188 protein-coding genes, 1 tRNA gene and 2 pseudogenes (1 of these 191 cut by a window edge) are annotated in these 230,686 nt (G+C 60.0%); 97 read left to right on the forward strand and 94 right to left on the reverse strand.

All coding sequences use genetic code 11. The features are described from left to right. A partial coding sequence (locus IC235_RS06620; protein WP_191004385.1) for a right-handed parallel beta-helix repeat-containing protein occupies positions 1-1,722 on the reverse strand: 1,722 nt, incomplete at its 3' end. Between the two features lie 366 nt (positions 1,723-2,088). Further along, positions 2,089-3,012 (reverse strand): DMT family transporter, encoded by a 924-nt coding sequence (locus IC235_RS06625; RefSeq protein ID WP_191004386.1) that lies wholly within the window; start codon positions 3,010-3,012, stop codon positions 2,089-2,091. 137 nt (positions 3,013-3,149) lie between these two features. Here IC235_RS06625 and IC235_RS06630 point away from each other — a divergent pair, with 137 nt between their 5' ends. The 5 genes from IC235_RS06630 to IC235_RS06650 all read left to right on the forward strand — a co-directional run bounded on the left by IC235_RS06630 (position 3,150) and on the right by IC235_RS06650 (position 8,849). After that, positions 3,150-4,478 carry a replication-associated recombination protein A gene (locus tag IC235_RS06630; protein ID WP_191004387.1) on the forward strand — a complete coding sequence of 443 codons (1,329 nt, stop codon included), beginning with the start codon at positions 3,150-3,152 and terminating at the stop codon, positions 4,476-4,478. 424 nt (positions 4,479-4,902) lie between these two features. Further along, positions 4,903-6,678 (forward strand): signal peptide peptidase SppA, encoded by a 1,776-nt coding sequence (gene sppA / locus IC235_RS06635; RefSeq protein ID WP_191004388.1) that lies wholly within the window; start codon positions 4,903-4,905, stop codon positions 6,676-6,678. Between the two features lie 22 nt (positions 6,679-6,700). Continuing rightward, positions 6,701-7,537: a purine-nucleoside phosphorylase gene (locus tag IC235_RS06640; RefSeq protein ID WP_191004389.1), complete on the forward strand. Its 837-nt coding sequence runs from the start codon at positions 6,701-6,703 to the stop codon at positions 7,535-7,537. Positions 7,538-7,574: 37 nt separating this feature from the next. Then, positions 7,575-8,345 carry an AraC family transcriptional regulator gene (locus tag IC235_RS06645; protein ID WP_191004390.1) on the forward strand — a complete coding sequence of 257 codons (771 nt, stop codon included), beginning with the start codon at positions 7,575-7,577 and terminating at the stop codon, positions 8,343-8,345. 63 nt (positions 8,346-8,408) lie between these two features. Further along, complete coding sequence (locus IC235_RS06650; protein WP_191004391.1) at positions 8,409-8,849, forward strand: YciI family protein; 441 nt, start codon at positions 8,409-8,411, stop codon at positions 8,847-8,849. Between the two features lie 216 nt (positions 8,850-9,065). On the opposite strand, the gene IC235_RS06655 is transcribed toward IC235_RS06650, so the two are convergent. From IC235_RS06655 to IC235_RS06735, 16 genes are all read right to left on the reverse strand, one after another. After that, a complete protein-coding gene (locus tag IC235_RS06655; RefSeq protein ID WP_191004392.1) occupies positions 9,066-10,034 on the reverse strand; it encodes an ADP-ribosylglycohydrolase family protein in 969 nt (322 codons plus the stop codon). Positions 10,035-10,251: 217 nt separating this feature from the next. Further along, complete coding sequence (locus IC235_RS06660; RefSeq protein WP_191004393.1) at positions 10,252-11,121, reverse strand: DUF4249 domain-containing protein; 870 nt, start codon at positions 11,119-11,121, stop codon at positions 10,252-10,254. 86 nt (positions 11,122-11,207) lie between these two features. After that, a complete protein-coding gene (locus IC235_RS06665) occupies positions 11,208-13,538 on the reverse strand; it encodes a TonB-dependent receptor (protein WP_223847123.1) in 2,331 nt (776 codons plus the stop codon). Between the two features lie 147 nt (positions 13,539-13,685). Then, positions 13,686-13,994 carry a thioredoxin gene (gene trxA, locus IC235_RS06670; RefSeq protein ID WP_191004395.1) on the reverse strand — a complete coding sequence of 103 codons (309 nt, stop codon included), beginning with the start codon at positions 13,992-13,994 and terminating at the stop codon, positions 13,686-13,688. 146 nt (positions 13,995-14,140) lie between these two features. Beyond that, positions 14,141-14,593: a hypothetical protein gene (locus IC235_RS06675; RefSeq protein WP_191004396.1), complete on the reverse strand. Its 453-nt coding sequence runs from the start codon at positions 14,591-14,593 to the stop codon at positions 14,141-14,143. 513 nt (positions 14,594-15,106) lie between these two features. After that, positions 15,107-18,823, reverse strand: a complete 3,717-nt coding sequence (locus tag IC235_RS06680; protein WP_191004397.1) for an AAA family ATPase — start codon at positions 18,821-18,823, stop codon at positions 15,107-15,109. 87 nt (positions 18,824-18,910) lie between these two features. After that, on the reverse strand, positions 18,911-19,384 hold the full coding sequence (locus IC235_RS06685) for a hypothetical protein (RefSeq protein ID WP_191004398.1): 474 nt from the start codon (positions 19,382-19,384) through the stop codon (positions 18,911-18,913). A gap of 97 nt (positions 19,385-19,481) precedes the next feature. Further along, a complete protein-coding gene (gene sbcD, locus IC235_RS06690) occupies positions 19,482-20,732 on the reverse strand; it encodes an exonuclease subunit SbcD (protein ID WP_191004399.1) in 1,251 nt (416 codons plus the stop codon). A 350-nt stretch (positions 20,733-21,082) separates the two neighbouring features. Continuing rightward, on the reverse strand, positions 21,083-21,562 hold the full coding sequence (locus IC235_RS06695; RefSeq protein ID WP_317173539.1) for a GNAT family N-acetyltransferase: 480 nt from the start codon (positions 21,560-21,562) through the stop codon (positions 21,083-21,085). 189 nt (positions 21,563-21,751) lie between these two features. Further along, positions 21,752-22,333 carry a DJ-1/PfpI family protein gene (locus tag IC235_RS06700; RefSeq protein ID WP_191004401.1) on the reverse strand — a complete coding sequence of 194 codons (582 nt, stop codon included), beginning with the start codon at positions 22,331-22,333 and terminating at the stop codon, positions 21,752-21,754. A 5-nt stretch (positions 22,334-22,338) separates the two neighbouring features. After that, the gene (locus tag IC235_RS06705; RefSeq protein ID WP_191004402.1) at positions 22,339-22,965 is read right to left on the reverse strand and encodes an MBL fold metallo-hydrolase; all 627 of its coding nucleotides are present in this window, start codon (positions 22,963-22,965) and stop codon (positions 22,339-22,341) included. A 229-nt stretch (positions 22,966-23,194) separates the two neighbouring features. Beyond that, positions 23,195-23,797 (reverse strand): ankyrin repeat domain-containing protein, encoded by a 603-nt coding sequence (locus IC235_RS06710; protein ID WP_191004403.1) that lies wholly within the window; start codon positions 23,795-23,797, stop codon positions 23,195-23,197. Between the two features lie 172 nt (positions 23,798-23,969). After that, positions 23,970-24,785: a hypothetical protein gene (locus IC235_RS06715; protein WP_223847124.1), complete on the reverse strand. Its 816-nt coding sequence runs from the start codon at positions 24,783-24,785 to the stop codon at positions 23,970-23,972. Positions 24,786-24,996: 211 nt separating this feature from the next. Further along, on the reverse strand, positions 24,997-25,413 hold the full coding sequence (locus IC235_RS06725) for a hypothetical protein (RefSeq protein ID WP_191004406.1): 417 nt from the start codon (positions 25,411-25,413) through the stop codon (positions 24,997-24,999). 19 nt (positions 25,414-25,432) lie between these two features. Further along, positions 25,433-26,812, reverse strand: coding sequence for an MBL fold metallo-hydrolase (locus IC235_RS06730; protein WP_223847125.1), 1,380 nt, complete (start codon positions 26,810-26,812; stop codon positions 25,433-25,435). A gap of 153 nt (positions 26,813-26,965) precedes the next feature. Next, complete coding sequence (locus IC235_RS06735; protein WP_191004407.1) at positions 26,966-27,382, reverse strand: hypothetical protein; 417 nt, start codon at positions 27,380-27,382, stop codon at positions 26,966-26,968. A 432-nt stretch (positions 27,383-27,814) separates the two neighbouring features. Here IC235_RS06735 and IC235_RS06740 point away from each other — a divergent pair, with 432 nt between their 5' ends. Next, positions 27,815-29,386, forward strand: coding sequence for an amino acid permease (locus IC235_RS06740; protein WP_191004408.1), 1,572 nt, complete (start codon positions 27,815-27,817; stop codon positions 29,384-29,386). Between the two features lie 291 nt (positions 29,387-29,677). After that, a complete protein-coding gene (locus IC235_RS06745; RefSeq protein WP_191004409.1) occupies positions 29,678-30,055 on the forward strand; it encodes a hypothetical protein in 378 nt (125 codons plus the stop codon). A 391-nt stretch (positions 30,056-30,446) separates the two neighbouring features. Here IC235_RS06745 and IC235_RS06750 read toward each other — a convergent pair whose 3' ends face one another. Next, the gene (locus tag IC235_RS06750; RefSeq protein WP_191004410.1) at positions 30,447-30,884 is read right to left on the reverse strand and encodes a hypothetical protein; all 438 of its coding nucleotides are present in this window, start codon (positions 30,882-30,884) and stop codon (positions 30,447-30,449) included. Positions 30,885-31,618: 734 nt separating this feature from the next. Continuing rightward, positions 31,619-31,825: a hypervirulence associated TUDOR domain-containing protein gene (locus IC235_RS06755; RefSeq protein WP_191004411.1), complete on the reverse strand. Its 207-nt coding sequence runs from the start codon at positions 31,823-31,825 to the stop codon at positions 31,619-31,621. A 438-nt stretch (positions 31,826-32,263) separates the two neighbouring features. On the opposite strand from IC235_RS06755, the gene IC235_RS06760 reads away from it, so the two are divergent. Both IC235_RS06760 and IC235_RS06765 read left to right on the forward strand, forming a co-directional pair. Next, positions 32,264-34,294 carry an RICIN domain-containing protein gene (locus tag IC235_RS06760; RefSeq protein ID WP_191004412.1) on the forward strand — a complete coding sequence of 677 codons (2,031 nt, stop codon included), beginning with the start codon at positions 32,264-32,266 and terminating at the stop codon, positions 34,292-34,294. A 185-nt stretch (positions 34,295-34,479) separates the two neighbouring features. Then, a complete protein-coding gene (locus IC235_RS06765) occupies positions 34,480-35,367 on the forward strand; it encodes a DUF6929 family protein (RefSeq protein WP_191004413.1) in 888 nt (295 codons plus the stop codon). Between the two features lie 184 nt (positions 35,368-35,551). On the opposite strand, the gene IC235_RS06770 is transcribed toward IC235_RS06765, so the two are convergent. After that, the gene (locus IC235_RS06770; protein WP_191004414.1) at positions 35,552-35,968 is read right to left on the reverse strand and encodes a hypothetical protein; all 417 of its coding nucleotides are present in this window, start codon (positions 35,966-35,968) and stop codon (positions 35,552-35,554) included. 197 nt (positions 35,969-36,165) lie between these two features. On the opposite strand from IC235_RS06770, the gene IC235_RS06775 reads away from it, so the two are divergent. Beyond that, a complete protein-coding gene (locus IC235_RS06775; RefSeq protein WP_191004415.1) occupies positions 36,166-36,591 on the forward strand; it encodes a hypothetical protein in 426 nt (141 codons plus the stop codon). Between the two features lie 110 nt (positions 36,592-36,701). Then, a complete protein-coding gene (locus tag IC235_RS06780) occupies positions 36,702-37,757 on the forward strand; it encodes a cobalamin B12-binding domain-containing protein (protein WP_191004416.1) in 1,056 nt (351 codons plus the stop codon). Between the two features lie 63 nt (positions 37,758-37,820). Here IC235_RS06780 and IC235_RS06785 read toward each other — a convergent pair whose 3' ends face one another. Then, positions 37,821-38,939: an AI-2E family transporter gene (locus IC235_RS06785; RefSeq protein ID WP_191004417.1), complete on the reverse strand. Its 1,119-nt coding sequence runs from the start codon at positions 38,937-38,939 to the stop codon at positions 37,821-37,823. 322 nt (positions 38,940-39,261) lie between these two features. Beyond that, positions 39,262-40,455, reverse strand: coding sequence for a lactonase family protein (locus IC235_RS06790; protein ID WP_191004418.1), 1,194 nt, complete (start codon positions 40,453-40,455; stop codon positions 39,262-39,264). Between the two features lie 582 nt (positions 40,456-41,037). Between IC235_RS06790 and IC235_RS06795 the strand changes: the two genes are divergently transcribed. Continuing rightward, a complete protein-coding gene (locus IC235_RS06795) occupies positions 41,038-41,571 on the forward strand; it encodes a GAF domain-containing protein (protein ID WP_191004419.1) in 534 nt (177 codons plus the stop codon). Positions 41,572-41,768: 197 nt separating this feature from the next. Here the strand turns inward: IC235_RS06795 and IC235_RS22565 are convergent, their stop codons facing one another. Next, entirely contained in the window at positions 41,769-44,495 is a 2,727-nt protein-coding gene (locus IC235_RS22565) for a T9SS type A sorting domain-containing protein (RefSeq protein WP_191004420.1), read from the reverse strand. Positions 44,496-44,840: 345 nt separating this feature from the next. Here IC235_RS22565 and IC235_RS06805 point away from each other — a divergent pair, with 345 nt between their 5' ends. From IC235_RS06805 to IC235_RS22775, 3 genes are all read left to right on the forward strand, one after another. After that, positions 44,841-45,665, forward strand: coding sequence for a GNAT family N-acetyltransferase (locus IC235_RS06805; RefSeq protein WP_191004421.1), 825 nt, complete (start codon positions 44,841-44,843; stop codon positions 45,663-45,665). Between the two features lie 305 nt (positions 45,666-45,970). Continuing rightward, positions 45,971-46,669 carry a deoxyribonuclease V gene (gene nfi / locus IC235_RS06810; protein ID WP_191004422.1) on the forward strand — a complete coding sequence of 233 codons (699 nt, stop codon included), beginning with the start codon at positions 45,971-45,973 and terminating at the stop codon, positions 46,667-46,669. A 62-nt stretch (positions 46,670-46,731) separates the two neighbouring features. Further along, the gene (locus IC235_RS22775) at positions 46,732-46,875 is read left to right on the forward strand and encodes a DnaB-like helicase C-terminal domain-containing protein (RefSeq protein ID WP_191004574.1); all 144 of its coding nucleotides are present in this window, start codon (positions 46,732-46,734) and stop codon (positions 46,873-46,875) included. A 105-nt stretch (positions 46,876-46,980) separates the two neighbouring features. Here IC235_RS22775 and IC235_RS06820 read toward each other — a convergent pair whose 3' ends face one another. Next, positions 46,981-48,252: a Fic family protein gene (locus IC235_RS06820; RefSeq protein ID WP_223847126.1), complete on the reverse strand. Its 1,272-nt coding sequence runs from the start codon at positions 48,250-48,252 to the stop codon at positions 46,981-46,983. A gap of 324 nt (positions 48,253-48,576) precedes the next feature. Between IC235_RS06820 and IC235_RS06825 the strand changes: the two are divergent. Next, a pseudogene (locus tag IC235_RS06825) lies at positions 48,577-49,047 on the forward strand (DnaB-like helicase C-terminal domain-containing protein); the annotation flags it as partial. A gap of 45 nt (positions 49,048-49,092) precedes the next feature. On the opposite strand, the gene IC235_RS06830 reads toward IC235_RS06825, so the two are convergent. The 7 genes from IC235_RS06830 to IC235_RS06860 all read right to left on the reverse strand — a co-directional run bounded on the left by IC235_RS06830 (position 49,093) and on the right by IC235_RS06860 (position 59,767). Then, entirely contained in the window at positions 49,093-51,810 is a 2,718-nt protein-coding gene (locus IC235_RS06830; RefSeq protein WP_191004425.1) for a DEAD/DEAH box helicase, read from the reverse strand. 104 nt (positions 51,811-51,914) lie between these two features. Further along, positions 51,915-53,534 carry a site-specific DNA-methyltransferase gene (locus IC235_RS06835; protein ID WP_191004426.1) on the reverse strand — a complete coding sequence of 540 codons (1,620 nt, stop codon included), beginning with the start codon at positions 53,532-53,534 and terminating at the stop codon, positions 51,915-51,917. A 52-nt stretch (positions 53,535-53,586) separates the two neighbouring features. Next, on the reverse strand, positions 53,587-55,290 hold the full coding sequence (locus IC235_RS06840; protein ID WP_191004427.1) for an AIPR family protein: 1,704 nt from the start codon (positions 55,288-55,290) through the stop codon (positions 53,587-53,589). A gap of 82 nt (positions 55,291-55,372) precedes the next feature. After that, on the reverse strand, positions 55,373-58,252 hold the full coding sequence (locus IC235_RS06845) for an SNF2-related protein (protein ID WP_191004428.1): 2,880 nt from the start codon (positions 58,250-58,252) through the stop codon (positions 55,373-55,375). Positions 58,253-58,779: 527 nt separating this feature from the next. Continuing rightward, positions 58,780-58,861: transfer RNA gene (locus tag IC235_RS06850), tRNA-Leu, on the reverse strand. Positions 58,862-58,899: 38 nt separating this feature from the next. Further along, on the reverse strand, positions 58,900-59,439 hold the full coding sequence (locus IC235_RS06855) for an iron-sulfur cluster co-chaperone HscB C-terminal domain-containing protein (protein ID WP_191004429.1): 540 nt from the start codon (positions 59,437-59,439) through the stop codon (positions 58,900-58,902). A 40-nt stretch (positions 59,440-59,479) separates the two neighbouring features. After that, positions 59,480-59,767 carry a putative quinol monooxygenase gene (locus IC235_RS06860; protein WP_191004430.1) on the reverse strand — a complete coding sequence of 96 codons (288 nt, stop codon included), beginning with the start codon at positions 59,765-59,767 and terminating at the stop codon, positions 59,480-59,482. A gap of 238 nt (positions 59,768-60,005) precedes the next feature. Here IC235_RS06860 and IC235_RS06865 point away from each other — a divergent pair, with 238 nt between their 5' ends. Continuing rightward, entirely contained in the window at positions 60,006-60,212 is a 207-nt protein-coding gene (locus IC235_RS06865; RefSeq protein WP_191004431.1) for a hypothetical protein, read from the forward strand. A gap of 126 nt (positions 60,213-60,338) precedes the next feature. On the opposite strand, the gene IC235_RS06870 is transcribed toward IC235_RS06865, so the two are convergent. Beyond that, the gene (locus tag IC235_RS06870; protein ID WP_223847127.1) at positions 60,339-61,145 is read right to left on the reverse strand and encodes an SAM hydrolase/SAM-dependent halogenase family protein; all 807 of its coding nucleotides are present in this window, start codon (positions 61,143-61,145) and stop codon (positions 60,339-60,341) included. Between the two features lie 92 nt (positions 61,146-61,237). Here IC235_RS06870 and IC235_RS06875 point away from each other — a divergent pair, with 92 nt between their 5' ends. The 4 genes from IC235_RS06875 (at position 61,238) to IC235_RS06890 (ending at position 65,218) form a co-directional block, all read left to right on the forward strand. Beyond that, positions 61,238-62,338, forward strand: coding sequence for a PhoH family protein (locus tag IC235_RS06875; RefSeq protein WP_191004432.1), 1,101 nt, complete (start codon positions 61,238-61,240; stop codon positions 62,336-62,338). A gap of 569 nt (positions 62,339-62,907) precedes the next feature. After that, entirely contained in the window at positions 62,908-63,705 is a 798-nt protein-coding gene (locus IC235_RS06880) for a DUF1223 domain-containing protein (protein ID WP_191004433.1), read from the forward strand. A gap of 170 nt (positions 63,706-63,875) precedes the next feature. Further along, positions 63,876-64,358, forward strand: coding sequence for a hypothetical protein (locus IC235_RS06885; RefSeq protein ID WP_191004434.1), 483 nt, complete (start codon positions 63,876-63,878; stop codon positions 64,356-64,358). Positions 64,359-64,360: 2 nt separating this feature from the next. Beyond that, positions 64,361-65,218 carry a hypothetical protein gene (locus tag IC235_RS06890; protein WP_191004435.1) on the forward strand — a complete coding sequence of 286 codons (858 nt, stop codon included), beginning with the start codon at positions 64,361-64,363 and terminating at the stop codon, positions 65,216-65,218. Here the strand turns inward: IC235_RS06890 and IC235_RS06895 are convergent. The 4 genes and pseudogenes from IC235_RS06895 to IC235_RS06910 all read right to left on the reverse strand — a co-directional run bounded on the left by IC235_RS06895 (position 65,173) and on the right by IC235_RS06910 (position 67,568). Beyond that, positions 65,173-65,553, reverse strand: a complete 381-nt coding sequence (locus tag IC235_RS06895) for a DUF5996 family protein (protein ID WP_191004436.1) — start codon at positions 65,551-65,553, stop codon at positions 65,173-65,175. The two genes, IC235_RS06890 and IC235_RS06895, sit on opposite strands and share 46 nt — an antisense overlap. Before the next feature lie 279 nt (positions 65,554-65,832). After that, a complete protein-coding gene (locus IC235_RS06900) occupies positions 65,833-66,081 on the reverse strand; it encodes a hypothetical protein (RefSeq protein WP_191004437.1) in 249 nt (82 codons plus the stop codon). A gap of 6 nt (positions 66,082-66,087) precedes the next feature. Next, positions 66,088-66,675 carry a sigma-70 family RNA polymerase sigma factor gene (locus IC235_RS06905; RefSeq protein ID WP_191004438.1) on the reverse strand — a complete coding sequence of 196 codons (588 nt, stop codon included), beginning with the start codon at positions 66,673-66,675 and terminating at the stop codon, positions 66,088-66,090. A gap of 155 nt (positions 66,676-66,830) precedes the next feature. Beyond that, a pseudogene (locus tag IC235_RS06910) lies at positions 66,831-67,568 on the reverse strand (IS5 family transposase). A 188-nt stretch (positions 67,569-67,756) separates the two neighbouring features. Here IC235_RS06910 and IC235_RS06915 point away from each other — a divergent pair. Further along, positions 67,757-68,203: a GNAT family N-acetyltransferase gene (locus tag IC235_RS06915; RefSeq protein ID WP_191004439.1), complete on the forward strand. Its 447-nt coding sequence runs from the start codon at positions 67,757-67,759 to the stop codon at positions 68,201-68,203. Positions 68,204-68,489: 286 nt separating this feature from the next. Beyond that, entirely contained in the window at positions 68,490-70,763 is a 2,274-nt protein-coding gene (locus IC235_RS06920) for a ComEC/Rec2 family competence protein (protein WP_191004440.1), read from the forward strand. 99 nt (positions 70,764-70,862) lie between these two features. Here IC235_RS06920 and IC235_RS06925 read toward each other — a convergent pair whose 3' ends face one another. After that, positions 70,863-71,558, reverse strand: coding sequence for an ArsR/SmtB family transcription factor (locus tag IC235_RS06925; protein WP_191004441.1), 696 nt, complete (start codon positions 71,556-71,558; stop codon positions 70,863-70,865). A 70-nt stretch (positions 71,559-71,628) separates the two neighbouring features. Between IC235_RS06925 and IC235_RS06930 the strand changes: the two genes are divergently transcribed. Together IC235_RS06930 and IC235_RS06935 are read left to right on the forward strand one after the other, a co-directional pair. Further along, positions 71,629-72,660 (forward strand): alpha/beta hydrolase, encoded by a 1,032-nt coding sequence (locus IC235_RS06930; RefSeq protein ID WP_191004442.1) that lies wholly within the window; start codon positions 71,629-71,631, stop codon positions 72,658-72,660. Further along, complete coding sequence (locus tag IC235_RS06935; RefSeq protein WP_191004443.1) at positions 72,657-73,010, forward strand: antibiotic biosynthesis monooxygenase family protein; 354 nt, start codon at positions 72,657-72,659, stop codon at positions 73,008-73,010. Before IC235_RS06930 ends, IC235_RS06935 begins: the two co-directional genes overlap by 4 nt. Positions 73,011-73,016: 6 nt before the next feature. On the opposite strand, the gene IC235_RS06940 is transcribed toward IC235_RS06935, so the two are convergent. The 3 genes from IC235_RS06940 to rlmD are packed head-to-tail and all read right to left on the reverse strand — an operon-like array spanning position 73,017 to position 75,379. Then, on the reverse strand, positions 73,017-73,391 hold the full coding sequence (locus IC235_RS06940) for a hypothetical protein (protein WP_191004444.1): 375 nt from the start codon (positions 73,389-73,391) through the stop codon (positions 73,017-73,019). Beyond that, the gene (locus tag IC235_RS06945) at positions 73,392-73,964 is read right to left on the reverse strand and encodes a hypothetical protein (protein WP_191004445.1); all 573 of its coding nucleotides are present in this window, start codon (positions 73,962-73,964) and stop codon (positions 73,392-73,394) included. Positions 73,965-73,966: 2 nt separating this feature from the next. Beyond that, positions 73,967-75,379 carry a 23S rRNA (uracil(1939)-C(5))-methyltransferase RlmD gene (rlmD, locus tag IC235_RS06950; protein WP_191004446.1) on the reverse strand — a complete coding sequence of 471 codons (1,413 nt, stop codon included), beginning with the start codon at positions 75,377-75,379 and terminating at the stop codon, positions 73,967-73,969. Positions 75,380-75,567: 188 nt separating this feature from the next. Here rlmD and IC235_RS06955 point away from each other — a divergent pair, with 188 nt between their 5' ends. Beyond that, positions 75,568-76,377, forward strand: coding sequence for an SDR family oxidoreductase (locus tag IC235_RS06955; RefSeq protein ID WP_191004447.1), 810 nt, complete (start codon positions 75,568-75,570; stop codon positions 76,375-76,377). Between the two features lie 277 nt (positions 76,378-76,654). Here the strand turns inward: IC235_RS06955 and IC235_RS06960 are convergent, their stop codons facing one another. After that, positions 76,655-78,373, reverse strand: a complete 1,719-nt coding sequence (locus IC235_RS06960) for a S8 family peptidase (RefSeq protein ID WP_191004448.1) — start codon at positions 78,371-78,373, stop codon at positions 76,655-76,657. Between the two features lie 220 nt (positions 78,374-78,593). Here IC235_RS06960 and IC235_RS06965 point away from each other — a divergent pair, with 220 nt between their 5' ends. Together IC235_RS06965 and IC235_RS06970 are read left to right on the forward strand one after the other, a co-directional pair. Next, the gene (locus IC235_RS06965) at positions 78,594-81,245 is read left to right on the forward strand and encodes a PIG-L family deacetylase (protein WP_191004449.1); all 2,652 of its coding nucleotides are present in this window, start codon (positions 78,594-78,596) and stop codon (positions 81,243-81,245) included. Positions 81,246-81,475: 230 nt separating this feature from the next. Further along, positions 81,476-82,852, forward strand: coding sequence for an aspartate kinase (locus IC235_RS06970; protein ID WP_191004450.1), 1,377 nt, complete (start codon positions 81,476-81,478; stop codon positions 82,850-82,852). A gap of 175 nt (positions 82,853-83,027) precedes the next feature. Here IC235_RS06970 and IC235_RS06975 read toward each other — a convergent pair whose 3' ends face one another. Next, positions 83,028-83,945: a DUF2911 domain-containing protein gene (locus IC235_RS06975; RefSeq protein ID WP_191004451.1), complete on the reverse strand. Its 918-nt coding sequence runs from the start codon at positions 83,943-83,945 to the stop codon at positions 83,028-83,030. A gap of 117 nt (positions 83,946-84,062) precedes the next feature. Beyond that, positions 84,063-84,734 (reverse strand): ExbD/TolR family protein, encoded by a 672-nt coding sequence (locus IC235_RS06980; protein ID WP_191004452.1) that lies wholly within the window; start codon positions 84,732-84,734, stop codon positions 84,063-84,065. A gap of 536 nt (positions 84,735-85,270) precedes the next feature. Here IC235_RS06980 and IC235_RS06985 point away from each other — a divergent pair. From IC235_RS06985 to IC235_RS07000, 4 genes are all read left to right on the forward strand, one after another. After that, positions 85,271-85,954: a TetR/AcrR family transcriptional regulator gene (locus IC235_RS06985; protein WP_191004453.1), complete on the forward strand. Its 684-nt coding sequence runs from the start codon at positions 85,271-85,273 to the stop codon at positions 85,952-85,954. A 53-nt stretch (positions 85,955-86,007) separates the two neighbouring features. Continuing rightward, on the forward strand, positions 86,008-87,741 hold the full coding sequence (locus IC235_RS06990) for a peptidase domain-containing ABC transporter (RefSeq protein WP_191004454.1): 1,734 nt from the start codon (positions 86,008-86,010) through the stop codon (positions 87,739-87,741). Positions 87,742-87,905: 164 nt separating this feature from the next. Continuing rightward, entirely contained in the window at positions 87,906-89,315 is a 1,410-nt protein-coding gene (locus tag IC235_RS06995; RefSeq protein WP_191004455.1) for an HlyD family secretion protein, read from the forward strand. Next, positions 89,312-90,802, forward strand: a complete 1,491-nt coding sequence (locus IC235_RS07000) for a TolC family protein (RefSeq protein ID WP_191004456.1) — start codon at positions 89,312-89,314, stop codon at positions 90,800-90,802. Before IC235_RS06995 ends, IC235_RS07000 begins: the two co-directional genes overlap by 4 nt. 179 nt (positions 90,803-90,981) lie before the next feature. Here the strand turns inward: IC235_RS07000 and pulA are convergent, their stop codons facing one another. Further along, positions 90,982-92,748: a type I pullulanase gene (gene pulA / locus IC235_RS07005; protein ID WP_191004457.1), complete on the reverse strand. Its 1,767-nt coding sequence runs from the start codon at positions 92,746-92,748 to the stop codon at positions 90,982-90,984. A gap of 421 nt (positions 92,749-93,169) precedes the next feature. On the opposite strand from pulA, the gene IC235_RS07010 reads away from it, so the two are divergent. Continuing rightward, positions 93,170-94,246, forward strand: a complete 1,077-nt coding sequence (locus IC235_RS07010; RefSeq protein ID WP_191004458.1) for a sensor histidine kinase — start codon at positions 93,170-93,172, stop codon at positions 94,244-94,246. After that, a complete protein-coding gene (locus IC235_RS07015) occupies positions 94,243-94,986 on the forward strand; it encodes a LytR/AlgR family response regulator transcription factor (protein ID WP_191004459.1) in 744 nt (247 codons plus the stop codon). The genes IC235_RS07010 and IC235_RS07015 overlap by 4 nt, the downstream gene beginning before the upstream one ends. A gap of 248 nt (positions 94,987-95,234) precedes the next feature. Here the strand turns inward: IC235_RS07015 and IC235_RS07020 are convergent, their stop codons facing one another. The 4 genes from IC235_RS07020 to IC235_RS07035 all read right to left on the reverse strand — a co-directional run bounded on the left by IC235_RS07020 (position 95,235) and on the right by IC235_RS07035 (position 97,890). After that, positions 95,235-95,561 (reverse strand): HesB/IscA family protein, encoded by a 327-nt coding sequence (locus tag IC235_RS07020; protein WP_191004460.1) that lies wholly within the window; start codon positions 95,559-95,561, stop codon positions 95,235-95,237. A gap of 113 nt (positions 95,562-95,674) precedes the next feature. Then, a complete protein-coding gene (locus tag IC235_RS07025) occupies positions 95,675-96,070 on the reverse strand; it encodes a hypothetical protein (RefSeq protein WP_191004461.1) in 396 nt (131 codons plus the stop codon). A gap of 95 nt (positions 96,071-96,165) precedes the next feature. Further along, complete coding sequence (iscU, locus tag IC235_RS07030) at positions 96,166-96,576, reverse strand: Fe-S cluster assembly scaffold IscU (RefSeq protein WP_046244756.1); 411 nt, start codon at positions 96,574-96,576, stop codon at positions 96,166-96,168. Between the two features lie 99 nt (positions 96,577-96,675). Then, entirely contained in the window at positions 96,676-97,890 is a 1,215-nt protein-coding gene (locus tag IC235_RS07035) for an IscS subfamily cysteine desulfurase (RefSeq protein ID WP_191004462.1), read from the reverse strand. Between the two features lie 217 nt (positions 97,891-98,107). Here IC235_RS07035 and mce point away from each other — a divergent pair, with 217 nt between their 5' ends. From mce to IC235_RS07050, 3 genes are all read left to right on the forward strand, one after another. Beyond that, on the forward strand, positions 98,108-98,527 hold the full coding sequence (gene mce, locus IC235_RS07040; protein WP_191004463.1) for a methylmalonyl-CoA epimerase: 420 nt from the start codon (positions 98,108-98,110) through the stop codon (positions 98,525-98,527). An 89-nt stretch (positions 98,528-98,616) separates the two neighbouring features. Beyond that, complete coding sequence (locus IC235_RS07045; RefSeq protein ID WP_191004464.1) at positions 98,617-99,189, forward strand: L-threonylcarbamoyladenylate synthase; 573 nt, start codon at positions 98,617-98,619, stop codon at positions 99,187-99,189. 98 nt (positions 99,190-99,287) lie between these two features. Next, the gene (locus IC235_RS07050; protein WP_191004465.1) at positions 99,288-100,727 is read left to right on the forward strand and encodes a CCA tRNA nucleotidyltransferase; all 1,440 of its coding nucleotides are present in this window, start codon (positions 99,288-99,290) and stop codon (positions 100,725-100,727) included. Between the two features lie 441 nt (positions 100,728-101,168). Here IC235_RS07050 and IC235_RS07055 read toward each other — a convergent pair whose 3' ends face one another. Next, positions 101,169-103,838 (reverse strand): PspC domain-containing protein, encoded by a 2,670-nt coding sequence (locus tag IC235_RS07055; RefSeq protein WP_191004466.1) that lies wholly within the window; start codon positions 103,836-103,838, stop codon positions 101,169-101,171. Positions 103,839-103,901: 63 nt separating this feature from the next. After that, on the reverse strand, positions 103,902-104,249 hold the full coding sequence (locus IC235_RS07060) for a PadR family transcriptional regulator (RefSeq protein ID WP_191004467.1): 348 nt from the start codon (positions 104,247-104,249) through the stop codon (positions 103,902-103,904). A 408-nt stretch (positions 104,250-104,657) separates the two neighbouring features. On the opposite strand from IC235_RS07060, the gene IC235_RS07065 reads away from it, so the two are divergent. Further along, positions 104,658-105,770 carry a putative type IX sorting system protein PorV2 gene (locus tag IC235_RS07065; RefSeq protein WP_191004468.1) on the forward strand — a complete coding sequence of 371 codons (1,113 nt, stop codon included), beginning with the start codon at positions 104,658-104,660 and terminating at the stop codon, positions 105,768-105,770. A gap of 148 nt (positions 105,771-105,918) precedes the next feature. Beyond that, positions 105,919-111,117 (forward strand): putative type IX secretion system sortase PorU2, encoded by a 5,199-nt coding sequence (porU2, locus tag IC235_RS07070; RefSeq protein ID WP_191004469.1) that lies wholly within the window; start codon positions 105,919-105,921, stop codon positions 111,115-111,117. 332 nt (positions 111,118-111,449) lie between these two features. Here porU2 and IC235_RS07075 read toward each other — a convergent pair whose 3' ends face one another. From IC235_RS07075 to IC235_RS07085, 3 genes are all read right to left on the reverse strand, one after another. After that, the gene (locus IC235_RS07075) at positions 111,450-111,938 is read right to left on the reverse strand and encodes a dihydrofolate reductase (protein ID WP_191004470.1); all 489 of its coding nucleotides are present in this window, start codon (positions 111,936-111,938) and stop codon (positions 111,450-111,452) included. A gap of 33 nt (positions 111,939-111,971) precedes the next feature. Continuing rightward, positions 111,972-112,904 carry a methionyl-tRNA formyltransferase gene (gene fmt / locus IC235_RS07080; RefSeq protein ID WP_191004471.1) on the reverse strand — a complete coding sequence of 311 codons (933 nt, stop codon included), beginning with the start codon at positions 112,902-112,904 and terminating at the stop codon, positions 111,972-111,974. Between the two features lie 204 nt (positions 112,905-113,108). After that, positions 113,109-114,350, reverse strand: coding sequence for an exo-beta-N-acetylmuramidase NamZ family protein (locus IC235_RS07085; RefSeq protein ID WP_191004472.1), 1,242 nt, complete (start codon positions 114,348-114,350; stop codon positions 113,109-113,111). A 544-nt stretch (positions 114,351-114,894) separates the two neighbouring features. Here IC235_RS07085 and IC235_RS07090 point away from each other — a divergent pair. Then, positions 114,895-116,118 (forward strand): ABC transporter permease, encoded by a 1,224-nt coding sequence (locus IC235_RS07090; RefSeq protein WP_191004473.1) that lies wholly within the window; start codon positions 114,895-114,897, stop codon positions 116,116-116,118. Between the two features lie 18 nt (positions 116,119-116,136). Next, positions 116,137-117,114: a hypothetical protein gene (locus IC235_RS07095; RefSeq protein WP_191004474.1), complete on the forward strand. Its 978-nt coding sequence runs from the start codon at positions 116,137-116,139 to the stop codon at positions 117,112-117,114. A 2-nt stretch (positions 117,115-117,116) separates the two neighbouring features. On the opposite strand, the gene IC235_RS07100 is transcribed toward IC235_RS07095, so the two are convergent. Beyond that, the gene (locus IC235_RS07100) at positions 117,117-117,809 is read right to left on the reverse strand and encodes a peptidoglycan DD-metalloendopeptidase family protein (protein WP_191004475.1); all 693 of its coding nucleotides are present in this window, start codon (positions 117,807-117,809) and stop codon (positions 117,117-117,119) included. Between the two features lie 226 nt (positions 117,810-118,035). Here IC235_RS07100 and IC235_RS07105 point away from each other — a divergent pair, with 226 nt between their 5' ends. Both IC235_RS07105 and IC235_RS07110 read left to right on the forward strand, forming a co-directional pair. Beyond that, positions 118,036-119,133 (forward strand): ferredoxin--NADP reductase, encoded by a 1,098-nt coding sequence (locus IC235_RS07105; RefSeq protein WP_191004476.1) that lies wholly within the window; start codon positions 118,036-118,038, stop codon positions 119,131-119,133. Positions 119,134-119,461: 328 nt separating this feature from the next. After that, positions 119,462-121,204: a M3 family oligoendopeptidase gene (locus tag IC235_RS07110; protein ID WP_223847128.1), complete on the forward strand. Its 1,743-nt coding sequence runs from the start codon at positions 119,462-119,464 to the stop codon at positions 121,202-121,204. 406 nt (positions 121,205-121,610) lie between these two features. Here IC235_RS07110 and IC235_RS07115 read toward each other — a convergent pair whose 3' ends face one another. From IC235_RS07115 to IC235_RS07140, 6 genes are all read right to left on the reverse strand, one after another. Beyond that, a complete protein-coding gene (locus IC235_RS07115; RefSeq protein ID WP_191004477.1) occupies positions 121,611-122,237 on the reverse strand; it encodes a hypothetical protein in 627 nt (208 codons plus the stop codon). A 36-nt stretch (positions 122,238-122,273) separates the two neighbouring features. Next, entirely contained in the window at positions 122,274-122,774 is a 501-nt protein-coding gene (paaD, locus tag IC235_RS07120) for a 1,2-phenylacetyl-CoA epoxidase subunit PaaD (protein WP_191004478.1), read from the reverse strand. 203 nt (positions 122,775-122,977) lie between these two features. After that, positions 122,978-123,727, reverse strand: a complete 750-nt coding sequence (gene paaC / locus IC235_RS07125; RefSeq protein WP_191004479.1) for a 1,2-phenylacetyl-CoA epoxidase subunit PaaC — start codon at positions 123,725-123,727, stop codon at positions 122,978-122,980. 4 nt (positions 123,728-123,731) lie between these two features. Continuing rightward, a complete protein-coding gene (locus IC235_RS07130; RefSeq protein ID WP_191004480.1) occupies positions 123,732-124,418 on the reverse strand; it encodes a phenylacetic acid degradation b in 687 nt (228 codons plus the stop codon). 109 nt (positions 124,419-124,527) lie between these two features. Beyond that, entirely contained in the window at positions 124,528-125,520 is a 993-nt protein-coding gene (gene paaA, locus IC235_RS07135) for a 1,2-phenylacetyl-CoA epoxidase subunit PaaA (RefSeq protein ID WP_191004481.1), read from the reverse strand. 73 nt (positions 125,521-125,593) lie between these two features. Continuing rightward, positions 125,594-126,202, reverse strand: a complete 609-nt coding sequence (locus IC235_RS07140; protein ID WP_191004482.1) for a TetR/AcrR family transcriptional regulator — start codon at positions 126,200-126,202, stop codon at positions 125,594-125,596. A 289-nt stretch (positions 126,203-126,491) separates the two neighbouring features. Here IC235_RS07140 and thiL point away from each other — a divergent pair, with 289 nt between their 5' ends. The 11 genes from thiL (at position 126,492) to IC235_RS07195 (ending at position 136,625) form a co-directional block, all read left to right on the forward strand. Continuing rightward, positions 126,492-127,520, forward strand: a complete 1,029-nt coding sequence (gene thiL / locus IC235_RS07145) for a thiamine-phosphate kinase (protein WP_191004483.1) — start codon at positions 126,492-126,494, stop codon at positions 127,518-127,520. Positions 127,521-128,022: 502 nt separating this feature from the next. Next, a complete protein-coding gene (locus tag IC235_RS07150; RefSeq protein WP_191004484.1) occupies positions 128,023-128,829 on the forward strand; it encodes an enoyl-CoA hydratase/isomerase family protein in 807 nt (268 codons plus the stop codon). 126 nt (positions 128,830-128,955) lie between these two features. Further along, on the forward strand, positions 128,956-129,450 hold the full coding sequence (locus tag IC235_RS07155; RefSeq protein WP_191004485.1) for a sterol desaturase family protein: 495 nt from the start codon (positions 128,956-128,958) through the stop codon (positions 129,448-129,450). A gap of 93 nt (positions 129,451-129,543) precedes the next feature. Continuing rightward, on the forward strand, positions 129,544-130,443 hold the full coding sequence (locus tag IC235_RS07160; RefSeq protein ID WP_191004486.1) for a MerR family transcriptional regulator: 900 nt from the start codon (positions 129,544-129,546) through the stop codon (positions 130,441-130,443). A gap of 222 nt (positions 130,444-130,665) precedes the next feature. Then, positions 130,666-131,217: a sigma-70 family RNA polymerase sigma factor gene (locus tag IC235_RS07165; RefSeq protein ID WP_191004487.1), complete on the forward strand. Its 552-nt coding sequence runs from the start codon at positions 130,666-130,668 to the stop codon at positions 131,215-131,217. Between the two features lie 217 nt (positions 131,218-131,434). Next, entirely contained in the window at positions 131,435-132,925 is a 1,491-nt protein-coding gene (locus tag IC235_RS07170; protein WP_223847129.1) for a phytoene desaturase family protein, read from the forward strand. Between the two features lie 84 nt (positions 132,926-133,009). Beyond that, positions 133,010-133,852: a phytoene/squalene synthase family protein gene (locus IC235_RS07175; RefSeq protein WP_191004488.1), complete on the forward strand. Its 843-nt coding sequence runs from the start codon at positions 133,010-133,012 to the stop codon at positions 133,850-133,852. Positions 133,853-133,919: 67 nt separating this feature from the next. After that, positions 133,920-134,567: a hypothetical protein gene (locus IC235_RS07180; RefSeq protein WP_191004489.1), complete on the forward strand. Its 648-nt coding sequence runs from the start codon at positions 133,920-133,922 to the stop codon at positions 134,565-134,567. Positions 134,568-134,670: 103 nt separating this feature from the next. After that, positions 134,671-135,522 (forward strand): 4-hydroxy-3-methylbut-2-enyl diphosphate reductase, encoded by an 852-nt coding sequence (locus IC235_RS07185; RefSeq protein ID WP_191004490.1) that lies wholly within the window; start codon positions 134,671-134,673, stop codon positions 135,520-135,522. Between the two features lie 21 nt (positions 135,523-135,543). Continuing rightward, positions 135,544-135,873: a DHCW motif cupin fold protein gene (locus tag IC235_RS07190; RefSeq protein ID WP_191004491.1), complete on the forward strand. Its 330-nt coding sequence runs from the start codon at positions 135,544-135,546 to the stop codon at positions 135,871-135,873. Positions 135,874-135,881: 8 nt separating this feature from the next. Then, positions 135,882-136,625, forward strand: coding sequence for a fatty acid desaturase (locus IC235_RS07195; RefSeq protein ID WP_191004492.1), 744 nt, complete (start codon positions 135,882-135,884; stop codon positions 136,623-136,625). A gap of 173 nt (positions 136,626-136,798) precedes the next feature. On the opposite strand, the gene IC235_RS07200 is transcribed toward IC235_RS07195, so the two are convergent. From IC235_RS07200 to IC235_RS07225, 6 genes are all read right to left on the reverse strand, one after another. Continuing rightward, positions 136,799-137,170, reverse strand: a complete 372-nt coding sequence (locus IC235_RS07200; RefSeq protein ID WP_191004493.1) for a heavy-metal-associated domain-containing protein — start codon at positions 137,168-137,170, stop codon at positions 136,799-136,801. Positions 137,171-137,349: 179 nt separating this feature from the next. Continuing rightward, positions 137,350-138,132: a fatty acid desaturase family protein gene (locus IC235_RS07205; RefSeq protein ID WP_191004494.1), complete on the reverse strand. Its 783-nt coding sequence runs from the start codon at positions 138,130-138,132 to the stop codon at positions 137,350-137,352. Positions 138,133-138,386: 254 nt separating this feature from the next. After that, positions 138,387-140,756, reverse strand: a complete 2,370-nt coding sequence (locus IC235_RS07210) for a TonB-dependent receptor (protein ID WP_191004495.1) — start codon at positions 140,754-140,756, stop codon at positions 138,387-138,389. A gap of 102 nt (positions 140,757-140,858) precedes the next feature. Further along, entirely contained in the window at positions 140,859-141,299 is a 441-nt protein-coding gene (locus IC235_RS07215) for a hypothetical protein (RefSeq protein WP_191004496.1), read from the reverse strand. Positions 141,300-141,735: 436 nt separating this feature from the next. Continuing rightward, the gene (locus IC235_RS07220; RefSeq protein ID WP_191004497.1) at positions 141,736-142,548 is read right to left on the reverse strand and encodes an SMI1/KNR4 family protein; all 813 of its coding nucleotides are present in this window, start codon (positions 142,546-142,548) and stop codon (positions 141,736-141,738) included. Positions 142,549-142,624: 76 nt separating this feature from the next. Then, entirely contained in the window at positions 142,625-142,990 is a 366-nt protein-coding gene (locus IC235_RS07225) for a hypothetical protein (RefSeq protein ID WP_191004498.1), read from the reverse strand. 318 nt (positions 142,991-143,308) lie between these two features. Here IC235_RS07225 and mraZ point away from each other — a divergent pair, with 318 nt between their 5' ends. The 13 genes from mraZ to ftsZ all read left to right on the forward strand — a co-directional run bounded on the left by mraZ (position 143,309) and on the right by ftsZ (position 160,991). Beyond that, a complete protein-coding gene (gene mraZ, locus IC235_RS07230) occupies positions 143,309-143,782 on the forward strand; it encodes a division/cell wall cluster transcriptional repressor MraZ (RefSeq protein ID WP_191004499.1) in 474 nt (157 codons plus the stop codon). Continuing rightward, positions 143,779-144,702 (forward strand): 16S rRNA (cytosine(1402)-N(4))-methyltransferase RsmH, encoded by a 924-nt coding sequence (gene rsmH / locus IC235_RS07235; protein WP_191004500.1) that lies wholly within the window; start codon positions 143,779-143,781, stop codon positions 144,700-144,702. Before mraZ ends, rsmH begins: the two co-directional genes overlap by 4 nt. Before the next feature lie 157 nt (positions 144,703-144,859). Next, the gene (locus tag IC235_RS07240) at positions 144,860-145,798 is read left to right on the forward strand and encodes an FtsL-like putative cell division protein (RefSeq protein WP_191004501.1); all 939 of its coding nucleotides are present in this window, start codon (positions 144,860-144,862) and stop codon (positions 145,796-145,798) included. Further along, complete coding sequence (locus IC235_RS07245; protein WP_191004502.1) at positions 145,782-148,283, forward strand: penicillin-binding protein; 2,502 nt, start codon at positions 145,782-145,784, stop codon at positions 148,281-148,283. Before IC235_RS07240 ends, IC235_RS07245 begins: the two co-directional genes overlap by 17 nt. A gap of 57 nt (positions 148,284-148,340) precedes the next feature. Then, positions 148,341-149,813: a UDP-N-acetylmuramoyl-L-alanyl-D-glutamate--2,6-diaminopimelate ligase gene (locus IC235_RS07250; protein ID WP_191004503.1), complete on the forward strand. Its 1,473-nt coding sequence runs from the start codon at positions 148,341-148,343 to the stop codon at positions 149,811-149,813. A 184-nt stretch (positions 149,814-149,997) separates the two neighbouring features. Next, complete coding sequence (gene mraY / locus IC235_RS07255; protein ID WP_191004504.1) at positions 149,998-151,218, forward strand: phospho-N-acetylmuramoyl-pentapeptide-transferase; 1,221 nt, start codon at positions 149,998-150,000, stop codon at positions 151,216-151,218. Between the two features lie 74 nt (positions 151,219-151,292). After that, the gene (murD, locus tag IC235_RS07260) at positions 151,293-152,663 is read left to right on the forward strand and encodes a UDP-N-acetylmuramoyl-L-alanine--D-glutamate ligase (RefSeq protein WP_191004505.1); all 1,371 of its coding nucleotides are present in this window, start codon (positions 151,293-151,295) and stop codon (positions 152,661-152,663) included. Positions 152,664-153,022: 359 nt separating this feature from the next. After that, a complete protein-coding gene (locus IC235_RS07265) occupies positions 153,023-154,204 on the forward strand; it encodes an FtsW/RodA/SpoVE family cell cycle protein (RefSeq protein WP_191004506.1) in 1,182 nt (393 codons plus the stop codon). A gap of 138 nt (positions 154,205-154,342) precedes the next feature. Next, complete coding sequence (gene murG, locus IC235_RS07270; protein ID WP_191004507.1) at positions 154,343-155,449, forward strand: undecaprenyldiphospho-muramoylpentapeptide beta-N-acetylglucosaminyltransferase; 1,107 nt, start codon at positions 154,343-154,345, stop codon at positions 155,447-155,449. Between the two features lie 87 nt (positions 155,450-155,536). Continuing rightward, on the forward strand, positions 155,537-157,000 hold the full coding sequence (gene murC / locus IC235_RS07275; protein WP_191004508.1) for a UDP-N-acetylmuramate--L-alanine ligase: 1,464 nt from the start codon (positions 155,537-155,539) through the stop codon (positions 156,998-157,000). A gap of 145 nt (positions 157,001-157,145) precedes the next feature. Continuing rightward, positions 157,146-157,904 carry a cell division protein FtsQ/DivIB gene (locus tag IC235_RS07280; protein ID WP_191004509.1) on the forward strand — a complete coding sequence of 253 codons (759 nt, stop codon included), beginning with the start codon at positions 157,146-157,148 and terminating at the stop codon, positions 157,902-157,904. An 84-nt stretch (positions 157,905-157,988) separates the two neighbouring features. Next, the gene (ftsA, locus tag IC235_RS07285) at positions 157,989-159,383 is read left to right on the forward strand and encodes a cell division protein FtsA (RefSeq protein WP_191004510.1); all 1,395 of its coding nucleotides are present in this window, start codon (positions 157,989-157,991) and stop codon (positions 159,381-159,383) included. Between the two features lie 111 nt (positions 159,384-159,494). Then, positions 159,495-160,991 carry a cell division protein FtsZ gene (gene ftsZ / locus IC235_RS07290; RefSeq protein WP_191004511.1) on the forward strand — a complete coding sequence of 499 codons (1,497 nt, stop codon included), beginning with the start codon at positions 159,495-159,497 and terminating at the stop codon, positions 160,989-160,991. A gap of 107 nt (positions 160,992-161,098) precedes the next feature. Here ftsZ and IC235_RS07295 read toward each other — a convergent pair whose 3' ends face one another. Both IC235_RS07295 and IC235_RS22780 read right to left on the reverse strand, forming a co-directional pair. After that, positions 161,099-161,500, reverse strand: a complete 402-nt coding sequence (locus IC235_RS07295) for a GNAT family N-acetyltransferase (RefSeq protein ID WP_317173542.1) — start codon at positions 161,498-161,500, stop codon at positions 161,099-161,101. A 521-nt stretch (positions 161,501-162,021) separates the two neighbouring features. Next, a complete protein-coding gene (locus IC235_RS22780) occupies positions 162,022-162,126 on the reverse strand; it encodes a leucine-rich repeat domain-containing protein (RefSeq protein WP_191004513.1) in 105 nt (34 codons plus the stop codon). 105 nt (positions 162,127-162,231) lie between these two features. Here IC235_RS22780 and IC235_RS07305 point away from each other — a divergent pair, with 105 nt between their 5' ends. Then, on the forward strand, positions 162,232-163,407 hold the full coding sequence (locus IC235_RS07305) for a leucine-rich repeat domain-containing protein (protein WP_191004514.1): 1,176 nt from the start codon (positions 162,232-162,234) through the stop codon (positions 163,405-163,407). Between the two features lie 279 nt (positions 163,408-163,686). Here IC235_RS07305 and IC235_RS07310 read toward each other — a convergent pair whose 3' ends face one another. The 4 genes from IC235_RS07310 to IC235_RS07325 all read right to left on the reverse strand — a co-directional run bounded on the left by IC235_RS07310 (position 163,687) and on the right by IC235_RS07325 (position 167,376). Then, positions 163,687-164,760, reverse strand: coding sequence for an acyltransferase family protein (locus tag IC235_RS07310; RefSeq protein ID WP_191004515.1), 1,074 nt, complete (start codon positions 164,758-164,760; stop codon positions 163,687-163,689). Between the two features lie 54 nt (positions 164,761-164,814). Beyond that, positions 164,815-165,549 (reverse strand): YebC/PmpR family DNA-binding transcriptional regulator, encoded by a 735-nt coding sequence (locus IC235_RS07315; RefSeq protein WP_191004516.1) that lies wholly within the window; start codon positions 165,547-165,549, stop codon positions 164,815-164,817. 129 nt (positions 165,550-165,678) lie between these two features. Next, positions 165,679-166,191, reverse strand: coding sequence for a hypothetical protein (locus tag IC235_RS07320; RefSeq protein WP_191004517.1), 513 nt, complete (start codon positions 166,189-166,191; stop codon positions 165,679-165,681). Positions 166,192-166,368: 177 nt separating this feature from the next. Next, positions 166,369-167,376, reverse strand: coding sequence for an SDR family NAD(P)-dependent oxidoreductase (locus IC235_RS07325; protein WP_191004518.1), 1,008 nt, complete (start codon positions 167,374-167,376; stop codon positions 166,369-166,371). Between the two features lie 153 nt (positions 167,377-167,529). Between IC235_RS07325 and IC235_RS07330 the strand changes: the two genes are divergently transcribed. The 7 genes from IC235_RS07330 to hutU all read left to right on the forward strand — a co-directional run bounded on the left by IC235_RS07330 (position 167,530) and on the right by hutU (position 175,844). Further along, positions 167,530-168,366, forward strand: a complete 837-nt coding sequence (locus tag IC235_RS07330) for a glycosyltransferase (protein WP_191004519.1) — start codon at positions 167,530-167,532, stop codon at positions 168,364-168,366. After that, entirely contained in the window at positions 168,359-169,018 is a 660-nt protein-coding gene (locus tag IC235_RS07335) for a lipid-A-disaccharide synthase N-terminal domain-containing protein (RefSeq protein ID WP_191004520.1), read from the forward strand. Before IC235_RS07330 ends, IC235_RS07335 begins: the two co-directional genes overlap by 8 nt. Positions 169,019-169,060: 42 nt before the next feature. After that, positions 169,061-170,722, forward strand: a complete 1,662-nt coding sequence (locus IC235_RS07340) for an ArnT family glycosyltransferase (protein ID WP_191004521.1) — start codon at positions 169,061-169,063, stop codon at positions 170,720-170,722. A 92-nt stretch (positions 170,723-170,814) separates the two neighbouring features. Further along, complete coding sequence (locus IC235_RS07345; RefSeq protein ID WP_191004522.1) at positions 170,815-171,744, forward strand: arginase family protein; 930 nt, start codon at positions 170,815-170,817, stop codon at positions 171,742-171,744. A 429-nt stretch (positions 171,745-172,173) separates the two neighbouring features. Continuing rightward, positions 172,174-173,007 (forward strand): DUF4097 family beta strand repeat-containing protein, encoded by an 834-nt coding sequence (locus IC235_RS07350; RefSeq protein WP_191004523.1) that lies wholly within the window; start codon positions 172,174-172,176, stop codon positions 173,005-173,007. Positions 173,008-173,327: 320 nt separating this feature from the next. After that, complete coding sequence (locus IC235_RS22570; RefSeq protein WP_191004524.1) at positions 173,328-173,519, forward strand: ATP-binding protein; 192 nt, start codon at positions 173,328-173,330, stop codon at positions 173,517-173,519. Positions 173,520-174,017: 498 nt separating this feature from the next. After that, a complete protein-coding gene (gene hutU / locus IC235_RS07360) occupies positions 174,018-175,844 on the forward strand; it encodes a urocanate hydratase (protein WP_317173543.1) in 1,827 nt (608 codons plus the stop codon). Positions 175,845-176,192: 348 nt separating this feature from the next. Here the strand turns inward: hutU and IC235_RS07365 are convergent, their stop codons facing one another. Continuing rightward, positions 176,193-178,370, reverse strand: a complete 2,178-nt coding sequence (locus IC235_RS07365) for a choice-of-anchor Q domain-containing protein (protein WP_191004525.1) — start codon at positions 178,368-178,370, stop codon at positions 176,193-176,195. Positions 178,371-178,848: 478 nt separating this feature from the next. Between IC235_RS07365 and IC235_RS07370 the strand changes: the two genes are divergently transcribed. Together IC235_RS07370 and IC235_RS07375 are read left to right on the forward strand one after the other, a co-directional pair. Continuing rightward, positions 178,849-179,031, forward strand: coding sequence for a hypothetical protein (locus tag IC235_RS07370; RefSeq protein WP_191004526.1), 183 nt, complete (start codon positions 178,849-178,851; stop codon positions 179,029-179,031). Between the two features lie 350 nt (positions 179,032-179,381). Further along, a complete protein-coding gene (locus tag IC235_RS07375; RefSeq protein WP_191004527.1) occupies positions 179,382-180,215 on the forward strand; it encodes a phosphatase PAP2 family protein in 834 nt (277 codons plus the stop codon). Between the two features lie 195 nt (positions 180,216-180,410). On the opposite strand, the gene pncA is transcribed toward IC235_RS07375, so the two are convergent. Beyond that, positions 180,411-181,034 carry a bifunctional nicotinamidase/pyrazinamidase gene (gene pncA / locus IC235_RS07380; protein ID WP_191004528.1) on the reverse strand — a complete coding sequence of 208 codons (624 nt, stop codon included), beginning with the start codon at positions 181,032-181,034 and terminating at the stop codon, positions 180,411-180,413. A 334-nt stretch (positions 181,035-181,368) separates the two neighbouring features. On the opposite strand from pncA, the gene IC235_RS07385 reads away from it, so the two are divergent. Together IC235_RS07385 and IC235_RS07390 are read left to right on the forward strand one after the other, a co-directional pair. Further along, complete coding sequence (locus tag IC235_RS07385) at positions 181,369-182,238, forward strand: SDR family oxidoreductase (RefSeq protein WP_191004529.1); 870 nt, start codon at positions 181,369-181,371, stop codon at positions 182,236-182,238. Between the two features lie 34 nt (positions 182,239-182,272). Continuing rightward, positions 182,273-183,067 carry an arylamine N-acetyltransferase family protein gene (locus IC235_RS07390; RefSeq protein ID WP_191004530.1) on the forward strand — a complete coding sequence of 265 codons (795 nt, stop codon included), beginning with the start codon at positions 182,273-182,275 and terminating at the stop codon, positions 183,065-183,067. Positions 183,068-183,189: 122 nt separating this feature from the next. On the opposite strand, the gene IC235_RS07395 is transcribed toward IC235_RS07390, so the two are convergent. After that, the gene (locus IC235_RS07395) at positions 183,190-183,744 is read right to left on the reverse strand and encodes a GNAT family N-acetyltransferase (RefSeq protein ID WP_191004531.1); all 555 of its coding nucleotides are present in this window, start codon (positions 183,742-183,744) and stop codon (positions 183,190-183,192) included. A gap of 175 nt (positions 183,745-183,919) precedes the next feature. Between IC235_RS07395 and IC235_RS07400 the strand changes: the two genes are divergently transcribed. Then, the gene (locus IC235_RS07400; RefSeq protein WP_191004532.1) at positions 183,920-184,654 is read left to right on the forward strand and encodes an SDR family oxidoreductase; all 735 of its coding nucleotides are present in this window, start codon (positions 183,920-183,922) and stop codon (positions 184,652-184,654) included. Positions 184,655-184,699: 45 nt separating this feature from the next. On the opposite strand, the gene IC235_RS07405 is transcribed toward IC235_RS07400, so the two are convergent. After that, positions 184,700-184,927 (reverse strand): hypothetical protein, encoded by a 228-nt coding sequence (locus tag IC235_RS07405; RefSeq protein WP_191004533.1) that lies wholly within the window; start codon positions 184,925-184,927, stop codon positions 184,700-184,702. Positions 184,928-185,060: 133 nt separating this feature from the next. Between IC235_RS07405 and murI the strand changes: the two genes are divergently transcribed. Further along, entirely contained in the window at positions 185,061-185,906 is an 846-nt protein-coding gene (murI, locus tag IC235_RS07410) for a glutamate racemase (RefSeq protein WP_191004534.1), read from the forward strand. Positions 185,907-186,003: 97 nt separating this feature from the next. Here murI and IC235_RS07415 read toward each other — a convergent pair whose 3' ends face one another. Beyond that, positions 186,004-186,291 (reverse strand): hypothetical protein, encoded by a 288-nt coding sequence (locus IC235_RS07415; RefSeq protein WP_191004535.1) that lies wholly within the window; start codon positions 186,289-186,291, stop codon positions 186,004-186,006. 66 nt (positions 186,292-186,357) lie between these two features. On the opposite strand from IC235_RS07415, the gene IC235_RS07420 reads away from it, so the two are divergent. From IC235_RS07420 to IC235_RS07430, 3 genes are all read left to right on the forward strand, one after another. Further along, entirely contained in the window at positions 186,358-186,516 is a 159-nt protein-coding gene (locus IC235_RS07420) for a hypothetical protein (RefSeq protein WP_191004536.1), read from the forward strand. Positions 186,517-186,603: 87 nt separating this feature from the next. Next, positions 186,604-186,936, forward strand: coding sequence for a hypothetical protein (locus IC235_RS07425; protein ID WP_191004537.1), 333 nt, complete (start codon positions 186,604-186,606; stop codon positions 186,934-186,936). A 548-nt stretch (positions 186,937-187,484) separates the two neighbouring features. Continuing rightward, positions 187,485-189,896, forward strand: a complete 2,412-nt coding sequence (locus IC235_RS07430; protein ID WP_191004538.1) for a glycoside hydrolase family 9 protein — start codon at positions 187,485-187,487, stop codon at positions 189,894-189,896. A 220-nt stretch (positions 189,897-190,116) separates the two neighbouring features. On the opposite strand, the gene IC235_RS07435 is transcribed toward IC235_RS07430, so the two are convergent. The 15 genes from IC235_RS07435 to IC235_RS07505 form a co-directional block, all read right to left on the reverse strand. Beyond that, positions 190,117-191,922 (reverse strand): hypothetical protein, encoded by a 1,806-nt coding sequence (locus tag IC235_RS07435; RefSeq protein WP_191004539.1) that lies wholly within the window; start codon positions 191,920-191,922, stop codon positions 190,117-190,119. A 330-nt stretch (positions 191,923-192,252) separates the two neighbouring features. Then, entirely contained in the window at positions 192,253-194,511 is a 2,259-nt protein-coding gene (locus IC235_RS07440; RefSeq protein ID WP_191004540.1) for a hypothetical protein, read from the reverse strand. Next, on the reverse strand, positions 194,508-196,136 hold the full coding sequence (locus IC235_RS07445) for a BatA domain-containing protein (protein WP_191004541.1): 1,629 nt from the start codon (positions 196,134-196,136) through the stop codon (positions 194,508-194,510). The genes IC235_RS07440 and IC235_RS07445 overlap by 4 nt, the downstream gene beginning before the upstream one ends. A gap of 78 nt (positions 196,137-196,214) precedes the next feature. Then, complete coding sequence (locus IC235_RS07450; RefSeq protein WP_191004542.1) at positions 196,215-197,090, reverse strand: DUF58 domain-containing protein; 876 nt, start codon at positions 197,088-197,090, stop codon at positions 196,215-196,217. A 216-nt stretch (positions 197,091-197,306) separates the two neighbouring features. After that, positions 197,307-198,284 carry an AAA family ATPase gene (locus IC235_RS07455; protein ID WP_191004543.1) on the reverse strand — a complete coding sequence of 326 codons (978 nt, stop codon included), beginning with the start codon at positions 198,282-198,284 and terminating at the stop codon, positions 197,307-197,309. A 143-nt stretch (positions 198,285-198,427) separates the two neighbouring features. Next, positions 198,428-199,048: a DUF4159 domain-containing protein gene (locus IC235_RS07460; RefSeq protein WP_191004544.1), complete on the reverse strand. Its 621-nt coding sequence runs from the start codon at positions 199,046-199,048 to the stop codon at positions 198,428-198,430. A 166-nt stretch (positions 199,049-199,214) separates the two neighbouring features. Then, positions 199,215-200,540, reverse strand: coding sequence for a TldD/PmbA family protein (locus IC235_RS07465; protein WP_191004545.1), 1,326 nt, complete (start codon positions 200,538-200,540; stop codon positions 199,215-199,217). Positions 200,541-200,619: 79 nt separating this feature from the next. Next, entirely contained in the window at positions 200,620-200,994 is a 375-nt protein-coding gene (locus tag IC235_RS07470) for a four helix bundle protein (protein WP_191004546.1), read from the reverse strand. A 55-nt stretch (positions 200,995-201,049) separates the two neighbouring features. Further along, entirely contained in the window at positions 201,050-202,699 is a 1,650-nt protein-coding gene (locus IC235_RS07475) for a TldD/PmbA family protein (RefSeq protein WP_191004547.1), read from the reverse strand. Between the two features lie 245 nt (positions 202,700-202,944). Next, on the reverse strand, positions 202,945-204,264 hold the full coding sequence (locus tag IC235_RS07480; protein ID WP_191004548.1) for a TldD/PmbA family protein: 1,320 nt from the start codon (positions 204,262-204,264) through the stop codon (positions 202,945-202,947). A gap of 113 nt (positions 204,265-204,377) precedes the next feature. Further along, positions 204,378-206,027, reverse strand: coding sequence for a TldD/PmbA family protein (locus IC235_RS07485; protein WP_191004549.1), 1,650 nt, complete (start codon positions 206,025-206,027; stop codon positions 204,378-204,380). Between the two features lie 458 nt (positions 206,028-206,485). After that, on the reverse strand, positions 206,486-207,307 hold the full coding sequence (locus tag IC235_RS22010; protein WP_223847131.1) for a phosphatase PAP2 family protein: 822 nt from the start codon (positions 207,305-207,307) through the stop codon (positions 206,486-206,488). A gap of 122 nt (positions 207,308-207,429) precedes the next feature. Next, positions 207,430-210,624, reverse strand: coding sequence for an efflux RND transporter permease subunit (locus IC235_RS07495; protein WP_191004550.1), 3,195 nt, complete (start codon positions 210,622-210,624; stop codon positions 207,430-207,432). A 327-nt stretch (positions 210,625-210,951) separates the two neighbouring features. Beyond that, on the reverse strand, positions 210,952-211,911 hold the full coding sequence (locus IC235_RS07500) for an efflux RND transporter periplasmic adaptor subunit (RefSeq protein ID WP_191004551.1): 960 nt from the start codon (positions 211,909-211,911) through the stop codon (positions 210,952-210,954). Positions 211,912-212,055: 144 nt separating this feature from the next. Beyond that, positions 212,056-213,378, reverse strand: a complete 1,323-nt coding sequence (locus IC235_RS07505) for a TolC family protein (protein WP_191004552.1) — start codon at positions 213,376-213,378, stop codon at positions 212,056-212,058. A 625-nt stretch (positions 213,379-214,003) separates the two neighbouring features. On the opposite strand from IC235_RS07505, the gene IC235_RS07510 reads away from it, so the two are divergent. From IC235_RS07510 to IC235_RS07570, 13 genes are all read left to right on the forward strand, one after another. Then, the gene (locus IC235_RS07510; RefSeq protein ID WP_191004553.1) at positions 214,004-215,482 is read left to right on the forward strand and encodes a CoA-acylating methylmalonate-semialdehyde dehydrogenase; all 1,479 of its coding nucleotides are present in this window, start codon (positions 214,004-214,006) and stop codon (positions 215,480-215,482) included. Positions 215,483-215,658: 176 nt separating this feature from the next. Continuing rightward, positions 215,659-217,011: an aminotransferase class III-fold pyridoxal phosphate-dependent enzyme gene (locus IC235_RS07515; RefSeq protein ID WP_191004554.1), complete on the forward strand. Its 1,353-nt coding sequence runs from the start codon at positions 215,659-215,661 to the stop codon at positions 217,009-217,011. A 138-nt stretch (positions 217,012-217,149) separates the two neighbouring features. Beyond that, positions 217,150-218,523 carry a dihydropyrimidinase gene (gene hydA / locus IC235_RS07520; RefSeq protein WP_191004555.1) on the forward strand — a complete coding sequence of 458 codons (1,374 nt, stop codon included), beginning with the start codon at positions 217,150-217,152 and terminating at the stop codon, positions 218,521-218,523. A gap of 55 nt (positions 218,524-218,578) precedes the next feature. After that, a complete protein-coding gene (locus IC235_RS07525; protein WP_191004556.1) occupies positions 218,579-219,445 on the forward strand; it encodes a nitrilase-related carbon-nitrogen hydrolase in 867 nt (288 codons plus the stop codon). A 267-nt stretch (positions 219,446-219,712) separates the two neighbouring features. Then, positions 219,713-220,000 (forward strand): hypothetical protein, encoded by a 288-nt coding sequence (locus tag IC235_RS07530; protein ID WP_191004557.1) that lies wholly within the window; start codon positions 219,713-219,715, stop codon positions 219,998-220,000. A gap of 317 nt (positions 220,001-220,317) precedes the next feature. Then, complete coding sequence (locus IC235_RS07535) at positions 220,318-221,643, forward strand: FAD-dependent oxidoreductase (protein WP_191004558.1); 1,326 nt, start codon at positions 220,318-220,320, stop codon at positions 221,641-221,643. Positions 221,644-221,806: 163 nt separating this feature from the next. Continuing rightward, positions 221,807-223,195 (forward strand): NAD-dependent dihydropyrimidine dehydrogenase subunit PreA, encoded by a 1,389-nt coding sequence (gene preA, locus IC235_RS07540; protein ID WP_191004559.1) that lies wholly within the window; start codon positions 221,807-221,809, stop codon positions 223,193-223,195. Positions 223,196-223,611: 416 nt separating this feature from the next. Next, the gene (locus IC235_RS07545) at positions 223,612-224,292 is read left to right on the forward strand and encodes a T9SS type A sorting domain-containing protein (protein ID WP_191004560.1); all 681 of its coding nucleotides are present in this window, start codon (positions 223,612-223,614) and stop codon (positions 224,290-224,292) included. A 199-nt stretch (positions 224,293-224,491) separates the two neighbouring features. Further along, on the forward strand, positions 224,492-224,800 hold the full coding sequence (locus IC235_RS07550) for a hypothetical protein (protein WP_191004561.1): 309 nt from the start codon (positions 224,492-224,494) through the stop codon (positions 224,798-224,800). A 612-nt stretch (positions 224,801-225,412) separates the two neighbouring features. Continuing rightward, positions 225,413-226,090: a response regulator gene (locus tag IC235_RS07555; RefSeq protein WP_191004562.1), complete on the forward strand. Its 678-nt coding sequence runs from the start codon at positions 225,413-225,415 to the stop codon at positions 226,088-226,090. A 187-nt stretch (positions 226,091-226,277) separates the two neighbouring features. Further along, positions 226,278-227,684: a sensor histidine kinase gene (locus IC235_RS07560; RefSeq protein WP_191004563.1), complete on the forward strand. Its 1,407-nt coding sequence runs from the start codon at positions 226,278-226,280 to the stop codon at positions 227,682-227,684. Positions 227,685-227,712: 28 nt separating this feature from the next. After that, positions 227,713-228,174, forward strand: coding sequence for a SulP family inorganic anion transporter (locus IC235_RS07565; RefSeq protein WP_191004564.1), 462 nt, complete (start codon positions 227,713-227,715; stop codon positions 228,172-228,174). Between the two features lie 88 nt (positions 228,175-228,262). Beyond that, positions 228,263-228,940: a carbonic anhydrase gene (locus IC235_RS07570; protein ID WP_191004565.1), complete on the forward strand. Its 678-nt coding sequence runs from the start codon at positions 228,263-228,265 to the stop codon at positions 228,938-228,940. Positions 228,941-229,041: 101 nt separating this feature from the next. On the opposite strand, the gene IC235_RS07575 is transcribed toward IC235_RS07570, so the two are convergent. Next, positions 229,042-230,686, reverse strand: partial view of a M1 family aminopeptidase gene (locus IC235_RS07575; protein ID WP_191004566.1) — the 3' portion only. Its footprint extends 842 nt past the window's final position; 1,645 of the gene's 2,487 nt are visible here — the last part of the coding sequence; its start codon lies beyond the right edge, outside the window — the gene reads right to left on this strand; it ends in the stop codon at positions 229,042-229,044.

Below are 230,686 nucleotides of genomic sequence, written 5' to 3' on the forward strand. Positions count from 1 at the left end.
GGTGAACAGGGCTTGTTGGGCGGCCAGCAGCGGGGCCTGGCCCCAGACGGAATTGGCATCCTGCACCGAAGGGGGCAAGGCCCGCCAGCCCACCAGCGTGGCCGACGATTCGGCCGTGGGCGAAGGCCCGGAGCCCTCGCGGAAGCCCGCGTCGGGGATGCTGGGGTTGGACGGGGGCCGCCAGAAGACGTTGTTATCGCCCTGGTAGGTATCACGGAACTCCACCATGGACCCTGTGCCCCCGTGGTTGCCGATGTAGTCGCGGGGATAGGTGTCGAACAGCAACTGAATGTTGCTCGGGTTGAGCGTGCCGATGGTGGAGTTGCGGATGTTCCAGCGCCAAGTGGTTTCGATGCCCGGTAGCTTAGTGGTCATTTCGTCGACCCGCCCGCTACCCGAGACCATAAACTGTAAACCTGGGTCGTTGAAGGCGATGGTAGAGTTGGTGATGCGCACGTTGTGGCCATCGAAGCTGAGCCAGCCCATCGGGTTGTACACCGAGCGCAGCCTCGAGACGGTGAGCCCGTCGCTGATTTCCCAGTTCATACCGCGTGTGCGATTGCCAGCGAGCAGGGCCTGATCCACCGTCACGTTCTGGCAGTAGACGTCGAACCAGAGCCCATCAAACATGTTACCCACGCTTTTGTAGCGCCGCACGGTTACGTTTCGGACGCTACCGATTTTCATGCCGGCCGCATCAAAGTCGTTGGTGAAGCCCAATTCATAGGATTTCCAGCCGTTCCAGTTGGTTTGCACATCCTCAAGGAGTCCATTCACGGGGGCGCCGCCGATGCCCTTGTAGCCGTTCTCATCGGCCGTGCAGCGGCGCACCGTGACCTGCCAACTGTTCAGGCCGAGGCCTTCGCCGACGTTGCGGTCGAAGTGGCAATCTTCGATGAGCACGTTGCTGGTATTGCCAAGTAGCAACGCAGCGCTGAAGGGTTTGGCGCAGCCTGTGACGGTGAGCCCGCGTACAACCAGGTTCCGGACGTGATAAAACTTGAGCACGGCAAAGTCGTTGTTGTCGGGGCGCATGGCCCCTTCCACCACGTGGGTGGCCAAGTTCATCCCGGCGGGGGGATACAGCACGACGCGCTCGTTGTCCTCATCGACCCAGAAGCGACCCGGCTGTAACTCTGCTGCGCTGCGCACCTGGCCCAAGGGCTTGCCATCAATGTAAAACCCTTCCTTGCGCAAATCACTCATCCTCGTGGGCTCGTCCGTGCGAAAGGGGTTCCGGATTTCGCCCCAGCGCTTGGTCCAGGGGGTCTGGAAGCAGTTGGCCACGCCCGCCGCCGGGGTCCATTGGGTGAACACGTCGGCCCCACTAATGACCACCCGGTTTGGGGCCGTGCCCTCGATCACGAGTGGAGGCGTATCGGTACTGTCGCCGTTGACATTGATGCCGTGCTCGTCGCCTTCGCGGTAGGTGCCCGGGTGCACCAGCAGCTTGGTGCCGGTGCCGGCGCGCACCTGGTTCCAGGCCCGCTCGAGGGCGGCCGTAAAGGAGGAATAGGGTTGGGCAGGCGTGCCGGGCCCGGTGGGCGTGGCCGCCGGGTTCTGGTTGTCGACGTGCAGGATGCTGCTCACCTGGCTCTCATCGACGGAGGATTGAGCCCAGACAGGAGAGAAGGTGGCGAATAGCCCGACAAGTAGCAGGCATAACTGTTTCAGATGAGCTTGGCGCTGGGCCGTCGCTTGTACGGTAACAGTAGGAAGCATTGCTAGGACAAAAAAGAGTTCAGGTCCAATCCAAACGAAATAATTCGTGCTCGTCTAAGGAGAAATTAGAACTTTAAGAGAATGAGCCGGGGGGAGAGATGAAATCTGGCCTGCTACGCCAGTTATAGTATCAACTCTAGTTAAAACAGTAATCCAGCACTATTCGTCGGCAAATATGCGAAATATTTTGTATTTTTCAACAAGTTGATTTAAACCGTGAGGAAATAAATGAATAAAGTATTGTAAAAGTTAAATACTGGGCTGCGAGCCAGACGGATTTAGTTGTTGGCTCTGAGCGTGGGGAGCTACCTGGGGCTCGAGTTGCTAGCCCGCGAGATGGATTTGTACTCCGATAAATTTGGACAACTAATCCTGAGCTGTCGTCAGGGGCGCGACGGGTGTTGGGGGCTTCTGGCTCACCAGCCACACGCCCAGGAAAATGAGCAGAGCCTGACCGGCCTTGCCCCAGGTAAGATGGTCTTTATTGAGCGCCACGGCAATAAGCACGGCCAGCACCGGCTGCAAGTAGATATACACGCCCAGCAGAGCCGGGGAGGCATACTTCAGCGCCCAGTTGTTGAGCAGGTAGGCCAGGATGGTCAGAAAGACGACCATGTAGCCGATTTCAAGCCAGATGGAGAGCGGGAAATGAGCGTAGTCCGCCGTTAGCGCCTCGTGCCAGCCAAAGGGGACCGCCAGGAATACTCCCACCAGAAACACCCGCGCCAGTACAGTAAAAGCATGGTACTTGCGCATCAACGGCTGCACCAGGACCAGGTAGAGGCCGAACACGGTGGCGTTGGCCAGGATGTAAACATTGCCCAGCGTGGCCTGCGGGTAAATAGCCGCCTGGACGTTGCGGCTCAGGATGAGCGCCGCTGCGCCGGAAGCGCCCACGGCAATGCCCAGCAGCCGCGGCAGGGTGATTTTCTCATTCAGCAAAATCGCCGAGGCGACTACCACCACAATGGGGGCGATGGTTTGCAGCAGCGAGGCACTGATGGGCGAGGTCAGGTTCAGGCCCGAAAAAAAGAGCAGTTGGTTGACTCCAATCCCGCAAATGCCGCAGGCCAAGCTCCGCAGATTATCGGCCCAGCCCTTGATTTTGTCCTGGGGTGCCACCACGTATTTGATAATAGTGAAGAACACCGTCGCGCCCACGATGCGCAACGTGACAATGCCAAACGGCCCCAGGTAGTGCGGCATCACGTCCTTGGAGAGGCTGTAATTAGCAGCGTAGATAAGGGCGACGAAGAACAGCGCCCCGTGGACGCGGTAAGAATTACGCATGGGCTGGGGGCTAACGTGCGAGGGAGCACGAAGCGCAAGGCGGCGTGAGCCAACTTTGCGTTTCGCATTCCCGCACCAGTAGAACTTGTTCGCCCCAGAATCGTTCGGGAACGCGCACTATAAAGTTCGCGCTACTTATGGCCTCCCTCTTTCCCGACGACGAACCCACTGCCTCCGCCGCCCTGCCCGCCCCGGGGCCCGACGCCCCTTTGGCCGAGCGCCAACGCCCGCGGCAGTTAGCCGACTATGCCGGCCAGCAGCATCTAGTGGGCGAAAATGGCGTGTTGCGCCGCTACCTCCGCGCCGGCCGCTTGCCCAGCCTGATTCTCTGGGGCCCACCCGGCGTAGGCAAAACTACCCTCGCCCATTTGCTGGCCAGCGAGCTGAGGCAGCCCTTCGCGGCGTTGAGCGCCATCAACGCGGGCGTGAAGGACGTGCGCGACATCATCGAAAAGGCCCGGCGGCAGCGGGGCACGGTGCTTTTTATCGACGAAATTCACCGCTTCAGCAAGGCGCAGCAGGATGCCCTGCTGGGAGCGGTGGAGCACGGCACCATCACGCTCGTGGGGGCGACCACCGAAAACCCCTCCTTTGAGGTAATCCCGGCCTTGCTTTCGCGCTGCCAGGTGTACGTGCTGGAGCCGCTGAGCGCGGAAACCCTGCGCGAGCTGGTGAACAAAGCCCTGACCGGGGACCCGGCCCTGCGGCAGAAAAAAGTCCGCCTGAAGGAAGACCACGCCCTGCTGGCCCTCAGCGGCGGGGATGCCCGCAAGCTGCTCAACCTGCTCGAAATCGTGGTGGAAAGCACCCCAGCCGATAAGAAAGGCGTCATCACCATCACCGATGCCGTGGTGCAGCAGGTGGCCCAGCGCCCCCTGGCTAAGTACGACAAGGGCGGGGAGATGCACTACGACGTGATTTCGGCCTTCATCAAAAGCATCCGGGGCTCCGACCCCAACGCCGCGCTCTACTACCTGGCCGTGATGCTGGAGGGCGGCGAGGACGTGAAGTTTATCGCCCGCCGCCTGGTAATTCTGGCCAGCGAGGACATCGGCAACGCCAACCCCAACGCCCTGATGCTGGCCACGAGCTGCTTCCAGGCCTGCACCGTCATCGGCCTGCCGGAGTCGGACCTGATTCTGGCCCAGACCGTGGTGTACCTGGCTACTTCGGTGAAAAGCAATGCCTCATACCTGGCCATCCGCGCGGCGCAGGCCGAGGTGAAAGCCCATGGCGTGTACCCCGTACCCGTGCCGCTGCGCAACGCCCCCACGCGCCTGATGAAGCAGCTTGGCTACGGCCAGGAGTATGCTTACTCACACAACGGCGAAGGCAACTTCCAGGAGCAGGAGTTTCTGCCCGAGGCCCTCCGCGGCACCCGCTTCTACGAACCCGGCCGCAACGCCAGCGAGCAAAAAATTCAGGAGCGGCTGCGCGGCTGGTGGGGCGAGAAATACGGTTACTGAAACCACCAATAGATCAGCCTTGGACCCAATGAAAAAGCAGATCATCGTGCTTCGTTACGCCTGGCATGCCGATTTTAGCTAAATGACAGCGGTATTACGTAGCAGTAGCACATTTCCATCGGCTGGCTCCCGCTTTCCCCGGAGACGGGAACGGCCCTACCGGGTACGACCTCGTAGGGACACGTGAGGACCCACCGAAACGAGCCCGCATTTATACTCAAGTACAGAAAATGAATGGAGCAGGTTTGTCAATTATGGGGTTTCTGGGGCAACTAGCCAAGAACAAACTAGCGGGCTGCAACCAACATTAGCCGCAACTTGCCTGTAACTTGCCAGGGTTTCGTCTGACTGGCCCGATTGCTGGTGCTATCGGCCGGGACGAACCACTAAAAATTATTTCACTCCGTCAAAACTCCTTAATTCCGTGGTACAGTTTTTTAAGTTCGTGCTGGCTACCATTGTGGGCCTGTTGGCGTTTAGCCTATTAGGGTTTCTGCTGCTGGCCGCCATTATCGGAACGGCCAAGAGCGCGGGCGACCACCAGGAAGTGGCCGCTAATTCGGTGTTGGAGCTGAAGCTCAACGAGCCGTTGACCGAGCGCGGGCGCGATGGCAAATTTGAAAGCCTGGGTGGGCGGTCCTCGTCCACTGGTCTCATCAGCCTGAAAGAAGCCATCCACCGCGCCAAGGGCGACGACAACATCAAAGGCATTTTGCTGAACCTCGGCATCGTGCAGGGAGGCCTGGCGTCGCTCGAAGAAGTGCGCGACGCGCTGCTGGACTTCAAAAAAACGGGCAAATTCGTGGTGGCCTACCACGAGGTGTGCTCGGAAAAGGGCTTCTACCTTTCGTCGGTGGCCAACGAAATCTACCTGCACCCCCAGGGGACGCTCGAATTCAACGGCTTGAGCGCGGAGGTGATATTCTACAAGCGCTTGTTCGACAAGGCTGGCATTCAGCCGTACATTTTCCGGGTGGGTTCCTTTAAAAGTGCCGTGGAGCCGTTCTTCCGCGAGAACTTCTCCGACTCGGCCCGTTATCAGACCGTTTCGTTCCTGAACTCCATCAATGGCCACCTGATCAGCCAGGTGGCCGCCGCTCGCGGCATTGCTCCGGCGCGCCTCAAGGTTATTTCCGACTCCATGCTGGTGCACAACGCCCCCGACGCCTTGCGCCTCAACCTCGTGACCAAGCTCGGCTACTTCGATGAGGTGCAGGACTACCTGCGCGGCAAGCTGGGCCTGGCGAAAAACAAAAAGCCCAGCCTGGTAAGCCTGAGCGACTACACCGACAGCGAGGAAGCCGACGAAAAAGACGGCAACACCAGCGGCAACCGCATTGCCGTGATTTATGCCGAAGGCGACATCGTGACCGGCAACGGCGACGATGATAACATTGGCAGCACCAAGTTTGCCGAAGCCATCCGCAAAGCCCGCCTCGACGACAAGGTGAAAGCCGTGGTGCTGCGCATAAACTCCCCCGGTGGTTCGTCGCTGGCCTCCGACATCATCTACCGCGAGGTCGTGCTCACCCAAAAAGTGAAGCCCATCATCGCGTCGATGTCGGATGTGGCGGCTTCGGGCGGCTACTACATCGCTATGGCCTGCGATACCATCGTGGCCCACCCCAACACCATCACGGGTTCCATTGGTGTGTTTGGCGTGCTGCCCAACATCCAGCCGCTGCTGGCCGACAAGCTCGGCATTACCGTGGACCGCGTCACCACGGGCAAGTTCTCCGACTTGCCGACCATCACGCGGCCCCTGTCCGACTTTGAAAAGCGCACCTTGCAGCACGAAGTCGACAACATCTACGCCGACTTCACCACCAAAGCTGCTCGGGGCCGCCACATGCCCGTCGAGCGCCTGCGCCGGTTGGCTTCGGGCCGCGTCTGGAGCGGCCTCGAAGCCAAAAGCAACGGCCTCGTCGACGTGCTCGGCGACTACACCGACGCCCTGAAAATCGCCGCTGCCCGCGCCCGCCTCAAAGCCGACGACTACGAGGTGCAGCGCCTGCCCCGGCAGAAATCAGCTTTTGAAAGCCTGCTTTCCGTGTTCGGCAGCGACGACGATGAGGAAGCCAAAACCAAGGCCCTGCGCGCCGAGCTGGGCCCGCTCTACCCCGCCTACGCCCAATACCGGCAATTGATGACCATGCGTGGCGTGCAAGCCAAGCTGCCGTACGTGCTGGAAATCAAGTAACCGCCGGAATCTACCCTACGCTATGATGAATCAGCTCCGCGAGGCCGCCGCGTACATTCAATCCCGGGCTAACAACTTTCGGCCCGCCACCGGCATCATCCTCGGCACCGGCCTGGGGGCCTTAGCGAAGGAAGTCGAGGTCGAGCACGAAATCAACTACGCCGACATTCCGAACTTCCCGCTTTCCACCGTAGAAAGCCACGCCGGCCGGCTGCTGCTCGGCCGCATGGGGGGGCAAAAAGTGGCCGTGCTGCAAGGGCGCTTTCACTACTACGAAGGCTACACCATGGCCCAGGTGGCCATGCCCGTGCGGGTGCTGAAGCTGCTCGGGATCAGCCACCTGCTGGTGAGCAACGCGGCTGGGGGCCTGAACCCCGAGTTTCGCATCGCCGATTTGATGCTTATCGACGACCACATCAACCTGCAGCCCACCAACCCGCTCATCGGCCCCAACCTCGACGAGCTGGGCCCGCGCTTCCCCGACCTGTTCGCCCCCTACGACCCCGACCTGCTGGCCCGGGCCGAAGCAGCGGCCCAGGCCCTCGGCCAGGCCGGCACTACCCGCCGCGGCGTGTACGCGAGCGTGCCCGGCCCCATGCTCGAAACTCCGGCCGAATACCGCTACCTGCGCACCATCGGGGCCGATGCCGTGGGCATGAGCACCGTGCCGGAGGTGATAGCTGCCCGCCACCTGGGCCTGCCGGTGCTGGCCGTATCGGTCATCACCGATTTGTGCGCGCCCGGCCACCTCAAGCCGGTGGTGCTGGCCGATATTTTTGCCGCCGCCGCCCAGGCCGAGCCCCGGCTCACCGCCCTGATTAAGGCGGTGGTGACGCAGCTGCGGGAAGCAAGTTGTTAGCGGCAATCGTAACAGACCCAGTATCATCGTTGGACGAATGACAATTGAGAGTTACATACCGACCGAAATATTAAGACCATTCATCAATAAGTATATAATTATTGAAAGTAAGAGTGAAATAGCAAACAGAGTGCTGCCAAACACTTCGTTAACGATGGCATTTCGTTTTAAAGGAGTAAACTTTTACAATACCGGCCCTGAGAAAAATGAACTGCCCAAGTTTGCATTTTCTGGACTGAGAAAAACTGTACAGCTCATTAACTATCTGCCAAACACATCAACCCTTGTTGTTCTTTTTAAAGAATGCGGGGCTTCTGCTCTGTTCAAAGACCCTATCCATGAACTCTTTGAAAGGAGCATTTCACTTGACAACTTTATTCAAACAGCTGAACTAACTCAAATAGAAGATAAGTTAGCAGACGCCAGAACGAATTCGCAACGAGTTGCGATCATTGAGCAGCTTTTAATTCATAAGTTGATTGTTCAGCAAACTGACAAGCTGATTCTTGAATCTGTTAGGATAATTCACAACGCTAACGGTTTTTTAAAGATAAGCGAATTGGCAAATAGCCTTTGTATAAGTCAGGATGCTTTTGAAAAACGGTTTAGAAGGCTCGTTGGTGCAACCCCCAAGCAGTTTTCGTCAATCGTCCGTATGGCTTCCATAGTTCGCTCTACGCCAAGTGAAAGGTTCTTGGACCTTGCATTTGATCGGGGATACTACGACCAGTCTCATTTTAATAAGGACTTTAAAAGTTTTACAGGGCTAACGCCGACCCAATTTTACAATTCTTCTACGTTTTGGTAGATCAATGATTTTTTACAATGTCTGAGCAGGAGGCTCCAGTAATTTTGCATAAAAAATACTGACATGAAGAAAGTTAAACTTCTGCCTCTGCTTTGCTTATTGATTGTAGGGCTTTCGTCTTATACTCGAACAGACACATTGAAATCAAGAAGTGCTAAAATGAAACAGTTTAGTTTGTTGGTTAGAGTCCCTCTGACTTACGGAAGTGAACAAGCACAAGCAGTAAATCCTTTATGGGACAAGCTCATTGCAGAATGGAAAAGCAAAGGAGCGTACGTTATCAGCTTTGCCTTCCCCGGCGAAAGCTATACAGTGTCGGGAGCTGAGAAGGCTGTGAAAAAGGAAGCTGTGCTATCGGGAAATCTGAAAGCTGTAAGCAATATCGTCTTGCAGGCAGACAAAGTTGAGACGGCATTGGACCTTGCCAAACAATGCCCGATTCTTCGATATGGGGGAACTGTTGAAGTGAGAGAAATCCCCAAATCTATACTCGTAGATAAATAGAACGGCAGCTGTGAAAGCGGTTAACAATGTATTGCTAAAGTGGGGTGACTTCAACTGCCCTCACTTCGGCAATAGCCGAACCGAAAATACTGTTCCATCCGCATTCCAGGGGGCGATGAGGCATCTGGCCCGTATCGTTGAGCGATAAGAGCTATTCTTCTGCCTGAACTGCTTCGCTGAAGAAAGAATGTTGCCAACTACTAAGCCTGGGTCTACTCAACCCTCCGCTTCAGCACTCATTCGGCTTGCCAACCGGTGGGCAAGGTCTTCGATGTCGCTACGACGGGCGAGTACCGCCAGCCAATCTTCGGGTATGCTTTTATCCCCGCCATAGGCGAGCGCCGCGATTCCGCCTGCCACTGCGGCCGTCGTATCCGTATCGAAACCCAGGTTGACTGCTGCCAGCACCGTATCGGCGTAGGTATGCTGGTTCAGCAGTACCCACAAGGCCGCTTCTAAAGTGTGCACTACGTACCCATCGGACGCAATCTCCGCCTCCGGAAGTGCGTGAATGTTACCACTCAGGATCCGCGCAAAATGCGGCAGCTCTTTGGCCAGCCGCTCGTCGAGGAAGGAAAGAACCGCTTTGCAAGCCGTTGAATACGCCTTGTCCGGGGTAAGCCCGCTTACTATTCCGTCGGCGACCAGCAAATAAATGTAGCAGGCCAAAGTTGAGCGGGGGTGGCGGTGGGTAATGCCGGCTACCTGCGCAACCAGCTGTTGGCGTTGCACGGCATTCCCTTTCCGCCACAGCGGGTGAACCACTACCGGCAGGATGCGCATAAGCCCACCGTTCCCATTATCGTATTCTCCCCCGCCACCGGCTTGGGCCGGAGGACAACCGCTTGCGAGTCGCTGTATCGATTCTCTGGTAGCAATGCCAACATCGAATACCTTATTCGCAGCCCAGTAATCATGAGTTAGCCAGTTGATGAAACGCTTACTCAAGTCCGTCGTATCCACCGTATCCGGTCCTGACTTAACAAAAGACTCGCAGAGGATGGCGGTCAGCGAAAAATCATCCGAAAAGGTGCCCGGCGGTTGGTCGAATGTACCGTGTCCGCGAACACCCACAACGGGGTCGGCGCGCCTTGCGGCTCTATCCTCAAACTCGACGGGAACGCCCAGGGCATCCGCCACGGCATGGCCCAGCAAAATACTTCGGCAAGCAGTCGGTATATCCATCTGATTTGTTGATAGCTAAATTAAGAGCAGCATGAATTGCTCCCGCGTTTGCCTGACTAATTGCTTCGCAGAGTTTACTACCGTCGTGCAGCGGAGCAGGGGGGAGGTCCAACCGGCGGGGTAGGCCCCAAGCCAGCCACTCCGGCCTCGGGGCCGCGGCAACGGTCAGGCCAAGGGCTGAAGTCGGAAGGGCGCTGGTTGATTGCGGTCCGCCCGCCTACTTCGGTAAAATCTTCGTGGCCCGCGTGCCGCTGAGCACCGTAAAAACCCCAACTCCGCCGCGCACGGTGCTGTAGATGGCGGAGGGTTGGGCAAAGGGATTGCCGTTGGCGCCCCGGGCGTCGCGCACCGACTGGCGGAAGCGGAAGTACGCCGGGTCGGTGTGGTAGAGGGTCGCCGTGACCGTATCGCCGGGGTAAAAGCGGTAGCTGGTGCCCAACACCACCGGCTTGCCGTTAATCAGCCGGTCCTGAATGGCCAGGTCTACTTCGGGGCTTTTCAAGAGGGCTCCCTTGGCGGGGCTGCCCTTGTGCAGGAGCAGGCGGTACGTATCGTCGGGGTCGGCGGGGTCGCGAAAATTCGTCAGGAAGTACGCTCTCCGCTCGGGGTCGGGCTTGTCGTTGAACTTGTACTCGACTGAGTCGATAGGAATAAACGACATCATGGTGGCCGAGCCCGTTACGTGACGGCCCTTGGTGTCGCGCACGTCCAGCTTGAACACATCGCCGGGATTGGCTACCAGCGGGTCGCGGGCGATGTGGGTATGGAATTTTACGCCTTTGGCGGTATCAACCAACGCCTCATAGTTCGGGCTGAAGGCCAGCGGAACCACCGTGCCGTTGGGCATGGTAAGGCTAACCGTCACGTCGTTGGGTACCTGCGGGAGCACCCCGCTCAAGTAGGGTACGGAAGTCGTCACGGCCAGGCTCGGCACTTTGTCCGGCTCCAGGTAACACTCCACTACTAATTCGGACGAATAGTTGGGTAGGGGCACGTCAATATCCTTCTGCAAGCTCCCACACCCGGCCAGGGCCAGGCTAGCCCCCAGCGCCCAAAGCATCTTACGGAATTGAATTTGGATTGACATAAGGAGAAAGCGTTGGTTGATTGCTCGTTAGGAAGCGGTTACCCGAGTCGGCAGCCCGCGGCTAGCCATTCAAGGGCGAGGAAGGATTAAAATCTGAAGTTGTAAGTCAGCGACGGAATAACCGGGAAGAGCGAGACTTGCCGGGCCCGGAACCCGATGGTACGGTCGGTCGCCTTATCCCGTACAGTGTCGAAAAACACGAAATAGGCGTTGCGCCGGTTGTAGGCATTGTAGATGCTCAGGGTGAGGTCCTGGTTGCGCCGGGTGCCGATTTTGTACACCATGCCCAGGTCGAGCCGATGGTAGGGGATCAGCTGGTAGGAATTCCGATCGGGGTAAATGGGCACCGGGCGTGGGTCGACACCGGTGCGTGCGCCCGGAATGTCCTGCAAGCCAAAGCGCCCCAGGGGCAGCGTGGTCAGCGAGCCCGACGTATAGATGAAGCTGGCCGTGAGGTTGATGCGGGCATTGAGCTGGTGGATCACCACCACCGTCAGGTTGTGGCGGCGGTCGTAGTTGGGGTGGAAGTCGGCGCCGTTGTTTACCCCGTTGGTGCCGCGCTGCGGTTGGAAGTTGCGCCAGTTCCAGGCCAGGGTGTAGCCAATCCAGCCGGTGGTGCGGCCGGTTTTCTTTTCCAGGTATACTTCGTTGCCGTACGACCAGCTTTTGCCGAAAATGAACTCCGCATCCAGCTCCGGATTCACGAACAGCTGGGCGCCATCCCGGAAATCAACCTGGTTCTGCCCCCACTTGTAGTATAGCTCGTTGGTGAGCAAATATTTGCCCTGGCCCAGCAGGAAGCTCACGCCGCTGCTGGCCTGCTGCGAGCGCTGGGGCTCGACCGACAGCCGCGACGGGTACCAGATGTCCGTGGGTAGCGAGGCGCCCGAGTTCGTCACCAGGTGTACGTACTGGTACATCAGGGCGTAGCTGGCTTTGAGCGAGGTGCGGTCGTTGAGGGAGTAGCGGGCCGAAGCGCGGGGCTCCAGGCCGCCGTACTGATTGGTGCTGGTGCTAAAACCCGTTAGCCGCAGGCCACCTTCTATTTGCAGCTTGTCGGAAGCCTTGTAGTTATCCGAAGCGTACAGCGCACCTTCCAAGCCGAAGTAGTTCACGTCGGAGCCGAAGTTGACCCGGCCGTCGGTGGAGTTAGCGTCGAGGCGGCCCACGCCGAACTTATGCCGGGTGAGCAGCCCCCCCGCCTTAAGCACGTGCCGGTCGTTGGGCGTGTATTCGAAGTCGGTCCGGGCGCTGTAGTCGGTGATGTTGGACCCCAGCCCGAAGCTGAACTGGTCGAGCCGGTTGGTGAGGTTATACTTATAGTTGGAAACCGACACCGATGTATTGACAAACAGCTTAGGCGAAAAAACGTGGTTCCAGCGCAGCGAGCCAATGGTGTTGCCCCAGCTGAAGTTAAAGTCGAACCCGCCCGTGCTGGCAAAGCCGAATACGTCGCGGCCTAAGTAAGTGGTGAGAAACACCTGATCTTTATCGCCCAAGGTGTAGTTGGCCTTGGCGTTGAAGTCGTAGAAATAATAGTCGGGAATGGGGCTGTAGTCTTCTTTGCCTTCGTTGGCCTTGTTGATGGCCCGCGTGAAAATATCGAAATAAGTGCGGCGGCCCGATACGATAAACGAGCCCTTACCCTGCTTGATGGGCCCCTCGTAGGTCAGGCGTGACGAAATCAGCCCAATGCCGCCGGTCGCCACGTAGTGTTGCCGGTCACCCTCGCGCAGCTTCACGTCGACCACCGACGAGAGGCGGCCCCCAAACTGGGCCGGAAAGCCCGATTTGTACAAGTCGACACTCTGCACGGCGTCGGAGTTGAATACCGAAAATAGCCCGAACAAGTGGTTGGGGTTGTAAACCAAGGCGTTGTCGAGCAGTACCAGGTTTTGGTCGGCCGAGCCGCCGCGCACGAACAGGCCGCTGGTTCCTTCGCCGCCGCTTTGGACGCCCGGCTTGAGCTGCAGGGTTTTTAGAATGTCCACTTCGCCAAACAGCGCCGGTAGCAGCTTGGCCTCGCGGATGCTGAGGCGTTCGACCCCCATCTGCGTGGTTTTAAGCTTTTCTTCCAGGGTCACCGAGCCTTCGACCACCACTTCGCCGAGCTCGTTGCCGCTTTCCTGTAAATCAACGTTCAAGCGCTGGTTTTTCGTCAGGTTGAGCTCGCGGGTAGCTTGCTGGTAGCCCACAAAGGCCACCACTACCTGGTGCCGGCCGGCCGGGAGGGGGAGCGAAAAATGGCCGAGCGAATCGGCCGCGGTGCCCGTGTTAAGGGCGGGTACGGCTACACTGGCTCCCGGCAGCACCTCGCCGCGGGAGCCCCGTACCGTACCGCTTAGCGTGAACCGCCGCGTCTCCTGCGACCAAGCCAGGCGGGGGCTGGTTAGCGCCCATAAGAGTAAGATCAACAAATAATAACGTGCGGGAAAACTAGCAACCATAGGGCATTAATCAAGGAAGGCGCAAAGGTAGCGCCTTCCCGCAACGCCTAACCCCCCTGGATAGTTTGCCCGATCGCTGCCGCTCAACCAGAAGCTGGCCTAAATATTCATCGGTAATTAGCCGATGAATGGCTGCAGGGCCTGGGTAATCTGCGCGGCGGGAACCACCCCCGCCTGGCGCCAGACGGGCTGGCCCTGGTGAAACAAAATCAGCGTGGGAATGCTCTGCACGCGGTATTGCTCGGCCACCGCCGCGTTGCGGTCCACGTCGATCTTGATGACGCGGAGCTTGCCGCCGTGCTGGGTGGCCACCTGCTCCAGGATGGGACCCATGGTTCGGCAGGGCCCGCACCAGGTGGCATAAAAATCCACAAGCACGGGCATGCCGGGGCTGTTAATGAGTTCGGGGAAGGACTTGCGAGGCACGGTAAAACAGCAAAAAGTGAACAACTGACGGTGCTAATGGCCGGGCACCCAGGCCGACCAAGGCGTAAGCTACTAAACGTAAAAAGCTTGGCCATTGGCCAAGCTTTTTACGTTTTTGGGCAGGCAAGTCATCGCACGACTTACTCCTACTTTTTAACGACAGTTATGTCGTTGCCCACTTCGGGCAGCACAAACCGGCCGCCTACGGCCTTCACGCCCTTCACGCGGCATTCCCAGGTGTAGCGGCCCGCATCGGCCGGCGCCGCTTCGCCGCTTTCGGCTTTAAAGTAGTTAGGGTCGGCCGGATCGGTAGGGAAGAGCACGTCGACGCCGGATTGGCCCGGGCCTACCTCTTTGACCAAGAAATAGTCCTTGCCGGTGCGCTCGCTATGAACCACAAAGGTCGCGGTGTAAGAACCTAGCTGGCCGTATTTATCCAGAATGCCCATCTTGACGTGAGCGGTAGTACTCACCATCCACGTTTGAGCCTGCGCTGGGGCGGCGGCACTCAGCAACAGCGCTACGAGTGGCCCCACTACCAACCGGCCGAGGGCGGATGGTGGTGCAGGTGCGGGAAGGATGGGTAATGTTCTAGTCATGGCTGCAAACAAGGAAAGGTGAATCTTTATTAGTTAAGTGCAAAATGAGTGAGTGAAAACCGATTCAATATACTTCGCCTAAAATAAGTCCACAAGCTATTCAAGGCTGATGGACAAATATTTTCTCCAAATAACCAAAAATAGCGGTTATTTCATAACTGTTCATGTTCAGGCAATGAGTATGGCTCACAACTAGGTATTTCCCGAGGCCCCTCCGAGCCGTGGGTAGCTTGCCTGAACGGCAGAGCCAGAGACACTTTCGGCCACTAGTAGGGGCGTTCGAAGGGGGCGTAAAAGTTGGGCAAATTCTTGAACAACCAGCCCGAAAAATACCACTGCCTGTGGCTCGTTATTGGATTAGTCATGAGCCGGCGCAAAGCTGCCTAGTTGGGTTGCTGATGGCCCTACGCCACCGCGTCCGGAGTTACCCGGCAGCCATTCCGGCAGCAACAACCAGCCGATAAAGCGCTGTTGCGCGTACTGGCTACCCTGCTTCGCCGCCGGCTTCTCGGGCTAGGTCGCCGCGCAACTCGTTTCCTCGCCCAGCACATTCACGATGTGAACCGTGCTGTTGCCCCCGGCCCCGGGCCGCACCCGAATCTGGGTGCCAATTCTATCCTTGAGGTCGGAAACGTGGGAGATGATGCCAATCATCTTGCCCGAGTGCTGCAGGCGCTCCAGCGCATCGAGGGCCGTGTTGAGCGCCTCGGGGTCGAGGGTGCCGAAGCCTTCGTCGATAAACAGCGATTCGATGCGGGCTTTATGGCCGGCCAGCTCGCTCAGGCCCAGCGCGAGCGCCAGGCTCACCAGGAAGCTCTCGCCGCCCGAGAGCGAAGCCATGGGTCGCACCGTGTCGGCCTGGTCGTGGTCGATGACCTGCAGCTCCAGGTTGCGATGGGGAGTCTTGAGAATGGTGTAGCGGCCGGTGAGCTGGCGCAGGCGCAGGTTGGCCAGGCGAGCCAGGTGCGTGAGGGTCAGGCCCTGGGCAAACTGGCTGAACTTGTCGCCCCGGGCCGAGCCAATCTGCTCGCTCAAGTCCTGCCAGCGCTGTTCCTCTACCTGGCGCTGCTGAAGCTTGCGCAGACCATGGGCCTGGAGCTGCCGGGCGTTGTCGTCCTGACTCAGCTGGTTGCTCACGGCCCCAAGTTTTTGCTGCAAGATGTCGTCGGCGGCCGAAAGGGCATTGAGCTGGGCCGAGAGCTCGGCCGTGGTATGCGGGGTGAGGGCCGCCTCAGCGTGGTGCTGCTGGTCGGCGGTGAGGTCGGCGAGGCGGCGGGCCGCCGCGGCTTGGGCCGTGAGGTGGTCCTGGCGGCGCAGGCGCAGGCGCTCGGCCTCATCCGGGGGCAGCAGCAGGGCCTGAGCATCGGCCGCGGTGGCGAAGCCGGCTTCGGCGAGGGCCGCCGCGAGCTCGTCCTGACGCTCGGCGTGGGCGCTGCGGTGCTGGTCTAACTGGGTTTGCAGCGAGGTGAGGGCATTTTGCTTGATGGCCAGCTCCTGCTGCTGCCGCGCCAGCTGGCCCTGAGCCCGGGTGAGGGCGTCGGCCAACTGCTGGGTGGCTAGACGCAACTGCTCGGCTTCGGCGGCGGGGTCGGAGCCGGGGTAGTGAGCCTGGCGAGTGGCTTGCTGCTGGTCGAGCTCGAGCTGCTCGGCTTCGAGCGCGGCGGCCGCCGCGGCGAGCTGAATCTCTTGGCGGGCCAGCTCTTCGGCCCGGGCCTTGTGCTGAGCGTGGCGGACCACCACCGAGTCGCTCACTGTTTTTAAGGCGTTGCGCTGCGCTTCGTAATAATCAGCCCGTTCCTGCAAAGTGGCCAGCAGCCCATCGTAGGGCGGGTTGGCGGGCAGGACGAGCTGGTGGGGCCGCAGGTAATCCTGAATGGTGCTTTGGTGAATCTGAGCTTGCTCGTGCCAGTGAACTAGCTCACTGGCCAGTTTGGCCAGCTCTGAATCAGTCAGGTGCTGCCGCTCTGTCAGTTTGGGAATCTCGCACTCGGCCGCGGCGGCGGCCTCCCTCGCCTTGGTGTATTCATCCCGCAACTCGGCCAGCTTTTCGTCGAGCACCGCGAGGCGTCGTCGCGTAGCAATAGCGCTGGCTTGCTCGGCGACGGCCTTCGTCAGCAACTCCTGCACCATCGCTGGGTTGTCTGGGTTAGCAGGGGTCGGCGTCAGGGCCGCGGCTAGGTCGCGGGCCTGACGCCGGGCGCTTTCGGCGGCGGCGGTGGCTTCCTGTTGGCGCTGTTGGCGCTGTTGCTGTTCGGTTTGGCGGCGGGTGAGGTCTTGCGATAAGGCCCGGAGCTCGTCGTCCAGCAGCGCCAAGGCCTGCTGCTGCTCGGCCACGCGCAGCTCCTGCTCATCGGCTCCGGCGGTAAAATCAGCGGCAAAGGCGTGCTCAAGGGCCCCGCAGAGCGGGCAAGGCTGGCCGGGCTGCAAGTGCTGGCGGTGGGCGTTGAGGTCGGCCAGGGCTTGCTGGGCGCGCAGCTCGCGCCGGTAGCTGTCTAGTAGCCGCAAGCCATCGGCTCGCCGGGTTTCGAGGTGGCTAACCGCGCTTTCGGCGGCCGCCAGGGGCGCGGCTTCGCGGTCGATTTGGCCGTCCAGGGCAGCCGCCCGGGCCTGTTGCTCGTGCGCGGCTTCGGCTTTGGGCAGCAGTTGCTGAAGAATTTGCAGCTGGGCCGTGAGGTCATCGGTGCGCTGGGCCAGCGCGGCGGCCGTGGTTCCCTGGAGCAGGGCGTCGCGCTCGGTCCGGCAGGGCTGGCCCGCGTCCTTCACGGCTTGCTGCCGGGCCAGGGCCTCGGCTTCGAGGCGGCGCTGGCGGCTCAAGGTGTCAGCGGTGGCGCGCTGGTTGTTGAGCAGCTCCTCGCGGCGGGCTTCGCGCGTGGCTATTTCCCGCTGGGCTACCTGCAAATCGATGATTTCCCGGCCTAGCTCAATCATCTGGCTTTTCAGCTCCACTTCGTGGCCGTGGTCGATGAGCCAGCTTTCGAGCACCGTTTGCTGGCCGGTCAGAGCGGCTAATTCCTGCGTTTGGTGGTCCCAGGCGGCCCGGGCCGCCTCGTGCTCCCGGATTGTGTGGGCGTGGGTAGCGCGGTTTCGGGCAAACTGCTGCTGGGCGCTGGCAATGGCCGCATCGTGTTCCAGAGCCTTGCTGAGCACCGGCCGCAGGCGGTTTTCATCGGCGAGCGCGGTGGCGTGAGCCGCCGTGGCGGCGGTATGGGCCGTAGCGGCGGCGGCGGCGGCCTGCGCCAGCAGGGGCAGGGCTTGCGTCAATTCACGCAGTTGGGCGCTGTCGCGGTCCAGCTCCTGCTGCGCGGCGGCTACTAAAGCCAGCGGCTTGGCGAGGGCGGCGGCGCGGGTGTGCCCGTCGAGCCGGGCAAAATCGGGTTGCAGGGCTTCATCGGCCTGGCGTAGGGTCTCCACTTCGCGGGCCGTGTCGCGCAACTGCCGGTCAAGCTGGTCCAGAATGGTGCGCCAGGTCAGGCAGATGGTCAGCTCCTGCTGCTCTTCGTAGTGCTGCTCGGCTTGCTGGTGCAGCACGTCGAGCTGGGCGACCAAGGCCGCCCGCTCTTCCTCCGACAGCAGGCGGGTAGCGTCCAGCTTGGCGCGGAGGAGCTTGGTTTTCATCTCTTCTTCCTTGGCCTTCTCAAACGCCGCGACCGACAGCCGCGAGTAGATGCCCACGTTGGTCATCTTTTCGAGCAGGGCGCTGCGTTCCTTTTCCGGCGCGTGCAGGAAGCGCGCGAACTTGCCCTGGCTTAGCAGGACTGACTGCTCGAACTGCCCGAAGTCCAGCCCCGAGAGCTCGCTCACGCGCGCGGGCACCGCCTCCTTGCCACTCACCACGGCCACGTTGGAAGGGCTGAATACCAGCGTCATGGCGTCCTGGTTCAGGCCGCCTTTATCTTCGCCGCGGGTTTTGCGCTTCACCTCCCAGCGCGAGCGGTAACGCACGCGCTCTACTGCGCCGGTGTCGGGGTTGGTTTGGTGAACTTCAAACTCTACTTCTGAAAAGGCATCCTTGGCGTGGCGGCTCACCATTTCGCCCACCTGGCGGTCGTGGCGCGGTACCCGGCCGTAGAGGCCCACGGCAATGGCGTCGAGCAGCGTGCTTTTGCCCGCGCCGGTGGGGCCGGTAATCGCAAACAGCCCCGTATCGATTATGGGCGTGGCATCGAAGCGGATCAGGAACGGGCCAGGCAGTGAGTTAAGGTTAGCGAAGCGGACGCTGATAATTTTCATAGAATAAAATTACGCCTGCTCCCACCAGTTAGGGAACTGGATGGGGCGGGCGTAGCTGCAATTAGTAAACCGAGCCGAATGGTTCCGCTACTTGCTCGGGGGTGTTCCCGTAGCGCGTTCCCGACGCGTATTTTCAGCCAGGTAGAAAGCTGCTTCTTGCTGGTAAGCCTGCAAGTTCCAGCGGGGTTGCGCCCGGGCGAGGCTCACTAGCGCAGTTTGGATGGCCGTGCGTTGCTCGGGCGTGCATAGAGCACTAGTGGAGTCAGCCAGCAGCGCGGTGTGAAAGCGGTTCAACTGCGTTTCTACGTCGGTTACTTGTTCGCCCCCTTTCTTAGGCAACTGGTCAGTCGGTGTGCGTTGCATCACCAATTGCTGGCCGCGGTAAGTGCTGGCGCTGGTATTAGGGCTAGCGGTTTGGGCAGCTGGCTTTTTGTGTGCGGCCATGCGTATCAGTCCCATGCCGGCCACAATGCCGTGTACTAGGTTGGCTTGGCCTCGGGATTCCACGGCCGTTCCCAGCAGCGCGGTCAGCGTCGTAAAGAGCAATAAAGCTTTTTTCATGTCTTGTGCAGGCGAGTTGACCGGAGAGATAATTTGACTAGATAAAGGAACTGTCACCACTGTATTATTTCAACAATGATTTATGCTAGTATTAATTCTAGCCACCCCAGGCCAGCGGATCGGCCTCGGCCAGCAACTGCCGCAGCTCGCCAAACGTGGCGGTGAGGGCGGCGGCCCGCTCGGGCGGCAGGCCCGCCACTCGCCGGCTGAAAACCTCGTCCACGGTCAGCTCGTGCAAGAGCGCCAGGGGAAGGGCATTGTCCGCCAGGTCGGGCATTTCGGTGGCGCGCTGGTGGCGCACGCCGCGGGGCGCCAGTACCTGGGCTTTTTGCAGCTGCAGCACCGCCTGCACCCGGCGCTGCACTTCGGCGGGCGCCTCGTCGGAGCGCACGAGCACGTCGGCCCAGGCCACGAGTGGAAAAGCCGAGTTGTCGAAGGCCAGAATATCGGCTTCTACCTCGTCGAGGGTGCCGTGAAAGCGCTGCAGGCGCCGCGCTACCGGCACGGGCAGCGAGGTAATGGCGGGTGCCCCGGCTCCCCTGAATTCCAGTAAGAGCACCTGCTGCCGGTCATCCGCCTCGGTGAACGACAGCGGCACCGGCGACCCCGAGTAGCGGATGTGCGCCCGTCCGCCTACTACCTGCGGCCGGTGCAGGTGCCCCAGCGCCACGTAGTCGAACGCGGCGGGGAAGTGTTCGGCGCCCACCAGGCCGAGCCCGCCAATGTGCACGTCGCGCTCGGCGCCTTCGCGGGCCTCGCCGCCGGCCGCGTAGAGGTGACCGGTGGCGAGCACGGGCACGTCCTGCTCGCGTTGGCGCTGCACGGTGGCGCTGTCGGCCAGGGCCGCGTAGTGCCCCGCGATGCTCTGGCGAATGCGGAGCTGGCGGTCGTCGGGCGTTTCGCCGGCGACGGCCAGCCGAATGTCGCGGTCGCGCAGAAACGGCACGGCGCACACTACTAGCCCCGGCCGGCCATCGGCCCCGGGGAGTTGCAGCACTTGCTCGGCCGGGTCGGCCGGCACGCCGCCCACCACGTGGATGCGCAGCTGCCGCAGCAGTTGCCGCGAGGCGTTGAGCATGGTGGGCGAGTCGTGGTTGCCCCCTATCACCACGATGTCGCGGCAGCCGGTGGCCTGCATCTTCACCAAAAAGGTGTAGTATAGCTCCTGCGCCGTGTGCGAGGGCGTTGCAGTATCGAAAATGTCGCCGGCAATCACCAGCACTTCAATGCCCTGGTCGCGTACCGTCAGCAGCAGCCAGTCGAGAAAGGCCTGCTGCTCGGTGGTGCGTTCCTGGCCGGTGAGGAAGTGTTGGCCGAGGTGCCAGTCGGCGGTGTGAAGGACGCGCATAAGGTAGAGTGAACCTCAAAGATACCTTGGCGGCGAGAAATGAAAAAGTCCCAGCGAGCGCGGCGGGGACATCGGGAAAGGCGCGTGTTAATGTACGGGCGGGCTAACAGCTCCTGGCTGGTGCGCATAGCAGACTCGCGCCACCATCACATATAATAATAACATTGAAGCAATTGCATGGCAACAGCAAACAGTCAGCCGGAAAAAAGGCTTAGTCGAAAACTAACGTGGAGAATAACCGCAAAGAAGGCTGCCGGAATTATTGCTGATGAATGCACTAAAGCTGAAGTTTATTCTGTCAGCTGCATCATTGCAAATGCTCTTATTGACAATTTGTACTTTGCTAATTCCTATGTCAGCTGGTAAATAAATTCTTCTATCTCTGCTTGTCGTGCATTGGCAAAACCTCGGTCCGTGCCAATTTTTACAAAATCACATCTTTCTAAAACTTTCTGCGAACCTAAATTATCAAATGCGACTCGTCCAAGAATAGGTCTTGTATTTTCTACGGTCAGAAAGCTTCTAAGGGCTGTCGTCGCAATTCCTTTTCCCCAAAAGCCTCTATCTATCCAATAAGTGATTTCAGCTTTCCCTTCTATTTCAAATTTTGCAATACTGCCGGCAATGGTTTGGCCTACCAGAATTGTCTGCATATTTATAGTCGGATCATTTAAAAATTTTGTGAATCTTTCAATATATGCTTCTCTATCAGTAGAATCTTTGTTTGTAAACGCAGCTAAGTACTTAGCCTGTTCATCAAATTGAAATCGAAAGAAAAGCTCTAAGTCGAGTTTTTCGGTTCGCCTAAGTTGTATTTGTTTATTCAGCACGGGGTTAATTCTGTATCTCGTTCTGTATGCGATATCTGTTACAATGACCGCCAACATTTGGGACTTGTAAGAGAACTAAAATCACAAATATTTAATTTAGCATAAGATAAATCTATATTAGGATTATGGTGCGCTTAATTTAACACTTCTGCATCTATTTTGGCGGTTCCTTGCTGTACTGCTTTTCTTTTACGGATAAATACAAACTTGTCCTTGCCCGATTGGTAGAACTGAGGCAATGATATCTTCCTTGACTTTTGTGTCATACATTTTTTCTACTGCCCAACCAATCAAATCAACTGCTGCTAAGCAGCCTGCTGCTGTTCCAATATTTCCATGAGTCACTAAGTGCGTGTCCTCAATAACTTCAACATCATAATTTCTTAACGCTTCAAACGCTGTCGGATAGGTCGTTGCTGAAAGCCCTTTCAAGTGCCCAAGCGCTGCGATAATTAAAGCGCCTGAACACATTGAGCCTATAATTTGCGTCTGTGGATTTAATTTGAAGCGTTCAAGGTAGGAGTTGTCTTTGATTACATTTCTTGTGCCGGGCCCACTTCCAAAAAACACAAAGTCTGCGTCATTACATTCTTCAATAAGCCCGTGAGTTGTTAGGTCAAGCCCACATACTGACTTGTGAGAAATTTCAGTCCCAACTATTTTCACCTGGAACTCTTTGTCTCTGAACTTTACCCGGTTTAATAAGTCCCAAGGTAAAAAGATGTCCACGTCGGTAAATTTGTCAAACGCTACAATAACTGCTTTTTTCATGTTTTTTATTTTTGAAGTGTCGCTTCAAAGTAGCATACAACATTTGTGCTGCCGCTATCGCCAACGAAAAGGTGATGAATAGCGGGCACTAATGTACAGCCTGCTTCTGAAACTCCGTAGTAGCTCGCCCAAATCCAGCACCTCCACACCGGGCAGCGGGGTTTACACGATGTTGGCCCCGCTGCCCGGATGCTGTCTTCGAAGCTAGGGGCGCCCTGCTTGTTGAGCTTGACGTCGTGGCCGAAATACTTGGGCACAAAGGGCTGGTCTTCGAGCAGGACCTTGATAAACTCTTCCTGCGACATGGGTTGCAGGGCGTAGTTCGTCTTCAGCTCCTTGGCGATGGTGCTGTCCAGGTCGGGGCTGGTGGTTTTGCCGCAGAGCGAGCCGGGGCCGTGAGCGGGATAGACCCGGGTGGCGCCGGGCAGGGTCATCAGGCGGGTGCGGGTGCTGTGGTAGAGCTGGGCGGCGAGTGCTTCGCGCCGGTGGCCGCCGATGGCCTCTTCCTCGCGCAGGTCGGGCCGGCCCACGTCGCCGACGAAGAGCGTGTCGCCGGTAAACACGGCCCGGCTTTGGGCCAGCTCGTCCAGGAGCAGGATGCTGATGCTGTCAGGCGAATGGCCGGAGCACAAAGTTTCGGTTCATTACTAAAGTATATTATAAGTTCAAAATTTCAAGTTTGCTCATCCCCTGGCCTGCCGCAAAATCAGTGTTATGATTATTATTTTAATAATTCTGAAATTTCTTTCTCGAATGCACCATGACTAACGTATTCTGTTTTGTTGATTTCAAATATTTCTAATGGCGTCAAACCGCTTGGTAATGGAGAATCTACAGTATCATAGTTATGCGATTTCGTCCTTACATATTTACTGCTAGAAGCCCCGTTCCCAAAAGGGTTTTAATTGTCTGTAAATTAAATATTGTACAGCCTGACGACGCAAAATGCAATGGTGTAAAGCCATCATTATCTTGTTTGTTAATATCTATGTTCATACTTGCAATATATTCTAAGAGTAAGGTGTTCGCTCCAAAAATAACTGCTTGGTGTATTAAATTTCTTCCTTTGAAATTAATGAGGCTATAATCAACACCTAAATTGATTGCATTTTCAAAAATGCCTCTAAAGAAACTAAAATTTTCGTCAGAAAAATTGAATGATGTTTGTTTAAGTAATTTGAATAATATATTTTCACCATTGTCATCAACTATAGTAACATCGAAACCTTTTTTTGACAAATGCTCTATCATGTTTATTTTTAAATCTTTTGCCAACCTATACAAAAGCCAATCATCAATAATTAAATTGAGCGGTACTAAGTCATTAATGATATTCTTTATAATTTCTTCATTGTCATAGTATCTTGAGTGCAATGGGTAGAAGATAATATTCGCTGAAGATTTTTTATGGGGATAATCCTCTGATGAATATATTTTGAATATGGTTTCTAAACTGGTTTCCATTTTGACTTTTGGTGTTTTGTATTAATGGTATACGATTTTTTGGGCTTTGCGTTCAGGTAGAATTTTGAAGCAAAAAAAGTTAGATTTATCACTAAGGCTCAATTAGGAGTGCCAGTCTTAGATTTTGCACTTCAGCCCGCCTGATGTAGAATTTTTATTAATAGCAGCTTTTTCACATGATATCTTCAAATGATTTCGCTTCTTCGAATGATATTTCTTTTGTTTCAAAAATATCTTCTATATTTATAGTTTCTTTAATTTTTTCGATAATTTCATCTGTCTTTCTGCTGCTTAAGTTATTGGGTAGAATTTCAGTGTAATATTCAGTTTCATTATGCCACTCATTTATAAATTTATGTTTCTTTAAGTCTGTTAGTTTGTTGAAAAGCTGATGATCTTCACGAATGAGATGGTAAAGCATTTTTTTAGTTCCATCTTTTTTAGCGGTTTCAATATCATTGTAAATCTGCTTCACAGGTCCCGTTAATCCAAGGCAGAGGATTGTAAAATCCCAATCGGAATTTTTTATTGCTGATATCTCACTTTGACTCCAGAACTTATTATTGAGTTCATTGATATAGAAAATATCATCGACTTTTTCTATTATTGAGTAAAAGGGGAATGGAAAAAAGATTTGATAATTCCAAAACTTGTTTATCAGTTGCGCTGGTGGGTACCAAAAATCATTTTCAAAGTCTAGTTGAAATTCTTGTCTAAAAAAAGCGGATACTTCTTTAAGTAGTGCGATATCCTTAGTGTAATTGTTGTTTGAGAAAATATAATCTTTAATCTTTGGATTAATATTTCTCAAAAAATGTATGGTTAATTTTTTGATCAAAATATCAGCATCTGATGCAGAAAAGTATTTGTCAATTATTTGCCCAAATCCACCATACTTGTATGCTTCTCCGCTCCAAAATAAGTATGATTTTCGTATGATTATTTCCATGGTTTTGTCATTTGAATGCAGCTGTTCTAAAATCGCCACCGACAGTTCACAGCTTTACTATGTGGTCACATTTCGCGTTCTGCCAAGCGCAAGCATGATTGCCGCTATTGCCAACGAAAAGGCGAATAGCGGCAATCATACATATCATAACAATAACGGCGAAGCTACTGCACCGTCTGCTTCTGGAACTCCGTAACGGCCTTGCCCAGCACGATGGGTATATTTTCCGCCTTTTAAGGTCGCATACTTATCAATCCTCATGGGCTAGCCTTAAATCGATCATTCCCTCAATATCAGGTAAATGGAGTTGTGGCCCTTTTTCCTTTGGCTCCCATCCCTTGCTTAAAGCGTATTGAATTACTTGGCGAACGATATAAGGCGTGATAATAAGTTGCTGCTTTGTCGAGTATCCTATAACCTTTCCGGCTGTGTCATGCAGCTTCCCAGTTAATTTGCTATGATACCCAAACTCAGTTGTGAGTAGCCGACCCAGGTTGTCTAAAGGCACAATGGAAAGATGGACCACGTAATCATTACCGGTAACACTCCACGCATAGCGGCAATCATTGACAGTTATTTTGCGGAGTCCTTTTTTAGGCAACGCCATATTACGAGTTGAATCTGAAATGATGAATTCTTTGCTGGCCGGAGCTAGTGAAAGCAGCATCAATCAAATTCTGAAACCGTTAATGCACCGCCTGCTTCTGGAACTCCGTAATGGCCTCACCCAAGTCCAGTACTTCCACACCGGGCAGCGCAGTTTGCACGATGCTGGCCCCGGCCGCCGAGCGGTAGCCGCCCGCGCAGTGAATCAGCACCGGCTTGTCGGTGGGGATTTCGTGGGCCCGCTCGCGCAGCTCGGGCAGGGGGATAAGTAGCGCGTTTTCAAACACCGGCACCTTGGCTTCGGTGCGGTTGCGGATGTCGACGATGGTGAAGGCTTCGGGGTGCTGGCGCACGGCCTCTACGTCGACGATGGGGGCGGTAGCCGGCAGCGACAGCGGGGCCAGCAGGGCGCCTTTGATGTTGCCCTCATAGCCGATTTTAGCCGTTTTACGCACGACGGTATCCAGCGCGATCTGGGAGTCGGCCAGCAAATAAAACGGCTCGTTGGGGCCTACTACCGAGCCCAGCCAGGTTTCAAACTTGCCACCATCCTGCAGGTTGATGGCCCCGGGCAGGTGGCCGGCCCGAAACTTGGCGGCGGGGCGCGAGTCGATAATCAGCACGCCCGGTTGCAGGGCCGCGGCGCTGCTGGGGTGCGGTACGGCCCGGATGCTGTCTTCGAAGCTAGGGGCGCCCTGCTTGTTGAGCTTGACGTCGTGGCCGAAATACTTGGGCACAAAGGGCTGGTCCTCGAGCAGGACCTTGATAAACTCTTCCTGCGACATGGGTTGCAGGGCATAGTTCGTCTTCAGCTCCTTGGCGATGGTGCTGTCCAGGTCGGGGCTGGTGGTTTTGCCGCAGAGCGAGCCGGGGCCGTGAGCGGGATAGACCCGGGTGGCGCCGGGCAGGGTCATCAGGCGGGTGCGGGTGCTATGGTAGAGCTGGGCGGCGAGCGCTTCGCGCCGGTGGCCGCCGACGGCCTCTTCCTCGCGCAGGTCGGGCCGGCCCACGTCGCCGACGAAGAGCGTGTCGCCGGTAAACACGGCCCGGCTTTGGGCCAGCTCGTCCAGGAGCAGGATGCTGATGCTGTCGGGCGAATGGCCGGGGGTGTTGATGGCGTGGAGCTCCACGTTGCCGAGGCTGATGCGGTCGCCATCGTCGAACGGCTTGTGCGGGTACTTGGCCCCCACCAGCTTGCTGCAGTAGATCGTGGCCTCGGTTTCTTCGGCAATTTCCAGGTGCGACGACACGAAATCGGCGTGTGGGTGCGTCTCAATCACTGCGATGATATCGGCCTCGTGCTCGTCGGCGAAATCGTAGTAGGGTTGGGGGTCGCGGCCCGGGTCGATGATGGCGACTTGGCGGCCGCAGCGCACGGCGTAGCTGGCGTGGGCCAGGCCCTTATCGTAGAACTGCTGGATTTGCACGGCCGAGGCCGTGCTACTGGGAAGAGGAGGCATTGGGAAGGGTTTAAGACAAAAGCAGCGCCGGGTTGGCTAGCCCAAATATAAGCAAGTAGCGGAATGACGAAATTGGTTCAGCTTAGCGAAAGAGCCTAAAAAGCCCCAGCCGATGGGGCTGGGGCTTTAGGTTTGCGAGCACCTGAGTGGGCGTTAGGGGTTGGCCTTAGCTTTCTTTTTGCCGTGGTCGTGGCGCTCTTCCTTAAGCTGGTTGAACTTGGTGTACTGCTCGGGGGTGAGGATGGTTTTGAGCTGAGCCTGGTAACGGTCGTGCGCGGCTTTCAGGTCAGCGCGGCCCGCTTTTTTGTCGGTCCCGTACTTCGTTTTCAGGGCCGCCACCTCCTGCTGGCGCGCCAGCAGAAGCTGCTCCACGCGAGCTTCCTGGTCAGCATTCAGACCGAGGGCCTTGGCCATTTTGCTGGCTTTGCGGTCGGCTTTTTGGGTGGGGCTTGGATGGCTTCGGGCCTTTTCGTTGGCCTGCGGGCTGGTCGTTGTTGCGGGGGCTTGTGCGAGGGCCGCGCCGGCCGTGGTCAGAACCAGGGAGGCCAGCAAAAGCAGCGTGTTTTTCATGTTCGAAAATGAAGAAAAGAGTTGGCGTGAATTTAAAAGGAATCTGAAAGCTATTTGGGTTGAGCACCCGCCTGAAATGGTAAAGGCTGAGCCAGGCTTAGTAAGAATGGTTGAGAAAAGTCGCTTTCCTTATTTTTCGCGCCTCTCACCCACCTTACCGGGCCGACATCAACGCGGGCACCCGGCTGGCGCGTATGGGCCGCTGGATAAGCTCACTCCTCATAGATGCCCATTTGGCGCCTGAGTTTAATTAAACGCGGCAGTCCCCGGTGCCGGCCGCAGCGTACCCGGCAAAAGCCTGGAAATAGAGTCGGAGTGAATTTGCTCCCTATATTTCGGGCCCGCCGTTGCCAACGGCGCGCCTATCATTGGCGCTTGGTCGGTTGCACCCACTTTCCCTAACCTCTACTTTTCCCTTCTTAATTCTGACATATGGCAAGTATTTTCGCCAAAAAACCCCTGGCCCAGTTGCTGGGCGAGGCTAACTCCACCGGCCACGGCACGCTTAAGCGGACGCTGGGGGCCGGCAACCTCGTCGCGCTGGGCGTGGGCGCCATTATTGGGGCCGGCCTGTTCGTGCGCACGGCCGCCGCCGCCGCCCAGGCTTCGGGCCCGGGTGTAACGCTGGCCTTCGTTGTGGCCGCCATCGGCTGCGTGTTTGCCGGCCTGTGCTACGCCGAGTTCGCGGCCATGATTCCCATTGCGGGCTCGGCCTATACCTACGCCTACACCACCATGGGCGAGTTCGTGGCCTGGGTGATTGGCTGGGCCCTGATTATGGAATACGCCCTGGGCGCGGCCACCGTATCCATTGCCTGGAGCGAATACCTGAACAAGTTGCTAGAGGTTTTTGGCACCAGCATCCCCTATAGTATGAGCCACTCGCCCTTTGAAAGCGCCGTGGTTAATGGGGTGACGGAGCACGGCATTCTGAACCTGCCCGCCCTGCTGGTCATCGTGGCCTTGTCGCTGCTGCTGATCAAGGGTACCCAGGAATCGGCCTTGTTCAACGCCATCGTGGTATTCCTGAAAGTGGCCATCGTGCTGGTGTTCATCGCCGTCGGCTGGCAGTTCATCAACCCTGCTAACCACACGCCCTACCTGATTCCCGAGAATGCCGAGCCCGTGAAAAATGCGGCCGGCAGCATCGTGCGCGAATACACGCAGTGGAACAAGCACGGCTGGGGTGGAGTGCTCGGGGGCGCGGCCATCGTGTTCTTCGCCTTCATCGGGTTCGATGCCGTGAGCACCGCAGCCCAGGAAGCTAAGAACCCCAAGCGCGACATGCCCATCGGCATCCTCGGCTCGCTGGCCGTGTGCACCGTGCTCTACATCCTGTTCGGCCACGTGCTGACGGGCGTGGCCAGCTGGCGCGAATTTGCCGACCCGGCCCTGGGTGGCGAGGCCTCGGTAACGTACGCCATCAAAGCGCACATGCCCGGCTACGGGTGGCTGAGCACGGCCGTCACGGTGGCCATCCTGCTCGGTTTTTCCTCGGTAATCCTGGTGATGCTCATGGGGCAGAGCCGCGTGTTCTTCTCCATGGCCAAGGATGGCCTGATGCCCAAGGCTTTCTCGGAGTTGCACCCCCGCTTCGCCACACCTTATAAGTCGAACATTGCCCTGCTCATCTTCGTGGGTGGTTTCGCCGCCTTCGTCCCCGGCTCCCTGGCCGGCGACCTGACTTCCTTCGGTACGCTGCTGGCTTTCGTGCTGGTGTCAGCTGGCGTCTGGATCATGCGCCGCTCCGACCCCGAGCAGCACCGTCCGTTCCGGGCGCCGCTGTCGTCGCCGCTGTTTCCCTTCGTGCCTATTATGGGCATCCTGGTGTGTACGCTCATGATTCTGGCCCTCGACTCATTCACCCTGAAAGTAGCCCTGGGCTGGATGCTGCTGGGCTTCATCGTGTATTTCCTGTATGGTAAGCGCAACTCCATGCTGCAGAAAGGCATTGTAGTAGTGCCCACCGAAATGGAAGAGCAAGCCTTCGTCGAGCCTGATTAAGAACAACCGGTAGATTCGCTAGGCGAAAAAGCCCCGCTGGCAATTGCTGGCGGGGCTTTTTTGGGCCGATTTTCATCCCGATGAGGAATGTGGGCAAAGCAGCCCGCCCCGAATTGAGCTATCAGCTAACTCGGCCGCGCTGCGTATTTCAGGCATAGGCATTGAGATCGGTTAATTAGCTGATTCGATTTAACTAATTTTTAATTACTCCCGATATAATTAGTTAACTTACTGCCGGCAATTAGATGGAAAATATATTATTGGCGGTAACATCCCAACCACTGAAAGTGCATGAATGAATATAAAGACGCATCGAAAGAATCATTTAACGACGACTTTTGCTCTTATCTCGAACATCATTTGACGAGAGCGTTTGCAAATGCGGAAGATGAGTTGGTTCAAAAGGTCTGGTGCGATGGAGTACTCATGCCATTCTTTGAAAATCAAACTTCTAAAAAGAGTGTGAATGACACCAAAAGGATTGTTACCAAGGCTTGGATTGGACAAGATGGGCAGGGAGAGTATGAGCTGGTTATTAAATTCGAAAAATATTCGCTGAGAAAATATGCTCGGGGAAGCAGTTTACAAGATTGCGTGCCAAGTGAGCGAACCCTGGATTGGATAAATATTGATCTGGCTAGACGGACAATAGAAATACAATTGACTTGAACGCTGTGCCTCCACCACTTGCTAAGGCTTCCAGCGGTCTGCTGGCCCCAACCGGCCGCCAGGCACGCGGCCTAGTGAGAATAGGAAGCGACTTATTGCCTTTTCAGGGGCGAATCACGCCACACACGCTTTTGATAGCCGGTGTGTTTCGTAAGGATTATGCCACCTGGCACAGGCCGTGGGGGCCCATAAGCCGGGTGCCCACGGCCCAGCCTCATCGGCCTGGCCAGCAGTAAGAGCTTCGAAGAAATTTGGGTGTTGCTCTACCGGGAGCCCGGCTCATCGCGGTGGCAGCCCCCGGCCGGGCACACGGCGTGGGCCCAGCCGCTGTTAAAGCAGAGCGCCTGGGCTACCTAGTCAGTTTTGCGACCGCCACTTGGGCTCGCCCCAGCTACTGAAAGACCAGGTTGGGGGTGGAGCGCGATAAATTTAGCCACGCCTCCGCGTCGTCGTCTTCCGTAAACCAACCGATGTGGAACGCGGGTGCGGCCAGCGCCGGGTTGCTCAAGGGGTAGCTGCGGGTTTGCAGCGCGTCCCAGAAGCTCGCCTGGGCGACGAATGCCACGTGAGGAATCTGCTTCAGTGCGCGCGGTACCTGGGGCAGGAACTCCTTAACCAGCCACTGATAAACGTCGGTTGGGCGGGTGCTCTCGTTGGCCCGGCCGTCGAGCAGCCAGTAAGAGCACTGGTAGCGCTGGGCCATGGCCAAGAGCATTTCGCAGGCTTCAGTAAATTCAAGGGTCAGCAGCGGCCGCAACACCAGGCCCCGAAGCAGTGGAGGCTGGGTTTGGTAGTGCACTGCGTAAGGGTGCGGAGGAAGAAAAGCCATGGTAGAAGGTAGAAAGGAAGGATAGAGAGGCAAGTTACTAATAAGCTATTTAAGATTACTAAGTTTATTGAATGCTGTGAAAGCATTATAAATCAGCCGTAAATACGTGTTAATGGTTGGGCAGTGCCCCGTTGGCTATCGTGCAGCTCCCCGGACGGCATTTCTACGTGTTTCAGAATGGTAATACCTGGCGCTGGGCCCGCTAACCCGCCTTGGCCGACGAGCGCTACTTACCACGGGGAGCAGCGAGGAAGCCTAGAAGCGGGGCAGGGTTGCTGCCGGGGTATCCTGGCGTGAAAGCCCACCAAAAATGCCCGCCTGTCGCCGCCAACCGGTGAGCCGATACGGCCGCCCATACGCCCTGGGCCGGCTACGGGGCGGCCCAGCCTAGCAAGGGGCGCAACCGCTTTTTTTCGGGTATAGGCCGCTAGTTAGCTGGCTGCGTGGAATCCGGAGCAGTCACGATGCGGCAACCGCCATCTGGGTATGGGATGCGCGGGCATTGCGTAATTCCTTACTTGTCTAGAGCCCAGGGGCACCAGCTCGCACTCCTGCCGCGGGCGAGCCAGCGCATAGGCCCGAGCCGGCGTAGCGCTCGAGCCGTAGCCCACCATGCGGAGCCGGGGCAACAGTTCATCGTCGAGCACGGTACCAGTCAGGGAGCAGCGCGGCGGACATGCGCCCGGGGCACGACTCGGCTAAATTTAACCAGTGCCGTACTTGTTGCCTGCTTTTTAGGCGGCCATTACTTCACTTTTTAGCTTGAGCACCCGGTCGCCATTGTCCTGCACGATGACCAGGGCAGGGTCCTTAACCGAGCCGTTGCGGTGGATTTCGGACCCTTTGATGGTGCGCGAAACCGGTTCTTTGTGAATCGATTCGATTTTGCCGGTAGCCGTGCCGGTGCCGTATTTCCAAGTGACTTTGGTGCCTTTGCGCATAAAAAACGAGGATAAGATGAGGAGAAACAGGAGCGGTTATTCAATTCTTACTGTGAATTGAGTGCCACCGTTGCCCAGTGGCGGTTGGGAACGCTACAGCTGACGAGACCGCGCCGGCCGGCAGCGGGCTTTTCGCAGCGCGTTCTCCGGGCTTTGCACGTAGTTTTTGCCTAAGAATTTCGATCCCAGCCGGCCGCTGGCGGGGCTTTTGGTTCCGGCTGGCCCGGCACCTTCCCGCGCAATGGTGCGCTCGCCTCGTGGCCGGGTGGTTGGGCCTTCACCCAGGCCACCCCCGGGCCCCTGTCGGCCGGGAGCTACATGGCGTCAAACTAGGGCTAACGCGGATTGGCATTAGATTGGTAGCAAGGGTTTTTCCTTTTCGAGATGTTCTTTTGTATAGTTCACCTATGCGCGCTGCTGTGTAGCCCGCCCCCGCTAATGCCTCGATTATTATCGCTTTTATTGCTGCTGCCATTTATTTCGCCCGCCCAAACCCCCTTCGTCCCCGATGAGCGGGCCTACTACGGCCTGATTGACCGCGGCAGCGGGCGCTGCCTCGACGTGGCGGGCGCCAGCATGGCCAGCGGCGCGCCGGCCGTGCAGTGGGAGTTCACCCACGCAGCCAGCCAGCAGTGGCGCCTGGTACCGATGAAGGCCGGCAGCGAGTACTACCGTATTGAGGCCCGGCACAGCGGCCAGTGCCTGACGGTAAGCAAGCCCGGCGAGAACATGCCCTTGGTACAGCGCCCTTTCCAAGGCAGCGCCGAGCAGCAGTGGCGCCTGATCCAGGCGGGCCCGATTGGTAGCTACCAGCTGGAAAACAAGAGCGAGGAGCGGAGCGCGGCCCTGGCGGCGCCCAATAAGTTCAACGGTACCCCCGTGCTGGCCCAAAAAGCCAACGGGCGGGCCACCCAGCAGTGGCGCCTGTTCCAGCTTCGCCTGAACCTGTTGGAGAGCCCCCTGCCCTTGGGGCCGCCGCAGCCGCTGAGCGGAACCGTAAATTCGCCCGCCAACGAAGTACATCCCGTGCTGAGCCCCGACGGCAGCACGCTGTACTTTGCGCGCACCAAGTTCGACGGCAATACCGAGGGCAACGCCGACTCCGGCGATGCCTGGATGAGCCAGTCGTCTGATAAAGGCCAGACCTGGGGTATCCCCACCCGCCTTAATACCGTCAACACGCGCCAGAACAACGAGGTCGTCGCCACCGTGGGCTCTGAGGGGCAGACGCTGCTGGTGCGGGGCACCTACGAAAACGAGGCCTTTCGCGATGAAGGCGTGAGCACGCTGCCGCGCGCCGCGGCCCTGGGCCCCGCCGCCAAGAACGTTCGGCCCACGGCCTTGCGCATCGCTAACTACTACTCGGCGGTACCCGGCGCGGGCTTTTACCTGACGCCGGATGAGAAAATCCTGCTGCTCTCCCTGGAACGCAGCGATTCGGAAGGCGGCAACGACCTCTACGTGAGCATGCCCGATGGCAATGGCGGCTACACCGAGCCCAAAACCTTGGGTCCGATGATCAATTCGCCCGGTTTCGACTTCGCACCCTGGCTGACTCCGGATCGGCAAACCTTATATTTTGCTTCTTATGGCCACATGGGCTACGGCTCGGCCGATATTTTTGTGAGCCAGCGCCTCGACGACAGCTGGCAGCGGTGGAGCGAGCCCCGCAACCTGGGCCCCACCGTGAACGGGCCCGGCTTCAACGCGTACTTCTGCCTCACGGCCGACGGCAAAACGGCGTATTTCTCGTCTTCGGCCACCTCGGGCGGTCCCAGCGATATTTGGCGCACCGGCCGCCCCGTGCCGGCCGACTCCTTGCCCGCCGCGCCCGTGGCGGTGGTCACGGAGGCGTCGGCCCGGGCGTTTGTGAGCGGCCGGGTGCTCGATGCGCGCACTAAGCAGCCGGTGCCGGGCGCCATTGTGACAGCCAACTTGCTGGCTAACGCGGCCGGCGTGCAGTTCAACGCTACCAACCGCGCCGACAACACCGGCGGCTACCAGCTGTCGCTGCTGCCGGGGAAGTACTACCTCTCGGCCACGGGGGGCGGCTTTCTCAGCGTGGGCGACACCCTGGTGGCGAGCGGCTCGCCCCGGCGCGATTTGCTACTGCTGCCCGCTAGCGTAGGCTCCAAGCTCGATTTGCCCAGCATCATCTTCGCCCAGGGCAAAGCGGGGCTGCTGGGCTCATCCTACCCCGAGCTCAACCGCTTGGCCATTGCCCTGCAAGCCAGCCCCAGCACCGAGGTGCGCCTCGAAGGCCATACCGATAACGTGGGGCCGGCCGACAAGAACCAGCAACTGTCCGAAGACCGGGTGGCCGAGGTGAAGCGCTACCTGGTGGGCCGTGGGGTCGACGAGAGTCGCATCACCACGGTGGGCTATGGGGGCACGAAGCCTAAGTATTCCAATGAGCGCGAAGAGACCCGGCGGCTTAACCGGCGGGTAGAGCTGGTGATTGTAAAGTAGGCGTTAGCCCAGCCGTGGCTGCACCCCCGGTGCGGAACGTGCGGGGTTCGCCGGCCGTAACCCCGAGGGCTCCACCCGGCAGGCTATCTTGCGGGTCTGGGCTTCGCCAACGCGTGGTTAGCTCCGACCTGCGCGGGTGCCTCCACCCACTCGTGGTGGAGTGCCAGTGCCGCGCTCTTATGCTTATGACTGCTACCGTTCTTTCCGAAACCACCATCCCTGGGCTGCCTTCAGCCTCGGGTATTGAGCTAATTGGCCCCGTGGCCTACGTCGTCAGCGACGATGCCCCGTTTGTATACCTGCTCGACGCCGCGACGCTGGCCGTGCTGGGTCAGGTAAGGCTATTCGAAAGCAGCGAGTTCAGCAGCGGACGCCTGCCTAAAAGCACCAAGGCCGACGTCGAAGCCCTGACCGCGCTTACCTGGCCCGATGGCCGGGCGGGCGTGCTGGCGCTGGGCTCGGGCAGTACGCCGATGCGTGAAAACGGCTGGTTTGTGCCCGTTTCGGGCGACCCACCGCAGCGGGTGGGCCTGGCCCCCCTCTACGCCTTGTTGCGCCCCCACTTGCCCGCCGGTGCCACCCTTAACCTCGAAGCGGCCGCGGCCAACGCGGCCGAGCTGCTGCTGTTTCAGCGCACCGTGGAAGTGGCCCACGGGGCTTTGCTGTTCCGCCTGCCGCTGGCGGCCACCCTGCAGTTTCTGGCGGGCACCGGGGCGGCTCCGGCCGTGGCCGCACCCCAGCGGTTCGAACTGCCCCACCTCAACGGCCGCTCGGCAGGCTTCTCGGGAGCCACCTTCGTGCGGGAGCAGCTATTCGTTTCCGCTTCGGTAGAAGATACGGCTGACGCCGTGCTGGACGGTGCCGTGCTCGGCTCCTTCGTGGGCGTGTTGGATGGCCCTCACCGCCCGCCCACCTTTGCTCGTTTGAGCTGGGCTGATGGCCGCGACTACCTCGGCAAAGTGGAAGGACTAGCCGTGCGCCGCCCATTAGGCGCTGGCCGCTGGGAATTGCTGCTCGTAACCGACGACGATGCGGGCGGAAGCACCGCCGTCGTAGCCGAAGTAGCAATGTGAAAACTGGTTCGTGGCCCTGGGCCCGGCGGCCTCGGGGATCTTGGTTACCCTTGCGCACGGACGCTGGTCTGCCGCTCATTCGCAGCGGCAGCAAGGCTCTGAATGGGGTATAGGACTCCGGCGTGCCGGCGCTTGCGAGATGGGTCGATTTATCGCAATAAAATCCAATATGGGCTCCTTGGCGCTACAAGCTCGCTAGGCGGCGCTGCTGGTGCAGCCACGCCACGGCTTCCGCCTCGGCCTCAAACAGCCGGTAGGTCAGGGCTGACGGCTGGGAGTCGTTCATCAGCAGGGTTGGCGAGAGGCGGTTGAGCAGGCCTTGCGGAAGGATAACGGCACTGTGGAGCTCGTCGCCTCCGCGCTCGCTACGGGCCCGCCAGTACTCATGAACCCAGGTGCGTTCCTCATCGGTAAACGGAGCCGTAGCACGCTGGTCTGCCAGTAGTTGGTGCCAGCCATAACGGCGTAGCAAGTGGCCGGTATGGGTTAGAAAAGCCCGGAAGAAAGCGAAGTCGCGCTGCCCCGCCGCGTACCGTACCAGGGCATAGCCGTCGGGGTGCTCAAGCACCCGGCCCACCGAATTTTCAAAATATAGACGCATTACTGATAATAGATAAAATAATAGCTAACTCCGGTTGATAACTGGTATAATTAGCGGGGCCGGGCGGGTGGCCAAACTCCCACTGAGGAGGGCTTACGGAAAAATAGAATTTGCGTTATAAGCCAATAATGTTCATTTTTTGACGTAGATTTCGGTCTTCCAACAGAGTCCTTTCCTTCGCATCTACCCCTTTGCCCATGAACTTGCTGCTCCGTACCAAGGAAGCGCTTTATTTTCAAAGCCCGGCCGGCAAAATTTTTCACCACCCCGCGGGCTTCGTGCGGCTCACCTGGAGCGCCGAGCGCACGTCGATAGAAACTGTAAAGGCCTTCTACGAGCAGGCCCTGGCCCTGCTGATTCACTCGGGGGCCCGCAAGATCCTATCCGACCACGGCCAACGCCAGCCCTTGTCGGGCGTGGCCCAGCAGTGGCTCATCGAAAACTGGATGCCGCGGCTCATCAGCCAGGTTCACGCCTGTCATTGTGCCCTTGTGGAAGGTACCAATGCCTTACATCGGTTGGCCGTCCAGTCGGTGCTGAACTCGTCGCCCAGCGGGTTGGTCTTCCAGCGGTTCGCGACGGTCGAAGCCGCCGAAGCCTGGTTGTCCGGCATTCGGACCTAGCGTTGGCCGGCAGGGGTGGAGCCAGCAGAGAAGAGCGCTTTAGACGAAGTCCTGGTTAGTAGGAAGATATTTGCTAATTATTTGTATGCCTGAGATATACTATCAATCCGTTGCTTACTGAACAAGTGCTCCATGAGCAAATTGCTCAACGGCTGTACCAGGAGTTAGGGGCTTTGGCCGGCTACGCCGCCAAACCGCTAATGCCCACCATAACCGATTCCGCTACTGTCGATACCTCTCCCGACCACCTCCAGCGGCACCTGCTGGCGTTGGCCCTGGCCAATGCCGTGCTGATGAACAGCCCCGCCTTGTTTGGCGCCCACGTACGGCAAATGAGCCAGCAACTGGGCCCCGAAACTACTGCCGCGCAGGTGGCTGCCTTGGGTCAGGCCTTGCTACCACGCTTGAGTACGGATGAATACGCCCTCGCCGCCCGCATGCTCAACGCGGGCCGGAATGCTTTGACGGCCCCGGAAAGCACCGACGCGGCCCCGCTGCCCGCCCCCGACGGAGCTCCGGCTGGCCGGTTTGGTACTTTGGCTATCAACTACCTGGCCCTGCTGCTGGCCGCCGACCGTCCCGCCGCCCAGCGTCTGGTACTTCAGGAAGCCGAAGCTAGTACCGACGTTCGCGATTTGTACCTGCACGTGCTGCAGCCCGCCCAGCGGGAAGTAGGCAGCTTATGGCAGCGCGGCACCATCAGCATCGCCGAAGAGCATTACTGCACGGCGGCCACCGCCGGCCTGATGGCCCAGTTGCGGCCTTACTTCCAGCGCACCCCCCGCAACGGCCGCCGGCTGCTGGCAACTTGCGTTGCGGGCGACCCGCACACCATCGGCCTGCAAATGGTGGTTGACTTCCTGGAATACGATGGCTGGGACGTGAGCTACCTCGGAGCCAGCCGGCCCCTGAATAGCATCCACGGCATGGTGGCCGACCAGCGCGTGGACCTGGTACTCATGGCTGCTTCCATGCCGCATCACGTGCCCCAGGTGCGCGACTTAGTCGCGGCCCTGCGTCGGGATCCGGCCACCCGCTGCGTGCGCGTGCTGGTGGGTGGCCATTCCTTTGGGCACGACGCCACCCTGTGGCAAAACACCGATGCCGATGCCTGGGCCGCGAGTGACGCCGAGGCCGTAGCCGTGACGCGCGGCCTGTTCGAATAGAAAGACGGTAGCTTCCAGGGACCCATCAGTGGGCTACGCTAACGGGCCGCCCAGCGTGTATTCCTACTCAACCACCAACTGGTTATCCGCGTTCTTCTTAGTTCTTTTGGCGCGGGGCCCTTCCTCGTCGCCCAGCAGCAGGCCCCAGGGTTTCAGCGCCGGGATTCGGTCGAACACGATTTTCAGGATGGCAATGACCGGCAAGGCCAGGAACATGCCCGCGATCCCGCCAATGGCATTAGCCACGAGCACGCCCACGATGGCCACCAGGGCGTTGACCTTGACTTTAGAGGCTACGATGCGCGGAATCAGCAGATGGTTATCGGTGAACTGAATGAGCATGTAGGCCAAGATTACAGCCAGGGCGTGGCCGTAGCCGGGCTTCGTCACGAAGGCCATGAGTACGGGCAGCGCGATGGCAATGAGCCCGCCGATGTATGGAATGAAGTTGAGTAGGGCACCAAGCACCCCCAGCAGCAGGGCATATGGCACCCCAATGATGAGCAGCGCCGTGGTATTGAGGCTGGCCACGATGCTGGCTTCAATGAGCAAGCCCACCATGTAGCTCCGGATGGTGGCCTTGCTTTCGTGCAGCACGTCAAGCACGCTGGTGTCGTTGTGATGCCGGGAAAACACCTGGGTCAGGAAGTCAACCAGCCTTTTCTGGTACAGGAGGAGCAGAAAGATATAAACCGGAATGAGGGTAGCCACCACCACCAGGCCCGACACCGCCGACAGCGTGCTGCCCAGCAGCGCCGAAGCCCGGCTGCCGGCTTCGCTCAGCACGCTCTGCAGCTTCTGGTCGCTCACGCCCACCTGGTTTTGCAGCCACTGGTGCACTTGGTCGGTGGTCTGGGCTAACTTCGCCCGGAACAAGGGCATCTGGCTCGACAGCTGCACGGCCTGCGCGTAGATGAAGTATAGTAGGCCCAGCAGCGACACCACCCCCAGCACCACCGTGAGGGTGATGGCCAGCAGCTTAGGCACCCGGTGGCGCAGCAGCCACTGCTCTATCGGGTGCAGCATAATGGCGAAGATGGCCGCGAAAAACAGGGGGAAGATGATGGCGCTCGCCACGTGAATGGTGAACACCAGCAAGGTCAGGGTCAGCAGTATCAGCGGGGCCTTCACAAAAAGCGGGAACTGCAATTCTTTGGGGCGGGGCTCGTAAGGATCGGGCATGGTAAAAGAAGGCTGGGAGGAGGAGAGAGGAACTTGCCACGCCGAAGCCCGGCATTGGAAGCGCTACCAGCAGTGGCCGGTCGCCCTCGTTGGCACCGTCCAATCCTCGTCCTGCTTACGGTAGCCATTCCGGCGCGTTGCCTGGCCGGCTGCTCCCGTCACAACAGGTTAAACATCAATGCAAAGATATGGATTTGCCTTAGCGAGAGCCAGGAAACGGGGACTGGAGCGGTGCCGGTGCGCATCCGGGTCCCGCCCCCAGTCGGCCGCGCGGCCCAGGCATGGACAGGTACCGGCCAAATCCACGTGCTACATCTTCTTTTTACTGGGTGAAATCCTCTACCACTTGCAAAAACATGGGCGATGGTACCTCCACCGCTTGCCCGGTGGGGGTGAGCCGGCCCGTTTGCTGGTCGACGTGGTAGGCTACCACGTTGTTGGAGTGCTGGTTAGCGACCAACAGCAACCGGCCGGAAGGATCCAGGGTAAAGTTGCGGGGCGTTTTACCCTGGGTGTCGACGTGCTGGATGGGCGTCAGAGTTCCGTTGTGCGGGTCGATGGCAAACACCGCAATGCTATTGTGGCCCCGGTTCGAAGCGTAGAGAAACCGGCCACTGGGCGCTACGTGCACGTCGGCGCCGGAGTTCTCGCCGGGGCCGGGGTAGTGGGCTGGCAGCGTTGATATAGTTTGCAGCTCGCGAAACTTGCCGGCCGCCGCCTCATACGCCAGCGCCGTCACGGTCGAGTTGAGCTCATTGATAAGATAGGCCATTTGGCCGCTGGGGTGGAAAGTAAGGTGCCGGGGGCCCGCCCCGGGTCGGGCCACAAATGCGGGCTCGCGCTGGCGCAGCAACTGGCCCTGAGCTGCATCGAGCCGGTACGCGTACACCCGGTCGGTGCCCAGGTCGACCGCCAAGGCGAAGGTATTGGCGGGGTCGGGCACGATACAGTGCGCGTGCGGCCCGTTCTGGTTTTTGTGCGGCCCCGAGCCTTCGTGCTGGCTGGTAGCCGTGGGCGGCGCCAGCTGCCCATCGGCGGCCAACGGCAGCAGGCTTACGGTACCAGCCAGGTAGTTGGCCACCAGCACCACGTTGCCGCTGCGGTCGAGGCTAATGCAGCAGGGCGAAGCTCCGTGGGAAGGCTGCTGGTTCAGCAGGGTCAGGTTGCCGGTACGCGGATCCACGGCAAAGGCACTCACGCTCCCGCCGGGCTCGCCCCGAAACGTTTCGGTCTCGCTCACGGCGTACAGCCGTTGCCGGCCCGCATCCATGGTTAAATAAGTCGGCTGGGCGCCGCCGCGCTGGGCACCTAGCCGGGTGAGGACGCCGGTGGCAGGGGAGAGGTGGTACAAAAAAATGGAGTCGTCCTCGGCTGAGGCGACGTTGGTGCCCACGTACAGCAGATACCCCTTCGACTCGCGGCCATCCGTCAGGCGGGCGTACCCGAAGAGAGCCGCTGCCATCAGGTTCAACCCGCTGATTATGGGAGAAGTATAAAAGCCAGCGAAAAAAGCCATCGGGAGCGCAGATTTGAGGAACACGTTATAAGTGGGCAATAGCTACTCTATTGTCGTGATTGCCAAGAGGCTTAAAGGATATAGAGCCCGTTGAATGGCAACGCATAGTCTTTACTCTGTATCAATCCTTTTTTGCGTCGGGGGCCTTCACTCTTTTAAAAGAACCGGCACAATTATAACTAGTGCGGCCTTCTTGCTTTGCTCGGGGCACCGACGCCAAGCCAGCCGCTATTGCGTCCCCGACGCCGGCTCGCGCCATGTTTAGCCGACCTAACCACCTTTCCCTTCACGCTCTAGCCAAAGCCTTCTGGCCGCCAGCCAAGGGGCTTTTTGTGCTCCTGCTGCCCTGGTGGCCCTTTTATGACATCAATTCTGAGTAACGATATGGCGAGCAAACCCATCCCTTTCATTCGGGCTTCTGATGCCTGGCATTCCGACCGGTGCAGCTTGGCGGCGAGCTGGTGGATTTTCAGCCATCGCGCCAAGAAAACCGTTCTGATAAATGGCTTTACTTACCGGCATCCCGGAAGCTGGTGCGCCCGTGCATTTTACCCTCAGAACGGTAGCTGAATTTCTATTTCAATGACGACTGTCTCCCCGATCACGGAGCTTGCCGCAGCCCTGGCCGCTGGCAATCCGCCCGCTGAATGCCTGCAGCGTGCCCTGACGCTGGTGGGCTCGCACCTGCGCGCCGACCGCTGCTTTCTTTACGTGCGCAACCCGGCCCGGGGGCGGGGGCGCATTGCCTTCGTCTGGCGGCTCGACGAGGCCGTGCCGGACCCCCGCCACGACTGGCAGGACGACACGGGCGACCTGCCCCGGGAAGACCCCCTGTTTCGGGCCGCGCTCGCCGGCCGGCCCTCGGTGTACGTCGATGACGTAACCGCCGCCGGGCCCGACGTGCTCAACCAGGAGTTCGAGCGCCGCACTTTTGGCCACCGCGCCCTGGTGCACGCCCACATTACCAGCCAGGGCCAGCTGTGGGGCATCTTGCAGCCCTGCGCATTTGGCCACCCCCGCCACTGGACTGCTGCCGAACGTGACTACCTGGACGCTGCCGTAGGGCTCTTCTTGCCGGTTATTCAGGAATACATGCGGGAAATAGGGACACTTTGAATCTCAACTCTCGGATTTTTCGGTGAGCCTTCGAGCCTATCTTAGCGATGGGTGCCAGCATCAGGGGGCGTACCCGCAGGCCGCCATCCGATGGCTGCCCAAGGTAGATGCCAACTGGAATGGTCAGTGCAGATGGTAACAAAAAGCCTCGGCCAACGGCCGAGGCTTTTTGTTACCATCTGCACTATACCATCAGGCTAATGCTCCACGACCAACCGAGTGGTTTGGGTGGTTGTGGCAGTGCGTACCCGCAGCACGTACACCCCAGCCGGCACGTTGCGTACATCCAAGCTCACTGTACCGCGCCAAGGAAACGCACGTACCGTCCGTCCCAAGGCGTCGAGCAGCTGGCCTTCGCCGGTTTCAGCAGTTGGTCGGTCCGATACCACGGTGATCTCCTCGTTTCCAGGGTTAGGGTAGGCTACGAGGCGCATTTCCGGGCGTGACTTGGTCGGCGCCGTGGCCAAGAGCTGCGCCGCGGGGCGCTGCTGCACCACGGCGCATTTGTTTGCTTCCCATGTAAGGTAGTTGATAGTATTCTGCACCCCTCCTCGCGTACCTACATAAAACAGACTGCCATCCCGCTGCCGCGTCAGCCCCCAGTGGCAATTGCGGATCCCGCTGTACTCCTCAATCACCCAACCATCAGCATCAGGCCCGCCTTGTGTGCACCCCCAACGAGCCCGTGCAATGCCGCCGTTACTGGTGCGGTACAGCAACGCACTGTTATCGGTGAGGATGATGTCCCCCCACGCATTGCTAACGCCCAGATTCTTGGCAGTCTTATAGACACCAGTGTTATAATCGTACCCAATCGCAGCCACGTCATTCCCAGTTGTACAATAATAAAACACGACGTCCGATCTGTCACTATATTTCTCCAAGGCGAGCCCGTTACGGACGTTGGTGAGCGGCCAGGGTAACGGTTTATCTTGCCACCCATTGTTGGTCCACCCAAAAACGCGCAGGGTTTGTTGTGAAATGCAGGCCACGGTCCCAGCGCTTGGGCACAAAATGGCTCCCTCTACGGCATCAACGGGAACAACAGAGCTCACCACATCGTGATACCACACGTTGGCATCCGGGTCGTACTTAACATACTCCAAGTGCCCTTGGGTACTACGGTAATAAATGGCCTTACGATTTACCCGTTTATCAAATGGCCCCGTCGCCTCGAACACAAGGTTGCCAGCCACGTTGTTGGCCCCGTTAGCACTCGTAAACGTGGTATTGTGCGACCAGGTATTTGTGCTGGCTATCCACTGGCAGTAATCAATTTTGTTATCGCTCGTTCGATAAAACAACAGCCCATCCTCGAAAAACATGAGGTCGCTCGCCGCATTGGACGTACCCGGAATGCTGTACGTGCCCCATTTGCCCGTGCCGGGCTCCCATTTGGCGTAGTAGATGAGTCCCGATTTATAATCCCGCCAGCAAATCGAGCCGTCGTGCTCCAGGGCCAGCGTAGATACCGTCTGGGCGTAGGAATGAGAATCAGAAGTAGAACCCGCCAGAATGGGCTCTTTTGAACCGGTGGCTGGGTACGAGTAGGGCAGGGTGTAAGCCGGTATAAAGGTATCATATCGCCCGGTCCAGAGTTCCGCGATACGGGTTTGTTCGCGGGAGGGGCTCCCATCGTCAGAGGGCACATTGAACCGGTACAGTCCCTTTACACCATTGGCCGCCACGGTTCCCCGTCGGCCAGGCATTTCCAGGCTCACCTGGGGGTCGTTGCACTGCAACCATTTGTACGCATGGCGCAACCAGTCGGCGCGGTAGGTGGCCGAGGGTTGGCTGGCGTACCACGTAATTTCGTCCCAGCCCCACATGTGCATCTCAGGCTTCCAACTTTGCACGGGCGCCAAAGTGTCGCTGCCGCTATTGTCTAGTTCCACCAGAAAGAGCCGCGGGTCATGATCTAGCAGCGAAGGCCCGTCGAAGTCATTGGGGCAGCTACGGCCAATCAACTCAGTGCCATACACTGGTGCTTCGTAAAAGCCGGGAGTGCCCTGAGGATATCGGTCCCCATTTATTACCGTTTCTTTATACTGGGTGTGGATTTTAGTGGCATGGATGGGCATAGAGTGAAAATCAAACAGTTCAACCCCCTGGTACTGAACGGGGCGCTTGATGTGGCAATCCAGTATGACGTAGCCCCGCCGGGCTCCTTGTATGTCGTTGGGTTGGCCGCGAGTGTCATTTACCTGGGTGAAGTTCGGATTCCCGTTCCGCGCAAATGCCCGGATTCGGTCAATGAGCATTTTACTATAGCGATAAGCCTCTTCTCCGGTCCCGCCGGGTCGCTGCCCTAATGCATCTCTGTAAGCAATGAGGTGCCACTGACCCATGTGCAACGCCTCTATATTGGAGGCCATGTAGTTACAGGCGCGGTAGTAAAGCCACATTTGTGCTTCTTCACTCGTCACATCGGGTATAGCATAGTTGTGATACTTCAAGTGAGCTTGCCAATAATCATACGGGTAGGCAATTCGCTTGGCATCGAAGGGGCGCACCGTGTAGTCAGCGTCTGGATGAAATTCTTTATACACCCAGGCCGGTAAGGGAATGGTATTGGCGCTTCCCGTAACCTCATAGTTTGTTTGGCTAATTGGAGATTGCGGATCCCTTGCTACATAATTTCCGATAAATTCAAAGATGGCAGCTTGAATTACGCGATCCGCGTTGCCTTCTAATAACTTATTAGCAATGTCATTGGTGCGCTGAAAGTGGTCTTGGTCGCCCCTGTCGCCGGTATTGCCCCACCACCACGCAGCCCGGCCGATGAACTTGGCTTGGATGCTGTTAAGGGAAGCAATGTCGGCGTTTCGCTCAGAGTCCGGATACGGGATACCCCCACTGGGGTTTGGGTCATCTCCGCACACGCCGGCCATGGTGATGGAGCGTTGCAGAAAATTATGGAGCACAGGGTCGCTTATGCCGTTCTCATTAAACTGGTACGACGGTGACTGGGCTCGTCCCAATAGCGCACAAAAGAAAATCAGGAATGTCAGTACATACTTCTTCATAGTAAGGAATTAATGTTCATTAGTTCAGAAGCAAATGTACAAAAAATGTTTATTGTATAATAATTGATGCTTATTGTATAAAAAATATTGGTTTCCCTCATCCAGCAGTAGCTTAGGGCGCGGCATATCGGCAGACCATCCGGCTGGCATATTCAGGCTGTGATTTTCTCTAAGCACGTCTTGTATCTTGTGGTGAGCCCAGCAGCTGGTTGTTGTGGGCGTTAGTATGACGTTATTTGAAAAATGATTTTTTCAGACAAGCACCTGGCGCAACGCCTGGAACAGGCGGAGGCTCAGGCTAATGCTAATTTTATTGAGGCCCGCTGCCGACTAATGCCCGAAAGCGAGGCCACCTGGACTAAGCTGGCAGGTGCCTACCTCTTGTTTGATGGGGTAGGCTCGCCACTAACGCAGAGCTTTGGTCTGGGGCTGTTTGACGAAGTGGGACCCGCCGAATTGGAGCAGGTAGAGCAGTTCTTCGCCCAGCGGCACACCCCAGTATGCCTCGAGATCAGCTCCCTGGCCGATGCTTCGTTCCTGGCTTTGCTGCCCACCCGCGGCTACCGGCCCATAGAATACACCAGCGTCTTGTACCGGGAGCTCTCCCCGTTGCCACACCCGACCACCGTTCAGTCGGGCCCGCTTACCACCCGCCGCATTACGGCGGCCGAAGTGCCAGTGTGGGCCCATACCTCCGCCGAAGGGTGGCGTCCGGAGAGTCCGGACCTGGGAGACTTTGTGCTGGCATACGGCCAAATCAGTGCCAGCAGCGACGGCGCCGAGCCATTTCTGGCCGAACTCAATGGTCATCCCATTGCCACTGGTGGGTTGTTTGTGCATCAGGACGTGGCGCTGTTGATGGGCGCCAGTACCATCGCGACGGGCCGACGGCAGGGAGCTCAATCAGCGCTGCTTGAGGCTCGTTTGTGCTTCGCGGCGGCTAAGGGCTGCACGCTGGCTATGATGGGCGCGCTGCCGGGCAGCCAATCGCAGCGTAACGCGGAGAAAAATGGCTTTCGCATTGCCTACACCCGCCTCAAATGGCAATTGGAACTCCCTTTAAAGTAGCCAGAAGCCTGGGATTGGATAATTAGAAAAGGTAATGAGCCGGGCCGCGCGTCGTTGAAATGGCGCAGGCTACGGTGGCGTCAAACCAAGACCACGTCCCATGATTGCTGCAGTGTTGTGCGAATTTCACAGTCATCAGCCTCGCCAGTCTGGCGGGGACAAATACGTTTTGGCTCGGTCGGTGTGCTTCACTGCCAACCGGTTGCACTGCGCAAGGGAGGGCAGATTTTACGGGCAGCGTGCGCCAGTGCGTAGCTTGCGGTTCCATATAGCGCCGGGCCAGGCTCCCATTCCACCATTTTCCCGTGACTAGGCAGCAAATACAGGAATTTGAACAACTGCAGCAGCACCTGCGGCAGGCGGTGGTAACGACGGATGCCTGGGCCGGCGAGATAAAAACGGTAGCCGGTGTCGATGTGGCTTACGAAAAAGGGAGCGACACCCTAATTGCCGCCGTGGCCGTCCTCGATGCCCACACCTTGGCCCTACGGGAAGTGGTATCGTTTCGAGGGGAGGCGACCTTTCCTTATATCCCGGGCCTGTTTTCGTTCCGCGAATTGCCGGCCGTGCTGCAGGCCCTGGAGAAATTGCCTCAAGCGCCCGACCTGGTGGTGTGCGACGGGCAGGGCCTGGCTCACCCGCGCCGGTTTGGGCTGGCCTGTCACCTGGGCGTGGCCACCGGTATCCCCACCATCGGCTGCGCCAAAACCCGCTTGTTGGGCGAGTACCAGCCCCTGGCACCCAGCCGGGGCAGCTACGCGGAACTGGTAGACAACGGCGAGGTCGTCGGCCGCGCGCTCCGAACCCAAACGGATAAAAACCCCGTCTTCGTGTCGGTCGGGCATAATATCTCGCTGGAAACCGCCACCGAGTGGGTGCTGCGCCTTACCCCGCTCTACCGCTTGCCCGAAACCACCCGGGCCGCCGACCACGCAGTAAACACCCTGCTCCGCGCAACGAGTGCCTCGAAAGATGAGGATGATTCAGCGAAGGCAAGCCTCTGATCCAATTGTTTGACTTTTCGGCAAACCCTGTTTAGGTACATGCCTTTCAGCCAAATTAAGGTATCACCTCAGTAAGAGTAGATACCTGTCGTTGTGGTCACCACCTTAAAAAGCTAGCTAAAAAACTCCGCACCCTCGTTATTGCCCTGTCACAGTTGAGCCGCGACCAGGAGAAAAGAGCAACCGATGAAATCATTGCCAGCTAGCTGTACAATGCGCTGTGGCACTTTCCAGATGTGCAAAGCAAGGCCAGCAAGTATTCTCTGCCCGCCTCCTGTTGATACATCTTCTTACGCTACTTGCGGGCCTGGTTATCGAACAGAGTTTAAAATATCGGCCTCTTTCCCCGCAGGATATAAACCTGGAAATAGCACCGGCGCGAACGCAATAGGGTAAGCGGCTCGATACGGTGCAAAACGGACAGAAAGGTCCGTAGTCAGCAGTTCGGCATCGATCAGCGTTTTGGCTAATTCCTTGGCTGTTTTATCGGATAGGGCTGTTAGCCGCATGATCTCGCCCCTCGCTATACTACCTTTCAGGAAGACAGCCTCGAGCACGTAGTAAGCTTCCGGCCGCCACTTACGCTTCACTGCCAGTAAATCAACCAGGTTCCGAAGCCGGCCCAGCATTTCGTCAATGGCCAAGACCTGCGTCATGTAGCGAATCTGGTCAAGGGCAACTTGGAGGAAAAATTGGCAGAAGGCAACCAACCTCTTTTCTGATAAATTACCTCGCCCATCGTAGTCGTTGAGACGTTGCGAATCGGCGGCGGCCAAGGCCTGTTTGTACGTCTGTTCGCTGCGGGCCAGGCCCCGCGACATCGACCATAGTCCGCCTGCGTTTAGGCCCTCGGCCAGAAACGCAGCATCACTGAACAAGCGCAGCACCCGCCCGTTACCGTCCAGAAACGGGTGCAGCCAGGCCAGGCGGTGGTGTGCGGCCGCGATATTGACAATACGCGCCAGCCGGTTAGCCTCGGCCTTCGGCCGATACGCCCATTCTACGCGCTCGATAAAGGCCGGTAGCGCTTCCGCCGCCGGGGCTACGTGGCGGCCAACTCGTACTTCATTTGTACGCAGCTCACCGGGCAACACCTCCAATTGGGTACCCTCGTGCGCTTCCACCCAGCGGAACTCCGCTGGCAGATGCTCATAAAAAGTACGGTGTACCGCTCGCCAGAAACCCTCCGTGTAGGGATTATTGTCAGCGGCGGCTAGTAGCTCTGGCAACCGCTTATGCACTGCTATGTGCGCCAAAGCTTCCAGTTGTAGCGAGCGGTTACGGCTATCTGAGGCGTACATTTCTCGCAAGGCCTGGGCAATAGCTAGCGGATGGGTATCGTGCCCTTCGATCAGATTTGAGTAGTAGCTGTTGGCGGGGCGCAGAAAATCGGCAATGGCTCGGGCTGTCATTGGGTGCAGCGACCCACTTAGCCGTGCCGCTGCCTCTACAATATCCAAGGCGGATTCCCTTAGCTCCACCGGCAACTCACTAGGTTTCAAAGGGGCTATTGCTGCCGGATCACGATACAGTGCTTCAAGCTTTTGCATGCACAATACTACCGCATAAATTCCGGAACGCATTCCGTATTATAAGATACTTTATCACAGGCTAATATATTGATAAATTCCGCTCTCATTCCGATAGACGCGCCGGATGATTTATCTATAGTTCCATTACTGGGCCGCCTGGACGGTTAGCCAACCACCTGCCCTGAATAGGAGCCGCTGTCCAACTAGAGCAGTTCCTGGAACCTAATCTGGTCGAAGGCCGGCTCGTCACCAGTTCTGAACAGGTCTAGGTCAGCAACATTTTGTTGTCAGGTCAGGCAGGCATGAAACTCCCGGCTATCCAACTTTACCCCTGCATACCCACGGCCACGCCCTGCAACTCGACGCACGCCTGGCCTCACCGTCCAGCAGGTGCGCGCCAAGTGCACGCACCTGCACGTGCAGCACCCCCTGCGCCTAGTCCTGGTCGACTACGTCCAGCTCATGCGCGGTGATACCAAAGGCAACCGCGAGCAGGAAGTGGGCAGCGTCAGCCGCGGCCTGAAGGAACTGGCCAAGGAGCTTAACGCCCCCGTCATCGCCCTTTCCCAACTTTCCCGTGACGTGGAGAAAAGGGGAGGAGAGAAGCGCCTGCTGCTCTCGGACCTGCACGAGTCCAGCAGCCTGGAGCAGGATGTCGACTGCATCTTCTTCCTCTGGCGCGGCGAATATTATAACATCGCCAAGTACCAGGACGGCACTACCACTGCTGATACGGTATTGTTTGACATTGCCAAGCACTGGAACGCGGCCACAGATAAAGTCATAGCCGCGTGCTCCATGCGGCGAAGTATTATGATCGACTTGGAGTCACTAATGACTGAATAACCAGATCGCTTGTAAATGGCTCTTTTTACCGAATGTAGAATCTGCTTAATGAGGTGTTGCTACATGTCCAAACTCTTTAATCAGTCCTTTCAACGTTCTGCTTTCTGCCACTACGTCGTGAGGAATCAAGGCATAGTACCAAGGCTTCCCGCCATTTTTTAGGTTGTACTCCGAAGTGTGTTGGCACCAAGCTTCAGCGGCTTCTTTCTTAGCCAATACCACTACATCAGTCATTTCTGAGCGTCGTTTGGGTTCCAGCATGTAAATGGCCTCTGCGGTTTCGGCCACGAAATCGGGCTGGTACTCGGGCATTTCACCGCCCTGCTTATAGAAGATTTGGAATTGCCCTTTAGCTGGGCGAAACCACTTGTCAGCATCACGGTCAAGAATGACTGACAGGAGGCGCTCGGTGTCTGAATCAAACTTCTGTACAGAGTACAGGCACCGCTGGAAGCTGCCGAATACGTAGCGACCCATGTTGCTTTTGTCGGCGGGCGACTGACGGTAGTCAGTGATGGGCTCGTTGGCTGTGGTAGTGTAGGCACTAGGTTTTAATTCAGTGAAGCCTTGGCTGACCTGCACCTCATAGCCACCAGTTGAGTCGTCCCAGGCGTGGGCCAGCATCTGAACGTGTACGGCACGAGCAATGTCGCGTTGGTAGGTGCGCAAAACGCGACGGGCGTCTTCTGCCGACAGGTAGCTTTGCAGATGCTGTACCACTTGTCTGGCTAGGTCGTAGAGCAGGTCGGCATGCTCGTCGTAGTTCACGTCATCGAAGTCAACTAGTCCGGCAACAACGTAGTCTTCTAAACGGGCTTCTTCCGCTCCGTCGCGCCCTAGTGTTACTGCAGTAGCCTTGCCGTTGCCCAAATTCTGAATCCAGATTTCGTCGGGCACAGCCTGAAAATTCATGTTCTTCAGGTCCAGCGTGAAGCTGTGGTAGCCGGTGCGTACCTCGCCCTTAGGCAGAATTTGCACACGCGGAATAGCAATGGTCTGCTGCTGAATCAGAGCAATGGTTTTGGCAACTACGGCTGCTACGTCGGGCTGGGTGGCCCCGTTATCTAGGCCAAGTGCCAGTTGTATGGGCGGCTGTCGGGCAGCTACGGCTTGAACGATGGCTGCCTGTACAGTTGGGTTGTTCAGGTCGGTAGAGGCAGCGTAAGACGTGGCCGCCGGTTGGTTCACCGCCCGCCGGATTTCGGCATATGCGAGTTGGGCTAAAGCCTGTTCCTCAGGCTTGGCGAAGGCAGGCGGGGTGCTGCCTGCAGCCGCAACTGTGGCTTGACCCGGGCCGGACACTGCGCTCAGCCCAAGTTGGTTGGCTAGTGCCGACTGCGACACCACAGTCTTCGAAGCCTGAGCAAAACTGTTCTCATCAAGCCTTACTTCCTTGAGACGCAGCACCGAGCCTGGCCGCCTGGCCTCGTCCACGATTTCCTGAAACCGGTCGTGAGCTACGATGTTGAGCCGGTCTACGGCTTCTACCCCGGTGCGCTTACCATAAGGAAGGCGCAGGCCGCGCCCGATACTTTGCTCGATTAGCACCTTGGCGTGGGCAGCCCGCAGAGGCACTATAGTGTAAAGGTTGGTCACGTCCCAGCCTTCTTTCAGCATGTTTACGTGAATCACTATTTCAGTTGGCTCATCAGCATGCTCCACGCGCAGCAGGCGCTCTACAATTTCGTCTTCCTTAGTGCTCGAGTCGACCTGAATGACCTTGCTTGCATAGCTGCCCCCGAAGAAATCCGCTGATTGAATGCGGGCTAGCAACTGCGCGGCGTGGGTAATATCACGGGCAATTATTAACACGAAAGGCTTTACCACAGGAAGGCCGGTTTGGCGGGCGTAAGTTTCCAACTCCACCTTCACCTGCTCGTGCAGCCGGATGCCATCTTCCAACTTTAACTGCTCTAAGGCATCAGGAGCAAGGCCGGCAGGGTTAAAGTCCTTACGCGTGACCACTGCAGGCTCCTTCACGAAGCCATCTTCCATTGCCTGCGCAAGACGGTAGTCAAAAATCAGATTCTTGAAAGGAACCGTGCCTTTGGGCGTTTCCACGTAGGGAGTGGCAGTCAGCTCTAAGCCCAGAATGGGGCGTAGTTCGTTAATAGCCCGTACACCTGCAGTGGCTCGATACCGATGGCTTTCGTCCATCAGCAGCACCAGGTCAGGTAGCTTGGCCAAGTAAGCGAAGTAGCTTTCACCTAGATACTCCGCCAGTTGCTTAATGCGCGGGGCCTTGCCACCGCGTACTTCGGAGTTGATTTTGGAGATGTTAAAAACGTTGATTTTGCATCCAACAGTATGGTAGAATAGGTTGCCCACCACGTCCTGGTAATTCTCGCCCGTAATCACGGCTGGCGCATCAATGGCAAATGCGGCAATGCCGCGGAATACATACTTAGGCGTATTGGGTGTAAAATCCTGAATCAGCTTGTTATAGATGGTCAGGTTCGGGGCCAGCACGAAAAAGTTATCGATGCCTTGTGCTAGATGCAGGTAGGCGATGAAAGCCCCCATTAGGCGGGTTTTTCCCACGCCCGTAGCCAGCGAAAAACCCACAGAAGGAAATTCACGCTCAAAGTCCGTCAGGTTCGGAAACTCGCGGCGCAGCACCTCTAGCAAGGCAGATGGGTCTGCGTCCTTAGCCTCACGCAGGGGTGGAAACATATCCATGAGCTGGTCGAGCAACTCAAGCGAGGTGCGTTGCGGGGTGCGCAGGCTGAGACGACCGGAAAGAGCAGAAACTTGGCGATGCATAGCGGGCAGGTAACGGAAGGGCAATATGTAAGCGAAAAGGATAAATAGCCTGTCATGCTGCGACTGCACTCAGCATGACGGGCTAGCGGCACCTAGCGGCCCGCCTACGAAAACAAGGACTGCTGCCCCACCGGTACCGACACGGGCGCAACTGGCAGGTTTTCCACTCTTAGGCTATAGTCGTCATGACCCCACTCGCAGAGGTGCAGCACATGCTTAGGGATTTTCTTTACCGTGAGGTTGGGAAAATCGGCAGTGCCCCTAAATGCGGGGCACAGTACCAGCAGTGTGCGTTCGGAGCCTACCTCATCCGATAGCTGCTGGAGCTGAGCAGAGGTGAGAGTGGCAGTGGTCACGTAGAGATAATCAGTTTCAGTAGAGTGGCCCTGCTGCCAGTATACTTCAGGGTTAGGAGCATAGCGAAAGCCTTCCAGCTTGCACAGGGCCTCAGCTAACATCTCGCCGTGGTAGTCCTTATTGATAACCCAGTTGTCCCAGCGGTCCTTTTGAAGCAGAGAAGGTGCCAGGTTAAAAAAACGGAAGCCACCACCACCATGCCAGTCCACGGCCTTGCTGATACCGCCTGCATCCTCCCCGTTGAGAACTTTGTGCAGGCGCGGGATAATGTGCGTTTTGGCGTGTTCGCCCAACTCCACCATTATCCAGCGGCGACCCATTTTGTGTGCAACCGCACCCGTCGTACCGGAGCCGGCAAAGCTGTCGAGAACCAAGTCACCAGGATTAGTGGCAATACGGATGATTTTTTCAAGTAGCCGCTCTGGTTTTGGAGTGTCGAAAAGCGTGCCTTCTGGGAAAAGAGCTTGAATCTCACGTTTAGCTTCCTGTGTATGGCCGGCCTCTGTGTGGGGCCACCATGTCCTAGGAACTAATCCATCCTGGACTTCCCACAAATACAGTTTGACAGCAGGATTATTATCGCCATTTGGACCAAATGAAATTCGCTTATCCTTCACCATCTTCCAAAAATCTTCTTCCAGCATTCGCCAATGGCTTCCTTTAGGCGGAGATACTACACGTCCAGAAGGTGTAGTAATTTTATACATGAGTCCTACATGCCGCTCTTCAGCTGCAAATATTGGCCCTAATCTCCAAGGACCTCTAATATCGTTATCAGGATTGGTGTATTTCGCGGACGCTTTTTCGTCTCTTGGCAACAGATTGCGAGTATATTTCCAATCTACGCCAAGCGGCGAATAAATGAGAATGTAATTATGGCCTGGGGAAATGGCCGCAGCGTTACTACGACCATAAAAATTCTCCCACACAACTGTTGCCACAAAGCTTGACCTGCCAAAAACTTCGTCACATAAAACCTTCAAGTAGTGGCCTTCATTATCATCAATTGTAATCCATAATGACCCGTCATTGGCAAGAAGCTTTTGAATCAGCACTAATCTGTCGCGCATCATTGAAAGCCAAAGTGAATGTTCTAGTCCGTCCGGATAATGGGTAAAGGCCGAGCCAGTGTTGTAAGGTGGGTCAATGAAGACACACTTGACACGGCCAGTGTAGTCAGCTTCAAGGGCTTTAAGGGCAAGCAGGTTATCACCCTGGATGAGCACGTTGTCAAATAGGTCGTTGTCCGTCACCCGGTGCGGCGCATGGTAGGAGAGGGCAGGGTCTTCGAGCAGGATGCGCGGCTCCAACTGAGGCCGGTTTTCCTTGCCCACCCAGGTAAGTTCGAGACGGGTTTTCTTGGTCATGTTATAGCGGCTTAATGCACAGCAAGGCGCAAGATAAAAAGAGTATGCGACCTTAAATAGTGACCGACCGGTGGAGAACGGCCAACACCGTGCTGCGCAAAATTTTACAATCGTTTGGGGTGCCAAACACCGTTTGGAAGGGTTTGGGCAGTTCCCAGCGGCCATCTTCCAGGGTCAGCACCATGCCTTTAAGCAGACAGGCGGCCCATATTTTTTCGGCAAAGTCCTGGGCATCCCGCGAGATACTGGTTTGCTCATCGGTGCTGAGGGCCAGTGCTTCGCCCAACTGATAGAAGCGGTATGAGAACAATAAGTCGAGTACCAACCAACCGCAGCCAGCGAAGAATTCAGCGCGAACCCCGCTTTCGCCCTGGTTGAGGGCCTGCCGGGCAACACGCTGCACCTGTACCGCCCGCCACAGCACCCGGCCCGACAACTCGGCATTGAAGGTGCGGGCATAAAGCGAGGGCTGCAACAAGTTGTCGGGAAAAACCGGGTCGAACGACCAGAAGGCTTGCCAATCGGTAGCTAGCTGGGCACACACTGCGCAATCGGGCTTGTTGGTAAGCACAGCGGCTACGGTGGTCGCCTCATCGAGTGTGAAATTTTGCGCGTCGGGTGCGGGTGTATCGGCCCCGGTCTTGTAGTGGTAGCTGATGCCAGAGGGAGCCAGCTGATTGGCGAGGCGTTGTTGCTGCTCGTTTAGGGCCACGAAGTCGCGGGTGCCAATCTGGTTCTGGAAGTTGGTGCTACGCGTGATGCTTTCGGCGAAAGCGCGGTCGTCGTGGCAGCGCTTCAGGGAAATGATTTTAATGAACACGTAGCCTTCCGGTAATGCTCCTTCGGCCGCCGTAGCAAAGTATTCAGCCACCGATCCCAGCGTTTGTGCCCCATTCACAATAGATAGACCAAAGGCTTTCACCTTTTTGCTTTCGGCATTGGCGCGATCCACATGGCGCAGCTCCAGCCGGTTGCAATAGGCCGTCAGGCCGTTATTAAGATAAAAGAAGTGCTCAGGCTCATTGCGCACGGTATCTACGATTTTACTATTGACGGCCGTGCTGCCCTGATAGGCGCGAATATTGGCCGCAATCAGGCGGCGGCCGTGCACCCGCCAGTGCATAGCCAGTTCCGCTAGAGGCAGCAAGCCGTACACGGTTTCGTAAGGTCGCTGCACCCAGCCGGGCTTGAGCAGTGTTAAAGTTACTTCGGGCACGCCGGGACTTTGGTCGGCCCCGGTAGCCCAATCGTGCAGCGTGGTCAGGTTGCAGGTGTTGCACTCGAGGTAGTCCGTGTCGGCCGAGAACTGCCGGCGCAGGCCTTCGAATACATGGAGCCGGTCATCCGATACGGATTGAAGCGTGGAGTAGACTAGAACAGCCTGCACTCTCAGGCTGCCAAACTCTAGCACGTGCCGCAGGGCCGGAATCAGCCGGCGCCAAGTGGCATTGCTTTCAAACGCCTCGAACCGGCCTAAGAGCAGGTTTTCGAGCCCGGTTTTGAAAGTGTTCACATCCCGCAAGGCCGGCTCTCCACGTCCCGACAGATGATATTTCGACTGTACTACCCACAATTTTTCGGCGCTGGCTTCGTAATGCACGGCATCAATGCCGCCGTCGCCGCCGCCGTCTACGACCGCCGCCGCTGCTTCGTCAAGCGAGCAGCCCGACATTTTGTAGATAGTAAAAGCGGCCAGCGCTCGTGACAGAAAATTGGTATCGCGGGCAGCGGCGTCGCCTGTGGTAGCCTTGGGCAAACGGCAGGTAAAATCAGCGCGGAGTCTGTTCCGAACGTGTTCTAATTCGAGTGGAGGGATATCAGGCATAGATAGGTAGAATTCAAATCAGGATCCAGCGAATAACAAATAGCTCTTTCGTGCTCAACTCCTGCCGCAACTGAGTTTCTACAGTTGATATGAGGTCGTCGCGGCGGCGATCCACCTCGTCCTGGGCTTCGAAGAGGGCGCGGCGCTTCTGGCTGCGGGTGGCTTCCAATGCCTTCTGCTGTTTCTGGCTCTCTAGCTTGGCTTGCAGAGTAAGGGCGGAAGTGGCGGCGCGTCGCACCTCTTTCAACTGGCGGTCCAGGTCCTTGAGGTCGCGCTCCAGGGTGAGCTTCTGGTCATCGGCCCAGCCTTCGAGCTTTGCAGCTTCTTCATCAAAAAAGCGGGCGTTTCGCGCCGAGATGCGGGCTTCCACGCCTGCTTGCAAGCCCACCAGAATGTCGGCCAGCTCCGTCGGCGGGTTAGCGGGCAGGGGCTGGGACAATAGGCAGCCGGGCAGGCGCAACAGGCGGGCAGCGGTGTCTTCGTCCAGCACCTGGCCAGCATCAGTGCGAGCGGCGCACAGCAGGTATTCCTCAGTCTGGGCCGGGGTGGCCGCCGTGAAGCAGGAGAGTAGCAGCCAGCCGCTTTGGCCACGCAAAGGTTCTAGGGCGCTGATGCGGCCGTTGTAGCCAGTATAGTTAAATTCGATGGTGGCGGGCGGTAGCTGACGGTCCTTGGCCTGCTTCAACAGGGCCAGGGCCAGTGGGTGGCCCAGGCGGTAGTAATGGGCCTCAGCGCTCCGGCGTGGCATCTCGTAGTGGCCCAGCGGCGGCCGGGGCTCATGGAAGGGGAGTGAGGGCAGTTGGTACAGCCGGAAGCCGCCGGCCGGGTCGTCGGGCACGAAGTCGGCATAGTCGCGTAGCTCATGACGCGTGAGGCGTAACAGCAGCTCCTCGAAGCGGTTGCGGGCATATTCTGCCTCCGTGGCGCGGGTTCTCAGCTTCTCCCGCACCTCCTCATCAAAGTGGTCGAGCAACTGCCGCTGGGTGTGCTTCATCACACTGTCTAGCTCGTACTTCAGCTCTTCCTGCAGGCGGTCAAAGGCGGCCTCAATCTCGGAAGGCTGGCGGCAGGTCTGGTAGATGGCCGCGATGCGCCGCTCGAAGTCTACCCCCGACTCGATGGCTCCCAGAATCTCATCCGACGAGCCGAAGGTGCTGTTGAAGAGCTCGAACTTGCTCTGCAGCAAATCGTACACGCGCTGGTCGGCGGCGTTTTTCTCGTTCAGGAAGTTCACTACTACCACATCGTGCTTCTGGCCGTAGCGGTGGCAGCGCCCAATGCGCTGCTCAATGCGCTGGGGATTCCAGGGCAAGTCGTAGTTTACCACCAGGGAGCAGAACTGTAGGTTAATGCCTTCGGCCCCAGCCTCTGTGGCAATCATAATGCGGCCCTGCTCCGAGCGGAAATAATCGACCAGTGCCGAGCGCATATCAGCCGTAGGAGAGCCAGTGAGGCGGTCGGTGCCCTGATGCCGAGCCTTCCACTGCTGATAGATCTGCCGCGAACCGGGGTCGTTGTTTGTACCATTGAAGAGTACGATTCCCTCGGCAAACTCACTTTCGCCCAGCAATTGCAATAGATAGTTCTGGGTCTTGCGCGACTCGGTAAACACCAGAGCCTTTTCGGCCGCCCCATTTTCCCGCGCTCGCCGGAAGGCTTCGCGTAGAGCCACCAGCAGGGCCGTGCCCTTGGCATTTTTCTGGATGGAAGCTGCTAGGTCAGCTAGGGCGGTGAGATCCTTTATTTCAGTTTCCACCGCCTGCCGTTCGCCCTCGCCCATGATGACTGGCGGCTCCTGCACCTGCCACTCCTCAGCGGTTTCATCGAAGGCCTCGTAGTCTTCGCCAATCGCATCGGCCAGCGCCTCGGTAAAGTCGTGGCGGGCAAGCCGCCCCCGCAGCCGTTCGGCAATGGTCTGCAACGCTCCCGCAATGGCAAATGTGGACGAGGCCAGCAGCTTGCGCAGCACCAAAGTGGTGAGGGTGCGCTGGCTGGGCGGCAACGCCTGAAGGTTCTCACGCTGCAGATACTCCGTAACCAGTTTGTAAAGCTGGTGTTCGTCAGCCTCGGGCTCGAAACGCTGGAGCAGGGGCAGCCGTTTAGTGTACGACACAAAGCCGGCCACGTCCTTGCGCAGGGTGCGAAAGCACAGGGGCTGCAACCGCGCCTTCAGGTTCTGAAAGGTCTGAGGCTGGTTGAGATTGGCGTACTGCTCCCGAAAGCTCTTGAGGTCACCAAATGTATGCTCGTCAATCAGACTGATAAGACCATAGAGCTCCAGTAGCGAGTTTTGCAGGGGCGTAGCAGTGAGCAACAGTTTCTCGCGGCCCCTTAGGGCATATTTGAGAGTGTTGGCCGTCACGTTTTGGGGCTTGTATACATTGCGCAGGCGGTGAGCCTCGTCTAGTACTACCAAGTCCCAGGCCACGTCCTCCACGTCGTGTGCCTTGCCGGCTACAAACTGGTAGGAGCAAATCACCACGGCTGGCTCGGCGGGCGCAAACGGCTGGGTGATGCCTGCCATTTTGGCCTCGCGGTAAGGCTTGGTTTCCAGAATCAGGCAGGGTAGGAAGAACTTCTCCGTCAGCTCTTGGTACCACTGCTTGCGTAGGTTGGCCGGTACGACGACTAGCAGTCGACGCTTGCGCTCGGCCCATTTTTGGGCCAGCACCAGCCCGGCTTCGATGGTTTTTCCTAAGCCCACCTCATCTGCCAACAGCGCCCCCTTAGCCAGCGGCGAGCGGAAGGCAAACAAAGCGGCTTCTACTTGGTGCGGATTGAGCGTTACGCGGGCATCCACCAGCGCCGAAGCCAGCTTGTCTTCGCTTTCGGTAGGCAGGCGGCGGGTAAGCTCGTAGGCGAAGTATTGGGCCTGGTAGTCGGTAGTGGTCATCAAATACAGTTTCTGGCCTTGTAAATCTATGCCAATTTATTGTCAACAATCATTGCCATCCAGGCCTAGTTCAACAGATAACGCTGGTTTTAAGCGTAGGCTTAGTAGTGTCCTCAATGCCCGGCCTAGAATAATTCCAGTTGATTATTACATGAGAGTTCACCTACCTGACCACGTTTTCCTTAATGTGGTGCAGCCCGATTGCCCACAGCATTTCCTACCCAAAGTGCCGATTCGTAGAGCGCAGCACGTTCGAATTTGCCACTGTAGCATAATCACTTCCACCCTGGTCACGGCCGCGTAGTACCACACGCTGTACAACTGCTCCTCGAAGGCCTGCGGAAAGCAGAATGATAGGAACCGCTTAGCTTCTTCGCCAGCACCACCATAAACCCACTGATAAGTCCAGGTATTAGCGCTGGTAAAGCCGGTTTCGGCCAAAAGCAAAAAAGCCTCAAAAACCGCATCCGCGAACAGATTTGCAGCTTTTGAGGCTTGAATTGGGGATGGTCGTTAGACCTTACTAGTACCCGGAGCCGGAGTCGAACCGGCACACCTTGCGGTATTGGTGTTTGAGACCAACGCGTCTACCGGTTCCGCCATCCGGGCAGGATGAGTTTCATCAGAACATATCCGCTCTGCCGGTATCAGGAGCGGGCTGCAAAGGTAGCTACTTGCTGCTGGATGCGCAACAGATACCGCTTTTTTAGGTAGTAGGTGCGGATTTGCTCCAGCGCGGCCGGGCGGTGGTCAGCCGGGAGCTGCTCATAGCCAGCGAGTACGGGCTCAATGCCGACGTCGAGCGTATTGGCTAAGGCCTGGACTTCGGCGGCTATGCGGGACTGGGCGGCAGCATCAGGGTCGTTTTCCAGGTCCATCAGTTGCTCGTTGAGCTCCATCATGTCCATCAGGAACTCGGGCGGCAGCTGCTCCTGCTTACCTTCCGCCAGCAGGCCGTGCTGGCGGAGAATGTAGGCCATGCGCAGGTCGGCGTCGGACAGGGTCCGGTAAGCATCGGTGTTGAGGGTGGCCTCCCGCAGCATGGCAGCCTGATTTTCGGCTGAAGACGTGGCGTGGAAGTCGGGGTGGGTTTCGCGGCTCTTAGCGTAATAAAGCCGTTTGAGGGCGGCCTCGTCGGGCCGAAACGATTCGGGCAGGCCGTAGAAGGTGAAGTAGTCGAGGGGCATAGGGCAGGAAGAAGGGCGGTCGGAAGACAACTGTATACGGCTACAACACCGGATTCACCGAAAAGGCTACGGGCGGGGCCGCGAACAGCCGCTTGGTGGCCGGCCACACCTCGCCAAACAAGGCCGATTTCCGGTACGCGGCGAGCGCGGCCGCATCGTCCCAATGGCTGTAAGTGCAGTAGATGGCGGGGTTGTCGGCGTCCTGCCACAGCTCGAGGTGGCGGCAGCCGGGCTGCTGCCGGATGCGGTTTTCGGAGGCGTGAAAAAGGGCCAGGAAAGCCGGGACGTGCTCCGGGGCGAACGTCATGCGGACAAGACGAATCAGCATGGGATGATGGGGATAGACGGGGAATTGATTTAAGGGTTAGCTGAGCGGCTAAATTTATAACCACTCGTGAGTGGTCTCGCTTAGCAGGGGCATATAAGGCCAATTTTATAATCACTCGCGGACTCGCAGAGTCCGCGTTACGGACAGGGTTGGCTGGGCAAATGGCCAACTTATGGCCCCAACGGGCCGTAAATGTCCGCCACTACTCCTTTCTTTTCACCATTTGCTATTCTCTCTCATGCGACTCCCCATTTCCCGCCCGGCCGTGTTCGCCTGGCTCGTGGCTCCGGCCCTGGCCGGCAGCTTGTTGGTAAGCAGCTGCAACAGCAAACCCACCGAAACCGAAGCCGACAAAACGGCCACCGTGGTGCCGAGCGACACCAACGCGGCCTCCGACAGCGCCGCTACCACCGCTCCTGATTCCGCCGGTGCAGCCAGTAAGTAAAGCGTCCGGGCACTGAGCCAAGGCTCAGGCCCAATTAGCCGAGCTCCGGCCGTCGGCTCTTCAGCAAAAGCCCCAAATCAAACGATTTGGGGCTTTTTTATAGGGACAATTAAGTAAGCGCGCACCTTATTCCACGGTGAACCGGACGTCCACCTGCGAATCGAAATGCAGGCCCAGCAGCTCCGAGGCATTGCCCTGGCAGATCCCCAGGCACAAGCAGTTCTGGCTGTTGAACACGACCACGGCCTCGCCGGGTGGCACGGCCGAGAAGTGGGGGTGCAGCTCGCGCACCACGTCGCGCCCGAAGTGCACGGCAAAGCCCCGGCCGTGGCCGACAGCCTCGACGGCGGTGCGGGAGATGTTAGTAATTAGGTTGCCGTAGTGGTCCACGTGGGCTACGTGGCCGGTGATGCGGTGGTCTTGCAGGCGCACCTGGCGGTTGTTCAGCTGATGAAATTTTGTGACGACGGGGCCGAGGCGGTTGAGGGGCTCGCCCTGGGCCAGGGCCACGGCGGCGGGCAGCAGCACGTCGCGGGTGGGGGAGGGGGTGACGGCGGCCGGCAGGGCCACCAGCTCCGCGGGCTGCCCGTTGGTGAGCAAGGCGAGGATGCCATTGTCGGCGGCGACGAAATAATGACCCGCGAAAAGCGCGGCCTGCCAGCCCGGCTCGGGCCCGGCCCCGTGGTCGTCGACGCCGATGACGTGCACGGTGCCCGGCGGGAAATCCCGAAATACCGCCTGGAGAACATGAACGGCGTGCGCGATGTTGAAGGGCTCAACGCCGTGGCTGATATCGACCACGGTTGTCGTCGGCGCCAGTTGCAACAGCCGCGCCTTCAGCGCCGCCACGTAATGGTCGCGGTAGCCAAAATCTGTCAGCAAAGTTATCAAGCCCATGCCCGCCGTTGCGTAGTTTTTCGTAGTATTGTTCATTCACCCGAACTAGGGCAAAAGTAGCCGGTTTGGGGTGAAAGCGGGCCTTTTTTGTCTCCCTTTTCTTTTCCCCTCTTCCCCTCTCTTCCAACTTGGTCGAAAAAATCATCACCCTCGAAAACATGTCTCTGGTCGATTTCCTCGGCCCCGACAACCAAAACATTCGCCAGCTGGCCGCCGCATTCCCCGGCTCCAAAATCATCAGCCGCGGCAACGAAATCAAAATCCAGGGCCAGACGGAAGTTATTGCTCGCATCAACGACCTGCTTTCCTCGCTCATCGAGCACTACCACCAGTACGGTCAGATTACCGACAAGACCGTGAACCAGTACCTGTCCGCCACCAGCGAAGAGGCGGAAGGTCGCGTGCTGGCCGCCTCGCCCGACGTCATTCTATTCGGGGCCAAGGGCGGCGTGATCAAAGCCAAAACCCCCAACCAACAACGCCTGGTCGACACCGTAATGGCGCACGACCTGACCTTTACGCTGGGTCCAGCCGGCACGGGTAAAACCTACATTTCGGTGGCCCTGGCCGTGCGGGCGCTCAAGAACAAGGAGGTAAAGAAAATCATCATCTCCCGCCCCGTGGTCGAAGCCGGCGAAAGCCTCGGTTTTCTACCCGGCGACATGAAGGAGAAGGTCGACCCCTACCTCCGCCCAATTTACGACGCTCTGGAAGACATGATCCCGGCCGAAAAGCTGAAGTTTTTCCAGGAAAACAAAATCATTGAAATCGCCCCCCTGGCCTACATGCGCGGCCGGACGCTGAACAACGCCTTCGTGCTGCTCGACGAGGCCCAGAACACCACGCCCTCGCAGCTGAAAATGTTCCTGACCCGCATGGGCCCCACCGCCAAGGTGATGGTGAACGGCGACCGCAGCCAGATCGACTTGCCCACCCGCCAGAAGTCGGGCCTGATGCAGGCGCTGGACATTCTGAAGAACGTGCCAGGCATCGGCTACGTCGAAATGTCTTCCGAGGACGTAGTGCGCCACCGCCTAGTGAGGCAAATCGTGGAGGCCTACGATAAGTTCGACACCGAAGAAATGACTCGCCAGGCCCAGCAGAATGGTAGCCAGCGCCGCGACGAGCGCCACGAGCGCCGCCTGCGGGAGTTACACGCGCAGGAAAGCGGCTTGCCCGCTCCCGAAACCGAGCCTGAATTGCCGGTAAACCACGAGCAGGCCCTGTAAAGCCCCAAGCCCTGGCAACTAGCCAGGGCTTTTTTGTGGAAGCCAACGCTATTTAGATCCTTTATCTGATAGATGGTTGCTTCGGCGGCGTCCGATAAGCATTCGAAGTCGCGACTCAGGCGCCGGTTCCACTGCCACCAGCTGCTGGAGCGTTTCACGACCCAGCGCGTGGGGGCTGGGGAAACGCCGCGGTGCCGCTGAGCCCGGGTGCCGTTCCCAAGCGCCAGCCGCAGTGGGTCCGCGTCCACTCGGCCAGGGGGGCGTCGTAACCGGCATCGGCGAGGACCAGGGCCAAGCGTAACGTCCTGCTCTAGGGTGTGTAGACAATCACCGACTTTTACCGGGTGCGACGATATGGAACTCTAACGATGCGGAATGAGCGCGCTTGGCGCCGCTTTCGGAGTTGGTGGCTGCGCTTGTCTGAAAGTCTTTTCTGCCGCTTGATAAGCGACTCGTTGCACTTTTTCGAACGAAAAAAACTTTTTCAAACGCGGGTGCAAGGTTACGCCCTGCTCCGCGTCCAGCCCTTCGGGAGCCAGCTTCTTTTCCTCACGCCTTTCCCTTCCATCATGAAACGCATTGCCCTCACGCTTTTCCCTTTGCTCACCGTCGCCTCGGCCACCGCACTCACCAGTGCCCGCATGATGAGTTCGCCTAGGGCGCCTAACCCGGGCGTCGCCAACGTACCCGTGGTGGTGGAGCTGTTCACTTCGGAAGGCTGCTCGTCCTGCCCCGCGGCCGACGCCGCGCTGCGGGAGCTCGAAACCAGCCAGTCGCTGACCGGTGTCGAAGTCATCGCCCTCGGCCAGCACGTCGATTACTGGAACCGGCTCGGCTGGAAAGACCCGTTCTCCTCGCCCGAGTTCACCGAGCGCCAGCGCGAGTACGCTAAGGGCTTCGGCGAGGGCACCTACACCCCGCAGGCCGTGGTGAACGGCACCTACGAGTTCGTGGGCAGCAGCCAGGAACTGGCCGAAACCGTGCTCAAAGCCGCCAAAGCCCCCCGCGCCACGGTGAGCTTGGCCCGCGCCGCCAATGGCGCCCTGGCCGTGAACGTGTCGCAGCTACCCGCCGGCACCAAAGCCGCCGACGTGCTACTGGCCCTCACCGAAGCCGGCTTGTCGTCGCAAGTGGGCCGGGGCGAAAACTCGGGCCGCCTTCTGCGCCACGCCTCGGTGGTGCGCGCCCTGCGCCCGCTGGGCACCGTGCGCGCCGATGGCACCTTCATGGCCACCGTGCCCCTGGACCTGGCCCGCCAATGGAACCCCCGGAACCTGCGCGCCGTGGTGCTGGTGCAGGAGCACGCCTCGCGGCACATCGTGGGCGTGGGGGCATTGGCACTGGCTGGGGGTGCGGCGCTGAATTAATTGAGGCACCGCACCCCCGCAATCTGGTCACCAGCCTACTATCTTTCGATAGCGCCGCGACAGCCCTCAGCATCAGCGGCTTTTGGGGGAGCCATAGCCTCATCCGTTCCGACGAGCGGTTCCCTGGCAGACTGACTTACTTCTTCGTTTTACCTTTTTCAGCACTTAGTATGCGCAAGCTTTTGCTCACTCGAACGACGCCGTTGCTGCTCCTGGCCGGGGCCGCCGGGCTCGCGGCCTGCAACAAGGAAATAGTGGGCCCGCCCGGCAGCGGCACCACCGCGCCGGCCCCCACCACGCCGGCTCCCGGTACCGCCATGGTGCGCACGGGCACTATGCAGCCCCAGGGCGGCGTGCCCAGCAGCGGCACCGTGAGCATTGAGCGCGACGCCAACGGCGCGGAGCTGGTGCGCTTCGCGGCTAACTTCCGCACCGATTTTCACACCGGCTCGCTGGGCGTGTACTTGGCCAAGTCGGATGCCCTGGTGCGCGTGCAGCGCGCCGCTGACCCCGCCAACGTGCTTCGGGTGGGCACCATCGTGGTGGACGGCGCCCAGACGCTCCCCATCACCGGCGGCAGCGCCGGCTACACGCACGTCATCATTCACTGCGACCTGGCGATGTACAACTTCGGGGCCGCCCTGGTGCGATAGCCATGCCGACGACCTTACGCCTTACTCATCCGGCTTGCGCGCTGCTGGCCCTGGGGCTGCTGAGCGCCCCGGCCGCCCAGGCCGGCGGCGGCTGGATCCGCAAAAAAGGCAAAGGCTACGCGAAAGTGGGCCTCACCACCGTCAACACCGCGTACTACCACCCGCTCACGGGCGGCACCATCAGCACGGCCCCGTTCAGCCAGCAGGTGTACAGCCTGTACGGCGAATACGGGCTCATCGACCGCCTCGAAGCCACGCTCAGCTTCCCGTTTTTCCGGCGGGCCGCCTTCCCCGACCTCACGCCCGGCCAGGGCGTGGGCGACCCCGAAATCGGCCTGCGCTACGGCCTGCTCACGGGCCGGTGGCCGCTGGCCGTGGGCGTGGCCGTGGAAGCTCCGCTGGGCGACCCCAACAAGTTCGGCCAGGGCATCGCCGACCCCAGCCTCTACCTGCGCCTGCCCACCGGCGACGGCGAATGGAACGTGTGGACCCGCGCCGCGCTCTCGCACAGCCTGGGCAAGCTGCCCGCCTTTTTCACGCTGAACGCGGGCTACAACAAGCGCACCGGCGGCTTCACCGACCAGTACAGCTACGGGGCACAGGTGGGCTACCAGCTCTTCGGCAAGCTCTGGCTTATGGCCACCGAGCGCACCCTCGACAACGTGACGGCCCCGGACCTGGGCAAGTTCGGCACCATCGGTCTGGGCGAGGGTGTGGCCTACTCCACGGCCGGGCTGGGCGCCAGCTACACCGTCACCCCGCACCTGTCGGCCACGGCCGACTGGGCCACGGGCTTTGGCAAGCTGCGCAACGTCTACTCGGGCAACCAGTACACGTTCGGGGTGGCGTGGGAATGGTAGCGGTTGCCGGCTAGGGCCACCTCGGAGCCGTTAAAAATCGGCCACCGAGGGGGCTTCAGCTCCAGTGCGAGGCCGGCGGCCGGTGCTGGTGTGCATCCGCAGCTAGTGCCGGTGAAAGTGAACACCACCTCGCACGAGCCCGCGGCGTAGGGCATGGGGCTGGTGCTCAGGCCGTAGGGCATGACGTAGAGCGGTACCTGCCACCAGTGGTTGAGCATGGGGCTCAGGGCCAGGCGGGTTTTGTCCACCACCTGCGTCCAGAGGTGCAGGGTTTGGCGCGTGTCGGCCCAGTCTGCGGCAGGCAAGGCGGCCGGGGAAGCGGTGGAATGGCTCATGGGAAAGGAGGTTTATCACCCTGAACCCTGACAACCAAGTGGTCAAATGTACGGCTGACGCCGAAGCCGGCCTTGCGCGCCCTGCTAAGCCAGCCGCTACGCGCCACGTAGTTTGCTCAACCTTTCACTCGTCGCCCCTCGAGTGCCGCTTCGGTTGCCCCCAATTACGCCAACCAACCCGCCCTGCGGGAGCGTCGGGCGAAGACCACGGCGGCCCGCGCGGGCGACGGTGCCGAGAAGAACCGTTTTGGCGTTTTTTACCTCGGCTTTTGAGCAGCCTTATCCCCCTGCCGCCAGCCGGCGCTGCATTTCCGCTTGTAGCTGGGCTTTGAAGTCTTCGCGCAGGCGCACCGGGCCGCGGTGGCTGGGGTAGTGGGCGGCCTGGGCAATCAATAAGCTTTGCCGCTGGTAGCGGCTGCACAGGTAGCACAGGCGCAGGTGCACCCGCAGGGGCATGAGCGTGCCCACGCGCTGCGGCTGGCCGGCGGTGCGCTCGATGAGCAGGGTGGCTTGGTGGCAATTCAGCATGGGCGGCTACGAGGCTTGTTGGAGCCCAAACCAATTTTTCTCCAGGCACTTACGCAGGTGCAGCTTGGCGCGGTGCACGATGACCCAGTAGTTTGCCGGCGTGAGGCTCAGTTCCTGGCAAATCTCCTCGGCCGTCAGGTCTTCCACGAAGCGTAGCGCGAACACGGCGCCGTGGCGGGCGGGCAGCTTCTGCTGGCAATGCGCCATGGCCTCGCGCAGCTCCTGCTGCTCCAGGGGGTCGTCGGCGCGCACGTTCCAGGCCTGGGGGTACTGCGCTTCGCGCCAATGCCCGTCTTCGGGCCGGAAAAATTCGGCTTCTTCCGAAGAGGCCGAACCCAACGGGACCAGCGGCGAGCGGGCCGCGCGGCGGTAGTGGTCGATGATTTTGCGCTTGAGAATGACGAACAGCCAGGTGCGCTCCGAGGCGTCCTGCCGGAAGGTGGGCAGGGCGTGGAGAGCGCTGAGCAGGGTTTCCTGCACCAGGTCCTCGGCGCAATCGGCGTCGTGCACGCGCTGCAGCGCGTAGCCGTAAAGCTCGTCGCCGTGGCGCTCCAGCCACAGCTCGGGGGCGGGAACCTCTGTTTCGGGAGCCATATACACGTAGGTGATGCGTGGGGGAACAGCAAGAAGAAACTGCGGCCGTTGCTTTCGGGCCCGGCGCAAGCCGCCAACTGCCAGGGCGGCGCTTCTTCTCGCTGCTAAGCTAGCGGATGGGTCAATCTACGTGGGCACGAGACCTAATTTAATCCCTAGGGCGTGTTGACAATATAGAGGATCCAAACGAAGATAGCGGCACAATGCACAAAGGCCAGAAAAGAGGCCGCGGCTTTTTCGTAGCGGGTGGCCAGACGGCGGTACTGCTTGAGGCGATTAAAAAAGCGTTCGACTTTGTCGCGGTCGGCGTACAGGTTCTGGTCCAGCGCCCGGGTGGTGTGCCGACTGCGTTTGCTGGGCACAACGACGGCGGTACCAGACCGGCTGATTTCGGCCACCACGGCGTCGGTGTCGTAGGCTTTATCGGCCAGCACAGCCCCGACGGCCAGGCCCGCCAACAGGTCAGCGGCCACGGTGCAATCGGCCTGCTGGCCCGGCGTCAGCGCGAGCCGCAACGGGTTAGCCTAGCGCGTCTACAACGGCGTGGAGCTTGCTGGTAAAACCCCCGTGCGAACGGCCGAGGGCTTCGGCTGGGGCGCTGCTTTTTGCCCGGCCGCGTGTTGGTGGGCCCGCACACTGGTCGAATCGAGCATCATCCAGTCCAGGGCCGGGTCCTGTACGGCCTGGAACACGCGCTGCCAGACGCCTTTTTGCGCCCAGCGGCGGAAGCGCCGGTACACCGAGTTCCACGGCTCAAACCGTTCGGGCAGGTCCCGCCACGGCGCCCCGCTGCGGGCAATCCACGGCACAGCGTTCAAAAACAGCCGGTTATCGGCCGCTGAACGGCCTGCGTTCCCTACTTTGCCCGGCAAGAGCGGCCCCAGGCGCCCCATTCCGCATCGTTGAGCTCATATCGTCGCACCCAGTAAAGGTCTGCGATTGTCCTCCCACCCTAGCTGGCATCCGCTGGTCGAAGCAGGACCGTTTTTAATATACGCAAATAGCTTCGAAGTGAAAAAGAACCAGGATGGCCCTGCTAGGTGCGACTTTTGAGCCAAACTTCCAATCAAGGCTTATATCCATGCAACCTACCCCTTCCGCCACTGCCCACCGCATCACAGACCTGCGTGACCTGGACGCGGCTTTTACCATCCGTGAGAAAGTATTCGTGGAAGAACAAGCCGTGCCATCTGCACTCGAATACGACGAGCACGACCGGCGCGATGCCCGCCACTACCTGGCCCGGGCCGCCGATGGCACTCCGGCCGGCACCGCCCGCTGGCGCGAAACCGACCACGGCGTAAAGCTGGAGCGGTTTGCCGTGCTGCCCGGGTTCCGCAACCAGGCCATCGGAAGCACGCTGCTGGGCGTCGTGCTGGCCGACGTGCGCGCCGAGCGGCCCGACGCACTCGTGTATCTGAATGCCCAGTTGCGGGCCATACCCTTCTACGAGCGGCAGGGGTTTCAAAAAGTGGGGGAGATGTTCGAAGAAGCCAATATCCAGCACTATAAAATGGTACTCACGTAGGTAACAGCCTTTGCCTTGTTGAGTGGGCGAAAGTCGCGCCCGCTGAAGCAGGGGAGAAGTAGTGCTTTTTCAGCCGTTAAAGAGGCTGACTGTGCCGCCAGTGGTGCTGGATATCGTTTGTGGGTGGGTAGCTAAGCTTAGGCAGCAGAAAGAGCGCATGGCAAGCGGGTGGTTGCGGAGTGTCAGGGTAAGGGGCTGAGCGGTGAGAAAGTAGGTGGGCGCCCTGCTTTCTGTATAAACTCATACATTGCCATCTTAATACATTCCTGGCTTCCACCACCCGCTCATGATAACCTGGGCCATGTTTCCTTTCGTGCGGTACACACCGGCCCTGATTGTCGGCATCGCGGGCTCCCTCTACTTCGGAGCCACGGGACCGGCGCTCTGGCCGTACGCCACCGCCCTGGCGGCCCTGGCTACGCTGCTCATCTTCTGGAGTGTGCGCCAGCATACCCCCGCCGCCACCGATGCGGCTGGCGCGCTGGCCCTGCTAGCGGTGGCTGGTTGCGGGGCCGCGCTTACGCAGCAGGCCACCGAAAGCCGCCGGGCCGACCACCTCCTCCGCTGGGCCGATCAGGTGGAGTGCTACCAGGCCGTGGTTGATGATTACACCGTAGCGCGGCCTACTACCTTCGCCACTACGCTGCGCGTGCAAGCCGTGCGCGTGGCCGGCCGCTGGCGCCGGGCCTCGGGCCGGGTGCGGGTGGTACTGCCGCGGACGACGGACCTGGGTGCGCCGCAGTACGGCGAAGTTTGGCTCGTCAACGGGCACCCCAGCCCCAGCAAGCCCCCGCTCAACCCGGGCGAGTTCGACTACCGCCGCTACCTGGAGCTGCGGCAGGTTTACCACCAGCAGTTCGTGCACCCGGACCAGTATCGGGTGTTGCGTCTGGACCCACCCAACCCGCTCATTGCCGTCAGCATGCGGGCTTCCACCCGGCTTGACGAAGTTTTTCGGCACTACATCAAATCCAAGCGGGAGTACGCCATCGCTTCGGCCTTAGTGCTGGGCCTAAAGGACGACGTGGACGCGGCCACCAAGCAGGCGTACACGGCCACCGGCACCACGCACATCATGGCGGTGTCGGGTTTGCAGGTGGGCCTGTTGTTTGCGGCCGTGTCGTGGCTGCTGCGCAAGCTGCTGGGGCGGGCGCGCGGGTTTCGGCTGTGGTCGGCGCTGCTGGGGCTGGCCGTGATTTGGAGCTACGCCTTTCTCACCGGCCTATCGGCCTCGGTGTTGCGCGCCACCGTGATGTTCACGATAATCATCCTCGGGCGGGCCTTTGGGCGGCAGGATTCTATCTTCAACACCTTGGGCGTGGCAGCGTTTGGTTTGCTGCTCTGGAATCCGTTTCTGGTGGCCGACGTTGGGTTTCAGCTGTCGTTTCTGGCAGTACTCAGCATCGTGTACGGGCAGCCCCGCATTGCGCGCCAGCTCGACGTGGCGGCGTATTTCTACGCCCGGCGCCGGCCCTGGCAGCCGCGGCTGGTGCAGCGGGCCTGGCAGGCTGTCGGCGGGTTTCTGAATGTGGTGTGGCAGGCCGTGGCGCTGTCGCTGGCGGCGCAGGTGGCCACTTTTGCCCTGAGCCTGTACTATTTTCATCAGTTTCCGTTCAGCTTCCTGCTCGCCAACCTCGTGGCGGTACCCATCTCCAGCTGGGCCGTGTACGTGGGCATCGGGCTGCTAGTGCTCAAAGGCGTGGCGCTGGCGCTGGGGGCGGTGCTGCCGGCGGGAGCCGCCGCGTGGCTGGACTGGCTGCCGCGGGGGGCCGCCTGGCTGTTCGAGCAGTTGGTGTGGCTATTCAACGAAAGCATCTTCTGGGTGAGCCGCCACCTGGCGGGCTGGGTCGTGCGCGACATCCACGTGTCGGCCCTGCAAATGGGACTGCTCTTCGGGCTGATTGCCACCGGGCTGGCCTGGCTCAGCACCCGCCGGCTGGGCTGGCTGGGTGGGCTGGCGGCGCTCGCGGTGGTTTACGCTGGGAGCCGGGTAGCCGCGGCGCGGGCGGTGGCGGCCACGCGCGAGTTCATCGTTTACAGCATCCCGCGCCGCTCGGCGGTAGGCTTCTGGCAAGGCGCGGCGGTTGAGTTTGTCACCCCCGACTCGCTGCCGCTCACGGAAACCGAGCGCACGTACCGGCTGCTGCCGGGCCTCATTCAGCGCCAGGCCCGGAGCCCGCGGTATGCCGTGGGGTGGCGCGGCACCACCATCCCCGTGCACTGCGTCGCCGACCCAGACAGCGCCCAGGGGTTTCGGAAACCCGGCCCCGTGGTGCTGGCCCAGTGGCGGGGCTTACGCATCGGCTTCGTCGCTACCCGGATTTCCTCGGCTACCCAGCCCACCGCCGTCGACGTGCTGGTGCTGCGCCGCAACGCCCGGCTCCGACCCGAAACCGTGGCGGCCGTGTTTGGGCCCCGGGTCTGGGTGGTGTTCGACTCCTCATGCAAAATCTGGTACGCGGCCCGGCAAGATTCCAGCTTCCGGGCCCAGGGCTTCCGCACCTGGGATGTCGCCACACAAGGGGCTTTCCGGTGCAGGGTGCCCGCGACGCGTCGATAGCTTATCCGTAGTCGATTGCTGGCTTGGGAACAGCCCCTTTAACAACACGATAAGCTAATAATCATTTAGCAATTCAATTTAGCTTACCCTACTTCTCTTCTAAAGCAGAACCCGTAGTCCCAGCCGCTCATACAGCGCCGCCTGACCGGTAGGCGTGAGGACGACAGCGCGGGCTTGCGAGGTGGGCCGCAGCCAGCCGCGCGTTAAGAGCTGCCGCAGTAGCGCCGCCCCCAGGGCCCCGCCCAAATGGGGGCGGCGCTCGCTCCAGTCCAGGCAGGGCCGCGCCAGGGCCCGGCGACCCGCTCCAACCAAGTCGACGGGGGCCAGCCCCAAGTCGGCAAACCACGCGTGCCCGGCCGACGTCAGCACAAATTCCGGCCCCGCTTCGCGCAGGTACTCCCGTTGCAGCAGCGCCTGACAAATCTCGACGGCTACGCGGCCCGCCAAATGGTCGTAGCACGTGCGCACGTACCGCAGCCCTGTGGGCGGCCGCTCAGCCGGGCGACGCGTCGGCGGCAGCAGGTTAGCCAGGGCCTCGAGGGCATACGCTACCTCGGGGCGGGCGAAACGGTAATAACGGTGCCGGCCCTGGCATTCCACCGCTAACAAGTCGGCGGCCACCAGCTTGCCCAGGTGCGCGCTGGCCGATTGCGGCGAGACGCTGGCGTGGTGCGCTAGCTCCGTGGCGGTCAAGGCCCGGCCGTCCAGTAATTGCCAGAGCATCTGGGCCCGAGCTGGTTCTCCCACTAGCCCGAGCAGCGTTGGAAAAGCGTCGGTATCTTCCGTAACGGGCATAGTTAAAGCGGAGATGAAATGTAGCGTGGCAAAGATGCAAAACTTTGCGCTCGCACTCATTCCTGATAACATGTTCATTCGTTTCCGCTCCTACCTTTCTCTGTTGTTCTTATGGCTGGGGCCACTGCTGTCTGGCGCGGTCCCTCCAGACTTCGAGCGATTTCAAATCGACAGTCGACTGCCGGGCCTCCGCCTGTCGGTGCTGCATCTGCCGCCGGCCCGGGCCCGACAAACGGTGCCGGTCCTGTTTGTGCACGGAGCGTCGTTTCCCTCGGCCTTGTCGGCGGGCTTTCGCCTGGGTGGCACCTCCTGGATGGATGACCTGGCCGCCGTTGGCTATGACACCTATGCTCTTGATTTTCTCGGGTACGGCCACTCGGACCGCTACCCCCAAATGGCGCAGGCCGCCACCCAGGACCCGAGCTTCAGCACCGGCCGGCAGGTGGCGCAGGATCTAGACCGCGCCGTAGAAGCCATCTTGCGGCGCACCCGGGCCCGGCAGGTATACCTGGTGGGGCATTCCTGGGGCGCGACAGTGTGCGCCTACTACGCCAGCCAACACCCCGAAAGAATTAGTCGGCTGGTCTTGTTTGCGCCTTTTCCACCCACGCAATCAACGGTGAAAGAGGAGGAAGCGCCGGTCCCGCCACCGGCCTATCAGGATATGACGCCGGCGGAGCGGGTGGCCCAGTTCCGGGCGGGGGTGCCGGCCGGCGAAGCCCAGGTGCTGGCCCTGGAGCTGGCCTCGACCTGGCCGGTGGCGTGGTTGCAGAGCGACCCGACGGCGGCCACGCGCCGCTCGCCGACTGTCCGCTTCCCATCGGGGTGGGAAGTAGACCTGTTAGGGTGCGGGGCCGGCCAGTGCTACTACGACCCATCCCGCATTGCGGTGCCCACGCTGCTGATGCGCGGCGAATGGGACCAACTGCCCAGCGCCGAAGCGGCCGATGCCATGTTTCGCCGCCTGACCCGGGCGCCGGTCAAGCGGTACGTGGTCATTGGTCGGGCAACCCATGTGGCGCATTTGGAGAAGAGCCGCTTTGAACTGTACCAGGAGGTCCGTAGCTTTCTAGCGGAGCCCCTTAGGCTGCCGGCCCCATGATTGCCGTCATCTTCGAAGTCCTGCCCCATGCGGCGCACCAATCGGAATACCTGGACCTGGCGGCCGACTTGCGGCCGGTGCTGGAACAAATGCCGGGGTTTATCTCGATCGAGCGGTTTCAAAGCCTAAGCCAACCGGGTAAGCTGCTCTCCCTGTCTTTTTGGGAGCACGAGGACCACGTGCGCCAGTGGCGTAATCTGGAACTGCACCGTCATGCCCAAGCGCAAGGGCGCAACCAGGTTTTCGTGGATTATCGCTTGCGGGTGGCCCAAGTGTTGCGCGATTACGGCATGTTTGAGCGAAGAGAAGCGCCCGCCGACAGCCAGCAGGAAGTCACAAGGAAAGAGTGACGTGAGTTAATCTTCGGGATAAGGTACGAAGACGAATTTGGTGAATTGCTCATCGAGCACGAACAGGCAGCAAAACTCGTCGGCATCTTTGTAAGTGGCCCGGAAGCTTTCGATGCCTTCGACGCCCACAATGCCTTGCTGCACGAACAGTTCGAGGTAGCTGGCGAAGACGTGCCATTCTAAGTTTAGCTCGTCGGCATTCACCAGCAGGCCGCCCAAGGGTACTTCCTGCTTCGCAAACACGAAGATGGGGTACTCGCTGATGTCGCGCTTACGAATCTGAGCGGAGGCTTCGAGCAGGGTGTCAGAAACGGTAGCGAAGTCCTTGGTGATGGTGCCCAGGTATTTGCCGTTCAGCTCGGGGTCGTTGAAGTAATCCATTTAGTCTTGCCGCTGAATTTTTATGATACGAAGATTAATGTCAGGCTTTCTATAAAAACCAATTGCGGCGTTGTAAGTACCAGCTGGGCAACGCACCTCTACGGATTGGAAAAAATGAACGTCCTGTGGGCTCTGAGTGGATGGAAATAGCCAGAACCCATTGTTATAACAGGTGATAGAATGACCAGTGTCAGTGAAGAAAGAGTCAGACAATGTCTGTATTAATTCTTTGTAATCAGGCTCGTCTTCTTCAGGTAGGAAAAGCCATGTGAGAGCATATCCGCCATTGAATGTTTGGGAATCAACCCAATACATAGCCGGTATTTCATCACCAAAAATCAATGCCCGACCCGCACCAATTTTAATAACATTTACATATTCACCCGCTGCATCACAGGCTCGGTCGTAATCAACATGCGTACCTTCGGGGCCATTCAAATGAAATACAGCCTTGATTATTCTTCCGTCGCTAGGTTCATGAGTTCCTTCCCATTGACTAGCAAATTCTGCCGGACAGAGTAGAATTGGAACGCCGGAACTTTCAGCACAAATAATTTTTAAAGTTTCATTCATGTTTACTTCAGCTCCAGGGCCACCACGTTCTCCACGTGGTGGGTATGGGGGAACATGTCTACCGGCTGCACGCGGGTGACTTTATACGCGGCGTCGAGCATTTCCAGATCGCGGGCCTGGGTGGCGGGGTTGCAGCTGATGTAGACGATGCGGGGAGCGCGCAGCTCCAGCAGCCGGGCTACTACGTCGGGGTGCATGCCGGCGCGGGGCGGGTCGGTGATGAGAACGTCGGGGCGGCCGTGGCGAGCGGTGAACTCGGCGGTGAGGATGTCCTTCATGTCGCCGGCGTAGAACTCGGTGTTGGTGATGCCGTTGATTTCGGCGTTGACGTGGGCGTCGGCCACGGCTTGCGCCACGTACTCGACGCCAATGACTTTCCTCGCCCGGTGGGCCACGAAGCTGGCAATGGTGCCGGCACCCGTATACAGATCGTACACCAACTCGTCGCCCCGCAGGTCGGCGAACTCGCGGGCTACTTTATAGAGCTGGTGGGCGCCTTCGGAGTTGGTTTGGTAGAAGGACTTGGGGCCGATGCGGAAGCGCAGGCCTTCCATGGCTTCCTCGATATAGGGCTTGCCCCGGTAGGTGATGACGTCCAGGTCGTGGAAGGTTTCGTTGCCCTTGCTATTGAGCACATAGTTCAGCGACGTGATGCTGGGAAACTTGGCGTAGAGGGCGTCGAGCAGGGGCTCAATGGCTTCACTGGCGTGGTAGCATTGCAAAATCACCATCAGCTCGCCGGTGCTTTGGGCCGTGCGGATGATGAGGTTGCGAAGCAGGCCGGTTTGGCGCACGAGGTTGTTGAAAGCCAGCAGGTGCCGGTGAGCGTAGTCGCGGATAAACAGGCGGATTTCATTGCTGGGCTCGGGCTGCAGCCAGCAATGTTCCACGTCGATAATCTTATCGAAGCGGGCCGGCGTGTGGAAGCCCAGCACCTCGCGGTTGTACTGCCGGGTATCGTCGTTGATCTGCTCGGTGGTTAGCCAGCCGTTGTCGCTAAAGGTGTATTCGAGCTTGTTACGGTAGTAGGTGCGTTGCGGCGAGGCCAGGATAAACGGAATGGCGGGCAGCGCCACTTTGCCGATGCGGGTGAGCTGGTCGACCACCTGCTGCTGCTTGTAGTGCAGCTGGGCGTCGTAGGTGAGGTGCTGCCACTTACAGCCGCCGCAAACGCCGAAGTGCTGGCAAAACGGCGTGGTGCGCTGCTCCGAATAGGAGTGGAACTTCACCGGAACGGCTTCGAGGAAGCTCTTTTTGGCTTTGGTGACGCGCAAGTCCACGACGTCGCCCGGCGCGACTTGGGAAACAAAGATGACGAGGTTGTCGACGCGGACCAGGCACTTGCCTTCGGCCACCAGGTCCTGAATTTTGACGTTGCGAAGGGCCTCGACGGGGATATTTTTAGCTCTGCTCATAAGAGGAACAAAGGTAGAGCACAGATTTAACGGATTGGTGACGCATTTTCCGGGTTCCGTGCCGCCTGCTGATTAGGCCCTGGCAGCTCCACGGGCCCGGACTGAGCCAGGATCGCAGGCCCCGGCCGTAAGTTTGCGCCGCTATTCTACCGCTTTCTCACGGCTCAGGAGCCCCTATTTTTAAGGTTATGCCAACGTCAACAGTTCTTATTACGGGCGGCACTTCGGGCATTGGCCAGGCGTGCGCCCTGGTTTTTGGCCGCGCCGGCTACCAGGTGGCTTTTACTGGCCGCGACGAGGCTCGGCTAGCCGCCACCGCCGAGGCCCTGACGGCGGCGGGCGTGGCTAACCTGGCCATCCGGGCCGATGTGGGCGACGAAGAAGCGGCCGAGCGGGCCGTGCGCGAAGCCGTGGCCCGCTTCGGCGGCCTCGATGTGCTGATCAACAACGCCGGGATTTCCATGCGGGCCCGCTTTCAGGATGCTGAGCTTGAAGTCATCAAGCGGCTCATGCAAACCAATTTCTTCGGCACTGTTTTCACCACCAAGTTTGCCTTGCCGCACCTGATAGCGCGCAAGGGCAGCATCGTGGGCATCAGCAGCATTGCCGGCTACCGCGGCCTGCCGGGCCGCACCGGCTACTCGGCCTCGAAATTCGCTATGAACGGCTTTCTGGAAGCCCTGCGCACCGAGCTGCTCGACCAGGGCGTCAACGTCCTCACCGCCGCGCCGGGCTTCACGGCTTCCAATATCCGTCAGGTAGCGCTGGCCGCCGACGGCTCGCCTCAAGGGGAGTCGCCGCGCGACGAAGGTGCCATGATGAGCAGCGAAGCCGTGGCCGAGCAACTGCTCAAAGCCGTGCGGCAGCGCCAACGCACGCTGGTACTCACGGGGCAGGGAAAACTCACGGTGTTTCTGAATAAGTGGCTGCCGGGGCTGACGGATAAGCTGGTCCTGAACCACTTCCGAAAAGAGGAAAAGGGCGTTGTAGTAGGGTAACCTGCCCCTGGTACCCAGTGCGGCGGCGGAGAAAAGCTCTGGTAGCCTGTAAATTCACCAATAGCTCAATAAAAAGGCCCGCAATCGCGGGCCTTTTTATTGAGCTAGAGCAGTTCTCCCATAGGAATTAAAAATGAAGAATGAAGAATTAAAAATTGGCTGGTCAAATTTTTAATTCTTCATTCTTAATTCCTAAAAAACGGTACCCTGACTTGAGAATCGTTCTAAGTGAGGAGTCTCGCCGGTTTTATGCATCAAGCAAGTCAGATACCAGAGGTTATAGCGAAGCTTTTTGCGCCAGCTTGACGGCTTCGTATAAATTCACGACGCCGCCTGTGACGGAGAGGGTAGAAAAATCGGCTAGCTTATTGGTGCCGGGCACCCGCACCTTGGTGTGGTGCACCTGAGCTGATTGCATGATGATGCGCTTTAGGTCGGTGGCCGACAGCTTGGGGAAGTACGCCTTAAGAACCGCCGCTATGCCCGCCGTGACGGGCGAGGCCATGCTAGTACCGTTCTCGTTGCCGAAGGTGCTACCGGGCAAGGTACTGAAAATGGACACGCCGGGCGCGAACACGTCGACCGCTTTTTTGCTGTAGTTGGAGAAGTCAGCGGGCAGCTCGGCGTTGTCGCGGGGGCCGGACGCGCCCACGGTGAGCAGGTTGGGCACGGGGGTTTTGTTGATGTAAAACGAGGCCGGGTAGTTGTCGAACAAGTCGAGGTTGTTGTTTTCGTTGCCGGCAGCGTGTACCAGGAGCACGTTTTTGCTGGCGGCGTACTTGTAGGCCGCTTCCACGGCCTGGCGCTGGGGCGAGAACTCCTTGCCAAAGCTCATGTTGATGATCTGGGCCCCGTTATCGACCGCGTAGCGGATGGCGTTGGCCACGTCCTTATCGCGCTCGTCGCCATCGGGCACGGCCCGCACCGTCATGATGCGCACGGTGCTGGGCGCCAGGCCCTGCACGCCCAGCTGGTTGTCGCGCACGGCCGCGATGATACCCGAGACGTGGGTGCCGTGCAGCGGGTCGGGCCCGTGCAGGTCGTTGTTGCCGTAGTAGCGCTCGGTCAGGTCGTTGGGATTATCCTTTACGATGTCGGCGCGCGGGTTAAATTTCAGGTTGAGCGAGTTGTCGAGCAGGGTGCGCTCTTGCTTGGCGCCATCGGCCAGTTGCTTGAGCAGCGCATCGGTGTCGGCCGCCCCGGTCTGGCGCATCATTTCGAGCATGCCGGCCGCGGCGCGGCGCAGATTGGGGTCGTCGGTTTTTACGTTGTGCAGGGTGGTCGTATCCAGCGTCGAGACCCCCAGGGCCTGCTTCATGTTGTCGACCATGGTGGTGAGCGGGCCAGTCATGCTTTCCACCTGCTGGTTGCGCGAAGTTTCTTCCTTGAGGCGCCCGGCATAGACTTTTTCCGCTTTTTGATAGAGAGCAAAGTCCGCCTTTTCGGTCGGCTTGACGGTGGCGGCGGTTTTGCCTTTGAAGCGGGTGCGGCCCGCGGCCACGATGCGGGTCACTTCCAGCGTTTCGGCATTGACGTTGCGGCCGTCGGGGCCCCCGAGGAAGTTCCAGCCGTGCACATCGTCGACGTAGCCGTTCTTGTCGTCGTCAATCTTGTTGCCGGGAATTTCTTTGGGGTTGGTCCACAGCACGGATTTGAGGTCGACATGGGCCGTGTCGATGCCCGAGTCAATAACGGCTACCACGACGGGCTGGGGCGTCAGGTTCTTCAGGAGCTCGGTGTAGGAGCGGGTGACGCCCACGCCCGGCACGTTGTCGAGTTCGGGGTCTTTCAAATACCACTGCGAAGAGCTGAGGTCGCCAATAGACGGTTGAGCGGGCTTGACTTTGGGCGCCGGGGCCGACCTTGGGGTCGGAGCCGGAGCACTCACGGCAGTGGTGGCCACGGGCGAGCTGGCTTGGGGCCGGCGGGCGCAGGCCGAGAGCAGCGTGGCGGCTAGGAGTACCGGTAGGGGTACGCGAGATAGGGCAAGGTTCATAAAGGAATAAGATAAAAAGCCGAAAAAAGGCGGCGCGGTAACAAAGAAAGGGCGTTCGGCCCACTAACGTAGCATTGGGGTAAAGACGTGCCCGGCGCCAGCCTTGTTGCATACGGTCGATCTGGCCGCTGTTGTTGGGGTGCGCGTCCGGATCCACGGCCCATCCGGCCAGCGGGTGCCATCCGGTAACTTCGCGGCTTCAATTCCGGTTTCTTCGCTCATGCGCTCATCGTTCCGCTTCCTGACCCTCGTGGCATTGCTCACGGTTTCCTGCTCCCTGCTCCCCGAAACCCGAGCGCAAACCCCCAAAGCTTACTCTTCCTCGGAAATATTGCTGGGCCTGAAAAAGCTCAACATACTGGGCTCGGTGCTATACATTGCCGCCCACCCCGACGACGAAAACACCCGCCTCATCGCCTACCTGGCCAACGAGCGCCTGCTAGAAACCGGCTACCTGAGCTGCACCCGCGGCGACGGCGGCCAGAACCTCATCGGCCCCGAGCTGCGCGAGGGCCTCGGCGTCATCCGCACCCAGGAGCTGCTCGCGGCCCGGCGCCTCGATGGCGGCCGGCAGTTTTTCACCCGGGCCAACGACTTCGGCTTCTCGAAAACGGCCGCCGAAACCTTCACCATCTGGGATAAGGAGCAGGTGCTGGCCGACATGGTTTGGGTTATCCGCCAGCGCCGGCCCGACGTGCTCATCACCCGCTTCCCACCCGACCCGCGCGCCGGCCACGGCCACCACCAGGCCAGCGCCATCCTCGCCGCCGAAGCCTTCGAGGCCGCCGGCGACCCCAAGCGCTTCCCCGAGCAGCTCAAATACGTGCAGCCCTGGCAGCCCAAGCGTCTGTTCTGGAACACTGGCAGCTTCTTTGTGAAGCCCGGCGAAAACATGGAGGGCTACCTCAAACTCGACGCCGGCGGCTACAACCCCCTGCTGGGCCAGAGCTACGGCGAAATCGCGGCCCGCAGCCGCTCCAACCACCGCAGCCAGGGCTTCGGCTCAGCCGCCACGCGCGGCGAGGCGCTGGAGTATTTCCAGCCCGTGAAAGGCGACAAGGCCACCAAAGACCTATTCGAAGGCGTGGACCAGACCTGGAACCGGGTGCCCGGCGGCGCGGCCGTGGGCCAGCTGATTGAGGAAGTAATTCAGAAGTATGATGCGAGCAACCCAAGCGCCAGCGTGGCGGGGCTGCTGAAGGTGCGGGAGCAACTTCTGAAGTTGAACGGGAGGTTCAAAATGCTAACTGTTGATAACCCACAGATAGAGGCACCCGCTTACGCTACGACGCAATTTTGGACAAAAGCCAAATTGAGAGTAGTGGACCAATTAATTCAATCTTGCATAGGTGTTTACTTCGAAGCAACAGCGGATGAGTCGAGTGTGTCAACAGGCCAGGCTATTAAAATCAACTTGCAAGTTCTAAACCCATCCAATGTTAATGCTAGCTATCGGGTTGTTGCTTTTGATTCAAGCACTTCTTGGGGAAGCAAAGAAGGGGGGCAACTGATTAAGCTGGCAAGTGGTAAACTGAATGCTCAGAAATTGGATTTTAAAATTCCTTCAGGATTGAGCTTGACTCAACCTTATTGGCTCACTGGTCCTGCTACAATTGGTATGTACAGGATTGATGAAAAGGGCATAAATACAACAAGGATGATGGGAACCCCTGGGCACGATGTCTCGAATTTAATGCTCGATGAATTGGTTGGTCTGCCCGAAAATCCTCACGCTATTACAGTTCCTTTCCAGCTTTTAATTCAATTGGCTAGTAATAAGGAAAGCCAAAAAATGTCGTTTGCCATTCCCGTCCAATACAAGCACACCGACCCCGTACTCGGCGAGTTCTACCAACCCTTGGCCGTGGTACCGCCCGTGATGGTGAACCTGCCACCCGCCCGCTCCTACGTCTTCGCCGATGCTCAGCCCAAAACGGTGCCCGTCACCCTGCGAGCCGGGCGCGCCGGGGTGAGCGGCAACCTGGTGCTGGCCCTGCCCGCCGGCTGGAAGAGCGAGCCCGCCAGCGAGCCCTTCAACCTCGCCGCCAAAGACCAGGAGCTGACCGTGAACTTCCAGGTGCAGCCCAGTGCCGGCGCCGCGGCCGGCCGCGCCGAGCTACGCGCCACCGCCACCGTGGACGGGCAGACCTACGGCCGCGGCATCCAGAAAATTGAGTACCCGCACATCCCCACCCAGTTTCTGTTCCCCGAGGCCGTGGCCCCGCTGGTGAAGCTCGACCTGAAGCGCCGTGGTCAGAACGTGGCCTACCTCATGGGCGCCGGCGACGAGGTGCCCGACGCCCTGCGCCAAATCGGCTACTCCGTGACCCTGCTCAAGCCCGAGGACCTCAGCGCCGCCCGCCTCAGGCAGTTCGATGCCCTGGTGGTCGGCATCCGCGCCTACAACACCGTGGACCGGCTCAAAGCCCAGCAGCCCGAAATCCTGCAATACATCGAAGGCGGTGGCAACGTTATCGTGCAGTACGTGGTGAGCCGCGGCACCGTGCTGCCGCAAATCGGCCCCTACCCATTCACGCTGAGCAACGACCGCGTGGCGGTGGAGGATGCCCCGGTTACCTTCCTCAAGCCCCAGCACCCGCTGCTGAACCAGCCCAACAAAATCACCGAGCAGGACTTCCGGGGCTGGGTGCAGGAGCAGGGCCTGTACTACCCCTCGCAGTGGGACCCCAAGTACCAGACCATTATTTCAAGCCACGACCCAGAGGAAACCGCCAAGGAAAGCGCCATCCTGGTGGCGGACTACGGAAAAGGACACTACATCTACACCGGGCTATCTTTCTTCCGGGAGCTGCCCGCGGGAGTGCCAGGGGCGTACCGGCTGATTGCTAATATGATATCCTATGGGAAGTAGTGGCCTCACGGGACCCCTCCGGGGCCGGCCCCCTCTCCGGGAGAGAGGGGGAGCCACGGCGGCGTTTTTCCTTATATTGCGCTTTTGCCTTGTGGGTCATTTGGATGAACAATCCAAATGACCTATTTCTAGATAATACTCTTTGATAAACAGCGCTTCGTCCGCGCCGCCGTGGCTCCCCCTCTCCCCCGGAGAGGGGGGCGGGGGGTGAGGCCCTCCAGAACAACCACGTGCTTACAGTAGAAAAAATCGGCGGTACCTCCATGGCCGCTTTCGGCGATGTGCTCGCCAACATCATTTTCCATAAGCGCCAGGGGGCGGCCTTGTACAACCGCATTTTCGTGGTTTCAGCCTACGCCAACGTCACCAACTGGCTGCTCGAAAACAAAAAAACCGGGGCTCCGGGCGTTTACCACCACATCACCCAGCACCAGGAGTTCCGGCAGGCGCTGCACGACGTGGCCATCAAGCTGCAAGCGCTGAACAAATCGTACGAGCCCCTGGGCCTCGATCTGGCCGTGGCCGACGCGGCCATCCAGCGGCGCATCAACCAGGCCCAAACCTACCTCGAAAGCCTCACCAACGTGCTGGCCTCGGGCTACGTCAACAGCGCCCACATCCTGCAGGCGGCCCGCGAAATCCTGGCTTCCATCGGGGAGGCGCACTCGGCCTTTAATTCGGTGAACATCCTGCAAAACCGGGGGGTGAATGCTACCCTGATCGACCTCAGCGGGTTCGACGACGTGCGGGCGCTGACCATCGACGAGCGCATTCAGCAGGCTTTCGCCGACATCGACTTCGCCAGTACCATCTGCGTGGCCACCGGTTACACCAAGGGTACTGAGGGCATCATGCGCGAGTTCGACCGGGGCTATTCGGAAGTTACCTTCAGCAAGATTGCCGTGGCCGTGCGGCCGCAGGAGGCCATTATTCACAAGGAATACCACCTCTGCTCCGCCGACCCGCAGCTGGTGGGCCTCGCGAATTGCCGGCCGGTAGGCTTCACCAACTACGACGTGGCCGACCAGCTCGCCGACGTCGGTATGGAGGCCATCCACCCCAAAGCCTCGAAACCCCTCGAAATTAAGGCCATCGACCTGCGCATTAAAAATACCTTCGAGCCCGACCACCCCGGCACGCTCATCACCCGCGACTTCGTCTCACCCCGTAAGCACGTCGAAGTCATCACCGGTACCGATAAAGTGGTGATAATCGACATCCACGACCCGCTGATGGTGGGTACGGCCGGCTTCGACCTGCGCCTCATGCAGGTGTTCTACGAGCTCGACGTGAGCTACATCTTCAAGGCCACCAGCGCCAACAGCATCACCCTGCTCATCGGGCAGAAAGACCTCAAACCAGCGCTGCTGGCTACCCTCAACGCTAATTACGAGAAGGTTACCATCGAAGACGCGGCCCTGGTCTGCCTCATCGGCTCCAACATCGACGAGCCCGGCCTACTGGCCCGCGCCGCCGGGGCCCTGGCCGAAGCCGGCGTTAACATCCGCAGCGCGGGGGTTGCCCTGCGCAAGGTGAACATTCAGTTTGTCGTGGGCCGCGAAGAGTACCAGACCGCCATTGTAGCCCTGAACGCAGCGCTGGGCTAACCCGGCGTGATTTCGGCGCGTACCAGTGGCCCCACGCCCGTTGCGCGCAGTCAACAAGGAAGCTTGCCAGTGGATTAACGCAAAGGAAGAAGCCACTGCAGCTACGCAGTGGCTTCTTCCTTTTTTTGGTGTCTGGTATTAAGTAGCCAGCAGGGGCACGGGCGGCTCAGGCCCCTTACTTGCCCTTTTTCTTTACTTCCGCCAGCAAGTCCTCGTTCATTTTCACGTACTCGCCATTGGGCGGCGTAGCTGCCAGCGCGGCCTTCTTCGATGCTTCGGCGGCCTTGGCGGCCCCGGCGTAGTCCTTCATCTTGAGGCGGATTTTGGCTTCCGTGTGCAAGTTCCAGAACTTGGCGTCGCTGGCGTTGGCTTTTTCCATCCACGCTAGCGCTTGCTTAGGGTCCTTGTTGTTGTCGTAGTAATACACGGCGGCCGCGGCCAGGTCGGCCGGGGTGGGGGCGGCGTTCTTGATGATTTTCTCGTCAATCTGCGCCATTACCTTGGCGTCTACATCCGCCGTAATCTTGAACTTGACCCCGGTCACTTCCCACTCCATGGCCACGTTGGCGGTGGCGGGGGTGAGGTCGGTGAAGTCGATGGTAAAGGTCTCGACCTTGCCCAGATCCTTCGTCGGAGCATTGGGGCCAATGTAGCCGGGCAGCTGATAGGGCTTGATGGTAAAGCGCGCCACGTCCTGGTCGTCCTTGAAGCCGTCGACATCGGCGCCCTGCTTGGTGCTCTTGTTGAGTACCACGAGCCACTCGGCTTTATTGGGGATGGTATAGATGCCGTACTCGCCGGCTGGCACCTTCTTGCCCTCAACGGTTACATCGTCCGAAAACTTGATGGTGGTGGTGGCATTAGCGCCCGTGCGCCAGCGCTTGCCAAACGGCACCACCTGGCCAAATATTTTCCGGCCCTTCACGCTGGGCCGCGAATACACGATGGTGACGTCGGTCAGGCCCACACGCTGCGTCACGGTGCTTTTGGGGCTGGGCTGGGGGGTGACGATTTGGGCCTGCGCCGCTGGAGCCGCCAGTAACGTAGCGGCCGTAGCCAGGGTAGCGGAGAAATTCAGCAAATGCTTGCTCATCAGTAAGGGAAGAAATTTGTAGGGTAATTGTGGCCCTAAAAATACGAAGCCCCCGCCAAGGACGCGGGTTTTAGGAGAAAATCAATAGATAGTAGTCTCTAGTATATTCCCCGCCCGCTAGCTGCTGCGAACCATTAAAATGGGATGACGGATGCCTTTATTGCGAAGCAGCGTAAGGAAATGCATTACCAACCCGGTCCTCACTTCCGTATCAAATCTGAGGAAAAAAAGAAGCCGTTTATTGGAACATTCAGCCGATTTTTGAGCGGCGGCAATACATTCCAGTAATTGCTCCTGAGGAAGCGTATTGACGGTGCCAAGCCGAGCTAGTTGCCTGCGCTGGTACGGCGGCAGCTTCAGGAAACCGGAAATCTGCTCCACTTTAGTGGCTAAGAAAGGCAAAGTCGCTAATGCCGCTGCTTCCGAAGCCGTAAATGTGATTCCGTGTGAGGCAGCAACTTTTTCGATGACCCCAGCCTGGGTGAGTGCCCCAGGTTGTGAACTACTATCGTAGGAGATAACGGCAAGCGAAAACTGGTTCTTAGGATTGCAGCTGATGACCAAACTATTCGTGCAGCCCAGCGCAATGCCTTTAGTGCACGTAGCCCCCGGGCTTAATGGCAGCGCTTCATCCGATACTATTCCTATTTCAGGCGACTTTATTCGGCTGGTGAGCAGAAAAAAGCAGACTACCAAAAAAAATATCCCCGCGAACGGCGCCATGTCCGGCAGCGCAATGCTTCGTTTTTCATTCCGGCCAAAAGTTACTCGCGCTTGGGTCGAAGACATATTTTTCAGCTAGTTATGGTTGTCAATTCGCCAGAGCTAACGAGCCAACAGCCGTAATCGTGTAAATGCCTGCTCCTGCTAGGGGGTGTTTACAATTGAAGTGGTGCTTCGAAGAATGAGCTAAAGACGGGAGCTTATCGACGGGTGGGCTTTTGCCTTTGGCCCTCGTGCCGGGAACGTTCGCCCGGCACGAGAACCAAAGGCTCGGGCTCGTTGCTGAAAGCTGCGCTCTGGCGGGCGTGCTGCGGGGCTTGGCCTCGGGTGCTGGTCCAGGGGCCGAAGGCCGCCGACTTGCCCCAACTGCTGGTTATTCAACCACTCATCCGTCAATAAACCAGAGGCTTCGTTTAGCCTTCAAAGTCTGCTCTCAGCTGTAAGCATCCTCGTTGGCTCTGTTATCGGCAAAGCTTTGCGAGCTATACTCCAGAAAATGCGAACCCAGCTTTTATTTTTGATAGTAAAACTATCAAACAAGAAAGTGGTTGTATATTTGCTTCGCGAACAGCAGTTGTGTCGCCGTTAATCTCGCATTCTCTATGGACTCGGCTCCGAACACTTCCTTGCGCATCGAGCTCAATGACAAAATATTCCTGCGCGACCCGCAGGCCACCGACCTGGGCCGCCGCCTGGTGGCCGAAAGCGTGCTGCTCATCGACGAAATGGGGTTCGAGCATTTTACGTTTAAAAAGCTGGCTCAGCGGCTCAACTCCACCGAGGCTTCGCTGTATCGCTACTTCGAGAACAAGCACCGGCTGCTGGTTTATCTGGTATCGTGGTACTGGGCCTGGCTCCGCTACCAGATTCGGTTTCATACCCACAACGTGCCCGACGCCCGCGAGCGCCTGCGCCTGGTGCTGCGCATTCTCACCCACGCCCACTACGACGACCCCTCGACGCCCCAGCTCGACGAAGCCGCGCTGTACCGCATCGTCGTCAACGAAGCCTCCAAGGCTTACCTGACCAAGGAAGTAGACCACGACGATCAGGCCGGCCTTTTCCGCGAATACAAAGCCCTGGCCGCGAGCATTGTCGCAGTGGTTCAAGGTATTAACCCCACTTACCCTTACCCGCACGCGCTGGTGAGCACCTTGCTGGAAGCGGCCCGCAAGCAGTTGTTTTTTGCGCAACACCTGCCTTCCCTCACCGATACGCCCACGATGGCGGTCGAGGACGCTTTGTATGGTTTCCTTGAACATCTCGCCTTCTCTACCCTCGGCTAAGCTGAATTTTCCAGGACCTCAACCCCCGGGTTAAGCCCGGCTTATTTATCATCATGGCTACTGCTTCCGTTTCTTCGCTTACTCCCGGCCAACGCCTGTGGCGCCTGCTCGGCGCCGAGCGGCGCGACATTGGCTACCTATATGTGTACGCCGCCTTCACGGGGCTGATCAGCCTTACCCTGCCCCTGGGCGTGCAGTCGGTAATTGGCTTTGTCAGTAGCGGGGCCGTCAGTACCTCGCTGATCGTGCTCATTGGCTTTATCGTGGTGGGCACCCTGCTGGTAGGGGCTTTGCAGGTGATGCAGGTCTACCTGGTGGAATTTATGCAGCAGCGCCTGTTTGCGCGGGTGGCCCTGGATTTTGCCGTGCGCCTGCCCCGCGTGCGCACCGAATCGCTGGACGGGCAGTACCTGCCGGAGCTGATGAACCGCCTGCTCGACACGCCCACGCTCCAGAAAGGGCTGGCCACTCTCCTGATGGAGATTTCGGCGGCGGTACTGCAAATTCTATTCGGACTGCTGCTGCTCTCCTTTTACCACCCGGTCTTCATCGCCTTTGGCCTGCTGCTGCTGGCCCTGCTCGCCCTGATGATTCGCGTGACCGGCCCCAAGGGCCTCAGCACCAGCCTCACCGAGTCGAAATATAAATACCGCGTGGTAGCCTGGCTCGAAGATGTGGCTCGCACCGTGCACACCTTTCGCCACCCACCCCGGCAGGAAATGGCCCTGCGCCGTACCGACACGCTCGTGGACGGTTACCTGGTGGCGCGCCAAAGCCACTTCCGGGTGTTGCTAACGCAGTATTGGGGCTTCGTGGCCTTCAAAACCCTGATTACGGCGGCGCTGCTCACCATCGGGTGCTGGCTGCTGCTCAGCAAGCAAATCAACATCGGCCAGTTCGTAGCCGCTGAAATCGTTATCATTCTCACCATCAATGCCGTGGAAAAGGTGTTGCTGAAGCTTGATGTGGTATACGACGCGCTGACCTCGCTCGATAAAATCGGCCACGTCCTGGATCTGCCCCTGGTAGGCGAGTGCCCCGCGACCGGCCTGGCGCTGGGACTGACGAGCGCGGGCTTAAATGTCGAGCTGCGGCACCTGAGCTATACCTATCCCGGAGGCAAAAAGCCCGCCGTACAGAACCTGGACCTAGTTATTCGGGCGGGAGAGCACGTGGGCCTGACCGGGTTCGATGGGTCGGGCAAAACGTCGTTGCTCCGCGTGCTGGCCGGCTTGCTTGAAGGCTACACCGGGCTGGTAGCCTACGACAGCCTGGCCATGCAAGACCTGACCGCTGATGCCTTGGGGCGGTCCGTGGGAGACAACATTGCCCACCAGGGCTTGTTTGAAGGCACGCTGCTGCAAAACCTGACCCTGGAACAGTCCGACATCTCGACCGACGACGTGGCCTGGGCCCTGGAGCTGGTGGGCCTGCGCGACGAGGTATACACTCGCCCGCAGGGGCTCAGTACCCCCCTGGGTATCGGCGTGCCACTGACCGACAGCACCCGGCAAAAGCTGCTGCTGGCCCGCGCCCTGGTGCGGCGCCCGCGCCTGCTGCTGCTCGACGGCTTCCTGCCCGGCGTGGAGCCCGCCGAGCGCCAGCGGGTGCTGAGCCGGGTGCTGGCCCCCGCCCACCCGTGGACCGTGCTGCTGGCTTCCGGCGACCCGCGGGTGCTGGCCTTGTGCCCGCGCCTGCTGGTGCTGCGTCAGGGCCAGCTCGTGGCCGATGGCGCGCACGCCGACGTGTTGCGGCAGCCGGAGCTGCGCCCGCTTCTGGCCGAATAAGCGACCCCAATGAATAGCCATTGGGCGGTAATGAGCGCCGCCGAAAACCAACTGGAGCTCGTTCGAGCAATGCTCCGCCGACGTTTCTCCTCGCCCTCTGATTTACTGCTCGTTGCCTCTTTCTGGACCGGCACGAGCTCACTGATAACCGTTAACCGATAACTATGCCTTTTGCCGAACATCCGCTTTCCGAAACCCACCCGCTGGCGAGCGGCTTCCGCTCGTACCAGCGGGTGCAGACGCCGAACCTGGGCCGGGTGCTGGCCCGCTGGGCGGCGGGGCTGGGGCTGCTCACGCTGCTGGCCGGCTTTCTGCCCTGGACCCAGAACATTCGCTCCACGGGCCGGCTCACAACCCTGCGACCCCAGGACCGCCCGCAAACCGTGCCCAGCACGCTGGCCGGCCGCATCGCCCGCTGGTACGTGCGCGAAGGCCAGTTGGTGAAAAAAGGCGACACCCTGGTGCAGATTGCCGAAATCAAGGAGAAGTACTTCGACCCCCAGCTCGTGCAGCGCACCCAGGAGCAGCTGACTGCCAAGCAAGGGGCTTTGCAGGAAAACCAGGCGAAAAACCAGGCCCTGCAGCAGCAGATGCAAGCCCTGCGCGCCGGCTTGCAGGTGAGCCTGAACAAAGCCCGCAACAAAGTCATCCAGAGCGAGCTAAAAGTGAATTCCGACGAAGCCGACCTGCGGGCGGTCCGCAACGACTTCGCCATTGCCCAGCGCCAGCAGGAGCGCCAGGAAGCCTTGTACGCCCAAGGGCTGAAGTCGCTGACGGAGGTGGAGCAGCGCCGCCTCAAGTTTCAGGAGAGCACGGCCAAGCTGCAATCGGCGGAAAACAAGCTGGCCGCCAGCCGCCAGGAGCTAACCAATGCCCAACTGGAGCTGTCCTCGCTGGCGGCCGAGTATCAGGACAAGATGGCTAAGTCCGAGTCGGACCGCCGGTCCGTGACGGGGTACCGCTTCGATACCGAAGGCCAGATTGCCAAAATGCGCAACGAGTTAGCTAACTTGAGCATCCGGGCCGGCTTCTACTTTATTACCGCTCCGCAGGATGGCTACGTGGTGCGGGCCCTGAAAGAAGGGCTGGGTGAAATCGTGAAGGAAGGCGAGCCCATCGTGACGGTGATGCCCAACGCGCCAGTCCTGGCGGCTGAGCTCTACGTGCAACCCATGGACATTCCCCTGCTGACCGTGGGCCGCAAAGTGCGCCTGCAGTTCGACGGCTGGCCGGCACTGGTGTTCAGTGGCTGGCCCGGCACCAGCTTCGGTACCTTCGGCGGGGTGGTGTCCGTTATCGATAACATCGACTCGCAAGGGCAGTACCGCATCCTGGTTACCCCCGACCCGGAGCTGGAGCCCTGGCCCAAACCCCTGCGGGTGGGTAGCGGCGTCTACGGCTGGGCCCTGCTCGACAATGTGACCATCTGGTACGAGCTGTGGCGGCAGCTCAACGGCTTCCCGCCCGACTTCGTCGGCGACCCCGGCGCGGCAAAAGATGGCAAAGGCGGCAAAGAAGGCAAAGAAGCCAAGAAGGCCGAAAAGGGCGGCGCTACTGAGGAGGAAGCGAAATGAGAAAAAGCGCGCTTCTGCTCAGCTTAAGCTGGCTGCTGGGCCACTGGGCCCTGGCGCAACCGCTGCGCCCGTCAGGTACCGGTACCCCGCCCCCCGCGATGGTGGCCCCCCTGGCCGCCGCGACTGACCCGGCGGGTCCCGCCTTTGCGCTCGCCGACCTGCTTGCTTACGTCACGCTGCGCCACCCCGTGGCGCGGCAGGCGGCGCTGCTGCCCGAGCGGGCTTTGCAGGAAGTGCGCTACGCCCGCGGCCTGTTCGACCCCGCCGCCACGAGTAAGTACTACGGCAAAACCTTGGGCGGCAAAGAGTACTTCCACGACTGGGACAGCCAGCTGCGCGTGCCGCTCTGGTTTGGCGCGGACGTGAAAGCAGGCTTTGAGCGCGGCACCGGCGCCTACGTCAACCCCGAGAACTACACCGCGCCGGCGGGGCTGAGCTACGTCGGGATCTCGGTTCCCCTGGCCCAGGGCCTGCTCATGGACGAGCGCCGGGCGGCCGTGCGCCAGGCGCAGGCCCTGCAGGGCCTGGCCGAAGCCGAGCGCCGCGGCGCCCTAAACAAGCTGCTGTTGCAGGCCGCCAAGGACTACTGGGACTGGTGCCTGTCCTACGAGCGCCGCGAGCTGCTGCGCCAGAACGTGACCCTGGCCGACGTTCGCTTCCGCGCCGTGCGGGAGCGCGTGCGCCAGGGCGACCTGGCCGCGATCGACTCCATCGAGGCCCTGACGGAGCTGCAAAACCGGCAGGCCACGCTGGTGCAGGCCCAGGTGCAGTGGCAAAACGCCACCCTGCAGCTTAGCAACTACCTCTGGGACGAGCAAAACCAACCCCTGGACCTGCCCGCCACCGTCCGGCCGCAGCCCCTGCCCGGCCCCGCCAGTTGGCAGTCGCTCGCCCCCGACTCGTTGGCCGCCCTCACCGAGCGGGCCCAGCAAATTCACCCCGACCTGCAGAAAAGCCGGGCTAAGCTCCGCCAGCTGGGGCTGGAAGGCCGGCTGCTCAGCAACAAGCTGCTGCCCAAGCTTACCATCGACTATAATTTGCTGCAAGCCGGGCAGCCGTTCAACCCCGAAACCACTGCCCGCCTGAATAGCGCTTACCTGCAAAACAACTATAAGCTAGGCGCCAGCTTCTCGTATCCGCTGCTACTGCGCCAGGAGCGGAGCAAGCTTCAGCTCAACCGTCTGAAACAGCGGGAAACCGAGCTGGCCCTGCAGCAGAACACCCGGGAGGTGCAGACCACCGTGCGCACCGTGGCGGGCGAATGGGAGGCCTTGCGCGAACAGCTAGGCTTGCAGGAGCAAGTGGTGCGCAACGCCGAGCGCCTGCGCCAGGGCGAGCAAGTTCGTTTCGAAAGCGGGGAAAGCTCGGTGTTCTTGCTGAACTCCCGGGAATCGACCCTGGTGAGTGCCCGCGTGAAGCTGGCCGAGCTGCAATCTAAATTCGCCCAAACCCAGGCTACGCTACGCTGGGCGGCGGGCGGAAATTAAGTAAATAGTAATGGCGTTGGTTAAGGAAGCTTGATCTCGCAAAAGCCGGCGTGCTGCTTCCTTCAGCTTCTTGCCGCTAGCCTAGATACACTACACCCGCGCGGCCTTTGAGCCGCCGCAGGTAACTTATGTCTTACATGGTCATGACTGGGCGGACTCAGCCGGGCGGCCTCCACTCACTATTGTACCAGAATCAGGGCCGAGCTGGCGGGGACCAGCAGCTCAGTTCCCAGGGCAGTTATTTTGCCGAGGCCTTTTTCATTTACCAGGTCGCCACGCAGCACTATCCGGTAGTCCCCGGCCGGCACGGGCACGGTGGTGGCGGTACGGTTGCCGTTGAATACCACTACAATATTCTGCCAGGGGTCGCCGCCGGCGTGGTCTTTCAGGCGGTAGGCAATGGTGCCGGCGGGTAAGTTGGGTAGAAATTCCAGGTGTTGCCGCACCAGCTCAGCCGTGGGGAGCCGAAAGGCCGGATGGGCGCGGCGCAGGGCAATTAATTGACGATAAAACGTGTAGACAGCCGCGTACCGGGCTTTGCGCGACCAGTCGAGTTGATTCACGCTGTCGGGCAAGTTATACGAGTTGGATGAGCCGCCTTTGGTGCGTAGGAATTCATCTCCCACGGGCAGGAACGGAATGCCTTGCGAGGTGAAAACAATGGTGTTGCTCAGCAAATCCAGGCGAATCAGCTCGGCCTCGCTGGCCTGGGGGTTGGCCGCGCGGAGCTTGTCCCAGAGCACCAGGTCGTCGTGGCAGGCCACGTAGTTAATGGCCTGGGCGGGGGAGGCCGCCCAGGGTGCCTTGGAGTAGTTGACCTTGGCATAGTCGAGCTGGGGATGCTGGGTGGCGGCCACGATGCCAAACTTTACGCTTTCCTCCAGGCCCGGCTGCCCGCTGGCAAAGCCGGGCTCGCTGTGGCGGGCGTAGTGGCCCTTTACGCCGTCGCGCAGCTCGTCGCCGAAAGCGGCGATGCGGTCGAGCTGGCCCAGGTTGGCTTTCACGGCGCGGCGGGCTTCGGGGAGGGGGGAGGGGCCAGCTGCCCAGCCCTCGCCGTACACCAGAATGCTGTGATCCTGCAGATCGAGGGCGACGCGCACGGCGCGCATGGTTTCGCGGTCGAGCACCCCCATCAGGTCGAAACGGAAGCCATCGACGTGGTATTCGCGGGCCCAGTACGCCACCGACTCCACGATCAGCTTACGGACCATCGGGCGCTCGGAGGCCACTTCGTTGCCGCAGGCGCTGGCGTTGGCGAGGGTGCCGTCGGGATTGTGGCGGTAGTAGTAGCCGGGCACCAACTGCTCGAAGGCGCTACGGGCCGCATCGGCGGTGTGGTTGTACACTACGTCGAGCACCACGCGCAGTCCTTCGCCGTGCAGGTTTTCGACCAGCTGCTTGAACTCCCGGATGCGCACGGCCGGGTCGGCGGCATCGGTGGCGTAGGAGCCTTCGGGCACGGAGTAGTGCAGCGGGTCGTAGCCCCAGTTGTAGCGATTAGCACTGCTGGGCTGGCTTTCGTCGATGGAAGCGAAATCGTTGATGGGCAGCAGGTGCACGTGGGTCAGGCCCAGGTCCACCAAGTGGTCGAGGCCGGTGCTGACGCCCCCCGGGCCCCGGGTCCCGAGCTGCGCTACCCCCAGAAACTTGCCCTTTTGCCGGATCCCTGACTGTGGGTGCATGCTCAGGTCGCGCACGTGCACTTCGCCGATAACAACGTCGGTTGCTTGCTTAAGGGCCGGTCGCCGGTCGTCGGCCCAGCCGGGTGGCTGGGCCGTTGCGGGGTTAAGCACGGCCCCGCGTTGGCCGTTCAGGCCCACGGCGTGGGTATAGGGGTCAGCTACTTCGGCCATGACGCGGCCGGCAATGGTGGCTTGCACGGTGTAGAAACCCGTGGTACCGGCGGGCAGGGCGTAGGTCCAGGTGCCGCCTTCGGCCTTTTGCATGGCGTAATCGGCTTGCAGTGGTATAAAGCCGCAGCCGCAAAGCTTCGGCGGTGGGGGCCCACACGCGGAGGGTGGCTTGTCCGGCGCGCCAGGTCAGGCCCAGGTCGGGGCCGTTGTAGGTGGGATACTTCGAGAAGTCGGGCTGGGGCGAGGCCGGGGCGGGCGAGGCAGCGGAAAGAAACACAAGCAGCAGAAGCGGGCGGATCATACGTGCAAGTTCGGGGATTGGCGCTTCTTGTCGTTTGGGGCGCCGCAGCGCGGAGAGTAGCTGAAGCAGCCGCGCTTTGGCAATGGCCCGGTGGTGTGGTCGTGCCCGAACCGGGAAAACCTCCCCGCCGTCGATGTAATCCCGCTGGCGGTCGGTTTGGCCGGGGTTTGGGGACGGCATCGGTTATGTTTGCTTCAATTCCCGCCTCCACCCATGGCCGTTCTGACTCCCCGACGCTACCTCACGCCCCTGATCCACGTGTTGATGTGGGGCTTGTTCGGGCTGACATTTTTGCTGTTTCAGCCGCTCACCGGCCGCCTTACCATGCCACCCCAGTTCTGGCTGAGGCAAGCGCTGATGTTTTGCGTGTGGGTGGCCACGTTTTACTTCACGGCTCGAGTGAGTGTGCCGCGCCTGCTGTTTCAAGGCCGGACCGGCTGGTTTGTGCTGGCCCTGAGCGCCACCACTGTAGCGGTGCTGCTTTTTGGCAAGTTCCTGGAGCTGTCGCTGAATTTGCCCGCGCTCATGAATAAAGCCTTTGAGGCCGCGGCCGGCCGCCCCCGGCTGCTGAGTGGCCGGCCGCGCTTCGACTCAATGAGCCTGCTCACGACCATGTTCGTGCTCGGCATCAGCACCAGCATCACGGTGGTTCAGAAGTGGCAGACCGACGCGCAGCTTCGCCAGACCTTGGAGCAGCAGCGGGTTAGTGCCGAGCTGTCGGTCCTCAAGGCGCAGATCAATCCGCACTTTTTCTTCAACACCCTCAACAACATCTACGCCCTTACCCTGCTCGATGGCGAGCAGGCCCGCACGGCCCTTCACCGGCTGTCGCGCATGATGCGCTACGTGCTCTACGACACTGCCGGGGGCCTCACGCTGCTAAGCCAGGAGCTGGCTTTCGTGCAAGACTACATCACGCTCATGCAGTTGCGGCTCGATGAGCGGGTGACGGTCACCTTCGAGCGGCCCGAGCCGATCCGCGACGTGCCCGTAGCTCCCATGCTGCTCTTGCCCTTTCTGGAAAACGCGTTCAAACACGGTGTGGCGGCAACTTCGGCCAGCAGCATCTTCATCGCCTTGCGCCAGCCCACGCCCGAAGTAGTGGAGCTGGAAGTGCGCAACACCCGCCTGCCGCTGCCCGCCACCGACCTGGCCGGGAGTAATGGCATCGGCCTGGCCAACACTCGCCGCCGCCTCGATTTGCTGTACCCCGGCCAGTTCACCCTGCTGGTGGAGGACCACACGCCCGCCAATGAGTTTCGAGTTCATTTAACCTTGCACGTCGCATGAGCAGCCGGCCGCCCCTCAACTGCATTGCCGTCGACGATGAGCCCCTGGCCCTGGGCTTAGTCGCTTCCTTTATTCAAAAAACCCCCTTCCTGGAGTTGGTCGGCCGCTTCGGTAGCGCCGTTGAAGCGTTGAAGTACTTGCACGAGCACCCCGGCACGGTCGACGTAGCTTTCCTCGACATTCAAATGCAGGAGCTCAACGGGCTGGAGCTGGCCCGCGTACTGGGCTCCGCCGGCCCGCGTATCATTTTCACCACTGCTTTCAGCCAATACGCCCTCGACGGCTACCGGGTCGACGCCCTCGACTACCTGGTTAAGCCCTTCAACTACGAGGAGTTTCTGCGAGCGGCGGCCAAAGCCCAGGCCTACGCCGCGCTCACCGCATCGGCCACCACCCCCGCGCTCGCCGGCCCGGAGGAAGAGGAGTATTTATTTCTTAAGGCGGAGTATCAACTGGTGCGCGTGGCCCTAAGCGACATTCTGTACATAGAAGGTTTAAAAGACTACGTCAAGGTCCACCTCAGCAGCGCCCCCCGCCCTCTACTCTCCCTCATGAGCCTGAAGGCCATGGAGGAGAAGCTGCCCGCGCGCCGCTTCATGCGCATTCACCGCTCATTTATCGTAGCTCTGGATAAAATTGAGGCCGTACGGCGCCTTACCATCCAGATCGGCGCCGCTACCATTCCAGTAGGCGAGCAGTACAAAGACGCCTTCCTACAGTTTCTCAGCCGCTGGACCTAGCCCACGGACCACGGATTCGCGACCACGGATTCGCGCGGATTTTTCGGATTACACGGATTTTGTGGATGGTTTACTTTTGTCACGTAGGCGTGAGTCCGATTCTCAGGTTTAGGTATACGTCCGGCTGAATAATCTCGCTGGCCCTTGCTAACTGTCAACGCAAAAGGCCACCCAATTGGGTGGCCTTTTCCTGTATGAAGTCGTCCACAAAATCCGTGTAATCCGAAAAATCCGCGCGAATCCGTGGTTCAGACGGAGAAGCTCTCGCCGCAGCCGCACTCGCGGGAGGCGTTGGGGTTGTGAAACTGAAAGCCCTTGCCGTTCAGGCCGTCCGAAAAATCCAGCTCGGTGCCGGCCAGGTAGAGGAAGCTCTTCATGTCGACTACTACCCGGACGCCTTTATCTTCGAACTCCTGGTCCATGGGCCGCACTTCATTGTCGAAATCCAGCTTGTAGCTCAGGCCCGAGCACCCACCACCGGCTACCGAAGCACGCAGGCGGTAAGAGTCGTCCAGCTGCGCATCGCGCATTAGGCGCGTTACTTTTTCTTTGGCTTTATCAGATACGGTAATCATGACTGTAATGGTCAGGAGCTGGTTATTAGTAGCTGGTTGCTGGCTGATGATTTATTTAACGGGTATTTCTTTATGGAAACGGGCCAGCAACAGCAATTAAGTAAACAGCTAAATCAAGAAGAAGGATTCAAAACCACGCTGAACACGGTAATAGTGTTGAGGTCGCGGCCGAAGTAAAGTTTATCCAAGGCTTCGTAGACGTGGTGAGCCCGAAAGTAGGAAGTGTGCAGCTCCTTATCGCCGCGGGCTCGCCACTGCAAGGTGAACGAGCTTTCGTTGTCTCGGTAGCGCCGCACGTAATCCAGCATTTTGTGCAGGCACTCCCCCGCATCGTGGCCCACTTCATAGCGAAATAAAAAGCTCTGCTGGTGCCGTGGGTTCACGGTAATCAAATCCAGCCGCGTCTGCCCGTCTAGTTGCCGAAACTCAAACCGCAGCTCCCCCGGGGCTATCCCCAAGTGTTGCTCGATTTCGCGCTGCAAGCGGGCCGCCTCAAATTCGTCGGTCATGCAATAACGAAAAAATGAGGAATAGCGAAGGAGAGCCCGAAGAATCAGCCGGTGGGCCAATGCTTCGTTCCCCGTTCGTCATTCCTCATCCAGGATTAGTGATGGGCTAGCTCCAGGGCGGGCAAGCCGTTTTTCACGCGGTAGTCTGAGATAGCCGACTTAATGGCATCTTCAGCCAGTACTGAGCAGTGAATTTTTACGGGCGGCAAGGCCAGCTCCTCCACAATCTCCATGTTGTCGATGGCCAGGGCCTCGTCGATGGATTTACCCTTTAGCCACTCGGTGGCGAGCGACGACGACGCAATGGCCGAGCCGCAGCCAAACGTCTTGAATTTGGCGTCGGTGATGGTATTGGTGGCTTCGTCTACCTCAATTTGCAGGCGCATAACGTCGCCGCACTCCGGTGCGCCCACCAGGCCGGTGCCCACGTTTTTCTTGCTTTTGTCGAGCGTGCCCACGTTGCGCGGGTTGCTGTAGTGGTCAATTACTTTATCGGAGTAAGCCATGGCTTTTTGTGAATTAAAAATTAAAAATTTTGAATTAAAAATTGAGGGGCGAATCAAATGGATCAGTCCATTTTTAATCCTCAATTTTTAATTAATTCCCTAGTGTTCGGCCCACTCGATTTTACTTAAGTCGACGCCCTCCTTAAACATCTCCCACAAAGGCGACATCTCGCGGAGCTTGGTTACCGCTTCCTTTACGTGGTTGATGGCGTAGTCGATCTGTTCGTCGGTGGTAAAGCGGCTCAGGCCGAAGCGTAGCGAGGAGTGCGCCAGGTCGTCGCTCAAGCCCAAGGCCTTGAGGACGTAGCTGGGCTCCAGCGAGGCCGACGTACAGGCCGAGCCCGACGACACGGCCAGGTCTTTCACGCCCATCATCAGCCCTTCGCCTTCGACGTACTTAAAGCTGATGTTGGTAACGTGGGGGAGGCGGTGCTCCCGGGAGCCGTTTACGTAGCTTTCCTCCAGCGTTAGCAGCTCTTTCTCGAGGCGGTCGCGCATGGTGCGCAGGCGGGCGGTGTCGGCTTCCATTTCGAGCATCGCCAGCTCGCAGGCCTTACCCAGGCCCACGATGCCGGGCACGTTGAGGGTGCCCGAGCGCATGCCGCGCTCGTGGCCGCCCCCGTCCATCTGGGCGGTTACTTTTACCCGGGGGTTCTTGCGGCGCACGTACAGCGCGCCCACGCCCTTCGGGCCGTACATCTTATGGGCGGTGAAGGCCATCAGGTCGATGCCATCGGCAATGACATCCACCGGAACTTTACCTACCGCCTGAGTACCGTCCGTCATGAACAGGGCGCCGTACTGGTGGGCAATCTTGGCGATTTCGCGGATGGGCTGGATGGTACCCGTCTCGTTGTTGCCGTACATGATGGTGACCAGAATCGTCTCTGGAGTCATGGCGGCGGCGAGCTCTTCGAGGCTGATGAGTCCTTGCTCGTTCACCGGCAGGTACGTGACGCGGGCGCCGAGCTTCTCGAGGTGCTTACAGGTATCGAGCACCGCTTTGTGCTCGGTGGTAGCGGTGATGATGTGGTTACCCTTCTGGCTGTACATCTCGAACACGCCCTTGATGCCCAGGTTGTCCGACTCGGTAGCGCCCGAGGTGAAGATGATTTCCTTGGGGTCGCAGTTAATGAGCTTGGCGATTTGTTCCCGGGCGTAATCAACGGCTTCTTCGGCCGCCCAGCCGAAAGGATGGTTGCGCGAAGCGGCGTTGCCAAACACTTCGGTCAGGTAAGGCATCATGGCCTCTAGTACCCGGGGGTCGAGCGGGGTGGTAGCGTTGTTGTCGAGGTAAATAGGGAGCTTAAGCATTGCGCGCAGCAGTAAAAGCAAAGTGGTAAACCAGCGAATGCCTGGTTCCTCGTAGAACACGGTTACGGGGTAATCAGTTTTCTTTGGTCCGACAAAAGTAGAGACAATCTAAATAGGGATTGTCTTCGGAAAGTCGGAGCCACGCCGAAGCGTAGCGAATAAGCACGTAAACCCCCTTAATGTCTCTTTCGCCAAGCCGGAGCTTGGCGCTTTTCCCATGCTTACTAACCTCGAACACCTCGGCCTGGCCGTGCACGACCTCGCCGCCGCCACGGCGCTTTACACCACCCTGCTGGGCACGCCGCCCTACAAGCAGGAACACGTCGCCAGCGAAGCCGTGGATACGGTGTTCTTTCGGGTTGGCGGCTCCAAAATTGAATTGCTGGCCGGCACCTCCCCGGAAAGTGCCATTACGAAATTCCTGGCCCGGAAGCCCGAGGGCATTCACCACGTGGCGTTTGAGGTGGATGATATCCGGGCCGAGATGGCGCGGCTGAAGGAGGAGGGCTTCGTGTTACTGAATGAAGAGCCCAAGCCTGGAGCGGATAATAAGCTCGTTTGTTTTGTGCACCCAAAGAGCGCCGTTGGCGTATTAGTAGAGCTTTGCCAAACCATCGATTCAGCGGACGGTGATTAACGAAAACGGGTTTCGGTGGTTTTGCCACGCAGGTGTGCAGCCTGTGAAGAGGTCATGCTCATTAGCCAACCCCCCTAAACAAGTGGTTTATGAACCGATTCCAACAAGAAGTAGAAGCCGCGGTGGATGCCTTACTGCTCCAGCAAGTTATCTTGTACCCCACCGATACGGTGTGGGGCCTGGGTTGCGATGCCGAAGCGCCGCGCGCCGTGCAGAAACTGTACCGGCTCAAGGACCGCCCCGAGGGCCAGCCCAGCATTGTGCTGGTGGCTGACCTGGCCATGCTGCACCGCTACGCTGCGGAGGTACCCAACGAGTTAGAGAGGCTGCTGGCCGAGCAAACGCGGCCTACCACTTACCTGTTGCCAGCCAGCCGGGTGGTCGCCCCTTGCCTGGTCGCCCCGGACGGGACCGTCGGCCTGCGGGTGGTGAAGGATGAATTCTGCTTCAAGGTGGTGCGGCGGCTCGGGCACGGACTGGTGTCTACTTCGGCCAACAAATCCGGGGAACCAGCCCCGACAGTGTACTCGGAGATTGCCCCCGTCATTCTGCGTGGCGCCGACCATGTAGTAAGCTGGCGGCAGGATGACGAGACCCGGGTCGCCCCCTCACGTGTGGTGCGCCTGGGCGAGAACGGAAGTCTGGAAGTGGTGCGGATGTAGAAAAGGCCCGTTTTTTAGGGCAGGAGCCTGGCCCGCTAATTCGGCCGCGTGGGGCCAGCGACGCGCCAACTAACCGGGGAGTTACGACCTTTGCGCCCATGAAAACCCCCCAGCTCCCAGAATTACCCGTCTTTCGTGCTATTGCCGCCGCTGCTGCCGAGCTCAAGCAGCCTGCCTACGTGGTGGGGGGCTACGTGCGCGATCTGGCCCTGGGCCGCAACAGCAAGGACATCGACGTGGTGACCGTGGGGGATGGCATTGCCCTGGCTCAGGCCGTCGGCGCCAAGCTGAAAGGCCGCGGCCGGGTCACGGTGTTCAAGAACTTCGGTACGGCCATGCTGCCGACCGAGGAGGCGGGCGAAATCGAATTTGTGGGCGCCCGGAAGGAAAGCTACCGCGCCGATTCGCGCAAGCCGGAGGTCGCCGCGGGCACGCTCGAGGAAGACCTGGCCCGCCGTGACTTCACTATAAATGCCCTGGGCCTGAGTTTGAATGCTGAAGATTTTGGCGCTCTGGTCGACCACTACGAGGGCCTGAAGGACTTGGCCAGCAAAACTATCCGCACGCCACTGGGCCCCGACGTAACGTTCTCCGACGACCCGCTGCGCATGATGCGCGCCATTCGCTTCGCCAGCCAGTTGGGCTTCGACATCGAGCCCGACACGTTCGACGCCATCAGCCGCAATAAGGAACGGATAAAAATTGTGTCGCAGGAGCGAATTACGGTCGAGCTGAACAAGATTATTGAGTCGCCGACGCCCAGCTACGGGTTCAAGCTGCTGTTTCAAGCGGGCCTTTTACCCCTCATCTTTCCTAAGATGGCCCAGCTGCATGGGGTGGAGAAAGTGGGCAACCACGCCCACAAGGACAATTTCTACCACACCCTGCAAGTGCTCGACAACGTGGCCGCGGCCGGCGGCGACCTGTGGCTGCGCTGGGCCGCCGTGCTGCACGACATCGCCAAGCCCGCCACCAAGCGCTACGACCCGCGCGTGGGCTGGACCTTCCACGGCCACGAAGACAAGGGCGCCCGCTGGGTGCCCGGCATCTTCGCCGACCTGAAACTGCCCCAGGGCGAGGAAATGCGCATGGTGCAAAAGCTGGTGCGCCTGCATCTGCGCCCCATCGCCCTGGTAAAGGAAACCGTAACTGATTCGGCCATCCGCCGCCTGCTGTTCGAGGCCGGCGACGACATCGACCGCCTGATGCTGCTGTGCCGGGCCGACATCACCAGCAAAGACCACGAGCGCAAGGCTCGCTACCTGCGCAACTTCGGGCAGGTGGAAGAAAAGCTGAGGGAGGTGGAGGAGAAAGACCACCTACGCAGCTTCCGCCCGGTTATCACCGGAGAGGTCATCATGGAAACTTTTGGCCTGAAGCCCTCGCGGCAAGTGGGCGAGCTGAAAGAGGCCGTGATGGAGGCCATTCTGGAGGGCACCATTAAAAACGAAATGGAGCCAGCCCTGGCCTTCCTGTTGCAGCAGGGGGCAGCCAGGGGGCTGGCTCCAGAAGGAGGCTTCGTTCACTCACCAAACTGAGCCTGGCTTCTCTTTCTCAGGGCTGTAGACGTAAAGATGGGTTTAAAGTTGCTTATGTCCTAGCGGGTACAGAAAAACTTCCTGTTATTATTAAATGACCCGTATTTGAACCCGTACTGTTGAGCCGGAACGGCTGCTCCTCCTGGCAAAAGCGTGGTTACGGTGCGGTTTGTAATCAGGAAGTCACCGCTATCAACCGGGCCCCGGCGAATGGCGCGGCTGCCGCGCAACAAGCGGTACCGGTGGAAGTACGCGGGCAGCCCTTCAGCATTGAGCGTGGCGCCAGTCCATAACTCATAGTGGAGATGCGGAAGGTAAGAGCGGCCCGTCGGCCCTACCCGAGCTGCCCTGCTTTCCTCAGGGGAGTAATAAAGTAAAACAGCTTGCGGGGGCGGAGCCGCCAGGGAAAGCCTGCGCCGAGCCCCGGCCCCCGCAACGGAGTTACAGCCGCTTCACACTAGAGGGGCCGGTGGCATCCACGTCCACGCTTTGGGGTTGGCCGCTGTAGGCAATTACGCTGGCCCCCACGGCGTCGCCCTTGATGCTTTCGGTGACGTTCAGCCGAGCCTTGCACACCCCCGCCACCGATACGTTAGCGTTGCGGATTTGCAGGTTGGCACCGGCCAGCTCGCAGGCTCCGGCGGCGTCGAGGTCGAGGGCATCGGCGTGGCCGGTAGCCGTGGTGCGGCAGGCGCCGGCTTGTTCCAGCTTCAGGGTGCCGTAGTTGCCGTTGAGGCGCAGGTGGCTGGCCCCGGCCTGTTGCACTTTGAGGCGGTCCTGCCGGTCGAAGCCACCGAGGTCGGCTTGCACGGCCCCAGCCAACTCCAATTCCTCCAGGGCCGGCATCTCAATGCGAATCAGTACCTTCTGATCGTCCCGGCCCCAGTTACGGCCGAAAAACGACGTGTTGCGAGGGCGAATGGTGAGGGTGTTGCCTTTGCGCTCCACGCGCAGGTCTTGCAGCCGGTCGTCATTGCCACCAGCTTCCACCTTGAAGGCGTCGCCGTGGCGCACCACCAGCCGGTAGCCACCCACGATGTTCACCTGTGTAAAGTCGGTCTCGTTGAAGCTACGGCGGGCGCTGCCGTAGCTGCCCAGGTCGGTATCGAAGGCGGGCGCGCCCCCGTAGTTCAGCGAGAGGCCGCTGCTGCGGTCGTCGCCTTCGTCATTGTCCCCGTTATCACCATCGTCGCCGTTGTCGTCATCCGAGTCAATGTGAACGTTGATGTCGGCTTCGTCGTTGTCCTCGGATCTGCCTAGTTCCTCGTCGGTGCAGCCGATGCACTCCAGCTTGTTGCCGCGCAGGCGGTAGCGGTGTTGCTCGGGGTTGTTGGGGCGGTGGTTACCCACGAAGTTCTCGTCATCGAGCAGGTTGTTGGCAAAGCGCTCACTGAGGCGGAAAGTGCGGTCGCGGGGCAGTCGGATGGTAACGGCCAGCTCTTGATCGCGATACTTGGCCCCGGGCAGGAAGGAGAAGTGGTCGTCAAGCACCAGCGCGGAGTCACCGCTGGCCCGTACGGTGTAATCAATCGACGTCAGCGCGTTGCGGCGGGCTTCTTCATCGGTTGGTCCTTTCGCACTGAGGGTGCGCAATACCTCCACGACGCGGCCGCTGTCGGCGGGGGCGAGGCGCACCTCCGCGCGCTGGTCCCACTCGCGTTCGACGCGGCGGGTGTCTAGCCGCACTACCGGGGTGGTCAGGGCTGGGTAGCGTTCGAGTTGCTCTACTTCGGCCTGGCGCTGGAATTGGCGGCTTTGTTGGGCCACGGTCATGACCAAGCCTACAATGCTCAGCAACCACAAGCCTAGTAGCGACAAGTTGACGTTACGGGACGTTAAAGAACGACGGAATAGCAAGCTGAGCCCGCCCAGTAGCAGAAAGAGCGAAGGAATTCCGCCAGCGAGAAAGCCGGCCAGCAATCCCCAGGCCGATATGCCGTTTAGCAGTACGTGAGCGGGTGCATCACCGAGTATAATGTTTTCCGAATTGGGAATCAGTCCAATGCCCACCCCTAGCACGATGGCCAGGGCTAGCAGGAGCGCAAACCCAGCTATGGTGAGCACCACGCCGGCCCAGATGCGAATGGCGGCCCCAATGAAGTTCACCAGCGGCCGCAGGCCCCGGGCTGCATCCTCCACAAAGGCACCAACGGGCCGGTTGGTGGTAGCGGGTCCCCCAGCGAGGGCATTGTTGCGCATGCTGCTGTCAAAGCTTTCCAGGGTTACCGCGTCGCCGCGCATGCGCAGCTTGTCCGAAACCGTTTTGGCTTCGGGCAAGAATATCCACAAGATGATGTAGAGCAGGAAGGTGAAGCCACCCACGAACAAGCCGGCCAGCAGCAGCACGCGCACCAGGGTCACGTCGATGTTGAAATATGCCGCCAGGCCCGCGCCTACGCCGGCCACTTTGCCGGTGTCGGTGTCCCGAAACAAACGGCGGCCGGCCAGCGGACCCGAGTTTAACAGGGCTTCGTTGAGCGCGGGCGCGTCGTAGCGCTTGGGCAGTACAATCCAGAGCACGATGTAGGCGATGGCGAACCACCCGCCTAAGCCCAAGTGGCCGTCGTGATGCGAGTCGGTCCAGATGCCGATGGCGGGCGAAAACAGCGTGGCAAACAAGAAGCCCAGGCGGATCCAGAGCGGGTTCACGGCGAAGTACTGGGCGATGCCGGCGGCCACCCCGGCCACTTTGCGGTTGGCCATGTCGCGGTACAGGCGCTTGGGGCGGGTTTCCGCCGTAGCCGAGGCCGGCGTCTCCGTGGTCGCGTTGCCGAAGCCCGCCGAGGCATTATTAGCCGAAGTACCGGCCGCGTAGGCCGTTTCGGTGGCCTCGTCGTCCTCGTCGGCCTCGGCCGCAAAGTCGCGCACGCGGCCCATTTTGGCCATCATGGCTTCTACATCGGCCAGGGTGATGACTTGCTGGATAGGGGAGAGGCGCGCCGAAAATAGCTCGGCGATGCGGCCTTCAATATCGGCCACGATGTCCTCGTGGCCACGATAGCTGGCGAAGTGGGCCTTCACTTCGGCCAGGTAGCGGCCCAGCACCTCGTAGCCGTCCTCCTCGATGTGAAAGATAATACCCTGCAGGTTGATACTGATGTTCTTTTTCATGACAAATGGCTGAGAAACGGCCTTTTAAATTCTGATGAGTGAAGAAGGAAAAAGACGGCAAAATCAAACAGCGGGCTTGGTGGGAGCGCTGTGTCGGATAATGCCCACGGAAGTAGCCATTTCCTCCCAGGTTTCGCGCAGCTCGTCTAAAAACTGGCGCCCGGTGTCGGTCAGGGTGTAGTATTTGCGCGGCGGCCCGCTGGTGCTCTCTTTCCAGACATAGTCCAGCAGCGCGGCGTTTTTTAGGCGGGTGAGGAGCGGATAGAGCGTGCCCTCTACCACTATCATGCGGGCCGAAGTCAGTTCCTCCAGCATGTCGGAGGCATAGGCTTCGCCGCGGGCGATAATTTCCAGGATGCAGAATTCAAGGATGCCCTTGCGCATTTGAACCTGGGTGTTCTCGAGTTTCATGGGCGTTACGAATAGCTAGTGGGTGAGAAACAGTACAAATGTATGGTAGGTACTTTGTAACGCAAGGTACTGGATGAATATTTTTCGGATTAATTGCCAAATATTTTTTTACTCGTTGATTATCAGCAATAAAAAATTAGCTCTCCCCACCGGCCAAGTGTCATTAGAAAGATGAAAACCTAGAAAATACGGTCATTCTTCGCCGGCACCCCAGGGCTACGAGCGGAAGCTAGCGCGCGCTGAGCCCCTGGGGATGACCTGGGCACCGCCCCGGCGCAAGCGGAAGGGATTCGGCCGTACCGGTAGAATTAATTCTGATTTTTAGCTCAGTAACTAGCGTGGGCAACGCACGATAATGGGTGTAACTTGCGTTTTGTTCGCGCACCATATAGCCGCTTTCCGAATCCTATGCTCCAATTCTCCACCACCATTCGTGGACTGTTTCTTCTGGGTGCTTCGGCCGTGCTGGTCGCGCCCGCCCGGGCTCAATCGACCAAAACGCCCAAGTACAGCAACGAATTCCTGAACCTCGGCGTCGGAGCCCGCGCCCTCGGCATGGGCAAGGTACAGGTGAGTCTGGCCGACAATGCCACCGCCGGCTACTGGAATCCCGCGGGCCTGGCCAATCAAACGCACAAATACGACGGGGTGCTGATGCACTCCGAGTTGTTTTCAGGCATCGTAAAAAACGACTACGCCGCGTTCTCGATGCCGCTGGACGATAAGAGCGCCATTGGAGCAAGCTTGATGCGCTTGGGCGTCGACGACATTGCCGACACCCGCAACCTCATCAACGAATACGGCTACGTCGACTACAGCAAGATAGAGTTATTCTCGGTGGCTGATTATGCCTTGCTGCTCTCCTATGCCCGCAAGCTGAGCAATGTGGAGGGCCTGAGTGTGGGGGGCAACGCCAAAATCATCTACCGTAACATCGGCAAATTCGCCCACGGCTACGGCTTCGGCATCGACGCGGGGGTGCAATACAACCACAAGGGGTGGAACCTGGGCCTGATGGCGCGCGACATCACCACTACGTTCACCCAGTGGACCATTAACGCCGAGGAATACACGAAGGGAATCAACAGCACCATTGCCAATGGCCCCGACGCCATTCCCACTGGTAGCTCCGAAATTACGCTGCCTCGCTTCGTGCTGGGGGCGGGCCGGCGGTTTGTGCTGCCCAAGCAGTTCTCCGCCCTGGTCGCCGTCGACCTGGAAACTACCACCGACGGCCAGCGCGGCACCCCTATTTCCACCAAAGCCGTGAGCGTGGACCCCCGCCTGGGCATTGAGCTGGGCTACAAAGACCTCGTGTTCCTGCGGGGCGGGGCGGGCAACTACCAGAAAATTCAGGAGTTCACGGGCACGAGCTGGAAGGGCCAGTACTCCCTGGGGGCAGGCGTGGCCATCAGTGGCCTGCGCGTCGACTTGGCCCTGTCGCGATTAGCGGTTGAGAAGCTCGGCAGCTCCTCGCAAACCAACTCGCTGATTGTGTCGCTGGGTTACGGATTTAAATAGTGCCCGTCGTCGTTCAAAAACACAAATGGGTATTGCTTTCAGCAAACTGAGCGGCCACCGCCGTTGTTTAACCAGTACCCGCAGTAGTTCAGAAATACAAATCAGCCTACCGCACTGTCCGAAGATTTAAATTTTTATGGCGTGAGTTATGAATTGGAATTTTAAACAAAGGAATGTTTTTTGGGGATTGTGGCTGCTGCTGTTGGGCGTGAGTACGTCGGCAGCAGTAGCGCAGTCGGGTCCGGTAGGCAACGAGTGGATCGTGCCAGGGCAGCCGTACTATAAGGTGAAAATCCTGAAAGATGGTCTTTACAAAATTGACTATCAGTACCTGACTCAGGCCGGTATTACTGGAGTAGCCCCCAGCCAACTGCAAATCTGGCGCCGGGGCCGGGAAATCGCCACCTACTTGGGCGGCAACTCGACCACGCTGGACCCCACGACCTTTCTGGAATTTTACGCCCTGCGTAACGACGGCAAGCTGGACGTTGAGCTCTACAAACAGCCTCAGGATCAGCCGCACCCCTATTATAATTTTTATACGGACACCGCCAGCTACTTTATCACGTGGAGCACGACCGGGGAGCGCCCTGGCCGGCGCATGGCCCAGCCCAACGCGGCGGGCGGGGCGGTTCATCCCCACCGGTTAACCAATCAGCTCTTCCTCAAGGTGGGGGTTTACGTTGACCGACCCAAGGATCCGTACACGTATTTGCCGTGGGTAGAGCCTGCGGAGGGCTATTTTGAAGATAAAACCAGGACCACTATCGGCGATACCGCCGTGCGTAACGTGGTAACCACGGGCCCGCCCCCCCAAGTAGAGGTGATGATGTTTGGGGTAACCGATGCGGAACACCTCGCGGAAGTGCTGGTGCAGACGCCGGCGGGGGCTGACCGCAGCCTGGGCACGATACGGTGGTCGGGCCGCTCACGGGGAAGAAAATCATTCGCGCTGCTGGCTTCGGATGTGGACCCCAATGGTAAAGTGGTAATTAAGACCCGGCGGTATGACTCGGACGGGCCCCGGTACAGCGACGAGTTTTATTCTTGCTATGTACGTATTGGGGGCCCCCAGCTTAGTACCTGGTACCCTAACCGCAACAGTATCTTATTTCAGAACGATTCGCTGCTGACCGGGCCGGCCACCTATGAGTTCGACGCCAGCTCTATTCCCGCTACGGTGGTCGGATTCGATGTGCAAGACTTTTATAATGTCCAGCGCGTAGTCAGCACGGTGGGCAGCACGGGCACCAACCGCCGGTTTGTGTTTCCCGATGCCAATGCCAGTGCCACCCACAACCTCCTGCTGGCCAACGAAGCGCGCTTACCGGTGCCCCCCGTGCGGGCCCAGCGGGTATATTTCCGCAATATCGACCCGGCGGTGCCCAACTTTATTATCATCACCCATCCGCAGCTGATGCAGCGCGACCCGGCCACCGGCATGGTCAATGCCCCCAAGCTCTACGCCGCGTATCGGGCCTCGGCTGCGGGCGGGAGATACGACACCCTGGTCGTAACCGTCTCGCAGCTGTACGACCAGTTTATGTACGGCGACCGCTCCTGGCTGGCTATGCGCCATTTCGGGCGGTGGCTAGCCGCCGCTACCCCAGGTGCTACTAACCGGTACCTGCTTTTAATTGGGAAGGGAATAGTGCCCAGTGAGCGCGGAACGTACTACCGCGCTGGGGGAGAGTTAGGCCAAAACCTGGTGCTATGCAGTAGCCGGGCGGCTTCCGATAATATGCTCACGGCAGACTGGCAGGCCAATAGATTCGACGCGCAATTGAACACCGGCCGCCTTACTGTGCTCACGCCGGCCCAGGTACTCGCTTACCTGGCCAAAGTCCGCGAATACGACGCGCTGGGTGACCAGCCCTGGCGGAAAAATGTGCTGCACCTGATCGGCGGTACTGATCCCGACGAGTTTGTCGAGTACAGAGGATACATGAACCAGTACAAGCAGTCCATCGAGAAACCTCTGTTTGGTGGTCAGGTATCGACCGTGGAGCGAACGACAATAGGTGGTACCGGCTCCTCGGTGGTCGTGCGCACCAATATTGCTTCGTACCTCAACCCTGGTTTAGGGCTTATTTCTTATTTCGGGCACGCGTCGCCTACCGCGTTCAGTTTAGAAATCGGCGATGTGAACGACCCGGGTAACGGCTACAACAATACCAATGGGAAGTACCCCGTGATGATGTATCGCGGTTGCAGCGCGGGAGCACTGTATACTTCTGATAACACTACCTTTTTTGAGAAGTGGCTTTTTGCGCCTGGCAAAGGGGCCATTGGGGCCCTGGGCGAAACCGGGTTTGCTTTTGCGGGCTACCTGAACGTATCGCAAGACACGCTGACGAGGCTGCTGTTCAACGATCCAGCTTGGTACGGAAAGCCCGTTACGGCGGTATATAATGAAATGGTACGCCGCCTGCAACGTGCTCCCGGCGGCCTCTTTAACAATCCCGATGATGGCCCCGCGGCGGAGATGCTGCTTTCCACTACTTGGCACGGCGACCCTACTGTCTCGTTGTACGCACCCCCCAAGCCGGATTTTCAGGTTAGCGACGCGGCCTTGGCCATCAGCCCCCTGGCGCCAGCTACCGCCGTTACGGCTGCTTCCCCGGAATTCGTACTTAAGATTGGCGTAACCAATCCGGGCAAGGTAACCACCGATTCGGTTGAGATACGGGTGACGCGAACCATTCCCGGGCAGCCCAACACGGTTAGCACCAAACACTTCGCTCAAGGGCCCCAGGGTAGTGCCACCTATGATTTTCGACTCACTAACCCCGCGGGAATTAACGTCTTTGGCACTAACACCTTCCGCGTCGAGCTGGATTACCGCAACAAGGTGGACGAAAGCAACGAGACCAATAACACGGCCAGCACCAGCTTTACCTTCCTGCGGGGCGGCGTGACCGTGCTAAACCCCGTGGAATTTGCCATTGTCGGCACTAACCAGCCGCAGTTGGTAGCCCAAACCAATGACCCGACCGGGCAGGCGCGACTGTACGAATTTGAGGTCGACACAACCGCGGCATTCAACAGCGGCCAGCGGCGGCAGTCGGGCCCGATAACGGCCACGATTGCGCCCCGCTGGCGACCGACGCTGCCGGCCTTCGGCCCCGACAGCGTGGTGTGGTACTGGCGGGTGCGCTTCCAGAGCCCCGCCCCCGACGAAGATCCCAACTGGGTGGTGAGTTCCTTCCGCGTGATACCGGGCCGCACGGCCGGGGGGTGGTCGCAGAGCCACTACACGCAGTTCCGGCGTAATCAGCGCCAGGGCGTGGAAGTAGCCGCCCCCACCGGCCAATGGAGCTTCAGTACTGAAAACAAACCCCTGCTGTTACGCACCGCCGGGGGCGGGTTGCCAGGAGCACCGCCCTCGTTTGAGGGGGGAGTTGGGTTTGGTGTCACGACCAACGTGCAAGCTCCGCCTACTGTGGCCAACTGCGGCGTTCGGGCGCCCAATATGCTGGTGGCTGTGTACGACCAGCGCACGTTGGAAACCAAGACCGGCCTGCCCGGAGCCGCGGTTTGCAGCCAGCCGCCCCAGGAGTTTTATATTTTTGGCAGCAATCCCGCCAATGCCGCCGACACGACCAACACGCTCAACAACAATGCGGCCCGGCAAGCGCAGCTAGCGACTTTCCTGGCTACGGTGCCCGACGGCGACTACGTGGCCATCGTGAGCATGAACCGCCTGCGCTGGCCCAGCCTGACCACGGTAAAGACGGCCCTTAGCACGCTGCTGGGCTCGCAGCTCGTCAACCAACTGCGGAATGGCGACCCCTTTCTATTGGTAGCCCAGAAGCGCGCCAGCGGGGGCCGGCTCCTCCACGAAGCCGGCCCAGACCTGGCCTCGCCCACCATTCCGCGCTACAACCAAACCATCACCTTGAAGGATACGCTGCGCACGCCTTCCTCGCGTGGCGTCATTACTTCCGCGCGCATCGGCCCGGCGAGCAGCTGGGAAAATCTGCATCACTGGATTCAGCGCGAGCCGGGAGCCACCAGCAACTACACGCTCAAAGTGATTGGCATCGATACCCTCAACCAAAGCACCGTGCTACCGATTACCATTACGGCCGCTTCGCCCCAACAGGGAGGCTACTCGCTTAGCTCGATCTCGGCGGCCCAGTACCCGTACCTGCAGCTGGAGCTGACCATGGAGGACCGGGCGCGCCGTGTGGCCCCGCAGTTGAAGGAGTGGTTTATAACTTATCAGGGCGTGCCCGAAGGGGTGGTGCTCAAAGACCAGGCTCCCAGCAGCGCCTACGAAGCGGCCACGTTGACGGCTCAAGCGTCGGATGCCAGGACACTCACTATTCCAGTGGTGTTTGAGAACGTTACGCCCTACGATTTTGGTACCCCGCTGCGGGCTCGGATCGAATTGCGCGATGCCCAGGGAGTGGTGAGAGCCTCGGGCGTGGTGAATGCCCCGGGCCAGCTACGGGGCGATTCGCGCATGACCATTCCGGTCACCTTAGCAGTAGGAAATAATTTTGGGACCAATTTCACGACCAAGGTGACGATTAACCCCCGGCCACGCGCACTACCCGAAGTCAACCTGTTCAACAATGAGCTGAACCTGGGCCCGTTCCCGATAATCGACAAGAACGTACCCCCCACCTTGGACGTGGCCTTCGACGGCCGCCACATCCTGAATGGAGAGCTGGTCTCCTCCACACCCGTGATTAACATTCAGCTCAAGGATGAAGACCGGATTACGCCCATCACCGACCGTTCGGCATTCACGGTTACGCTGCTCAAGCCCGGCCAAACCGGCCTGCCCACCCTGGTAGACCTCAACGGCTCAGATGTCAACTTCAATGTGGAGGTGAACAACGGCAGCGTGGCCAAGCTGGAGTACCGCCCCGGCCAGCGCGCGCCCCTGCCCGATGGCGTGTACACGCTACGGGTGCAGGGCCGGGACCCGCGCCAAGCCAGCGCGGGCGCGCAGGAGTTTCAGGTGAAGTTTGAGGTCGTGAACGCCTCCACAATTAGCAACCTCTACCCGTACCCGAACCCGGTTACCAACAAGGCCCGCTTCGTGTTTACGCTAACCGGGCAGCAGTTGCCCCGCAACATGAAAATCCAGATCTTGACCCTGACGGGTAGGGTAGTGCGCGAGATTTTCATGTCCGAGCTTGGGCCGCTGCACATCGGCAACAACATCACCGATTTTGCCTGGGACGGGACCGATTCCTACGGCGACCGGCTGGCGAACGGCACCTACCTCTACCGCGTATCGCTCGACGACGCGGAGGGGCAGTTCAGCCGCCGCGATACGGCGGGCGACCAGGCCTTCAAGAAAGACTGGGGCAAGCTGGTACTCATGCGCTGAGGTCACTGACTATCAGCCGCCACGAGCGGAGGGGCAATCCTGTCTCTCCGCAACCCGTCCGCCACTGGATAAGCTAAAGCCCCGGCTCGTTGCAGAGCCGGGGCTTTAGCTTATCCAGTGGCATGAGGTATGCCCCTGTTCAACGAGTCAATCTGGTACCTGGTATGGACGAACCCTGATCGATATAGCGTGGCGCTGGAAACCCAGCGGCGCGAGCGGGGCGGCAACGGACGCGCCCTTTGCTACGCTCTTCTACGGAACGCGCTAAAAGGATTGAAGCAGCTCATGGCGCGGAAGGCCGGGTGTCCGGGCAATGAATGACTAAACCCTTTTTACCGGCGTCGCAGGGTTACGAAGCTGAAAGCATACGCGTGCTGCTCATCAGCTTCGTGTCGTTCGCGGGATTCCTCGCGCCAGTCGGCCGAATCGAGGGCCGGGAAATAGGCATCGCCCTCAAAAGAGTGGTGTACTTCCGTCAGGTAGATGACGTCGGCGGCGGGCAGTGCTTCCCGATAAATCTCTCCGCCGCCAATAACGCACACTTCGGCGTCGAGCGCCCGGGCGCGGTCCAGGGCGGCGGGCACCGAAGCGGCGGTTTCGCAGCCCGGGGCCGCCCAGTGTGGTTGGCGCGTCACCACGATGTTGGGGCGCTGGGGCAGGGCCCGCCCCATGCTGTCGTAGGTGCGGCGGCCCATCACCACCGGATGGCCCAGGGTGAGGCGCTTGAAGTGTTGCAGGTCGGCTGGTAAGCGGCCCCAGGGCAGCTCGCCCCGGTAGCCGATAACCCCGTTTTCGGCCACGGCCACGACAAAGGAAACCATAGAGTGGATTAGATGATGACGAAGAAAAATACCTTAGCGAGCCAGCTTGAAACCGAGGAGCAACTCTTTCACTGGCATGCGCTTTTTGCCTTCGAGCTGCACATCCAGCAAATCCAGCCAGCCATCAGCAGTAGCTACGCGTAGAAAGTGCCGACCATCCGAAGCCCAGCTACCCGGTGTGGGCAGGGGCGTATCCGCTTCGGGTACCTGGACCTGGGCTCGGAATATTTTCAGCAAGCGGCCGTCGGGCAGGGTAGCGAAGGCGGCGGGAATGGGAGAAAGGCCCCGCACCCAGTTCACCAGCTCGGCGGCGGGCCGGCTGAAATCGAGTCGCCCGGTTTCTTTCTGAATCTTGGGGGCCGGGCGTAAGTCAGCGCGTGGTGCCTGGGGAATGCTGGGAGCGGTGCCGGCCGCGATGGCTTCGACTGAGCGGCGGGCCAAGGCGGCCCCCGCTACCTTGAGCTTGGCGTAAAGGCTGCCAAAATCATCTTCGGGCGCGATGGGCACCCGATCCTGCAAAATCAGGTTGCCAGTGTCGATTTCGTGCCGCAGGAAAAAAGAGGTAACCCCGGTTTCCGTGTCGCCGTGCATCAGGGCCCAATTGATGGGGGCCGCGCCGCGGTACTGCGGCAACAGCGAAGCGTGCACGTTGATGGACCCGAGCCGAGGCATGCTCCACACCGCTTCGGGGAGCATGCGAAAGGCCACGACCACCTGCAAGTCGGCCGCGTAGGTTTTCAGCTCGGCCTGAAATTCGGGGGACTTGAGGTTGGTGGGTTGCAGCACGGGCAGGCCATGAGCCAGGGCCGCCACCTTCACCGCCGACGCTTGCAGCTGCTGCCCGCGTCCCGCCGGCCGGTCGGGGGCTGTAATAACAGCTACTACCCGTCCGCCCGGCCAGGCCAATAGGCTTTCCAGCGTGGGAACGGCAAAATCGGGCGTACCCATGAAAACGAGGTTCAGCATAGTGGTGCTTGGTTTTTGGTGCCTGGTGCTTGGTTGTTGGTGCTTAGTTGTTAGAATATCATGCTCATCTCGTCTTCGCGCGATCCAAGCAGCTCGCGTGGAGCAGCAAGCAATGCCGTTGCAATAATGCGGGCCAGCTGCTTCGGTGGCGCTCGGCAGGACCTTCCAACAACCAAGCACTAAGCACCAGGCACCACCAACCAATTACCGCTCTGGGTATAACAGGTATTTCTTACGCAGCGCCTTAAACTTGCCCAGGCCGGGCTCCCACGAGGCCCGAATTTCAGCTTCGGACTTGCCTGCGACCACTTGTTCGCGCAATGTTGCGGTGCCTGCGAGCTGCTCGAAATATTTGCCAAAGAAGTGCGGCTTGTCAGTGCTTTGCTGATAGAAATCGAGCAGGTATTTCAGTACTAATCCCGAGCCTTCGCGGGTGGGGGCGGCGGCGAGGTTGAGGCCGTAGCAAAGCTGGCCATTGAGCGGGGGAGTGGGGGAGCCCGGGTTTGGCCGGGGCGTGAACGAGAAAGGTCGGGTAGCGGGCTGCGTAGGTCCGCCAATAACTTCGAACGGTGTGGTAGTGCCCCGTCCCACGCTCACGTTGGTTCCTTCAAATAGGCAGATGCTGGGGTACAGGGCCACGGCGTGGTCGGTGGGCAGGTTGGGGGAGGGGCGTACGGGCAGGTGGTAGGCCGTGGCGTGGGTATAGCCGGCCGCCAGGGGCACCACCGTAAGGCGGCAGCGTTGCCCACCCGCCAGCCACTTCTCGCCGTTTATCATGGTGGCCAGCTCGCCCACCGTCAGCCCGTGCGCGATAGGCAGGGGGTCGAGGCCGACGAAGGATTGGTGGGCTGGTTCCCGCACGGGGCCATCGACCAGGTCGCCGTTGGGATTGGGCCGATCCAGCACCAGCACGGGCTTGTGCTGCTCGGCGGCGGCTTCCATCACGTAGTGCAGCGTGCTGATGAAGGTGTAAAATCGCGCGCCCACGTCCTGAATGTCGAATACGAGCACATCCACGTCGGCCAGCATTTCGGGGGTGGGCTTTTTGGTTTTGCCGTACACCGAGCGCACGGCCACCCCGCTGCGGGCATCGCGCCCGTCCTTGATGGTCGCGCCATCGGCCGCTTCGCCCCGGAAGCCGTGCTCGGGAGCGAAAATGGCCGTCACGTTTACGCCCCGGGCCCGCAGGGTGTCGACTAAGTACGCGTTACCCACCCGCGAAGTCTGGTTGATGACCAAGCCAATGCGCTTATTCTGGAGCTGCGGCAGGTAGGTATCGAGGCGCTCGGCCCCCACAACCACGCGCGGCGAGGTCGGTGGGGTACTCACGCCAGCTGCTGCTTGGGCGGGGGGCGGAGCGGGCCGTCCGGCCACCGTGGCCGGCGGGCTGCAGGTCGGCACCGCTAGCAGGAGCGCCCAGGCTAGTTTTGCGGAAATGGCTATCATGTTAGAAGAGCAAAGCTAAGAGAACAATGCCGCGTGCGAAAGCAGCCGCCAGGCAAGGGGCCAAGACGCCACGGCCCACTTCAAAGCGCAGACATCGGCTTTCGGCCTAGCTGGAAGCAGCACCCGGCGTGGCCAGCTCTAGAGAACGACAAAACCGAGGAAGTGATGTACGGCGGCGTGGCTAAACCAGGTCAAACCCACTTACTCGCTTGTAAATAGAGAAGGCAACTGGGTTCCGAACAGAAGACCACCATCCCTAAAAATACCAGGTGTGAGCGGTGAGCCTGGTCAAAACCCGCTGTACGGTTCCACCCGCCGCCCAGTCTCCGCAGAAGCCGTGCACACCTCGGGAATAACCCACGAAAAAAACAGTGATGCTGGGACTTTTTCGTTTATCCAAGCAGCACATACTACTCTGTTATTATCTTTTCTTCATCCAGGGCGTCCAGCGGGAGCTGCACCGACGTCAGGCGCCACAACAGGCCCTCGTGGCCCGCCCCAACCCGCCCGGTACCGGTTCAAAACGTAGCTTTACGGTCGAACAATGAATGTCGCCCGCTACATTTCGCACAAGATTGACGGGGGAGCCGACTCCGGCTCCTTTACCTCCTCGGTCACAAAAATTGCCATCATCAGCATTGCGATGGGCTTGGCCGTGATGGTGGTGTCGTTTGCCATCCTGCAAGGGTTTCGCAACGAGATTCAGAACAAGATTTTCTCGTTCGGAGCGCACCTGCAAATCTCCCGCTACGACACCAACAACTCGCTGGAAGTTGCCCCCATTGCCGGCCCCCGGCTGGTGAAGCAGTTGCATCAGGTCCCGGAAGTAAAGTCGACGCAGCCATTTGCCGTGAAAACGGCCATTATCAAAACCAAAGAGGAAGTGCTGGGCGTGGTCCTGAAGGGCATCTCGGAAACCGATGGCCTTTCGCCCATGCGCCAGAACCTGCAAGCCGGTAAGTTTATGAGCTTTCCCGACTCGGCCGCCAGCGACGACGTGCTGCTTTCGCGCAAAGTAGCCAACAAGCTGCGGCTGGCCGTGGGCGACAAAGCCTTGTTCTACTTCATTCAAAGCCCGCCGCGCATCCGCCAGTTTCGGGTGAGCGGTATCTACTCGACCGGGCTCGACGAATTCGACGATGTGTACGTCATCGGTGATATTCGGCAGATCCGGGAGCTGAACTCGCCGGCCTGGCCCGATTCCCTGGTGGGCGGGATGGAAGTGATGCTGCGGGACTTCACTGCGCTGGATACGACCTACGAGCATTTATACGAGCATCTGCCGTACGACCTCAAAATCGATAAAGTCACGGAGCAGTACGCGCAGCTGTTCGATTGGCTGAAGCTGCTGAACCGCAACGTGATAATCTTTTTGATTCTGATCATTTTCGTCGCTACGTTCAACATGGTCGCTACCATTTTTATCATGATCCTGGAGCGCACCAACATGATCGGCATTCTCAAAGCCTTGGGGTCGACCGATAACCAGATTCGGCAGATCTTCTTTTTTCGGGGGCTTTCGCTCACGGTGCGCGGCATGCTCATTGGCAACGTAATCGCCGTGGGATTCTGCGCCGTCCAGTATTATTTCCATCTCATCCCGCTCGACCCCGAGAACTATTACATGGATCGGGTGCCGATCTCCTGGGACCCTCGAATGCTGCTGCTCCTGAACGTGGCTACGTTCGGGGCCTCGCTGCTGGCCGTGCTCATCCCAACTTACCTGATTGCGCGCATCAAGCCGGTAGTCGCTATCAAATTTGATTGAGCCAGTCAATGTTTTTTTATGCGTCACCAAACCCTTGCCACCGACAATCCCCAAACTATTGCCTGGGTGGGTAATGAAATTATAGACTGGGTCAGCTTGAGAAAGTACGGTCCAGCCGCGGCTGAGCCCCCGCAGATTTCGCGGAAATTGGCGTTAGCCTTCGACCGCGCCATTACCTCGGCCGACGGGCAGTATGCTTTCCTCTACCAGGTGCTGGGCACGAAGGGCGTTTTGCTCAGGAATGGGGAGCCGATTCGGGAAATCAATCGTGATGAGTACCTCGCCACCGGATACGAATACCCAGCGGCTTTTGCTACCGTCGATGGCGTAACGTATTTGGTCCATTGTCCGCTGGAGTACTGCCGGATTGACTTTGAGAATGTTGAAACCGGTGAGCTGGTCACCAATATCCCCAGCCGCCAGCCCATGGACAGATTTCATTCCCGCTTCGAAGTCAGCCCTGAAGGAGGGTATTTATTGAGCAAAGGGTGGCTCTGGCACCCGTGGGATATGGTTGAGCTATTCGACATACGTGCCTGCCTGGCTAACCCCTTATTGCTGGATGAAAGCGAGTTAAGCGCTCCTACCAACAGCGAGCTTTGTTCGGCTGGTTTTATTTCCGAAACGCAGGTCCTACTGGGCGCTTCCACCGAAGAAGTAATGGATGATGAAGAACCTAGCGTAGTACCGCCGGGGCATTTAGCCGTCTGGAATTTCATAGCCAACGAGTTTTCGCAACCACTTAAGGTGCTTGCCCCGTTCGGCAACCTGTTTCCGATTGACGCCCATCGGGCCTGGGACCTTTACCAGTACCCCAAAATCATTAACCTGGATACCGGCGAAGTAATGGACCAGCTCGAAACCTTAAACACCGGCCGGCAGTGCTCATCCATCATTCGCAGTATTGCCCCGGTGCCCGCCATTATTTTCAACCGGCAGACGGGCCAGGTCGCGGTCAAAATCGGTGCTAACCTTGAGCTGCTTTCGGTAGCATGAGCTTAGCCCAACAGCTGGCACTGCAACACCAGGTTGGGGTCGGGGCAGAGCGCGGTCCATATGGCCCGCTCGCTCGGGCGGGCCACGCCGGGAAAGTCACCCACGCGGCCTTGCAGGTCGGCAATGAGTTGGAAGTGGAGGTGGGGCGGCCAGTCGCCGTTCTCGGGGTAGGGGCCGACGGTCGCGAAGGCCTGGCCTTGCTCCAGCTGCTGGCCCACGCGGAGCACCGTCCACTCTTTGCGGCTGAGGTGGCCGTAGAGGCTATAAAACGGAGTGCCGTCGAACTCGTGCTCCAGGATGACGGTGGGGCCATAGTCGCCGAAGCCGGCGTTGTCGGCCAGGCTGTGGATGCGGGCGGGGAGGGGGGCGAGCACGGGCGTGCCGGCGGCAATCCACACGTCGATGCCCAGGTGCAACGACCGGGCTTCCTCGGCCTGGCCGGGGCCGAAATGCTGGCTGCGCTGGTAGATTACGCGGTTTTCGAGGTAGCCGCCCACGCCGATGGTGGCATTTTTAGCGGCCAGCATAGCGTTCACTACCACCTCGAAAGCGGCCGTGTCGCGCAGGTCGGCGTGCGCCACCAGCGGGTTGCGGTCGGTGAGGTCGAGGCGGGTAACGGCCGGGCCGTTCAGGTCGACCGGCAGCACCGGGCCAAATTCGGCTTGGTGGCGTAGCAGGAGGGAAGCAAGGGGCATGTGGAGAGCAGGAATGGACAGAAAAATACCGGGGCCGGCCCCAACAGTGCGCAGGGAGTCGCTGTTACAGGGTCGTGGTGGACGGGGCGGCAAGTTACCTTTGCGGCCGACATAGCGCCGCGGGCGTCGTGGCCTTCGCTTCTTTTTATTATTCGTCATCATTCGTACTACTCAAAGCCCGTCCGGCTGCGTAAATACGATAGGCTTTCCCACCTTTATTTTCCGCATGAGTTACCACACCCTGACCGTTGTTGCCCTGACCCAGGAAACGGCCGATTCGGTCACCATTCACTTAGAGCGGCCCGACCGGGCACCCATTCCCAGCCGGCCCGGCCAGTTTCTGACGCTTATCGTTCCCTGCGGTCCGGATGGAAAAAAAGAGCGTCGCGCCTACTCGCTCAGCAGCACCCCGCACGAGGCCCCGCGCCTGTCCGTGACGGTGAAGCGCGTGGCGGGGGGGCTGGTGAGTAACTATTTGCTCGATACGGTGAAAGTTGGCCAGCAAATCGAAGTGATGGAGCCCCTGGGTAACTTCACGCTGAGCCCCAGCCCGAAGGCGGCCCGCTCGCTAGTACTCATTGGTGCTGGCTCAGGCATTACCCCGCTCATGTCCATTCTCAAGGCCGTGGTGAACACCGAGCCCAACAGCCACGTGCTGCTGATCTACGGCAACCGCAACGAAGAGTCGGTAATCTTTCAGCAGCAGCTCGCCGACCTTGAAGCCCAAAGCAACGGCCGCGTGCAAGTAGAGCACGTGTACAGCCAGCCCCTGAAGCCGGGCGGCCCCCACCGCCACACCGGCCGCCTGAACCGCACCATGCTGCTGCGCATTCTGGAGCAGCGCCATCAGTTTCCGGCCGAGCAGGCCGAGTACTTTTTGTGCGGCCCCGAGGGCATGATGGCCGAAGCCCGCGCCGCCCTCGACTTGCTCAACGTGCCCGAAGCCCGGGTGCGCCGCGAAAGCTTCGTGGCCAGCGCCGACCCGGCCGTGGCCGGCCAGCCCAACGGCCACGGTGACGTTTCCGCTAGCCCTGCCAACGATACCAAGACCACCCGCACCGTCACCATTCAATACGAAGGCAGCGAGTACCAGATTGAAGTGCCCGCCGGTAAAACCATCCTCGAAACCGCCCTCGACCAGGATATTGACCTGCCGTATTCCTGCCAGGCGGGCCTGTGCACCGCCTGTCGCGGCAAGTGCCTGAGCGGGAAGGTGCACTTGGATGAGCGCGAAGGCCTGTCCGATTCGGAAATGAAGCAGGGTTACGTGCTAACCTGTGTGGGCCACCCCATGACGGATGACGTGGTCATCGAAATCGGCTAGGAGATAAGTTAAAAGGGATTACTTAAGCCCACACAGAATGATTGACCGTCCAGCCGCACGGGGCACCTCGCTTGGTCGGGCGTTTTGAGGTTTGTCGAGAACAATTAGCGCTGTTTTCCGGTCCGCATAACTGGCATCTGTTTCCCTCTCCTGTGGAGACGGGCCAGGGGTGAGGTTCCGCTCGCCGACCAGGTATACCGGCTCGGAAACGGCGCTAGTCTTTGACCATTACCCCTGATTCCTTTTGCCAGGTGCTTTATCGGTGGCGTGAAGCACCGGCTGCGGTCAGGACAGCCGTTCTCAGATTCTCTTCCCCTATTATTGTATCATGATGCTACTTGCTGAACCTACCGCCGAGTCGGCCACCGACACCACCCGGCCGCCCCGCCAGTACCTGCCCGAAGACTTTATCGTAACCAACTGGGCAGCCATTGAGCCCTTCTTTCAGGAGCTGCAAAACCGCTCCTTGTCCAGCCCCGCCGAGCTGGAGCGCTGGCTGCTCAACCGCTCTGAGCTGGAAGCGGTGTTGAGCGAGGACCTGGCCTGGCGTTACATCCGCATGACCTGCGACACGCAGGACCCTTTGCGCGCCGAAGCCTTCCAGTATTTCGTGAACGAAATCGAGCCCCTGGTAGCACCCTACGACCACGCCCTGAACGAGAAGATGCTCGTTTCCCCGCATTTGAGCGGGCTTGACGAGCGCCGCTACGGGGTGTTCCTGCGCTCGGTGCGTCGGGCGTCGGAAATCTACCGGGTCGAGAACATCGCGCTCAAAACCGAAATCAGCACCAAGCAGCAGCAGTACGCGGCGACGGTGGGGGCCATGAACGTGACCCTCGACGGGCAGGAGCTGACGCTGCCCCAGGCCGCCGACCGCCTGAAAAACCCGGACCGGGCCGTCCGGGAAACGGCTTGGCGCTCCATTCAGGACCGCCGCCTAGCCGACGCCAAGCCACTGGGGCAACTCTTCACGGAGCTGGTGAGCCTGCGCCATCAAGTGGCTCTGAACGCCGGATTTATTAATTTCCGCGACTATATGTTTGCCGCGCTGGGTCGCTTCGACTACACCCCGCAGGACTGCTTCGATTTCCATCGGGCCATTCGGGAGACGGTGGTGCCGCTCATCGACGATTTCGACCTGGAGCGCCGGCAAGACCTTCAACTGCCCGCCCTGCGTCCCTGGGACCTCGACGTCGACCCCAGCGGCCGGCCGCCGCTTCGCCCTTTCGGCACTGGCGAAGAGCTGGTGGAAAAGACCATCACCGTCTTTCAAAACCTCGACTCCTACCTCGGCGACTGTTTGCGCACCATGCGGCAGATGGGCCACCTCGACCTGGAAAGCCGCAAAGGCAAGGCGCCCGGTGGCTATAACTACCCGCTCGACGAAACGGGAGTGCCGTTTATTTTCATGAACGCCACCAGCAGCCTCCGCGATGTAGTTACCATGCTGCACGAAGGCGGCCACGCCGTGCACTCCTTCCTCACCCGCGGCCTGCCTCTGGGAGCCGATAAGCACCCACCCTCCGAGGTTGCCGAGCTGGCCTCGATGAGCATGGAGCTGATGAGCATGGACCAGTGGCACGTGTTCTTCCCCAACTCCGAAGAATTGCGTCAGGCCAAGAAAACCCACCTCGAAAGCGTACTCGAAACCTTCCCCTGGGTGGCTACCATCGACAAGTTCCAGCACTGGGTGTACGAAAATCCTCACCACACCGAGGCCGAGCGCCACAGCTACTGGACCACGATTTTTGATGAGTTCAACCAGCGCACCGTCGATTGGCAGGGCCTGGAAGCCTACAAGCCCTTCCTCTGGCAGAAGCAGCTGCACCTCTACGAAGTGCCGTTCTACTACATCGAGTACGCCATGGCCCAGCTCGGCGCTATCGCCATGTGGCGGAACTATCGCCAGAATCCCACCCAGGCCCTCACCGGCTACAAGCGCGCCCTGGCCCTGGGCTACACCGCGCCCATCGGCCAGATTTACGCCGCCGCAGGTATTCGCTTCGATTTCAGCACCGACTACCTGCGCACCTTAGCCGATTTTGTGCGGGAAGAAATGGCGGCCTTGTAGAACCCGGAAGGCGGAAGACAACAGAAAAGCGCGCGGCAAATTTGCCGCGCGCTTTTCTGTTGTACACCTAGCAGTGCGTCCTACCACGCCAGCACTACATTCATCCTACCTACCCGGTTTTCCCGACACATGCTAGCGCGCGTTATGCTCTTATGGCCGTTTACGTATTGCCGAAAAAAGGCCAAAGCGCAGAGAAGCCCGCTACGATACCTTCTCAGTCTCGGAGGCCCTGCACGACGGTTTAGAAGTAACCCCGCCAACCGAAAAGAACGCCTTCATCTTGCTGAAAAGAGCATAACACGCGCTAAGAAATTGAGTGAATTAGCGACGTATTCCACTCGTATCCCTAATGTCAGGCTCCCCCTCTCCTGGGGAGAGGGGCCAGGGGTAAGGTTTCCCAGCCGGCTCAGTTTTGCACCTCGAAAAGCGGCAGCGGCTTCATGTCCGCGTATTTGCCGCCCAGCGTCTGCAGCTCGGATTGGTGGAGCTGGAGGTACGCGTTGTACTGCTTGACGGCGCGGTCGTACTGCACCCGGAAACCCACAACCCCCTCGTCGAGTTGCTGCAAGCCTTCGACGAAGTTGCGGGCATTTTCGGTGGGTGCATTGCCATTGGGCGCCGCCACGGGGTACACTGCGTGCAGAACGGAATCCTGGCTGGCGTCGTACTGGTCAATCAGGGCCGAGGAAGCCATGGTTTGCTGGGTGTAGCGGCGACTCTTGAGGCGGGCATTGGCCCGTTCCAGGCCTTGCAGCTGGGCGGCATTCATGCCCGGCTGGCCTTGCAGCTCGCGCAGGAGCAGCCGGGTAAGGCTGATTTTCTGGTCGTCGCTTTCGATCATGTTGCGCCACTTCAGGTCCACAGAATCGCGCAGCACATCAAGCTGGGCTTTGGCAGCTGCGGCCGAAGCAGGGTTTTTAGCCGCGGCCTGGCTGCCGTCGCGCTTGCAGGAGGCCGCGCCGCCGGTCAGAATCAACAGGGCCACAACCACCGACTTAAAAGGAGAAAGGATACATTTAGTGGAGTCCATCATTAGAAAAATAGGAATAGAACAATCAGCTCAAGAGCCCTACACCGGCTTGAACTGCTCGAATAGTTGGCGGCAATCGTGGCAGTAATGTACGGCGCGACACAACGTTGCCCCAAACGGCGTCCGCAGCTCGGTATTGTTGCCGTGGCAGTTGGGGCACTCCGCGTACTCCAGAAAATCCAGGTCCAGCACCTGGTGGTCGAGCACCGGGGGCGGCGAGAGCTTATGCTGCCGCAAGGCCTCGCGGCCGGCCTCGGTGAGCATGTCCGAACTCCAGGCCTCGCGCAAGCTGATGTCAACTTCCACCACCGGCACCCCGTGCGCCAGCAGAGTGCGCTCCACGTCGCGCTTCATGTAGTCCATGGCCGGGCAGCCCGCGAAGGTAGGCGTGAGGTGAACCCGCACGTTGCCCGTGGCCTCGTCAACTTCCACGCCCCGCACCACCCCCAGATCAACGAGTGAAATAGTCGGAATCTCCGGGTCTTTCACGGCTTGAAGCCACTCTAGGACTTGGTGCTTGGTGCATGGTGCTTGGTGCATGGTGCATGGTGCTTGGTGCATAGTTGTTGGTGCTTGGTTGTTGGTGCCTGGTTAGAACGTCATGCTCATCTGGCGTCCGCTGAGTCGAAGAGGAAGTATCCGGTCGTGAGTATGAAATGAAGTGAGCGAGGTGCCTCAACTGCGCTTGGCAGGACGTTTTACCAAGCACTAGGCACCAAGCACCAACAACCAATAACCGAATACTACCAATCAGCCGTGGGGTCGAGGCGAAATACTTCGGCCATCTCATCCAGCAGCGGCTGCAAAAACTCGGTATGCTGCCCCTGCCGCCCACCCGCTACGGGGGCCAGGCTGAGGACATCCGGCATTTCCAGCGCCGTTTGAGCCACTACCTTGGTGATGCTCTCCAGCCAGCGGCTCCGCAGTTCGTCTTCGCCAACAAACAAGCCGGTGCTAATAATTTCCGCCTCGGCGTCGGTTTTCTCAAAAATGCCCAGTGCGTAGGGCAGCGTAAAGTTGAGCGAGCGCTGCATCCGCTCGATGGCCTCCTCGGTGGCCGTGCCGAGGCGCTTCATCCAGGTATTGGCGTGCAAAACGTGATATTTTAGCTCGCCCCGCAGCTTGCGGGCCACTTGGGCCAGGGGCTCGTAGGTGCTGGTAGCCAGCGCCTCGAACCGCAGCAGCTCGGCGTGGTCGAACAGAAAATGACGCGTCAGGCTGAAGTCGTACTCCCCAATGGGCAGCTCCACCAGCTGGCAGCAATGAAACTGCGGCGCGTTGCGAGTGAAGGCCACCGTGTCGGGCTCGGCTTCGCCCAGCTGGTGCAGCAGCGAGTACAGCTGCAAGCTGTGGCCGAGCTTGTCCTGGGCCATGCTCGAGAAGGCGATGTCTTCTTCCAGAATGGGCCCCAGGCCGTTCCATTCCGAGTTGCGATGCCCCAGAATGAGCTGGTCGTCGGCGAGTCGATAGAGTAAGTCGAGCTTGGGGTCCATGAGCTTACGAATTTTCGGCTTTGAATTTTTCGATGCGGTCCTGCACCTTGTAGGCAATGGCATCGCGATACTTTTTTTCCGGCGTAGTAGCCCAAATATCCCGGTCTTCGGCGTCGGAGCGCAGGAAGTCGGCCGACCGGGCGGCCCAGACATTCACCACCGGGCGCTGCTCCCCAAATGCCGCCTTGGCGACTTGCAGCGCGTGGCCCGGGGAGCTGGCGCGCACCTGGCCCACGTGCTGGTGCGCCTTGCCCCGCTTCTTAAGGTGGAAAATATCGTAGTCGGTTTCACCCGCCTCACCTGCTTCAACAACCGTCCGTTCGGCGGCCGGGGCGCTCGTTCCCGGCGAGCTGGCGTCAGGGGCTGGTTCTTTGTGGCTGGTTACCAGCGGCAGCGTGTCGTAGGCCGACTCCTGGTCGCCCACGTAGGCCGTTACCGTGATGGCCGCCGTGGGCACGACCCATAAGCCGGTGCAGGCAAAGCGCCGGCTGTACTGCTCCTTGGCGAACAGAAAGGCTACGTCGGCTTCGGGCGCGTGCACAGGCCCTACGTACACGTAAGGAGCGCCTTCCTTCTTTTGGTGAAATACCTCGTAGGTGCCAAACTGGTCGAGGGCTTCCTTGGCGACCGCGGCGGCTGGCGCGTCGGAAAGTCCCAGGCGATTCATGCGCGGGTCGTGCGATTGGATCATGATGAAGAAGCAAACAAGTTAGAACAGCCCGGCCGAGCGCAACAGCTCGCTCGCGGTATGCAGCCAAATCGGCAAGATGCTGGGCTCGGCCGGGCCGTTATTACTGCCTTTAAGCCAGCGGCCGGACGTACTGGGTTTTTGGCGTGCGCAGGGCGCGGCGTACCCAGGCCCCGTTTTCCTCGGCGGCGCGGCGCACGGCAATGCGCTCGGCGTTGCAGGGGCCGTCGCCGTTAATCACCCGCTTGAAGTCTTCCCAGTCGGGCTCGGTGAATTCCCACTGGCCGGTTTCCTCGTTTTTGCGCAGGTTGGGGTCGGGCAGGGTCAGGCCAATCTCCCAGATTTTGGGCACGTACATGTCCAGGAACTGATTGCGGCACTCGTCGTTGGAAGCCATCTTTACTTTCCAGCGCATCAGGATCTCGGTGTGAACCGACATCTTATCCGAAGGCCCGAAGAAGGTCATGATGGCCGGCCACCAGCGGTTGAGCGCGGCCTGCATCATCTGGCGCTGGATGGGCGTGCCGGTGGCCATGTGCACTACGGCATCGTGCCCGTACTTGAGGTGGAAGGCTTCTTCGGCACAAATCCGGTCGAGGGCCCGGCAGTAGGGGCCGTAGCTGCCCTTGGCGTTGGCGAGCTGGTTGACGATGGCGCCGGCGTCGATAAGCCAGGAAATGACGTTGGAGTCGGCCCAGGTAGGCGTGGGATAGTTGAAGACGTTGGAGTACTTGCTCTTGCCGTTGATGAGGTCGGTAAGCATTTGCTCGCGGGTTTTGCCGAGCGTTTCGGCCGCCGAGTACAGCAGTTGCGCGTGGCCGACTTCGTCCTGCACCTTGGCCATCTGCGCCATTTTGCGGCGGAAGCCCGGGGCCCGCGTAATCCAGGTACCCTCGGGCAGCGAGCCGATGATTTCGGAGTGCGCGTGCTGCTCAATCATGCGGATGAGCTGCTTACGGTAGAGTGCCGGCATCCAGTCGTTGGGCTCGATTTTTTCGCCCCGCGCGATGCGGGCCTCAAACTCGGCCAGTAAAATCGGGTCTTCGTTTTCCAGGCCGGTGGCGGCCGTGGTCGGCAAGTCGTGGGTGCTAGCGGATCCGTACATGGGGCAAGGGGGCGATAAGTGAGTGGATAAAGTAGTGAAGCTGGGGAGAAGGGCGACTAGCAGAGAGAAACAGTTACTGGCTCATTGCCGCTCGCTCATTAAGAAGACCACCAAGCAGTTGGTCGGCCAGTCGGTGGGCAATTTCATCGGGGGTTAGCTTGCCGTCGGGCCGATACCAGGCCGGCAGCCAGTTGAGACTGGCCAGCAGCGCGAGCGTGGCAAAGGCCGCATCGGGCGCGTGCAGCTCCGCCGTGGCAATGCCCCGCTGGATCAGGCTGCGAAAAGCGGCTTCGTACCGGTCGCGCAAGGCCAGAAACTCGCTACGGGCCGGCTCGCTCAGGTGGCGCCACTCGTGCAGAAACACCGCCGAGGCGGCGCTGTCACGGGTGAGCACCCGCACGTGGGCCTCAATGGCTTGGCGTAACTGCGTGGCGATAGGAGCGGAGGTAGCAGCCGTAGCCGCCTCGAAACCGGCGAAAAACGCCTCGGCCAAGCCAAAGCACACCCGGTGCAGAATCTCTTCTTTCGACTTGATGTGCGAGTACAGGCTGCCGGCCTCCAGGCCCAGCTCAGTCGCTAGTTCGCGCATGCTAGTGGCCGCGAAGCCCCGCGCCCGAAACAGGGCGGTGGCCGTGCGGTCGATCTGAGCCTTGCGCGAGCGAAGTGGAGCAGCAGTAGCCATAGGAGCCAACAAAGATATACTTCCTAACGCTCGTTAGCAAAAAAAGTTTCGAGCCTTCACGGGCCTAAATAGGGGAGGTGGCACTCCTTAATATACTGGGAGAGTTGTTGCCCGATGGCCGCTGGGCAGCTTGCCCGAGGTACTGAAAGCCACGGAGGCGTCGCCTCAGCGAGCTATGCCTTCCGCACTTCTCCGCAAACGTACTTTTGCGCGTACAACTCTGAAGAATGGTACTTGTCAGCCCACGATAACTCGCTGCTGATTACCTCGCCCCGCCAGCTACAACGCCATGCCCGACCTTACGCCCCTCACCGCCATTGGTGAGTTTGCCCTTATCCGCCGTTTGCAACAAGGCATTAGCCCGCGCCAGCCCAGTACCGTGCTGGGCATTGGCGACGACGCGGCCATTATTGCCCCCACGCCGGGCGCCGAGCAGGTAATGACCACCGACTTGCTGGTAGAAGGCATCCATTTCGACCTCTCGTTTTGCCCCCTGCGGCACTTGGGCTACAAAGCCATAGCGGTGAACGTGTCGGATGTGGCCGCGATGAACGCCTTGCCCACCCAGCTGGTGGTAGGGGTGTCGGCCAGTCCGCGCTTTACTGTTGAGGCCATAGAAGAACTGTACGCTGGAATGCGCCTCGCCTGCGAGGCTTACAACGTGGACCTGGTAGGCGGCGACACCACGGCCAGCCGCGGGGGCCTCACCCTGGCCGTGACGGTGTTGGGCGAGGCCCCCGCCGGCGAAGTAGTGCGCCGCAGCGGCGGTAAGCCCACCGACCTACTCTGCGTCAGCGGCGACCTGGGGGCGGCGTTTCTGGGCCTGCAGGTACTGGAGCGGGAAAAGCAGGCTTTCCTCGCCGACCCCGAAACCCAGCCCGAACTGGCCAGCTATGAGTACGTGGTGCAGCGCCAGCTTCGCCCCGAGGCCCGGCTCGATATCATCCACGAGCTGCGCGAGCGGGGCATCCGGCCCAGCAGCATGATTGATATTTCCGACGGACTGGCGTCCGAGGTGCTGCACCTGTGCCAGGCCAGCGGCACCGGGGCCCGGGTTTTTACCGAGTTCCTGCCCTTGGCCAACCCCACGCTGGAAGCCGCGGCCGAGTTCAACCTCGACCCGCTCACCTGCGCTCTGAACGGCGGCGAGGACTACGAGCTGCTGTTTACCGTGCCCGTGGCGGACCACGACAAGCTGAAGAATCATCCCGACATCACCATCATCGGTCACCTTACGCCCGCCGAAGACGGTGCCAACCTGATTACCAAAGCCAAGCAGGCCGTGCCGCTTCAAGCGCAGGGTTGGACGAGTTTTTAACCGGGCTCATCCAGGAAAAGTCAACCCCGGAGAAGGTCGACCATTGAGGTGTTTAAGCACGCCCAATCCGGGCTTTGCCGGTTAGCAATTGCGTTGGTCAGATCCGCTGCGCCTACGATGGGGCCCATCCGGCTAACGAAGCCAGTTCCTCTGGACGAACGGGCAGGGCTCTGAATCGGCCAAGCTGGCCGGCCACGGTTCCGCTTTGCCGGCAGCAGTTGACTGCGTGACCCGGGGGCGGCGCTTTCCGGTGCCGGCCGGGCTGCGCCACAGTAACCTTTGGTTGATTGGCCAGGCAACCATTGGCATGACTTTTTCCGAGTTCTCTTTGGCAGCCCAGACCAGCCAACGGGCAGCCACTTTCAGCGGTGCAGGTGGTTGCTTGGCCGAGTACTATAACCTCTGCGCCCATTTTTTGCGTTACTTGTCGCAACCGATGCCACCTTCTCATTCGGTTTGGCATCCTAGCTATACTCATCCGCTCTTGTCCATCCCGCTCCTTATGGAAGACTTGCTCACTCCCGAACTCGAAGCCCTCCGCTACATTCGCTACGAAGCTGAGGACCGCATTGGCTACATCACCCTGAACCGCCCGGACAAGCGCAACGCCCTCAATGCCGACGTGGTCACGGAGCTCAAACAAGCCTTCGACTTTGCCGAAAACGACGAGTCTGTTAAGGTCATTGTGCTGCGGGCCGCCGGCGACGTGTTCTGTGCCGGGGCCGATCTGGCCTACATCCAGGATCTGCAAGGATTCGGCTATACCGACAATCTGGAAGACAGCACGCACCTAATGCAGCTCTTCCACCAGATTTATACCCTCAAGAAAGTCGTCATTGGCCAGGTGCAGGGCCACGCCCTGGCGGGCGGCTGCGGGCTGGCCGCCATCTGCGACCTCACTTTTGCCGTGCCCTCGGCCAAGTTTGGCTACACCGAAGTGAAAATCGGCTTCCTGCCGGCCATCGTCAGCGTGTTCTTGCTGCGCAAGATTGGCGAGGCCCGCACCAAGCAGCTGCTGCTCAGTGGTGACCCGATTTCGGCGCAGGCCGCCCTCGAGATGGGCCTGATCACCTTCCTGGCGGACCCGGAAGACTTGGCCGAGCGGGTACGGACCTATGCCGGGCGGCTTTGCCGCGAAAACTCGGCCCAGAGCATGGAAGTAACCAAGGAAATGCTGGCCCGGCTGCCCGAAATGGGCCTGGAAGAAGGGCTGCGCTACGCGGCCCAGCGCAACGCCGAAGCCCGCGGCTCCGAAGATTGCCGCAAAGGCATCGCCGCCTTCCTCAACAAGGAGAAGATTGTCTGGTAAGCCGAAAACCACGTTCTTCGTGGCTCTATTGTCCGAAACGCCGTTCCGCTCCCGAAATTTATGCGAGTGGGGCGGCGTTGCTGCTTCTTTTTTTAAACAACGCTTTCGCGCCTTGGTTACTTCCGCATGACTGCACTGGTCGCTTTCGGCACTGCCCTCGCTACGTTTGGCTTTATGGAGTTTTGGGCTTGGTTCATGCACAAGTACGTGCAGCATGGGCCGCTGTGGTTCCTGCACCGCTCGCACCACGTGCGCCACCCGCACTCCGTAGAGCGCAACGACCTGTTTTTTCTGATTTATGGCGGGATATCGGCCGCTTTGTTCATCACCGGCGACAACGGTGGCCGGTGGTGGTTTTGGGTGGGCGTGGGCATTGCCAGCTACGGGGCCGTTTACTTCTTTGTGCACGACGTGCTCATTCACGGCCGCCTGCGGTTCTGGAAAAAGTCGAAAAACACCTACTTGCGGGCCCTGAACATGGCCCATAAAACCCACCATAAGACCGCTGGACGCGACGGCTCGGCCGAGTTCGGCCTGCTGTGGGTATCGCCAAAGTACCTGGAGCTGGCCCGGAAGCAGTCGAAAAAACCGGCCGGAAAAATCAGAAATTTGGAGCAATAACTCCTTGCTCTTTCAAATAGGGGGCTTTTACCTTCTGACAATAAGAGTAGACGGCCTTTTTAATGCTTGGCTTATCGTTCTCAGTTAATTAAAATGGGCCATTACTCCATCAGCAATTTAGAGCACCTTTCGGGCATCAAGGCGCATACCATCCGGATTTGGGAGCAGCGTTACGGGCTGCTAAACCCGGTGCGCACGGCCACGAATATCCGCACGTACTCCGACGACGACCTGCGCCGCCTGCTCAACGTGAGCACCCTCTGTGGCCGGGGGAAGCGGATTTCGCAGATTGCCCGCCTTACCGACGCCGAAATCAGCGAGGCTGTACTGGCTTGCAGCAACGACGTCCACGATTATCACCTGCAGGTGAACGCGCTGCTGGCGGCTATGATCAGCTTCGACGAGCCTACCCTTAACCACTTGCTCGACGAGGCCGCTCATGGCTTGGGCTTCGAGCGAATGATGCTGTCGGTGGCTTACCCCTTGCTGCAACGCATCGGCCTGATGTGGATGGCCGGCACTGTCGACGTTGCGCAGGAGCACATGCTAGCGCACTTACTGCGGCAGAAGATTCTGGCCGCGACCGATGCCCTGCCCAGCGTGCCGGCCACGGCCCGGCGCTGGGTGCTGTTCTTACCCGCCAATGAGCTGCACGAGCTGGCCCTGCTGTTTATGAACTACGCCCTGCGGGCGCGAGGCCACCACACCCTCTACTTGGGCCAGAACCTGCCTAACTCCGCCCTGGCCGAAATAAGGGCTTCCTATGAGCCCGCCGGGGTAGTAACGGTGCTCACCACCCAGCCCGAGCGCGAGGGCGTAGCCGAGTATGCGCGGGAGGTTCAGGCTCTGTTTCCGGAGGCCTTGCTAGTTCTCTATGGCTCCCGGGCCCGGCAGGAAGGCTTGGTACTGCCTGAGAACTGCGTTTCGCCGCCGTTGATGACCGATTTTTTGGCGCTCGTGGAGATGCCGGAACCGCAGCCGGTAGCAGCGTAAGGGGGGTAAGTTACTAACTCCTTGGTTCATAGCGGGCCCGGAGGCTAACCGAAGAGTAATAAAAAGGGGCTTAAGCTTCGCAGTATTCCCTCGTGGGGCGTACCTTGTTAGGCCTGCGTGAAAAAGTAGGCTAGCCGAGCATAATATTTTCGGTCGGGGCCATCCGATTTAGCGGCGGCCTCGTATATTTGTTCAACTATCGGTCACTAAAAGCTAAACAGAATGACTTCGCTAGAATTTACCTCGCAGGTGCAGAAGATTTCGCTTACCCTCCGGCCCGCCGCCATGAATTTGACGCGAGATGCTGATGACGCCAAGGACCTAGTGCAGGAAACCCTGCTTAAAGCCCTGCTCAACAAGGACAAGTTTAAAGCCGGTACCAACCTGAAGGCGTGGTTGTACACCATCATGCGCAACACCTTCATCAACAACTATAATAAGATTACCAAGCGCAGCTCCAACATCGATTCGACCGAGTACTTCCAGTATTTCAACACCGACCAGAACTACATTACCTACAACGGCGCTACTTCGGACTTCGTGGTACGCGACATCAACGAGGCCATTGCGGGCCTGGGCACCGACTACCGTACGCCCTTCATGATGTACTACATTGGCTACAAGTACATGGAGATTGCCGAAAAGCTGCAAATCCCGATTGGTACTGTCAAGAACCGCATTCACATTGCCCGCAAAGAGCTGAAGTCGGCCCTTCAGGTGTACGCGCCGGTAGGCGCTTCGGCCGCCGACACCAGCGATGCACTAGAAGACTAGCCGCGGCCAACACCATGCTGAAGCCCGCCGCTTCCCACCGGGAGGCCGCGGGCTTTTGTGTTTAGCAGCTTCTGGTTCGCGGTCCGGCAAGCTGCCCTAAAATTTGCTCGACAAGGCTCATCAAGTCATTCGGTTAAGCTGCTGGCCGCGGGCCGACCAAAACAAAGTGTTGGGCCGGGTTGTAGCTTGCGACTATCTACATTAGCTCGATTACTTGTTGAATTCTTCTTCCGCTTCTCCTACTGTGGTCGTGATTGGGGCCGGCTTTGCGGGACTGGCCGCGGCCACTACGCTGGCCCAGGCCGGTTGGCGCGTCACGCTGCTCGAAAAAAATGAAAGCCCCGGCGGCCGCGCCCGGGTATTCCGGGCCCAGGGTTTCACCTTCGACATGGGCCCCAGCTGGTACTGGATGCCCGATGTGTTTGAGCGGTACTTCGCCCGCTTCGGCAAAAAGGTGTCGGACTACTACGAGCTCCAGCGGCTTGACCCCTCGTACCAGGTGATTTTCAAAGGGCCGGAAGCCGTGGATATCCCCGCGAAGATGAGCGAGCTGCGTGACCTGTTCGAGCGCTACGAGCCGGGCAGCGCCGGCCGCCTCGATGAGTTTCTGAAGCAGGCGGCCTACAAGTACGAGGTGGGCATCAACCGCTTGGTGTACGCGCCCAGCCGCTCCGTGTTTGAGTTCGCCGATCCCAAGCTGCTCGTCGACATGGTGCGCATGGATGTGCTGCAAAGCATGCACAAGCACGTGCGCCGCTTCTTTAAGGACCCGCGCCTGCTGGAGCTGGTGGAGTTTCCCATCCTGTTTCTCGGGGCTACTTCCGAAAATACCCCCGCGCTGTATTCGCTGATGAACTACGCCGACCTGGCGCTGGGCACGTGGTACCCGAAGGGGGGCATGCACAAGATTGTGGAAGGCATGGTACACCTGGCCCAAGAGCTGGGCGTGGCAATCGTCTGCAATGAGGAAGTGCGGGAGATCGTAGTGGAAAACGGCCGCAGCACCGGCGTCCGCACGGCCCATGGCTTTTTCGCGGCCGATGCCGTGGTGGCGGGCGCCGACTACTACCACATCGAGCAAGAAGTGCTCAAACCTGAACACCGCCATTACGACGAGAAGTATTGGGACTCGCGCACCATGGCTCCGTCGTCGCTGCTGTTTTACCTCGGGGTGAATAAGAAGCTCGACAAGCTACGGCACCACAACCTGTTTTTCGACGAGGACTTCAGCCAGCACGCCCGGGAGATTTATGAGCAGCCGCAGTGGCCCAGCCGGCCGTTGTTCTACGCCTCGGTGCCCAGCAAGACCGACCCCACCGTTGCTCCACCCGGCCAGGAAAACCTGTTCCTGCTGATTCCCGTGGCGCCCAACCTCACCGATGACGAGGCTACTCGTGAGCGGTACTACGACCGGTTGATGAACCGCCTCGAACAGCATTGTGGCCACAGCATTCGCGACGCGGTGGTGTACAAACGAAGCTATGCCCACCGCGACTTCGCCGCCGACTACCACAGCTACAAAGGCAACGCCTACGGTTTAGCTAACACCCTCAAACAAACCGCCCTGCTGAAGCCCAGCCTGAAGAGCAAAAAAATCAGTAATTTGTATTTCACTGGTCAGCTAACCGTGCCCGGCCCGGGGGTGCCGCCGTCGTTGATTTCTGGCCAGGTAGTGGCCGGAGAGGTGTTGAAGGAAATTAAAAATTGATAATTAAAAATTAAAAATGGACTGAGCGCTGTCGCCTCCCGCCGCACTCAGTCCATTTTTAATTTTTAATTTTTAATTCATCATATGGACCACGTTAAACTCTTTACCGATACCAGCCTGGCCTGTAGCAAGCTCATCACCGGGCGCTACAGTACCTCGTTTACCCTCGGCATTCGGACGCTGGACTCCGCCTTGCACCTGCCCGTGTACGCGGTGTATGGGTTTGTGCGCTGGGCCGATGAAATCGTGGACACGTTTCATGCCTTTGACAAGGCCACGCTGCTGGCCGACTTCCGCCGCCAAACCTACGAGGCCCTGGACACGGGCTTGAGCTTTAACCCGGTTTTACACTCGTTTCAGCACGTGGTGCGGCAATACGGCATCGACCGCGAGTTTATTGAAGCGTTTTTGCACAGCATGGCGCTCGATTTAGAAGACCAGAGCTACCATCCGGGTCTCTACAGTGAATACATCTACGGCTCGGCCGAAGTGGTGGGGCTGATGTGCTTGCGCATTTTTTGCGATGGCGATACGGCTTTGTTTGAGCGTTTGCGCGAGCCGGCGCGGCGCCTGGGCTCGGCGTTTCAGAAAGTGAATTTCCTGCGCGACATCCGTTCCGACTACGAAGAGCGGGGGCGGGTGTACTTTCCCGGCGTCGTTTATCAGCGCTTTAATGACGCGACCAAGAGCGAGATTGAGGCCGACATCAAGGCCGACTTCGAAGCGGCTTACGTGGGCATCGTGCAGCTGCCGCGCTCGGCCCGGCTGGGAGTTTACCTGGCCTACGTCTACTACCTGAAACTATTTTATAAGATAAGGAAGCTGCCGGCCGCCCGCATTTTGGGCGAGCGGGTGCGGGTGCCCGATAATACCAAGCTGCTGCTGCTGCTGGGCTCGTACTTTCGGTACCGCTTATCGCGCATTTAAGGCAGATTTTGAGCACGGCATTTGCCGGGGGACCATAAGTTACCTACCGCTCCTTAATTTTGCCCATATGAGAATTCTTAGTCTGCTGTTTTGGTCGGCGGCTGTAAGCAGTTGGCCGGCCTCGGCGGCCACCGGTTTTTGCTCCGATAAGAACTTGGTCGCCAATGTGGAACATGCTCCAAGTGCGGCGGTTGTCACTGTTCCTAAAGCCTGGCTTTCCTCCTTCACTCCCATTAAAAAGAACGTGTCGTCACCCTACCATCCTACCGCCCTGCGCCGCCACTACGAACAGGCTGCCACCGATAAAGCTGCCGGCGAGAAATTCTATAACCTGCTGGCCGACTATAAGGAACGCGACGCGCTGGTGTTGGGCTACAAAGCAGCGTCCGAAGCCATTCGGGCCCGCGACGCCTCCATGTTCAACAAGCTGACTTACGTGCAGAATGCGGCTCATACCTTCGAGGAGGCCGTCGGGCTCGACCCCCAAAACCCCGAAATTCGCTTTCTGCGCTTTTCCGTGGAAAGCAATCTGCCCTCGTTCCTGGGCCTGAGCAAGCACGTGGAGGAAGACAAGGAATTGCTGGTCAATGCGGTGCTTAATCATCCTAAGTCGGGGCTGGACGCCGAGGCGTTCCGGACGGTGCGTACCTTTTTGATTGGGCGCGGGCACGTGAGCGACGAGCAGGCCCAGCACCTCAACCGGGTGGCTGAGTAAACCGAAACCAGGTTTTAGTGGTTCTGATGAGGCGTGCGGCCCCGCGCCGAAGCGTTTCTGAGCAGCAAAACCTTAACAGTGTATTCGCGGTTTGTCCTGACGTATGCCAGCTTTGCACCTCAGCGTCCGAATTGACCCCAATTCCGGCTTTTGTTTCGGCGTCATCTACGCCATTCAAATGGCCGAGGACCTCCTTGATGAACAGGGTTACCTGTACTGTTTGGGCGACATCGTGCACAACGACGAAGAAGTGCAACGGCTGGAAGCGCGCGGCCTACGCATCATCTGCCACGAGCAGCTGGCCGCGCTGCGCAACGAAGCCGTGCTCATCCGGGCCCACGGCGAGCCCCCGGCTACCTACCAGCTGGCCATGGAAAATAACCTGACCCTGATTGATGCCAGCTGCCCGGTGGTGCTCAAGCTGCAAAACCGCATCAAGACGAGCTACGACAAGCAGGAGAAGATTTTTATCTATGGCAAGCACGGCCACGCCGAGGTGCTGGGCCTGCTGGGCCAGACCAGCGGCAATGCCGTGGTGTTTGAGAACCTCGACGAGCTCCTGAGTCATGAGCTGCCCGATAACATCACCCTCTACAGCCAGACGACGAAGAGCACCAACAGCTTTTACCGCATCAAGGACGAGCTGGAGGGGCGCGGCTACCAGGTGAATGCCAACGACACGATTTGCCGGCAGGTTAGCAACCGCGACAAGGACCTGCGCCGTTTTGCCGCGCAGTTCGACCAGATTGTTTTTGTCTCGGGCACCAAAAGCTCCAACGGCAAGGTCCTGTACCAGGTGTGTTTGGAAACCAACCCGCGAACGCATTTTATCTCCAACGTGGGCGAACTTAAGCCCGAGTGGTTCGGGCCGGGCCAGTCGGTGGGCATTTGCGGCGCCACTAGCACGCCCATGTGGCTGATGGAGCAGGTGCGTGACCAGCTGCTAAACTTGTAACCGCGCCCCAGGCGCCTCGCCATGAACATAACGGACTTGCCCTTCGGCGTAACCAACTGGGCGGAAATAAAGGGGGAAGAGCACGCGGGCACCACGGGCGTTGCCACCTGGCGAACCCAGCAGTTTGGCTCCGTGAGGGTGCGCATGGTCGACTACAGCCCGAATTATCTGGCCGACCACTGGTGCCAGAAAGGCCATTTTCTACTGGTCGTAGCCGGAGAGCTAATCACTGAGCTAGCCGATGGCCGCCAGTTTGTACTCCGGTCTGGGATGAGCTACCAGGTGGCGGATGGGGCCGAGCCCCACCGCAGCAGCACCGCCGTTGGGGCTACTCTTTTCATCGTGGATTGATGCCGCCTATGCCCACCACCATCCATCCTACAATTGGGGCGGCATCTGCCCGCCGCCTTGCTCCCGCTCCGTTAGGATACAAGGGAGTAGCCGTAGCGCTGCTGGTGCTGGCGTGTTGGGCAGCCTTGCTCATCTTCCTGCTGGCTTTTTATCAGCCCGACTGGCACCGCCCCGCGCCTTACCTGCTGGGGCTGCTTCAGATGCACCTCTACACGGGCCTGTTCATCACGGCGCACGATGCCATGCACGGCTTGGTGAGTGCCAACAAACGGGTCAACAACGCCCTGGGCACGCTGGCGGCCGTGCTGTTTGCCTACAACTGGTTTCCGGGCCAACTGCCCAAGCACCACGCCCACCACCGCCACGTGGGTACCAACAACGACCCCGACTACCACGACGGCCAGCACTCCGGTTTTCTGCCCTGGTTTTTCCGCTTCACCTGGAACTACGTAACCTGGTGGCAGGTAGCCCTGATGGCAGCTACCTACAACGTGCTGAAAATCTGGTTCCCGCAAGCCAATGTCATTGCTTTCTGGATGGTGCCGGCCGTGCTGGCAACGTTGCAGCTTTTCTTCTTCGGCACCTACCTGCCCCACCGCGGCGAGCACGCCCCCGACAACCCGCACAAGTCGCGCAGCCAGTTCCGGCACCACCTGTGGGCTTTCGTGAGCTGCTACTTCTTCGGCTACCACTACGAACACCACGACCAGCCGTACCTGCCCTGGTGGCGCCTATGGCAAGCAAAACCCTGACTCGCTGACCACGGACCACGGATTCGCGCGGATTTTTCGGATTACACGGATTGTGTATACAAAGCAAAAAGGCTCCCTATTGAGGAGCCTTTTTAGTACAGTTTCATTTAATCAGCTAAGGATGACGTCTACAAAATCCGTGTAATCCGAAAAATCCGCGCGAATCCGTGGTCCTAGTGTACGGCGTTGGTTTTTTTGCAGCAGTCTGGCAGGCGGTTATAGGCGCGGGCGTCGGCGGTCAGCTCATCGGCGTCGTAGCCGGTTTTTTGCACCGCGGTGCGTAGGGCTGCCGGTGTGGTTTTATCGGCGCGGTACGTTACGGTGAGGACCTTGGTGGGCACGTCGAGGGAAGCACTTTGCACGCCCTTCTCGTACGCCAGGCTTTTTTCGAGGCGGGCCTTGCACATGTCGCAGACGGCCGAAGTTTTGAATTGAGCTGTGACGATAGTGGCTGGAGCCTTCTGAGTGACTGGGGTAGTTTGCGCGTGGGCGCTGGGCAAGAAGCCTAATAAAGCACCTAGCGGCAGCAGGAGAAGAAATTTCATGGTAATAAAGTTGGGAATGTGGGTTGGTGATTATAATAACAATAACAAACAGTAGCTTGTGATCAAATACTGGCAATTACAGATATAAAAATATACCAAAAATTGGCGAGTGGCATTATTTACAAGATAAGCTAGGTTTAACCAGTGTAAAACGGCTGTTGTTTCTCTTTTTGTTATTGTCAGAACGTGTTTTTCTTTTCGATTTCCGGCAGGGCTTTGTCAATGCGTTTTACAAGCTCTGGTAGTTTAATCGTCGGAACAGCAGGGAATAAATGGTGTTCCAAATGGTAGAACATGCTAAAAGTGATTTTATTCTTCCAGCCACTGCGTTGAGTTCTTGCTAATTCAGGGCTATCGTGCGTGTCGTGATGTACTGTCCAGACGGCAAAAAATGCCATTAAAAACTCTCCGATAACCATTACAATGATGTGGTAGATTAAAAAATCAATTTTGAAGTAAAATACAGCTGCTGCAAAAACAGCAATTGAGATTATTTCTAAAATGACGTTTCGTCTGTAGCTGTTGCTTCCAATTTGGAGTGTTACCTTGTGGATTAAAAACATATGTATTGGCCCATATAAGATGGCGCCATACCAGGTCATCCCGGCTGATTTACCTTCATAATCTTCATCTGTCAAACAATATTTGTGATGTCTTATGTGGTTAAATTTAACCGCATGAATAGAGGTCATCATTAAGATACTGTTTATATAGAGAGATAGCCAAGTCAAAAACTTATTTGTTCCGAGTGAATTATGAAATCCGTTATGAACTTGTCTAAGTCCTGTCAAAAAGAAAAATGCTGAAAAAGGTAGGGCAAGGATGTAATATCCAAAATAGGCCAGCGTCAATGAGATTAGAAACCAAGGGATTGTTAGATTATTCTCGATCAACATTTCTTTAAAAGACAAGTTTTTCAAGTCCTTCCACTCAACCTTTCGAATTATTTCTTGGTGTGTCATAGGTCTCATTTGTCTGTTAATTTAAAATGCCTGCTAGTTTGGCTCAGGAGTTTATTCTCTGAACTCCTGAGTTTAGCCGGAGGTGCCTAAGTGACCAGCGTAGCTTGCGCACGGGCGCTGGGCAAAAAGCCCAATAATGCGCCCAGCGGAAGCAAGAGGAGCTTCATGGCAAAAGTTGAAGAGGCGGGTTAATGGTTGGAATAATGGTAACAAAGGTGCTGCCGAAATTAGTGCAGGCAGGAGAGTGAATGGGGCTATTCGATGCGGTAGCGCAAGCCCCCATAAGTGAGGCGGCCGTAAACCGGGCCCCACACCATGGCAGCGTCGAAATAGGGGCCGAAGGGGTCGGCGGCTCCTTCGATGGGGTTGGGCTGGCGGTAGTTGGTTAGGTTTTCGATGCCGGCGTACACCTCCAGGCGCTTGAAGGCCCGCGTAATTTGGGTGTTGAGCAGGCCGTAGCGCGGGGTCGTCTCGGGCTGGTATTCCTGCCCTGAGCCGTGCTCGTGGGTGCTGGTGAGGTGCGCTACCGGCCGCTGCCCGAACCACTGCACCGTGAAGTCGGCTCGCCATTTGTCGAAGGCGCTGGCGTAGCCCAGGTTCACAAAGGCCCGGTGAGTGGGAGTGAGAGGCTTGGGCAGTAACACCTCCTCGTAGGTGGTGCGTACGTCGAGGTATTTGTACGCGCCTTTCACTTGCAACCCTTTTAGCGGCTCAATTTGCAGCTCGGCTTGCAGGCTGCGCGCGAAAGAACGGCCGCCAGGCCCCAGGTCGCTGATAATGACTATGCTGGGTACGGTATACAGGTCGGCCACCACCTGGTTGCCAAACTCGGTATGGTAGTAGTCCAACACGGCCGTGGCCGGATGGCCCAGCACGGTGAAGTATTGCGTGGCGCTGCCGCCCACGTTCCACGCCGTTTCGGGCCTTTTGTTCAGGATAGAAAACTCCCGGGCGCTGGCCAGCAGGGCGGCGTTGTCGGCAATAGGATTGGCTACCCGGAAGCCCCGGCCGGCGCCCAGCCGCAGCACGGTGTTCTTGGCCGCGTCGTACTTGAGGTTTAGGCGGGGCGTTACCTGCCAGCCGTAGAGGTTGTGACGGTCGGCGCGCAGCCCGGCCACGGCGGTCAGGTTGCGGCTGTTCTGGTAGGTGTACTCAACAAAGGCGCCGGGCACCAGCTCGCGGCGGCGGCTATTCTGGCGGGCGTATGCCTCGGCGGGGCTTTCGGTGAGGTAGGTGCGCCCATCCGACAGCAGCTCCCGGTAATCATCGTAAAGAAAGCTCAGGCCGGTCCGGTACACGTGGGTCGTGTTGCCGATGGCACTCTGAAACAGCAGCGTGCCCAGGCCGGTACGCTGGGCCCCGTTGTAGTGGCGCGCCGTGCGTCGGGTCAGCGGCCCGGCCACGCCGCCCTCCTGGTAGCCGTAAGAATACGTGGAGGTGAAGTCGTGGTCGGTGCCACTCAACAGCAGGCCCAGGCTCTGGTAGGGCCGCGCGGGCCAGGTGTACGACGTCTTAGCGTAGCCCGTGTAGCGGGTAGTGGTCTGCACGGTGCCGTAGTGCTGGGCAAACGCCCCGTCGCTCCCATCATCCCGGAAGCCGAGCTGGCCGCCCTGGCGCGTTTCGCGCAGGGCCCCCAGACCCACTTCGCTCACAATGCCGTGTCCAGAAATGTACTTCCACTTAGAAAAGGCATTGAACTGCGTGGCCCGGGGCAAGTCCAGGAAACCGTCCTCGTTGCGGTCGACCCGGTTGCCCAAGTGGTCGGAGTGCAGCAGCAGCACCGTGCTCCACTTGGAGTTGAGGCGGGCCGAAGTGTTCAGGTTGACGTCGACTTTGCCCAGGTCGTTGCCGTAGATGTTAAACAGCAACTGGTCCGTTTTATCGGGCTCTTTGAGTTTCACGTTCACCTGGCCCGAAATGGCTTCGTAGCCGTTCACCACCGAGCCCGTGCCCTTGATGATTTCGATATTTTCAATCCACGGGCCGGCCAGGTAGCCGAGGCGATAGGGGGCGGCCAGCCCCCGGAGTGCCGGCTGGTTGTCCACGGTCAGCAGCGAGTAGCTGCCATCGAGCCCCAGCAGTTGAATCTGCTTGGCCCCGGACACGGCGTCGGACGTGGTTACTTCTACCGACGCATTGGTCTCGAAGCTCTCGGCCAGGTTGCAGCAGGCCGATTTGGTGAGGTCCCGGCTGGAAATCACCTGCGTGTGGGCGGGGGTGAGGGCCGAGTAAGCCGGTCCGCGGGCCGTCACGGTCACTTCGCCCAGCTCCTGGCTGGGGCGCAGGGCCACGCGCAGGTAGGGCGCCCCAGTGGTGGGCACGGCCAGCGTATCGGCCCGGTAGCCCAGGGCCTGCACCACCAGCCGGGAGGCTGCCCGCGCCGGCCGGACCAGGGTAAAGTGCCCGGCCTCGTCGGAAACGGCCGTGGCCGCTGAGGTATTGGGGGCGTCGTCGAATAGCCAGCGCAGCACCGCACCGGGTAGGGGAGTAGCTTTACCGGCATCCGCGATCTCGCCGCGCACCGGGGCAATGGTCGTCGATTGGGCCGCAGCGGATCCGGGCCGCAGCCCGGTAGCTAGCAAGGCAAAAGCAAACAGCGGGAATACCCCGCGGGTAGGTCTCATATCGTCTGTAAGATAGGTTATTCTGAAGAGATTGTCGTGCTGCCCAGGCAGTGGCGACCGTTCCCAATCCCACCGTGGTGGCAAAGGGCTGCTTCAGAAAACCTACACCACCAGGGTGCAGACGAAAGCCAGCAGCTCACGCCCGCCCCGGGGCGGAGGCGAGGAGTCAGTAGTAAGCCAGCGAACCCCACCTGCGACCGGCGCAACCATCAGGAGTGGGCCGAGCCCCGTTACCGAGGGGGCCAACGCCACCAGCATGGGAGCCGGAACCTTCACGTTGGCCGTTCGCTCATGAGCGGGGTCCGAGAGCTTGTGCAGGTGGCTGCTGAAGTCACAGCAGCTACTTTTCGCAACTGGTCGGGGGCCGGCTGGCCGCTCGGGGCAGCCGCGTAAGGCCACCGGGCCCGCCAGTGCCAGCACCACCGTGCTGCGCCCGCTCATCCGGCAGGCCTGCCGCTGCACGTTGATGCCTACCGCGGCGGCGAGCACCAGTACCGCCAGCAACAGGCTGACGAAGCGACGAAACAAAGAGTAGCGGGGCATAACGAACCCAAAGGTAAGGCCCTCGCGGGGGCCGGCCGTACAGAAATCGGGCCCGCAACGGGTACTTTTTGGGCACTGCGGCCTGGATGGGCCCAAGTGCGTCAACGGACGCGCGGCCAACGGCCATGACGAGAGCTAGCTGCCCCTCGTCATGGATAAGGGTAATCGGTTGCGCTTTACTCGACGGCTCATCCAGCTCGACTTCAGGCACGCATCAACTTGACAGTCCGCCTCAAGTGCTCGGTGCTCGGGGGAGGCTGATGTCTAAATGTTGGGTTGTCGAGCGCACCTTTGCCTGTCCAAGGATGAGTTCCCCACCCTCGTATGAAACATGGCTGCTGCTCGACAACAGAACGATATGTTTCAATCAATTAGAAATAACCTATTCCTAAGACCTGCTTAAGGCATCCATACTTGTTGTTCTATACATCGTTGCTTATCTAGAACATTCTATTTTTGAAAATTCCCAATACTCCTCTCGGTCTTCCGGTAGTGGTTCTGGTAATTGAAAAAACTCCGTATTATCAGGTGTAAAAACCTCTTCATTAATTCGATTCTCGATAATACGCGCCTCTCCGGGCTGGATGTCAGATACATTAAGATAAATTCCGCTTCCCCACCAGACCTGACTATCCTGTGTGGGATTTTTCATCCTCATGCCAATGGTCAAATATGGCAGCACCAAGTCAGAGTTATTTCTGACTGCTATCTTAAGGTTTCTGTTCTTGTCAAATTCTACTATGTGCCATTGAAATAATCTTCTTGCTTTTACTATCGCCTCTTCTTTATCTGTGAAGGGTTTGGGCCCGTTTAATATCTCTTTCCATTCAGTATCATCGTAAAGCTCACGCGCATCACTACTTCTAATACCCAACCATTCCTCAAAACTATCAGCTATTTTTTCAAAGCCATCTTCAGTCCACTCGTAAATAGTTGACTCCCTACCAATTTTCAGTTGCGAGGCAAGCAAATAAGCCTTTGCATCATCAAAATGCCCAATGCACCAGAGTCTTTGTCCATTTTTAAGGATTTTTTCTTGGGGTGGGTTCAACACACCTATTTGATAGCAATTAATTCGTCGGTAAAGTTTTGCCCCGCCAAAATTTGCGATAAATGCCAAGTAGGATGGAGGGAAAGCTAAATAAAGTTCCTTTGAACTCTCAAAAATACCCTCTGCTTTATTGCCCTTAATGACGTGAAACTTTGGCGTATTGATCTCCGCTATTTCTTTCTCAAGCCATTCGTACATCGATTTTTATTGTAGAGTAAGTGATGATTAAAAAAAAGCCAGGTTAAGATATTTTTCTGCCTGTAATAAGTAGCCTTTACTCGTCCTTATTTTCTCTTCTCTTGCCGAATCTTTGCGGGTCTGTTTCAACTGAATAATGGGCCAAAGCCGCGAGCAGTGGAACTGGCGCTTTTACGGTAGCCGCTAACTCCTGAGCCGGGTCTAAGAGCTTGTGCAAGTGGCTGCTGAAGTTACAGCACTTGCTTTTCGCAACGGGCTTGGTGGGGGCCTTCAGGTCGGGGCAGCCGCGTAAGGCCGCTGGGCCCGCCAGGGCCAGCACCACCTGGCTGCGTCCGCTCAGCCGGCAGGCCTGCCGCTGCACGTTGATGCCCATCGCGGCGGCGAGCACCAGCACCGCCAGCAGCAGGCTGGCGAAGCGACGAAACAAAGAGTGGCGGGGCATAACGAATCCAAAGGTAAGGCCCTCGCGTGGGGCCGGTCGTACAGAAATCGGGCCCGCAACGGGTACTATTTGGGCCTAAAGAGAATCCTGCCCATCCACGAGCTGGCGGCTGGAGAACTCTGCCATTTTGGCAAAATGGGTGGTAAGCCTGCGGGAGATTACTCGCGAAAGCTGGTCAGGCGGCTCAAAAACGGCCCGGCAGGGGGTGAGAGGCCACTATTGCTTTTGTGGTAGAAAATGGTAAATTGTGGTTGATTTTTGAGCGTCGTCCCGTACATTTGCCAATGACATTCACGTCTCCCGTGACCGGCCCGCACCATGAACCTCTTGTCCGGCGAATACGAATGCAAGCTCGACCCCAAGGGGCGGCTCGTGCTGCCGGCTAAGGTCAAGAGCAATCTGCCCGAGCAGTCGGGTAACCAGCTGGTGCTCGTGCGGGGCTTTGAGCCCTGCCTGGTGCTCTATCCCCGGGCGGCGTGGCGCGTTATTCACGAAAAGGTGATGGCGCTCGATGAATTCAACGAGGAATACCGCCAGTTCCAGCGCAATTTTTTCCGGGGAATGACCGAAGTTGAGCTTGATACGATTAGTCGCTTTATGCTGCCGCGGAGCATGCTGCGGTACGCCGGTATCGAAAAAGAAGCCATTATCGTGGGCCTGGGCAACCGCTGCGAAATCTGGGACCCGGCCCGCTACGACGAGTTCCTGATCAAAGACCAGCAGAGCTTTAGCAAGCTGGCTCAGAAGTTTTTGTCGGTTGAAACTCCGCCGCTCAGCGGCCCTGCGGCATGAGCAATTACCGTAACGATAGCGCCTACCACCGTCCGGTGATGCTCGCTCAGTGCCTAGCCGCGCTCGACCTGCAGCCCGCCGGCCGCTACGTCGACGTTACCTTCGGGGGCGGCGGGCACTCGGCCCGCATTCTGGAGCAGCTAACTACCGGCCACCTGTACAGCTTCGATCAGGACGCTGATGCGGAGGCGGAAGCCCGGCAGCTAGCCGGCCCCCAGTTTACCTTCATAAAGGCTAACTTTCGGAATTTAGCGGCTGAACTGCAGCAGGTTGGAGCGATTCCAGTCGATGGATTGCTGGCGGACCTGGGCGTGAGCTCGCACCAGTTTGATACGCCGGAACGCGGTTTCTCTACCCGCTTCGATGGGCCGCTCGACATGCGCATGGACCCCGAAGGGCCCCTCACCGCGGCCGATATCCTCAATGAGTACAAAGAAGCGGACTTGCACCGCATCTTCGGCATGTACGGCGAAGTAACGAATGCCCGCACCCTGGCCCAAACTGTGGCGGCGGCCCGCCGGGGACGGCGCCTCGAAACCATTGCCGAGCTCAAACAAGCCATTCAGCCCTGCACCCCGCGGGGTAAAGAGAACAAGTACCTCGCCCAAGTATTCCAAGCCCTGCGCATCGAGGTGAACGAGGAAATGCAGGCCTTGCAGCGAATGCTGCTGCAAACGGCTGACGTGCTGCGCCCGGGCGGGCGGCTGGTCGTGCTCAGCTACCATTCGCTGGAAGACCGGCTGGTGAAAAGCTTTATCGCCAAGGGCAAATTTTTCGGCTCCGTCGAAAAAGACTTCTTTGGCAATGAGCGCAAGCCTTTTGAGGCCCTGAACCGCAAGCCCGAGGAGGCTGACCCCGCCGAAGTTGCGCTGAACAGCCGCGCTCGCAGTGCTAAATTGCGGGTTGCAGTGAGGAATTGAGCATTAAAAAATAGCTAGATGAAGCTTTATCAGCCTCTGGTTTTTGAGTACCGCCCCCAGTGGATTGCCCCGCGGCCATTGGCCGCAGGGGTGGCTTCGGCGTTGCTTGACGCCCGCTCTGCCTATGTGTTTTTAGTTGATCTTTATTACCTTAAAAGTGGCTGCTAACACGTTCAAACCCACCGATACTCCGCGTCGGGGCAACGTGCCCCGCGAGGTGCTCGCGCCGGTGCCGCCCCCGGTGGTGCCCGAAGCGGCCGTCGTGGAAGCGCCGCTGCCGGAACCGGTCGCGGCGCCGGAACGGCCGGCCCGCAAGCCCCGGCCCGAGGCGCGGACCAAGAACTCCTGGAGCCTGTTTTCGCTGCTGGACCGGCTGACGAGTGTGGACGGGCTGTTCCGGGAGGGCTTGCCGGTGCGCTACTTGCCGCACCTGCTCTTCGTGATGGCTCTCACGCTGCTCTACATCGGCAACACGCACTACGGCAACCGGATGAACCGCAGCATTCAGCGCCTCAAGCAGGAGACGGAAGACTTACGGGCTGATTACACCACGCTGAAGTCGGACTACATGGAGGCCAGCAAGCAGAGCGAAGTAGCCCGCAAAGTGGCGGCCTTTGGGCTGGTCGAAAGCTCTTCGCCCCCGTTCCGCATTACGGTGCCCGCCGGCCACCTCGACGCGGCGGAGCTGGAGCTAATGCCCGTGCTCACGGCGGATACCCTGGCGGCGCGAGCCGCCCGCGACTCGGCGGCCGCGCAACAAAACGATTTATTGGCCGGGCGCAAGCGTAACGCGGCCGACAGCGACGACGAGAGCGACAGCGGCCCCGAAATAATTGCTCCCCCCCAGGCGCTGGATGGTGATACCATTGGAGCTGGCGGGCCAACCGTCCGCGTAGCCCCGGTTCGTCGCACCCCCGCAAGAACTGATAGATCAAGCAGCTCTAAACCGGTAAAACCGGCGGCCCGGCGCCCCGCGAAACTGGCGGTCAGTAAGTCAGATAGCGGAAATAAGGTACAAAAAAGTACAAAGCAGCACAAGGATAAGAAAACCGGTAAGCAAACCGTCAGTCGTCAGTCCAATGAAAGGCAACGTTAAGAAGTCCATCGTCACGCGGGTGCGGCTGGCCTTTTTGGGGGTCGCCGTGTTCTCGGGCACTATTTTCTGGAAGGCCACCCGCATTCAGTTTCAGGAGGGCAGCCGGTGGCGGGCCTTGGAGCAGGAGCGCCGCATCAGCTACCAGCCGGTGCCCGCTACCCGCGGCAACATCTATTCCGATAATGAAAGCATCATGGCGACCTCGCTGCCGTTTTATCGGGTGGCCTGGGACCCCGGGGTGGTGGACGACGCGACGTTTAAAGCGGGTGTCGACTCGTTAGCGTGGCACTTGTCGCACTTTTTCGGCGACCGCAGCAAGCAGGAATACCGCCGCCGCCTAGAGAATGCGCACAACGCCAAAGAGCCGGCCCTACGCTACATCCGCCTCAATTCCCGGCAAATCAACTTTCAGGAAAAGAAATTGCTGGCCCGCTGGCCCATCTTCCGGGCCAAGCGCAACCACGGGGGAGCTATTTTTGAAAAAGTCGACAAGCGCTTCCGGCCGTTTGGCGGCCTGGCGCAACGCACCATTGGGTTCATCAACGAAGACCGGAACGGGGCGGGGCTGGAGTACACGTTCGAGCAAGCCCTGGCGGGTAAGCCGGGCGAAGCACTGTTCGAGCGGGTGCCCGGGGGCGTGAAGCCCGTGTACGACGGCACCGAAATCAAGCCCCAGCCCGGCTACGACGTGAAGACCACACTCGACATCAACCTGCAGGATGTGGCCGAGAATGCCTTGTATAAGTCCTTGGTTGATAATAATGCCCAGTATGGCTGCGTGATTCTCATGGAAGTGGCCACCGGCGAAATCAAGGCCGTGGCCAACCTGGGCAAGGCTTCGGATAACACTTACAAGGAGGACTACAACTACGCCTTTGCCGATCAGGGGCGCACCGAGCCGGGCTCCACGTTCAAGCTGGCTTCGATGATGGCCTTGTTTGAGGCGCGGCCCAATATCAAGCTCGATGATATCGTGGATACCGGCAAGGGCCGCATGCTGGTGGGCGGGGCGGTAAAGTCGGACTCCCACGCCTACGGACGCATCACGGTGCAGCAGGTATTTGAGAAGTCGTCGAACATCGGCGTGGCCCGGCTGGTGAACGAGCATTTTGCCAAAAACCCCACCGAGTACACCAACTACCTCAAGAAATTCGGGCTCGACAAGCCCTTGGGCTTCCAGATGGCCGGCGAAGCGCTGCCTTACGTGAAGGACCCGCGGGACCGCAGCTGGAGTCGTACCTCCCTCACGACGATGAGCATTGGCTACGAGCTCAAGCTGGCTCCCCTGCAAACGCTGGCCCTGTACAACGCGGTGGCCAACGGCGGCGTGAAAGTGCAGCCCCTCATCGTAAAGGAAATCAAGCAGGCTGACCAAGTGCTGCAGCGCAACGAAACCACGGTGCTAAACCCCAAGATCTGCTCCGACGCCACCTTGGCCAAGGTAAGAGCCATGATGGAAGGGGTGGTGCTGGTCGGCACCGCGCGCAGCATCCGGCCCAAAGACTACAGCATTGCCGGCAAAACCGGCACGGCCTGGAAGTTCAAGAACGGCCAGTATACCAAAACGTATTCCACGAGCTTCTGCGGCTATTTTCCGGCCGATAAGCCCAAGTACAGCTGCATTGTGGTCGTCGATTCGCCCCGTAACGGGCGCATCTACGGGGCCGACGTGGCCGCGCCGGTATTTCGCGAAATTGCCGATAAGTGCATGGCCCGCGACCTGCTCAGCCAGCGCCCGCTGCTGGCTAAAGCCCGCCTGAACAAGAGCCGCGTGCCCCTGGTACGCGCCGGCATGCAAGACGAGCTGGCCCTGGTGTGTCAGAAGCTGGGCCTGGCCGGCAAAACCCAGGCCACCGGCGGCGAGGAGTGGGTGCGCGCGGCTTCCGACACCGCCTTTCACGCCCGGACGGTGGCTTTGGTAGCGAACCCTATGCGGGCCGGCCGGGTGCCCCAGGTACGGGGCCTGACGCTGCGCGACGCCTTATTCCTGCTGGAAAACAAGGGGCTGCACGTGCGCGTCGTGGGCACCGGGCGGGTGCGCGAGCAGTCGTTGCCCGTGGGCTCGCCCGTGAAGCGCAACGACGTCATCACCCTCACGCTGGCCGAGTCGGGGCCGCGCCTGGTGGCGCCCCAGGCGTTGCCGGAGCCGGAACACACCAACCTGGCCGAAAACACCCTGCTGACCCCCGCCGACCCCGAGCCCGTGGCGAAAGGCCGACGAGCCCGACCCGCTACTTCCGCGGCCCCGACCAAAGACCCGACAGCCCGCCCTTCAGCGGCGGCGGCTAGCGATAATTCGAGGGCTGGTGCTAGTGATAAGCCGACCACCGCGCCCGCGGCAACCAGGCCCGCGAGCCCAACCCGTGGGGCAGCCAACTCCGGCGGTAGCGACGCGGCCCGGTCCCCGGCCGGCGCGGGCAGAGCGGCGCCCAAGAATGTTAAGAAGCCGACGGCGCCGGCCCGGCCCGCTGTTCGACATACCTAAACTCATTTGCGGGCCGGGCGTTGGTGCCAGCCACCTCCCGAGCCGCCTTTCCAGTTCATGATTTCTCTGCCGCTGTTTTCTCTGCTTACCGATGTGACCGTGCTGGCCCAGCACGGCTCCACCGACGTGCCCATCACCGGCCTCACCCTCGATTCGCGCGAGGCCGGGCCCGGCGTGGCCTTCGGGGCGCTGCGGGGCACGGCCACCGATGGCCACAAGTTTATTGACTCGGTCGTCGCGCAGGGCGGGGCGGCGGTGGTGTGCGAAGAGCTACCCGCTGTGCTGAGCCCGGCTACGACCTACGTGCTGGTGGAGAACAGCGCGGCGGCGCTGGGCCACATGGCCGCGGCCTTTTACGGGCATCCGTCGCGCCAGCTGCGCCTCGTTGGCATTACCGGGACCAACGGGAAGACGTCGTGCGCCACGCTCCTGCACAAGCTCCTGCGCGAGCTGGGCTACCACGCGGGCCTGCTGAGTACGGTGCAAAATCAGATTGATGAGGAAGTTATTCCCGCCACCCACACCACGCCCGATGCCATCCGGCTGAATGCGCTGCTGGCCCGGATGGTGGCCGCCGGCTGCACCCACGCCTGCATGGAGGTGAGCAGCCACGCCGTGGCCCAGCACCGGGTGACGGGCCTGCACTTCGCCGGGGGTGTGTTCACTAACCTCACCCACGACCACCTCGACTATCACGGCACGTTCGACAATTACCTCAAGGCCAAGAAGGGCTTTTTCGACGCGCTGCCCAAAACGGCTTTCGCCCTCACGAATGCCGACGACAAGCGCGGCCCGGTGATGCTGCAAAACACCGCCGCCCGCCGCGAGACCTACTCGTTGCGGGGCGCCGCCACGTTCCGGGCCAAACTCATCGGCAATGAAGTACATGGCCTGCACCTCGAAATCGACGGCCGCGAAATTCTCTTCCGCCTCATCGGCGTGTTCAACGCCTACAACCTGCTGGCCGTGTACGGCGCGGCCGTGCTGCTGGGCGAAGACCCGACCGAAGCGCTGACCATTCTCTCGGGCCTGACCACCGCCCCCGGCCGCTTCGAGCCCGTGGTGTCGAAAAAGCAGGGCATCACCGGCATCGTGGACTACGCGCACACGCCCGACGCCTTGGAGAATGTGCTGCAGACCTTGCTCGAAATTCGGCAGCCCAGCCAGCAAATCATTACGGTGGTGGGCTGCGGGGGCAACCGCGACGCGGCCAAGCGTCCCATCATGGCCAACCTGGCCGCGCGCCTGTCCAACAAAGTGGTGCTCACCGCCGACAACCCGCGCTTTGAGGACCCCAACGACATTCTGGTCCAGATGCAGGCGGGGGTGACCGCGCCCGACGCCGCCAAGGTGCGCACCATAGCCGACCGGCGCGAAGCCATCAAAACGGCCGTGGAGCTGGCCGGCGCCCACGACATCGTGCTGGTGGCCGGTAAAGGCCACGAGAACTACCAGGAAATCCGGGGGGTGAAAGCGCCCTTCGATGACAAGCTGATTCTCACCGAAATTTTTTCAGAATTAAACAAATAGAACTTTACGCCCCCGACCAGGATGTCCGGCTGAGCACTGCCTCTGGCTGGGGATACGAATTTACTTGCTCCAGCCCGGCCCGAAGCCCCGCGTGCTGCGTCGTCCCTGGCTTGCTACGCCGTCTGCCCGGCCTCACCTTTCGCTTTTATTCGGCCAGGCTGCAAGGCTGACCATCCATTCCAATATGCTCTTTTACCTCTTCCGCTACCTGCACGAACATTTCCACCTGCCCGGAGCCGGGGTGTTTCAGTACACCACGTTCCGCGCCGGGCTGGCGGTGGTCATCTCCCTGCTCATTGCCCAAACGTTTGGGCACCGCCTCATCCGGCTGCTGCAACGCAAGCAGGTGGGGGAAAGCATCCGCGACCTGGGCTTGCAAGGGCAAAACGAGAAGAAGGGAACTCCCACCATGGGTGGCCTCATCATCCTGCTGGCCATTCTGGTGCCGGTGCTGCTGCTGGCCCGCCTGCGCAATATCTACATCATTCTCATGCTGGTGAGCACCGTTTGGCTGGGGCTGATTGGTTTTCTGGACGACTACATCAAGGTGTTCCGCAAGAATAAGGAGGGGTTGAGCGGCCGATTTAAGGTGTTGGGGCAAGTGGGTTTGGGTATCACGGTAGGCTGGGTGCTCTTTTACAGTAACGAAATAACCGTGCGGGAATACCTGCTGCCCAATGGGCAGTTCTCCACCATCGAAGCCACTAAAGTTTTCAAGGACGTCCACCTGATGATTACCACCGTACCCTTTATGAAGAATAACGAGCTGAACTACGGCGACTTGTTCGCCAGCGCGGGCACGTTTTTCAACGGCTTGTACGGCTTCCTCTACATTCCCATCGTCATTTTCCTGATTACGGCCATCAGCAACGGGGCCAACCTTACCGACGGGCTCGACGGCTTGGCGGCCGGGACTTCGGCCATTATTGGCATTACCCTGGCCATTTTCGCCTTCGTGAGCGGCAACGCCTTGCTGGCCGACTACCTAGACGTGATGTTCATACCGGACTCCGGCGAGCTGGTCATTTTCTGTACCGCGTTCGTGGGGGCGTGCATCGGCTTTTTGTGGTACAACTCGTACCCGGCCCAGGTATTTATGGGCGACACAGGCTCCCTGGCCCTGGGCGGCATCATCACGGTGTTGGCGCTCATCGTGCGCAAAGAGCTGCTGATTCCCATTCTGTGCGGGGTGTTTATCATCGAAAACCTCTCGGTTATCGTGCAGGTCAGCTACTTCAAGTACACCCGGCGGAAGTATGGCGAAGGCCGCCGCCTGCTGCGCATGTCGCCGCTGCACCATCATTACCAGAAGCTGGGCTACCACGAATCCAAAATCGTGTCGCGCTTCTGGATTGTCGGCATCATGCTGGCCGTTATCACCTTGGTTACCTTGAAACTGCGTTAATTTTTTTAGAGCTTAGAACTCAGAAGCTAGCCTTCTCAGCAAACTAAGCTCTCAGCTCTAAGTTCTAAGTTCTCATGTCTCAAATTGTCATCCTCGGAGCCGCCGAAAGTGGGGTAGGAGCGGCGCTGCTGGCGCAGGCCAAGGGCCATGCCGTGTTCGTGTCGGACCGCGGGGCCATTCAGCCGGCTTACCGGGCTAAGCTGGCCCAGGCCGGCATTCCGTACGAAGAAAACCAGCACACTCTGGCGAAGGTCCTGCAAGCCGATGAGGTAATCAAAAGCCCCGGCATTCCCGAAAAGGCCCCGGTTATCCAGGCTTTGCGCGAAAAAGGCACGCCCGTTATCTCGGAGATTGAGTTTGCCGGCCGCTACACCCGGGCCCGGTGCGTGTGCATCACGGGCACCAACGGCAAAACCACCACCACGCTGCTCACCTACCACCTGCTGAAAAGTGCCGGCCTCAACGTGGGCCTGGCCGGCAACGTGGGCTACAGCCTGGCCGAGCAGGTAATCAAGGACGAGCACGACTACTACGTGGTGGAGATGAGCAGCTTTCAGCTGGACGACACCTCCGATTTTCAGCCCTGGATTGCCGTCCTGCTCAACATCACGCCCGACCACCTCGACCGCTACGACTACTCCCTCGAAAACTACGCCCAGGCCAAGCTGCGCATTACCCGCAACCTCGACAGCACCGGCAGCTTCATCTACAACGCCGACGACGAGGTAACGAGCCAGTACTTTCAGTCGGCGTTCTCGCCAGCGCGGCTACTGCCCTTCAGCCTGCATCACCGGCCCGACGCGCACCTGGCCGGGTACTACACTTCCGAAGCCGGGCTTTACACCACCCTGACGCCGGGGTTGGACCAGGAGGGCGGGGAGGAAGTGAGCACGGCCCGGTCGCCGCTCATCGGCCAGCACAACCGTCAGAATACCCTGGCCGCCGTCCTGGCCGCCCGCGTAGCCGGCCTGAGTTCCGCTCAGATTGAGGCGGGTCTGGCCACGTTCCAGAATGCCGACCACCGCCTGCAACCGGTGGGCGAAATCAACGGCGTGCGCTTCATCAACGACAGCAAAGCGACCAACGTGGAAGCCGCCTGGTACGCCCTGGACGGCATCCGCCAGCCCATCGTTTGGATTGCCGGTGGCACCGACAAGGGCAACGACTACGGCAGCCTCCTCAACCTGGCCCGGAGCCGGGTGAAGGCCCTCGTTTGCCTGGGTCTGGACAACAGCAAGCTCCGCACCGCCTTCGACCCCGTGGTGCCCCACGTGGAAGAAACCCAGCGCATGGCCGAGGCCGTCCACCGGGCCGCCGCCCTCGCCGCGCCCGGCGACGTAGTGCTGCTCTCGCCCTGCTGCGCCAGCTTTGACCTGTTCAGGAACTACGAAGACCGCGGCCGACAATTCACGGAGGCCGTTCAAAATATGGTGCCTGGTGCTTAGTGCTTGGTTTTCATGGATAACCCAAGTTGCGGACTAGCCGCGTAGCGGCGGTAGGTTGGTAGAGAATGGTCACCTTGGCTAAACGAGAGCCGCGTAGCGGTGGCAGAGCCAACAGCCGAATCTGTCACCGCTACGCGGCTCTCACCCACAGGACCTCTTTTGATTACTACCAACCTGCCGCCGCTACGCGGCTCTCAACCACAGGGACTCTTCGCATTGCTACTAACCTATCGCTGCTACCAGGCTATTTCGCAACATGAGATAGATGCATGGATAAAACTCTAATGCACCAACAACCAAGCACGACAATCAAACACCAAGCACCAACAACCAGGCTCCAACAACCAAGCACCATAAACATGGAAAGCGCAAAAAACTGGCTGCAACGCAACCTCAAGGGCGACCCCATTCTGTGGGCCATTGTACTGCTGTTTTCTTTTATCAGCATTGCCGTCGTGTATTCCGCGACCGGCACGCTGGCCTACAAAAAGATGGACGGCAACACCGAGCACTTTTTGTTTAAGCATTCGAGCCTGATTTTCGTCGGGCTGGGCTTTATGTGGCTGGCCCACCGCATCGACTACCGCTACTACTCGCGCCTGGCCCTGTACGCCCTGCTGGTGTCGGTGCCCCTGCTGCTCTTCACCTATCTGATGGGCTCGAACATCAACGAGGCCTCGCGCTGGCTCACCATTCCGGTAATCAACCAGACCTTTCAGCCGTCTGACCTGGCCAAGCTGGCCCTGATTTCGCACCTGGCCAGCATGCTCAGCCGCCGCCAGCAGCACCTGGACGACTTCTGGACCACGCTTTTCCCGGTGATGCTGTGGGTCGGCATTATCTGCGGGCTCATTGCCCTGACCAACGCTTCCACGTCGTCGTTGCTGTTTGTTACCTGCCTGCTGCTCATGTTTATCGGCCGCGTGCCCCTCAAGCAGATGCTGGTGATGGTGCTGATTGGGGTAACCGTCGGCGGGACGGCCCTGGCTAGCGGGCAGCGCTGGAAAACCGTGAAGTCGCGCCTCGAAAGCTTCTCCGACCCGACCAAGAAAACCCCCTTCCAGCTCGAGCACAGCTACATTGCCATTGCTACCGGTGGCGTGGCCGGCAAAGGCCCCGGTAAGAGCACCGAGCGTAACATTCTGCCGCACCCGTACTCCGATTTTATTTACGCCATCATCATCGAAGAATATGGCCTGATTGGCGGCGGGGTGGTACTATTTCTGTACCTGGCCTTTTTGTATCGAGGGCTCAAAACGGTGATGAACAGCTACGGCGCCTTCGGGGGGCTGCTGTCGGCGGGCTTAAGCTTCAGCCTGGTTTTGCAGGCCCTGGTGAACATGGGCGTGGCGGTGGGCCTGGGGCCCATTACCGGCCTGCCGCTGCCCTTGCTGAGCATGGGGGGCACCTCCTTGATTTTCACGGGTATCAGCATTGGTATCATTCTGGCCGTCAGCCGCGGCGAGCGTGAAATTCGCCCCATGACCGGCGAGCCCGACGATACGGCCCGCATCCCCAGCCAGCGGACTGCGTACGCCTAACCCCTAATGGTCCGGCTTCGTATGGGGTTCGTCAGCCGAAGCATCCCGCCCCGGTGAGGGAGCACTTATCCGAAAACAACGATTGAATCTCTTACCGCGGCCGAGCTGCTTCTAGCTGCGCCTGCCTTTCTCCTAATCATGGCTCATCCTCTTCGCGTCATCATCAGCGGCGGTGGTACCGGCGGGCATATCTTCCCGGCGGTGGCCATTGCCAATGAGCTGCGGCGCCGGCGGCCGGATACCGAAATTCTATTCGTCGGCGCCAACGGCCGGATGGAAATGACGCGCGTGCCCGACGCCGGCTACCGCATCGTGGGCCTGAACATCTCCGGGCTGCAGCGCCGCTTCACCCCGCAGAACCTGCTGTTTCCCGTGCGAGTGTTTCGGGCGGTGCGCAAAGCCGGCAAGTTGATTGAAGAGTTCCGGCCCGACGCCGTCGTCGGCGTCGGCGGCTACGCCTCGGCCCCGGTGCTGCTGGCGGCTACCTCGCGGGCCATCCCGTCGCTTATTCAAGAGCAGAATTCCTACGCCGGGCTGGTCAATAAGCTGCTGGCCCGCCGCGTAAACCGCATTTGCGTGGCGTACGAGGACATGGACAAATTCTTTCCCGCCGACCGACTCGTGCTGACGGGCAACCCCGTGCGCACCGAAATCGCCGCCGGGAACCGCGCCGAAGCCCGGCAGTTCTTTGGCTTGAGCCCCGACCAGAAAACCCTGCTCGTTATTGGCGGCAGCCTGGGTGCCCGCACCCTCAACTTGGCCACCGCCGCCGCGCTGCCGCGCCTGCGCGAAGCCGGGGTGCAGCTGCTCTGGCAAACCGGCCAGCTTTATTTCCCGGAAGCCCAACGGCAAGCTCAGGCCCAGCCGGGGGGCAACCTGCAGGCCTTGGAGTTTATTCAACGCATGGACCTGGCCTACGCGGCGGCCGATGTGGTCGTGAGCCGGGCCGGGGCCTTGTCGGTGTCGGAGCTGTGCCTGACCGGCAAAGCCGCCATTTTAGTGCCCTCGCCCAACGTGGCCGAAGACCATCAAACCAAAAACGCGCTGGCCCTGGTGAGCAAAGGCGCCGCCGTGCTCATCACCGACGAGCACGCCCCGGCACGCCTGTACGACGAAGCCTTACGCCTGCTCGCCGACACCGAGCGCCAGCAGCAGCTCAGCGCCCGCGTTCAGGAGCTGGCTCGCCCCAACGCGACCACGGCCATTGTCGACGAACTCCTGGCCTTGATTTCAATTAAAAATTGAGAATTAAAAATGAAGAATCAAGAATGAAATAGGAAAGACGCTGGCAATCAAAGATATTTTTAATTCTGCATTTTTAATTCCTTCATTTTGAAGCAGTACCCTTACGTTTTTTTCCTCGGCATTGGTGGCATTGGCATGTCGGCCCTCGCGCGCTGGTTTCAGGCGAACGGGCACCACGTGAGCGGCTACGATAAAACCGAGACGCCGCTCACCCAGGCTCTGGCGGCGGAAGGCATCGCCATCCATTATGCCGATGCCGTCGAAAACATTCCCGCGGCCGTCCGGGAAAACCGGGCGCAAACGCTGGTGGTGCTCACCCCGGCCATCCCGGCCGACAGCCGGGAGTGGGCTTGGCTGCGCGCCGAAGGCTATGACATTCGCAAGCGCAGTCAGGTGCTGGGACTACTCACCCAGGGCCGCTACACCATCGCGGTGGCGGGTACGCACGGCAAAACCACCACCAGCAGCATGGTAGCTCATTTGCTGCACCACGCCGGCCTCGACGTCGGCGCCTTTCTGGGGGGAATCGCGGTAAACCTGGCGAGCAACTTGCTGCTGCCCACCGCCGCGACGGCCCCCCTTGTGGTGGAAGCCGACGAGTACGACCGCAGCTTCCTCACCCTGCTGCCCGACGTAGCCATCGTGACCAGCACCGACGCCGACCATCTGGATATTTATGGCGACCAACGCGCGCTGGTGGATTCCTTTTGCCAGTTTGTGGCCCAGCTTAAGCCCGGGGGCATCCTGCTCCTCAACCACACCGCCGACCCCAGCGTGGCGGCTGCCGCTCCGGAGGGCACTACCGTGATTCGGTACGGCCTCACGGCGGAGCAGGGCCCCGGGCTGTTCGCCGCCAACATCACGGCCGAAGGCCATCAGTTTCATTTTGATTTGCACGGCCCCCAAGGCACGGTTACCGGCTTGGCCCTGGCCGTGCCGGGCTACCACAATGTCGAGAACATGCTGGCCGCGGCGGCCGTGGCCCAGCTGCGGGGGGTAAGCCCCGAAAAGTTGCGCGCCGGGGTGGCGGCCTACCGGGGGGTAAAACGTCGGTTCGAGTTTGTGGTAGCCACGCCCCAGAACGTTTACCTGGACGATTACGCCCACCATCCGCGTGAGATTGAAGCCTTTCTGCGTTCGGTGCGGGCCTTGTATCCCGGCAAGCGCTTGCGGGCCATTTTTCAGCCCCATTTGTTTACCCGTACCCGCGACTTCGCGGCCGGCTTTTCTGCTAGCTTAAGTATTGCAGATGAGGTATTTTTGTTGGATATTTACCCTGCCCGCGAGAAACCGCTGCCGGGCATTACCTCGGAGCTCCTATTGCCTAACATTACCGCCTCTACCAGAGCCATTCAAACCAAAGAACAAGTACTGAACGCGGCCAAAACCGACGATTCATTTGATATTATAGCAACTATAGGTGCCGGGGATATAGACACGCTAGTGCCCCAATTAAAACTACTATTAACAGAGCGGTGGAATGAACCAGGAATACCACGGTCTGCCCGCGTGAGCGAAGCAACCGGCCACCACCCGACTGCGCTAGCCTAACCCTCTCTACCATACCGCCAGCCTACCAGTAACGTAGCGAAGTAAGCGAAGCACTAACAAGACTTCCGCCGACATCGCCCCGCGATTGGTTGACCGTTATGCAGTAATAAAACATCACCCCATTCACTACTTTACCCCTTCATCGTTGGAACGTACCCTCAGAAACATTCTCGTCGCGGCGGCTTGCCTGCTGGTGCTGGGTGGCTTAGGCGTATTTGCCGCGGTGCGCCAAGCTTCCCGACCGGTGGGCCAGATAGCCGTTAACATCGCCGACGAATTCGATAACTACTTCATCAGCGAGCGCGGCGTCACAGCTTTGCTTACCAAGGGTGGGGGCGAACCCGTCCTGGGCACGCGGCCCGAGGGCCCCCGGTTGCGCGAGCTGGAGGCCCGGCTCCGCGCGCATCCCTTCGTGCGCGAGGCGCAGGTGTACCGCGACCTCGCGGGTAACCTGCACGCCGACGTGCGCCAAAATCGTCCCATTGCCCGCATCACCCATCCAGATACCCGCTTCGATACGTACGTAGATGCGGAAGGCCATACCCTGCCGCTTTCGCCCTTGTTTACCGCCCGCGTAGCCACCGTAGCCCGGCCCGGAGGGACTAGTTTGCCAAGTGCATTTTTCCAAGATAGTACCGGCCGGCGCTACCTGGAATTTCTGCGCTACGTCGACGAACACCCGTTCTGGAAGGCGCAAGTGGCCGAGGTATTCATCGAGCCCGGCGGTAAGCTTTCCTTCACCCAGCAGGTCGGAGACCAGCGCATAGAATTCGGCCTGCCCGAAAATATTTCCGAAAAATTCGCCAAGCTTATGGTATTTTACCGACAAATTCCGTCAGTTTTGGGGTGGGATACCTATCATCGCGTAAACGTTGAATATCAAAACCAAATTATCTGTGAGTGACAATCCGTTGATACACAAGCTATAAGCCTTATAACTACTACCTTCTAACCCATTGATTCTTCACTGCTCGCCAGCACCGTTCCTATGCAACAAGACAAAATCGTCGTCGGGCTCGACATCGGCACCACAAAAATCTGCGCCTTGGTGGGGCGCAAAAATGAATTTGGCAAACTAGAAATCCTGGGCATGGGCAAAGCCGTGTCGGAAGGGGTTTCGCGGGGCATCGTGCTCAATATCGACAAAACGGTTGACGCCATCAAACGGGCTATTCGGCAGGCCGAAGAGCAATCCGGAATTAGTATTGGATTGGTAAACGTGGGTATTGCCGGCCAGCACATCAAGAGCCTGCAGCACAACGGTAGCATTACCCGCAACTCGGCCGATACCATCGGGCCCGACGACGTGAACCGCCTCACGCAGGACATGTACCGCCTGGTAACCCAGCCCGGCTCGCAGATCATTCACGTGATGCCGCAGGACTATAAAGTAGACTACGAGGAAGGCATCGCCGACCCCGTGGGCTACGAAGGCGTGCGCCTGGAAGGCAACTTCCACATCATCACCGCCCAGAGCACGGCCATCAACAACATCAACAAGTGCGTCACCAAAGCCGGGCTGGAAATTGCCGACCTGATTCTGGAGCCGCTCGCCAGCAGCATGTCTATTCTCTCCGAAGAGGAGAAAGAAGCCGGGGTGGCCCTGATTGACATCGGCGGCGGCACCACCGACCTGGCCGTGTTCAAGGATGGCATCATCCGCCACGCCGCGGTGCTGCCGTTCGGGGGCAACATCATCACCCAGGATATTAAAGTGGGCTGCAACGTAGCGCCCGGCCAGGCCGAGCAGCTAAAGGTCAAGTTCGGTAAGGCTATTGCCCAGGAAGCTTCCGACTACGAAATCGTGAGCATTCCCGGCCTGCCCAACCGCCCGCCCAAGGAGGTGTCGCTGAAAAACCTGGCGTACATCATCGAGGCCCGTATGTCGGAAATCATGGAGTTGGTGTATGCCGAAATCTACCGTATGGGCTTGCACGACAAGCTGTCGGCTGGCATCGTGCTCACGGGGGGCGGCTCCCAACTCCAAAACCTGGAGCAGCTCACCGATTACATCACCGGCCTCGACACGCGCATCGGCTACCCCAACCAGCACTTGGGCAAGAGCCGCATTGAGGCCGTGAAGTCGCCCATGTACGCCACCACGGTGGGCCTGGTGCTGTCGGGCTACCACTCGCTCGACGAGCGGCAGACCCGCACGCCCTACGAACAAGAGGAGCCGGTGATTCCCGCGTATTATGCCCCCCAGGCAGCGCCGATCATGCCGGTGCCGGCCGAAACCCGCGCGGCGGTACCGGCCCCGCCGGCGCCCGCTCCGACCAAGCCCAAAGCCAAGGAGCCCGGCGCCGCCAGCCGTTTCTTCAAGGACATCATCACCCGCACCAAGGGGCTGTTGATTGATGATTACGACGACAAATCCTATTAATTACTAGATCAATTGACAATGAGCAATGAACGATGAGCAACTCGCTACCCTGGTGGGTACCTAACTCCCTCATTGTTCATTGCTCATTGCTCGTTGTTAATTGAAAAAACAATGAATTACAAATTCGATATTCCAGCCCAGAACAAGTCCATCATTAAGGTGATTGGCGTGGGCGGCGGGGGCTCCAACGCCGTGAAGCACATGCACAAGCAGGGCATCAAGGACGTGGAGTTTATTATTTGCAACACCGACCACCAGGCGCTGCAAAGCTCTACGGTGCCCAACAAGCTCCAGATTGGGGTAGACCTGACGGAGGGCCTCGGCGCCGGGGCCAAGCCCGAGCGGGGCCGCCAGGCGGCCCTGGAAAGCAAAGAGCAAATCCGCGACCTGCTGAACCACGGCACCAAGATGCTGTTCATAACGGCCGGTATGGGCGGGGGCACGGGCACGGGCGCGGCCCCGGTTATTGCGCAAGTGGCGCAGGAGCTGGGCATCCTGACCGTGGGCATCGTAACCGCGCCCTTCTTGTTTGAGGGTAAGAAGAAGCGCCTGCAGGCTGAGCTGGGTATCAAGGAACTGAGCGAGCACTGCGACACGGTGCTGGTGATTCTCAACGACAAGCTGCCCCAGATTTACGGCAACCTGACCATGAGCGCCGCCTTTGCCAAGGCTGATACCGTTTTGACGACGGCCGCCAAGTCCATCGCCGAAATTATTACGGTGACGGCCGACGTGAACGTGGACTTCGAAGACGTGAAGACGGTGATGAAGGACAGCGGGGCCGCCGTGATGGGCAGTAGCATGACCGAAGGCGAAAATCGCGCCCGCCGCGCCGCCGAGGAAGCCCTGAACTCGCCCCTGCTCAACAACACCGACATTCAGGGGGCCCAGAAAATCCTGCTTTCCATCATGTCGGGCGCCGAGCATGAGCTGGAAATGGATGAGCTGACAGAAATCACCGAGTACATCCAGGAGAAAGCCGGCCAGGATGCCGAGATGATTTTCGGCCACGGCATCGACGACTCGCTGGGCCAGAACATTCGCGTGACCGTGATTGCCACGGGTTTTGCCCGCGATGCGCACTCCATTACCACCCCGGGCGCGAGCGGCACGACCGCCGCTCCGGCCGCCGAATCTGCCGAAGCAGCTCCGGCGCCGGTGGCTCCCGCGGCCCCGGTAGCGGGGGGGAGCACCCCGACGCCGTCGTTCGTGCCCACCTTTGGCACGCCAACCTCGGAGCCCGCACGGGTTACGTTCGACTTGAATGGCCCGGCCTCGCACAACGCGCCTCCGTTGACTGGTATTCCCGTCAGCGCCCCGGGCGAGCCCGTGCTGAACGTTGCCCCCTCAACGGCGGCTCCGGAAGCCCCCCGGCCTCGCCCCGCCCTCGACGCGCAGGCGCTGGAGCGCCGCCGCCGCCTCCAGGAGCTGAGCAATGGCTTGCCGCCCGAGGCCGTGAGCCAGTACGATACGCCCGCTTACCTGCGCCGCCAGGTGAAGCTGGAGAACGTGGAGCCCAGCTCCGCCCAAAACGTCTCGCGCTTCAATTTGTCGGACGACAATGAGTTATTGGGCGACAACCGGTTTCTGCACGATAATGTCGATTAAGTAATTGCGGTTTTGTTAGGAGTTAAAAGGGTCGCGGCTGATGCTTTCAGCCGCGGCTCTTTTGTTTATGGCCGTTGGTAAGACTGGGGCAAATTGCCCGTGGGGTATTAGTGCCTACGCAGTTCTTTCTCAAAGCAAACGCTGTTCTCAACGCCTTTATACTGTCCGTAATTGGGAATGATTTGGTAGCCCCGGCTTTGGTAAAGAGCAATTGCTTCGGACTGCTTTTTCACGGTTTCCAGTACGCATTTATGGTACGATAATTCGGCCGCCCAATTTTCTAACGCGGTTAATATCGCAGTGGCTATTCCCTTTCCGCGACTGGTGGGGACAACATACATTCGCTTGACCTCCACGGCCTCCGGCGTGTATTCTCTGATGGCCCCGCAGCCGATTGGAACTTCGTTTTCATAAGCTACCACGACGTGGTTGAGGCCGGTAGTTTTGTTGAACTGAGCGTAAAATTGGTGATCGGCACCGTTTTTCACGGCTAGGTCAGCATCAAGCAACCGGACGAGGGTAGTAAAGTCTGAATTCCCGAAATCAGTTCTTATTATTCTTACCATTTCGCTTTTTAATTTAGAATGGTTATGAGGTAAATGTACAAGAGGCCTGGTATAGTTTAGCTATTGAGGCTAAATTTGCCCCGCACTCGCACGGGGCCGCTGCTCGCCAACAGAACAACGTGCCCACGGTATGCTTGTTAATCCACCAATAACTCCAATCCCGTTTGTGGTAAAGGCTGGGGAATATCGGTGAGGGTATTGTTTCGGGCATCCAGTAATCTGAGGCGGGGCAATCGGGCTAAGCTTCCTGGTAAATTTTGGAACTGGTTATTAGCGTAAAACAGTCATTTCAAACGGTGTAACTGTCCTAAACTATCAGGCAGTACTTGCAACTGGTTATTAGCGCAAAATAGCCATTCCAAGTGGTGTAATGTTGTCAGGCTTTCAGGCAGTGCTTGGAGGCAATTACCAGAGTACTTCGGTATCTTCAGGTTTCGTAATTCTCGCAGCCCTTCAGGCAGTAATTACAGTTGGTTGCCATCACAGGCTAGTGCTTGCAAATGGTGTAGCTTCTCCAAGCTTTCTGGCAAGTCTTGTAGCTGGTTATGAGAACAGTATAAGTCCCGCAAGTCAGGTAGCTATCCCAGACTCTCAGGCAGTGCTTGTAGTTGGTTGTTAGGGCAATCAAGTATTATCAAGTTGTGTATCTGTCCCGGGCTTTCCAGCGCTGATTCTTGAAACTTCACCCTGGGCTACCGCTCGCCCTACTAGTTTGGGCAGGAACTGAAAAAACAGCCTACCTTAGCGCACTGTTCGTTTCTACTGGGCCACCCCAATTATTCATGGAAACCAAGTATTCGGATACAAGGCTGGATTTTTCAAATCAGGAACTCGAGGAAGTACCCATTAACTTCAGTCAATATCCTTATCTAGAAGAGCTCTATCTGGAGAACAACTGTATTGAAGAATTAAATGATATAGGAGAATTAAGGCAGTTAAAATGCTTGGATGCGTCACAGAATAGGCTGGAGTCCATTCCTGCGTCTATTGGCAATCTAGAGAACCTTGAAAGACTTTACCTTGATCAAAACTTGCTCGAAGAAATTCCAGACAGTATTGGAAATTTACGTCGATTGCAATATCTTCAATTATCTGGCAATAGATTGAAGTCACTCCCGAATTCTGTTGGCAGGCTTTCTAACTTAACTGATTTAAGCGTTTATGATAATTCATTAATTGAATTACCCTCTTTATCTGGACTCGAAAATCTAAGCTCGTTCTGTACAAATATAAATGGTCTGTATTCTTTTCCAGACTTGCCCCTAAGCTTGGAATGGTTGAACTTATTTCAAAATCAAATTTCATCAATTCCAGCTACTATAAAAAAATTTTCCAGACTCAAAAATCTTAGCCTAGGTAGGAATAAAATAAGCGTTATTCCTAATGAAATTGCCGAATTAGTAAATTTAGAAGGATTAAATTTGTACCAGACCTCCTTACAAGTTTTTCCTGAAGGTGTAGCCCAGCTACCCAATTTACGAAGACTGAGCATGAGCAAGTGCCCTATGAGTTCACTGCCTGCTACTTTCCCAGGCTTGCGAAGGCTTGAAAAACTGAGTCTAGAAGAAACACAGATATCTGAAATCCCTGAGACAATTGCAAGTTTAAAAAACTTAAAAGAGCTATCTTTGAAACAAACCAATATAGCTAGAGTTCCCGGCTGTCTGATGGGTTTGTCTAACTTAGAGACGCTTATTCTGTCGTACTGTAAAATACGGGAGGTGCCGGAGTTTTTACTCAAAATGAAGGGATTGAAGTTCCTTTCGCTTGTGGGTAATCCTATTGAACGAAACTCAATATTGAGGCTGGAAGAACAAGCCAAGGAAAATGGTATTTCGTTGGTCATCTAACGTTATTAGATGCTACTACAGGCCTTGTCCACTTGAACTCATACCAGGTATTTAAAAGGGGATGGTTCACGCTGCCCGAATCATTGAGTTGCGGGGCCGACCCTGCTGAGACGAGACAGGGATGAGCGCAGAGATATGCTGCTGGCCGGCTGGCGTACTCCGCCGTACGAACCGGACACAATACCCAGCAGCTACACCAGCGGGAACCTGCCTGGGCCAGCGCGGCGCAGCAAGAGGCCAATCAGAAATGGGGAAATTGTCTCTCTCTAGATGCTCCAGCTACGAGTAAGCCAGGCGGTTCTTTAACCGGTCTAATGGGGCTTCGAACCAGTGCCAGGAAGCGGCGGCTACCAGCAACAGTACGGGTAGTAGCAACAGGACCGTGGGCAGGGGACTTAGCCAAAGCTGCCGGGTTTCGGTGGCGGCGAATACGCGGTAGACTACCCGTTGGTAAATTACTGGCAGCATCAGATGGTAGAGGTAGCAGCCGTAGCTGCGCTGGCCGACCCATTGCAGGAGTGACGATGACAGGAAATGAGTGCCCTTGGGTTGCTTCGCGTTGGGAAGGTGCAGGACCCAGCTCAGCGTGATAAAAGCTGCTCCGCTACCCACGGTGGTGTAAACCAGAATCCAAAGCGTGGGCGCATCCGCGAGGTGGGTGGCCGCCCAGAGCCCCCCCCAAGCCAGCCAGGCCAGCACCACCCACCGACCCCGCGCCCATTGCCGTACTCGCGGATGATGCTCAACGATGCGGAGCAGGGCGCCGGTGGCAAACATATCGAGGCAGGAAGGCAGCAGCACGAACACGAAATTGGGCGTGACCCAGGCGCTCCACCCCAGCCGGAATAACAGGCTGGCTGCCGCCACCGCCAGAAACCAGCCGGCGCGCCGTCCCGTCAGGCCCAGCAGAAATGGCCAAACCAAGTAAAACTGCTCGTCGACAGCCATGGTCCAGTAGTGGCCCACTCCTTCTCCCCAGTGTTGCAGGTGGTAGAAGAGCAGGTTGGGCAAAGGCAGGATAAACCAGCCGGGATGCTGATGAAGAGTCGCCAGGGGCAGCAGCGCACCCAGCACCAGCGTGGCGTAGTAGGGCGGCAGGATGCGTATCATGCGCCGCTGATAGAACGTGCCCAACCGCCGCCACCACGGGCCGGCCGCGTTGGGATGGATTCGCTGCTTCCAGATAATGCCGGAAATAAGGTAACCGCTGAGCACAAAAAATGTGATGCGGCCCATGGAGGACACCGGAAACGGCAGGCGGGTCCAGTGCCCGAGTATTACCAGCCAGACCGCAATGGCCCGCACGCCGTTGAGGGCGGGGCGGTAGACAAGCGGCGGGGTGGGAACAGACATGAGGGCCGGCTGACAACTCAATTTCCAGCCACGATAGGTAAGCGGGACAGAGACTTACCCAACGGTGTGGTACACGGCTTGGACGTCCTCGTCGTCCTCGAACTTCTCGATGATGGTCATCACCTCTTCCAGCTGCTCGTCGTTGAGGCTGACGGTGGTGTTGGGCACGCGCTGAAGGTTGCCGCTGACCACGTGGCGGCCCTGGGCTTCGAGGGCTTTTTGCATCTGGCCGAAGTCAGTGAAAGCGGTTTCGACCACCAGATACTTGTGCTCGGCGCCGTGCTCGTCTTCTTCGATGGTTTCGTACACGTCCTCGGCGCCAAAGTCGATGAGCTCCAGCTCCAGCTCGTCGCGGTCAAGACCCTCGGCCGCCAGCTTGAACACGCCCTTGCGGGTAAAGGTGTAGTCGGAAGAGCCGGCGGTGCCCAGGGTGCCCTCATTTCGGTTGAAAATGAGGCGGATGTTGGAGACGGTGCGGGTAGGGTTATCGGTGGCCGTTTCGATGACGACGGCCACGCCGTGGGGCAGGTAGCCTTCGTACACCACCTCCTGGTAATCTTTTTCTTCCTTGCTGCTGGCGCGCTTGATGGCCGCCTCCACCCGGTCTTTCGGCATGTTCACGCCTTTGGCGTTTTGCATGGCGGCGCGCAGGCGGGCGTTGGTGTCGGGGTTGGGGCCGTTTTCCTTGACGGCCATCACAATTTCCTTACCGATGCGGGTAAAGTCCTTCGACATCTTGTCCCACCGCTTCATTTTGCGGCCTTTGCGAAATTCAAATGCGCGTCCCATAGGGGGTCAGTTTGCAGTTAGCAGTTAAGAGTGAGCAGGTTGGGGCAGCGACGGGGGTAGCCGCCGCCGAAACGGGCCGCAAGTTAGCCAGAAGGGACGCGGGCGGCAAAACGGAGCTGAAAGGTGGAGCTACCGACGGCCTTTCCGGCTGCTTGGCGGGCGCCGCCCCGTGGGTTTGGGGGGGCGAGCTGTTTGGGTTCTCGTGGGATTAGCTCCGGCCGCGATTAATTCGTAAACCCCCTTGTTGCCAGCCGGGTAGCCATTAATGCTGATGGTGAGCTGCTTTTTGGCCGGATTAAAGTTGAACGTGCCCCGCTGCACGTCGGTGCCCTTCGCATCGGTGAATACAAAGCGGATGCTGTCGCCGGCCAGGAAGAAGCGGCCGGTTTGGTTGAAGTAGTACGGCCCGCTGGGCGTCGCAATGCGCAGGCGCTTCTCGTATGTGCTGTCGGGCCGCAGGACGAGCGTGCCGCCCACTCCCGGTACTTTGGTAGGCGGGGTGGTACTAGCGTTTTCGTACACGGTGTAGGCCTGGTACTGGTAGGTAGCGTAGAGAGGGGGAGGCGGGCTGGTTTGAGCCCGCCCTGGCTGCGGTAAAAATTGCGTCAGCAACAGGCCGCCGGGAGCTAAACAGGAACGCAAGTAGAGAAGAGGGCTAGTGATGGGGAGTAGGGACCGAAGATAGGCTGCGGAGTTTGCCGGCAAAGCTGACAATTCCTGGGCGTCCCAGCCAGCCGGGGCCCGGCTGACGGGTGAAACCAGGCCGAAAATTTAACGCATCCCGGAGTTTAGCGGCGGGGAATGGCGGCCGCCGGTGGTTCAGTAGAGCAAGTCGGCCTTCCGTAGGCGGTACCGGGGGCGCTGGGGGCGGCCCGCGTCCAGCCAAGCCACGAACTGGCGCAACCCCTCCGAGAGCGTGGTGCGCGGCTCGTAGCCGAGCAGGCGGTGGGCCTTGCGGATATCGGCATAGGTCGCCTCGACATCGCCGGGTTGCGGGGAGCGAAAATCGAGCTGAGGTTCCACGCCCACGGCCGTGCCCACGGCCTCGATCAGCTGCAGCAGGGGCACGGGGTGGTGGTTGCCCAGGTTCAGCGCTTCGTACACCGGCGTCTCGTGGGCCAGTAAATACGCCACGGCCCGGCTTACCCCGTCCACGGTGTCGGCAACGAAGGTGTAATCGCGCGAGGAGTGGCCGTCGCCGAACACGGGAACGGGGCGGCCCGCCCGCAGCAGGCGCGCGAACTTGTGAATGGCCAAGTCGGGCCGCTGGCGCGGACCGTAAACGGTGAAGAAGCGCGTGCACAGCACGCTGAACGCATACAGGTGGTGGTAGGTAAAGGTGAGTTCCTCGGCCGCTATCTTAGACGCGGCGTAGGGCGACAGGCCGCGGAGGGCCGCCGCTTCCCGAAACGGCTGCTCCGGGGTGTTGCCGTACACCGACGACGACGAGGCGAACACGAGCCGGCGTACTTCGTGCTCCCGCATCCACTCCAGCACGTGGGTAGTGCCCAAGAGGTTGGTTTCGAGGTAGGCAGCCGGCTCGCGCAGCGATGGCCCCACGCCGGCCTTGGCGGCTAAATGCACGACCACGTCGACCGGCTCGCTGATGTTGGCCGCTAAGGCGACGGGCCCGTGGCGGACGTCGGCTTCGTGAAAGGTAAACCGGGGGTGAGCCACGAAGCCGGCCAGATTGGCCTCTTTGATGGCGCGGGGGTAGAAAGGGTCGAAGTTGTCGATCCCGATGACGCGGTATTCTTCGCGCAAGAGCCGTTCGCAGAGATGCGAGCCGATAAAGCCCGCGCAACCGGTGATCAATACTGTAGCCATGAGCTTAGAACAAAATGTACACCCCGCTATAATCGGGCCAGCGTCATTGATGCTTGAAATAGAATACGGGTTCTGGCTAAAAAAACATTTTTTACCGCGTACTTTTATCGAAGAGCTTGTTTTAGCTCCCGCAAATCACGCACCTTTGGGCTTATGCACGTACCTGATAACGGCCTTACTTCGTCGCCGGTTGCCCGGGACCCGGGTGTGGGCCTCGCGGCCGAGCCCCCGGCCGGGTCGGCCGCGGCTTACTGGGCGGGCCAGTCGCTGACCGTGCTGGTGCCGGTGTACAACGAAGAAGAGAGCCTGCGCCAGTTGGTGGTGGAAATGGACCAGTTTCTGAGCCAAACGCCGGTGCCTACCACCGTGTTGTTCGTCAACGATGGCAGCACCGACGGCTCGCTGGCGCTGCTGCGCGAAATCTGCCGGCCAGGTAGCTGCTACGAGTTTATTTCGCTGCGCGAAAATCAGGGCCTGAGTACCGCCATCAAGGCCGGTATCGACCACGCCCGGGGCACGCTGCTGGGGTATATCGACTCCGACATTCAAACCTCGCCGAGCGACTTCCTGACTTTCTTCGAGTTCTTTCCCGAGTACGATATGGTGAACGGGATTCGGGCCCGGCGCCAGGATACGCTGGTGAAGAAGGCGTCGTCTAAAATTGCCAATGCCGTGCGCCGCACCCTCATCAACGACGGCATTGAGGACACGGGCTGCCCGCTGAAAATCATCAAAATGGAGTATGCCCGGCGCTTGCCCTTGTTTCATGGCCTGCACCGCTTTTTGGGCGCGCTGGTGCAGTTGCAGGGCGGCCGGGTGCGGCAGATCCCGGTGCGGCACTTCCCGCGCTTTGCCGGCACGGCCAAGTACAACCTGCGGAACCGGGCCTGGAAGCCGCTCGTCGACACGTTCGGGTTTCGGTGGATTCGCAGCCGCTGGCGCAATTACGCCATCGGCGAGCAGCAGCGGGCGGCTGGGGCCCATGCGTAATTCCGAAGCCCTGGCCTTGGGCATCGGGTTGCTTGCGCAGGGCCTCTTCTCAAGCCGCCTCGTGCTGCAGTGGGTACAGAGCGAGCGCGCTCGTCGGGTGCTGGTGCCCACGCTGTTCTGGCAAATCAGCCTGGTGTCGGCGTTTTTAATGATAGCCTACGGCATGCTTCGCCACGACCCGGTTATTCTCACGGCGCAGCTCATCAGCTACGTCATCTATATCCGTAACCTGCAGCTGCTGGGCGAGTGGGAGCGGCTGCCCGTCGCCTTTCGGCTGGGCGCCTACGCCTTTCCCCTGCTGGCAATGGGGTGGTTTGTGGTCGGCACGCCGCTTTTCAGCCTGCGGGCCATGCTCAGCCACCGCATTCCCCACGGGGTGCTGGTGCTGGGCGCGGTGGGCCAATTCGTTTTCCTGCTCCGTTTCGTTTACCAGTGGCTGTACTCCGAGCGGAAGGGCGAGTCGGTGCTGCCGTTGGGCTTTTGGGTGGTGAGCTTGGTAGGTTCAGGGCTGATTCTGGCTTACGCCGCGCTGCGCCGCCCCGTGGATGTGGTGCTGCTGGTGGGCCACGCATTCGGCCTGCTGACGTACACCCGCAACATCGTGCTGGGGTGGCGGGAAATTCCTCCGGGACGCTCGCCCGCGGCCAGCTAGCGCGGGAACTCCGGCGAGCGGCCTTTTCTACCTTTGCGAATCGTGAACGTTTCTTATCCTCAACCCGCCCGGCACTGGCTGTGGCTGCTGCTGCTCATCCTGGGGGTGGGCCTGGGGGCCCAGCTCAACGGCTGGGGCGTGGTCGAAACCAGCGAGGCCCGCTACGCTGAGATCGGGCGCGAAATGCTGGCCAGCGGCGACTGGATCCACCCCCGGCTGCTGGGCATTCAGCATTTTCACAAGCCCCCGCTCACCTATTGGCTCACGGCGGTAGGGCTGGCGCTGGGCGGCCCCCGGGCGGGAGCCGTGCGCCTGTTGGCCGTGCTGGCCGTGCTGGCGCAAGTGGCGCTGGTGTACGGCCTGGGCAAGCTGCTCTTCGCCGGCGACCGGGCCCGCGCCCTGGCCGCGGCCGTGGTGTATGGCACGCTACCGGTGGTGCTCATCTCAGCCCTGAACCTGACTACCGATGCTTACCTGGCCACCCTGGAGCTGGCGGCTACCTACGCCGTGCTGCGCTACTACGCGGAGCACCGGCCCCGCTGGCTGTACCTGGGGTGGCTGGCGGCGGGCCTGGCCTTCCTCACCAAAGGCCCGGTGGGGCTAGTGCTGCCGCTGTTGGCGGTGGCCGGCTGCTTCTTTGGGCAGGAGCGGACCCGCCGGCCGTTCACGAGGCACCACGCCTGGGGAGCGGTCCTGTTCGTGGTGGTGGGGCTGGGCTGGTACGGGTACTTGGTGGCCGAGAACCCCGCTTTTGTGCGCTACTTCTTGTTTGAGCACACCGTGCGGCGCTTCGCCAACCCCGAGGCGTTTGGGCGCAGCCAGCCGTGGTGGTTCTACTGCGTGCTGGTGCCCGCCACCAGCCTGCCTTGGTCGGCCGCGCTGCTGGGCCGGGCCGGGCGCACGCCGTGGGCTACGCTGCCGCGGGCCTGGCGCAACGTGCTGGTGCTCTGGGTACTGGTGCCGCTGGTGTTTTTCTCGTTTTCGAGCTCGAAGCTGCTACTCTACGTGCTGCCGGTGTTTCCCGGCGTGGCCTTGCTGGTGGTGTACTACCTGAGCGAGTGCACCGAGGGGGCGCTGCGCCGCTGGTACCTGGGAGTGGGCGGGTTTTTGGTGCTGCTGCTGGGGGCCCTGGCCGTACTGCCGGCCGTTACGGCCTGGCCGCTGCCAGTAGTAGTGGGGCCGATGGTGACGGTTTGGGCGCTGGCGGGGCTGGGGGTGCTGGGGCTTCAGCACTGGTTTTGGCGGCCCGGAGGAGCAGCGCCCCGGCTCCTGGTGGTTGCGGTGATCTCTACTTTCTTTCTGCTGCTGGCCGCCAAAACCGTGCTTAGCCAAAACGAGCTGCGAATCAACAGCACGCGCCCCCTGGCCGAGCGGCTGAAGCTCCCGGACCTGGCCGGGCGCCAAGTGGTGGTGTACGACGAGTTACTGCCCTCGCTGGCTTTCGAGCTGGGGCAAGTGCCCGTGTCGCTCTTCAATGGCAACCTGAACCTGAGCCGGGAAACCCAATTCGAGTCCGACAGCTCCTGGCAGCAGCAGCTGATCAACCTGCGGGCTAACCCCCCCAAGGGCGAGCCCCTGTCGGCCCGCTGGTGGCGGCCCGTACTGGTAATCAAAAGTCCATCAGGACCACCGGACCAATGGATACACGAGGGCCTGTCGCAGCGGGAGCAAATTGGCCCCTGGTGGCTGTATTACGACCCCTGATCGTTGCCCGGAAGCCCCATTACCGCGCTGCTGCCATGGTCCCCGCCGGGGCTGAGCTAACTTCGCGGGCTGCATAACTTCCCTTCACTACCATGACGGCTTTCCTCCGTGACCTCGTTCGCCCCGCTACCGAGCTGCCCACAGCGGACGTGTGCCTGGTGGGCCTGCCCCTCGACTTCGGCACCGTGCTGGAAGGAGGCCGGGCCGGTGCCGTGGGAGCCCCTGACGCCATCCGCCGGGAGCTGCGTCGCTACCACAAAACGTACAACCTCGAGCACGACGTCCGCCTCGACCATCTGCGCATAGCCGATGCCGGCAACCTGGATCTGCGCCACCCCGACCACGGCCGCAACCACGACCAGATTCGGGAGCAGCTGGGCCAGCTGCTGCGCCGCTACCCGCGCGTGGTGGTGCTGGGTGGTTCGCACGATGGCACCTACTCCACGGTGCGGGGGCTGGTGGAGGCCAGTGGGGGGCAGCCGGTGGGGGGCATCAACCTCGACGCCCACGCTGACGTGAAGGACAAGCCCGAAATCAGCAGCGGAACGCCTTTTGGCAAGCTCCTGCGCGAAGGCTGGGTGGCCGGGCCGCGGTTCACCGAAATCGGCTTGCATTCCAACCTCAATACCCTGGAAGACATCGAGTTTCTGCACGAGCAGGCCGCCCACATCGTGCCGCTGGCCCACGTGCAGCAGGACGGCCTGGCCTTGTACCTGAGCCGGGCCCTGAGTCGGGCCACGGCGGCGGGCCCGGCCTTCGTCAGCTTCGATCTGGATGGCTGCGCCGAAGCGTACGCCCCGGCCGTCTCGGCCCCCAGTGCCGACGGCCTGACTCCCCGGCAGGCGGTAGAAGCGGCTTTCCTGACCGGCAAAAACGAGTCGGTGTGTCTGTTTGAAGTGGTAGAGCTGAACCCCGTGTTCGACCGCGATAATCAGACGGCGCGCTTGGCCGCCACCCTCATCGCTGCTTTCCTGACGGGCGCGGCTTCGGCCGTTGCTTCCCGCGGCGCCGGCCATCCGTGAGCCGCCCATTCCTAGCCTGGGACTTGCAGGGGCCGGCGAGCTTGCAGGGTGGGAGGGGACCTGCCAGGGTGGTAGGGCGGGATGAAGTCACCAGGGCTGGAGGTACGCCCACTCGCCCCAGGCAGCATCGATTTGCCCGGTGGGCTGGTTTCCACAAAAAAATACCCTTGACAAAGCGTTGAGTGCACAGTAGGGGCGCTTCGGTAGCCAGGGGGCCATAAAAGGGCTTCCCGAAGAGGAGAGGGCGCAAGAACCGCCTACGGTCAGTTGGGTTGGAGGTGGGCAATTGTGGAGTCCGCAAAAAAAACAGGGGCTCCGTGTAACGAATGCCGGATTGGTCGGTACCCCTCTCACCAATGGCCCCGGCCGCCGCTTACTGGCAGGGCCGGGGGCTTTCACCCGGTTTCCTCATCTTCAACCTTTACGCTTATGCTTCCCATAAACTCCCTGTTCGCAGGCCTTGCCATTGCTGGCAGCACGCTTTCGGCCACCTTGGCCACCGCTCAAACTGCGGCCGAGCCTCCATTCAAAATCAGCTGCGAAGAAGGCAATTGGTCGCGGCGCAACGGCGAAAACAAGCGCTTTTGCGAAACCCGGGACCTGACCATGAATGCGCCCGCGGGCCAGCCGCTGGTCATCAACGGCGGCACCAACGGGGGCATCTCGGTGCACGGCTGGTCGGGGCCGAACGTACGAGTCCGGGCCAAGGTGCAGAGCTGGGCCGACAGCGAAGCCGAAGCCCAGGCGCGCGTGAAGAGCGTAAGCATCAGCACGGCCAACAACACCCTCCGGGCCGAATCTCCGCGTAAGGACGAGCAGTACAGCGTGAGCTATGAAGTATTCGTGCCCCGGCAAACGGCCCTCAATCTGAACACCATCAACGGCGGTATCAGCCTCGACAATCTGCAGTCCGACGTCAAGTTTCACGCTGTGAATGGTGGCGTGTCGCTCACCAGCCTGGGCGGCCAGGTCACCGGGCTAACCGTGAATGGGGGCCTGAGCATCACTCTCACCGGCAGCAAGTGGGAAGGCAAGGGTCTCGACGTGGAAACCACCAACGGGGGCATCAACTGGAAGCTGCCCCAGGAGTACTCGGCGCAGTTGTTTACCAGCACCAACATGGGCAACATCCGGACCGAGCTGCCCGTCACCAAATCGGGCATGTTTCATAAGGAGCTGATGGCCAGCCTGGGCAAAGGCGGCGCCCCCGTGAAGGCCGTGACGACCAACGGTGGCATCAGCGTGGAACAAGGGCGTAACTAAGCTCCGAGCCTGACAATACAGCGCGACGTATCTGCGTCTGCCACGCACCCGCTCCGGCGGGAGCAAGAATGCCCTTCCCTCCAGGTAAAGGATTTGTGGACGTGCAGCCCCCACAAGTAGTTTCAGAACCCGCTGAACTTCGTCAACAACTTCTCCGAAGTCAGTGCTGAGCTGATGCGCCCTGGCCGAGGAGTATCTCAAGCTGGCCTACCACGGGGCCCGGGCCAAGGACAATTCCTTGTAAAGCCCAGCTCAGCACCGACCTCGACCCCAGCCTGGGCCCGGTGCCGGTGGTGCCGCAGGGGGTAAGCCGGGTGCTCATGAACGTGTTCAGCAATGCGTTTTACGCCGTGCAGAAAAAGCGAAGCGAGCTCGGGCCCGGCTACCAGCCCACCATCAACGTGAGCACCAAGCGGGAGGCCAATCAGGTCAGGATTCAGGTGCGCGACCACGGCATTGGCGTGCCGGCGGCGCTGAAGCAGAAAATTTTTCCAACCCTTCTTCACCACTAAGCCCACCGGCCAGGGCACTGGCCTGGGCCTGTCGCTGGCCTGGGCCTGTCGCTGAGCTATGACATCATTACCAAAGGCCACGGGGTGACTTTCACTCTGGAGAGTGAGGAAGGCCAGTTCACGGAGTTGCCCCTGACATTGCCCACCTTGGTTTCTTAAGTATCCGTCCGAAAAAACGGCTCTGCGAACACCAGATGAGCAGGGCCGGCCTTGTACGTGTAAGGCGCTGCCGGGTGGGGCGTATGGGGCAAAGGTGGAGAAAAGCGACCCCAGCAAGGAGCCGTGAGTGCGGCTAAGAAGCTGTTTGAGTGCATAAAAACGGTCCTGCTTCGACCAGCGGATGCCAGCTAGAGCAGGAGCTCAAAAGTGATTTTTCACTACCTCAAACAGCCGCTAAGGGATAAACGTGAAGCGTAACCAACGGGAGCCGATTGGTTTTGGGCGAGGCCACTAGCCGGCCCCTTCCTATCTTCGCCAGCCCACCTAACCGCTTCTTCCATGTCGTCGCCTACCCCCGCCGTAAGTGCCATCACGCCCGAACTCAACCTCGAAGCTAACTCCCTTGCCAGCGCCGAAAACTCGGCTGCTTCATCCCCGGACTCCGCGCATCAAGCCGGCGCGGGGCCGGGGAGGGGGGCCAAACGCCCGATGTTCTACGAGTTCAAGCCTACCGAAACGATAAAGGCCCGGCACGGTACGGAGCTGCGCTGTAAAACCTGGGAAGCCGAAGCCGCCCTGCGGATGCTGGAAAACAACCTCGACCCCGCCGTGAGCCTGGTCTACGACGAGCTGATTGTGTACGGCGGCGCGGGCCGGGCCGCCCGCAACTGGAAGGAATACCAAACCATCGTCGACACCCTCAAGGAGCTGGCGCCCGACGAAACCATGCTCGTGCAGAGCGGCAAGGCCGTGGGCGTGCTCAAAACCTGGCCCCACGCCCCGCGGGTGCTCATCGCCAACAGCAACCTGGTGCCCGCCTGGAGCACCCAGGAATACTTCGACGAGCTCGATCGAATGGGCTTGATGATGTACGGCCAGATGACGGCGGGCTCCTGGATTTACATTGCCACCCAGGGCATTTTGCAGGGTACCTACGAAACCTTCGCCGCCATGGCCGACCGTCACTTTGGCGGCACCCTGCGCGGTACCATCACCGTTACGGCCGGCCTGGGGGGCATGAGTGGCGCCCAGCCCCTGGCCGTAACCATGAACGACGGCGTCTGCCTGGTAATCGAGCCCATTGACGAGCGGGTGCGGCAGAAAGTGCGCGAAGGCTACCTCGACGAGCAGGCCCGGGACCTGGCCCACGCCCTCGAGCGCTGCGAGCAGGCCCGGGCCGCCGGCGAAGCCTGGTCGGTCGGCCTCACCGGCAATGCCGCCACCGTGCTGCCCCAACTGCTGGAGCGGCGCTTCCGGGTTGATATCGTGACCGACCAAACCTCGGCCCACGACCTGATGGACTACCTGCCCGAAGGCGAAGTGGATGCGGTGCTGGCCTTGCGCGCCGCCCACCCCGAGGAATTCAAAAAGCAGGCGTTGGCAGCCATTGTCAAGCACGTGGCGGCCATTCTGGAGCTGCAGCGCCGCGGCACCATTGCCGTAGACTACGGCAACAACCTGCGCGGGCAGGCCGAAAAAGGGGGCTTGCGCGTGCGCGACGAGGACGGCCAGTTCCTGTACCCCGGTTTCGTGCCCGGCTACATCCGCCCGTTGTTTTGCGAGGGCAAGGGCCCCTTCCGCTGGGTGGCGCTCAGCGGCGACCCGCAGGATATCCTGCGCATTGACCGTGCCCTGCTCGAAACGTTTCCCGATGACAAGCTGCTGGCGCGCTGGATTGCCAAGGCCCAGGCGAAAGTTCCGTGCATTGGCCTCCCGGCCCGGGTGTGTTGGTTGGGCTACGGCGAGCGCGCCAAGTTTGGCCTCGTCATCAACGACCTCGTGGCGCGGGGCGAGGTGTCGGCCCCCGTGGTCATCGGCCGCGACCACCTCGACTGCGGCTCGGTGGCCTCGCCCAACCGCGAAACCGAAGGCATGAAGGATGGCTCCGACGCGGTGGCCGACTGGCCCCTGCTCAATGCCCTGGCCAACTGTGCCAGCGGGGCCGACTGGGTGAGCCTGCACAACGGGGGCGGCGTGGGCATCGGCAACTCCACCCACTCCGGTATGGTAATCGTGGCCACGGGCACCCCCGAAAAAGCCGAACGCCTCCAGCGCGTGCTCACCACCGACCCCGGTATGGGCATCTTCCGCCACGCCGATGCCGGCTACGAGCTGGCCCAGGACGTGGCCCGCGAGCGCGGGGCCAAGATTCCGGGCCTGAAGTAGGCCGGGGCCGTATAATTTATAATACTGTTAACTGTAGGAAGGATCCGGGAGAAAAGCTGCTGGTTGCTACTGGTCTTGAGGATATACACTCCTCTTCCGGTAGGTTCGGGGGCGTAGGCCGGGCCTTCCGGGTCGAAATTCCAACGGCCCATTTGATTTTTGGCCGAGAATCCTGAAGAGGCCCTTTGGCTTTTCTGTAGGCGTAGTAGGGCCGGCCATAAGAGTTCTGGCTCATTGGTGTCAGCCATGGTGTGGGTCGGCTACCTGACCGCCCATGGGCCCGCCAAAGTGGGGTAGGGAAGGGCGCGCCGCACCACGCGGTGATGCGGCGCGCCGGCGCGTGGGGCCTCAGTCGAGCAGCAGGCGGCCCACCTGCGCGCCGGCCCGCACCAGGTAGCTGCCCCGGGGCAGGCTCGTGGGCAAGGCCAGCTCGGGCGGCCCGCTCAGCGGCAGGGTGGCGCGGAGCACTAGCCGGCCACTCAGGTCGTACACGCTCACCGGCTGGCCCGGGGCCGGCCCACTGAGCGTGACGCGCTGCTGGGCTGGATTGGGCCAGAGCTGCAGCCGCGCGCTGCCGCCGGCGGGCACGGCCAGGCTCCGCACGGGTGAAAAGGTGGTGGTGCCGTTCTGGTCGGTCTGGCGCAGGCGGTAGTAGACCAGCGGGCCCGGGTAGGCCGGCAGGGTGGCGTCGTCGAACTGGTAGGAGGTGGGATGTGCGGCACTGCCCTGCCCGGCCACCCAGCCCAGGCGCTGGAAGTGCTGGGCATCGGTGGAGGATTCGACGGCGAAGCCGGCGTTGTTGGTTTCCGAGGCCGTGCTCCAGCTCAGGTGGGCCACGCGCTGGCGGGCCACGACGGCGAAGCTGATCAGCTCGACGGGCAGTGGGGTGTTGTACTCGTAGGCCCCGATGTCGCAGGCCCCCGCGCGGGTGACGCCGCGCTGGTCGGTGGTAGAGCAGCCGCTGCCAGCGTTGATGGCCGGGCTGCCCGCTTGCAGCGCCATGGTGCGGGTGGAACCTCCGTTGTTAGCCGGTGGGGCAAGCAGCGGATTGATCACGGGCATGGTATTGCTGGTAAACACTACGGGCCGGGCGAAGCAGGGCCTGTCGGCGGGGTCCTGCCAGGCTCCGGGTACATATTTGGGGCGCTCGGGGTACTCGATGTTGCTGCCATTATCGGTTAAGGTACTCCCACAGTTGTTGCCGGTGTTATACCCCACGCACCCCGCCGGGGGGGGATACCCACATTGCTGATAGGCGCGGTTATTGGCGATGATGGTGTTTTGGACGCTGCCCTGGGTAGTGCCGTTAATGCCGCTGACTGCCCAGGCCCCCCCATAACCGCCGGAGATATTGTTGGCAAACGTGCAGTTCACAATCGTCGAAAACCCCGTTTCTCCTTTCTTTTCGTAATCGAAGAAATCATAGAGGGCCCCGCCCAAGCCATCACCCTTAAAAGTTTTGTTGCCGTAAAAGGTGCAGTTGGTGAACTTATTGTCGCCCCGACCACAAGAAACCCCGCCGCCGTAGGCGCCGGCCTCGTTGTTTTCAAAAGTGCAGTTCGATACCTCAAACGCTCCGTTGTTGTTGGTGTTGTGGAACACCGCCCCGCCCTGGCTGACTAGGTTGGTGGCTTTGTTGTTGGTAAACTGGCAGTTTGTTACTACCCATTTGTCGAGGTTATAGCCTTGCAGAAAGACGGCTCCAAAAGTTCGGGCCGTGTTGTTAGTGAACGTGCAGCCGATAATCTCGCCCACCCTACCAGGGCCCGTGAAGTTATCCCCCGACGTCTTCCGCAGCCCGTCGACGTAGATGGCGGCCCCCCCATCCACGGTAGAGCGGTTGTTGTCGAATACGCAGTTCTCAATGCGCACGTCGGAACCTAGGACCGTAACAGCCCCGCCGTGGGTCGTGCCGGAGTTGTTGCGGAAGGTGGAGTTGGTCAGCGTGACCTGCGAACCGCCGGCGACGTAGAGGGCCCCGCCGGCGCGTTCCTCGCCCATCGTGTTGGACTTGCAGTTGTCGAACACCATGGCATTGCTGCTAAAAACATTGCTGACGCCCAGCGCGACCCCACCGCCGCCGCCGCCGCTATTTCTGGGGTTGGGCTCGGGGTAGCGCAGGCTTTCAAAATCGCGGATGGTGCCGCCATTGAGCTGCCAACTGGCCCCGGACCGACTGTGGAGCAAGCGGATTTTGGGAGCACTGCTATCCAGGCGTAATACCGACCCATTCAGGTTGAGAATGAGGTCGAAACCAGTGACCGCTTCATCCTCAATGGGGGGCAACGCAACGGGCCCTTCCGTTTCTCGGGAGCCAAAAGGCAGCCCCGTAATGGTGGCGACACTGGTGGTGAAGACGTATTCGCCATTCGGAGCCAGGTTGATGACGTCGGCCTGGCCATTGGTGTTAGCCGTGTTCATGGCCAGCACCAGGGCCGCGACATCCCCGTTAGGAATCGTGAAAATGGCGGCAAACGAGGGGCCACAGCCCAGCAGTAGTATGGAAAGCAGCAGTAACTCTCTCATAAGTATTGGGATGCATCAGAGAAGCATACGAAATGCAAAAGGTGCTACAAGTTATAGAATGTGCATTCAACCAGGTAATTCTTGACTTGTTCAATCTGGTGGTGCAAGTAAGTCATTTTGTATTCAACATTGAATACGACAATTCTTAACTTGCTTAAGCTAACTAGCTCACCGGCGAAAGCGTGTGTAGCGCTGGGCCGGTGACGCCAGGCGGTAGGGATACCTGGTTGGTGGGTGTTTGCAGCAAGTTCAATTCAGCAAGTGGCTCAGGACTCAGTCGAAAGCCTTACCAGGCAGTGGGTTGTAATTTCAGCGGACCTCTAGCCCGGTCCAAACTTCACCTTGGCCACAAGGCCGCCTGTACTCGGGGATGAGGCAAGGGCTGGAAAACGTGGTCATTGGCGAGTAAGCGCCGCTTTCTGCCAGAAAAATCCCGACGACAAAAACATCTCGCTAGCCGATTACCGCGCCACTAGCTTTGGCCCGCCGCCCCCAAGTGCTATCCCTGCGGTCGAGCGACCAGGTGGCCGATAATGGGGTGTTGCCCACGCCAGCCGAGCAACAGCAATTTGGCCGCACGATTGTCAAGCTACCCAACACCATTCACAACGACATGTGGGACGGCGCCACCACCGCGCAGAAGCAGGAAATGAGGGACTGAATTTCCCAGTTTTTGAAACAGTAAGCGGGGAAAGTACCCCATCTTAAGCTCTAAGTTTACGCCGCTCAGGCATCAGGCATCAAGCATAACCGGCCAAATGCTAAGTTCTACGCAGTACTAAAACCGCATGCCTGCGGGTGGCTGTCGTTTCCAATTCTACTTCTTAATAAGAGCACCAAGGAGCCTTGAAGGCGAGGCGGCTGTCCTGGTTTGGCTGCCAGGACGAGGCTACCGACTATAAAGCAGATAATTGATTAGATCCGAATCAGTTAAAAAGTGGCTATCAACTCCAGTTAATAATCGCACGTTTGAGCTTCTTTATTCCGACAGCTATTTAATGAAGCTCGTTAATGAAGCTCGCTATTTCTATTGCTTTACTTGGGAGCTTGGCAGTGGCTCCGGGGTCTGTCGCGGTTGCCCAGCAGGCGCCCGCGTCGCCTTATCGCACCAGCTTGTGGGTTGATGGGGCCATTACCGCGGGGGTTACGGCCTTGAGTGTGACCGGCCTGTACTTGATTCAGCAGAAGAGCGGCCTGACCGACTCCGAGCTTGCGGCCCTTAACCGCAACGATGTACCCAAAATCGACCGGTTCTCGGCGGGCTGGTATAGCGAGCGGGCTCAAACCACCAGTGACTTTCTGTGTTACGGCTCCATGGCCGTGGCTCCCGGCCTGCTCGCGCTAAACTCCAGCGTCCGGGCCCATTACGGCCAAGTGCTTGGGCTGTATCTGCAAACGATGCTCGCCACCGATGCCGTATTCACGATGACCGTGGGCAATGTATACCGGTATCGGCCCTACCTGTACGGCTCGGAGGGGGGCGGCAGCCGCAACGGGAAAATTGCCACCAACTCGTTTTTCGCGGGCCATACGGCGCACTCAGCTACCGCCACGTTTTTCGCGGCCAAGGTTTTCCACGACTTCAACCCCGGCTCGCCGGCCGAGCCTTATGTGTGGGGCGCCGCGGCGGCCGTCCCAGCGGCGGTGGCCTATTACCGGATCCGGGCGGGCAAGCATTTCCTAACCGACAACCTAGTGGGCTACACCGTGGGTGCTACCGTGGGCATTATGGTGCCGCAACTGCATAAAATCGCGGGCGGCCAGGGCCTGTCCGTGCTGCCCATGCAGGGCCTGAACGCGAACGGTCATGCCTACAGCGGCCTGCTCCTAACCAAGCGGCTCTAGCTTGTTAGCTACCCTATAGATTTAGATTAGCATCGTAAGCGCAAGTCTGGGCTGTTGAAACGTGGGAACGTTCCCAAAAACTTGGGAAGCGGCTTCTTCTTGCGCCACCAGCCCGCAGGCGAGGGAAAGTATTTTGGGCGAAAGAGGGACTGGTTGCCCGGCCACGCGCCTGCGCCCAAAAACAGCCCCACCACCTCAGGCAGTGGGTTGGGCGAGCACGGCGGCGCTGCTCAGCACTTGCCCGCCGTGCTCGTGTAAATCGGCTTGCGCGCGCAGCCAGCCCTCGGCTGAAATAGGGCGGGTGGCGTCGGCCAGCACCACGGCCGCGAAACCTTCGACTAAGGCGTCCTTGGCCGTGAAGTATACGCAGTAGTCGGCCGCCAGGCCCGCGAGGTAGACCTGCGTTACGCCCCGGCCGCGCAGGTAGTCGGCCAGGCCGGTGGACTTGCGGTGGCCATTGTCGAAGAAAGCGCTGTAGCTGTCGATGTCGGGGTTGGTGCCTTTGCGGAAAACCGCCTCGATGCGGCGGGAGTCGAGGGTCGCGTGGAGGTCGGCGCCGGGCGTGGCTTGCACGCAGTGGTCGGGCCAGAGCATCTGCGGCTGCCCCTGCCACTCAATTTCGCTGAAGGCGGCGTGCCCCGGGTGGACGCTGGCAAAGCTCTGGTGGCCCGCCGGGTGCCAGTCCTGGGAGGCTACCACCAGGTCGAAATGCGGCTGCAGCGAGTTGACAAGCGGAATGATGGCGTCGCCGTCGGGCACCGCCAGGCGACCCCCGGGCACAAAATCATTTTGAATATCAATCAGCAGAAGGGCGTTCATGCAGGATGGAATTAAGAGAGTGAAGGGCAACCTGATTACAAAAGAACGTCATGCCGGCCGGAGCAGCCCCGGGAGCGCCGCTGGCAGTTGCTCGCGGTTGCTGTTTGGCCTTGCCGCGTAACGGCCAACCGGAAAGGCCTCACGAGCGGCGGTCCACTACGCCGCCAAGCCGTCCGATGGGGAGGTTCCGGCATATTTCGCGCAACGTGCTGACTGAAATCAAGCATTTAGCCACGAGTTACGTTTACGTAAATTACAAGCTGGGCCGTAGCTAAGAGCGGGACAGCCGCCCCGGCTGAAACCACGTCTACCACCTTTCTTACCCCTTATCCTCATGCCCGACCTTCAAGACCACATTATTCTCGTTACCGGCGCTACCTCCGGCATTGGAAAAGTAACGGCCACCGAGCTGGCCAAAATGGGAGCTCAGGTGGTGCTCCTGGCCCGCAACGCCGACAAGGCGGCGGCCACCCAACGCGAAATCCGGGCCGCGGCCGGCCACGACCGCGTCGACGTGCTGCTCGCTGACCTGGCCGACCAAAGGCAGGTGCGCCAGGCGGCGGCCGAGTTCAACGCCCGCTACCCCCGGCTCGACGTGCTGGTGAACAACGCGGGCTTGATTTTCGGCGCTCAACGTCAGCTTTCCGCCGACGGCTACGAGCTGGGGCTGGCTACCAACCACCTCGGGCCCTTCCTGCTCACGGCCTTGTTGTTCGATAAACTCAGGGCCAGTGAGGCGGCCCGGGTGATCAACCTGGCGTCGATGGGCTACAAGCTGGCCAAGCCCGATTTAGCTGATATGCAGTCGGCCCGGAGCTACAGCGCGCCCCGGATCTACAGCAACACCAAGCTCTACAACATCATGTTCACGCAGGAGCTGGCTCGCCGCCTGCGCGCCCACGGCATCAGCAACGTAATCACCAATGCCGTGCATCCTGGGGTGGTAGCCAGCAACTTCGGCGCCAGCGCCGGGGGCTGGCTGGCCCGGCTCGCGCAGCTGGCCCGCCCGTTTTTGCTGTCGGTTGAGCAAGGCGCCGAAACCAGTATTTACCTGGCTTCGGCGCCCGAAGCAGCGGCTAGCAGTGGCGGTTACTTCGCCAAGAAAAGAGCCGAGCCGGTAAAGCACCCCTTCAACACGCCCGAGCACGCCCGCCAGCTCTGGGAGCTCAGCGAGCAGCTGACGGGCACCTCGTTTCTGGCGTAATTCGGGTCTTGTTTCGTCGCTCCCCCGTTGCCCTATGCCCGATTTCGCCATCGACCTTACCGCTTACGTTGCCCGGGTGGGCTACCAGGGCCCGCTTACGCCCTCGCTTGAAACGCTGGTCGGCTTGCACCGGGCCCAGGCGTTCAGCATCCCCTTCGAAAACCTCGACATTCACCTCCGCCGCCCCATTGGTCTCGACCCGGCCAATCTGATGCAGAAGCTGATCGGGGAACGGCGCGGGGGGTACTGCTACGAGGTCAACGGCTTGTTCCGGCTGGTGCTGCAGGAGCTGGGCTTTCCGGTGACGACCCTGGTGGGACGCAACCTCATTGCCGGGCATCCGCTACGGCCCCGGGCCCACCAGGTGCTGCGGGTGGAGGTGGCCGGGCAGCCCTGGCTCATCGACCTCGGCTTTGGAAACAACGGTCTGATCGAGCCCATTCCGCTGGTCGTGGGCCCGGACCACCGCCAGGGCTTCGACTGCTACCGTCTGCAAGCGGCGCCGCAGCACAACTACCACCTGCAACTGCACCTCCAGGGCAACTGGCAGAGCCTCTACACGTTCACCCTCGACGAGGCCCAGCCCAGCGACTTCCAGATGATGAATTTCTTTTATTCTCAGTCGTCGGATTCACCCTTCCGCAAGCAGCGCATCTGCACGCTGGCGGGGCCCGATTATCGCGTCAGCCTGGTCGACCAGGAACTGAAGATCCGGCGCCCCGATGGTCACATCGCGACGAGTACGTTGCCTGATGCGGCGGCCTACGAGCAGGCCCTGGAGACCTATTTCGGCATCCGCCTGCCCGCTCCGTTGCCCGCGTATTCATAGGGTGAAGGTCCGACCGGAGTGGTGCCACGAATGGCCCGAAGGGCTTCGTGGCACCACTAATTCATGGCACCACTAACTCGTTGAACGAATATAGCCGCAACATTCCAAAGGTTACATGGATTCTAAGCCGTGGGGTTGCCAGCCGGGTACAAGGTCCGCCATTCGTCCTCCAGGATGGCCATCTCGATGAGGGTCCAGTAGCCTTCGTCGTGCCGCACCACATCGCGTAACACGCCTTCCTGCTTGAACCCGGCTTTCAGGTAGCAGTTAATGGCCGCGAGGTTGAAATCGTATACTCCCAGGCTGATGCGGTGGAGCTTTAGGTCTTCGAAGCCAATGCGCAGCAGGGCCTTCACCATGCCCTGGCAGACGCCCCGGCGGCGTTCGGTGGTGTTGCCCACCAGCACGCGGGTAATGCGCCCGGACCGGTCGCGCTCGCTGATGCCGCCGAGCGAAATGTGACCCACCGTAGTACCCGTTCGGGAATCCACGGCTTTGTAGATGAACACGTTGGGGTCGCTCATGTTGTTGGCGTCTTCCAGGTACCACGTCAGGGCCGATTCGCTGAGGGGAAAGGAAAACATCGAGCCGCTCCATTCTTTCATCAGGCGCTCGTCGTTAACCCAGGCAATGAGTTGGGCGAAGTCGGCAGGGGTGAAGGGCTCCAGAATAATCATAAAAAAGCGTGAAATGGCGGCCAACCGGCCGGGGCATAAGCCCGCAAGATAGGAGCGGACGCGTCAGCCTGGTTAACCAATGCTGGAGAATGCTTGTTAACAAAGGCCGCAGTAAACCGGACCGTTTTTCCTACGGCCTATTTAAAAAGACGTTAGCATCCTGCCAGCCTAAAATATGAACTTAGCCAACAACACGGTTCTCCTTACCGGCGGGGCTTCAGGCATTGGCCTGGCCCTGGCCGTACGCTTCTTACAGGCCGGCAGCAAGGTCATCATCTGCGGTCGGCGGGCCGATAAGCTAGCCGAAGCCCAACAGCGCTACCCGGCCCTGAACCTACGGGTCTGCGACGTGGCCAATGCCGCTGAGCGGGTCGAGCTGGTGCGCTGGGCCACCGCCGAATTCCCCGGGCTGAACGTGCTGGTGAACAACGCCGGCATCCAAAACCGCATCCAGCTCGCCGACGACTCCGCCGATTGGGAAACCCGCCGCCAGGAACTCGTTATCAACGTGGAAGCGCCCATGCACCTGAGCACCCTGCTTATTCCGCACCTGCGGCGGCAGGCCGGGGCGGCCATCATCAACGTCACGTCGGGCTTATCGTTTGCGCCGGCAGCCTTTGTGCCGATTTACAGCGCCACCAAGGCCGCACTGCACTCCTTTACCCTTTCGTTGCGCCACCAGCTCGCGCCCACCGGCATCGCCGTGCTCGAAATCGTACCCCCGGCCGTGAACACCGACCTGGGCGGGCCGGGCTTGCATACCTTCGGCGTGCCGGTCGATGCCTTCGCCGATTCCGTTATGGCCCGGCTGGCCAGCGGCGAGCAGGAGGTCGGCTACGGCACCTCGGAGGAAGTCCGCTTAGCCTCGCGGGCGGAGCTGGATGAGCGTTTTCGGATGATGAATCGCTAGGTAGCTGCTGATTATGTTGGCTTTAGCTTGGCCTGGTGCCAAGTACTAAATAACCCGCACGCTGTCAATGTTCACTTCGTCGCGCAACAGCTCCAGGTTGCGGTAGGTGAGGGGCCGGCCCGCGTCAGTGCTCAGCTCAGGCAGGGAGCCGCGGGCTGCGTCGAGCGTCAGTTGGGTGAGTTTGCGTTCGCCGAGGTAGATGGCCACCGGGCGGCCCTGACGGGCGTCGTGGGTGGCCAGGGCGTGGTCGATTTCGGCCAGGATGCGGCTCATGGTGAGATAGTGAGCGGAGGAAGGGGCAGAAATATAGGGAGGTTTTGGCAGTTCATTAAAAATTCTCGGTTGACTGCCTTTCTGGTAGTCACTGGGGTCGGCCAAACATTCGCCCGGCGCCTACCTTTGCCCAATGAAAACTGCTGCGCCCGCCGTTTCGACTACGGCCCAGGATCCCCGCCCCATTGGTCTGTTCGACTCCGGTATTGGTGGGCTCACGGTGGCCAGGGCCGTGGCCCGGCGGCTGCCCGGCGAGCGCCTGGTGTACTTCGGCGACACGGCCCATCTGCCCTACGGCGATAAAAGCGCGGCCGCGATTCAGGCGTATTCGGTCAAGATCTGCGACTTACTGCTGCGCCAGCACTGCAAAGTGATCATGATTGCCTGCAACTCGGCTTCGGCCGCGGCTTACGAGCTGGTGCGCGAGTACGTGGGCTCAAAAGCCCGGGTGCTGAACGTCATCGACCCCATCGTGGCGCACCTGGGCCGGGCCTATGCCGGCCGTCGGGTCGGGCTGATTGGCACCAAGCAAACGGTTCACTCCAACGTGTACAAAAAGAAGGTGGATGAGCTCGACGCGGCCGTGGACTTGCGCTCGCTGGCGACCCCGCTGCTGGTGCCGATGATTGAGGAGGGGTTCTTCCGAAATGCCATCAGCGACGAGATTATTGCGGCCTATCTGAGCCAGGCGGCCCTGGCCGATATCGAAGCATTGGTGCTGGCCTGCACGCATTACCCCCTGATCAAGGAGCAGATTGCCCGGTATTACCAGGGCCGCGTCGATGTGCTGGACGCCTCGGACGTGGTCGCTGCTGATGTGGAAGCCTACCTGAGCACGCACAGCTTACTAGCTCCCGTGGCGACCTCGCCGCCAGCCCATCAGTTCTACGTATCGGATTTCACCCGCTCGTTTGAGCAGAGCACGCGCTTGTTTTTTGAGCAGGAGGTACACCTGGAACACTACCCGCTCTGGGAGTAATTCAGGCCATAACCGGACGGGCCAGGGATGCAGAGGGTTGAGTTTGGGCCGCCCCTCCACCTCCGCTTGATTGGGCTACAAACGAGCTGCCGCGGCTTCAAAGCTTTTCTTCCAGCCACAGAAACCCACCGGCCAAAAGAAATAAACCGAAAAACCAGGCCGTTGCGGAACGCTGCCGGGCCGCTTGCTGGCGCTCCCACAACTCGGGCCCCAGCCAAGCTGATGACGGGAAAACATAAAACTGGTGAACCGTCCGGCCCGGGCCGCGCACCTGGTGCCACCCGGCCGTAGCCGGCCAATACAGCGCCGTGCTCCACTCGGGCAGGCGCGAATCTTGGCGCAGGGCTACGCGCCCGGGCGCGCCCGCCGCTAGTGGCTGCACCATAGGCGGGGCATCGGGGAAGGCGGCGGCCACCCGCAGGGGTACCAGCAGCGAGGGCGCTACCTGGCTTTGGGCAATGTCGGCACCACCACGGCCCTGAGCACTGGCACGCCAACCAATAATCGGGCGCTGAACATCTTTGGCGGTAATTTGTACGTGTCGTCGGCTTCGGGTAGCAGCTTCGGCGTTTCGCAGGTTGGAACCGGCTTGCCCACCACGGCGGGGTAGCCCTCACTCAGTTGCCAGGCTTCCTGACGATTACCGGCCCCAGGCCCCAGCCCGTACGCGTTTTACTTCGCTAACCTTAGCTCCGCCGTGGCGGGCAACGACGTAATTTATATTGTCGATAAGCGCACCGCTGCCGAGGGCGGCATTCAGAAGTGGAGCTTGGTGGGCACAACCTGGGTGTATAATGGAAGCATGACCAGCGCCACGGGCGTGCGGGGTTTGACTGGGCTGACCGCCAGCACCCGGGTGTCGCTGGTGGCCATTGGCACCAGCGGTGTATACTTGGTGACGGACAATGCGGGTTATAAAGCGGCGCCTAAGCTGGCGGCTTTGCCCGACCCTATTGTGCCCGCGCCGGCTGTGAACACCGTGTTTCGCGGGGTATCACGGTGCTGGCCGCTCGGGCTGGTGCGGCCCTAGCTGGCCTGACGGTAGCTCCGAATCCGGCACCGACCGCAGGGTAAGCTTGCCCCGGGCAGGAGCAACCACGGTGGCGCTACGCTACCTCATCACACACGTTGCCAACTGCCGCCGCACTGGCCGCCGCCCAGCAGTTGCGGCTGCCCACTGGCTTAGTACCGGCGGGTACTTGCTCGAAGCGCGTTAGGGTGAAGAAGTTGCGGTGCGCCGCGTGGAGAAAAACTAGCTATTCAATAATAGACCCGCCAGGAGAGGGCGGGTTTCAGCCTCAGTGAAAAACCTGGTGCCATTGCGCAGGCTTTTTTATCGTCATCTATTATCGTTAGGTGCATCGTGCCAAACTTTTCTGTGGTTCGGTACGCGAAGTCAACAAACGAAAATGGGATTTACTCGGGAGTTCGAACCTATTACTCATTATAGCGGATAATTAAATATTGAGCCCGGGCAGTTGTTGAGATTCTGGCTCGGGGTCTTTATATAGGATAATTTCCTTATTATTGCAACTCGTACCTTTATTATTGGCAAAATAATGCTTATATTGTTTGATCATGAAAAGAAATATTCTGATATTTACTGCTACCGTGTTAAGCACTAGCCCGGCGCTGGCGCAGTACAACTACGCCGAGGCCTTGCAGAAATCTTTGTTCTTCGAAGAGGCCCAACGGGCTGGGGCCGTGGGTGGCAGAACCCGGGTGCAGTGGCGGGGAGATTCGCATTTGCGCGACGGCCAGGACATGGCGTGGGATTTGGCCGGGGGCTGGTACGACGCCGGCGACCACGTGAAGTGGAACAACTCGATGAGCTTCTACGCGACCAGCCTGGCTTGGAGCGCTAAAGAGTACAAAGCCGGCTACATGTCGAGCGGCCAAATGCCCTATTTGCTGAACGCGCTGCGCTGGATAGGCTCATACTACACCAAATGCTTCAACTATACCGACCTTAACAACCCAAGCACTTACAAAATTGCCTTGGACGTGAGCTACACCAACCCCCCAGATCCGAACCCCTTGGATCCGAGCAACGAGTATGGCGACGAACACAGCTACGCCGCTGCCCACGAAGTAATGGACCAATTGTTTCCGGTGCGGCCAACCTACTACGCCGATGCCGAGACCCCGCAGTCGGGGACGGTTGCAGGCATGGCGGCGACGCTAGCTGCCGCGTCGTACGTGCTGCGCGACAACGGCGACGCCACCCGGGCCGATGCTTACCTGACGCTGGCCGAAAAGCTTTACAGCTTCGCCAAAACGTACCGTACTACTTACCAAGCCAACCCCAACAGCTACAAAAACAACCGCAACCAGCGGGTGACCATCACCGGCTACGGCGCCGAAGAGAAAGGCAGCCTGTGCTGGGCCGCGCTGTGGCTGCACCAGGCCGAAAAGCTGAAGGATGGGTCGTTCGGCGACGCGTACGTGCAAGATGCGCTGACGTATGGAGCCGAGTTTAGGTTCGACGTGCACAACAGCCTCTACTCGATAGGCTCCTACAAACTGGCCAGCTATGTGCTGCTGACGCAGCTGTTCCCGGCCGGGACACCCAACGGCTACGGCTACCCCACCACCAACTGGTTTCGGCAACTCATCGAGCAAAACCTGACGGGAGCCGCCGACGGCAACGCGGCCCTGAACAGCAACGTGGTGGGCGTGTCGCCAGGTGGCTTGGTAGTGCTGGGCGACGAATGGGGCACCCTGCGCCACGCCAACGGCCAGGGCTTCGTGGCTTTCGTGTATGCCGACCGCTTGCCGGCCGGGGCGCTCAAAGATAAATACACGGCTTTTGCCAAGCGCCAGCTGGACTATGCTCTGGGCACTAACCCACGCAACCGCAGCTATGTGCTCGGGTTTCAGCCCAATGGCAAAACGGTGGTACAAAAGCCGTTGCACGCCACGGCCAACGGCATCTGGGCCGGCTTCGAGCACGACATTGCGGGCCGGCCGGAGTACCAACCCGTAGGGCGGCACACGCTTTACGGGGGAATGGTGGGGGGACCAGACCGGTATGATAACTATTATCCGCTCGACGGCAATGCCCGGACGGGCGTGAATGAATCGGGCCAAACCGAAGTGGCCATCGACTACAACGGCGGCTTCACCGGCTCGCTGGCCCGGATGACCCAGGTGGCGCCCGGTGGAAGCGTGCTGGCCGGTTTTCCGGCCCCCGAAGTGCGCACCGGTCCCCGCGACCAGGAGTACTTTGTCGAAGCCGCTGTCCGAGCCTCGGGCAGCTCTTTTTTGGAAGTGAAGGCCCGGCTCAACAACCGGTCTCGCTGGCCGGCGCGCACCTGTACCAACATGTCGTTCCGGTACTACTTCACTGTGGAGGGCAGCGCTGCCGTTTCGGCGGCCATTGTTGTCCCCAGCAGCCCGGCGTTGGAAACCTCCGCCCAGGCCACCATTTCGCAGCCGACTTTGTGCAACGGCAGCACGTACTACGTGACGGTGAGCCTGCCCAACGAAGCCATTTTTCCGGGCTACGTTTATCCAAAGGCCCGCCGCTACTATAAGGAAGTAACCTTCCGCCTAACCAGTTCGGGCACTTGGGACAACACCAACGACTGGTCGTACGCCGGATTTGCGCCGTTGGCCAACAACGTGCCGCCGATAATTGCCACGAACATTCCCGTTTATGAAAACGGAACGCTGCTCGCTGGTAACCTGCCAACAAGTTGCTCGGTCGTTACAACCACGGCAACCGAGCTGGCAGTGGCCGCCACAGGCTTACAAGTTTACCCGAACCCCGCGCACGACCAAGTGAAATTGGTCTACGCCGCGCCCGAAGCTGGCAGCGTCGCCATTCAATTGGTCGACGCCATCGGCAGGACACGCAGCCTGAGCCGGACGGTGCGGGCCGGCGCCAATGAGCTGGCGCTGGACGCTACCGGGATGGCTCCGGGCCTGTATACGGTGTTGGTGCGCCAAGGTCAGCGCGTAGTATACAGCAAGCTTTCGTTGCAGTAAGCATAGCCACAGGCAATGAGTTAACTAACTTCAAGCAGGCCCATTTATAGTTGATAACTCAAAGCCCCGCCGGAAAAACCGCGCGGGGCTTTTGCTTTATTCGTACCGACTCGTAACCGGACGAGATGCGAATTTGATGAATCGAGGTTTTGGATACGGTGCCGCGTCCCAAGCTCTGCTGAGCGCAGGCGCGGTGCGTTATACTCGGACTGCTCTTGCTTCAAAGCTTTTCTTCCAGCCACAGGAAACCAGCAGCTAAAAGAAACAAACCGAAAAACCAGGCTGCTGGCCACGGTTGTTGCGCCCGGCTGGCGGCTGGCCCCTGCGCGCAGGCCGTTGCGGAACGCTGCCGGGCTGCTTGCTGGCGCTCCCACAACTCGGGCCCCAGCCAAGCTGATGACGGGAAAACATAAAACTGGTGAACCGTCCGGCCCGGGCCGCGCACCTGGTGCCACCCGGCCGTAGCCGGCCAATACAGCGCCGTGCTCCACTCGGGCAGGCGCGAGTCTTGGCGCAGGGCTACGCGCCCGGGCGCGCCCGCCGCTAGTGGCTGCACCATAGGCGGGGCATCGGGGAAGGCGGCGGCCACCCGCAGGGTGAGCGGGTACCCTGGCCGGGGCCAGGGCGTAGCCTGGCTCCAGGTAGCCGCGGCGGGGGCTGGGGGCAAGGCCGCGGTCAGGAGCCGGTTCCAAAAAGAGGCGTATACCGCGCGCTGGCCTTGCAGTGCCCACCGGAACGTCTCGGGAACCACCGATACTACGGCGGCTCCCAGCCCCACGCGCCGGCCGGCGGCTACCAGGGCCTGGCCGGGGCCCAGTACGAGCGGCCGAAGGGTGGGGGCCGGCCGTAGCTGGGCCGGCAGAGGCAAGCGGGCCGCGGCCGGCGCATCGGGCCAGGTGAGCGGCTGCGGCCCGGCCGGGAACGCACTACCACGGCCGACAATGGCGAAGTCGGCTCGGGCGGGGGCAGTTCGCGGTAAGGATTGGTTGTCGGCCAGCATAACGAGACCTAGCTGGCCGTTGTCGAGGGCCCCTTGGAGAATGTGCGTTTCAGAAGCCGGGAGCCCGGCCAGGCTGCCTGCATCAGTGACCACCACGGCATAGCGGGCCAGCAGGGCTCGGGTGAGGCGGTTAAGGGGTTGGGGTGACTGGTTCACGAAATCGGTTTGAACCAAGCCCCGGCTGATGGTGCTGCGTAGCGCAACGGGGTAGTGCGCCTCGCCCAAATGGTTTTTCAGAAATTTGAATTCAAACGACGGCGTAGCGGTGAGCAGCAGAACGGCGGGCCGAGTGGGCGCCAGGATCTCCACCGGGACAGGCTCGTTGGCAAGTGCTTGCTGATTTGAGCCTGGGTGCAACCGCAACTCGTACTGGGCCAGGCCAGTTGTTTTGGGCTGATAACGGAGGCGAAAACGGCCGCCCCCGGTTGGCAAGCGCATTGAATCGCGGGTGGCCCCGTCGGCGCGTAGGCACACCCAGACAGGAGCGCTGCCGGGCGCCGCGGCAACCCAACCTTCTACGTGGCACATCTCTCCCAAAGTCAGCCGGCGGTTCCACTGTGCGGCCCGAAAACCGTGAAAAGCCGGCAGCGAATAGGTTTTCAGCGGGAGGCTTCCCAACTGCAGTAGGTCTGGTGCGGGCAAGCCCCAGCCCAGCACGTGCAACCGCCGCAGGGCCGGCCGCTGCTCAGTGAGGCTGAGTAAGCTAGCCAGGGTGTGAGCCTTGGCTGGGGCTGCGGCGGGGCCATAGTGCCACACGGGGGTGCCAGCTCCCAGGTGCCGGAGCAACTGGCGCAAGGTGTCCGGCTGGTAGCCTTCAGTGAGCAAAATAGCCTCGGCCGGGGCAGCGGGCTGGCGGCGCTGGGGCGGGTAGGCCGTGAACCACAGGGCCGCGGCCGCCCCGCCACTGACCAACACCCGCAGCAGGCGATGTTGGCGGATCGGGCGCTGCCAGGCTAGCGTTATCAGCCCACCGCCGAGCGCCAGGCAAAAAACCAATAAGCCATAATACAGCGAGGAGGAAAACACTGGGGTGAATAACGATTTATATGGAGTAAAGAACCAATGATTGAGTATTTATGGCTGGGGCGCAGAAGCAGATTTTATTGGAATAGCATTCTGAATTAACTTATACAAGTTCGCCGGTCGGTATTGGGTGTTCTGGTGGGAGCCTCACGTGACCCCTGCGGGGCCGGCCCCTCTCCCCGGAGTGGGAGCCAGACAGCATGGGCCCATGAGGTTTTACCAACTGCGCCCGGTACCCGGACCCAGGAATAGGTTGAAATAAATCGGGAATATACTCTGGCTCAGGGGTAGGCGGCCTTCCCGTGGCCGATAGTCGGCGCAACTCTTGGAATATTATGGGCTCGTCCGGTTCGGGGAAGGTTGGTTCAGCTCTTGGAAATAGCGCCGGGCCAGCCGGTCGGGGGGGGGGGGCGGAAGCGGAGCGGCCGGGGGTGGGGCCAGCAAGTCGGTGAAAGCACGCTCGATCGGCGGGCGGCAATGGGGGCAGGGCGGCCGCCCCGTTCGCACATCGGCCACCAGTTGCCGTAGGGCGCGCAGAGCCGGCAAGTACACGGTGGGTCGTTGAAGAGCGGCCCGGGCCAGTTCGGAGCCGGCCTGCTCCAGCAGGTGGGCATCGGCGGATGCGGTGCGCGGGTTGGAACGCGGCGCGACTAACCAGCGCAGTGCGGCGCGCACCGTGGGTTGGGCGGCGGGAGCGGGTAGGGTTTGCTGGCGGTGTGGGGCCGCGGCGCCCGCTAGCTCGCCGGTGAGCCGCAGGGTGGCTTCGGGTAGCGGCGGGGGTACGAAGCCCGCTTTCTTGACGAAGACGCGGGTTTGCTGCTGCACTTGCTTGAGCAGGCGCAGGGCGCGGTACTCGTAGGGCAGCGCCGCCGCCAGTTGGTTGGTGCGCAGGCGCAGCTCGGCGGCCCACATCTGGTCGAGCACGGCGCGCAGCTTGGCCTTCACGGCGGGCTCCAGGAAATCGGCGGTTTCGGCATCGTCGTGTTGGTGCGTGTAGGGTTCCATCAGCGCGTCGGTCGGCGAGGCATTTGCGGGCGGCGGGGAAGCGTGGTCGTGGTGCTCTTCAGCCTCAGCGGTGAGATGGTTGGCGGCCTCATCTTCGGCAATGGGCGCGTGGGGAGCTTCGGCGCCGATCCCCGCTTCGGCCTCTTCGCCCATAAACTTGCCGTAACGCAGGCGCAGGGTTTGTTGGTCAAGCCCGAGGTTGTTGGCCCGGTTGGAGAGGGTAGCGGCGTCAAGCTTAGGCTTTTCGACCAGCAGCTTTTCGGTGTCGATGATGATCTGCCGCTGGCTGCGGAAGTACGCGGGCGCTACCTTGATGCCCATGCCCCTGTCGGAAGGACTGTCAGTTACGGTGGTGTCCTCCCACTGTACCAGGTAAGCATCGGTGCGGGCCGCGTGGCCGGCGTTGTCGCGGGCTGAAACGTAGAAATACAGTTCGTCGCCGTAGGTCAGGCCCAGCTTAGGTAGGTCGAGCTGGCTGCTGAGCGTGGCTTGGGGTGGTTGCGGACCCAAGGGCGCGCTCAGGTCGCGGCGCACTTCGCGGAACTTCACGGCTTCGCCCTGGCCCGTGGCCACAGTGATGACCAGCTCGGCCCGGCTGAGGCCGTAGTCGTCGCGCACGATAGCTCGCAGGGGCAACTGGGGTCGGTTACCAAAGGCCACCAGCGTGTAGGCCTTGGGGGTTTGGATGCGTACCACCGGCGCCTGGTCGGGGCGCGCGTCGATGGCGTAGTCATCGGAAACCGTTCCGCCGTAACGCAGGCGGTACAGCAGCGAGGTGCCTACGATTTGCTCGGCAACAAAATGGCCGGCCTGCCCACGCACTGGCCGGAAAGCCACCCGCCGATTGCCCAGTTCCAGCAGCGGAGCGCCGGCGGGTGGGCCACTTACCTGCACCTGCCAGCGTACCCGGGACCCCTGCGGGCACTGAAACGAAGCCTGCGCCGGCGCAAAAGCAGGCTGCCGGGTGTAAGCCGGAGGCAGCACCCAAAGCCGGGTGCTGATGATACGGGCTGGCGCGGCGCCGACTCCGGGCTTTTCCGACGAAAATCGCAGGGCCACGGGCTGGGGTCCGCGGCCAGTGGGGCGGCTTGCTGGCCAGAACCACAGCCCGGCGCTGGCCAGCAGGAGCAAAACGGTGGTGAGCATAGCCCGGCGGAAGGGAACGGGCAGCCCCAATGCCCGCGCCGCGCCCAACTCGTGGAGGCGCTGGGCCACCCGCTGCTGTTGCAGCTGTTCCAGTAAATTCCGTTCAGCTGGTGGGTGCAGCAGCAGGCCGGTGCTGTCTTCCAGGGCGGCAAACTGCCGGTCGAGCCGGGGGGCAATGGTAGCGGGGGCCACGCGCCGCAATGGCCACAGTTTCCCCAGCACCACCGCCAGCGCGATCAGGCCGATAATTTCCAGGGCCCAACGCCCCTGGGGCCACTGCTGCGCCCCCAGCCCTAAGAGCAGCCCACCCGCGGCGGCGGGCAGCAATACGGTTGCCGCGCGTCGTCGTGCGTAGGACCGAGCCACCACCCGTAACTGCTGCCGGGCTTCGGCCAGGCGCGAGGTATCAGCGCTAGCAACGGGGGAAACTACCGAGCTCATGGCGTGGCGGGGCTAAGCTGCCTAACCCGGCGCCGGGCCAGCAGGCGTTCAACAGCGAAGAGCAGGCCCGTGGCCAGCACCGCCCACGGCCGCAAATCCGTCAGGCGGAAGGTGGCGGGAGCAACCGCGCTGCCCGGGCTTTTCAGGGGGCGGGTGGGGGTTAGCTGGGTAGGGTCGAGGGCGCGCTGGTCCTGGCTAAGGACTGACGATAGTTCGTTGCCCCCTAGCCACTCAGGTGATGGCTGAAGCAGCTCCAGCAATTGAGCGGGCAAGGCCGGGCAGTCGGCCAGTTCACTCCAAGGGGGGCTGAGGCGGGTATGCAGACGGTAGTAGGCACCCCGACCTAGGCCCTGGCGCGAAAGTACGGCACGGCCTAGCCCATCCGTCCAGAGTGAGAATGAATTACCGCCCGCCGGTGACCATCCGGTGCCCGGGCTTGCTTGGCCGCGGCGCCAGATGGTCACCGGCGGTTCGGCCGCGGCCGGGCTCAGCAGGTGGGCGGTGTCGGCGATTCCCGGCCCCGAAGCCTCCTGCCAGACATTCAGTTCCTTGCGTACTGAAGCAGCCCAGGCGGCTGGTAAAGGACTATCGGCCAACCAGAACAGCCAATCGGCTTGGTCGTTCGCGCTGGGTGGCGAGGCAACCTGCGTCAGCACCAACGGCACCGGCAAGCCAATAGACGCCGCCCGCAACGCGGCGTGCAGGGCCCGCGCATCAGCCGCATAAGACGGGGAAGCATAGATAACCGCGCGCAGTGCCCGCGTACGAACTGGCACCACGGAAGCTGCCGTGGGCGATCCGGTCGCGGTGGGTATAAGCCGGAGCTGAGCGCCGCCAGCGCGGGTTTCCTCATAGCGCAGCGGAGCTAACCCTGCCACCCGAACGATTGCGCCCGGCCGGGGCTTGGCCACTGCCACCACCCGAAAGGTTGTCTGCGTTGCGCGGGTCCGGCCCAGCAGCAAGCGGAGGCTATCGGTACCGGTGCTGGCAGCGCTCTGGAGCCAGGTGGCGGACGTTTCAACCGGTAAAATCCGCCAGGTGATAGAGCCAGCCAGGGGCGGGTGGGAGCCTTGAAATTCGCGTAGCGCCGCCGTTGTAACCACGTACAACGGCTGCCCCGGAAAAACCTCGGTCGCCTGCCGAACCCGAGCCCACGTGAAAGATTCGCGGGCCGAATCGGGCGGGCGGGCCCCGCGGGCGCTGGTCCGTTGGCCCAACGAGTCGACTAGCCCCGCGGCCGGCGGCACCAGCGGAAATTCCGGGGCTAGCGCCCGTAGCGCGTAGCCCCGGCGGCGCAGTGAGTCGAGTGCCGGTTGCAGCATGGCAAAAGCCCGCGTGCCCACGAGCGAAGCACTCACCAGGGCCTGACCGCGCCCGGCGGGCACTGCCTGGCGCCACGCGGGCCCCGCCAGGGCCACGGCCAGCACGGCCAGCAGCGCTGCCCGCAGCAGCAGTAAGGGTAGCTGCTCGGGCCGTAGGCTGCGCAGGCGGCGGTTGGCCCCGGCCGTCAGCCAGCGCAGGCTGCCCACTGCTACCTCCCGGCCCGGCCGGCGGTTCCAGAGGTGAATGGCAACCGGCACCAACAGCCCCAGCAAGGCCAGCAGCGCGGAAGGAGTGAGCAGCATAAGCAAAGGGCGAGTTAGATTCAGAGATGAAGTCAGGATACAGACGCCGAAATGCCGCAATGGTTGGCTAGGCCGGAGCTAGCCCGCTGAATTGCGGCGACGCAGAAACTCCCGTAGCGCTCCATCCAGCGGCTGGGAGGTATTGAGTTGGTGGTAGTCGAACCCCTGGCGCCGGGCCGACTGAGCGGTGTTGTGCAGCCATCGCCCTAACTGCTCCTGGTAGGCCGGGCGCTGCTGGTCGGCATCCAGTTGCAGGCTCCGGCCCGTTTCTAAGTCTTTAAAGGTGATATTGCCTTCGTAAGTGAATTCTAACTCGTTATTGGCTAGTACGTGCAGGAGTAAGACCTCCCCACTAACTGCCCGGAGTTGCGCGAGCAGGGCGCTGATTTCGGTTCCTTCCTCGTATAAATCGCTCACGCAGACCGTGAGGGCTCGCTCGCGACGGGCCGTGAGCGGCGCCAGCGTAGCGGGGTCCGGAAAGTGCCCCTGAGCCTCGACAGTTTCGAGGGCGTGGTAGATGCGAGGCAGCTGGCGGGCGTCGGCGCGGGCGGGCAGGTGGCGCAGGCCCGCCGGGGCGAGGATGGTCAGGCCCACGGCGTCGCCCTGCTGCTGGGCCAGGTAGGCTAGCGCGGCCAGCAGCAGGCGAGCATAGCCGAGCTTGGTGAGGCCGTTGTCGTCGCGGTGGTTCATGCTGGCGCTCGCGTCGAGCAGCAAGTGCACCGTCAGGCTGGTGTCGACTTCGGCTTCGCGTAGGTAGTAGCGGTCTGAGCGGGCGGCCAGGCGCCAGTCGAGGCGGCGTAGGTCATCGCCGGGCTGGTAGGGCCGGTACTGGCTGAACTCCATGCCCGCCCCGTGCCGCCGGCTGGCGTGCGCGCCGTTCAGGAATCCCTCGGCCGCTCGCCGGGCGGCGAGGGCGAGGTTGCGCAAGCCGTGCAAAAGTTCGGGGGTGAGCATTTTTTTGGTGCCTGGTGCCTGGTGCCTGGTGCTTGGTGCTTGGTGCTTGGGTGTTAGAATATTATGCTCATCTGGCCTCCGCGCGGTCCAAGCAGCTCACGTGAGGCAGCAAGCGTGGGGCAGTAAGCAATGCCGTTGCAATGATGCGGGCCAACTGCTTCGGCTGCGCTTGGCAGGACGTTCCAACACCCGAGCACCATGCACCATGCACCAACCTCAGACCGGCACGGCTTGCAGCAGCGCTGCTACGGCGTCATCGGCCGTTAGATTCTCCGCTTCGGCGTTGAAATTCAGCAGGACCCGATGCCGCAGCACTGGTGGTGCCAGCGTGCGAATGTCCTCTAACGTGGCGGCAAAGCGGCCGTGTAGCAATGCCCGGGCTTTGGCACAGAGAATAAGCGCCTGCCCGGCCCGTGGTCCCGCTCCCCAGCGCCCGTAGTCTTTGATGAACTTCACCGCCGAGGTCGCCGGCCGGGTGGCCCGCACCAGGCGGTTTACAAAATCCAGCAGCTCAGGGCTTAGGCTGACCTGGCGGACCAGCATTTGCAGCTGGCGGATGTCGGCCCCGCTTAACACGGGCGCCACGGCCTGCCCGGCCGTGCCGGTGGTACCGCGCAGCACGGCCAACTCTTCCTCGGCCGTGGGGTAGCCGATGCGCACGTACAGCAGAAACCGGTCGAGCTGCGCCTCCGGCAGCGGGTAGGTACCCGACTGCTCGATCGGATTTTGCGTGGCCAGCAGGAAGAATGGCTGGGGCAACGCATGCTCGGTGCCGGCGTAGGTTACGTGGCCTTCCTGCATGGCTTCGAGCAGGGCGGCCTGGGTCTTCGGTGGCGTTCGGTTGATTTCGTCGGCCAGCACCAAACTGGCGAAAATGGGTCCGGGGTTGAATTTGAAGGAGCGGCGCCCGGTGCCGTGGTCTTCCTCCAGCACCTCGGTGCCCAGGATGTCGGTCGGCATTAAATCCGGCGTAAACTGAATGCGGCGAAAGGGTAAGTCGGTCGCGGCGGCCAGCGTGCGCACCAGCAGGGTTTTGGCCACGCCCGGCACGCCTTCAAGCAGCGCGTGGCCGCCCGCCAGCAGGGCCACGAGCACCTCATCCAACACCGCCGCCTGGCCCACGATGACCTTGGCAATCTCAGCTTTGAGCACCGGCAGCTTCGCCAGCAGCTTATTTACTTCTTGTTCGGTCATAAGTTGGTGCTTGGTGCCTGGTACCTGGTGCTTGGTACCTAGCGCTTGGTTGTTGGTGCTTGGCAACTGGTGGGGAGTTATAAAATCTAAAAAACCAGGCACCAGGCACCAAGCACCAAGCACCAAGCACCAATAACCAAGCACTATGTCAGCGCATACAGCAAAATGTTGACGCCAAACTTAGTGTTGTCCTCGGCCAGGAAGCGCTTGTTGCGGAAGTCGTAGTCCCACTCGCAGCCGTAGTCTTTGTTGGAATAGAGCACGCCAATGCGGCCTTTTATTTCCACGGCTTTCAGGTAGTCGTGCACCAGGTCATCGCCCCAGCCATTCAGCTCGAAGCCGGTGTTGGGCGGACCTTCCTTGAAAGTGAAGAACTGGGAATAAATCGGGTGGGTTTTGGGAATTTTCTTCAGGGCGCCGGGGCCAAAGCACTGGCGCATCTGCTCCTCGAAGGAGCGGGCGAAGAGGCCGTCGATGTCGTGGTTGCAATCGTCGACGAACACGAAGCCCCCGTTGCGGACGTAGGTGATAAAGTTCCGCTTCTCCGCCGCTGAAAACTGTACCAGCCGGTGGCCTGATAAGTAGCAAAACGGGTAGCTGAACAGTTCCGGGCTATCCAGGGCTACCACTTTCTCTTTGGGCTCGACGGGTACCGTGGTGTACTGCACCAGCGAGTGAAGCAGGTTGGCGGGCATGCGCTCGTCTACCGCATCCCAATCACCGGAGTGGTACTTGAGGCGCACGAAAGTGAAAGCAGCGGGCACGAAACAAGAAGCTAGGAGGGGTAAGGATTAGAGCCGTCGGGAAGTAGTAGCGTGGACTCTGCGAGTCCGCACGTGAGCGCAGCGAACATTCGGTGATTGGCCCCATATTAGGTTATGCTCACTATAACTCACGCGCGGACTCGCAGAGTCCACGCTACGGGACCTGCTAAATCGCGTCGGACAAGCTGGTAAAGGTGAAGTCTCGGATTTTCAGCGGCGGAATCAGGCAGCCGGCCAGGCGCTGGGGCCGGCCCATGGCCTCCACGTTGTTGAGCATGATGATGGGGCTTTCGTTGAAGCGCAGGTTTTTGATGGGGAATTTGATGGCCCCGTTTTCGATGTAGAACGTACCATCGCGGGTCAGGCCAGTGTAGAGCAGCGTCTGCGGGTCGACCTCGCGGATGTACCACAGGCGCGTGACCAGGATGCCTTTGGCCGTGCCCTTGATAAGCTCGGCAGTGCTTTGCGTACCGCCAGTCATAATGAAGCCACTGGGAAAAGGCGTGGGCGCTACCTTGTTTTTCTCGGCCCAGAAGCGCGAGTAGTACAGGTTCTTCACCACACCCTTCTCAACCCAATTCATGCGCTTGGTGGGCAGGCCGTCGTTGTCGAACGCGTTGCCGGGTACCTCGGCATTCAGGGGGTCGGAGTAGATGCTTACCCGCTCATCGAAGAGCTTCTCGCCCTTGCGGTTGCCGCCGCCTTTTTTGCTCAGGAAGCTGCGGCCCTCGTCGGCCGAGCGGGCATCCAGGCCGTACACGAGGCCGCCGAGCAGCGACAGGTCGCCGCCGTCCATGAGGGCGGCGGGCTCCAGAATCACGGTGTACTTGCCCGGCTCGATGGCCTTGGCATTCACCGAGCCCAGGGCTTTGTCGGCGGCGCGCTGGGTGAGGACTTTGGTGTTGAGCTTGGCGGGGTCCGTCACGTCGGCGATGGCGTAGCCCGAGCCCCGGCCATCGGCGGTGCGTACGGTTACCGAGAAGTCGGTGTTGGTCGACTGCTGATAGGCTTCGAGCCCCTTGGAGTTGCGCATGGCCTGAAACCGAGCGCCGCCATCGATGAAGCCAGCGGCAGTAAGTTTTTTAGCCGCGCACAGGTTCATGCTGTCGGCCGCGGCCTGGGCGCGGGTGGCGGCCGTGAGCAAGGTAGTGGCCGCTGAAGGCGGGCTCAGGTAAGTTTGCGGTCCGAGTAGCGGCACGTATTCGGGGCTTTCGGGGGCGAGCCTGGCGATTTCCTCGGCCCGCTGCACGCAGCGGCGCAGGGTGGCCTCGTCGAACTCGTTGCAGGTAGCCACGCCGCTGCGCTTGCCGAAACGCGACTCCACCGCCAGCGACACACTGTCGGCGGCGCCAGCCGTGCTCACGCTGTTGCGGGCGTAGCGAATGTTGCCCGTGGTGCGCCCGTTCAGGGAAACCTCGCACTCATCGGCGGTGCTATAGCTGAGCACCTTTTTAAGTAAAGCCTGGGCTTCGTCTTTGGAGAGAATAGCCATGATTTTTTTAATGTGGAGATGTGCGGAATGTGGAAATGTGCAGGATGTGGAAATGAGCAGAATGTGGAAATGTGAAAATTCAGGTGGCGTTGGCTTTGCTGGATATGATGATGCGGGCCAATAGGCGGCGGACACTCAGTAGCGTTTCGTTGAGTGGAGTGGGCGGGGTGGGGTAGGCGGGGGCCTGCGCGCAGAGTTGCAGCCAGTAATCGGTTTCTTCGGCTTCCTTGGCGGCAATCTTGCACTTGTGCACAAAGTCCGCACGGCTCTCAGCGTGTTGTGCCTCGCGCACATTGGCCCCGACCGAAGTACCGCAGCGCAGCAATTGACGGGCTACCACGTAGCGACGAGCGGCTTCCAGTTCCTCGACGTAAGCCAACACCGCCAGCGCCAACTCAAAAGAGAGCCGCACCACCGGATTATCGGACTGCGGACCGTTCGTGCCTGAATCCATCCCGCCTACCATCCAATTTTCCCATTTCCCACATCAATCATATTCCTCACATTATCTACACCTTCCGGGCCGTGTTGATGACGTTCACGCCGTTGAACCGCGTGGTGGCCGAGCCGTGGCTCACCGACGAAACCTGCGCAGGTTGGCCCTTGCCGTCAAAGAAAGTGCCGTACAGGCGGTAATCGGACTGGTCGCAGCTGCCGGCGCAGGCGCCCCAGAACTCCTGGGTGTTCGACTGATACGCCACGTCTTCCAGGGGTTCCGTGATTTTCCCCTTCTCAATGGCGAAGAACAGCTGCCCGCCAAACTGGAAGTTATAACGCTGCTGGTCAATAGAAAAGGAGCCTGCCCCGGCAATGTAGATGCCTTTGTCGACCTTGCTCACCATCTCGTCCACGCTGAGCTTGGCTTTGCCGGGGCGCAGGCTTACGTTGGGCATGCGCTGGAACTGCACGTCCTCCCACGACTGCGCGTAGCAGCAGCCATCAGATTCTTTCTGACCCACGATGTGAGCCTGGTCGCGAATCTTCTGGTAGTTCACCAGCTTGCCTTCCTTGATGAGGTCCCACTCGCGGGTTTTCACGCCTTCGTCGTCGTAGCCAACCGCTCCAACCGAGCCCGGCTGGAGCTTATCGGCCACAATATTCACTTCCTGGGAGCCGTAGGGCAGGTTTTTGGCTTTCCACTCCAGGGTGGCAAAGCTGGTGCCGGCGAAGTTGGCCTCGTAGCCCAGCACCCGGTCCAGCTCGGTGGGGTGGCCGACCGACTCGTGGATGGTCAGGCCCAGGTGGCCGGGGTCGAGCACCAGGTCGTACTTGCCGGGCGTCACCGATTTCATGCTCAGCTTGGCCTTGGCCTGTTTGCCGGCCAGGGCGGCGTCAGCCAGCAGGTCGTAGCGCAGCTTGTAGCCCACGGTGTTGGTTCCCGCCGGGCCGGCTATTTGTTCGGCCGCGCTGGGCGTGAGATACTCGAAGCCCAGCCCCACCGGCGAGCTCAAGGCGCTGCGCGAGCGGAACTTGCCCGTCTTCGTATCCACGGCCGTGGCGCTGAACGTGGGCCAGAGCCGGTGCACGTCCTGGTCAATGTACGAGCCGTCGGTGCTGGCGAAGTACTTCTGCTCATTCACCTGAAACAGCGCCGAGTTGATGTAGTTGGCGCCGTTGTCGAGCGCCGCGGCGTTGGCGGCCAGCAGCAGTTCCACTTTCTGCTTCACGGGCACCTCGAAAGCGCTTTGCTGAATGGGCGTCTTCCAGCTCACCTCGCCGTAGCCCTGCTGGGGGGCCAGTTGCACGGGCTCCCGCTGCACGATGCGGTCAGCCTTGGCGATGTCGACGGCCACGCGGGCGGTGGCCGCCAGGCTGGCCTCGGTTACCACGCTGGTGGAGGCAAAGCCCCAGCAGCCATTCACCAGCACCCGAATGCCCACGCCGTAGCTTTCGGTGCTCACAATGTTCTGCACCTGCTTCTCCCGCGTAAAAACGTACTGGTTGAGGTAGCGGCCGATGCGCACATCGGCGTAGCTGGCCCCGGCGCTTTTGGCCGCGTTGAGGGCCGCATCAGCCAAACGCTTTTTCACGATAACGTCGGCGCCGGGCTCCAGCAGGCGGGCCGGGTCTACCGGCGTGTGTCCGAAGCCCGGCAGGCTGGGCAAAAACAAGGCCCCGGCCGCTAAGCCGGTCAGCCCCACAAAGTCGCGTCTTTTCATACTTGGTGCAGGAATGAGGTGATGAAGGAACAGTAAAAGAACGTGATATTTAGAGCAGTTCTCCAGTCCGGGTACCGTTTTTTGGGAATTAAAAATTAAAAATGAAGAATTAAAAATCGGCTGGTCAATTTTTAATTCTTCATTTTTAATTTTTAATTCCCAGGTGAGAACTGCTCCAAGAACGACCGTCAGGCAGAGCGGAGCCGGCAGTCTATCCTCGCTGAGCGTCGCTTCGCGGGGGGAGGTTACACCGCGTCCGATAAGCTGGTGAAGGTGAAATCCCGGATTTTGAGCGGGGGCACCAGGTTGCCGTCCAAGCGGACGGGCTTGCCGAGCGCCTCCAGGTTGTTGAGCATGATGATGGGGCTTTCGTTGAAGCGGAAATTTTTCACTGGAAATTTAACCTGTCCATTTTCGATGTAGAAAGTTCCGTCGCGGGTCAGGCCGGTGTAGAGCAGCGTCTGCGGGTCAACTGCCCGGATGTACCACAGGCGCGTGACGAGGATGCCTTTAGCCGTGCTTTTGATAAGCTCGGCGGTGCTTTGCGTGCCGCCGCTCATGATCCAGCCGCCGGGGGGTGGCAGGTCGGGGATGCCGGCCTTCTGGGCCCAGAAGCGCGAGGAGTATAGGTTCTGCACAATGCCTTTTTCTATCCAGGTCACCTTTCGCTGGGGGCGGCCGTCGGCGGCGAAGGTCAGGTCGGGTACCTCGGGGTGCGTAGGGTCGGAGTAAATGGTGACGCGCTCGTCAAAAATCCGCTCGCCCTTCTTGCTGCCACCCCCTTTTTTGCTCAGGAAGCTGCGGCCCTCGTCGGCGTTGCGCGCATCCATGGCCTGCATCATGTTGGTCAGCAGTTCTACGGCGGCGGCCGGTTCCAGAATCACGGTGTACTTGCCGGGCTCAATGGCCTTGGCGTTGACCGAGGCCGCCGCTTTGTCGGCCGCCACGCGGGTGAGGCGGGCCGCGTCGAACGTGGCCAAATCGGTGTAGTTGGCCAGGGCGTAGCCCGAGCCGGCGCCGTCGGGCGTGCGCACCGTAATGGAGAAATCGAGGTTAGTGAACCGCTGGTAGGCTTCCAGCCCTTTGGAGTTGCGCTTGGCCAAGAAGTCCGCCGAGTCGTTGAAAAAGCCGGCCGACGACAGCTTCCGGGCGGCGCACAGCGCTATGCTGGCCCCAATTTGCTGGGCGCGGTAGTCGGGGGTGATGTCGGCCGTGCGCTGGGCAAACGATGCGGGCGAGGCCAGGTATTGCTGCGGCCCGAGCAAGGGCACGTACTCGGGCGACTCCGGTGCCAGCCGGGCGATTTCCTCGGCCCGCTGTACGCAGCGGCGTAGGCTGGCCTCATCGAATTCGTTACAAGTAGCCAGGCCGCTGCGCTTGCCAAAGCGGGCCTGCACCGTCAGCGATACATTGTCGGTCACGCCGGCCGTGCTGATGGTGTTGCGTGCCGAGCGCACGTTGCCACTGGTGCTGCCGTTGAGCGTGGCCTCGCAGTCATCGCTGGTGCTGAAGCTGAGAACTTTTTTCAGGATATCCTGCGCTTCGGTTTGGGTAAGCATGGGCATGGAAATGAGAAAATGTGACGGATGTGGAAATGAAGCAATGTGGTGGTGAAGCAGCGAGTGAATGGGCCCGGAGTCACATTTTTACATTTTTAACACATTCCCCCCATTAAGAACTAGCCGATTTTGCGCGCCGTGTTGATGACGTTCACACCATTGAACCGCGTGGTCGAAGAGCCGTGGCTTACCGCCGAAACCTGCGAAGGCTGGCCCTTGCCGTCGAAGAAAGAGCCGAATAAACGGTAATCGGACTGGTCGCAGATGGCGGCGCAGGAGTTCCAGAACTCCTGGGTGTTGGCCTGGTAGGCGACGTCTTCCAGCATGCCGGTAATCCGACCCTTCTCAATAGCGTAAAACACCTGCCCGCCAAACTGGAAGTTGTAGCGCTGCTGGTCGATGGAGTAAGAGCCGCGCCCGGCAATGTAAATGCCCTTGTCCACCCCTTTGATCATCTCATCCACGCTGTGTTTGGCGGGGCCGGGCTGCAGGCTCACGTTGGGCATGCGCTGGAACTGCACCGAATTCCAGGAGTCGGCGTAGCAGCAGCCATCCGACTCGGCTTGATTGACGATGTGGGCCTGGTCGCGGATTTTTTCATAATTCACCAACATGCCTTCCCGGATGAGGTCCCACTGCTTGGTTTTGACGCCTTCGTCGTCGTAGCCCACGGCGCCGAGCGAGCCGGGTTGGAGCTTGTCGGCCACGATGTTGACCAGCTTCGAGCCGTAGGGAATCTGTTTGGCTTTCCACTCCAGGGTGGCGAAAGAGGTACCGGCATAATTGGCCTCGTACCCCAGCACGCGGTCCAGTTCCAGGGGGTGGCCCACCGATTCGTGGATGGTCAGGCCCAAATGATTGGGGTCGAGCACCAGGTCGTATTTGCCGGGCGTCACCGACTTGGCGGTCAGCTTTTCCTTCACCTGCTTGGCGGCCAGGGCCGCGTCTTCCAGCATGTCGTAGCTGTTGCGGTAGCCGACCACGCCCGAGCCCGCCGGGCCTGCCACCTTGTCGGCGGCCTTGGGTGTGAGGTACTCGTAGCCCAGGCCCATGGGGGCGTTGAGCGCATCACGGGTGCGGAACTTGCCCGAGGCTCGGTCGATGGCCGTCACGCTGAACGTGGGCCAGATGCGGTGCACGTCCTGGTCGATGTAGGAGCCGTCGGTGCTGGCAAAATACTTCTGCTCGTTGATTTGAAAGAGCGCGGAGTTGACGAAAGCAGCGCCGTTGTCGGTGGCCTTCGCGTTGGCGGCCAGCAGCAGCTCTACTTTCTGCGCCACCGGCACCTCAAAAGCATTTTGCTGAATGGGCGTCTTCCAGCTCACCTCCCCAAAGCCTTTTTGCGGCGCCAGCTTCACCTGCTCTTTCTGTACTTTGGCGTTGGCTTTGGCAATGGCTACCGCCAGCTGAGCGGCTTTGGCCAGGCTGGCCTCGGTCACGGTGTTGGTGGCGGCAAACCCCCAGGTGCCGTTGGCTAGCACCCGTACCCCGGCGCCAAAGCTCTCCCCGCTGACGATGTTCTGCACCTGTTTTTCGCGGGTGAAAATGCTTTGGTTGAGGTAGCGGCCGATGCGCACGTCGGCGTAGCTGGCGCCGGCACTTTTGGCGGCGTTGAGGGCCGCATCAGCCAGGCGCTTTTTCAGGGCGGGGTCGATGCCTTCCAGCAGGCGGGCGGGGTCCACGGGCGTGCCGCCCAGGCTGGGGAAGTTGGGAAGGAAGCAAGCGCCGGCGGCCAGTCCGGTGAGCCCTACAAAGTCGCGACGTCTCAAAGCGAAGTAAGGATTCGGGAATATAAAAAGTAGATCCGTGAAGATTAAGCACGAACCTTAATATCCCAAAGACAGAACCTTACGGCTAACGTTGCATTACCTCGCGAAAAAGTAAATAACCCAAGTTGCGGATTAGCCGCGTAGCGGCGATAGGTTGGTAGCATAATCAGTTGGTGATGGCATTAAGCCGCGTAGCGGTGACAGATTCGTTGGGCTGTCACCGCTACGCGGCTTGATCGGTTATAATAGCTCCGGTACCTACCAACCTATCGCCGCTACGCGGCTAATCCGCAACTTGGGTTAAGTAGGGGCGGGGCCGTTTCCCGCAGAGCTTTTCAATGAGCCGACGAGCATGCGGCGCATCGGCACTGCTGCTGGGAGTGGAGGAAATCGCATAGGGCAGCGCAAGGCTGAATTCACGGCTGGTGAGCCCGACCAGCGCAACCGCGGGCGGCCCCTTACTTCTTCGGATGCCAGCTCAGCGTTAGCCCCGTCGCGCCGTTGCCAAAGTAAGCCGGGGCCATACCTACATCGCGGCCAATGGATTTGCGTCCCCAGCGGTTGCGGTGGCTGAGGTAGGCCAGGTGGGCCGAGAGGATGCCAAACCCGGCCCCGGCCACCACGTCGCTCTGCCAGTGCTTGGTGTTAATCATGCGCAAGGCGGCCACGCTGGTGGCCAGGGTGTAGGCCCCGATGCCGTACCACTGGCTTTTGTCGCGAAACTCGGTGTGCACGATGCTGGCGGCCAAAAACGCCTGGGCCGTGTGCCCGGAGGGGAAGGACAAGTTGTCGGAGCCATCCGGACGCTCTTCGCGGGACAAATACTTCACGGCGAAGGTGGAGGCCAGCATGATGGCTTCGCCCTTGGCAATAATGAGCAAAGTATTTATCCGGTCGTCGCGCGACTCCACCCCGGCTAATCCCACCGCGGCCAGCTCCAGGTAGGGCGCCACAATCAGGACGTTATCGAGTTTGGTGCGGTAGGTCGGGAACAGCTTGTGGATGTCGCGGTTGGCTTGCTCATTGGTGTAAAAACCGCCGCCGTTGAAGGTGTACGCCCCGTAGCCAATGAGCACGGCCGGCACAATGGTGGCTTTGAACAGCTTGCTTTTGTACCACTTGGCCTTCACCGGGGCCGAAACGCCGCCGGGGTTCTCAAACTTATGGATAGTATCCGCGGTCGCCGGAGTGGACGGTGGCGACACCTGGGCGTGAGTGGGGTTAAGGCTTCCGAGGAGCAGGAATAACACGGTAAGCCGGGAAAATAACTGGGCACGCATGAATTAAAGACTTGATTAGGGAAATGAATGGTGAGTCCCCCTAATACGAGCGATTAACAGTAACGTAACACGCAAGTGGGTAGCTGGCGCGAAATTTTAGCTTGCGGATAAAGCAGAGCGTTTCATCCAGCCTGTCCAGCCACTGCTTCATCCAGCGCCAACGGGGCCGGCCCAGCGTTGCCACGGTACGCTAAACGCAGCAGGCTGGGCAGCACCACCAGCAGTAGTGGCAAAGCCAGGAGGAGGCCGCCAATCACGGCAATGGCCAGCGGCTGGTGCAGCTGCGCGCCCGCCCCAACGCCCAGGGCCAGCGGTAGCAGGGCGGCAATGGCGGCCAGCGCCGTCATCAGCTTGGGCCGCAGGCGGGCCGCGATGGCGTAGCCAATGGCCTGCTCTACGGGGGCCGCGAGCCGGGCTTCGCTGAATTGCTGAAAGGTGAAAATGGCGTTCTCCCCAATGATGCCCACCACCATAATCAGGCCGGTGTAGGAGCCCACGTTCAGCGGGGTGTTGGTCAGGAACAGCGCCAGGCTACCACCCGCCGGCCCGAGCACGGCCACCAGCAGAATCAACCCGGCGGCCTTCAGATCCTGAAACAGAAACAGCCCCACCGCGAACACCAGCAGGCACGCCGAGCCCAGAATCGTGAGCAGCTCCCGAAACGACTGCTGCTGCTCGGCGTACGACCCTCCGTACTGGATGAAGTAGCCCGGGGGCAGCGGCACTTGTTTTTCAAGTTTTTGGCGGATTTCGCGCATGGCGCTGCCCAGGTCGCGGTTGTCGAGCCGGGCCGTCACGGCGGTCAGCGCTTGCAGGTTTTCGCGTTCCAGCTCGGCCTCGCTGGGAGTAACGCGCACGGTGGCCAGCTCGTCGACCCGGCGGCGTTGGCCGTTGGGCAGAAACACCGGCTCGGCCCGGAGCTGGGCCAGGGTGGCCTGCGCGGCGTTCGGGTAGCGCAGGCGAATGTTGAGCAACTGCTCGCCTTCGAGCACGCTGCCGGCCGTGGTGCCCACCAGCTGGGTTTGCAGCTGGGTTTGGAAATCGGCGGCCGTGAGCCCGAACTGCGCCAGGCGGCGCGGGTCGGGCCGCACGTTGACCGACGGCCCCATTTTCACGATGCCATTGAATACGTCGGCCGTGCCCGCCACCGACTCCACCACCCGGGCCACCTGGTCGGCCAGGGCATAGCGCCGGGGCCCATCGGGGCCAAAGACCTTGATTTCGATGGGCTGCACCGTGCTCATGAGGTCGCCGAGCATGTCGCCAACCACCTGGCCGAAATCGATGGTCAGTGCGGGCTGGGTGGCTTCAATCTGCTGGCGGATAGCCGAAATAACTTCCTCGGTGCTGCGCTGGCGCTTGGTTTTGAGGCGGATGAGGTAGTCGCCCCGGTTGGGCTCGGTGATGAAAAACCCCATCTGGGTGCCGGTGCGGCGCGAGTAGCTGGCCACTTCCGGCACCCGTACAATCAGCTGCTCGGCCTGGCGCAACATGCGGTCGGTTTCCTCGATGCTGGTGCCGGGCGGCGAGTTATAGTCGAGCACGATGGCGCCCTCGTCCATCTCGGGCAGAAAGCCCGTGGCCAGCCGCGGGATGATCAGAATCATCGCCCCCACCAGCCCCACGATGCCGATGATGCTGTACGCCGGGTGGCGGATGACGGACCGAACCCAGGGAATTTCGTGGTGGGCCGTAGCCTCACCCCCTGACCCCGTAGCTGCTTGATGCGCAGAGTCCGAGGGAGAGGAGGCACCGGATGATTCCGTTGAAAGCCAGACCGGTGCTCCCTCTCCGCGGGAGAGGGGGTCAGGGAGTGAGGTTAACCCGGCAGGCTTCCCACGCCCCGACAGCAGCAGGTAAATCACCGGCAGTCCCAGCCAGGCCACTAGGAACGAGCAGGCTAGTGCCACGACCATCGTCGTAGCCAACACCTTGAAATAGGCCCCCGCCACCCCGCCCAGCAGGGCGAATGGCAGGAAAATCACGCTCGTGCTCAGCGACGAGCCCACTAAGGCGGGCAGCAGGTGCCCCACCGACCGCCGAATGACTTCGCTGGGAGTGGCTTCGGGATGGTCTTCGCCCACGCGGTGCAACTGCTCCACCATCACTACGGCGTCGTCGATCATGAGGCCGATGGCGGCGGCAATGGCTCCCAGGGTCATGATGTTGAACGAGTAGCCCAGGCCGAAATACAGCACGGCGATGGTCAGGGCCAGGGCCACCGGAATGGCCCCCAGAATGGTAAGCGTGGCCCTGACCGAACGCAGAAACAAGGCCGTAACTACCAGGGCCAGCGCCAAGCCCACCCACAGGCTGTCTTCTACCGAGCGCACCACTTCGGCCACGAAATCGGCTTGATCGTAGTACGGGGCCAGGGCCACGCCGTGGGGCAGGCCCGCGCGCAGCGCCGCCACCTTGGCCCGTACGCCCTCGGATACCTGCACCACGTTGGCATCGGGCTGGCGCAAAACGGCAATCAGCACCGCGTCGTGGCCGTTGGCGTTGATGCGGGTATACTCCTGCTGCTCGCCCAGGGTCACGATAGCCACGTCGGCCAGGCGCACGACCCGGTGGCCGTCGTTGCGCAGCACGGTATTTTCCAGGTCCTCCTTGTGCAGAAGGGTGGCATCCGTAACCGTCAGGTACAGGCGGCGGTAGTCGCTGAGGTAGCCGTTGCTTTGCACGAAGTTGGTAGCCACCAGGGCTTTCGTGATGGCGTCGGGGCTGAGGCCCAGGGCTGCCAGCTGGTCGGGCAGCAACTGCACTTGGTACTCCTTGGTGCGGCCGCCCTGCACCACAACCGACGATACCCCTTCCACCTGCGACAAAAACGGCTTGATGGTGTACAGCGCCAGCTTGCGCAGCTCCAGGGCCGACTTGCCCGGTGCTTCCAGCGCGTAGCCCATCACCGGCAGAATGGCCGGGTTCATGCGCTCCACCGTGATTTGCACGGTGGGCGGCAAGTCCGCCCGAATCTGGTTCAGGCGCGACTCAATCAGGGTTTGGCTGGTGGCCACGTTGGCGCTCCACTCCAGAAAGGCCGAAATTTCGCAGCTGCCGCGGCTGGTGGTGGAGCGTAACAGTTTCAGGCCCGGCACCCGCTTAATGGCGTCTTCCATGGGCTTGGTCACGGTTACCATCATCCGGTCAACCGGCTCCAGGCCGTTTTCGGCAATAACCTTCACTTTCGGGAAAGTCACTTCCGGAAACAGCGCCACGTTGATGCGCCGGTACGCCACCGTGCCCAGGGCCAGCAGCAGCACCAGGAGCACCGCGATGGGCGCTTTGTACGCTTGAAAAAGAGAGGGGCGGGGCATGGAAGGCAATGTTCAGGTTAGTTTAGAGCAGCTCTGGGAAAAGAATTAAAAAGTAAGAATGAAGAATTAAAAATTTGATTAGCAGAATTTTAATTCTTCATTCCTAAAAAACGGTGCCCTGACTTAAGAATCACTCTAGATGGCGTGTCGGCCGGGTCGAGCAGCCTGCGGTTCCGGTCCGCGGACGCCAGAGAAGCCGGCAGCTCAGGGGCGTTTTGAGCGAATTCCTCATCAGGCTTTACCGAAATAGAATAGGAGGTTGCGCCCGCTGTCCTTCTGTTAATACCACGCCACCAAGTAATACCACGCCACCGAGCTTACCATGATTTATCTCGCCCCCGGCCGCGTCACTTTTACGGCGGCCGTGTCGTCCAGCCCAAAATTGCCGCTGAGCAAAATCTGGTCTTGCGCGGAAAAGCGGGGCGTTTTGATTTCGACGCGGTCCGGTTCCTGGGTACCCACGGTCACGGGTACCTTCACCGCGGTGGAGTCGTTGAGCAGGCGCATCACCCAAAACTGGCTTTGCGTTTCGTCGGTGAGCACGGCCCCGCGCGGTAACGTGCTGGCCAGGTGCGGGGCCGTCCGCTCGATTTCGACTTGCACGGCCAGGTTTTCGGGGAGGTCCGGGATGGCCCCGATGGGCCGGATGGTGTAGCGTTGCGTTTGAATGCTGACGTCGGCCGTGGCCAGCATCTCCGCCACCCGGCCGCGCAGCACGCGGCCATCGGGCAGCCGGATGCGGCAGCTTTGGCCGGAGTGCACGTAGCGCAGCTGCGTGGCGGGCACGTCCAGAACGAAACCAAACCGGCTCTTGTCGTAGGTCAGGCCCAGCTGTTCGCCGTCCTGCACGTAATCGCCAGCCAGCTTGTCCACCGTGGCCAGCACCCCGTTGCGGGCCGATTTTATTTGGATAATGCCGCTGAATTTCAGGCGTGGGTCGCCGGTGAGCTGGTCCAGGTGCAACACCCTTGATTCCTTGGTTTGGATAGTAAACACGGTTTGGCCGGCCCGCACCCGCTGGCCTACCACGGGCGAGGGCGGCAGCACGTAGCCGGTAGTGGTGGCTCGCAGCGCGTCCTTGGCCGGGAAGGCCGATACCGCGCTCAGGTGCAGCACATCCGTCAGGGTATCCGTTCGAATTGTGCCTATCGTCACGAGGGCCCGCGGCTTCACCACTGGTTCCTCCTCATTGGTAGCCCCGGCCCCCTCGCCCGCGGCGGAGCCCTTCGAGCCGCAGGAGCTGAGCAGGGGAAGGACGATAAGGAAAATCAGGCGGGGAGTGGTCATAAATCAGAGGATAAAGCGGATAGTTGGGTACATCTTTCGCTGTGCCTACCGGATGCGATGAGCAAGCCATGCGGGACCCCAACAACTGGATTCGCTGCACTCGTACCGCGCCAAGGCTGGGTACCAGGGCCAGATCAGGCGGTCTCATTCGGCCAGGTAATCCAGGGCAAACCGGTTGCGTAGCCGGTCGGTTTCCGCCTGAGTCAGGCTGAACTGCAGAGTCCGGTAGCTGGTCACCAGGTTCAAGTAATCAAGAATAGCCACGTCGCCGGTGGTCAGCTGCCGGCGCGCGGCACCCAGTAAGGCCCCGGCTACCCGCAATTGCTCGCGAATGCGGCCCGACAGGGCTTCCGACGCTCGAAGCAGCCCTTGCAGCTGGTCGTACTGCTGGTGCCGCTGCACCGTGAGAAACTGCCGGTAGCCCCGCCGCGACTGCTCCTGGAGCGCAAGGCGCTGGTATTGCAGCTGGCGCTGGTGGCCATCGAAAATGGGCACCGCCAGCTGCAGCCCCGCGCCGAAGCCCACGCTGTGGGCCAGCGCCAGCGGCAGGTACGACGAAGATTGCAGGCCCGCGTCGAGCACCCCGTTAAGGCGAGGACGGTACGCGGCATCCACGGCCTGGCGGTCGAGACCCAGGCGCAGGCTATCGAGGGTGTATTGCCGCTGGCTCGGAGCCAGCAGGCCGGCTAAGGGGCGCGGCGGGGGTGGGGCAGGAGCGGCCAGCTCAACCAGGGTCGTGTCGGCCACGCCGGCCAGGGTCCGCAGCAGGCCCAACTCGCGGCGGTAAGCCAGGTAGTCCTGCTCAACGGTTACTTCCTGGGTGCGCACCGAGAGGTAGAAGCTCAGGTACTGGGTTTGCTTGAAAATGCCGGCATCCACCAATTTGCGAAGCGGTGCGTCTTGCTGGCGCAGTTGGCCCAGCAGCGAGCGGCTGAAGCTAAGCTGGGTTTTGGCGGCATAGGCAGTCAGGTACTGGTCGGTGATGCTGCGGCGTAAGTCCAGGGCCGAAAGCCGGCCCGCGTTGCGCAGCTGCTGCCCCTGGTTGGCCAGAATGCGGTAGTCGTTTTGGAGCTGAAACCGGTTCAGCAGGGGCTTGGTAGCCTGGGCCAGGGCCGCGTAGTTGCCGCCATTGGTCACGGCATTGTCGTAGCCGACCACGTTTTCGCCCTGGCTGTTCGTCACCGACGGGTAGTACACCGCCGCCCCTATGCCCGCTACCTGAACGCCGTTTTGCCGGGCCCGCACCAGGCTGTCGATGGCGTTCTGGCGTACTTGATTGGCCGTTTCGCGCAGCAGCGGGCTGTTCTGGCGGGCCAGCAGCAGGAAGTCGTCGAGCCGTTGCGGGTGGGTTGGCGGAGTTGCCACAGCATTAGGCACTACGGCCTGGGCGCGGGCCGCTCCGACCAGTAGCCCCAGCAGCCCGCCAAGGGCAACACACCGAATCAGACGGGGAAAGGAGGTAAACAATGGGTGGCAAAGAAATAATGAATACCACAAAAGTGCAATGCAATTCGGGAGGAAATCAGCCTTCGGCTGGCCAATACGCTCTGCATACGCGCTCCCTTGAGCGAAGGCTATCTGTACCTACTCAGAAGGGGGCGCGCTGCTACCGGCTTCTTTCTTGGTAACAACTCGTGCTTCCAGCAAGCAATGAAAGTCGTGTGGTGGTAGCAAACGACAGCAACTTGGTTTACTTAGAGCCTGCGGTCAGTATTCCTAGCACTAGGTTTCTTGCTGGGGCTTCGCACCTGAAGCTAACCAGGTTCGTATCCGGTGGAGCTCACCCTACCGGTTACGAGCCCGTAGTAGTCACGTGAGGTTTCTACCAAGAGCAATCTACCGGTAGGGCGCTCGCCCCGGCTACCATTCCTGCCCCACCACTTGGATTAATTAGAGATTGATGCTGCTTCTCCGTGTTGGCTCAGAACAACCTATGCGCTTGAAGCTGCCGTGGCTGGTTCGCCCTCGCGACCCCCTGTGGACGGCGAACGGCCTGCACTTCTTGAAGCAGGAATAGCGTTAGCTGCGACCCGAATTTTGCGACAATTCCCGCAAAAGGCTTAGCTTGCACCCCGCTTAATAGTACGGTAATATGGAAGTCCAAACCTTAAAATACCCGGCCGTCCGCAACTACGTGGCGGGCCAATCTACCCCTGATCCCGATCCTGGTACGGCCACCCTGGACGTATTCAGCCCGCTTACCGGGGCCCTGATTTCCACCGTGCCCTTGAGCAGTGCCGCCGCGCTCGATGCGGCCGTACAAGCCGCCCAGGCCGCTTTTCCGGAGTGGGCGGGCACCCCCATCAAAGAGCGGGTGCAGATTTTTTACCGGTACAAAACCCTGCTGGAGCGCGACCTGCAAGCGCTGGCCGACTTAGTGCGCGAAGAAAACGGCAAAACCTACGACGAAGCCCGCGCCGAAGTCGAAAAGGCCATTGAGCTCACCGAATTTGCCTGCTCCCTGCCGCAGCTCATCGCCGGCGAGGTGCTCGAGGTAAGCAAGGGCGTCGAAGCCCGCGCCGAGCGTAAGCCCCTGGGCGTGGTAGCCAGCATCGCCCCGTTCAACTTTCCCAACATGGTGCCGCACTGGACGATTCCGAACGCCCTGGTGCTGGGCAACACCATGGTACTCAAGCCCTCGGAGCAGGTGCCGCTGAGCGCGGTCAAGATCGCGGAGCTGCTGCAGGAAGCGGGCCTGCCCCCCGGCGTGCTCAATATCGTGAACGGGGGCCGCGAAGTCGTGGAAGCCATCTGCGACCATCCCGGAATTCAGGCGGTTTCCTTCGTGGGCTCCACCAAAATCGCCAAGGTGGTGTACGTCCGCGCCACCAGCAACCTCAAGCGCTGCGTGGCGCTGGGGGGAGCTAAAAACCACTTGCTGGTGCTGCCCGACGCCCACCCCGACATGACGGCTTCTAACGTGGCCGCCAGCATGTCGGGCTGCGCGGGCCAGCGCTGCATGGCCGGCTCCACCATGGTGGGGGTGGGGGCCGTCGACCACATCGTGGCCAAGCTCGTGGAAGAAGCCCGCAAGATCGTGCCGGGCCAAAACCTGGGTTCAGTTATCAGCCGCGAGGCTAGGGAGCGCATCGAGCAGCACATCACCGAAGCGGAAGCCGCCGGAGCCAAAATCCTGCTCGACGGTCGTAACGCCGTAGTGCCCGGCCACGAACACGGCTACTACGTCGGGCCCACCGTCATCGACCACGTGCGGCCCGACATGCGCATTGCCCAGGAAGAGGTTTTCGGACCAGTGCTGGCCATCCTGCGCACCAACACGCTCGACGAGGCCCTGGCCCTCGAAAACGCGAGCCGCTACGGCAACGCCGCCGCCGTTTTCACCCAGAGCGGCAGCCACGCCCGTTACGTGATGGACCACGCCAGCGCCGGCATGATCGGGGTAAACATCGGCGTGCCGGTGCCCCGCGAGCCCTTTTCCTTCGGCGGCTGGAACGAGTCGAAATTCGGCGCCTGCGACATCACCGGCAAAAGCTCCATCGAATTCTGGACCCAACTGAAGAAAACCACGGTTAAGTGGAACCCCGAGTCGCGGGTGAACTGGATGAGTTAGGTTCCGTTGGCCTCCCCCCCTAGCCCCCTCTCCGGGGGAGAGGGGGGACTAATTTCTAGTCTTTATATTTTATACGTTAATAAAAAAGCCTGCCACCTTTTTCAGCCTAATAACTAGAAACTAGTTCCCCCCTCTCCCCCGGAGAGGGGGCTAGGGGGGGAGGCCAACGGAACACCATGGAAACCACCTACGACCTCGATAAAGACCAGATCCTGCACGACAACCTCGACCACACGCTCTTCTCCTGGTCGAAGCAAACGGGCCTTAACCCCATCAACGCCGAGCGGGCCGAAGGCGTGTATGTCTGGGACCGCGACGGCAAGCGCTACCTTGACTTTTCCTCCCAGCTGATGAACGTGAACATCGGCCACGGCGACCAGCGCGTAACCGAAGCCGTGGCCGCCCAAATGCGCGAGCTCAGCTACGTGTACCCGGGCATGATCACCAAAGCCCGGGGCGACCTCGGCAAGAAGCTGGCCGAAATCACCGCTCCCAACCTCACCAAAGCCTTTTTCACGCTGGGGGGAGCCGAGTCCATCGAAAATGCCATCAAGTTGGCCCGGGTATACACCGGCCGCCACAAAATCGTGGCGCTGTACCAGTCGTTTCACGGGGCCAGCTACGGCGCCATGAGCGCCGGCGGCGACCCCCGCAAGTTTGCCGTCGACAGCCAGGCCATGCCCGGCGTGGTCCACGTCGAAAACCCTTATTTCTACCGCTGCCCCTGGTACTCCGAAACTCCTGAGCAGTGCGCCCAGCGCGCCGCCGATGCCATGGAGCGCATCATCGGCTACGAGAACCCTGGCAGCGTGGCCGCCATCATCCTGGAAGGGGAGTCGGGCACGTCGGGCTGCATCAAGTACCCGCCCGGCTACTGGGCCCGTGTCCGCCAGCTGTGCGATAAGTACGGCATCCTGCTCGTGGCCGATGAGGTGATGAGCGGCTTCGGCCGTACCGGCAAGTGGTTCGGTTCCGACCATCACGGCGTCAAGGTCGACCTGATGTGCATGGCCAAAGGCATCACCGCCGGCTACCTGCCCCTGGGCGCCGTGATGGTGGACGAGAAAATCGCTAAATCATTCGACGACAAGCCCCTGCCCCTGGGCCTGACCTATTCGGCGCACCCCGTGTCCTGCGCCGCCGCCGTGGCCGTGCTCGACATTTACGAGCAGGATCACCTGTTGGAAAACACGGTCGCAATGGGCCAGTACCTGAACGAGCAAGTAGCCTGGCTCATGCGCCAGCACCCCAGCATCGGCGACTGGCGCAACACGGGGCTGTTCGGCTGTCTGGAGCTGGTGAAAAACCGCGTCAATAAAGAGCCCATGGCCCCTTGGAACGCCACCAACGACCAAATGGCCATAATGAACCAGGTTGCCGCCAAAATCCGCGAGCTGGGCATGTACACCTTCGTGCGGTGGAGCTACATTTTCATCTGTCCGCCACTCACCATCACGAAGGAAGAAATTGACGAAGGCTTGGCGATTATTTCCGAGGCGCTGGAGATCGCGGACAAGCACGTTCATTAAAAAATTAAAAATGAAGAATTAAAAATTAAAAATGACATTACCGTGTGCTCTTGCCTGATTTTTAAGTTGAAAATGAGAAATTAAAAGACCGGCCGAGTGGGCTCTTGCCCCAAATTTTTAATTTTTAATTAATTCCCCATGCCTATTCTCCTCAAAAATGGTCGCGTCGTCACCGCTGACTCCGACGCCGTCTGCGACATCCTGATTGACGGCGAAACCATTGCCGCCATTGGTCGCAACCTAGCCACCGAAGACGCGGCAGTCATTGACTGTACCGGTAAGATCATCGTGCCCGGCGGCATCGACCCGCACGTGCACCTGGAAATGCCCTTCATGGGTACCTTCAGCAGCGACACCTACGAAACCGGCACCCGCGCCGCCCTGCACGGGGGTACCACCACGGTCATCGACTTCATTCTTCAGCGGCAGGGCCACTCCCTGCGCGCCGCCTTTGAGGAGTGGAGTGGCCGCGCCACCGGCAACGCGGTGGGCGATTACAGCTTCCACATGGCCGTCACGGACTTCAACCCCCACACCAAGGAAGAAATCAAAGACCTGATTGCCGAAGGCATCACCTCCTTCAAAACGTTCATGGCCTATAAGGGCGCGCTCATGATCGACGACGCCCAAATGGTGGGCCTGATGCAGGAAGTAAAGCGGCACGGGGGCCTGGTTACAGCCCACGCCACCAACGGCGACATGATCGACACGCTTATTGCCCAGCACCGGGCCCAGGGCCAGCTCACCCCCCGGTACCACTACCTTTCGCAGCCCGAAGTAACCGAAGCCGAAGCCTCGGGCCGCTTCGCCGACATCGCCCACTACACCGGCGCGAATGCCTACATCGTGCACCTCACCTGCGAGGGCGCCCTCAACCAGGTGCGCCGCGCCACCCAGCGCAACCAGCGCGTGCTGGTCGAAACCTGCATTCAGTACCTGCTGCTCGACGCCTCCCTGTACGAAGACGAAGCCAACGGCGCCAAGGTGGTAATGTCGCCGCCCCTGCGCGAAAAGAAAGACCAGGCCACCTTGTGGGCGGGCCTGAATCAGGGATTGGTGCAGGTGGTGGGCACCGACCACTGCCCGTTTATGTGGGCGCAAAAGCTGCTGGGTAAAGACGATTTCTCGAAAATCCCGAATGGCCACCCGGCCATTGAGCACCGCATGGAACTGCTATTTTCGGAAGGTGTTAACCAAGGAAAAATCACCCTGAATAAATTCGTGGAAGTAACCTCTACCAATGCCGCGAAAATATTCGGCATGTTCCCGCGCAAAGGCACCATCAGCATCGGTGCCGACGCTGATGTAGTGATCTTTGACCCCGATAAAAAGCACACCATCTCGGCCGCCACGCACCACATGAACTGCGACTATTCCGCCTACGAAGGCTGGGAGCTGACCGGGAAGATCGACACCGTGCTGCTGCGCGGTCAAGTGGCCGTCGATGCCGGCGAAACCAAGGTGCAGAAAGGCTACGGCCAGTTCATCAAGCGCGGCAAGACGGCCTTTTAGCCAGCCTTTCCGCGCCATCATTAGTTAGAATATTTCATTTTCCTACCCCAACCGCATGTCCAGAATGATCAAATCCGGCCTCATCCAGATGAGTCTGCCGATGACTGAAGGCGAAGGTACCATGGCCGAAATCAAGGAGGCCATGGTGCAGAAGCACATCCCCCTGATTGAGGAAGCCGGCCGCCAGGGCGTGCAGATCCTGTGCTTGCAGGAAATCTTCAACACCCCGTATTTCTGTCCGGGCCAGGACAAAGCCTGGTACGCTTCGGCCGAAGCAGTGCCGGGCCCCACCACCGACCGCATGGCCGAGTACGCCAGAAAGTACAACATGGTGATGATCGTGCCCGTGTACGAGCGCGAAGCCGCCGGCTTCCTCTACAACACGGCGGCCGTAATCGACGCCGATGGCACCTACCTTGGCAAATACCGCAAAAACCACATTCCGCACACTTCCGGCTTCTGGGAGAAGTTCTTCTTCAAGCCCGGCAACTTAGGATATCCGGTGTTCCAAACCAAGTACGCCAAAGTGGGCGTGTACATCTGCTACGACCGCCATTTCCCCGACGGGGCCCGCATCCTGGGCCTGAACGGGGCCGAAATCGTGTACAACCCCTCGGCCACCGTGGCGGGCCTCTCGCAGTACCTCTGGAAGCTGGAGCAGCCCGCCCACGCCGCCGCTAACGGTTACTTTATGGGCTGCATCAACCGCGTCGGCACCGAGAAACCCTGGAACCTGGGCAAGTTCTACGGTACGTCCTACTTCGTCGATCCGCGCGGGCAGATCATCGCCCAAGCCAGCGAGGACCACGACGAGCTGTTGATCTCGGAATTCGACCTGGACATGATTGATGAGGTGCGCTCCACCTGGCAATTCTTCCGCGACCGTCGCCCCGAAACCTACGAGAAACTGGTGGAGCTATAGGCCTCTGCAACTTCCGTCGCTTTATCTTAAAAAGGAACAGTATAATCAACAGTCATGCTGACCGGCAGTTCAACGAAGCATCAGGCTGGCTTCGTTGAACCGCCAGTCAGCGGAGCTAACGATGGGATGAGTTGGAACATCAGCCTGACCTTTCTCAAGGACGGGCATTGGCAAGTTGTCAGAATAATGCGCGATGCATTTGCAATGCATCGTCTTCTGCTTCCGACACGCTTTTAGATTCAAAATAAGAAGAGAAGTCAGCACAACATGATAGAAAATACTTCCGACAAAGAACAGTTTATTGATATTTATTTTTACTCTAAGCTAGGTATGGGGAGAAATGCCATAGAAGATGATTTGGACGAGATTCTAGCGGATAAGGGTGAAGTGATAGGGGGTGGTTCTGGACCCTCTGGATCTAATATAGACATAGAAATATACGAGGGTAGTGCGGCTGATTTTTTAGGATTGATTAGAACCGCTCTGAAAAAACTTGAGGTACCAGATGATACCATAATCGTAATTAACCAGGAACGTTTTCAAGTGTATGAGTAGCTTCCTTACGATGGTGTATAGTCTGATCCTGAGTTTAGCGAAAGGCCTTCGCTGTTATAAGTTTTGGGCAATAGGAAATTTCTCTTTCTAAATTCCTGGCAAGATGATGATCGCCAATACTAAGCAATGTCTCGAAGCGGGAGAGATGCTTCGACCAGCTCAGCAGGACGTTCAAAAGTGATTTTTCACTAACTCAAACAGCTTCTTAGTGGGCTTGTCCATCCTACTACCACTACCAGAACAGTCATGGTTCGGCAAGCGGATACCAGATGAAGCATAATATTCTTTTCTAATATAGAGTCGATTACGACGACCACATGGCCGAATATTCTACCCCCACCACCGAGCACGAATTCCAGCGGAACTTCGCGCAGCTCAAGCCGCACATGAACCGGACGGAGGCGCTGTACGAAAGCGCGCGCTGCCTGTTCTGTTTCGACGCGCCCTGCATCAAAGCCTGCCCCTCGGGCATCGATATTCCGCAGTTTATCCGGCAGATTAATTCCGGCAACGAAACCGGGGCGGCGCGCACTATCTACCAGGCCAACTACTTCGGCAATGCCTGCGGCAAAGTGTGCCCCACCGAGGTGCTATGCGAGGGCGCGTGCGTGTACAACTTGCAGGATGTGAAGCCCATAGAAATAGGTCGTCTGCAGAGCTACGCCACCATGAAAGTGATTGAGAGCGGCAAAAAGCTGTTTGGTCCGGGCGAACCCAACGGCAAGCGGGTGGCCGTGATTGGAGCCGGCCCAGCGGGGATTTCGGCGGCGTGTGAGCTGCGGGCGCTGGGGTACGCGGTCGACGTATTTGAAGCCAAAGCCCAGCCCTCTGGTCTCACGGTTTACGGCGTGGCCCCGTACAAAATTACGAACGAAGAAACGTTGGCCGAAATGGCTTATCTGCAAGCGCAATTTGGTTACCACGTGCAGTTTAATTACCCAATTACTTCTCGCGAGGAGCTGGCGGCATTAGAAGAAAAGTACGACGCTATCTTTCTCGGAATTGGCCTGGGGAAAACCAACGAGCTAGGCTTGCCCGGCGAAGACAAAATCAACTGCACCGGCGCGGTAGAGTTCATCGCCGAATTGCGCCAGTACCACCACCAGGTGGCGGTGGGGCGCCGGGTAATTGTGCTCGGCGGCGGCAATACCGCCATGGACGCGGCTTCGGAATCGGCTCGCCTCGGGGCCGAACACGTGGTGCTGGCTTACCGTCGGGGCAAAGAAGAAATGGGCGCCTACGAGTTTGAGTACGATCTGGCCAAAGCAGTAGGGGTGAAGGGCTTATTCAACGTGGCCCCGGTAGAAATCATGGGCAATGGCTACGTGTCGGGCGTGAAATTCGTGCGCACCGAGACGAAGGACGGCAAGGTGTCGGAAGTAGCCGGCTCGGAGTTCATAGAGCCCTGCGACATGGTAATCAAAGCCACCGGCCAAGCCAAGCAAACGGATTTCCTGCGCCTGGTTCCGGGCTTGAAAACGGATAGCAAAGGCCGCATCATCGCCAATGCCCACACCGGCCAAACCACCAACCCCCAATACTTTGCCTCCGGCGACGCCTGGAACGGCGGCGCCGAGGTAGTAAATGCCGCCGCCGAAGCGAAGCAGACGGCCCGCGGTATTCACGCTTATCTGACCAAGTAGTGCAGTAGCGCGGACTCTGCGAGTCCGCGAGTTAGCCACCTAAGGGCAGAAGGCGGCGAAAGCCACCAGGACAAGCCGGACTCTGAGAGTTGGCCATCCCACCTGCCTGGCAACAGACTATTCTATCACCTAAACGCGGACTCTCAAAGTCCGCGCTACTTCCATGCCCGACCTCTCCATCAATTTCGCCGGCATCAAATCGCCCAACCCTTTCTGGCTGGCCTCGGCCCCGCCCACCAACTCCGGCTACCAGGTAATGAAAGCCTTCGACGCCGGCTGGGGCGGCGCGGTGTGGAAGACCCTGGGCGTGCCCGTCGTGAATGTGTCGAGCCGCTACGGGGGGGTAAATTACCGCGACAAGCGGCTGGTCGGCTTCAACAACATCGAACTGATTTCCGACCGGCCGCTGGCCGACAACCTGCGCGAGATTGAGGAAGTGAAAAAGCGCTTTCCCCACCACGCCGTCATCGCCTCGCTGATGGTGCAGAGCCGGCAGGAGTGGCACGACATCGTGCGCCAGTCGCAGGAGGCCGGGGCCGATGGCTTCGAGCTGAATTTCGGCTGCCCGCACGGCATGTGCGAGCGGGGGATGGGCTCGGCGGTCGGGCAGGAACCCAAGGTGCTGCAAATGATTGTGGAGTGGGTGATGGAAGTGGCCCAAAAGCCCGTCATCGTGAAGCTGACGCCCAATATTTCCGACATCACCGAGCCCGCCCTGGCGGCGCGGCGCGGCGGCGCCGACGCTATTTCGCTCATCAATACCATTCAGAGTATCGTAGGGGTCGACCTCGACCGGTTCGCGCCCTATCCCATCGTGGATGGCCAGGGTACCAACGGCGGCTACTGTGGCCCGGCCGTGAAGCCTATTGCCCTGAACATGGTGAAAAACTGTGCCCAGCACCCCGACGTGCGGCTGCCCATCTCGGGCATTGGCGGCATTGAGAACTGGCGCGACGCGGTGGAGCACCTGTTGCTCGGCGCCTCCAGCGTGCAAGTGTGCACGGCAGCTATGCACTTTGGCTTCGGCATCATCCGGGAGATGACCTCCGGGCTCGAGCAGTACATGGTGGAGAAGGGCTTCAATACCATCTACGATTTTGTGGGCAAGGCCCTGCCGAACGTGTTGCCCTGGGAGCAGCTCAACATGAAGTATAAGGTAACGGCCCAGATTCACGAGCAGAAGTGCATTGGCTGCCAACTTTGCTACACCGCCTGCGAAGATGGTGCCCACCAGGCCATCCGGCTGAACGCCGGCACCCGCGTACCCGAAATCATCGAGGAGAACTGCGTGGGCTGCAACCTCTGCTCGCTGGTGTGCCCGGTGGAGCAGTGCATCACGATGGAGCGTACCGATGCCGGCACCGAGCACGTGACCTGGAAAGAACGCACCGAAGCCGGTGATATTCCCGTGGCGTTCAACGACGAGAAAGCCGGGGGGCGCCACCACTGGGTGCCCGCACCCACTGCCGCCTTGGGCAAGGAGCGGCATAAAACGCTCCCCGGTAAAGCCCGCGTGCTGAGTGGCGAAACCGACGTGCCCGCCGAGGCCTAGCTGATGGTAACGAGCGGGAAAATACTGTCAAAAGCTATCGGTTGGTGAAGCCTTGATTTTTGCTCCATTATTTGGTATTTATTTAGATATACTGGCTTTTTTAGTACCTTGCTTATCTCTAGTAGCAACTTACAACCACGGAAATGATAAAATTTATACGCCTGTTCATATTAGGACTGATGCTATCGCCCGCTGTGCGGGGCCAGTCGGCTAACCCTGCCATGTGGTGCCCGGTGGGGGCTCGTTGGACCTATCGCTATGGCGAAATGGGGGGGGGATTTGGTACAGTCTCAGTTTGGTATGCCCGCGATACCATAGTGGATGGGCAAGCCGCGCAACTTCTCCAAAGGACCGGTACTGCCATGGCCTATTTGGGTCCCGGAATACCGCTGCCCGGCACTAGCTACTCGTGGGCAATGCCTTCGGTGGTTACCCGCGTGGTCGGCGACCGGGTGGAAGTGCAGGCCAACGGACGGTTTTATACCCTGTATGATTTTGCGGCCCAGCCCGGGGATACCTGGCTCACGATGCCCGTCACCCCCTTTGGCACCTGCGCGCGGGGGGAGGTTCAGGTGGTAGTGGATAGCGTGGGGCGGCGGCAAGTGGGAGGCCGGTCGTTGCGCTGGTTCCGCATGCACTTAGCAAACGAACCGGGCACTGCACTCGGCTCCTGGAGCGGGCGGGTCTATGAGCAGTTGGGCAGTGTGCAGTACCTCCAGCCGCAATCGCTTGCCTGCCACGGCACCGACCCCGGCTACATGGGCCCTATGGTAAGCTTTCAGGCCACCGGCCTTCCCGGCATTGGCTATAATGCCACTACTGGAGCTTTGCTCACTAGTGCCGAGGCCCGTGCTACTGCCGTAGGATTTGTTGTATTTCCTAACCCTGGGGCCGGGTTACTCACTTTACGCCTGCCTGCTACTCTGGCACCCGGCGCCACCTTGCAGGTCTACGACCTTACCGGTCGCCTCGTGCGCCAGCAAGCCGTGCCCGCCTCCCACCAACTGGACTTGCGGGCATTACCGGCCGGTACCTATACCTTGCTGCTCTGCGCCCCCGGACAGTCGCCCCTAGCCCGACGCATAGTACTGGAATAGAGCTAAGCCAAAGTTGCAAGCAGGAAAAGCAGGGGCCGATCCGAGTCAGTTTATCGGGCTAATTATGGAGCAACAAGCAAGCTGAAAAGCATAATTATATGGTGAAGGAAGCGTCAAGAAATGATTTCGGCCCGCCTTTTGTTTCTCCTCCGAAACGGTTTCACCTCTAACCTGACGTGCGCAGGCACCTTGCTATACCATGAAAATTAAACTCCTGATTTTCGCCCTGGGCTTCGGCCTGATGTTATTAAGTGGCTGCGTCGCCGCTCTCGGCCCCGATTATGTGTACTACCCGTCGACTTCGGTGTATTACGCTCCCGTACAGCCCTATTATTGCCCCCCGGTGGTCGTGCCCCGGCCGTATTACCGCAGGCCCTATTGGCCGCTTTACGACACCTACCGCCAGAACCGAGGCAACGGCTACCGCCCGAATGGTAATGGCTACAATGGCAACGGCAACTACGACCAAAGAACCTACGGGCACAGCCGCCGCCGCGGCAGTGACTAACGCAGGTTCCACAAGCGGACTCCGAAACCGGGCTGCTCCCTACCGGAGGGGGCAGCCCGGTTGCGTTTGCAATGCTCAAAGCTCAATCCTGGGTTGTAAACACTGGGTATTGGGGCCCCGCTGCCGTTACATCCACCTGCATGTTGACGGAAAAATTCCCCTTCACCAACTGATTTGGTGTTTTCCGCGGAAAGAATCCGATTTTGTTATTCAGACAGGACAGTAAATAGCTTTTTAGTGCTACATTAGAGGCTAGGTAAGGGGCTGATTCATAGTAGCTCCAATTCTTTACCTTGAAAGCTGCGTCGGCTCTATGTACACAAATATTCAACAGTATTTTCGGTACTACCTGGCCTTGATTTTGTTGGTTCTGCTCGCCCTTGGGGTTCGGTTGCAGGCCGGCACCCTTGGCCCTGAAACGGCGGGGCAGGTCCCGGCCACCACCAAAAAAATGCCGCATAATCGAGGCCCCCGAGTTTCGGAGGCAGTAGGTTTGCGGTAGCGTGGCGCGGCAGTAGGACCGGGCTCGCGCCGCCTTCGGCCTCCTCCGTACCGGCGGGCATAAGAACAAGCGGCTGCTTTTTCCGGCGGCTGGCGCTACCTTCCGGCCCCATGAGAATCCTTTTAGTTGAAGACGAACCTGCCGTTGCGGCATTTCTGCACCAAGGGTTGAGCGAGCAGGAGTATACCGTCGACCTTGCCGCCGACGGCTTGTTGGGCTTGCATCGGGCCCAATCTGCGCAATACGACTGCCTGATTCTAGACCAGATGCTGCCTGGCTTAAGCGGTTTGGAAATATGCCGCCAAGTGCGCGCCCACGATGCGGGCGTGCCTATCCTGATGCTCACCGCGCTGGGCGAAACCGACGACAAAATCCGCGGCCTCGATGCCGGTGCCGACGACTACCTGGTCAAGCCCTTTGCCTTTGAGGAACTGCTGGCCCGGCTGCGGGCCTTGGTGCGGCGCCGCACCGAAGCGCCCGCGCCCAAAGCCGTGCTGCACTTGGCCGACTTAACCCTCGACCCCGGCGCCAAGCGGGTCGAGCGAGCGGGCCAGGTAGTACAGCTCACGGCCCGCGAGTTCGCCCTGCTCGAATACTTATTGCGCAATCAAGGCCGGGTAGTGTCGCGGGCCGACCTGCTGGAACACGTCTGGGATATGAGCTACGATACGGGCTCCAACGTAATTGACGTATACATCAACTTCCTGCGCAAGAAGGTCGACAAAGGATTTGAGCCCAAGCTGATTCATACGCTGGTGGGCATGGGCTACGTGATGAAAAGTGAATGATGCGCTAATTGGTTAGCGAGCCCATATGCGGTATAGTTGCTCAGCTAATGCCCTGATTAGGTAAAGGGCTGGTAGGCTGATAAGGCTTGCTTAGCCACTTTTAGGATTGGTATCAGAGCATCGGGGCTATCATTTACATCGTTAGCGCCTCTGCTAACTAGTCCATCAGCCCAGTTCCTGTGTTCCTATGTCCATCCGTCTTCGCCTTGCGCTCCAGTTCGGGTCTATTCTGGCCGTGACGCTGCTGCTGTTTGCGCTGGTTATCTACATCGCTACCGAGCAAGCACGGCAGGTGGTATTCACCCAAAGCCTTTTTCAGCGGGCCCTGGTGGTGGGCCACGCTTATGCCGATGCGCAGAATAGCAGTGCCAACGCGGGTAATCGGGCCTTGTACCGGCGCTACTTAGATCAGCTCTCCCGCACCCTGCCCGCCGAGCAAGGGCGGGTGTACGACGCGGCCAACCGGCTAGTATTTCAGGAGGGGCAGTACGTGGGCAAGGGGGTGCCGGCCGCGTGGCTGACCCGGGTGCGCCGCCACGGCCGGGCAGTGCTGGAACCCGAAACCAACTACCGGGCAACCGTGGGCCTGCTGTACCACGATGCGCGCCTGGGCCCACTGGTAGTAGTGGCCTGCTCAGTGGATGAAGACAGCCGCCAGCAACTGCGGCATCTCCGGCAGCTACTGGGGGCGGGCTTGCTGGCCGCCCTGGTGGTGACGGGCATTGGCAGCTGGTTTTTCGCGGGTCAGGCCCTGCGGCCACTGCGCCAGATGGTGCAGGAGGTCGACGGCATTACCGCTACCGACCTGAGCCAGCGGCTGACTCAGGGGGCGGGCCCGATCGATGAGATTGGTCGCCTGGCCCAACGGTTTAACCGCCTGCTCGACCGCCTGGAATCGGCGTTTGCCGGCCAACGTACCTTCGTGCGCGACGCTTCCCACGAGCTACGGACGCCCCTCACGGCCCTGATTGGCGAGCTGGAAGTGGCCTTGCTACAGGCAGACCGCCCCCCCGCCGAGTACCGCCGCGTGTTACAAAGCACGCTCGACTCGGCCCGGCGGCTCAACGAGCTCACCAGCGGGCTGCTGCAGATTGCCCGCGCCTCCGACGACCCCTCGCAGGTGCCCATGACGACCGTGCACCTGGACGAATTGCTGCTGCAAGCCCATGAGCAGCTCTTACACCGCCATCCCACCTGTCGCGTCGACCTGAATTTTGGTGATGCCGACGAGAGCAGCTGGTTTGCCGTGCGCGGGAACGAAGCCCTGCTGCTGTCGGCCGTGCTGAACGTGCTCGACAACGCGTGCAAGTTTTCGGCCGACCAGGGGGGCACCGTTACGGCCTCGCTGAGCCTGACCGATTCCACTATTACCCTGCTCGTGGTCGACGAAGGGCCCGGACTGACCGCGACGGATTTACAGCGGGTTTTTGTGCCCTTCTTTCGGGCCGCCACAACCCGTACCGTACCCGGCCACGGCATTGGCTTGCCCTTGGCCGCCCGCATCATGGAGCTGCACGGCGGTACTGTGGGCGTGGAAAGCGAACCAGGCCGCGGCACCCAGGTGAGTCTGGAATGGCCTCGAGCGCGATATTAAACCACATATATCAGTTTTAACAGCGTGCATGCAATGGCAGTTAGGCTGGGCGCAGTTCACGCCCTTTATCGTCACCAGCTTAGCCGTGCTCTTCACCGATTTGCTTAGAGGAGTTAGAACAAGCCTGGCGGTCGGCTTCTGCTTCATCCTGAAAGCCAACGCCGAACAAGCCTACTTCCCGAAACCTAACGTGGACCACGACCATCCCGACACCGTCCACCTGCAATTATCGGAGCACGTATCGTTCCTCAACAAAGCCAGCATCGTAAATACCCTGGAGCGACTGCTACACGGGAGCCACATCATCGACGGCACCAAATCGGTCGATATCGACCACCAAGTGCTTGAGGTCATCGAATCGTTTCGGCGGGTTGCCCCTGAGCGTGACCCTGGAGCTGCGCGGCATTCGCATTGCAGCCGTGGCCGGACACTAAGCCTTGCCACCCCCACCGGGCGCCCGCTATGCCTTGCGCGCCCTCTGGCCAGTTGAATGAGGTGGGTGTTAATTGTCGTTTTTGCTGGCGCCCCGGGTCCGTTTCCCGTAAACAGAACGGTTTGCGCCTTTACTTTGATTTTCTATGGAACACATTCTGGAAGGCAACCGCCGCTGGGTAGCAACCAAACTCGCCGAAGACCCCGAGTATTTTCACAAGCTGTCCGTGGGCCAGAAGCCCCGCTATCTGTTCATTGGCTGCTCCGACTCGCGGGTGCCGGGCAGTGCCATCACCGGCACCGGGCCGGGCGAGATGTTCACCCACCGCAACATTGCCAACGTGGTGGTACACACCGACATGAATTTGCTCTCGGTGCTGCAGTACGCCGTGGAAGTGCTGGAAGTTGAAGTCATTCTGGTGGTGGGGCACTACGGCTGCGGGGGGGTAGCAGCAGCAGCTTCCAGCAAGCAGTATGGCTTGATTGACAACTGGCTGACCAACGTGCGCGATGTGGTGCGCCTGCACGAAGCCGAGCTCCTACGCATCAAGGACGTCAACGAGCGCCTGCGTCGTCTCGTCGAGCTCAATGTCATTGAGCAGGTGCGCAACCTGGCCAAAACCAGCATTATCCAGAACGCTCGTAAGAGGCCCAATCCGCCCAAGCTCCACGGCCTGGTGTACGACCTGCACGAGGGCTTGCTGAAAGACCTGGAAGCAGACACCGAGGAGCTGGACGAGTTCGACCACATCTACAGCACCGATGCCCCCGAGGAAAAGGCCCCGGAGGCAGGGGCGGAGAAGTCCGCGCCCACCGAGGAATAAGTTCACTAATTGTTTCGTAGTCTTTTTTACGCAACAAAAGAGCCCGCAGCAACTGCTGCGGGCTCTTTTGTTGGCTGCGGCGCCGCCTGAGGTAGTCAGGTTTATTTGGCGGCTTGAATTTCCTCGGTGGCTCTGGCAACGACTTGTTGGGCGTCGGTGGCATGGGCGCGGCCGGCTTGGGCCTTGGCCGTAACTTGTAGCAAGGCCAGCACGGGCTGGTCGGCCCCGTAAGCCTTGTACTTGATGGCGAGGTCCTTCAGCCGGGTTACGCCTTCGCTGAATGCGGTGGGGTCGTCGAGGCGGCCGAGCATGCCGGCCAGCGGTTCGAGCAGGTTGAATTTGCCCTGGGGACGGGCCGCGTCGAACTGGTCGCGCACGTAGGGCCACTGCGCCAGGCTACCATGTTGGGCATATACCTCAACCACGGCTTGCGTCAGGGCGGCATGACCGTCCTTTTCGTACGCTTTGGCGCGGGCCAGGGCCTCGGCGGGCTGCACGGCTCCCAGCGCCTGCAGGGCGGCCCCCTGCACGTTGTAGGACGGGCTGTTGAGCTGCCGGGTGACGTACTTCACGTCTTGCTTGTCCTTCAATTGAGCCAGGGCCGTGAGCAGGGGGGTCAGCACCGCGGTGTTTTTCTCAGTAGCCGCCAGCTTACGCAGGGCGGGGGCAGCGGCTTTGGCTCCGCTTTTATCGTCGAGCTTCAGGGCTTCAATCGCCGTCCGGCGCATGCTGTAGTACCGGTCGTTGAGGGCTGCCAGCAGCACCCCCCGGGCCGCCGCGTTGCTGGTTTGCTCTTTGGCCGCAGCGTCCACTGCTTCGCGCCGGTCCACGAACAAGGGGGCGTGGTGGTACTGGTACACCCAGTCGCTCATCGGCTTGTTGTCGGTTTTCAGCCAGAGCAGCTTTTTGTTGGCATCCACGTTTACCAGGGCGGGTTTGGCCGGTAGGGGCATGGTGAAGGTTTGAGTGGTTTCAGTCATCACCACGGACTGGTGCTGCACCTTGCCACCCACGTAGTAATCGATGGTGAAGGGCAGGCGGAAAGGCCGGCCCCCCTGGGTCTGCTCCACGGTCACGGACTGCATCTTCCGGGCCGCGTCCCAGGCGTAGGTGATGGTCACTACGGGGTGGCCGGGGGCGTAATACCACTGGTTGAAAAACCAGTTCAGGTCCTGGCCCGACACGGCTTCGAAGGCCAGGCGCAGCTGGTGGGCTTCGCCGTTGCTGAGGGCGTTGTCTTTCAGGTATTTCTGCAGGCCGGCGAAGAAGACGTCATCGCCCAGGTAGGTGCGCAGCATGTCCATGATGGCGCCACCTTTCTGGTAGCTCACCAGGTCGAACACTTCTTCCTGCTGGTCGTAGTGGAAGCGCACCAGGGGTTTGGTGGCATCGCGCGGGCTGGCCAGGTAGCGTCGCAGGTAGGTGTAGTAGTGGGCATCGGCCGCCTCGCGCCCGTATTTATGCTCGGCGTAAAGCCCTTCGGAGAAGTCGGCCATGGTCTCGTTCACGGTGATGTTAGCCCAGGACTCGGCCGTTACGTAGTCGCCGAACCACTGGTGGAACAGCTCGTGGGCGATGGTCGACTCGTTGCTGTACTCCCGGTCGAGCAGCTCGCGGTCGGTGAACTGCATGTGTTCGCCGTGCAGGGTGGCGGTAGTGTTCTCCATGGCCCCGCTCACGTAGTCGCGGCACACGATCTGGCTGTATTTATGCCAGGGGTACTCCACGCCGAGGCGAGTGGAGAAG

The organism is Hymenobacter montanus (assembly GCF_014699115.1).
In the GTDB taxonomy this organism is placed as follows: Bacteria; Bacteroidota; Bacteroidia; order Cytophagales; family Hymenobacteraceae; genus Hymenobacter; species Hymenobacter montanus.

Excerpts from the sequence above, each read along its gene's own strand:
- IC235_RS06625 (WP_191004386.1), bottom strand. The coding sequence starts at position 3,012 with ATGCGTAATTCTTACCGCGTCCACGGGGCGCTGTTCTTCGTCGCCCTT.
- IC235_RS06630 (WP_191004387.1), top strand. The coding sequence starts at position 3,150 with ATGGCCTCCCTCTTTCCCGACGACGAACCCACTGCCTCCGCCGCCCTG.
- IC235_RS06640 (WP_191004389.1), top strand. The coding sequence starts at position 6,701 with ATGATGAATCAGCTCCGCGAGGCCGCCGCGTACATTCAATCCCGGGCT.
- IC235_RS06645 (WP_191004390.1), top strand. The coding sequence starts at position 7,575 with ATGACAATTGAGAGTTACATACCGACCGAAATATTAAGACCATTCATC.
- IC235_RS06650 (WP_191004391.1), top strand. The coding sequence starts at position 8,409 with ATGAAGAAAGTTAAACTTCTGCCTCTGCTTTGCTTATTGATTGTAGGG.
- IC235_RS06655 (WP_191004392.1), bottom strand. The coding sequence starts at position 10,034 with ATGGATATACCGACTGCTTGCCGAAGTATTTTGCTGGGCCATGCCGTG.
- IC235_RS06660 (WP_191004393.1), bottom strand. The coding sequence starts at position 11,121 with ATGTCAATCCAAATTCAATTCCGTAAGATGCTTTGGGCGCTGGGGGCT.
- IC235_RS06675 (WP_191004396.1), bottom strand. The coding sequence starts at position 14,593 with ATGACTAGAACATTACCCATCCTTCCCGCACCTGCACCACCATCCGCC.
- IC235_RS06680 (WP_191004397.1), bottom strand. The coding sequence starts at position 18,823 with ATGAAAATTATCAGCGTCCGCTTCGCTAACCTTAACTCACTGCCTGGC.
- IC235_RS06685 (WP_191004398.1), bottom strand. The coding sequence starts at position 19,384 with ATGAAAAAAGCTTTATTGCTCTTTACGACGCTGACCGCGCTGCTGGGA.
- sbcD (WP_191004399.1), bottom strand. The coding sequence starts at position 20,732 with ATGCGCGTCCTTCACACCGCCGACTGGCACCTCGGCCAACACTTCCTC.
- IC235_RS06700 (WP_191004401.1), bottom strand. The coding sequence starts at position 22,333 with ATGAAAAAAGCAGTTATTGTAGCGTTTGACAAATTTACCGACGTGGAC.
- IC235_RS06710 (WP_191004403.1), bottom strand. The coding sequence starts at position 23,797 with ATGGAAACCAGTTTAGAAACCATATTCAAAATATATTCATCAGAGGAT.
- IC235_RS06725 (WP_191004406.1), bottom strand. The coding sequence starts at position 25,413 with ATGCTGCTTTCACTAGCTCCGGCCAGCAAAGAATTCATCATTTCAGAT.
- IC235_RS06730 (WP_223847125.1), bottom strand. The coding sequence starts at position 26,812 with ATGCCTCCTCTTCCCAGTAGCACGGCCTCGGCCGTGCAAATCCAGCAG.
- IC235_RS06735 (WP_191004407.1), bottom strand. The coding sequence starts at position 27,382 with ATGAAAAACACGCTGCTTTTGCTGGCCTCCCTGGTTCTGACCACGGCC.
- IC235_RS06740 (WP_191004408.1), top strand. The coding sequence starts at position 27,815 with ATGGCAAGTATTTTCGCCAAAAAACCCCTGGCCCAGTTGCTGGGCGAG.
- IC235_RS06745 (WP_191004409.1), top strand. The coding sequence starts at position 29,678 with ATGAATGAATATAAAGACGCATCGAAAGAATCATTTAACGACGACTTT.
- IC235_RS06750 (WP_191004410.1), bottom strand. The coding sequence starts at position 30,884 with ATGGCTTTTCTTCCTCCGCACCCTTACGCAGTGCACTACCAAACCCAG.
- IC235_RS06755 (WP_191004411.1), bottom strand. The coding sequence starts at position 31,825 with ATGCGCAAAGGCACCAAAGTCACTTGGAAATACGGCACCGGCACGGCT.
- IC235_RS06760 (WP_191004412.1), top strand. The coding sequence starts at position 32,264 with ATGCCTCGATTATTATCGCTTTTATTGCTGCTGCCATTTATTTCGCCC.
- IC235_RS06765 (WP_191004413.1), top strand. The coding sequence starts at position 34,480 with ATGACTGCTACCGTTCTTTCCGAAACCACCATCCCTGGGCTGCCTTCA.
- IC235_RS06770 (WP_191004414.1), bottom strand. The coding sequence starts at position 35,968 with ATGCGTCTATATTTTGAAAATTCGGTGGGCCGGGTGCTTGAGCACCCC.
- IC235_RS06775 (WP_191004415.1), top strand. The coding sequence starts at position 36,166 with ATGAACTTGCTGCTCCGTACCAAGGAAGCGCTTTATTTTCAAAGCCCG.
- IC235_RS06785 (WP_191004417.1), bottom strand. The coding sequence starts at position 38,939 with ATGCCCGATCCTTACGAGCCCCGCCCCAAAGAATTGCAGTTCCCGCTT.
- IC235_RS06790 (WP_191004418.1), bottom strand. The coding sequence starts at position 40,455 with ATGGCTTTTTTCGCTGGCTTTTATACTTCTCCCATAATCAGCGGGTTG.
- IC235_RS06795 (WP_191004419.1), top strand. The coding sequence starts at position 41,038 with ATGACGACTGTCTCCCCGATCACGGAGCTTGCCGCAGCCCTGGCCGCT.
- IC235_RS06805 (WP_191004421.1), top strand. The coding sequence starts at position 44,841 with ATGATTTTTTCAGACAAGCACCTGGCGCAACGCCTGGAACAGGCGGAG.
- IC235_RS06820 (WP_223847126.1), bottom strand. The coding sequence starts at position 48,252 with ATGCGTTCCGGAATTTATGCGGTAGTATTGTGCATGCAAAAGCTTGAA.
- IC235_RS06830 (WP_191004425.1), bottom strand. The coding sequence starts at position 51,810 with ATGCATCGCCAAGTTTCTGCTCTTTCCGGTCGTCTCAGCCTGCGCACC.
- IC235_RS06835 (WP_191004426.1), bottom strand. The coding sequence starts at position 53,534 with ATGACCAAGAAAACCCGTCTCGAACTTACCTGGGTGGGCAAGGAAAAC.
- IC235_RS06845 (WP_191004428.1), bottom strand. The coding sequence starts at position 58,252 with ATGACCACTACCGACTACCAGGCCCAATACTTCGCCTACGAGCTTACC.
- IC235_RS06855 (WP_191004429.1), bottom strand. The coding sequence starts at position 59,439 with ATGCCCCTCGACTACTTCACCTTCTACGGCCTGCCCGAATCGTTTCGG.
- IC235_RS06860 (WP_191004430.1), bottom strand. The coding sequence starts at position 59,767 with ATGCTGATTCGTCTTGTCCGCATGACGTTCGCCCCGGAGCACGTCCCG.
- IC235_RS06865 (WP_191004431.1), top strand. The coding sequence starts at position 60,006 with ATGCGACTCCCCATTTCCCGCCCGGCCGTGTTCGCCTGGCTCGTGGCT.
- IC235_RS06870 (WP_223847127.1), bottom strand. The coding sequence starts at position 61,145 with ATGAACAATACTACGAAAAACTACGCAACGGCGGGCATGGGCTTGATA.
- IC235_RS06880 (WP_191004433.1), top strand. The coding sequence starts at position 62,908 with ATGAAACGCATTGCCCTCACGCTTTTCCCTTTGCTCACCGTCGCCTCG.
- IC235_RS06885 (WP_191004434.1), top strand. The coding sequence starts at position 63,876 with ATGCGCAAGCTTTTGCTCACTCGAACGACGCCGTTGCTGCTCCTGGCC.
- IC235_RS06890 (WP_191004435.1), top strand. The coding sequence starts at position 64,361 with ATGCCGACGACCTTACGCCTTACTCATCCGGCTTGCGCGCTGCTGGCC.
- IC235_RS06895 (WP_191004436.1), bottom strand. The coding sequence starts at position 65,553 with ATGAGCCATTCCACCGCTTCCCCGGCCGCCTTGCCTGCCGCAGACTGG.
- IC235_RS06900 (WP_191004437.1), bottom strand. The coding sequence starts at position 66,081 with ATGCTGAATTGCCACCAAGCCACCCTGCTCATCGAGCGCACCGCCGGC.
- IC235_RS06905 (WP_191004438.1), bottom strand. The coding sequence starts at position 66,675 with ATGGCTCCCGAAACAGAGGTTCCCGCCCCCGAGCTGTGGCTGGAGCGC.
- IC235_RS06915 (WP_191004439.1), top strand. The coding sequence starts at position 67,757 with ATGCAACCTACCCCTTCCGCCACTGCCCACCGCATCACAGACCTGCGT.
- IC235_RS06920 (WP_191004440.1), top strand. The coding sequence starts at position 68,490 with ATGATAACCTGGGCCATGTTTCCTTTCGTGCGGTACACACCGGCCCTG.
- IC235_RS06925 (WP_191004441.1), bottom strand. The coding sequence starts at position 71,558 with ATGCCCGTTACGGAAGATACCGACGCTTTTCCAACGCTGCTCGGGCTA.
- IC235_RS06930 (WP_191004442.1), top strand. The coding sequence starts at position 71,629 with ATGTTCATTCGTTTCCGCTCCTACCTTTCTCTGTTGTTCTTATGGCTG.
- IC235_RS06935 (WP_191004443.1), top strand. The coding sequence starts at position 72,657 with ATGATTGCCGTCATCTTCGAAGTCCTGCCCCATGCGGCGCACCAATCG.
- IC235_RS06940 (WP_191004444.1), bottom strand. The coding sequence starts at position 73,391 with ATGGATTACTTCAACGACCCCGAGCTGAACGGCAAATACCTGGGCACC.
- IC235_RS06945 (WP_191004445.1), bottom strand. The coding sequence starts at position 73,964 with ATGAATGAAACTTTAAAAATTATTTGTGCTGAAAGTTCCGGCGTTCCA.
- rlmD (WP_191004446.1), bottom strand. The coding sequence starts at position 75,379 with ATGAGCAGAGCTAAAAATATCCCCGTCGAGGCCCTTCGCAACGTCAAA.
- IC235_RS06955 (WP_191004447.1), top strand. The coding sequence starts at position 75,568 with ATGCCAACGTCAACAGTTCTTATTACGGGCGGCACTTCGGGCATTGGC.
- IC235_RS06960 (WP_191004448.1), bottom strand. The coding sequence starts at position 78,373 with ATGAACCTTGCCCTATCTCGCGTACCCCTACCGGTACTCCTAGCCGCC.
- IC235_RS06965 (WP_191004449.1), top strand. The coding sequence starts at position 78,594 with ATGCGCTCATCGTTCCGCTTCCTGACCCTCGTGGCATTGCTCACGGTT.
- IC235_RS06975 (WP_191004451.1), bottom strand. The coding sequence starts at position 83,945 with ATGAGCAAGCATTTGCTGAATTTCTCCGCTACCCTGGCTACGGCCGCT.
- IC235_RS06980 (WP_191004452.1), bottom strand. The coding sequence starts at position 84,734 with ATGTCTTCGACCCAAGCGCGAGTAACTTTTGGCCGGAATGAAAAACGA.
- IC235_RS06985 (WP_191004453.1), top strand. The coding sequence starts at position 85,271 with ATGGACTCGGCTCCGAACACTTCCTTGCGCATCGAGCTCAATGACAAA.
- IC235_RS06990 (WP_191004454.1), top strand. The coding sequence starts at position 86,008 with ATGGCTACTGCTTCCGTTTCTTCGCTTACTCCCGGCCAACGCCTGTGG.
- IC235_RS06995 (WP_191004455.1), top strand. The coding sequence starts at position 87,906 with ATGCCTTTTGCCGAACATCCGCTTTCCGAAACCCACCCGCTGGCGAGC.
- IC235_RS07000 (WP_191004456.1), top strand. The coding sequence starts at position 89,312 with ATGAGAAAAAGCGCGCTTCTGCTCAGCTTAAGCTGGCTGCTGGGCCAC.
- pulA (WP_191004457.1), bottom strand. The coding sequence starts at position 92,748 with ATGCAAAAGGCCGAAGGCGGCACCTGGACCTACGCCCTGCCCGCCGGT.
- IC235_RS07010 (WP_191004458.1), top strand. The coding sequence starts at position 93,170 with ATGGCCGTTCTGACTCCCCGACGCTACCTCACGCCCCTGATCCACGTG.
- IC235_RS07015 (WP_191004459.1), top strand. The coding sequence starts at position 94,243 with ATGAGCAGCCGGCCGCCCCTCAACTGCATTGCCGTCGACGATGAGCCC.
- IC235_RS07020 (WP_191004460.1), bottom strand. The coding sequence starts at position 95,561 with ATGATTACCGTATCTGATAAAGCCAAAGAAAAAGTAACGCGCCTAATG.
- IC235_RS07025 (WP_191004461.1), bottom strand. The coding sequence starts at position 96,070 with ATGACCGACGAATTTGAGGCGGCCCGCTTGCAGCGCGAAATCGAGCAA.
- iscU (WP_046244756.1), bottom strand. The coding sequence starts at position 96,576 with ATGGCTTACTCCGATAAAGTAATTGACCACTACAGCAACCCGCGCAAC.
- IC235_RS07035 (WP_191004462.1), bottom strand. The coding sequence starts at position 97,890 with ATGCTTAAGCTCCCTATTTACCTCGACAACAACGCTACCACCCCGCTC.
- mce (WP_191004463.1), top strand. The coding sequence starts at position 98,108 with ATGCTTACTAACCTCGAACACCTCGGCCTGGCCGTGCACGACCTCGCC.
- IC235_RS07045 (WP_191004464.1), top strand. The coding sequence starts at position 98,617 with ATGAACCGATTCCAACAAGAAGTAGAAGCCGCGGTGGATGCCTTACTG.
- IC235_RS07050 (WP_191004465.1), top strand. The coding sequence starts at position 99,288 with ATGAAAACCCCCCAGCTCCCAGAATTACCCGTCTTTCGTGCTATTGCC.
- IC235_RS07055 (WP_191004466.1), bottom strand. The coding sequence starts at position 103,838 with ATGAAAAAGAACATCAGTATCAACCTGCAGGGTATTATCTTTCACATC.
- IC235_RS07060 (WP_191004467.1), bottom strand. The coding sequence starts at position 104,249 with ATGAAACTCGAGAACACCCAGGTTCAAATGCGCAAGGGCATCCTTGAA.
- IC235_RS07065 (WP_191004468.1), top strand. The coding sequence starts at position 104,658 with ATGCTCCAATTCTCCACCACCATTCGTGGACTGTTTCTTCTGGGTGCT.
- porU2 (WP_191004469.1), top strand. The coding sequence starts at position 105,919 with ATGAATTGGAATTTTAAACAAAGGAATGTTTTTTGGGGATTGTGGCTG.
- IC235_RS07075 (WP_191004470.1), bottom strand. The coding sequence starts at position 111,938 with ATGGTTTCCTTTGTCGTGGCCGTGGCCGAAAACGGGGTTATCGGCTAC.
- fmt (WP_191004471.1), bottom strand. The coding sequence starts at position 112,904 with ATGCTGAACCTCGTTTTCATGGGTACGCCCGATTTTGCCGTTCCCACG.
- IC235_RS07085 (WP_191004472.1), bottom strand. The coding sequence starts at position 114,350 with ATGATAGCCATTTCCGCAAAACTAGCCTGGGCGCTCCTGCTAGCGGTG.
- IC235_RS07090 (WP_191004473.1), top strand. The coding sequence starts at position 114,895 with ATGAATGTCGCCCGCTACATTTCGCACAAGATTGACGGGGGAGCCGAC.
- IC235_RS07095 (WP_191004474.1), top strand. The coding sequence starts at position 116,137 with ATGCGTCACCAAACCCTTGCCACCGACAATCCCCAAACTATTGCCTGG.
- IC235_RS07100 (WP_191004475.1), bottom strand. The coding sequence starts at position 117,809 with ATGCCCCTTGCTTCCCTCCTGCTACGCCACCAAGCCGAATTTGGCCCG.
- IC235_RS07105 (WP_191004476.1), top strand. The coding sequence starts at position 118,036 with ATGAGTTACCACACCCTGACCGTTGTTGCCCTGACCCAGGAAACGGCC.
- IC235_RS07110 (WP_223847128.1), top strand. The coding sequence starts at position 119,462 with ATGATGCTACTTGCTGAACCTACCGCCGAGTCGGCCACCGACACCACC.
- IC235_RS07115 (WP_191004477.1), bottom strand. The coding sequence starts at position 122,237 with ATGATGGACTCCACTAAATGTATCCTTTCTCCTTTTAAGTCGGTGGTT.
- paaD (WP_191004478.1), bottom strand. The coding sequence starts at position 122,774 with ATGCACCAAGCACCATGCACCAAGCACCAAGTCCTAGAGTGGCTTCAA.
- paaC (WP_191004479.1), bottom strand. The coding sequence starts at position 123,727 with ATGGACCCCAAGCTCGACTTACTCTATCGACTCGCCGACGACCAGCTC.
- IC235_RS07130 (WP_191004480.1), bottom strand. The coding sequence starts at position 124,418 with ATGATCCAATCGCACGACCCGCGCATGAATCGCCTGGGACTTTCCGAC.
- paaA (WP_191004481.1), bottom strand. The coding sequence starts at position 125,520 with ATGTACGGATCCGCTAGCACCCACGACTTGCCGACCACGGCCGCCACC.
- IC235_RS07140 (WP_191004482.1), bottom strand. The coding sequence starts at position 126,202 with ATGGCTACTGCTGCTCCACTTCGCTCGCGCAAGGCTCAGATCGACCGC.
- thiL (WP_191004483.1), top strand. The coding sequence starts at position 126,492 with ATGCCCGACCTTACGCCCCTCACCGCCATTGGTGAGTTTGCCCTTATC.
- IC235_RS07150 (WP_191004484.1), top strand. The coding sequence starts at position 128,023 with ATGGAAGACTTGCTCACTCCCGAACTCGAAGCCCTCCGCTACATTCGC.
- IC235_RS07155 (WP_191004485.1), top strand. The coding sequence starts at position 128,956 with ATGACTGCACTGGTCGCTTTCGGCACTGCCCTCGCTACGTTTGGCTTT.
- IC235_RS07160 (WP_191004486.1), top strand. The coding sequence starts at position 129,544 with ATGGGCCATTACTCCATCAGCAATTTAGAGCACCTTTCGGGCATCAAG.
- IC235_RS07165 (WP_191004487.1), top strand. The coding sequence starts at position 130,666 with ATGACTTCGCTAGAATTTACCTCGCAGGTGCAGAAGATTTCGCTTACC.
- IC235_RS07175 (WP_191004488.1), top strand. The coding sequence starts at position 133,010 with ATGGACCACGTTAAACTCTTTACCGATACCAGCCTGGCCTGTAGCAAG.
- IC235_RS07180 (WP_191004489.1), top strand. The coding sequence starts at position 133,920 with ATGAGAATTCTTAGTCTGCTGTTTTGGTCGGCGGCTGTAAGCAGTTGG.
- IC235_RS07185 (WP_191004490.1), top strand. The coding sequence starts at position 134,671 with ATGCCAGCTTTGCACCTCAGCGTCCGAATTGACCCCAATTCCGGCTTT.
- IC235_RS07190 (WP_191004491.1), top strand. The coding sequence starts at position 135,544 with ATGAACATAACGGACTTGCCCTTCGGCGTAACCAACTGGGCGGAAATA.
- IC235_RS07195 (WP_191004492.1), top strand. The coding sequence starts at position 135,882 with ATGCCCACCACCATCCATCCTACAATTGGGGCGGCATCTGCCCGCCGC.
- IC235_RS07200 (WP_191004493.1), bottom strand. The coding sequence starts at position 137,170 with ATGAAATTTCTTCTCCTGCTGCCGCTAGGTGCTTTATTAGGCTTCTTG.
- IC235_RS07205 (WP_191004494.1), bottom strand. The coding sequence starts at position 138,132 with ATGACACACCAAGAAATAATTCGAAAGGTTGAGTGGAAGGACTTGAAA.
- IC235_RS07210 (WP_191004495.1), bottom strand. The coding sequence starts at position 140,756 with ATGAGACCTACCCGCGGGGTATTCCCGCTGTTTGCTTTTGCCTTGCTA.
- IC235_RS07215 (WP_191004496.1), bottom strand. The coding sequence starts at position 141,299 with ATGCCCCGCTACTCTTTGTTTCGTCGCTTCGTCAGCCTGTTGCTGGCG.
- IC235_RS07220 (WP_191004497.1), bottom strand. The coding sequence starts at position 142,548 with ATGTACGAATGGCTTGAGAAAGAAATAGCGGAGATCAATACGCCAAAG.
- IC235_RS07225 (WP_191004498.1), bottom strand. The coding sequence starts at position 142,990 with ATGCCCCGCCACTCTTTGTTTCGTCGCTTCGCCAGCCTGCTGCTGGCG.
- mraZ (WP_191004499.1), top strand. The coding sequence starts at position 143,309 with ATGAACCTCTTGTCCGGCGAATACGAATGCAAGCTCGACCCCAAGGGG.
- rsmH (WP_191004500.1), top strand. The coding sequence starts at position 143,779 with ATGAGCAATTACCGTAACGATAGCGCCTACCACCGTCCGGTGATGCTC.
- IC235_RS07245 (WP_191004502.1), top strand. The coding sequence starts at position 145,782 with ATGAAAGGCAACGTTAAGAAGTCCATCGTCACGCGGGTGCGGCTGGCC.
- IC235_RS07250 (WP_191004503.1), top strand. The coding sequence starts at position 148,341 with ATGATTTCTCTGCCGCTGTTTTCTCTGCTTACCGATGTGACCGTGCTG.
- mraY (WP_191004504.1), top strand. The coding sequence starts at position 149,998 with ATGCTCTTTTACCTCTTCCGCTACCTGCACGAACATTTCCACCTGCCC.
- murD (WP_191004505.1), top strand. The coding sequence starts at position 151,293 with ATGTCTCAAATTGTCATCCTCGGAGCCGCCGAAAGTGGGGTAGGAGCG.
- IC235_RS07265 (WP_191004506.1), top strand. The coding sequence starts at position 153,023 with ATGGAAAGCGCAAAAAACTGGCTGCAACGCAACCTCAAGGGCGACCCC.
- murG (WP_191004507.1), top strand. The coding sequence starts at position 154,343 with ATGGCTCATCCTCTTCGCGTCATCATCAGCGGCGGTGGTACCGGCGGG.
- ftsA (WP_191004510.1), top strand. The coding sequence starts at position 157,989 with ATGCAACAAGACAAAATCGTCGTCGGGCTCGACATCGGCACCACAAAA.
- ftsZ (WP_191004511.1), top strand. The coding sequence starts at position 159,495 with ATGAATTACAAATTCGATATTCCAGCCCAGAACAAGTCCATCATTAAG.
- IC235_RS07310 (WP_191004515.1), bottom strand. The coding sequence starts at position 164,760 with ATGTCTGTTCCCACCCCGCCGCTTGTCTACCGCCCCGCCCTCAACGGC.
- IC235_RS07315 (WP_191004516.1), bottom strand. The coding sequence starts at position 165,549 with ATGGGACGCGCATTTGAATTTCGCAAAGGCCGCAAAATGAAGCGGTGG.
- IC235_RS07325 (WP_191004518.1), bottom strand. The coding sequence starts at position 167,376 with ATGGCTACAGTATTGATCACCGGTTGCGCGGGCTTTATCGGCTCGCAT.
- IC235_RS07330 (WP_191004519.1), top strand. The coding sequence starts at position 167,530 with ATGCACGTACCTGATAACGGCCTTACTTCGTCGCCGGTTGCCCGGGAC.
- IC235_RS07335 (WP_191004520.1), top strand. The coding sequence starts at position 168,359 with ATGCGTAATTCCGAAGCCCTGGCCTTGGGCATCGGGTTGCTTGCGCAG.
- IC235_RS07345 (WP_191004522.1), top strand. The coding sequence starts at position 170,815 with ATGACGGCTTTCCTCCGTGACCTCGTTCGCCCCGCTACCGAGCTGCCC.
- IC235_RS07350 (WP_191004523.1), top strand. The coding sequence starts at position 172,174 with ATGCTTCCCATAAACTCCCTGTTCGCAGGCCTTGCCATTGCTGGCAGC.
- IC235_RS22570 (WP_191004524.1), top strand. The coding sequence starts at position 173,328 with ATGAACGTGTTCAGCAATGCGTTTTACGCCGTGCAGAAAAAGCGAAGC.
- hutU (WP_317173543.1), top strand. The coding sequence starts at position 174,018 with ATGTCGTCGCCTACCCCCGCCGTAAGTGCCATCACGCCCGAACTCAAC.
- IC235_RS07365 (WP_191004525.1), bottom strand. The coding sequence starts at position 178,370 with ATGAGAGAGTTACTGCTGCTTTCCATACTACTGCTGGGCTGTGGCCCC.
- IC235_RS07375 (WP_191004527.1), top strand. The coding sequence starts at position 179,382 with ATGAAGCTCGCTATTTCTATTGCTTTACTTGGGAGCTTGGCAGTGGCT.
- pncA (WP_191004528.1), bottom strand. The coding sequence starts at position 181,034 with ATGAACGCCCTTCTGCTGATTGATATTCAAAATGATTTTGTGCCCGGG.
- IC235_RS07385 (WP_191004529.1), top strand. The coding sequence starts at position 181,369 with ATGCCCGACCTTCAAGACCACATTATTCTCGTTACCGGCGCTACCTCC.
- IC235_RS07390 (WP_191004530.1), top strand. The coding sequence starts at position 182,273 with ATGCCCGATTTCGCCATCGACCTTACCGCTTACGTTGCCCGGGTGGGC.
- IC235_RS07395 (WP_191004531.1), bottom strand. The coding sequence starts at position 183,744 with ATGATTATTCTGGAGCCCTTCACCCCTGCCGACTTCGCCCAACTCATT.
- IC235_RS07400 (WP_191004532.1), top strand. The coding sequence starts at position 183,920 with ATGAACTTAGCCAACAACACGGTTCTCCTTACCGGCGGGGCTTCAGGC.
- IC235_RS07405 (WP_191004533.1), bottom strand. The coding sequence starts at position 184,927 with ATGAGCCGCATCCTGGCCGAAATCGACCACGCCCTGGCCACCCACGAC.
- murI (WP_191004534.1), top strand. The coding sequence starts at position 185,061 with ATGAAAACTGCTGCGCCCGCCGTTTCGACTACGGCCCAGGATCCCCGC.
- IC235_RS07415 (WP_191004535.1), bottom strand. The coding sequence starts at position 186,291 with ATGGTGCAGCCACTAGCGGCGGGCGCGCCCGGGCGCGTAGCCCTGCGC.
- IC235_RS07430 (WP_191004538.1), top strand. The coding sequence starts at position 187,485 with ATGAAAAGAAATATTCTGATATTTACTGCTACCGTGTTAAGCACTAGC.
- IC235_RS07440 (WP_191004540.1), bottom strand. The coding sequence starts at position 194,511 with ATGAGCTCGGTAGTTTCCCCCGTTGCTAGCGCTGATACCTCGCGCCTG.
- IC235_RS07445 (WP_191004541.1), bottom strand. The coding sequence starts at position 196,136 with ATGCTGCTCACTCCTTCCGCGCTGCTGGCCTTGCTGGGGCTGTTGGTG.
- IC235_RS07450 (WP_191004542.1), bottom strand. The coding sequence starts at position 197,090 with ATGCTCACCCCCGAACTTTTGCACGGCTTGCGCAACCTCGCCCTCGCC.
- IC235_RS07455 (WP_191004543.1), bottom strand. The coding sequence starts at position 198,284 with ATGACCGAACAAGAAGTAAATAAGCTGCTGGCGAAGCTGCCGGTGCTC.
- IC235_RS07465 (WP_191004545.1), bottom strand. The coding sequence starts at position 200,540 with ATGGCTATTCTCTCCAAAGACGAAGCCCAGGCTTTACTTAAAAAGGTG.
- IC235_RS07470 (WP_191004546.1), bottom strand. The coding sequence starts at position 200,994 with ATGGATTCAGGCACGAACGGTCCGCAGTCCGATAATCCGGTGGTGCGG.
- IC235_RS07475 (WP_191004547.1), bottom strand. The coding sequence starts at position 202,699 with ATGAAAAGACGCGACTTTGTGGGGCTGACCGGCTTAGCGGCCGGGGCC.
- IC235_RS07480 (WP_191004548.1), bottom strand. The coding sequence starts at position 204,264 with ATGCCCATGCTTACCCAAACCGAAGCGCAGGATATCCTGAAAAAAGTT.
- IC235_RS22010 (WP_223847131.1), bottom strand. The coding sequence starts at position 207,307 with ATGCGTGCCCAGTTATTTTCCCGGCTTACCGTGTTATTCCTGCTCCTC.
- IC235_RS07495 (WP_191004550.1), bottom strand. The coding sequence starts at position 210,624 with ATGCCCCGCCCCTCTCTTTTTCAAGCGTACAAAGCGCCCATCGCGGTG.
- IC235_RS07500 (WP_191004551.1), bottom strand. The coding sequence starts at position 211,911 with ATGACCACTCCCCGCCTGATTTTCCTTATCGTCCTTCCCCTGCTCAGC.
- IC235_RS07510 (WP_191004553.1), top strand. The coding sequence starts at position 214,004 with ATGGAAGTCCAAACCTTAAAATACCCGGCCGTCCGCAACTACGTGGCG.
- IC235_RS07515 (WP_191004554.1), top strand. The coding sequence starts at position 215,659 with ATGGAAACCACCTACGACCTCGATAAAGACCAGATCCTGCACGACAAC.
- hydA (WP_191004555.1), top strand. The coding sequence starts at position 217,150 with ATGCCTATTCTCCTCAAAAATGGTCGCGTCGTCACCGCTGACTCCGAC.
- IC235_RS07525 (WP_191004556.1), top strand. The coding sequence starts at position 218,579 with ATGTCCAGAATGATCAAATCCGGCCTCATCCAGATGAGTCTGCCGATG.
- IC235_RS07530 (WP_191004557.1), top strand. The coding sequence starts at position 219,713 with ATGATAGAAAATACTTCCGACAAAGAACAGTTTATTGATATTTATTTT.
- IC235_RS07535 (WP_191004558.1), top strand. The coding sequence starts at position 220,318 with ATGGCCGAATATTCTACCCCCACCACCGAGCACGAATTCCAGCGGAAC.
- preA (WP_191004559.1), top strand. The coding sequence starts at position 221,807 with ATGCCCGACCTCTCCATCAATTTCGCCGGCATCAAATCGCCCAACCCT.
- IC235_RS07545 (WP_191004560.1), top strand. The coding sequence starts at position 223,612 with ATGCCTTCGGTGGTTACCCGCGTGGTCGGCGACCGGGTGGAAGTGCAG.
- IC235_RS07550 (WP_191004561.1), top strand. The coding sequence starts at position 224,492 with ATGAAAATTAAACTCCTGATTTTCGCCCTGGGCTTCGGCCTGATGTTA.
- IC235_RS07555 (WP_191004562.1), top strand. The coding sequence starts at position 225,413 with ATGAGAATCCTTTTAGTTGAAGACGAACCTGCCGTTGCGGCATTTCTG.
- IC235_RS07560 (WP_191004563.1), top strand. The coding sequence starts at position 226,278 with ATGTCCATCCGTCTTCGCCTTGCGCTCCAGTTCGGGTCTATTCTGGCC.
- IC235_RS07565 (WP_191004564.1), top strand. The coding sequence starts at position 227,713 with ATGCAATGGCAGTTAGGCTGGGCGCAGTTCACGCCCTTTATCGTCACC.
- IC235_RS07570 (WP_191004565.1), top strand. The coding sequence starts at position 228,263 with ATGGAACACATTCTGGAAGGCAACCGCCGCTGGGTAGCAACCAAACTC.